The 227,468-nt window shown below is 45.4% G+C and carries 237 protein-coding genes, 1 tRNA gene, 1 other RNA gene and 9 pseudogenes (2 of these 248 cut by a window edge); 135 read left to right on the top strand and 113 right to left on the bottom strand.

Annotated elements, in window-relative coordinates; all coding sequences use genetic code 11:
- On the top strand, nucleotides 1-111 hold the end of the coding sequence (locus QEO93_RS03690; RefSeq protein WP_044250059.1) for a YceI family protein. Its footprint begins 324 nt before the window's first position; 111 of the gene's 435 nt are visible here — the last part of the coding sequence; its start codon lies beyond the left edge, outside the window; its stop codon occupies nucleotides 109-111.
- A 90-nt stretch (nucleotides 112-201) separates the two neighbouring features.
- Here QEO93_RS03690 and QEO93_RS03685 read toward each other — a convergent pair whose 3' ends face one another.
- The gene (locus QEO93_RS03685; RefSeq protein WP_032136725.1) at nucleotides 202-1,914 is read right to left on the bottom strand and encodes a proline--tRNA ligase; all 1,713 of its coding nucleotides are present in this window, start codon (nucleotides 1,912-1,914) and stop codon (nucleotides 202-204) included.
- 251 nt (nucleotides 1,915-2,165) lie between these two features.
- Between QEO93_RS03685 and QEO93_RS03680 the strand changes: the two genes are divergently transcribed.
- The 8 genes from QEO93_RS03680 (at nucleotide 2,166) to QEO93_RS03645 (ending at nucleotide 10,402) form a co-directional block, all read left to right on the top strand.
- A complete protein-coding gene (locus QEO93_RS03680; RefSeq protein ID WP_085815562.1) occupies nucleotides 2,166-3,569 on the top strand; it encodes a mechanosensitive ion channel family protein in 1,404 nt (467 codons plus the stop codon).
- The gene (gene nudB / locus QEO93_RS03675) at nucleotides 3,570-4,016 is read left to right on the top strand and encodes a dihydroneopterin triphosphate diphosphatase (protein WP_032136726.1); all 447 of its coding nucleotides are present in this window, start codon (nucleotides 3,570-3,572) and stop codon (nucleotides 4,014-4,016) included.
- A gap of 201 nt (nucleotides 4,017-4,217) precedes the next feature.
- Nucleotides 4,218-5,624 (top strand): UDP-N-acetylmuramate--L-alanine ligase, encoded by a 1,407-nt coding sequence (murC, locus tag QEO93_RS03670; protein WP_032136727.1) that lies wholly within the window; start codon nucleotides 4,218-4,220, stop codon nucleotides 5,622-5,624.
- A 110-nt stretch (nucleotides 5,625-5,734) separates the two neighbouring features.
- Complete coding sequence (locus QEO93_RS03665) at nucleotides 5,735-6,655, top strand: D-alanine--D-alanine ligase (protein WP_032136728.1); 921 nt, start codon at nucleotides 5,735-5,737, stop codon at nucleotides 6,653-6,655.
- Between the two features lie 10 nt (nucleotides 6,656-6,665).
- A complete protein-coding gene (locus tag QEO93_RS03660; RefSeq protein WP_085815561.1) occupies nucleotides 6,666-7,451 on the top strand; it encodes a cell division protein FtsQ/DivIB in 786 nt (261 codons plus the stop codon).
- 24 nt (nucleotides 7,452-7,475) lie between these two features.
- Nucleotides 7,476-8,864: a cell division protein FtsA gene (ftsA, locus tag QEO93_RS03655; protein WP_032136729.1), complete on the top strand. Its 1,389-nt coding sequence runs from the start codon at nucleotides 7,476-7,478 to the stop codon at nucleotides 8,862-8,864.
- 92 nt (nucleotides 8,865-8,956) lie between these two features.
- Entirely contained in the window at nucleotides 8,957-10,126 is a 1,170-nt protein-coding gene (gene ftsZ, locus QEO93_RS03650; RefSeq protein WP_032136730.1) for a cell division protein FtsZ, read from the top strand.
- Nucleotides 10,127-10,213: 87 nt separating this feature from the next.
- The gene (locus QEO93_RS03645; RefSeq protein WP_032136731.1) at nucleotides 10,214-10,402 is read left to right on the top strand and encodes a hypothetical protein; all 189 of its coding nucleotides are present in this window, start codon (nucleotides 10,214-10,216) and stop codon (nucleotides 10,400-10,402) included.
- Nucleotides 10,403-10,452: 50 nt separating this feature from the next.
- Here QEO93_RS03645 and QEO93_RS03640 read toward each other — a convergent pair whose 3' ends face one another.
- A complete protein-coding gene (locus QEO93_RS03640; protein ID WP_032136732.1) occupies nucleotides 10,453-11,106 on the bottom strand; it encodes a GrxB family glutaredoxin in 654 nt (217 codons plus the stop codon).
- 56 nt (nucleotides 11,107-11,162) lie between these two features.
- Nucleotides 11,163-13,034: a lytic transglycosylase domain-containing protein gene (locus QEO93_RS03635; RefSeq protein ID WP_032136733.1), complete on the bottom strand. Its 1,872-nt coding sequence runs from the start codon at nucleotides 13,032-13,034 to the stop codon at nucleotides 11,163-11,165.
- 228 nt (nucleotides 13,035-13,262) lie between these two features.
- On the opposite strand from QEO93_RS03635, the gene QEO93_RS03630 reads away from it, so the two are divergent.
- The 3 genes from QEO93_RS03630 (at nucleotide 13,263) to QEO93_RS03620 (ending at nucleotide 18,120) form a co-directional block, all read left to right on the top strand.
- Entirely contained in the window at nucleotides 13,263-14,408 is a 1,146-nt protein-coding gene (locus tag QEO93_RS03630) for a 5-methyltetrahydropteroyltriglutamate--homocysteine S-methyltransferase (protein WP_032136734.1), read from the top strand.
- A gap of 102 nt (nucleotides 14,409-14,510) precedes the next feature.
- Nucleotides 14,511-15,920, top strand: a complete 1,410-nt coding sequence (locus QEO93_RS03625) for a surface lipoprotein assembly modifier (RefSeq protein WP_085815560.1) — start codon at nucleotides 14,511-14,513, stop codon at nucleotides 15,918-15,920.
- A 94-nt stretch (nucleotides 15,921-16,014) separates the two neighbouring features.
- On the top strand, nucleotides 16,015-18,120 hold the full coding sequence (locus QEO93_RS03620; protein ID WP_157686260.1) for an AsmA family protein: 2,106 nt from the start codon (nucleotides 16,015-16,017) through the stop codon (nucleotides 18,118-18,120).
- A gap of 40 nt (nucleotides 18,121-18,160) precedes the next feature.
- On the opposite strand, the gene recX is transcribed toward QEO93_RS03620, so the two are convergent.
- The 4 genes from recX to QEO93_RS03600 form a co-directional block, all read right to left on the bottom strand.
- Complete coding sequence (gene recX / locus QEO93_RS03615) at nucleotides 18,161-18,619, bottom strand: recombination regulator RecX (RefSeq protein WP_032136737.1); 459 nt, start codon at nucleotides 18,617-18,619, stop codon at nucleotides 18,161-18,163.
- A gap of 15 nt (nucleotides 18,620-18,634) precedes the next feature.
- Nucleotides 18,635-19,345 carry a phosphoglycolate phosphatase gene (locus QEO93_RS03610; RefSeq protein ID WP_032136738.1) on the bottom strand — a complete coding sequence of 237 codons (711 nt, stop codon included), beginning with the start codon at nucleotides 19,343-19,345 and terminating at the stop codon, nucleotides 18,635-18,637.
- A gap of 72 nt (nucleotides 19,346-19,417) precedes the next feature.
- Complete coding sequence (gene ushA, locus QEO93_RS03605) at nucleotides 19,418-21,064, bottom strand: bifunctional UDP-sugar hydrolase/5'-nucleotidase UshA (RefSeq protein ID WP_032136739.1); 1,647 nt, start codon at nucleotides 21,062-21,064, stop codon at nucleotides 19,418-19,420.
- A gap of 152 nt (nucleotides 21,065-21,216) precedes the next feature.
- Complete coding sequence (locus tag QEO93_RS03600; RefSeq protein WP_032136740.1) at nucleotides 21,217-21,942, bottom strand: SDR family oxidoreductase; 726 nt, start codon at nucleotides 21,940-21,942, stop codon at nucleotides 21,217-21,219.
- Between the two features lie 155 nt (nucleotides 21,943-22,097).
- Here QEO93_RS03600 and QEO93_RS03595 point away from each other — a divergent pair, with 155 nt between their 5' ends.
- The 4 genes from QEO93_RS03595 to QEO93_RS03580 all read left to right on the top strand — a co-directional run bounded on the left by QEO93_RS03595 (nucleotide 22,098) and on the right by QEO93_RS03580 (nucleotide 23,047).
- Complete coding sequence (locus QEO93_RS03595) at nucleotides 22,098-22,310, top strand: hypothetical protein (protein WP_032136741.1); 213 nt, start codon at nucleotides 22,098-22,100, stop codon at nucleotides 22,308-22,310.
- Nucleotides 22,265-22,492, top strand: coding sequence for a hypothetical protein (locus QEO93_RS03590; RefSeq protein WP_157686262.1), 228 nt, complete (start codon nucleotides 22,265-22,267; stop codon nucleotides 22,490-22,492). The genes QEO93_RS03595 and QEO93_RS03590 overlap by 46 nt, the downstream gene beginning before the upstream one ends.
- Entirely contained in the window at nucleotides 22,486-22,644 is a 159-nt protein-coding gene (locus QEO93_RS03585; protein ID WP_157686264.1) for a hypothetical protein, read from the top strand. The genes QEO93_RS03590 and QEO93_RS03585 overlap by 7 nt, the downstream gene beginning before the upstream one ends.
- A gap of 82 nt (nucleotides 22,645-22,726) precedes the next feature.
- Nucleotides 22,727-23,047 carry a glycoside hydrolase family 19 protein gene (locus tag QEO93_RS03580; protein WP_052368673.1) on the top strand — a complete coding sequence of 107 codons (321 nt, stop codon included), beginning with the start codon at nucleotides 22,727-22,729 and terminating at the stop codon, nucleotides 23,045-23,047.
- A 166-nt stretch (nucleotides 23,048-23,213) separates the two neighbouring features.
- On the opposite strand, the gene QEO93_RS03575 is transcribed toward QEO93_RS03580, so the two are convergent.
- Nucleotides 23,214-23,289 (bottom strand) — tRNA-Arg (locus QEO93_RS03575).
- Nucleotides 23,290-23,507: 218 nt separating this feature from the next.
- Between QEO93_RS03575 and QEO93_RS03570 the strand changes: the two genes are divergently transcribed.
- From QEO93_RS03570 to QEO93_RS03535, 8 genes are all read left to right on the top strand, one after another.
- Nucleotides 23,508-24,341, top strand: coding sequence for a c-type cytochrome (locus tag QEO93_RS03570; RefSeq protein ID WP_032136743.1), 834 nt, complete (start codon nucleotides 23,508-23,510; stop codon nucleotides 24,339-24,341).
- A gap of 75 nt (nucleotides 24,342-24,416) precedes the next feature.
- Nucleotides 24,417-25,601, top strand: a complete 1,185-nt coding sequence (locus QEO93_RS03565; protein WP_085815723.1) for an MFS transporter — start codon at nucleotides 24,417-24,419, stop codon at nucleotides 25,599-25,601.
- Nucleotides 25,602-25,654: 53 nt separating this feature from the next.
- A complete protein-coding gene (locus QEO93_RS03560; RefSeq protein WP_052368674.1) occupies nucleotides 25,655-27,136 on the top strand; it encodes a tetratricopeptide repeat protein in 1,482 nt (493 codons plus the stop codon).
- Nucleotides 27,137-27,149: 13 nt separating this feature from the next.
- Nucleotides 27,150-27,596 carry a hypothetical protein gene (locus tag QEO93_RS03555; protein WP_032136744.1) on the top strand — a complete coding sequence of 149 codons (447 nt, stop codon included), beginning with the start codon at nucleotides 27,150-27,152 and terminating at the stop codon, nucleotides 27,594-27,596.
- Between the two features lie 42 nt (nucleotides 27,597-27,638).
- On the top strand, nucleotides 27,639-28,202 hold the full coding sequence (locus tag QEO93_RS03550) for a virulence RhuM family protein (RefSeq protein WP_052368675.1): 564 nt from the start codon (nucleotides 27,639-27,641) through the stop codon (nucleotides 28,200-28,202).
- Nucleotides 28,203-28,219: 17 nt separating this feature from the next.
- Complete coding sequence (locus QEO93_RS03545; RefSeq protein ID WP_245832170.1) at nucleotides 28,220-28,351, top strand: Fic family protein; 132 nt, start codon at nucleotides 28,220-28,222, stop codon at nucleotides 28,349-28,351.
- A 17-nt stretch (nucleotides 28,352-28,368) separates the two neighbouring features.
- Complete coding sequence (locus tag QEO93_RS03540; protein ID WP_032136745.1) at nucleotides 28,369-29,124, top strand: XAC2610-related protein; 756 nt, start codon at nucleotides 28,369-28,371, stop codon at nucleotides 29,122-29,124.
- A 125-nt stretch (nucleotides 29,125-29,249) separates the two neighbouring features.
- Nucleotides 29,250-29,993, top strand: a complete 744-nt coding sequence (locus QEO93_RS03535) for a UDP-2,3-diacylglucosamine diphosphatase (RefSeq protein ID WP_032136746.1) — start codon at nucleotides 29,250-29,252, stop codon at nucleotides 29,991-29,993.
- A 169-nt stretch (nucleotides 29,994-30,162) separates the two neighbouring features.
- Here QEO93_RS03535 and QEO93_RS03530 read toward each other — a convergent pair.
- Nucleotides 30,163-30,788: pseudogene (locus QEO93_RS03530) on the bottom strand (IS630 transposase-related protein); the annotation flags it as partial.
- Between the two features lie 460 nt (nucleotides 30,789-31,248).
- Here QEO93_RS03530 and QEO93_RS03525 point away from each other — a divergent pair.
- The 3 genes from QEO93_RS03525 to glnD are packed head-to-tail and all read left to right on the top strand — an operon-like array spanning nucleotide 31,249 to nucleotide 35,200.
- Complete coding sequence (locus QEO93_RS03525) at nucleotides 31,249-32,022, top strand: exodeoxyribonuclease III (RefSeq protein WP_032136748.1); 774 nt, start codon at nucleotides 31,249-31,251, stop codon at nucleotides 32,020-32,022.
- 55 nt (nucleotides 32,023-32,077) lie between these two features.
- On the top strand, nucleotides 32,078-32,695 hold the full coding sequence (locus QEO93_RS03520) for a GDSL-type esterase/lipase family protein (protein WP_032136749.1): 618 nt from the start codon (nucleotides 32,078-32,080) through the stop codon (nucleotides 32,693-32,695).
- Nucleotides 32,696-32,719: 24 nt separating this feature from the next.
- Nucleotides 32,720-35,200, top strand: coding sequence for a [protein-PII] uridylyltransferase (glnD, locus tag QEO93_RS03515; RefSeq protein ID WP_081906866.1), 2,481 nt, complete (start codon nucleotides 32,720-32,722; stop codon nucleotides 35,198-35,200).
- A 97-nt stretch (nucleotides 35,201-35,297) separates the two neighbouring features.
- Here the strand turns inward: glnD and QEO93_RS03510 are convergent, their stop codons facing one another.
- Nucleotides 35,298-36,095 (bottom strand): 1-acylglycerol-3-phosphate O-acyltransferase, encoded by a 798-nt coding sequence (locus QEO93_RS03510; RefSeq protein WP_032136750.1) that lies wholly within the window; start codon nucleotides 36,093-36,095, stop codon nucleotides 35,298-35,300.
- Nucleotides 36,096-36,357: 262 nt separating this feature from the next.
- Between QEO93_RS03510 and QEO93_RS03505 the strand changes: the two genes are divergently transcribed.
- Complete coding sequence (locus QEO93_RS03505) at nucleotides 36,358-37,236, top strand: NAD(P)H-hydrate dehydratase (RefSeq protein ID WP_032136751.1); 879 nt, start codon at nucleotides 36,358-36,360, stop codon at nucleotides 37,234-37,236.
- 103 nt (nucleotides 37,237-37,339) lie between these two features.
- Here the strand turns inward: QEO93_RS03505 and QEO93_RS03500 are convergent, their stop codons facing one another.
- The 4 genes from QEO93_RS03500 to QEO93_RS03485 form a co-directional block, all read right to left on the bottom strand.
- Nucleotides 37,340-38,518 carry a phosphoglycerate kinase gene (locus QEO93_RS03500; protein WP_032136752.1) on the bottom strand — a complete coding sequence of 393 codons (1,179 nt, stop codon included), beginning with the start codon at nucleotides 38,516-38,518 and terminating at the stop codon, nucleotides 37,340-37,342.
- 122 nt (nucleotides 38,519-38,640) lie between these two features.
- Nucleotides 38,641-39,381: a uracil-DNA glycosylase family protein gene (locus QEO93_RS03495; protein ID WP_032136753.1), complete on the bottom strand. Its 741-nt coding sequence runs from the start codon at nucleotides 39,379-39,381 to the stop codon at nucleotides 38,641-38,643.
- A complete protein-coding gene (gene rimI / locus QEO93_RS03490) occupies nucleotides 39,375-39,812 on the bottom strand; it encodes a ribosomal protein S18-alanine N-acetyltransferase (RefSeq protein ID WP_032136754.1) in 438 nt (145 codons plus the stop codon). The genes QEO93_RS03495 and rimI overlap by 7 nt, the downstream gene beginning before the upstream one ends.
- A gap of 188 nt (nucleotides 39,813-40,000) precedes the next feature.
- Nucleotides 40,001-40,888: a Dyp-type peroxidase gene (locus QEO93_RS03485; RefSeq protein ID WP_032136755.1), complete on the bottom strand. Its 888-nt coding sequence runs from the start codon at nucleotides 40,886-40,888 to the stop codon at nucleotides 40,001-40,003.
- A gap of 106 nt (nucleotides 40,889-40,994) precedes the next feature.
- On the opposite strand from QEO93_RS03485, the gene QEO93_RS03480 reads away from it, so the two are divergent.
- A complete protein-coding gene (locus tag QEO93_RS03480) occupies nucleotides 40,995-42,080 on the top strand; it encodes a metallophosphoesterase (RefSeq protein WP_032136799.1) in 1,086 nt (361 codons plus the stop codon).
- A 48-nt stretch (nucleotides 42,081-42,128) separates the two neighbouring features.
- On the opposite strand, the gene QEO93_RS03475 is transcribed toward QEO93_RS03480, so the two are convergent.
- The 3 genes from QEO93_RS03475 to QEO93_RS03465 form a co-directional block, all read right to left on the bottom strand.
- The gene (locus QEO93_RS03475; RefSeq protein ID WP_085815559.1) at nucleotides 42,129-42,539 is read right to left on the bottom strand and encodes a hypothetical protein; all 411 of its coding nucleotides are present in this window, start codon (nucleotides 42,537-42,539) and stop codon (nucleotides 42,129-42,131) included.
- A gap of 87 nt (nucleotides 42,540-42,626) precedes the next feature.
- The gene (locus QEO93_RS03470) at nucleotides 42,627-42,857 is read right to left on the bottom strand and encodes a penicillin-binding transpeptidase domain-containing protein (protein WP_032136757.1); all 231 of its coding nucleotides are present in this window, start codon (nucleotides 42,855-42,857) and stop codon (nucleotides 42,627-42,629) included.
- Nucleotides 42,858-43,013, bottom strand: a complete 156-nt coding sequence (locus QEO93_RS03465) for a hypothetical protein (protein WP_284627615.1) — start codon at nucleotides 43,011-43,013, stop codon at nucleotides 42,858-42,860.
- A 186-nt stretch (nucleotides 43,014-43,199) separates the two neighbouring features.
- Here QEO93_RS03465 and hisS point away from each other — a divergent pair, with 186 nt between their 5' ends.
- The 4 genes from hisS (at nucleotide 43,200) to hpnE (ending at nucleotide 46,813) form a co-directional block, all read left to right on the top strand.
- Nucleotides 43,200-44,492, top strand: a complete 1,293-nt coding sequence (gene hisS / locus QEO93_RS03460; RefSeq protein ID WP_032136758.1) for a histidine--tRNA ligase — start codon at nucleotides 43,200-43,202, stop codon at nucleotides 44,490-44,492.
- A complete protein-coding gene (locus QEO93_RS03455) occupies nucleotides 44,492-45,088 on the top strand; it encodes a YfgM family protein (protein WP_032136800.1) in 597 nt (198 codons plus the stop codon). The genes hisS and QEO93_RS03455 overlap by 1 nt, the downstream gene beginning before the upstream one ends.
- Nucleotides 45,089-45,106: 18 nt before the next feature.
- On the top strand, nucleotides 45,107-45,292 hold the full coding sequence (locus QEO93_RS03450; RefSeq protein WP_085815558.1) for a hypothetical protein: 186 nt from the start codon (nucleotides 45,107-45,109) through the stop codon (nucleotides 45,290-45,292).
- 234 nt (nucleotides 45,293-45,526) lie between these two features.
- On the top strand, nucleotides 45,527-46,813 hold the full coding sequence (gene hpnE / locus QEO93_RS03445; protein WP_032136760.1) for a hydroxysqualene dehydroxylase HpnE: 1,287 nt from the start codon (nucleotides 45,527-45,529) through the stop codon (nucleotides 46,811-46,813).
- A gap of 89 nt (nucleotides 46,814-46,902) precedes the next feature.
- Here hpnE and QEO93_RS03440 read toward each other — a convergent pair whose 3' ends face one another.
- Nucleotides 46,903-47,187 carry a restriction endonuclease subunit S gene (locus QEO93_RS03440; RefSeq protein WP_157686266.1) on the bottom strand — a complete coding sequence of 95 codons (285 nt, stop codon included), beginning with the start codon at nucleotides 47,185-47,187 and terminating at the stop codon, nucleotides 46,903-46,905.
- Between the two features lie 155 nt (nucleotides 47,188-47,342).
- On the opposite strand from QEO93_RS03440, the gene QEO93_RS03435 reads away from it, so the two are divergent.
- Genes QEO93_RS03435 through apbC form a run of 3 tightly spaced genes read left to right on the top strand, consistent with a single transcriptional unit; the run spans nucleotide 47,343 to nucleotide 49,619 of the window.
- Nucleotides 47,343-48,359 (top strand): tRNA dihydrouridine synthase, encoded by a 1,017-nt coding sequence (locus QEO93_RS03435; protein WP_044250063.1) that lies wholly within the window; start codon nucleotides 47,343-47,345, stop codon nucleotides 48,357-48,359.
- Between the two features lie 15 nt (nucleotides 48,360-48,374).
- Complete coding sequence (locus QEO93_RS03430) at nucleotides 48,375-48,560, top strand: hypothetical protein (protein ID WP_032136762.1); 186 nt, start codon at nucleotides 48,375-48,377, stop codon at nucleotides 48,558-48,560.
- Between the two features lie 18 nt (nucleotides 48,561-48,578).
- Nucleotides 48,579-49,619, top strand: coding sequence for an iron-sulfur cluster carrier protein ApbC (apbC, locus tag QEO93_RS03425; protein ID WP_085815557.1), 1,041 nt, complete (start codon nucleotides 48,579-48,581; stop codon nucleotides 49,617-49,619).
- 311 nt (nucleotides 49,620-49,930) lie between these two features.
- On the opposite strand, the gene QEO93_RS03420 is transcribed toward apbC, so the two are convergent.
- The 9 genes and pseudogenes from QEO93_RS03420 to ilvA form a co-directional block, all read right to left on the bottom strand.
- Nucleotides 49,931-51,037 (bottom strand): restriction endonuclease subunit S, encoded by a 1,107-nt coding sequence (locus tag QEO93_RS03420; protein ID WP_085815556.1) that lies wholly within the window; start codon nucleotides 51,035-51,037, stop codon nucleotides 49,931-49,933.
- 17 nt (nucleotides 51,038-51,054) lie between these two features.
- Complete coding sequence (locus tag QEO93_RS03415; protein ID WP_085815555.1) at nucleotides 51,055-53,094, bottom strand: HsdM family class I SAM-dependent methyltransferase; 2,040 nt, start codon at nucleotides 53,092-53,094, stop codon at nucleotides 51,055-51,057.
- 55 nt (nucleotides 53,095-53,149) lie between these two features.
- Nucleotides 53,150-53,822: pseudogene (locus tag QEO93_RS03410) on the bottom strand (IS1595 family transposase).
- 111 nt (nucleotides 53,823-53,933) lie between these two features.
- Complete coding sequence (gene tkt / locus QEO93_RS03405; RefSeq protein ID WP_032136803.1) at nucleotides 53,934-55,913, bottom strand: transketolase; 1,980 nt, start codon at nucleotides 55,911-55,913, stop codon at nucleotides 53,934-53,936.
- 463 nt (nucleotides 55,914-56,376) lie between these two features.
- A pseudogene (locus QEO93_RS03400) lies at nucleotides 56,377-56,553 on the bottom strand (AzlD domain-containing protein); the annotation flags it as partial.
- Nucleotides 56,541-57,050: pseudogene (locus tag QEO93_RS03395) on the bottom strand (AzlC family ABC transporter permease); the annotation flags it as partial. The pseudogenes QEO93_RS03395 and QEO93_RS03400, both read right to left, overlap by 13 nt.
- Nucleotides 57,051-57,187: 137 nt before the next feature.
- A pseudogene (locus tag QEO93_RS03390) lies at nucleotides 57,188-57,450 on the bottom strand (IS630 transposase-related protein); the annotation flags it as partial.
- Between the two features lie 207 nt (nucleotides 57,451-57,657).
- A complete protein-coding gene (locus tag QEO93_RS03385) occupies nucleotides 57,658-58,350 on the bottom strand; it encodes a YggS family pyridoxal phosphate-dependent enzyme (protein ID WP_032136711.1) in 693 nt (230 codons plus the stop codon).
- Nucleotides 58,351-58,530: 180 nt separating this feature from the next.
- Nucleotides 58,531-60,063, bottom strand: coding sequence for a threonine ammonia-lyase, biosynthetic (gene ilvA, locus QEO93_RS03380; RefSeq protein WP_032136710.1), 1,533 nt, complete (start codon nucleotides 60,061-60,063; stop codon nucleotides 58,531-58,533).
- 243 nt (nucleotides 60,064-60,306) lie between these two features.
- Between ilvA and QEO93_RS03375 the strand changes: the two genes are divergently transcribed.
- The 16 genes from QEO93_RS03375 to trpA all read left to right on the top strand — a co-directional run bounded on the left by QEO93_RS03375 (nucleotide 60,307) and on the right by trpA (nucleotide 76,072).
- A complete protein-coding gene (locus tag QEO93_RS03375) occupies nucleotides 60,307-61,548 on the top strand; it encodes a D-alanyl-D-alanine carboxypeptidase family protein (protein ID WP_032136709.1) in 1,242 nt (413 codons plus the stop codon).
- Between the two features lie 383 nt (nucleotides 61,549-61,931).
- On the top strand, nucleotides 61,932-65,003 hold the full coding sequence (gene fdnG, locus QEO93_RS03370; RefSeq protein WP_081906859.1) for a formate dehydrogenase-N subunit alpha: 3,072 nt from the start codon (nucleotides 61,932-61,934) through the stop codon (nucleotides 65,001-65,003).
- An 11-nt stretch (nucleotides 65,004-65,014) separates the two neighbouring features.
- On the top strand, nucleotides 65,015-65,929 hold the full coding sequence (gene fdxH / locus QEO93_RS03365; protein ID WP_032136708.1) for a formate dehydrogenase subunit beta: 915 nt from the start codon (nucleotides 65,015-65,017) through the stop codon (nucleotides 65,927-65,929).
- Nucleotides 65,929-66,582: a formate dehydrogenase subunit gamma gene (locus QEO93_RS03360; protein WP_179184659.1), complete on the top strand. Its 654-nt coding sequence runs from the start codon at nucleotides 65,929-65,931 to the stop codon at nucleotides 66,580-66,582. Before fdxH ends, QEO93_RS03360 begins: the two co-directional genes overlap by 1 nt.
- 73 nt (nucleotides 66,583-66,655) lie before the next feature.
- Entirely contained in the window at nucleotides 66,656-67,444 is a 789-nt protein-coding gene (gene fdhD, locus QEO93_RS03355) for a formate dehydrogenase accessory sulfurtransferase FdhD (RefSeq protein ID WP_032136706.1), read from the top strand.
- A 29-nt stretch (nucleotides 67,445-67,473) separates the two neighbouring features.
- On the top strand, nucleotides 67,474-68,379 hold the full coding sequence (locus tag QEO93_RS03350; RefSeq protein ID WP_032136705.1) for a formate dehydrogenase accessory protein FdhE: 906 nt from the start codon (nucleotides 67,474-67,476) through the stop codon (nucleotides 68,377-68,379).
- A 46-nt stretch (nucleotides 68,380-68,425) separates the two neighbouring features.
- Nucleotides 68,426-68,749 carry a histidine triad nucleotide-binding protein gene (locus QEO93_RS03345; RefSeq protein WP_032136704.1) on the top strand — a complete coding sequence of 108 codons (324 nt, stop codon included), beginning with the start codon at nucleotides 68,426-68,428 and terminating at the stop codon, nucleotides 68,747-68,749.
- Between the two features lie 217 nt (nucleotides 68,750-68,966).
- Nucleotides 68,967-69,170, top strand: coding sequence for a Sec-independent protein translocase subunit TatA (gene tatA, locus QEO93_RS03340; RefSeq protein WP_032136703.1), 204 nt, complete (start codon nucleotides 68,967-68,969; stop codon nucleotides 69,168-69,170).
- Between the two features lie 2 nt (nucleotides 69,171-69,172).
- On the top strand, nucleotides 69,173-69,673 hold the full coding sequence (gene tatB / locus QEO93_RS03335) for a Sec-independent protein translocase protein TatB (RefSeq protein WP_032136702.1): 501 nt from the start codon (nucleotides 69,173-69,175) through the stop codon (nucleotides 69,671-69,673).
- Complete coding sequence (tatC, locus tag QEO93_RS03330) at nucleotides 69,670-70,407, top strand: twin-arginine translocase subunit TatC (protein ID WP_032136701.1); 738 nt, start codon at nucleotides 69,670-69,672, stop codon at nucleotides 70,405-70,407. Before tatB ends, tatC begins: the two co-directional genes overlap by 4 nt.
- Before the next feature lie 380 nt (nucleotides 70,408-70,787).
- Nucleotides 70,788-72,143: an anthranilate synthase component I gene (trpE, locus tag QEO93_RS03325; protein WP_032136700.1), complete on the top strand. Its 1,356-nt coding sequence runs from the start codon at nucleotides 70,788-70,790 to the stop codon at nucleotides 72,141-72,143.
- The gene (locus QEO93_RS03320; RefSeq protein ID WP_085815552.1) at nucleotides 72,140-72,706 is read left to right on the top strand and encodes an aminodeoxychorismate/anthranilate synthase component II; all 567 of its coding nucleotides are present in this window, start codon (nucleotides 72,140-72,142) and stop codon (nucleotides 72,704-72,706) included. The genes trpE and QEO93_RS03320 overlap by 4 nt, the downstream gene beginning before the upstream one ends.
- Nucleotides 72,703-73,470, top strand: a complete 768-nt coding sequence (trpC, locus tag QEO93_RS03315) for an indole-3-glycerol phosphate synthase TrpC (RefSeq protein WP_032136698.1) — start codon at nucleotides 72,703-72,705, stop codon at nucleotides 73,468-73,470. The genes QEO93_RS03320 and trpC overlap by 4 nt, the downstream gene beginning before the upstream one ends.
- Nucleotides 73,457-74,044, top strand: coding sequence for a phosphoribosylanthranilate isomerase (locus tag QEO93_RS03310; protein WP_085815551.1), 588 nt, complete (start codon nucleotides 73,457-73,459; stop codon nucleotides 74,042-74,044). Before trpC ends, QEO93_RS03310 begins: the two co-directional genes overlap by 14 nt.
- Nucleotides 74,034-75,236, top strand: coding sequence for a tryptophan synthase subunit beta (trpB, locus tag QEO93_RS03305; protein ID WP_085815550.1), 1,203 nt, complete (start codon nucleotides 74,034-74,036; stop codon nucleotides 75,234-75,236). Before QEO93_RS03310 ends, trpB begins: the two co-directional genes overlap by 11 nt.
- Nucleotides 75,237-75,238: 2 nt before the next feature.
- The gene (trpA, locus tag QEO93_RS03300) at nucleotides 75,239-76,072 is read left to right on the top strand and encodes a tryptophan synthase subunit alpha (RefSeq protein WP_209434846.1); all 834 of its coding nucleotides are present in this window, start codon (nucleotides 75,239-75,241) and stop codon (nucleotides 76,070-76,072) included.
- A gap of 216 nt (nucleotides 76,073-76,288) precedes the next feature.
- Here trpA and mtrR read toward each other — a convergent pair whose 3' ends face one another.
- Complete coding sequence (gene mtrR / locus QEO93_RS03295) at nucleotides 76,289-76,915, bottom strand: multidrug efflux system transcriptional repressor MtrR (protein WP_032136695.1); 627 nt, start codon at nucleotides 76,913-76,915, stop codon at nucleotides 76,289-76,291.
- Between the two features lie 165 nt (nucleotides 76,916-77,080).
- Between mtrR and QEO93_RS03290 the strand changes: the two genes are divergently transcribed.
- From QEO93_RS03290 to manA, 10 genes are all read left to right on the top strand, one after another.
- Entirely contained in the window at nucleotides 77,081-78,343 is a 1,263-nt protein-coding gene (locus QEO93_RS03290) for an efflux RND transporter periplasmic adaptor subunit (RefSeq protein ID WP_032136694.1), read from the top strand.
- A gap of 11 nt (nucleotides 78,344-78,354) precedes the next feature.
- On the top strand, nucleotides 78,355-81,513 hold the full coding sequence (locus QEO93_RS03285) for an efflux RND transporter permease subunit (RefSeq protein WP_032136693.1): 3,159 nt from the start codon (nucleotides 78,355-78,357) through the stop codon (nucleotides 81,511-81,513).
- 227 nt (nucleotides 81,514-81,740) lie between these two features.
- Nucleotides 81,741-83,318, top strand: coding sequence for an efflux transporter outer membrane subunit (locus QEO93_RS03280; protein WP_081906876.1), 1,578 nt, complete (start codon nucleotides 81,741-81,743; stop codon nucleotides 83,316-83,318).
- A 112-nt stretch (nucleotides 83,319-83,430) separates the two neighbouring features.
- Nucleotides 83,431-84,534 (top strand): anhydro-N-acetylmuramic acid kinase, encoded by a 1,104-nt coding sequence (locus QEO93_RS03275; RefSeq protein ID WP_032136782.1) that lies wholly within the window; start codon nucleotides 83,431-83,433, stop codon nucleotides 84,532-84,534.
- A 178-nt stretch (nucleotides 84,535-84,712) separates the two neighbouring features.
- Complete coding sequence (gene gluQRS, locus QEO93_RS03270; protein ID WP_032136692.1) at nucleotides 84,713-85,606, top strand: tRNA glutamyl-Q(34) synthetase GluQRS; 894 nt, start codon at nucleotides 84,713-84,715, stop codon at nucleotides 85,604-85,606.
- Between the two features lie 120 nt (nucleotides 85,607-85,726).
- Nucleotides 85,727-87,013 (top strand): phosphopyruvate hydratase, encoded by a 1,287-nt coding sequence (eno, locus tag QEO93_RS03265; protein ID WP_085815549.1) that lies wholly within the window; start codon nucleotides 85,727-85,729, stop codon nucleotides 87,011-87,013.
- 73 nt (nucleotides 87,014-87,086) lie between these two features.
- Entirely contained in the window at nucleotides 87,087-87,368 is a 282-nt protein-coding gene (locus QEO93_RS03260) for an FtsB family cell division protein (protein ID WP_032136781.1), read from the top strand.
- Between the two features lie 235 nt (nucleotides 87,369-87,603).
- Nucleotides 87,604-88,071 carry a DUF2750 domain-containing protein gene (locus QEO93_RS03255; RefSeq protein ID WP_179184658.1) on the top strand — a complete coding sequence of 156 codons (468 nt, stop codon included), beginning with the start codon at nucleotides 87,604-87,606 and terminating at the stop codon, nucleotides 88,069-88,071.
- Nucleotides 88,072-88,086: 15 nt separating this feature from the next.
- Nucleotides 88,087-88,329 (top strand): spore coat-associated protein camelysin, encoded by a 243-nt coding sequence (locus QEO93_RS03250; RefSeq protein WP_085815547.1) that lies wholly within the window; start codon nucleotides 88,087-88,089, stop codon nucleotides 88,327-88,329.
- Nucleotides 88,330-88,418: 89 nt separating this feature from the next.
- A complete protein-coding gene (gene manA, locus QEO93_RS03245; RefSeq protein ID WP_085815546.1) occupies nucleotides 88,419-89,357 on the top strand; it encodes a mannose-6-phosphate isomerase, class I in 939 nt (312 codons plus the stop codon).
- A gap of 204 nt (nucleotides 89,358-89,561) precedes the next feature.
- Here the strand turns inward: manA and cueR are convergent, their stop codons facing one another.
- Nucleotides 89,562-89,951, bottom strand: coding sequence for a Cu(I)-responsive transcriptional regulator (gene cueR / locus QEO93_RS03240; protein WP_085815545.1), 390 nt, complete (start codon nucleotides 89,949-89,951; stop codon nucleotides 89,562-89,564).
- A gap of 97 nt (nucleotides 89,952-90,048) precedes the next feature.
- Between cueR and QEO93_RS03235 the strand changes: the two genes are divergently transcribed.
- From QEO93_RS03235 to arsC, 5 genes are all read left to right on the top strand, one after another.
- A complete protein-coding gene (locus QEO93_RS03235; RefSeq protein ID WP_032136688.1) occupies nucleotides 90,049-90,261 on the top strand; it encodes a heavy-metal-associated domain-containing protein in 213 nt (70 codons plus the stop codon).
- Nucleotides 90,262-90,370: 109 nt separating this feature from the next.
- Nucleotides 90,371-90,679: an ArsR/SmtB family transcription factor gene (locus QEO93_RS03230; protein WP_003789372.1), complete on the top strand. Its 309-nt coding sequence runs from the start codon at nucleotides 90,371-90,373 to the stop codon at nucleotides 90,677-90,679.
- Nucleotides 90,680-90,690: 11 nt separating this feature from the next.
- Nucleotides 90,691-91,206, top strand: a complete 516-nt coding sequence (locus tag QEO93_RS03225; protein ID WP_032136687.1) for a rhodanese family protein — start codon at nucleotides 90,691-90,693, stop codon at nucleotides 91,204-91,206.
- 124 nt (nucleotides 91,207-91,330) lie between these two features.
- Nucleotides 91,331-93,472, top strand: a complete 2,142-nt coding sequence (locus tag QEO93_RS03220; RefSeq protein WP_032136778.1) for a heavy metal translocating P-type ATPase — start codon at nucleotides 91,331-91,333, stop codon at nucleotides 93,470-93,472.
- A 60-nt stretch (nucleotides 93,473-93,532) separates the two neighbouring features.
- Nucleotides 93,533-93,856: an arsenate reductase (glutaredoxin) gene (arsC, locus tag QEO93_RS03215; RefSeq protein WP_032136686.1), complete on the top strand. Its 324-nt coding sequence runs from the start codon at nucleotides 93,533-93,535 to the stop codon at nucleotides 93,854-93,856.
- Between the two features lie 46 nt (nucleotides 93,857-93,902).
- On the opposite strand, the gene QEO93_RS03210 is transcribed toward arsC, so the two are convergent.
- The gene (locus tag QEO93_RS03210; protein ID WP_032136685.1) at nucleotides 93,903-94,694 is read right to left on the bottom strand and encodes an NUDIX domain-containing protein; all 792 of its coding nucleotides are present in this window, start codon (nucleotides 94,692-94,694) and stop codon (nucleotides 93,903-93,905) included.
- A gap of 171 nt (nucleotides 94,695-94,865) precedes the next feature.
- On the opposite strand from QEO93_RS03210, the gene QEO93_RS03205 reads away from it, so the two are divergent.
- Both QEO93_RS03205 and QEO93_RS03200 read left to right on the top strand, forming a co-directional pair.
- Nucleotides 94,866-96,173, top strand: a complete 1,308-nt coding sequence (locus tag QEO93_RS03205; RefSeq protein WP_032136684.1) for a homoserine dehydrogenase — start codon at nucleotides 94,866-94,868, stop codon at nucleotides 96,171-96,173.
- 172 nt (nucleotides 96,174-96,345) lie between these two features.
- Nucleotides 96,346-97,515: pseudogene (locus tag QEO93_RS03200) on the top strand (tyrosine-type recombinase/integrase).
- 97 nt (nucleotides 97,516-97,612) lie between these two features.
- On the opposite strand, the gene QEO93_RS03195 reads toward QEO93_RS03200, so the two are convergent.
- Both QEO93_RS03195 and QEO93_RS03190 read right to left on the bottom strand, forming a co-directional pair.
- On the bottom strand, nucleotides 97,613-97,786 hold the full coding sequence (locus tag QEO93_RS03195) for a helix-turn-helix transcriptional regulator (protein ID WP_081906857.1): 174 nt from the start codon (nucleotides 97,784-97,786) through the stop codon (nucleotides 97,613-97,615).
- 15 nt (nucleotides 97,787-97,801) lie between these two features.
- Nucleotides 97,802-98,179, bottom strand: a complete 378-nt coding sequence (locus QEO93_RS03190; protein ID WP_085815544.1) for a hypothetical protein — start codon at nucleotides 98,177-98,179, stop codon at nucleotides 97,802-97,804.
- 118 nt (nucleotides 98,180-98,297) lie between these two features.
- Between QEO93_RS03190 and QEO93_RS03185 the strand changes: the two genes are divergently transcribed.
- The 7 genes from QEO93_RS03185 to QEO93_RS03155 all read left to right on the top strand — a co-directional run bounded on the left by QEO93_RS03185 (nucleotide 98,298) and on the right by QEO93_RS03155 (nucleotide 109,046).
- The gene (locus QEO93_RS03185; protein ID WP_032136682.1) at nucleotides 98,298-99,983 is read left to right on the top strand and encodes a defense against restriction DarA-related protein; all 1,686 of its coding nucleotides are present in this window, start codon (nucleotides 98,298-98,300) and stop codon (nucleotides 99,981-99,983) included.
- Nucleotides 99,984-99,985: 2 nt separating this feature from the next.
- Nucleotides 99,986-106,222 (top strand): LPD3 domain-containing protein, encoded by a 6,237-nt coding sequence (locus QEO93_RS03180; protein WP_032136681.1) that lies wholly within the window; start codon nucleotides 99,986-99,988, stop codon nucleotides 106,220-106,222.
- Between the two features lie 60 nt (nucleotides 106,223-106,282).
- Nucleotides 106,283-106,756, top strand: coding sequence for a hypothetical protein (locus tag QEO93_RS03175; RefSeq protein WP_032136680.1), 474 nt, complete (start codon nucleotides 106,283-106,285; stop codon nucleotides 106,754-106,756).
- A 113-nt stretch (nucleotides 106,757-106,869) separates the two neighbouring features.
- A complete protein-coding gene (locus QEO93_RS03170) occupies nucleotides 106,870-107,556 on the top strand; it encodes a hypothetical protein (RefSeq protein WP_052368659.1) in 687 nt (228 codons plus the stop codon).
- Nucleotides 107,557-107,559: 3 nt separating this feature from the next.
- Entirely contained in the window at nucleotides 107,560-108,417 is an 858-nt protein-coding gene (locus tag QEO93_RS03165; protein ID WP_032136679.1) for a hypothetical protein, read from the top strand.
- Between the two features lie 9 nt (nucleotides 108,418-108,426).
- Entirely contained in the window at nucleotides 108,427-108,774 is a 348-nt protein-coding gene (locus QEO93_RS03160) for a hypothetical protein (protein ID WP_052368657.1), read from the top strand.
- A gap of 50 nt (nucleotides 108,775-108,824) precedes the next feature.
- Nucleotides 108,825-109,046 carry a helix-turn-helix domain-containing protein gene (locus tag QEO93_RS03155; RefSeq protein ID WP_245190624.1) on the top strand — a complete coding sequence of 74 codons (222 nt, stop codon included), beginning with the start codon at nucleotides 108,825-108,827 and terminating at the stop codon, nucleotides 109,044-109,046.
- A 61-nt stretch (nucleotides 109,047-109,107) separates the two neighbouring features.
- Here the strand turns inward: QEO93_RS03155 and QEO93_RS03150 are convergent, their stop codons facing one another.
- The 5 genes from QEO93_RS03150 to QEO93_RS03130 form a co-directional block, all read right to left on the bottom strand.
- Nucleotides 109,108-110,184 (bottom strand): primase-helicase zinc-binding domain-containing protein, encoded by a 1,077-nt coding sequence (locus QEO93_RS03150; protein WP_044250046.1) that lies wholly within the window; start codon nucleotides 110,182-110,184, stop codon nucleotides 109,108-109,110.
- Nucleotides 110,172-110,459: a hypothetical protein gene (locus tag QEO93_RS03145; protein WP_032136678.1), complete on the bottom strand. Its 288-nt coding sequence runs from the start codon at nucleotides 110,457-110,459 to the stop codon at nucleotides 110,172-110,174. Before QEO93_RS03145 ends, QEO93_RS03150 begins: the two co-directional genes overlap by 13 nt.
- A 196-nt stretch (nucleotides 110,460-110,655) precedes the next feature.
- Nucleotides 110,656-110,988 (bottom strand): hypothetical protein, encoded by a 333-nt coding sequence (locus tag QEO93_RS03140; RefSeq protein WP_032136677.1) that lies wholly within the window; start codon nucleotides 110,986-110,988, stop codon nucleotides 110,656-110,658.
- Nucleotides 110,989-110,990: 2 nt separating this feature from the next.
- Nucleotides 110,991-111,212 carry a helix-turn-helix domain-containing protein gene (locus tag QEO93_RS03135; protein WP_032136676.1) on the bottom strand — a complete coding sequence of 74 codons (222 nt, stop codon included), beginning with the start codon at nucleotides 111,210-111,212 and terminating at the stop codon, nucleotides 110,991-110,993.
- 2 nt (nucleotides 111,213-111,214) lie between these two features.
- Complete coding sequence (locus tag QEO93_RS03130) at nucleotides 111,215-111,463, bottom strand: hypothetical protein (RefSeq protein WP_032136675.1); 249 nt, start codon at nucleotides 111,461-111,463, stop codon at nucleotides 111,215-111,217.
- Between the two features lie 435 nt (nucleotides 111,464-111,898).
- Between QEO93_RS03130 and QEO93_RS03125 the strand changes: the two genes are divergently transcribed.
- On the top strand, nucleotides 111,899-112,123 hold the full coding sequence (locus QEO93_RS03125) for a hypothetical protein (RefSeq protein ID WP_032136674.1): 225 nt from the start codon (nucleotides 111,899-111,901) through the stop codon (nucleotides 112,121-112,123).
- Between the two features lie 308 nt (nucleotides 112,124-112,431).
- On the opposite strand, the gene QEO93_RS03120 is transcribed toward QEO93_RS03125, so the two are convergent.
- From QEO93_RS03120 to ssrA, 11 genes and pseudogenes are all read right to left on the bottom strand, one after another.
- Nucleotides 112,432-112,596: a hypothetical protein gene (locus tag QEO93_RS03120; RefSeq protein ID WP_157686254.1), complete on the bottom strand. Its 165-nt coding sequence runs from the start codon at nucleotides 112,594-112,596 to the stop codon at nucleotides 112,432-112,434.
- Nucleotides 112,597-112,679: 83 nt separating this feature from the next.
- On the bottom strand, nucleotides 112,680-113,099 hold the full coding sequence (locus QEO93_RS03115; RefSeq protein ID WP_032136673.1) for a terminase small subunit: 420 nt from the start codon (nucleotides 113,097-113,099) through the stop codon (nucleotides 112,680-112,682).
- A 77-nt stretch (nucleotides 113,100-113,176) separates the two neighbouring features.
- Nucleotides 113,177-113,272: a terminase small subunit gene (locus QEO93_RS03110; protein WP_209434845.1), complete on the bottom strand. Its 96-nt coding sequence runs from the start codon at nucleotides 113,270-113,272 to the stop codon at nucleotides 113,177-113,179.
- Nucleotides 113,273-113,276: 4 nt separating this feature from the next.
- A complete protein-coding gene (locus tag QEO93_RS03105) occupies nucleotides 113,277-113,519 on the bottom strand; it encodes a helix-turn-helix transcriptional regulator (RefSeq protein WP_032136672.1) in 243 nt (80 codons plus the stop codon).
- Nucleotides 113,520-113,641: 122 nt separating this feature from the next.
- Nucleotides 113,642-114,556 (bottom strand): hypothetical protein, encoded by a 915-nt coding sequence (locus tag QEO93_RS03100; RefSeq protein ID WP_032136671.1) that lies wholly within the window; start codon nucleotides 114,554-114,556, stop codon nucleotides 113,642-113,644.
- Nucleotides 114,557-114,671: 115 nt separating this feature from the next.
- Nucleotides 114,672-114,983 (bottom strand): addiction module antidote protein, encoded by a 312-nt coding sequence (locus QEO93_RS03095; RefSeq protein ID WP_052368655.1) that lies wholly within the window; start codon nucleotides 114,981-114,983, stop codon nucleotides 114,672-114,674.
- Entirely contained in the window at nucleotides 114,980-115,120 is a 141-nt protein-coding gene (locus QEO93_RS03090) for a type II toxin-antitoxin system RelE/ParE family toxin (protein ID WP_245190623.1), read from the bottom strand. Before QEO93_RS03090 ends, QEO93_RS03095 begins: the two co-directional genes overlap by 4 nt.
- 303 nt (nucleotides 115,121-115,423) lie before the next feature.
- Nucleotides 115,424-115,582: pseudogene (locus tag QEO93_RS11770) on the bottom strand (hypothetical protein); the annotation flags it as partial.
- A gap of 271 nt (nucleotides 115,583-115,853) precedes the next feature.
- The gene (locus QEO93_RS03085) at nucleotides 115,854-116,090 is read right to left on the bottom strand and encodes a ribbon-helix-helix protein, CopG family (RefSeq protein ID WP_032136668.1); all 237 of its coding nucleotides are present in this window, start codon (nucleotides 116,088-116,090) and stop codon (nucleotides 115,854-115,856) included.
- Between the two features lie 454 nt (nucleotides 116,091-116,544).
- The gene (locus QEO93_RS03080; RefSeq protein ID WP_032136667.1) at nucleotides 116,545-117,744 is read right to left on the bottom strand and encodes a tyrosine-type recombinase/integrase; all 1,200 of its coding nucleotides are present in this window, start codon (nucleotides 117,742-117,744) and stop codon (nucleotides 116,545-116,547) included.
- Nucleotides 117,745-117,980: 236 nt separating this feature from the next.
- Nucleotides 117,981-118,347, bottom strand: a transfer-messenger RNA (tmRNA) gene (gene ssrA / locus QEO93_RS03075).
- Nucleotides 118,348-118,440: 93 nt separating this feature from the next.
- Between ssrA and holB the strand changes: the two genes are divergently transcribed.
- From holB to QEO93_RS03030, 9 genes are all read left to right on the top strand, one after another.
- On the top strand, nucleotides 118,441-119,412 hold the full coding sequence (gene holB / locus QEO93_RS03070; RefSeq protein ID WP_032136666.1) for a DNA polymerase III subunit delta': 972 nt from the start codon (nucleotides 118,441-118,443) through the stop codon (nucleotides 119,410-119,412).
- 21 nt (nucleotides 119,413-119,433) lie between these two features.
- On the top strand, nucleotides 119,434-119,823 hold the full coding sequence (locus QEO93_RS03065) for a PilZ domain-containing protein (protein ID WP_044250044.1): 390 nt from the start codon (nucleotides 119,434-119,436) through the stop codon (nucleotides 119,821-119,823).
- A 72-nt stretch (nucleotides 119,824-119,895) separates the two neighbouring features.
- Complete coding sequence (locus QEO93_RS03060; RefSeq protein WP_032136772.1) at nucleotides 119,896-120,675, top strand: TatD family hydrolase; 780 nt, start codon at nucleotides 119,896-119,898, stop codon at nucleotides 120,673-120,675.
- A gap of 118 nt (nucleotides 120,676-120,793) precedes the next feature.
- On the top strand, nucleotides 120,794-120,958 hold the full coding sequence (locus QEO93_RS03055) for a hypothetical protein (protein WP_157686252.1): 165 nt from the start codon (nucleotides 120,794-120,796) through the stop codon (nucleotides 120,956-120,958).
- A gap of 39 nt (nucleotides 120,959-120,997) precedes the next feature.
- Nucleotides 120,998-122,077, top strand: coding sequence for a beta-N-acetylhexosaminidase (gene nagZ / locus QEO93_RS03050; protein WP_032136665.1), 1,080 nt, complete (start codon nucleotides 120,998-121,000; stop codon nucleotides 122,075-122,077).
- A gap of 113 nt (nucleotides 122,078-122,190) precedes the next feature.
- Entirely contained in the window at nucleotides 122,191-123,876 is a 1,686-nt protein-coding gene (locus tag QEO93_RS03045) for a glutamine--tRNA ligase/YqeY domain fusion protein (RefSeq protein WP_032136664.1), read from the top strand.
- Nucleotides 123,877-123,951: 75 nt separating this feature from the next.
- Nucleotides 123,952-124,506: a hypoxanthine-guanine phosphoribosyltransferase gene (locus QEO93_RS03040; RefSeq protein ID WP_032136663.1), complete on the top strand. Its 555-nt coding sequence runs from the start codon at nucleotides 123,952-123,954 to the stop codon at nucleotides 124,504-124,506.
- Nucleotides 124,507-124,508: 2 nt separating this feature from the next.
- The gene (locus tag QEO93_RS03035) at nucleotides 124,509-125,063 is read left to right on the top strand and encodes a hypothetical protein (protein ID WP_032136662.1); all 555 of its coding nucleotides are present in this window, start codon (nucleotides 124,509-124,511) and stop codon (nucleotides 125,061-125,063) included.
- A gap of 493 nt (nucleotides 125,064-125,556) precedes the next feature.
- On the top strand, nucleotides 125,557-127,140 hold the full coding sequence (locus QEO93_RS03030; RefSeq protein ID WP_032136661.1) for an L-lactate permease: 1,584 nt from the start codon (nucleotides 125,557-125,559) through the stop codon (nucleotides 127,138-127,140).
- 61 nt (nucleotides 127,141-127,201) lie between these two features.
- On the opposite strand, the gene pth is transcribed toward QEO93_RS03030, so the two are convergent.
- The 9 genes from pth to QEO93_RS02985 all read right to left on the bottom strand — a co-directional run bounded on the left by pth (nucleotide 127,202) and on the right by QEO93_RS02985 (nucleotide 135,024).
- Nucleotides 127,202-127,774, bottom strand: a complete 573-nt coding sequence (gene pth / locus QEO93_RS03025; protein WP_085815543.1) for an aminoacyl-tRNA hydrolase — start codon at nucleotides 127,772-127,774, stop codon at nucleotides 127,202-127,204.
- Between the two features lie 16 nt (nucleotides 127,775-127,790).
- Nucleotides 127,791-128,081 carry an RnfH family protein gene (locus tag QEO93_RS03020; RefSeq protein ID WP_032136659.1) on the bottom strand — a complete coding sequence of 97 codons (291 nt, stop codon included), beginning with the start codon at nucleotides 128,079-128,081 and terminating at the stop codon, nucleotides 127,791-127,793.
- Complete coding sequence (locus QEO93_RS03015; protein WP_032136658.1) at nucleotides 128,074-128,508, bottom strand: type II toxin-antitoxin system RatA family toxin; 435 nt, start codon at nucleotides 128,506-128,508, stop codon at nucleotides 128,074-128,076. Before QEO93_RS03015 ends, QEO93_RS03020 begins: the two co-directional genes overlap by 8 nt.
- A 15-nt stretch (nucleotides 128,509-128,523) precedes the next feature.
- Complete coding sequence (locus tag QEO93_RS03010) at nucleotides 128,524-129,180, bottom strand: MarC family protein (protein WP_032136657.1); 657 nt, start codon at nucleotides 129,178-129,180, stop codon at nucleotides 128,524-128,526.
- 217 nt (nucleotides 129,181-129,397) lie between these two features.
- Nucleotides 129,398-130,522, bottom strand: coding sequence for a rod shape-determining protein RodA (gene rodA, locus QEO93_RS03005; protein ID WP_032136656.1), 1,125 nt, complete (start codon nucleotides 130,520-130,522; stop codon nucleotides 129,398-129,400).
- Between the two features lie 2 nt (nucleotides 130,523-130,524).
- On the bottom strand, nucleotides 130,525-132,576 hold the full coding sequence (gene mrdA / locus QEO93_RS03000; RefSeq protein ID WP_032136655.1) for a penicillin-binding protein 2: 2,052 nt from the start codon (nucleotides 132,574-132,576) through the stop codon (nucleotides 130,525-130,527).
- A complete protein-coding gene (gene mreD, locus QEO93_RS02995) occupies nucleotides 132,573-133,076 on the bottom strand; it encodes a rod shape-determining protein MreD (RefSeq protein WP_032136654.1) in 504 nt (167 codons plus the stop codon). Before mreD ends, mrdA begins: the two co-directional genes overlap by 4 nt.
- A complete protein-coding gene (gene mreC, locus QEO93_RS02990) occupies nucleotides 133,073-133,966 on the bottom strand; it encodes a rod shape-determining protein MreC (protein WP_032136653.1) in 894 nt (297 codons plus the stop codon). Before mreC ends, mreD begins: the two co-directional genes overlap by 4 nt.
- A gap of 20 nt (nucleotides 133,967-133,986) precedes the next feature.
- A complete protein-coding gene (locus QEO93_RS02985; protein ID WP_032136652.1) occupies nucleotides 133,987-135,024 on the bottom strand; it encodes a rod shape-determining protein in 1,038 nt (345 codons plus the stop codon).
- A gap of 186 nt (nucleotides 135,025-135,210) precedes the next feature.
- On the opposite strand from QEO93_RS02985, the gene gatC reads away from it, so the two are divergent.
- From gatC to rlmB, 14 genes are all read left to right on the top strand, one after another.
- Nucleotides 135,211-135,501, top strand: a complete 291-nt coding sequence (gatC, locus tag QEO93_RS02980) for an Asp-tRNA(Asn)/Glu-tRNA(Gln) amidotransferase subunit GatC (protein WP_085815542.1) — start codon at nucleotides 135,211-135,213, stop codon at nucleotides 135,499-135,501.
- 3 nt (nucleotides 135,502-135,504) lie between these two features.
- Nucleotides 135,505-136,452, top strand: coding sequence for a hypothetical protein (locus QEO93_RS02975; RefSeq protein WP_032136650.1), 948 nt, complete (start codon nucleotides 135,505-135,507; stop codon nucleotides 136,450-136,452).
- A 135-nt stretch (nucleotides 136,453-136,587) separates the two neighbouring features.
- Nucleotides 136,588-138,033, top strand: a complete 1,446-nt coding sequence (gene gatA / locus QEO93_RS02970; protein ID WP_085815541.1) for an Asp-tRNA(Asn)/Glu-tRNA(Gln) amidotransferase subunit GatA — start codon at nucleotides 136,588-136,590, stop codon at nucleotides 138,031-138,033.
- Between the two features lie 39 nt (nucleotides 138,034-138,072).
- Nucleotides 138,073-138,753 carry a histidine phosphatase family protein gene (locus tag QEO93_RS02965; protein WP_052368653.1) on the top strand — a complete coding sequence of 227 codons (681 nt, stop codon included), beginning with the start codon at nucleotides 138,073-138,075 and terminating at the stop codon, nucleotides 138,751-138,753.
- Nucleotides 138,754-138,771: 18 nt separating this feature from the next.
- A complete protein-coding gene (locus QEO93_RS02960; protein ID WP_032136648.1) occupies nucleotides 138,772-140,646 on the top strand; it encodes a 3'-5' exonuclease in 1,875 nt (624 codons plus the stop codon).
- 26 nt (nucleotides 140,647-140,672) lie between these two features.
- Nucleotides 140,673-141,569 (top strand): VirK/YbjX family protein, encoded by an 897-nt coding sequence (locus QEO93_RS02955; protein WP_032136647.1) that lies wholly within the window; start codon nucleotides 140,673-140,675, stop codon nucleotides 141,567-141,569.
- A gap of 61 nt (nucleotides 141,570-141,630) precedes the next feature.
- Nucleotides 141,631-143,289 (top strand): intermembrane transport protein PqiB, encoded by a 1,659-nt coding sequence (pqiB, locus tag QEO93_RS02950; protein ID WP_032136646.1) that lies wholly within the window; start codon nucleotides 141,631-141,633, stop codon nucleotides 143,287-143,289.
- Nucleotides 143,289-143,816 carry a PqiC family protein gene (locus QEO93_RS02945; protein WP_044250041.1) on the top strand — a complete coding sequence of 176 codons (528 nt, stop codon included), beginning with the start codon at nucleotides 143,289-143,291 and terminating at the stop codon, nucleotides 143,814-143,816. Before pqiB ends, QEO93_RS02945 begins: the two co-directional genes overlap by 1 nt.
- A 49-nt stretch (nucleotides 143,817-143,865) precedes the next feature.
- Nucleotides 143,866-144,966 carry a 23S rRNA pseudouridine(1911/1915/1917) synthase RluD gene (gene rluD, locus QEO93_RS02940; RefSeq protein WP_032136645.1) on the top strand — a complete coding sequence of 367 codons (1,101 nt, stop codon included), beginning with the start codon at nucleotides 143,866-143,868 and terminating at the stop codon, nucleotides 144,964-144,966.
- A gap of 592 nt (nucleotides 144,967-145,558) precedes the next feature.
- Entirely contained in the window at nucleotides 145,559-146,635 is a 1,077-nt protein-coding gene (pheA, locus tag QEO93_RS02935; protein WP_032136644.1) for a prephenate dehydratase, read from the top strand.
- A 103-nt stretch (nucleotides 146,636-146,738) separates the two neighbouring features.
- Nucleotides 146,739-148,928 carry a YccS family putative transporter gene (gene yccS / locus QEO93_RS02930; RefSeq protein ID WP_032136643.1) on the top strand — a complete coding sequence of 730 codons (2,190 nt, stop codon included), beginning with the start codon at nucleotides 146,739-146,741 and terminating at the stop codon, nucleotides 148,926-148,928.
- A 60-nt stretch (nucleotides 148,929-148,988) separates the two neighbouring features.
- Entirely contained in the window at nucleotides 148,989-149,810 is an 822-nt protein-coding gene (locus QEO93_RS02925) for a tetratricopeptide repeat protein (RefSeq protein ID WP_032136642.1), read from the top strand.
- A 53-nt stretch (nucleotides 149,811-149,863) separates the two neighbouring features.
- Entirely contained in the window at nucleotides 149,864-150,937 is a 1,074-nt protein-coding gene (gene tsaD, locus QEO93_RS02920; RefSeq protein ID WP_032136641.1) for a tRNA (adenosine(37)-N6)-threonylcarbamoyltransferase complex transferase subunit TsaD, read from the top strand.
- A 158-nt stretch (nucleotides 150,938-151,095) separates the two neighbouring features.
- The gene (rlmB, locus tag QEO93_RS02915; RefSeq protein ID WP_032136769.1) at nucleotides 151,096-151,839 is read left to right on the top strand and encodes a 23S rRNA (guanosine(2251)-2'-O)-methyltransferase RlmB; all 744 of its coding nucleotides are present in this window, start codon (nucleotides 151,096-151,098) and stop codon (nucleotides 151,837-151,839) included.
- Nucleotides 151,840-151,879: 40 nt separating this feature from the next.
- Here rlmB and QEO93_RS02910 read toward each other — a convergent pair whose 3' ends face one another.
- Complete coding sequence (locus QEO93_RS02910) at nucleotides 151,880-152,371, bottom strand: GNAT family N-acetyltransferase (protein WP_032136640.1); 492 nt, start codon at nucleotides 152,369-152,371, stop codon at nucleotides 151,880-151,882.
- Nucleotides 152,368-154,263, bottom strand: coding sequence for a monovalent cation:proton antiporter-2 (CPA2) family protein (locus QEO93_RS02905; RefSeq protein WP_085815540.1), 1,896 nt, complete (start codon nucleotides 154,261-154,263; stop codon nucleotides 152,368-152,370). Before QEO93_RS02905 ends, QEO93_RS02910 begins: the two co-directional genes overlap by 4 nt.
- Before the next feature lie 225 nt (nucleotides 154,264-154,488).
- Here QEO93_RS02905 and QEO93_RS02900 point away from each other — a divergent pair, with 225 nt between their 5' ends.
- Entirely contained in the window at nucleotides 154,489-156,399 is a 1,911-nt protein-coding gene (locus tag QEO93_RS02900; protein ID WP_284627613.1) for an ATP-binding cassette domain-containing protein, read from the top strand.
- A gap of 154 nt (nucleotides 156,400-156,553) precedes the next feature.
- Here the strand turns inward: QEO93_RS02900 and QEO93_RS02895 are convergent, their stop codons facing one another.
- Nucleotides 156,554-157,291: an IS5 family transposase gene (locus tag QEO93_RS02895; RefSeq protein ID WP_284627612.1), complete on the bottom strand. Its 738-nt coding sequence runs from the start codon at nucleotides 157,289-157,291 to the stop codon at nucleotides 156,554-156,556.
- A gap of 112 nt (nucleotides 157,292-157,403) precedes the next feature.
- Here QEO93_RS02895 and QEO93_RS02890 point away from each other — a divergent pair, with 112 nt between their 5' ends.
- From QEO93_RS02890 to QEO93_RS02835, 13 genes and pseudogenes are all read left to right on the top strand, one after another.
- Nucleotides 157,404-157,772: a hypothetical protein gene (locus QEO93_RS02890; RefSeq protein WP_052368680.1), complete on the top strand. Its 369-nt coding sequence runs from the start codon at nucleotides 157,404-157,406 to the stop codon at nucleotides 157,770-157,772.
- 14 nt (nucleotides 157,773-157,786) lie between these two features.
- Nucleotides 157,787-159,058 (top strand): DUF262 domain-containing protein, encoded by a 1,272-nt coding sequence (locus QEO93_RS02885; RefSeq protein ID WP_032136846.1) that lies wholly within the window; start codon nucleotides 157,787-157,789, stop codon nucleotides 159,056-159,058.
- A complete protein-coding gene (locus tag QEO93_RS02880; RefSeq protein ID WP_085815537.1) occupies nucleotides 159,055-160,893 on the top strand; it encodes a DUF262 domain-containing protein in 1,839 nt (612 codons plus the stop codon). The genes QEO93_RS02885 and QEO93_RS02880 overlap by 4 nt, the downstream gene beginning before the upstream one ends.
- Before the next feature lie 40 nt (nucleotides 160,894-160,933).
- Nucleotides 160,934-161,023 (top strand): transposase, encoded by a 90-nt coding sequence (locus tag QEO93_RS11660; RefSeq protein WP_425337432.1) that lies wholly within the window; start codon nucleotides 160,934-160,936, stop codon nucleotides 161,021-161,023.
- A 12-nt stretch (nucleotides 161,024-161,035) separates the two neighbouring features.
- A pseudogene (locus QEO93_RS02875) lies at nucleotides 161,036-161,197 on the top strand (transposase); the annotation flags it as partial.
- Nucleotides 161,198-161,214: 17 nt separating this feature from the next.
- Nucleotides 161,215-161,697: an IS5 family transposase gene (locus tag QEO93_RS02870; RefSeq protein WP_085815393.1), complete on the top strand. Its 483-nt coding sequence runs from the start codon at nucleotides 161,215-161,217 to the stop codon at nucleotides 161,695-161,697.
- A 108-nt stretch (nucleotides 161,698-161,805) separates the two neighbouring features.
- Nucleotides 161,806-161,970 (top strand): annotated as a pseudogene (locus QEO93_RS02865) (IS1 family transposase); the annotation flags it as partial.
- Between the two features lie 145 nt (nucleotides 161,971-162,115).
- Entirely contained in the window at nucleotides 162,116-163,315 is a 1,200-nt protein-coding gene (gene coaBC, locus QEO93_RS02860) for a bifunctional phosphopantothenoylcysteine decarboxylase/phosphopantothenate--cysteine ligase CoaBC (RefSeq protein ID WP_032137510.1), read from the top strand.
- 86 nt (nucleotides 163,316-163,401) lie between these two features.
- Nucleotides 163,402-163,902 carry an LPS-assembly lipoprotein LptE gene (locus tag QEO93_RS02855; RefSeq protein WP_032137489.1) on the top strand — a complete coding sequence of 167 codons (501 nt, stop codon included), beginning with the start codon at nucleotides 163,402-163,404 and terminating at the stop codon, nucleotides 163,900-163,902.
- Nucleotides 163,902-164,912: a DNA polymerase III subunit delta gene (holA, locus tag QEO93_RS02850; protein WP_032137490.1), complete on the top strand. Its 1,011-nt coding sequence runs from the start codon at nucleotides 163,902-163,904 to the stop codon at nucleotides 164,910-164,912. Before QEO93_RS02855 ends, holA begins: the two co-directional genes overlap by 1 nt.
- 67 nt (nucleotides 164,913-164,979) lie before the next feature.
- The gene (locus QEO93_RS02845) at nucleotides 164,980-165,408 is read left to right on the top strand and encodes a hypothetical protein (RefSeq protein WP_032137491.1); all 429 of its coding nucleotides are present in this window, start codon (nucleotides 164,980-164,982) and stop codon (nucleotides 165,406-165,408) included.
- A 130-nt stretch (nucleotides 165,409-165,538) separates the two neighbouring features.
- The gene (lon, locus tag QEO93_RS02840) at nucleotides 165,539-167,962 is read left to right on the top strand and encodes an endopeptidase La (RefSeq protein ID WP_032137492.1); all 2,424 of its coding nucleotides are present in this window, start codon (nucleotides 165,539-165,541) and stop codon (nucleotides 167,960-167,962) included.
- Between the two features lie 266 nt (nucleotides 167,963-168,228).
- A complete protein-coding gene (locus QEO93_RS02835; protein ID WP_032137493.1) occupies nucleotides 168,229-168,507 on the top strand; it encodes an HU family DNA-binding protein in 279 nt (92 codons plus the stop codon).
- A gap of 48 nt (nucleotides 168,508-168,555) precedes the next feature.
- Here the strand turns inward: QEO93_RS02835 and ung are convergent, their stop codons facing one another.
- Nucleotides 168,556-169,215, bottom strand: coding sequence for a uracil-DNA glycosylase (ung, locus tag QEO93_RS02830; protein WP_032137494.1), 660 nt, complete (start codon nucleotides 169,213-169,215; stop codon nucleotides 168,556-168,558).
- A 108-nt stretch (nucleotides 169,216-169,323) separates the two neighbouring features.
- Between ung and QEO93_RS02825 the strand changes: the two genes are divergently transcribed.
- Both QEO93_RS02825 and cysE read left to right on the top strand, forming a co-directional pair.
- Nucleotides 169,324-170,493, top strand: a complete 1,170-nt coding sequence (locus tag QEO93_RS02825) for an alpha-hydroxy acid oxidase (RefSeq protein ID WP_032137495.1) — start codon at nucleotides 169,324-169,326, stop codon at nucleotides 170,491-170,493.
- A 178-nt stretch (nucleotides 170,494-170,671) separates the two neighbouring features.
- On the top strand, nucleotides 170,672-171,475 hold the full coding sequence (gene cysE, locus QEO93_RS02820) for a serine O-acetyltransferase (protein ID WP_032137511.1): 804 nt from the start codon (nucleotides 170,672-170,674) through the stop codon (nucleotides 171,473-171,475).
- A 49-nt stretch (nucleotides 171,476-171,524) separates the two neighbouring features.
- On the opposite strand, the gene trxB is transcribed toward cysE, so the two are convergent.
- Nucleotides 171,525-172,472 (bottom strand): thioredoxin-disulfide reductase, encoded by a 948-nt coding sequence (gene trxB / locus QEO93_RS02815; protein ID WP_085815535.1) that lies wholly within the window; start codon nucleotides 172,470-172,472, stop codon nucleotides 171,525-171,527.
- A 173-nt stretch (nucleotides 172,473-172,645) separates the two neighbouring features.
- On the opposite strand from trxB, the gene moeA reads away from it, so the two are divergent.
- From moeA to QEO93_RS02780, 7 genes are all read left to right on the top strand, one after another.
- Nucleotides 172,646-173,875 (top strand): molybdopterin molybdotransferase MoeA, encoded by a 1,230-nt coding sequence (moeA, locus tag QEO93_RS02810; protein WP_085815534.1) that lies wholly within the window; start codon nucleotides 172,646-172,648, stop codon nucleotides 173,873-173,875.
- A gap of 63 nt (nucleotides 173,876-173,938) precedes the next feature.
- Nucleotides 173,939-174,913: a GTP 3',8-cyclase MoaA gene (moaA, locus tag QEO93_RS02805; protein ID WP_085815533.1), complete on the top strand. Its 975-nt coding sequence runs from the start codon at nucleotides 173,939-173,941 to the stop codon at nucleotides 174,911-174,913.
- Between the two features lie 2 nt (nucleotides 174,914-174,915).
- Complete coding sequence (gene moaB, locus QEO93_RS02800) at nucleotides 174,916-175,476, top strand: molybdenum cofactor biosynthesis protein B (protein WP_085815532.1); 561 nt, start codon at nucleotides 174,916-174,918, stop codon at nucleotides 175,474-175,476.
- Between the two features lie 23 nt (nucleotides 175,477-175,499).
- Complete coding sequence (gene mobA / locus QEO93_RS02795; RefSeq protein ID WP_085815531.1) at nucleotides 175,500-176,084, top strand: molybdenum cofactor guanylyltransferase; 585 nt, start codon at nucleotides 175,500-175,502, stop codon at nucleotides 176,082-176,084.
- An 87-nt stretch (nucleotides 176,085-176,171) separates the two neighbouring features.
- Nucleotides 176,172-176,651 carry a cyclic pyranopterin monophosphate synthase MoaC gene (gene moaC, locus QEO93_RS02790; RefSeq protein ID WP_085815530.1) on the top strand — a complete coding sequence of 160 codons (480 nt, stop codon included), beginning with the start codon at nucleotides 176,172-176,174 and terminating at the stop codon, nucleotides 176,649-176,651.
- Between the two features lie 51 nt (nucleotides 176,652-176,702).
- A complete protein-coding gene (gene moaD / locus QEO93_RS02785) occupies nucleotides 176,703-176,948 on the top strand; it encodes a molybdopterin converting factor subunit 1 (protein WP_085815529.1) in 246 nt (81 codons plus the stop codon).
- 1 nt (nucleotide 176,949) lies between these two features.
- The gene (locus tag QEO93_RS02780; RefSeq protein WP_085815528.1) at nucleotides 176,950-177,378 is read left to right on the top strand and encodes a molybdenum cofactor biosynthesis protein MoaE; all 429 of its coding nucleotides are present in this window, start codon (nucleotides 176,950-176,952) and stop codon (nucleotides 177,376-177,378) included.
- A gap of 45 nt (nucleotides 177,379-177,423) precedes the next feature.
- On the opposite strand, the gene QEO93_RS02775 is transcribed toward QEO93_RS02780, so the two are convergent.
- The 17 genes from QEO93_RS02775 to QEO93_RS02695 form a co-directional block, all read right to left on the bottom strand.
- Nucleotides 177,424-178,092 (bottom strand): response regulator, encoded by a 669-nt coding sequence (locus QEO93_RS02775; RefSeq protein ID WP_085815527.1) that lies wholly within the window; start codon nucleotides 178,090-178,092, stop codon nucleotides 177,424-177,426.
- On the bottom strand, nucleotides 178,089-179,975 hold the full coding sequence (locus tag QEO93_RS02770) for a histidine kinase (RefSeq protein ID WP_032137513.1): 1,887 nt from the start codon (nucleotides 179,973-179,975) through the stop codon (nucleotides 178,089-178,091). The genes QEO93_RS02775 and QEO93_RS02770 overlap by 4 nt, the downstream gene beginning before the upstream one ends.
- Nucleotides 179,976-180,135: 160 nt before the next feature.
- Entirely contained in the window at nucleotides 180,136-181,518 is a 1,383-nt protein-coding gene (locus QEO93_RS02765) for a NarK family nitrate/nitrite MFS transporter (protein WP_085815526.1), read from the bottom strand.
- 85 nt (nucleotides 181,519-181,603) lie between these two features.
- A complete protein-coding gene (locus tag QEO93_RS02760; protein WP_032137505.1) occupies nucleotides 181,604-182,827 on the bottom strand; it encodes an MFS transporter in 1,224 nt (407 codons plus the stop codon).
- Between the two features lie 194 nt (nucleotides 182,828-183,021).
- Nucleotides 183,022-183,705, bottom strand: coding sequence for a respiratory nitrate reductase subunit gamma (narI, locus tag QEO93_RS02755; RefSeq protein ID WP_032137506.1), 684 nt, complete (start codon nucleotides 183,703-183,705; stop codon nucleotides 183,022-183,024).
- On the bottom strand, nucleotides 183,702-184,376 hold the full coding sequence (narJ, locus tag QEO93_RS02750; RefSeq protein ID WP_032137507.1) for a nitrate reductase molybdenum cofactor assembly chaperone: 675 nt from the start codon (nucleotides 184,374-184,376) through the stop codon (nucleotides 183,702-183,704). The genes narI and narJ overlap by 4 nt, the downstream gene beginning before the upstream one ends.
- 2 nt (nucleotides 184,377-184,378) lie before the next feature.
- Nucleotides 184,379-185,938: a nitrate reductase subunit beta gene (gene narH / locus QEO93_RS02745; RefSeq protein ID WP_085815525.1), complete on the bottom strand. Its 1,560-nt coding sequence runs from the start codon at nucleotides 185,936-185,938 to the stop codon at nucleotides 184,379-184,381.
- A 41-nt stretch (nucleotides 185,939-185,979) separates the two neighbouring features.
- Nucleotides 185,980-186,138 (bottom strand): cupin domain-containing protein, encoded by a 159-nt coding sequence (locus QEO93_RS02740; protein ID WP_245832169.1) that lies wholly within the window; start codon nucleotides 186,136-186,138, stop codon nucleotides 185,980-185,982.
- Nucleotides 186,135-186,323: a cupin domain-containing protein gene (locus tag QEO93_RS02735; protein WP_085815524.1), complete on the bottom strand. Its 189-nt coding sequence runs from the start codon at nucleotides 186,321-186,323 to the stop codon at nucleotides 186,135-186,137. Before QEO93_RS02735 ends, QEO93_RS02740 begins: the two co-directional genes overlap by 4 nt.
- A 39-nt stretch (nucleotides 186,324-186,362) precedes the next feature.
- Nucleotides 186,363-190,037 (bottom strand): nitrate reductase subunit alpha, encoded by a 3,675-nt coding sequence (locus tag QEO93_RS02730; RefSeq protein WP_085815523.1) that lies wholly within the window; start codon nucleotides 190,035-190,037, stop codon nucleotides 186,363-186,365.
- Between the two features lie 567 nt (nucleotides 190,038-190,604).
- The gene (locus QEO93_RS02725) at nucleotides 190,605-191,645 is read right to left on the bottom strand and encodes a zonular occludens toxin domain-containing protein (protein ID WP_085815387.1); all 1,041 of its coding nucleotides are present in this window, start codon (nucleotides 191,643-191,645) and stop codon (nucleotides 190,605-190,607) included.
- Nucleotides 191,642-191,953 carry a DUF2523 family protein gene (locus tag QEO93_RS02720; protein ID WP_032137662.1) on the bottom strand — a complete coding sequence of 104 codons (312 nt, stop codon included), beginning with the start codon at nucleotides 191,951-191,953 and terminating at the stop codon, nucleotides 191,642-191,644. The genes QEO93_RS02725 and QEO93_RS02720 overlap by 4 nt, the downstream gene beginning before the upstream one ends.
- 4 nt (nucleotides 191,954-191,957) lie before the next feature.
- Nucleotides 191,958-193,334, bottom strand: a complete 1,377-nt coding sequence (locus QEO93_RS02715) for a virulence factor TspB C-terminal domain-related protein (protein ID WP_085815386.1) — start codon at nucleotides 193,332-193,334, stop codon at nucleotides 191,958-191,960.
- Between the two features lie 36 nt (nucleotides 193,335-193,370).
- The gene (locus QEO93_RS02710; RefSeq protein WP_143452861.1) at nucleotides 193,371-193,655 is read right to left on the bottom strand and encodes a hypothetical protein; all 285 of its coding nucleotides are present in this window, start codon (nucleotides 193,653-193,655) and stop codon (nucleotides 193,371-193,373) included.
- 18 nt (nucleotides 193,656-193,673) lie between these two features.
- Nucleotides 193,674-193,910, bottom strand: a complete 237-nt coding sequence (locus QEO93_RS02705) for a major capsid protein (RefSeq protein ID WP_284627607.1) — start codon at nucleotides 193,908-193,910, stop codon at nucleotides 193,674-193,676.
- A gap of 190 nt (nucleotides 193,911-194,100) precedes the next feature.
- Entirely contained in the window at nucleotides 194,101-194,394 is a 294-nt protein-coding gene (locus tag QEO93_RS02700) for a hypothetical protein (RefSeq protein ID WP_143445701.1), read from the bottom strand.
- Nucleotides 194,395-194,481: 87 nt separating this feature from the next.
- On the bottom strand, nucleotides 194,482-195,423 hold the full coding sequence (locus QEO93_RS02695; RefSeq protein ID WP_284627610.1) for a rolling circle replication-associated protein: 942 nt from the start codon (nucleotides 195,421-195,423) through the stop codon (nucleotides 194,482-194,484).
- A 164-nt stretch (nucleotides 195,424-195,587) separates the two neighbouring features.
- On the opposite strand from QEO93_RS02695, the gene QEO93_RS02690 reads away from it, so the two are divergent.
- Together QEO93_RS02690 and QEO93_RS02685 are read left to right on the top strand one after the other, a co-directional pair.
- Nucleotides 195,588-195,773, top strand: coding sequence for a hypothetical protein (locus QEO93_RS02690; RefSeq protein WP_085815510.1), 186 nt, complete (start codon nucleotides 195,588-195,590; stop codon nucleotides 195,771-195,773).
- 162 nt (nucleotides 195,774-195,935) lie between these two features.
- Nucleotides 195,936-196,271, top strand: a complete 336-nt coding sequence (locus tag QEO93_RS02685) for a transcriptional regulator (protein ID WP_284627609.1) — start codon at nucleotides 195,936-195,938, stop codon at nucleotides 196,269-196,271.
- A 449-nt stretch (nucleotides 196,272-196,720) separates the two neighbouring features.
- On the opposite strand, the gene QEO93_RS02680 is transcribed toward QEO93_RS02685, so the two are convergent.
- The 7 genes from QEO93_RS02680 to QEO93_RS02650 form a co-directional block, all read right to left on the bottom strand.
- Complete coding sequence (locus QEO93_RS02680; RefSeq protein ID WP_085815387.1) at nucleotides 196,721-197,761, bottom strand: zonular occludens toxin domain-containing protein; 1,041 nt, start codon at nucleotides 197,759-197,761, stop codon at nucleotides 196,721-196,723.
- Nucleotides 197,758-198,069, bottom strand: coding sequence for a DUF2523 family protein (locus QEO93_RS02675; protein ID WP_032137662.1), 312 nt, complete (start codon nucleotides 198,067-198,069; stop codon nucleotides 197,758-197,760). Before QEO93_RS02675 ends, QEO93_RS02680 begins: the two co-directional genes overlap by 4 nt.
- Before the next feature lie 4 nt (nucleotides 198,070-198,073).
- A complete protein-coding gene (locus tag QEO93_RS02670; protein WP_085815386.1) occupies nucleotides 198,074-199,450 on the bottom strand; it encodes a virulence factor TspB C-terminal domain-related protein in 1,377 nt (458 codons plus the stop codon).
- Nucleotides 199,451-199,486: 36 nt separating this feature from the next.
- A complete protein-coding gene (locus QEO93_RS02665) occupies nucleotides 199,487-199,771 on the bottom strand; it encodes a hypothetical protein (protein WP_143452861.1) in 285 nt (94 codons plus the stop codon).
- 18 nt (nucleotides 199,772-199,789) lie between these two features.
- Entirely contained in the window at nucleotides 199,790-200,026 is a 237-nt protein-coding gene (locus QEO93_RS02660) for a major capsid protein (protein WP_284627607.1), read from the bottom strand.
- 190 nt (nucleotides 200,027-200,216) lie between these two features.
- Entirely contained in the window at nucleotides 200,217-200,510 is a 294-nt protein-coding gene (locus tag QEO93_RS02655; protein ID WP_143445701.1) for a hypothetical protein, read from the bottom strand.
- 87 nt (nucleotides 200,511-200,597) lie between these two features.
- Nucleotides 200,598-201,539: a rolling circle replication-associated protein gene (locus QEO93_RS02650; protein WP_284627610.1), complete on the bottom strand. Its 942-nt coding sequence runs from the start codon at nucleotides 201,537-201,539 to the stop codon at nucleotides 200,598-200,600.
- 164 nt (nucleotides 201,540-201,703) lie between these two features.
- On the opposite strand from QEO93_RS02650, the gene QEO93_RS02645 reads away from it, so the two are divergent.
- Together QEO93_RS02645 and QEO93_RS02640 are read left to right on the top strand one after the other, a co-directional pair.
- Nucleotides 201,704-201,889, top strand: a complete 186-nt coding sequence (locus tag QEO93_RS02645) for a hypothetical protein (RefSeq protein ID WP_085815510.1) — start codon at nucleotides 201,704-201,706, stop codon at nucleotides 201,887-201,889.
- Between the two features lie 162 nt (nucleotides 201,890-202,051).
- A complete protein-coding gene (locus tag QEO93_RS02640; RefSeq protein ID WP_284627609.1) occupies nucleotides 202,052-202,387 on the top strand; it encodes a transcriptional regulator in 336 nt (111 codons plus the stop codon).
- 449 nt (nucleotides 202,388-202,836) lie between these two features.
- Here QEO93_RS02640 and QEO93_RS02635 read toward each other — a convergent pair whose 3' ends face one another.
- From QEO93_RS02635 to QEO93_RS02605, 7 genes are all read right to left on the bottom strand, one after another.
- Nucleotides 202,837-203,877: a zonular occludens toxin domain-containing protein gene (locus QEO93_RS02635; protein ID WP_085815387.1), complete on the bottom strand. Its 1,041-nt coding sequence runs from the start codon at nucleotides 203,875-203,877 to the stop codon at nucleotides 202,837-202,839.
- Nucleotides 203,874-204,185 (bottom strand): DUF2523 family protein, encoded by a 312-nt coding sequence (locus tag QEO93_RS02630; RefSeq protein ID WP_032137662.1) that lies wholly within the window; start codon nucleotides 204,183-204,185, stop codon nucleotides 203,874-203,876. The genes QEO93_RS02635 and QEO93_RS02630 overlap by 4 nt, the downstream gene beginning before the upstream one ends.
- A gap of 4 nt (nucleotides 204,186-204,189) precedes the next feature.
- A complete protein-coding gene (locus QEO93_RS02625) occupies nucleotides 204,190-205,566 on the bottom strand; it encodes a virulence factor TspB C-terminal domain-related protein (protein ID WP_085815386.1) in 1,377 nt (458 codons plus the stop codon).
- Nucleotides 205,567-205,602: 36 nt separating this feature from the next.
- Entirely contained in the window at nucleotides 205,603-205,887 is a 285-nt protein-coding gene (locus tag QEO93_RS02620; RefSeq protein ID WP_143452861.1) for a hypothetical protein, read from the bottom strand.
- 18 nt (nucleotides 205,888-205,905) lie between these two features.
- Nucleotides 205,906-206,142 (bottom strand): major capsid protein, encoded by a 237-nt coding sequence (locus QEO93_RS02615; protein WP_284627607.1) that lies wholly within the window; start codon nucleotides 206,140-206,142, stop codon nucleotides 205,906-205,908.
- Nucleotides 206,143-206,332: 190 nt separating this feature from the next.
- Nucleotides 206,333-206,626: a hypothetical protein gene (locus QEO93_RS02610; RefSeq protein WP_143445701.1), complete on the bottom strand. Its 294-nt coding sequence runs from the start codon at nucleotides 206,624-206,626 to the stop codon at nucleotides 206,333-206,335.
- 87 nt (nucleotides 206,627-206,713) lie between these two features.
- Entirely contained in the window at nucleotides 206,714-207,655 is a 942-nt protein-coding gene (locus QEO93_RS02605; RefSeq protein WP_284627610.1) for a rolling circle replication-associated protein, read from the bottom strand.
- Nucleotides 207,656-207,819: 164 nt separating this feature from the next.
- Between QEO93_RS02605 and QEO93_RS02600 the strand changes: the two genes are divergently transcribed.
- Both QEO93_RS02600 and QEO93_RS02595 read left to right on the top strand, forming a co-directional pair.
- Nucleotides 207,820-208,005: a hypothetical protein gene (locus QEO93_RS02600; protein WP_085815510.1), complete on the top strand. Its 186-nt coding sequence runs from the start codon at nucleotides 207,820-207,822 to the stop codon at nucleotides 208,003-208,005.
- 162 nt (nucleotides 208,006-208,167) lie between these two features.
- Nucleotides 208,168-208,503 (top strand): transcriptional regulator, encoded by a 336-nt coding sequence (locus tag QEO93_RS02595; RefSeq protein WP_284627609.1) that lies wholly within the window; start codon nucleotides 208,168-208,170, stop codon nucleotides 208,501-208,503.
- A 449-nt stretch (nucleotides 208,504-208,952) separates the two neighbouring features.
- Here the strand turns inward: QEO93_RS02595 and QEO93_RS02590 are convergent, their stop codons facing one another.
- The 7 genes from QEO93_RS02590 to QEO93_RS02560 form a co-directional block, all read right to left on the bottom strand.
- Nucleotides 208,953-209,993, bottom strand: a complete 1,041-nt coding sequence (locus QEO93_RS02590) for a zonular occludens toxin domain-containing protein (protein WP_085815387.1) — start codon at nucleotides 209,991-209,993, stop codon at nucleotides 208,953-208,955.
- The gene (locus QEO93_RS02585; RefSeq protein WP_032137662.1) at nucleotides 209,990-210,301 is read right to left on the bottom strand and encodes a DUF2523 family protein; all 312 of its coding nucleotides are present in this window, start codon (nucleotides 210,299-210,301) and stop codon (nucleotides 209,990-209,992) included. The genes QEO93_RS02590 and QEO93_RS02585 overlap by 4 nt, the downstream gene beginning before the upstream one ends.
- 4 nt (nucleotides 210,302-210,305) lie before the next feature.
- On the bottom strand, nucleotides 210,306-211,682 hold the full coding sequence (locus tag QEO93_RS02580; RefSeq protein WP_085815386.1) for a virulence factor TspB C-terminal domain-related protein: 1,377 nt from the start codon (nucleotides 211,680-211,682) through the stop codon (nucleotides 210,306-210,308).
- 36 nt (nucleotides 211,683-211,718) lie between these two features.
- Nucleotides 211,719-212,003, bottom strand: a complete 285-nt coding sequence (locus tag QEO93_RS02575) for a hypothetical protein (RefSeq protein ID WP_143452861.1) — start codon at nucleotides 212,001-212,003, stop codon at nucleotides 211,719-211,721.
- An 18-nt stretch (nucleotides 212,004-212,021) separates the two neighbouring features.
- Nucleotides 212,022-212,258, bottom strand: a complete 237-nt coding sequence (locus QEO93_RS02570; RefSeq protein WP_284627607.1) for a major capsid protein — start codon at nucleotides 212,256-212,258, stop codon at nucleotides 212,022-212,024.
- A gap of 190 nt (nucleotides 212,259-212,448) precedes the next feature.
- A complete protein-coding gene (locus QEO93_RS02565) occupies nucleotides 212,449-212,742 on the bottom strand; it encodes a hypothetical protein (RefSeq protein WP_143445701.1) in 294 nt (97 codons plus the stop codon).
- Between the two features lie 87 nt (nucleotides 212,743-212,829).
- Nucleotides 212,830-213,771, bottom strand: coding sequence for a rolling circle replication-associated protein (locus QEO93_RS02560; protein ID WP_284627610.1), 942 nt, complete (start codon nucleotides 213,769-213,771; stop codon nucleotides 212,830-212,832).
- A 166-nt stretch (nucleotides 213,772-213,937) separates the two neighbouring features.
- Here QEO93_RS02560 and QEO93_RS02555 point away from each other — a divergent pair, with 166 nt between their 5' ends.
- Together QEO93_RS02555 and QEO93_RS02550 are read left to right on the top strand one after the other, a co-directional pair.
- Nucleotides 213,938-214,138, top strand: a complete 201-nt coding sequence (locus QEO93_RS02555; RefSeq protein ID WP_032137666.1) for a hypothetical protein — start codon at nucleotides 213,938-213,940, stop codon at nucleotides 214,136-214,138.
- Between the two features lie 162 nt (nucleotides 214,139-214,300).
- Nucleotides 214,301-214,636, top strand: a complete 336-nt coding sequence (locus QEO93_RS02550) for a transcriptional regulator (protein WP_284627609.1) — start codon at nucleotides 214,301-214,303, stop codon at nucleotides 214,634-214,636.
- A 449-nt stretch (nucleotides 214,637-215,085) separates the two neighbouring features.
- On the opposite strand, the gene QEO93_RS02545 is transcribed toward QEO93_RS02550, so the two are convergent.
- The 7 genes from QEO93_RS02545 to QEO93_RS02515 form a co-directional block, all read right to left on the bottom strand.
- Nucleotides 215,086-216,126: a zonular occludens toxin domain-containing protein gene (locus tag QEO93_RS02545; protein ID WP_085815387.1), complete on the bottom strand. Its 1,041-nt coding sequence runs from the start codon at nucleotides 216,124-216,126 to the stop codon at nucleotides 215,086-215,088.
- On the bottom strand, nucleotides 216,123-216,434 hold the full coding sequence (locus tag QEO93_RS02540) for a DUF2523 family protein (RefSeq protein WP_032137662.1): 312 nt from the start codon (nucleotides 216,432-216,434) through the stop codon (nucleotides 216,123-216,125). The genes QEO93_RS02545 and QEO93_RS02540 overlap by 4 nt, the downstream gene beginning before the upstream one ends.
- A gap of 4 nt (nucleotides 216,435-216,438) precedes the next feature.
- Complete coding sequence (locus QEO93_RS02535) at nucleotides 216,439-217,815, bottom strand: virulence factor TspB C-terminal domain-related protein (RefSeq protein WP_085815386.1); 1,377 nt, start codon at nucleotides 217,813-217,815, stop codon at nucleotides 216,439-216,441.
- A 36-nt stretch (nucleotides 217,816-217,851) separates the two neighbouring features.
- Nucleotides 217,852-218,136 (bottom strand): hypothetical protein, encoded by a 285-nt coding sequence (locus tag QEO93_RS02530; protein ID WP_143452861.1) that lies wholly within the window; start codon nucleotides 218,134-218,136, stop codon nucleotides 217,852-217,854.
- Between the two features lie 18 nt (nucleotides 218,137-218,154).
- Entirely contained in the window at nucleotides 218,155-218,391 is a 237-nt protein-coding gene (locus QEO93_RS02525; RefSeq protein ID WP_284627607.1) for a major capsid protein, read from the bottom strand.
- A 190-nt stretch (nucleotides 218,392-218,581) separates the two neighbouring features.
- Complete coding sequence (locus QEO93_RS02520) at nucleotides 218,582-218,875, bottom strand: hypothetical protein (protein WP_143445739.1); 294 nt, start codon at nucleotides 218,873-218,875, stop codon at nucleotides 218,582-218,584.
- A gap of 70 nt (nucleotides 218,876-218,945) precedes the next feature.
- A complete protein-coding gene (locus QEO93_RS02515) occupies nucleotides 218,946-219,887 on the bottom strand; it encodes a rolling circle replication-associated protein (RefSeq protein WP_284627606.1) in 942 nt (313 codons plus the stop codon).
- A 166-nt stretch (nucleotides 219,888-220,053) separates the two neighbouring features.
- Between QEO93_RS02515 and QEO93_RS02510 the strand changes: the two genes are divergently transcribed.
- Entirely contained in the window at nucleotides 220,054-220,254 is a 201-nt protein-coding gene (locus QEO93_RS02510; RefSeq protein ID WP_032137666.1) for a hypothetical protein, read from the top strand.
- Between the two features lie 152 nt (nucleotides 220,255-220,406).
- The gene (locus QEO93_RS02505) at nucleotides 220,407-220,742 is read left to right on the top strand and encodes a hypothetical protein (protein WP_089152866.1); all 336 of its coding nucleotides are present in this window, start codon (nucleotides 220,407-220,409) and stop codon (nucleotides 220,740-220,742) included.
- Between the two features lie 141 nt (nucleotides 220,743-220,883).
- Here the strand turns inward: QEO93_RS02505 and QEO93_RS02500 are convergent, their stop codons facing one another.
- From QEO93_RS02500 to QEO93_RS02485, 4 genes are all read right to left on the bottom strand, one after another.
- Entirely contained in the window at nucleotides 220,884-221,378 is a 495-nt protein-coding gene (locus QEO93_RS02500; protein WP_032137667.1) for a DUF2726 domain-containing protein, read from the bottom strand.
- Between the two features lie 3 nt (nucleotides 221,379-221,381).
- Nucleotides 221,382-222,179 (bottom strand): glycosyltransferase family 2 protein, encoded by a 798-nt coding sequence (locus tag QEO93_RS02495; protein ID WP_032137668.1) that lies wholly within the window; start codon nucleotides 222,177-222,179, stop codon nucleotides 221,382-221,384.
- 177 nt (nucleotides 222,180-222,356) lie between these two features.
- Nucleotides 222,357-223,379, bottom strand: coding sequence for a signal peptidase I (gene lepB / locus QEO93_RS02490; RefSeq protein WP_032137669.1), 1,023 nt, complete (start codon nucleotides 223,377-223,379; stop codon nucleotides 222,357-222,359).
- A 167-nt stretch (nucleotides 223,380-223,546) separates the two neighbouring features.
- Nucleotides 223,547-223,882: a hypothetical protein gene (locus QEO93_RS02485; RefSeq protein ID WP_032137670.1), complete on the bottom strand. Its 336-nt coding sequence runs from the start codon at nucleotides 223,880-223,882 to the stop codon at nucleotides 223,547-223,549.
- Nucleotides 223,883-224,152: 270 nt separating this feature from the next.
- On the opposite strand from QEO93_RS02485, the gene QEO93_RS02480 reads away from it, so the two are divergent.
- A complete protein-coding gene (locus tag QEO93_RS02480) occupies nucleotides 224,153-224,479 on the top strand; it encodes a hypothetical protein (RefSeq protein WP_032137671.1) in 327 nt (108 codons plus the stop codon).
- 72 nt (nucleotides 224,480-224,551) lie between these two features.
- Here the strand turns inward: QEO93_RS02480 and lepA are convergent, their stop codons facing one another.
- Entirely contained in the window at nucleotides 224,552-226,345 is a 1,794-nt protein-coding gene (gene lepA, locus QEO93_RS02475) for a translation elongation factor 4 (protein ID WP_032137672.1), read from the bottom strand.
- Nucleotides 226,346-226,721: 376 nt separating this feature from the next.
- Nucleotides 226,722-226,874, bottom strand: coding sequence for a hypothetical protein (locus QEO93_RS02470; protein WP_483413961.1), 153 nt, complete (start codon nucleotides 226,872-226,874; stop codon nucleotides 226,722-226,724).
- A gap of 194 nt (nucleotides 226,875-227,068) precedes the next feature.
- Between QEO93_RS02470 and QEO93_RS02465 the strand changes: the two genes are divergently transcribed.
- Nucleotides 227,069-227,468, top strand: the beginning of a protein-coding gene (locus QEO93_RS02465; RefSeq protein ID WP_032137673.1) for a TonB-dependent receptor domain-containing protein. It continues 1,640 nt past the right edge of the window; 400 of the gene's 2,040 nt are visible here — the first part of the coding sequence; the start codon lies at nucleotides 227,069-227,071; its stop codon lies beyond the right edge, outside the window.

The raw sequence follows: 227,468 nt of genomic DNA, 5'->3' as shown, positions 1-227,468 counted from the left end.
GATTTCAGCACCACAATCGACCGCACCAAATGGGGCATGAACTACTTGGTTGATGCGGGCATGACTAAAAATGTTCGCTTAGACATTCAAATCGAAGCAGCTAAGAAATAATAAAGAAAGCAGCCTGAAAGTGTTTTCAGGCTGCTTTTTTTATGTTCAAACGCAGCCTGAAAAACATCTTTCAGGCTGCGCTCACTTAAATTAAGCGTTCAAAGTTGCCAAAATTTTGCCAACAATTTCATTCACGCCAACTGCAGTTGCTTCTGTATCACGGCGTTGCGCGTATTCAATCATGCCTTCTTTCAAACCACGGTCGCCGATGACAACGCGATGCGGAATGCCGAGCAATTCGCTGTCGTTCAACAACACACCAGCGCGTTCATCGCGGTCGTCTAACAAAACATCAACGCCAGCCGCTTGCAATTCAGCGTAAATTTTGTCAGCAGCTTCACGAACTGCATCTGATTTTTTGTAGTTCATCGGCACAACAACCACGGTGAACGGTGCCATTGCGTCCGTCCAAATAATGCCGCGCTCATCGTTGTTTTGCTCAATCGCTGCGGCAACCACACGTGTTACGCCGATACCGTAGCAGCCCATTTCCATGATTTGCGATTTACCATTGTTGTCCAAGAAAGTTGCGTTCATCGCTTTGGAGTATTTGTCGCGCAGTTGGAAAACGTGTCCTACTTCAATGCCACGCGCCAGTTTCAGGCTGCCTTTGCCGCAAGGGCTTGGGTCGCCTTCCACCACGTTACGCAAGTCCACAAATTCAGGTTCTGCCGCATCGCGACCAAAGTTGAAACCTGTGAAGTGGTAGTCGTCTTCGTTCGCGCCGATGACCCAATCTGCGCCTTTTTCTGTGGCAAAATCGGCATACACTTTGCCTTTGAAACCTACTGGACCGAGTGAACCGCCATTCGCGCCAAATTGTGCAGCGATTGCGTCTGCGTTTGCCATCGTCAAAGGCGATTTCACGCCTGCCAATTTTTCCGCTTTGATGTCGTTAAATTCGTGGTCGCCACGCAATAGCAACAACACCAATTCGCCGTCTTCTTCGCCTTCCACTACGATAGATTTCAGCGTGGTTTCAACAGGCACGTTCAAAAATTCAATCAATGCGGCAATCGTTTTTGTGTTTGGTGTGTGAACTTTGGTTAAAGCAGCTTTGGCTTCGGCGCGGCTACCTGAAAGTGGCAAGGTTTGCGCCAATTCCACGTTTGCCGCGTAATCCGAGCTATCGCTGTACGCAATCACGTCTTCGCCGCTTTCTGCTAACACTTGGAACTCGTGCGAGCCTGTGCCACCAATGCTGCCTGTGTCTGCGGCAACTGGGCGGAAGTTCAAGCCTAAGCGATTGAATACGCGGCAATATGCGTCATACATAGTTTGATAGGTTTCTTTGAGCGACTCAAAATCGGCGTGGAATGAATACGCGTCTTTCATCACAAATTCACGCGCGCGCATCACGCCAAAACGTGGGCGACGTTCATCGCGGAATTTGGTTTGAATGTGATAGAAATTTTTGGGTAACTGTTTGTATGAATTCACTTCTTTGCGAACGATGTCGGTAATTATCTCTTCGCAAGTGGGGCTGAAACAAAATTCATTGTCGTGGCGGTCTGTAATGCGGAGCAATTCGTCGCCATAAAAATCCCAGCGACCTGATTCTTTCCACAAATCAGCGTTTTGGATTACGGGCATGAGCAATTCAATCGCACCTGCGCGGTTCATTTCTTCGCGCACAATTGCTTCCACTTTGCGCAACACGCGTAAGCCCATCGGCATCCATGTGTATAAACCTGAGGCGTTGGCTTTAATCAAACCTGCGCGCAGCATTAATTTGTGGCTGGCTAAACTGGCTTCTGCTGGAGCTTCTTTGAGCGTTGAGATAAAAAATTGACTGGCTTTCATTTTGTAAACTTTGTTTTGAATTGTGTAACGAAAGGTAGAATTGTAGCAGTTTTCACGCAGCCTGAAAGATTTTTCAGGCTGTGTTTATTGCTTAAAATTTAGGCAGGTTTAGGTAGGTCTTGCAGCGCAAACTGTTTTTTTGTGCAAAACGGTAGTTCTCCACAAGATTATCCACAGATTTTGTGGGCAAGTTTATCCATAGTTTTCAGGCTGCGATATAATACAGCGTTTTCAAATGAGCTATTTTTAAAATGATTGAACTGAAACCAATTGATTGGAACGATTTTTTTAACACGTTGCATCTGTTTGCCCCGAAAGAATTTACTGCGCGTTTGCTAGAACGTAGTTTCAGACAGCCTGAAGGTTGGGTGGAATTGGGTTTGGTGTTGGCGATTATGGCAGCATCGTTTTTTATTGCGAAACAAGCGGAAAAGTCGCAGCGCATCAAAAACATCAAATTCCGCCCAATTAGACACAGCTTAAGGCGCGTGATTTTCCCTGTGATTATGCTCATGTTCAGCGTGGTGGCGTTGTTGCTGTGGCGCGTGCTTGGGCAAACAGGCGTGTGGCTGCGCTTGCTGGTGTTGGCGGCGCATTGGATGGTGATGATTCGTTTCTGCTTGGCGTTGTTGCATACCGTGTTACCGAAAACCACTTGGAGTGATTCGCTGGAACGCAAGGCAGCAACGGCGTTGTGGCTGTATTTTGTGCTGTGGATATCGGGCATTGATGATTTGATTATCAACTGGATGCGCTCGCTTGAGTTCACGATTGGCAAAAGCCGCTTAAATCTGTTTACTTTGCTGACTGGCTTGATTTGGGTTGGCATTGTGATGATGTTTATGATGTGGTTGGCACGATGGATTAACGCGCAAATCATGTCGTCCACGCGCTTAGATGTGAATTTGCGGATTGTGCTGTCCAAAGTGATTAAAACGCTGCTGATGATGCTGTCTGTGCTGATTGCGCTGCCGTTGGTGGGCATTGATTTGACGGTGCTTTCCGTGTTTGGTGGTGCTTTGGGTGTGGGCTTGGGTTTTGGTTTGCAGAAAATCGCCAGCAATTATGTGTCGGGTTTCATTATTTTGGCAGACCGTTCTATCCGCCCTGGCGACCGCTTGACGGTAAACAATTTCACAGGCTATGTAACGGAGATTACTTCGCGTTTTGTGGTGCTGCGTAGTTCGGCAGGGCAAGAAGCGTTAATCCCAAATGAAACTTTTGTAACCAGCACCGTGATTAACGAATCGTACACAGGCAAAGCCTTGTATCAATCGCTGGATATTCAAGTGGCGTATCACACCGATTTAACGCTGGCGTTGCGGATTTTGCAGGAAGCGGCGACGGAGCAAGAACGCGTGGGAAAAGACCCTTCGCCGTCTGCGGTTTTAACCAATTTTGGCGAAAATGGCATTGATTTGCGTGTCGGCTTTTGGGTAAGCGACCCTGAAAACGGTTTTGCAGGCTTGTTCTCAGCCATTTTGCTGACGATTTGGCGACGCTTTAATGAAGAGGGGATTGAGTTCCCTTATCCACAGCGCGAAGTCCGTATTTTGAATGATGAACAATCGCCCAGCGACATGGCGTTGCTCAAAGCCAAAATCCGCGCCGAGCAAGACACAAAATCGCAAGAGCCTTTAGAGGACGATGATTAAATGCAGCCTGAAAACAAAAAAATCCCCATTTCTGTGTTGGTTTTGTTGCACAACGAGCGCGGCGAAGTCTTGCTGCTCAATCGTTTGCAGCCAACTGGATTTTGGCAATCTGTAACAGGTAGTTTGGACAGTTGGGACGAACCGCCTTTTCAGGCTGCGTTACGCGAAGTGCATGAAGAAACGGGGATTTTGCTGCCTGAAAACGCGTTGCGCGATTGGCATTTTTGCACGGAATACGAAATTTACGCGCATTGGCGACATCGTTATGCGGATGGCGTTACGCGTAATACGGAGCATTGGTTTTCCGCGCAAATTGATTCAGGCTGCGAGATTGTGTTGAGTGAACACAGTGAATGTGAATGGCTACCTGCCAACGCGGCGGCTGAGAAAGTGTTTTCGCTGTCTAATCGGGAAATTATTTTGCAATGGTCGCAGCCTGAAAAGTAGGGTAGGGCGGTTAATTATTTGTTTTTGTTTGTTTTAATGTAAACTCAATCAACAATAGAAATATTTTTCAGGCTGCGTTTGGATTGTGAACCGTTTGCAGCCTGAAAAAAATCTAAAAAAACATAGCTAAACGCGCTTAACACCTTTAAAATAACGCCTTTTGGTCAGTAACCTAGTTTTAATTACGAAAGCAAGTTTTTCATGAAAAATAGAGTAAAAAATATCCATTTTGTCGGAATTGGCGGCACAGGTATGTGCGGCATTGCCGAAGTTTTACACAATCTTGGCTTTAATGTATCGGGTTCTGACCAAGCGCAAAGCGCAACCACACGTTATTTGAGCAGCTTGGGGATTCGAGTTTTCCCAGGGCATACCGCAGAACACATTGACGGCGCAGAAGTAGTCGTTACTTCTACCGCCGTGAAACACGATAATCCCGAAGTGTTAGCAGCGATTGAACAGCACATTCCCGTGATTCCACGCGCCATGATGTTGGCAGAATTGATGCGATTGCGCGAAGGCATTGCGATTGCTGGCACGCACGGCAAAACCACCACAACTAGCTTAACCGCGTCTATTTTGGGCGCAGGTGGTTTAGACCCAACGTTTGTGATTGGCGGCAAATTAACCGCAGCAGGCACAAACGCAAAATTGGGCAAAGGTTCATGGTTGGTAGCGGAAGCTGATGAAAGCGACGCGTCTTTCTTGTATCTGTCGCCTGTGATTACCGTGATTACCAATATCGACGAAGACCACATGGACACTTACGACCACAACGTGGAAAAACTACACCAAGCGTTTGTGGACTTCGTTCATCGTATGCCGTTTTATGGAAAAGCCTTTTTGTGTGTGGACAACGACCATGTTCGCGCCATTCTGCCAAAAATCAAAAAACCATTCGCCACTTACGCGATTGATGATGAAACCGCCGATATTTGGGCAACCAACGTGCAAACGCGCGGCGCACAAATGGCGTTTACGGTTCACGCACGTCGCGGCGAAGAAGTGTTGGAATTTGATGTGGTGCTGAATTTACCAGGGCGACACAATGTGCTGAACGCATTGGCAAGTATTGGCGTGGCGTTGGAATGCAAGATTTCAGTTGAAGCGATTCAGGCTGGTTTATTGGGCTTTGCGGGTGTCGGTCGCCGTTTTCAAAGCTATGGCGACATTCCATTGCCAAATGGTGGCACAGCGCGTGTGATTGACGATTACGGTCATCATCCCGTTGAAATGCAAGCGACTTTGGCAGCAGCGCGTGGCGCGTTCCCGAATAATCGCTTGGTGCTGGCGTTCCAGCCGCACCGTTACACGCGAACACGCGATTTGTTTGAAGATTTTGTGAAAATTCTGGGAACGGTGGATAGCTTGGTGCTGACTGATGTGTATGCAGCAGGCGAAGAACCGATTGTGGCGGCGGATAGCCGTGCTTTAACTCGCGCCATTCGCGTGCATGGCAAACTTGAGCCGATTTACTGCGCTGATGTGAGCGCACTGCCTGAAACGCTGTTAAACGTGTTGCAAGATGGCGATGTGTTGCTGACGATGGGTGCAGGAAGTATCAATCGCACGGCGCAAGCCTTGGTGGACGCAACCACCGCAAAATAAAATTGTTGGCAGCCTGAAAAAAATTTCAGGCAGCTTTTTGTGTATTTTTTCGGCAGCCTGAAAGATTGTTTTTCAGGCTGCCATAAGCCATTAAATAGAAAGCAGTTATTATGCAAAACTTTGGTAAAGTCGCCGTGTTGATGGGCGGATTTTCTTCAGAACGTGAAATTTCTTTAACCAGCGGTAACGCGATTTTGAAAGCGTTGCGTGAAAAAGGTGTGGACGCGCACGCGTTTGACCCGAAAGAAACGCCGTTATCTGAATTAAAAACTCAAGGTTTTCAGGCTGCGTTCAATATTTTGCATGGCACTTATGGCGAAGACGGTACGGTGCAAGGCGCGTTGGAAGCGTTGGGTATTCTGTACACAGGTTGTGGCGTGTTGGCATCTGCGTTGGGCATGGACAAATATCGCTGCAAATTGATTTGGGCAGCGTTGGGTTTGCCAATTCCGCCGTTTGTAGTGCTGCATGATGACAGCGATTTTGCGGCAGTTGAAGCGTTGTTGGGTTTGCCGATGTTTGTGAAACCTGCGGCAGAAGGCAGTAGCGTAGGCGTCTACAAAATCACGCAAAAAGGCGAATTGGCGCAAGTTTATCAGCAGTTGCGCGACCAAAACTTGCACGGCGAAATTTTGGCAGAACAATTCATGTCGGGCGGCGAATACACTTGCGGCGTGTTTAATCAAACTGCGTTGCCGACTATCCGCATTATCCCGAAAAATGATTTTTACGATTGGGAAGCCAAATATTTGCGTGATGACACGGTTTACATGTGCCCATCTGATTTGAGCAAAGCAGACGAAGCGTTAATGCGCGAGTTGGCGGTGAAAGCGTTTGTGGCGATTGGTGGTGGCAACACTTGCGGTCGCGTGGACTTTTTGAAAGACGCAGATGGCAAATTGTATATTTTGGAAGTGAACACGTTACCAGGGATGACTAGCCACAGCTTAATCCCAAAAGCAGCGAAACAAATGGGCATAGAATTTGGTGATTTATGCGTTTCTATTTTGCAAAATGCGTTCAATAAATAATAGGTGAAACGTGAAAATTGTGTTTTACCTGAGTCTGTTGCTGATATTGCTGACGGGGATTTTTTGGTTGCCGCGTTCTTCGTATTTTCAGATTGGCGCAATCAATATTGTGGCGGAAAATGGCGGCGACCAACTCAAACATGCAAGCAAACGGCGCGTGTTTGAATCCGTCCGTCCGTATCTAACAGGAAGTTTCTTTCGTGTGAACGTGCATGATGCGCAACGTGCAGCGGAAAGTGTGAACTGGGTGAAGCATGCTCGCGTGGATAGAATCCCGCCTTCGGTGATTAAAATCACGGTGGAAGAGTATGAGCCAGTGGCTCGCTGGGTGCGCGAAGGTTATCAAGCTGGGTTGATTACGGCAGAAGGGCAAATTTTTCAGGCTGCATATAATGAAGAGCTGCCTGAATTTGATGGTGATGTAACCGAATTGCCGATGATGTTGGAACAATATAGATTGTTGAATGAACAATTAAAGCCTTTGCGTTTGAAGATTCTGCGTTTACAATATAGTTCTCGTGCGGCTTGGTCAATGATGCTGGATAACGGCATTGAACTGCGCTTGGGTACGCAAAATACGCACACCAGAATGGCGCGTTTTGTGGAATATTATCCAAGCAAATTGGCATGGCAAGCGAATAATGTGGATTATGTGGATATGCGCTATCCAGATGCATTTGCGGTGCGACTGAGTGAAAATCTGCCAGAACCTGAAGAAGCGGAGCAAAAACAAACGCAGCCGCAAGAAAAGCAGCCTGAAAAATCGGCAAAATCAAAGAAAACGACCAAAAAATAAGATTGTTTTATTGGAAAAAATAATATGGCTGAAAATAAGCAATACGTCAGTGCGTTGGACGTAGGCACATCAAAAGTAATTGCGTTGATTGGCGAAGTGGTTGATGATGAAATCAACATTGTGGGCATGGGTTTATCAGAATCTCGCGGCTTAAAAGCGGGCATGGTAACCAATATTGATGCCACCGCTCAGGCAATTATGCAAGCGATGACCGAAGCTGAACGCATGGCTGAATGTAAAATTCGTAGTGTAACCACGGGCATTTCTGGCAACCATATTCGCAGCCTGAATTCTCAAGGCGTAGTCAAAATTAAAGACGGCGAAGTGAGCAAGGTGGACATTGACCGTGCAAAAGACACGGCAAAAGCGGTAAACATTCCGCCAGACCATCAAATTTTGCACACTGTTGTTCAAGAATACATTATTGATAACCAACCAGGGGTGCGCGAACCGATTGGTATGAGTGGCGTGCGTTTGGATACGCGCGTGCATATCATCACGGGTGCAGTAACCGCGTTGCAAAATATTCAAAAATGCATTGAACGCTGCCAGTTGCAAGTAGATGAAATCATGCTGCAACCGTTAGTCAGCGCAGACGCTGTTTTAACAGAAGATGAAAAAGAACTGGGCGTTTGTGTGATTGACATTGGTGGTGGCACAACAGACATCGCTGTTTATACCAATGGTGCGATTCGCCACACCGCAGTTATCCCGATTGCGGGCGATTTGATTACACGCGATTTGGCGCAAGCATTGCGTACCCCATATAGTGCAGCTGAACGCATTAAAATTTTCCACGGCGCAGCTTTGGAAAATTTGGACGGCTTAGATGAAATGGTGGAAGTACCAAGTGTGGGCGATAGATTGCCGCGCCAAATTTCTCGCCGCACATTAGCCAGCGTGATTGGCCCGCGTGTAGAAGAAATTTTGGAACTGACGCTGAACGAATTACGCCGTGCGGGTTTTCCTGAAGAAGTTTTGACTTCAGGTATCGTATTGACTGGCGGTGCTTCATTATTGCGCGGCGTGGTGGAATTGGCTGAAGATGTGTTCAATTTGCCAGCACGTGTGGGCGTACCACAAGAAGCAGGCAGTTTGTCAGAGCGTTTGCGCAATCCGCGTTATGCGACAGTGATTGGTTTATTGTATGCCGCGAAAAAACGTGCGAAATTGAGCGGTTTGAGTGCGGGCATACAAAATCGTAAAGTACCCGCAAATAGTGCTATGCCAAGTAAACCAGTAGCCAATAAATCGCGTCCAGCACCGATTGAAACCCCTAATGACGACCTCATCAATAATATCAATGATGTCGAAAATATTGATGATGGTATCGGTTTGGATTTACCCGAACCCAATCCACGCAAACCAAGTCTTTGGACTCGTGCAACGCGTTGGATGAAAAACAATCTGTAATTCAGTCAGCCTGAAAATAAGCAGCCTGAAACCACTTTAACCCCTTTTTTATTGATGACACTTTCCAAACGGGAAAGTGAGGAGCCCCAAAGATGGACAATCCCGTTTATAACTTTGTAGATAATTCAACTGGCCCAGCAGTGATTAAAGTCATTGGTGTTGGCGGTGGTGGTTGCAATGCCATTAACAACATGATTGACAACCCAATTCATGGCGTGGAATACATCAGCGCAAACACAGACGCGCAATCATTGCAAAACAATTCAGCCAAAAGCAAAATCCAACTGGGCGCAAGTTTAACGCGTGGTTTAGGTGCAGGTGCTAATCCAGATGTGGGTCGTGATGCCGCTTTGGAAGACCGTGAAGCGATTGCTTCTGCGGTTAAAGGCGCAGATATGTTGTTTATCACGACAGGTATGGGTGGCGGCACCGGCACCGGCGCTGCGCCCGTGATTGCAGAAATCGCCAAAGAAATGGGTATTTTGACTGTTGCAGTGGTAACGCGTCCATTCAAACACGAAGGTAAACGCGGCATCGTGGCGCAACAAGGGATTAACCACTTGAAACAACAAGTGGATTCATTGATTGTGGTGCCAAATGATAAATTATTGGCAGCATTGGGCAAAGGCGTAACCGTGAAAGAAGCTTTCCGTGCAGCAAACAACGTGTTGCGTAACGGCGTGGCAGGCATTTCAGAAATCGTTACTTGCCCAGGTTTGATTAACTTGGACTTTGCCGATGTGAAAAACATGATGAGCATCACAGGCATGGCGATGATGGGTATCGGCGAATCTAAAGGCAGCGACCGCGCTCGTATCGCCGTGGAACAAGCGATTTCTAGCCCATTGTTGGACGATGTGAGCTTGAGCGGTGCGCGTGGTGTGTTGGTAAACATCACCACTGCGCCAGATTGCTTCATTTTGGACGAATACGAAGAAATCATGGCTGTGGTGAGCGAATATGCTTCGCCTGATGCTGAATTGAAATTTGGTACCGCAGAAGATGAAAGCATGCCTGAAGATGCGATTCGCATCACAATCATCGCAACTGGTTTGAAAGAAAATGAGCCAACTTTCGCGCAAATGGGCAGCAGCACACGCCCTGTGGCAGACCCTGCCGTTGCCAACAAAGTAAACAGCGTCATTCGTTCAGGTCGCAGCGCACGTTCTGCGAACTTGGTTGCGGCTGACTTCTCAAGCCAATCTGTGATTGATGATTTTGAAACGCCTGCAGTATTGCGCCGTCAAGGTCATTTAGAATAATAACAAAACGCAGCCTGAAAAATTCTTTCAGGCTGCGTTTATTGCTTTAATCGATTTTTTACATTTCCCACAGAAAGGGGCTTTATCATGCAAGATAGTCAATCATTAGACAAATTTCAAGCCATGCAACTGGCGGCAATGTTAATCACGGCGCAAGCTAACGCAGAGCAAGATGAAAAGTTGGTTGAACGAATGTTGAACTTAGCTGAGTTGATTCGTGAAAAAGATACGAAGCGCGTTCGTGAACGTTTGGGTACGCCACGCTTGGGGTGTTAATCTCATAAAAAAGCAGCCTGAAAACTTTTCAGGCTGCTTTTTTTTAGGGCTTAAATCGCGCGGTCAAAATAAGTATCAATTTTGGCTTTTTCTGCCATTGTTTGTACATAAGCCAACACATTTTGCGGATATTGAATACCTTTCACAATACTCAAATTACGCAGCAATGGGAAAATAATAATATCTTCCATGCTCAGGTTTTCACCATTCAGGCAGCCTGAACTTTTCACCAACGTATCCAATTGCGCCAATTCTTGTTCCGCTTGTGCCAAATATTTGCTGGTTTCGGTAAGGTTTTGCTCAAAGCTGCCCAGCATGCTTTCTTTTTTCTTTTGGAAATAAGCAATCGCTTCGGGCGTAGCAAATTCAGGCAAACCAATTTGAATATCGCGCGGCTGAATTAGATGATTGCCATATGCCATAAAACGGTCAAACCATGCTTGGATTTCTGGGCGAATGGTCTCGTTTAAACGTGTTTCGCAGCCTGAAAATTCATCGATATAGCGCACGATGTCTAAACTTTCGCCCATGTGTGAACCGTCTGGTTTTTGCAAAATCGGCACTTGTTTTGCTCCGATTAAACCGATAGGCGTGTCTTCGTCATCGTTCAGCAACACGATGTTTTCTAGCGGCACGTCGCGCAAGCCCAAAATCATGCGGGCGCGAATGCAGAATGGGCAATGGTCATAAATATATAATTTCATTTGCTTTCCTTGAGTATAAATGCAGCCTGAAAACGGATTTTCAGGTTGCGTTTTGTTTAATAGCGCGCTGGAATAGTTCCCATGCGTTGTTTCAGAGAAGTTTTTGATTCACCCAACAAACTTGCGTAATAAGTGGCGTTGGTCATCACTTTTTTCACGTAATCACGTGTTTCGTTGAACGGGATAGTTTCTGCGTAAATCGCGCCTTCCAAATTGTTGGCGGCTTGCCATTTGCGTGCGCGACCTGGACCTGCGTTGTAGCCTGCGGTTGCCAATACTTCGTTGTTTTGCAAGTTAGAACGGGCGTTTGCCATGTACCAAGTACCCATGCGCACGTTGCCGTCTGTGGTGTATAGCTCGTCGCTGCTCATGCCAATTTTTCGGGCGATTTCACGCGCAGTGGCAGGCATCACTTGCATCAAGCCTTGTGCGCCTACGCCTGATTGTGCGCTCATCACAAAGCGGCTTTCTTGGCGAATCAAGCCATACACCCAAGCTGGGTCTACGCCGTGTTGATTGCCGTAGTTCATAACCAAATCACGGTATGGCGTGATATAGCGTAAGTTGTAGTTCAACAAATCGTTGGTTTTGTCTGCGCTGTAAATTGCCATTTCGTAGAAATCGTTGTTGTATGCCAGTTGCGATGATACGAGCAAAGTTGGCTCGTTCAAGTTGCGTGTGGCGTAACGCCATTCGTTTTGTGCTTGGCGACGCATGCGCGAATCGCTGCTTTGTTTGCTGACTTGATACAAGGTGAGTGCGCGTTGGAATGCGCCGTCTTGGTTCAAGCGGTTTACGTCTGCTTGCGATGCGTTGGCAACGTTGTTGCGTGTGTTGATGCGTTGTCCCAGCTCTTCAGTTGCCAATACGGCGTAGAAGTTGCGACCTGATTTAGCGGCGCGTTGGTAGAAACTTTGTGCTTGTGAGGTGTTGCCTTGTGCGCTCAGGCTGCGACCGCGCCAGTAAAGCCATGTTGGGTCATTTTGCAATTTGGCTGGCATGCTGGCGATGATATCGCCCAATTCTTGCCAGTATTGATGACGCAAGGCTGAACGGGCGTACCATTCAAATTGTTCGTTATTCAGTTGCTTGCGGTCTGCTAAGCGATAGTAGGCTAGGGCGTTGCTGAAGTTTTGGTTTTTGGCGTGTGCTAAACCTAAAACGCCCCATGCGTAGCCTGTTTGTTCGCTGTTCAGGCTGCCTGAAAGATTTTGCAGACGGGCGGCGGCTGCATCTGGATTTTTTTGTGCTTCGCTGCTAATCACGCTGCGCAATGAATTTTCTTGTGCGCCGTTGCCCGTTGCGCTGTTGAGTGGGCTGCCGAGTGCTGCGGCTAAGTTGCCTGCATCTGCGGTTTGATCGCTGCTGAGCAAGCCGCGAACGCGTCGCCATGCGCGACTGCTGTTCAGGCTGCTGGCACGGGCTTGCAATAAGCTGTTGCAACCTGCTGGTAATTTGCCTGTTTCTTCTAATAAGTCGTTCACAAATGTGCCGTCATTTTCCACGCCGAATAGGTTGGCATAGCAGCGCACTTCTTGGCTGCGACCGAGTGGGTCTAATTTGGTGTATTGTTGTTGGAATAGGGCGATTTGGTTGCGTTTGCCTAAACTTTTCAGCCATTCATTGTGGACGCTTTCGCCCATTGCGCTTTGATTTTGGCTGCCTAAGAATTGAATGGCGGCGTTGTCATCGCCATTTTTTACGGCAGCTAACACGCTGTCTAAACGTTGAAAATCGTAAATGGTTTGATTGCTGTCTTGAACGGGACGTGAAATGGGAATCACGGCTTGAGCCACTTGTGTAGAGGGTTGCACAGGGGCTTGTGCGGTTGTTTTTGTTGTGCTTGGGGTTTGGTTTGAAGTGCAAGCCGCTAATAAAGCAACGGCTAAACCGCTTGCGCCGTTTGATGCCATACGCAAAATAGTCATGCAAAGTTCCATATTGTGTGGTCAAAAAAATTTTTAAGAGGATGTATGATAACAGTTTTTATCTTTTCAGGCAGCCTGAAACTTTTTTATGAATGAAATTGATGATTAATGTGTAATTTTCTTGTTTGAACTTTACAAAATTTAGCGATATAGTTTGTTTTATCCATTTTCAGGCTGCAATAGTGTCGCAGCCTGAAAATATTTCATTATTAGAACAGGAACAACACCATGAGCAAACTCTTCCCAAACGCCACACCACGCACACGCGCCCCCTTTCGTTTTGACATTGTTGGCAGCTTTTTACGCCCAGAAGCCTTGAAACAAGCTCGCCATCAATGCGCTTGCGGTGAATGCACACCCGAATACGCAGAAGAAATTACAGATAAAGCCGTGTTGGACTTAATCGCCAAAGAGAAAAAAGTGGGCTTGCCAAACGTAACCGATGGCGAATTTCGCCGCACTTGGTGGCATTTGGACTTTTTGTTCAATTTGAACAACGTGGAATTGCGCGACACCGAAACTTATAGCACCAAATTCCAAGCGCACATGCACCGCCCAGTAACGCTCGTTATCACAGACAAAGTGGAATGGAACAAAGACCATCCTTTCTTGGCAGACTTCAAACGCCTGCACGAAGAAGCCAACGGCTACCCAATCAAGTTCACAATCCCAGCACCCAGCATGCTGCACCTGATTACTTGCGTGCGCACCGCGAAACCAGAATTGCCAGCCGTTTACGCTAACGACCAAGAAAAATTGTTCGTCGACATCACCGCTGCTTACATTGAAGCAGTGAAAGTGTTTTACGATTTGGGCTGCCGCACCTTGCAATTAGACGACACATCTTGGGGGGAATTTTGCTCAGAAGAAAAACGTGCCTTGTATGCCTCACAAGGTGTGGATGTGGATACAGTTGCCAAACGCTATGTGCAAGTGTTGAACGACATTCGCGCCGCCGCTCCTGAAGACATGGCTTTGACCATGCACATTTGCCGCGGCAACTTCCGCTCAACTTGGTTTTCATCAGGCGGCTACGAACCTGTGGCAGAAATCCTGTTTGGCGGCTGCAACATTGACGGCTTTTTCTTGGAATATGACAGCGACCGCGCAGGGGATTTCAAACCATTGCGTTTCATTAAACATCAACAAGTTGTTTTGGGTTTGGTTACATCAAAAACAGGCGAGCTGGAAGACAAGCAAGCCATTATTGACCGCATTAAAGAAGCGACTCAATATGTGGACATCAACCAACTTTGTTTAAGCCCACAATGCGGCTTTGCTTCAACCGAAGAAGGCAACGTGCTGACCGAAGAAGAGCAATGGCGCAAATTGGAATTTATCCGCGAGATTGCAGAAGAAGTTTGGGGTGCGTAATCGCAGCCTGAAAATGGCAATAGATAAAAAACACTAATTCAGGTATGATTAACTCGCTTAACATTTGTTAAGTGGGTCTTCTTATTTTTCAGGCTGCTTATCATGAAAAAAACATCTCTTTTATTCCTCACGCTAACCGCTACCGCCGTTCAAGCCGCGCCCGTTAGCACCCCTTTAAACCAAATCCCCGATTTAAACCAAGAGCAAATCAGCCAGCAAACTGAAACCGTTGTGCAGCCTGAAAACGCCAAGCAACATTCAGCGTCCATGACCGCAGACGATTTGCTCAAGCAGCCTGAATTATTGCAAAACGCGCTGGATACTGCCATCAATCAGCAAAATGTAAACAATATCCGCTTTCTGCTGTCGATTTACCGCAAGCAGCCTGAAAACCAGCAAGATGCCGTTTTATTGAAATACGCAGAGAGCTTTGTGCAACGCGCAGACGGTAAGCAAGATGAAGCAGAACAAAATTTGCGTGAACTGGTGCAAGCGCACCCCGAATTTGCGCCGATTCGTTTGCAATACGCGCTGACTTTGTTGCAAAACGGCGAGCAAAAAGAAGCCGCGCAAGAAGTCGCCAAAATCCGCGAAACGCTCGAATTACCCGAAGATGTCAGCCAATATCTCAACCAATTTGACGCGCATCTGAAAAACGAAAAAGCGTGGCAATTCAACGCTAACGCGTATTATTTGAATGAAGGCAACGTAGGTCGCGCGCCTGAACAACGCACTTATGGCAATTGGCAATTTCCAGAGCCTAAAAAAGCGCACGGTTTCGGCTACGAGTTATCCGCTCAAAAAACCGTTCCCATTAAAGGGCATTGGGCGGCGCGTGTGAATGCTTCGGTTTACGGCAAATTTTATTGGGATGCGCATGATTACGATGATTTAGTCGCGCATACCGAAGCGGGCGCGGTGTGGCGCAATGCCAAGCAAGAAGTGTCTCTGATGCCGTTTTACGAAAAACGCTGGTATGGCACTGAGCCGTATTCGCAAACTTCGGGCGCGATTTTGCGTTATTCGCGCACTTTGTCGCCTAGCTGGCAGGTTTATGGTGCGTGGCAATCAGATTACAAACGCCATGATGACCGTCTGCATTTAAACGGGGCTGACCATTCGGCTTCGGTGTCGGTGCTGTATCGCAGCAGTCCGCAGCAGTATTTTGTGATTGGGGCTGGGGCTGGGCGCAGCAACGCAAAAGATTTGTCGGACGCGTATGTTTACAGCAATGCGCGTGTGAGCTGGACGCGAAATTGGCGCAGCCTGAAAAATTTATCCACCACTTTGAGCGTGTCGGCACAACGCCGCAATTATCGTGCGCCTGATTTTTTCAATATCCGCAGACATGACAAGGAATATTTCACGCGCTTATCTGTGTCTCACCCAAAATTATCTTGGGGCGGGTTTGTGCCGCGCTTGAACTGGACTTGGTCTCATGTGAATAGCGACCATTTTTATTATCGCTATAATCAGAATCGGGTTTTTGTTGATGTGATGAAGCAGTTTTGATTGAGAATGCAGCCTGAAAATATTGTTTTCAGGCTGCGTTTTTACACCGTGTTTTGCTACAATGCAGCATTGTCCTTTTTTTAATGAACTTATCATGCAGTTTTACTCTCACAAATCTCATCACTTCCCTGATTTTTCACGCAAACTAGTTGTCGCAATCATCATTGCAGGTGGCGTGTATTTGGGCGGTTATGCGGCTCTGTATCGCGTTTCACAGCATCATGAGCTCAACAAAAAAGCACAAACTTTGCTCGCTGGCACAAACCGTACCTTCACGCTAGACAGCAATATCAGCCGACAACTCTTCCCACGCCCCACCATCATCTTACGCAACGTCAAATTATCCGAAGTCAACAGCAGCGAAACCGCATTGGCTGTCGATGAAATTCGCGTGGGCGTGGCGTGGAGCAGCCTGTTTAGCAACCCCACAGTAGAAAAACTGGTTTTTGAGCGCGCAAAAGGACAAATCACGCGCCAAATCAACCAGCCTTGGAGCATCAGCGATTTATGGAAAACACGCGGTGAACGCAAAATTCAATTCAACCGTGTCCAAATCAATAACAGCGAACTCATCATCAAAGATGAGCAAATGGGCGAGCTGAAATTCGACAACGTCAATTTAATGATGTCACGCAATGGCGAAATGCTGCCTTATGTGCTAACCGCCAACGCCAACTCAAACTATTGGGAAAGCCTCAACCTCACCGCATCAGGCAATGCACAAAGCAGCCAAGACAGCCTGAAACTGCCCGACTTAAAAATCAAATTCAACGGCAAAGAAAACAGCTACACCTTTTCAGGCAGCCTGAAAACCAAAGCCGCATGGCAAGAACAAGATTTCATTGCCGAAAACACGCACATTGAAGCCATTAGCAAACGCTACGACAGCACGCTCAATCTCAACATCGGCAGCCTGAAAAGCCGATATGGCGACGCAACGCTAGGCAACATCAACGCCGTGTTTACCGCCCCCAGCAATCCTTACACCCCAACAGGTACACTCACTGCCAACCAAGCCACATGGCGTGATTACCGTTTTTACAGCGACGAGTTGAACCTCAAAATCAACACCCATCATCAAGAAAACGACCACTTTGACACCAATTTAAAAACCAACGCCGTTTGGTCAATGGCAAACGGTTTGCAGCTACACAACGCCAAGTTCAGCAGCTTATACACCCCAATCCAAGACCCAACCAAAGTCCGCTTTGCCAGTGAATGGGAAGGCAGTTTCAATGCACCATCGCTCACCGAATGGCAACTGAACGCAGAAGGCGTGTTTGACCGCCAACCTGTTACCTTCAACATTGAACGCAAGAAAAACAACGTTTCAGGCAGCCTGAAACTTGCCAAATTATCATTAAACAACTATTTGAGTAGCGTCAGCACGCCCACTCAATTACCCTTCCCAAGCCCCAAACTCAACGTCAAAATGGCGTGGGACATCGGCACACTGGAAACGCCAACCGCACAAATGGATAATTTTCACGCCGATGTGAAAGCCAATGAAAAACAAATTGAGCTAAACCCCCTCTCTGCCGATTTATACAATGGACACAGCACAGGCAGCCTGAAAATCAGCAACCAAACACCGCTCAAATACAGCCTGAAACAAACCGCCACAGACGTGGAAATCCGTCCATTATTGCAAGACATGTTTGGCATCGGCAGCTTGAGTGGCAAAGGCACAGCCGATTTCACACTCAGCGCAGCAGGCAACACGCACGATGAGCTGATTCAAAACACTAACGGCAAAGTCTCGCTAGACGTGAAAGACGGAGAATGGTCTGGGATTAACTTGGCTCGCGTGCAAAGTTTGCTCACAGGCAATATTCTGAAAGACAAAGACAGCGAAGAAGCCCAATCCATGCCGTTCTCGCACTTTGTGTCGCAGTCTGAAATCAAAAACGGCATCAGCAAACACCAAGCCAACGCCGAATTAACGCAGCCTGCTGCCAACATGCAAAGCCAAGGCGAACTGAATTTGCTGAAAGAAACAGTAAACGAGCGTATTGTTTTCCAAGGTGCTGGCGGCGATACGCCTCTGCCCATTCGCGTGAATGGCGATGTGAAAAAACCAACCATCAGTTTGGACTATCAGCAACTTACCGCAGGTGCAAGCTCGCCAGAAGAGAAGCAAAAAGCCATCAGCGACACTTTGAAAAACCAATGGCAATGGTTGCTCAAAAAAGCCAAATAACGGCGCAAAAAAACTCCCTTGTTTTCAAGGGAGTTTTTTCTTACTCAAAGCCATCGTCTTCAGCCCAAGCCCTACGAATCGCAGCCTGAACCGTATCCATACCAAATCCGCGATACAACAAAAACCGCATTTGTTTCTGTTTTTCCGCAAAATCCGCCGCAGGTTGCTTGAATTTTTTGCGTAAGACTTCTTTCGCGTTGGCTAATTCCGTTTCTGAATCGGGCAAAAATTCACGCGCCATTTCGCTGTCGATGCCTTTCGCCGCCAACGCCTGTTTCAAGCGCAAAGCCCCATGTTTGCGACTTTTGCTGTTCACAAACGCTTCTGTGAACCGCTCATCAGATTGCCAGTTGCGCTCCGCAAATTCCGCCAACACCTGATTCAGCTCGTCTTCATCTTCCGCATACGGTGCAAGTTTGCGTTGCAATTCCAAGCGGCTCACTTCGCGGCGCGACAAAATGTCCATCGCGCGAGCGCGTAACGATTTTGGCTCTCTCATTTTTCAGGCTGCCAATCAATCATTTTTGGGACGTTGAACGCGCAAATGCTCGTAAATTTCAGGCAGCGAACCAATCAGCCAATCGGGTTTGGTTGCTTCTTCTTGGCTCAGTTCCACCATGTCGCCATAACCGTAAGTTACGCCAACCGCCACGCAGCCAGCCGCTTTTGCCGCCAGAATATCGTTGTGCGAATCGCCGACCATTAGCATATTTTTGCAGTCCACGCCCAACACTTCCGCCACATAACGCAACGGCTCTGGGCTGGGTTTGCGCTCAGGCAGCGTGTCGCCACCGACTACCATGCTGAAGTAGCCATCTAAACCCAAATCTTTCAATAATTTAACGGCTAACACTTCGCTTTTATTGGTTACAACAGCAAGCGGAATGCCGAGCGATTTCAGCAAGCCTAAACCTGCTTCAGTTTGCGGATAAGGGCGTGTGGCGTTGGCGATGTTTGCGCTGTAGTGTTTCACAAACGCAGAAAAGCCTTGTTGCCAAAGGACTTCATCTGCTTTGCCTTGGTAATCGTCCATCAAGGCGCGATGAACCAGCACGCCAATGCCGTCGCCAACATAGCTTTGCACGGTTTCGCGTGGCAATTCGCTCATGCCCAGCGCGACGCGCATGGCGTTGGCCGAAGCGGCTAAATCGGGAATGGAATCTACTAACGTGCCGTCTAAATCAAATGCGGCAGCCTGAACGTGGTCTAAAGTAATTTGTGGCATAGTTTGGTTTCTCCTAAATAAACGCAGCCTGAAAACATTTTCAGGCTGCGTGATTTTATACTGCGTTAAGCATTATTTGAACACAATTTCATTTTTTGGTTCAAAACGCGCTGCGTCCACTGGTGAGTTTTTAGTCAGATAATCTTTCATAATTTCCGCATCAATGTAACCAGTTTCCACATAGCTTGGGTGTTTGTTCAATTTTGGATAACCGTCGCCGCCTTCAGCATTGAAGTTGGTAAACGCGATGCGATATTTTTTGTTCATATCCAAAGGTTTGCCGTTCAATGTGACGTCGCTGACTGTGCCTGCTGTGCGATTAACGGTCATTTTCAAATTATTGGTGAAGTGCGGATAACCACCGTTGCCTGTGCTGATGAGAGCGACTTTGCTCAAGTAATCTTGCAGCTCTGCACCAGTTAAGGTTACGTGGCTCAAGATGTTGCCGAATGGGTGAACTTTCAGCACGTCTTTGTAAGTCAGTTCGCCAGCTGGCAATGAATCACGAATACCGCCGCCGTTGAAGATACCAATATCGGCTTGGGCGCGTTCCATCATCGCTTGCGTAATCAAATGACCCAAGTTACTTGGGCGATAACGCACCACTTCGCGCTGACCTTCAAACACGCCTGTGGTTTGACCCACTTTCACGTTCAATAATTGACCGCCTTTGTCTTGGTAAGTTTTCAAGTAGTTATACAATTTGCTATCAGGCACAAAGCTGGTGTAAGGCACGTAAGTGGATTGACCGTCTGCACCTTTCACTTTTTTCTTCAAGTTAATCGGAACCAACTGATAGCTGACTAATCGGGTTTTGCCATCTTTAAACTCAAAGTCTGCACGACCAACGTATTTACCCCATTCGCCAGCCTGAACAATCCATGTGCCGTTTTGGAAATCTGGGCGACAGGCTTGAGTTGGCTCGTATTTTTCATTCAATGAACCATCTTCATTTAAGCAAACGCGAGTGTGAGAGTGTCCGCCCACGATTAAATCAAATGCGCCTTTTGGCAAGTTACGCGCCAATGTTACATCGCCAGGCGCATTGTCGCCGTGATTGGCATTGTTGTAATAACCCATGTGAGTCAAAGCAATGCGCACATCAGGTTTCTCTTTGCGATTGATTTCGTTCAGTGTTTTATTTGCAGCGTGCGTTGGGTCGGCAAACGATAAGCCAGCCACGTTTTTCGCACTAGACATTTTTTCACTGTCTTCAGTGGTTAAACCTACCACAGCCACTTTCAAACCATTTTTCTTCAAAATGGTGTACGGTTTCACAAAGTGTTTACCCGTATTTTTATACAACACGTTGGCGCTCAAAAATGGGAAATTCGCCCAGCGTTCTTGTTGTTTCAACACGGATTGAGGATTGTCAAATTCATGGTTCCCCAACACGGTGGCTTCAAAACCGATGCGGTTCATGCCTTCAATATCAGGTTTAGCTTGTTGCACATCAGATTCAGGCACGCCTGTATTGAAGTCGCCAGCATGCAGCAAAATCACGCTGCCATTTTTCGCCGCCACGTCTTTTTTAATCGCATCAATCACGGCTTTTTCTGCGGCAAACCCGTATTCACCATGGTCGTTTTCCCAGAAACGTCCGTGCGTGTCGTTGGTGTGAACCACTGTAAAACGATACGTTTTACCTGCTTGATAAGCAAATGCAGAATGTGCCAAACCCAAACCCATTACTGCCGCTGTGAGATATTGCCATTTCATGGTTAATTCCTTTGTTGATGATTAAAAAAAATGCAGTTACGAAACGATGTAACAACGTGAAATATTTTAACGCGTTAAAATATATTAAAACAAGTTAATTTGCAGAAAAACGAAATGCAGCCTGAAAACATTTTTCAGGCTGCATTGATAAATCATAGATACACGATTTCCCCAGAGCGACCGCGACTGGCTTCGCTTGCCCACCACACAAAATCAGGCGTGATGTCCGTCATATTTTTGCGCTCGCTTGCCGATTCGCCAGGGTGCGTTTTAATGCGCTGCGGCGAATTAATAGACCCAGGTACCAACACATTAGCGCGCAAATTCGGGAAACGTTCCCATTCATCAGCCACCACTTTGCACAGATAATTCAACGCCGCTTTAGAAGCCCCAAAGCCACCCCAATACGCTTGCGGAGTTTCACCGTGTGATTCGCCGACAAAAATCACCGAAGCATCTTCAGATTCTTTCAGCATAGGCAACACCGCACGTGTTAAAGCCATCGGCGCAACTGTGTTGATACGGTATTGATTCACCCATTCATTCACCGTTTGAAAATCCAATGGCGAGAGCGCGTAGAAATAGCTGGCGCAGTGAATCACGCCGTCCAACTTGCCTTGCGTAGCTTCCGCAATCGTTTGCGCCAAATAATCAAATTCTTTTTCTTCCGCGTGAATCATGTCGAAACACATCGCAAACGGCTCAGGACTGCCCGCCGCCACAATATCGTCATACACTTTTTCTAATTTTTTTTGACTACGCGCCATTAAAATCACCGTTGCACCAGCCGCTGCGCAGGCTTTTGCCGTTTCCGCGCCCAAGCCTTGAGATGCGCCTGTAATCAATATCGTTTTATTTTTTAATGATTGTTCAGTCATGATGATTTCCTTTCGCAGCCTGAAAACTAATTCAGCGGCATATTAGCCGAATGTATAAGTTAGAGCAATCAATTTATTTACACGGCTTAACAAATTTTCAGGCTGCCTGAAACTGCGTTAAAATATTTGCAGCCTGAAAAGATAAGGACAAACTCATGCAAACCAACACAATCATCCACAAAATGCTGCAAGGCGAAAAAGTAGAATGGCACGCGCTGGAAGACGTTGCCGACCTCAAACGCGGACGCGTCTTATCCAAACCCTATTTAGAAGAACACAAAGGCGATTATCCCGTTTACAGCTCACAAACCCTGTTTTGTTTGTGGAATACCATGACGGTAGCGGTTTTGTGTGGGGCGACAGTTTGAGCGGTGCAAAACGCAATGGCGTGTCCAAACTGGAAAGCACGGTAGAAATGTCACAATGGGTACAGGAGCGTTTTGGCAAATATGCGCGTTCTCTGCTGCACAAACCGATGAGTGAGGTTATTCGCAAAATGGCGCGTTTTGCTGAAGATGAATGTCAGCCTATGCAAGCAAGTGGTTGGTAGCCTCTTCGCAGTTAAGCGGTCGTGCTTACAGCTATTCGGTTTTGCGCTCTGAGCATAATCCTGAAGATGAAATGCAGGTTACGCTGAATTTGGCGTTTGACGGTGTGGTTCGCCGCATTTCCGTTTCGCAAAATATGTATTCGCACAGCTAGGTTTTAGGCTGCCTGAAAAACAGGAATAGTCAAAAAAACAAAAAATAACGCCCTTACGCGTTGGCGCGTGAATAGCAAGGGCGTGAAATATTGCTTTAAAAACGATAGTCGCAAGGCGGTTTATACGGCTGAAGAATGCCCGAATTTGTTTTATGGGCGTGGCTATGTGCAACTGACTTGGTACGACAATTATTTGCGTGCTGGTAGTGAGTTGGGCGTGGACTTGGTAAAAAATCCTGAATTGGCTTTGCAGCCTGAAATCGCGGCTAAAATTATGCGTTTGGGCATCGTGGGCGGTTGGTTTACGGGGCGTAAGTTGGCGCATTATTTTTCAGGCAGCCTGAAAGATTTTGTGAACGCCCATGCGATTATCAACGGCGATGTGAAAAAGAATGGGCAATGATTGCTGGGTATGCGCGGAAGTTTGAAGCGGCGTTGAATGCGCAATGAAAAAGGCAGCCTGAAAGTGCCACAAAAATATTTTCAGGCTGTTTTTTATGGGCAAGATAAAAGATTTACACCTAATCTGCACCAAATTTAATTTATTTACTTGATTTTATTAAATGTATTGGCGCACCCGACTGGGTTCGAACCAGCGACCTTCAGCTTCGGAAACTGACGCTCTTCCAACTGAGCTACGGGTACGGATAGAAGGGCGAGAGAATATCTCAAAATAAGACTTTTGGCAAAAATTTTGCAATATAATTAAACAGCAATATAAATTTTTCTGGGAAAGTGATAATTGCTCTTGGAAACCTATTCTAAAATTCAGTATAATCACAAAAATTAAATCAATGTTAATCTAACTTAACATAAAAAATCGAACCTTATCACAATCTCCAAAATAGCGAGCATAATTCAAAATGAAATTCTCTAAAAATCAAATGCACGGCTCAGCATTATTTAACTTGTTAGGCGGTATCATTATTTTGATTTCCGTATTATTTTTGCTGACCAAACTGGCGGGTAGCGGTTACTACAGTGAAGTGGCTGAAACAACTGAAAGCGCAACGCAAACGCGCATCATGCCAACGGGGCAGGTTGTGGTGGGTGATGGAACTGAGCCAGGCCAGCGAACAGGCAAACAAGTATTTGATAAAGTATGTATTCAATGCCATGCGGCAGACAGTGCAACGGCTTTCGCTCCTAAGGTAACACATAACGACCAATGGACTGCCCGTATTGCTCAAGGTTTTGAAACATTGGTTCAACATGCGGTAAACGGTTTTAAAGGACCTGATGGCGGCAATATGCCAGCAAAAGGTGGCGATACCCGTTTAACAGATGATGAAGTAGCGCGTGCGGTGGCTTATATGGCGAACCAATCAGGCGCCAACTTCACTGAGCCGCCTGTAGGTGGTGCTGCGGCTGCAGTAAGTGCAAAAACTTCTAGCGCGCCAGCCGCTGCAAAAGCAGAAGACAAACCAGCAGCCACTGCTGATAACAACGCACGTGGTAAAGAAGTATTTGAACAAACCTGCAGATTCTGCCACGGTGCAGATACAGCTATTCCCAATATCCCACGCGTAACGCATAACGATGAATGGGCGCCACGCATTAAACAAGGCGAAGCGACTTTGGTAAAACACGCTATTGAAGGCTTCAACGCCATGCCAGCGAAAGGTGGCAATGCAGCTTTGTCTGATGACGACATCAAAGCCACCGTTCAATATATGGTAAAACAATCAGGCGGTTAATTTAAAATATTGCCTAACGATGCCGCATTTGGTTTTCCAGATGCGGCTTTTCATTTGCAGCCTGAAAGAATCACAATGAAACATTCCAGCACCTTTTTACTCATTCTCGCCGTTGTGATGATGGCTTCAGTACAGCGCACCCCCTTAGTTGCGTTGGGTCCTGTTGTGAGCCATATCCAGCAAGACTTGCAGATTTCGGGCGCCACCACAGGCTTAGTCGCTGCGCTGCCTTTGCTGCTGTTTGCCATTTTCTCCCCATTTGCCGCAGGCTTCGCGCGCAAATTTGGCATGGAACGTGTGCTGATTTCCGCTATTTTGCTGCTCATTATCGGCTTGATTGTGCGTGTCGCCATACCGTCTGTCGGTTTTTTGTTTTTGGGGACGGCTGTGATTTCCGCCGCCATTTCCATGAGCAACGTGCTGTTGCCTGCCTTGGCGAAGCACAATTTGCCCACGCGCGTTGGCTTAGTGATTTACACGATGTCGATTACCGTTGCCATTTCCTCTGCGCTTGCCAGCGTGATTGCCGTGCCTTTAGCCAACTGGTTTAACTGGCGTTGGTCGCTTGGCGTGTGGGTGTTGCCCGCCATTGCCGCTTTTGTGATTTGGCTGATTTGGGCAAAACAAGCCACCCCCGCCCCACTCAATCCCGTCCAACACGCTTCAGGTAGCCTGAATGTTTGGCGCGTGCCAGCCGCATGGGTGATTAGCGTGCTGATGGGCGTACAGTCATCGCTGTTTTATTCTGTGATTAACTTTTTACCGTCCGTGCTGATTGAAAAAGGGATGACCCCTATGCAAGCAGGCAGTTACACCTCACTTTTTCAGGCTGCATCATTATTTGGCGTGCTACTCGTATCGCTCAAATTTTCAGGCAGCAGCCACAAGCAAATTTGGACAACCAGCATGGCTGGACTGATGTTGGCGGGCATGACAGGATTGTGGCTATTGCCCGTTTCCCAAGCTGGTGTATGGATTTCACTCGTTGGCGCAGGTAGCTCTGCCGTGTTTTCCATTGTGATGATGCTGTTTGCCTTGAGAACCGAAAGCGCACACGAAGCTGCCGCACTTTCAGGTATGGCGCAAACCGTCGGCTACCTCATCGCCATAATGGGTCCGCTCGGCATGGGATTGCTGCACGATTGGTTTCATTCATGGCAAGTTTCGCTCAGCTTGCTGACTGCCTTGATGTTTATTGAAACCGTGTTGGCATGGTTTGCCAGCGCCCCCAGCACTTTACAACAAACTTTAAAACACTAAACATTTTCAGGCTGCGATATAAAAAGCAGCCTGAAAAAAGCAGCCTGAAAATTATGACAACACTCATCGACCAAGCCAAACAAGCCTTTGCCAATCAGCAGTTTGCCCAAGCCATTGAATTAGGCAAACAAAACCTGAAAGACCACCCAAACGATGTCATCACGCAAGAACTGCTGATAGACTCGTATTACTACACACTCAACCCCCAAGCCGTTCACGACACCGCGCGAGAAATGCTCGCCCACAATCCCAATCACGCCTATGCCTATTTCGCCATAGGTTGCGCCGATTCACAGGTTGGGCGATACGAGCAAGCACTTGCCCATTTTCAGCACGCCTACGCATTAGACAAACGCCCCAGTTATCAAACCGCCATACTGTGCACACGCCAACAACTCGCCTTGCAGCCTGAACAACAATGGGCAATCCTGCAAGACTACGACCGTTTTCTGCGCCAATATCCCAACGATTTAGGCGCACTCGCCAACCGCGCCATTTTGCTCGGCGACATGGGTTTACACGAACTCGCCCAGCAAGATTTACAACGCAATTTGCAGCTCAACAAAGACCCCATTCAAATCGCCAAAGCCTCGCTCAATCTCGGCATCAACAAGTTACGTCTAGGCGAATACGAAGAAGGCTGGGCATTATTTGAACACCGTTGGCAAGCCAAACACGCCGCCGCCCAACGCCCCAACTGGGACACCCCCATTTGGCAAGGTGAAGATATTGGCAACGCCCCCTTGCTCGTCTGCGCGGAACAAGGCTTTGGTGACAATATCCAATTCGTCCGCTACGCCATCGCTGCCAAACAACTCGGCTACAACGTAACCGTGTTAAACCAACCACAACTGGAAGACCTAATTTCAGGCAGCCTGAAAAAATTTGGCATTCCCACCATTTCACTCAACGGCGAGCAACCGCAAGGCTTCAGTTATTACGCCACTATGATGAGTATGCCCCACCTGTTGCGCCACAAAATCAGCAGTCAGCCTGTAACAGGACATGGCTATTTGCAGACCAGTCCAGCGTATCAACAAAAATGGACAACCAAAATGCAGCCTGAAAAAACGCAACCGCGCATCGGCATTGTGTGGGCAGGTTCGCCCAAACACCACCGCAACCTCAGTCGCAGTATTACACTGAACACCATTGCCCCTTTGTTGCAATTTCCCGCCGAGTTTCACTGCCTGCAAAAAGACATCAGCCCCGAAGACCTTGCCCAAATTCAGCAATATCCCAACTTGCACACATGGGCGCACGAAATCCAAGATTTCTCCGACACCGCCGCCCTTGCTGAGCAAATGGATTTAGTGATTAGCGTGGACACATCAGTCGCCCACCTAGCCGCCGCCATCGGCAAACCCACTTGGACGCTGATTAGCCACAATCCCGATTATCGCTGGCTGCTAGACCGCCGTGACACGCCATGGTATCCCAGCATGACCTTATTCAGGCAGCCTGAAAACCTCTCTTGGGGTGATGTGGTGGCGCAGATTTTGAAGGAATTGCAAGGGTATTTTCAGGCTGCGTGAAAGAGGCATTCAAATGAGTGATAGAATTTTAGCCACGTTTTCTATTCTTTTTCTCGCGGTTTTGATTTATTTAGACAACGGTTTTACGACATTAGGCGGCTGGTTGTGTTTGCTAATCTCTTGCACTTTCTTCGCCATTTTTGCCTATTTTGGCATTGTTGAAAAACGCCCACACGCCAGCCGTTTGGAAACTTTTTTGGCAACATCGTTTAAATGGATTTCGCGATTATTGAGTGGCATGGTTATCTTATTGTTTTCAGGCTGGACACTTTATCTCGTTTATAAAACGTGGCAAAAAGGGGATATACTGGGTGGGCTATTTTTCGCATTATTTGGCATGGGTTTCATAGGGTTTCTGATACATTTCTTCTTGTATGGACAAGCAGAAGGTAGAACAGGATTTCGCGCCAATCGTCTTGCGCATGAAAAACGCAAAAAGCGGTATCATTGGAAATGGTAGTTTTGAAATTTTCAGGCAGCCTGAAAAAACAGAAAGGAAAGAATGAACAATCCGATTGAAATTTACCAAACGGAAAACGGCGAAACACAAGTAGAAGTGCGTTTTGAGCAGGAAACTGTGTGGTTATCTCAAGCGCAAATGGTGCAACTATTTGGGCGTAATCAATCCGTGATTTCGTGCCATATTAACAACGCAGTAGAAGAGGGCGAAATCAGCGAAAAAAGCAATATGCAAAAAATGCATATTGCTTCTGCCGACCGTCCTGTTACCTTTTACGATTTGGAAACCATTATTTCTGTAGGCTATCGCATTAAATCGCCACAAGGTGTCGCGTTCAGACGTTGGGTAACCGCTCGCCTAAAAGACTATCTCGTTAAAGGCTATGCGCTCAATCAATCACGTTTGCAACAAAATGCCACCGAATTATCGCAAGCATTGGCGTTCATTAAACGAAGCGCATACCATATTAACCAATTTAAAACAACAGCTTATCGCACGAAACGAAACAACCGTATTATTTGCCCAAGAACGTGGCGACGGTTTGTCTGCGCTATTAGGCAATTTAGAACAAACCGTATTTGGAGAACCTGCTTACCCCAGCATTGAAAGCAAAGCTGTGCATTTTGCTGTATTTTGTCGTGAAAAACCACCCATTCTCAGACGGCAATAAACGCAGTGGCGCACTTCTATTTGTAGACTTTCTGCACCGCAATGGGCGATTATTCAACGCGCAACAACAACCCAAAGCAGCCTGAAAACAAGGAACAACACCATGAAACGCATTCTAGCTTTACTACTCATCAGCACCTTCGCTCAAGCCGAAGACACCGCGCTCACCCGAATCCAACTCACCAAAGGTGTAACCGTAGAGCGCGATTTAGTCAGCAAAGACGGACAATACCTCTTCCTTGTCCGCACAGGTACATGGCAAATCAACGGCAGCATGTTTAACCGTGCCAACAATCACCAACTCCACTTCACAGGCACACAAAAAGGCTACACACTCAACCTACAATCCACCGCCAACGCCGAAAACAGCACGCAGCCTGAATTTTTATACAACGGTACGCTCAATCTGCAAAGCAACCGCATTGACGGCGTGATGACCACCCCTGACAAACAACAAGCCATCACATTTGAGCCATACCTACCTGTAGCCAACCGCCCAGCGTTCCAATTCAAATTTTACGGCACGCCCAGCCGCCAAGTTACCCAAGTGCAAGTGCTGCAAAACAACAAAGTGGTGCAAACCCTTAGTGGCTTTGTCACCAACGACAACGAAGCTACTTATGCCGATTACAATTTTGACGGCTATTTTGACCTACGCCTAGACAGCAGCGACACCAGCCACCAATACTGGCTATACAACTCCAAAACTAAAAAATTCCAGTTTGACAGCGAACTGAGCCAATATGCCGAAGTGCCACAGCGTTATCCGCACAAATACATTTTAAAATTTGGTAACACCCTACTAGAACGCAGAAACAGTAAATGGTACGAAATTCCCTGTTGCACCGCCATCAACTAACTTTCAGGCTGCGATTAAAGTTGTAGGTTGGCTTTCCAAGCCAACACCGCAAATTCACGCAGCCTGAAAAATGTCGGCTCGGAAAACCGACCTACAACCGTTTAACAAACGCAGCCTGAAATTCCATGCAAACCCTATTCATCGCCGACCTACACCTATCCGACTACACCCCCGACCTAAACGTCCTGTTTACCCAATTTCTCCGTAACCACGCCCAAAGCGCAGACGCGTTATACATTTTGGGCGACCTATTTGATGCATGGACAGGCGATGATGACGACAGCGTAACCGCCGCTGAAGTCGCGCAAGCAATCAAACAATTTGCCCAACACGCCCCTGTTTACTTCATTGCAGGCAACCGCGATTTTCTGCTCGGCAAATCATACGCCGACAAAGCCAATCTCACGTTGCTGCCTGAAAACCACATAATCCACGCGCACGGCAAAACCCTATTGCTCACGCACGGCGATGAAATGTGTACTGAAGACACGTCCTATCTGCGTTATCGCAAAATCATGCGCTGCAAAATCGTACAAAAAATACTACTCGCGCTGCCGTATCGCAAACGCAAGCAAATCGCCGAAAATCTACGCGCCGCCAGTCAGCGCAAAAAGCAAAACGCGCAAGCCTATGCTATTTCAGACGTGACTGAACAGGGCGTTCAGGCTGCGTTAAACCGTTTTCCTGACACGCAAATTGTGATTCACGGGCATACACATCGTCCAGCCAAGCATGAACACACTTTCGGGCAGCAGACGGTTGAGCGGTATGTAATACAAGATTGGCATAACGGGGCAGGGGGATATTTAGCTTTAGATGAACAGGGCGTGCAGTTTTTCAGGCTGCCTGAAGAAAGAACTTTTCAATGAATTTAAACAATATTAAAACGCTTCGTTCTATCAATGGCACGGGGCTAACTTTTTCTGGTGAATGTGATTAGGAATCTGATGGTTCGTATGTTTCAACGTGTTGGATTAGCGTATCACATTTGCCCATTTTGCCGATTTACAGCGCAAGAATAACGAATGTTTCGGGTGATTCAGGTAAATTAGGCAATAGCATCGTTTGAAACCATGCTTCAAAAGAATCGCTGGTTATTGTATTTTGATAAATCATTGGCACAATTAAATTTTGCCCAATTTGCGCTGCAACTCATGATAAGCGTTGGTATTTTCTACCGCTTATCTTGGTTTTAACAATTTCCCCTTTCGGACTACGAGCATACGGACGAAAGAAATAGGTATCCAATCCTGTTTCATCTAAATAAACAAGCGGGTAGTCCGAAAATTGGGCTAACTGAGCTAAATAATGAGCTACTTTTTCTGGGTTTTGTTCTTTGTAAGTGGTGGTCTTTTTTTACGCGTGATACCTAATTTTTTGAGCGCATAAAAAATTGTTGATGTGGAGCAACTAAACATTTCAGCCATTTCATAGAGATAAGCATCAGGATTTTGTTCAATATATTGTTTGAGTGCTTGCGTATCCAATTTAGTGGCATTTTGCCCTTTGACTTGATGTTTCAGGCTACCTGTTTGTTCTTCTAATTTAATCCAAAGGTAAAGCGTATTTCTTGAGATACCATAGGTTTTGGCAACTTTACTTGCATTGTTACATTGCTTGTAACAAGTTAATGCTTTTTCTCGTAAATCAATTGAATATGCCATTTTATGCACCTTAAAGATAAAATTAGAATTGCACTATTTTATTTTGAATTTACTATACGACGTCAAAAATAATATCTTCTTCTCGTTTCGCCGAGTAATATCGCTTTTTCTTATAAATTTTTAAATTTTCTTTTTTTATAGTATTGAAACCTATCTTCTTCAATTTGTTTAGAGAGAATATTGAACAAATGATTTTCTAAAATATCCCCTTTTTTAGTGGTATTTCATTTCTAAATTACACTCCCAATATTATAGTGAATTAAAATCACAATGATACAGCGTTGCCAACGTCCTTATGTGCTATTCGCACACGGCGGACGTTGTCGCCTTGTCTCATTTTTATTTTAATTCACTATATTTTCAGGCAGCCTGAAAATTAACCAAATCAATTACCCCATATTTTTCAGGCAGCCTGAAACCCTTTACAATACCACCATTTTAACAAAACAGAGTAAACAAAATGCGAATTATCTCGGCAAACGTGAACGGCATTCGTTCTGCCTACAAAAAAGGTTTTTTGGAATACATCGCGCAATCGGGCGCGGATATTGTCTGTGTGCAAGAATTGAAAGCGCAAGAAGCAGACTTATCAGCAGAAATGCAAAAACCGCACGGTATGCACGGTGTGTGGCATTGCGCCCAAAAACGCGGTTACAGCGGCGTGGCGATTTACAGCAAACGCACGCCCGACCGCGTGCAATATGGCTTAGGCATTGAATTGTTTGATAATGAAGGGCGATTTGTTCGCGCGGATTTTGGGCGGTTGAGCGTGATTTCGTTGTATCTGCCAAGCGGTACGAGCGCGGAAGAGCGTCAGGCGTATAAATATCAGTTTTTAGATGCGTTTTATCCGATTTTGGCAGACTTGCTTCAAGAGGGGCGCGATGTGGTGGTGTGTGGCGATTGGAATATCGCGCATCAAAATATTGACATCAAAAACTGGAAAGGTAATCTGAAAAATTCGGGTTTCCTGCCTGAAGAACGCGAGTGGATTGGCAATGTGATTGCGAAATTGGGCTGGACGGATATGTGGCGCAAATTGTATCCCGATGTGGCGGGTTATACTTGGTGGAGCAATCGCGGTCAGGCGTATGCGAAAGATGTGGGTTGGCGGATTGACTATCAGATGGTGTCGCCTGAATTGGCAGCGAAAGCAAAAGAAGCGCACGTTTACAAAGAAGTGAAATTTTCAGACCACGCGCCGTTAGTGGTGGATTACGATTACGAAATTTAATTTTTCAGGCTGCGTTTATATAACTAAATGCAGCCTGAAAACAAGGAAACCCAAAATGAACCGCAGACAATTCCTAATTCTATCCACCGTCCTACTCGCCGCGGCTTGTCGCAACGGCAAAAAATACAGCAAATTAGCCAAAGGCAGCACCGTTTTATGCTTGGGCGACTCGCTCACCGAAGGCTACGGCGCACCCAAAGGCACAGACTACCCTACACAACTTGCCGAAATCACAGGCTGGAAAATCATCAACGGCGGCGTGTCAGGCGACACCAGCGAACAAGCCTTGGGACGCTTGAGCGGCTTGATGTCCCAAGAACCCAAGCTAGTGATTGTGAGCATCGGCGGTAACGACTTTTTACAGAAAATCCCCGAAAGCACCACACGCGTAAACATTGCCAAAATTTTAGACATTATCCAAAACGCCAACATTCCTGTGGTTTTGGTCAGGATTCCATACTTCACGACAGGCGCACTGCTCGGCAATGTGAGCGAGCATCCGCTGTATGATGAAATCGCCACGCAATACCGTATCCCCTTGTTAAAAGACGCATGGGCGGATATTTTGGGCGACAAATCCCTCAAGTCTGACATGGTTCACGCCAACGCAGACGGTTATCGCCAATTTGCCGAAGAATTGGCAGATTTTTTGAAACAACAAGGTTTTCTATAATCCCAAACGCAGCCTGAAAACACCATGAACACCCAGAAACAAGCCATCATCGCCGCCTACCAAACCCACCGCAACCCTTACCAATTCTTCAAACAACACACCCAAATCCTAGACCAATTTTTAATTCAACAATGGCAAACCCAGTTTTCAGGCTGCGACTGGTGTTTACTCGCCATGGGCGGCTACGGGCGAGGCGAACTCTACCCTCATTCCGATATTGACCTAGCCCTGATTACCCCCAACGAACTCAGCGAAACCCAGCAAGAACAAATCGCTCAATTCGTCCAAACCTTGTGGGACAACCAACTCACCCCAGCCCTACAATCAGGCAGCCTGAAACAATTTATACAGGCTGCAAACGAAGACCTAAGCGTCAATACCGCCCTGCTAGAAGCCCGATTTCTAGCAGGCGATGCCACATTTGCCGAACACGCACTCAACACATTCAGGCTGCAACGCGACACCGTTTCATTCATCGACAGCAAAATCCAAGAAATGCAAACACGCCACGCCAAACAACCAGCCCTCACACTCGAACCCAACATCAAAAACGGTATTGGCAGCCTGCGCGACATCCATACCATTATCTGGCTCGCACACGTCCAAAATCTCACGCCCCAAATCGCCTTGCGCAAACGCATCATCACGCCCACCGAAGCCAAACTCATGCGCCAAAGTCACCAACATCTCGCCCAGCTCCGCATCGATTTACACCTAGCCGCAGGGCGCGAAGAAGACCGCCTGATTTTCGACCACCAAGCCACGCTTGCCCAACACAGCAGCACCGAGCAACTCATGCACCGCTTCTATCGCACTGTCAAAACCATCATGCAACTCAACAGCATACTCATACCCATGCTCAAAGAACGTGTTTACTCCACCTATCCCCGAATCGTCCACAACATCAACGAACACTATTTCCAAATCGGCAACAAAATCGCCGCCCACGATCTACGCCTATTCCAAACGCAGCCTGAACACATTTTCCAAATCATCAACATCTGCCAAAGCCGCAGCGACATCAACGGCATTGCCCCAAAAACCCTACGCGCATGGTGGGCAGCCTCGCAAAACATCGACCAAAGTTTCTACCAAAATCCACACAACCGCGCCCAATTCATCAGCTTTTTTCACACAGGACACGGACTTACACACACCCTACGCTTTCTCAACCTTTACGGCGTACTCGCACGCTATCTACCCAACTGGCACAAAATTGTCGGCTTACTGCAACACGACCTTTTCCACATCTATCCTGTGGACGACCACATCCTCATGGTACTGAGCAACCTACGCCGCCTAGCCATGGAACAACACAGCCACGAACAGCCAGCCCTGTCCACACTCATGCACAACTTTCCCAAGCCACACGTCCTCTATCTCGCTGCCCTGTTCCACGACATCGCCAAAGGACGCAACGGCGACCACGCCAAACTCGGCATAGCAGATGCACAACAATTCGCCCAAGACCACTTGCTGCCTGAAAACGAAACCCAGCTACTCACATGGCTCGTCAGCGAACACCTACTCATGTCCCAAACCGCCCAAAAAGAAGACATCAACGACCCCGAAGTGATAGAACGATTCAGCCGCAAAGTCCAAACCCAAGAGCAACTCACCGCGCTGTACTTGCTCACCGTTGCCGATATGCGCGGTACGAACCCCAAAATCTGGAACTCATGGAAAGCCCAACTGCTTGAAACCCTATTTCAGGTTGCCAGCGCACAACTTTCAGGCTGCCAACCCCAAAACGACATTACCGCACGCTATCGCCAAGCCCAAGAAACCTTAACCCAACAAGGATACGACCCCAAAGCCATACGCCGTCTCAGCAACGCACTTGGCGCAGCCTACTTTTCACGGCACAACCCCAGCACCATCGCCCAACAACTCCCCCAAATCGCTGCCGACCCAGAACGCCCCATCGCCAGCATCGTCCCCACAGAAGACAGCAGCCAAAACTGGCGCATTACCGTTTACATGCCCAACCGCGACCGCCTGTTTACCCGATTGTGCCGACTATTCTCGCGCCATCGGCTCAACATTGTTGCCGCACGCGCATTTGTAACTGCGCACGATTTCATATTAGACAACTTCATCGTCACGCAGCCTGAAAACAGCGACCCAGCCGAATGCCAACGCATACAAGCCCAACTGCAACACGAACTGAACGAATTTGTGAACGGCAATATCCCCCAGTTCGCCCCCACACCAGCCAAACCCAGCCGCCGCGCCCGACTGTTGCCCATCGCCCCACGCGTCCACATTCAGCAAGACGATGAACAGCTCACGCGCTACACGATTGATATTGTCGCCGCCAACCGCCCCTATTTGCTTGCCGATTTAACCGAAGTGTTCGCCAAACACCACATTTCGCTGCACTACGCCAAAATCGCCACGCTAGATGAACGCGCGGAAGACAGCTTTTTGGTGCAAAGCTCAGAGTTGAGCCAAACCACCAAAGAATTGGCTGTGAAACAGGATTTGCTTGCCGCGATTGGGTAGATATACAAACAAGCAGCCTGAAAACGAAAAGATCATTTTCAGGCTGCGTTTTATAGGTCGGCGCATTTATGCCCAACAAAACCATTCACGCCATTTTTCAGGCTGCATTCTCAGGCAAAATCAACTCAGGCGCTGGACTATCCGACAACACAATCGGCGACAAATATTCCTGCACTTTATCTTTCATCAAAAAGCGGTCAGGTTCAGGCAAACTGGCTGGCAAAATATGCGCCCCAATATCCACCTTAATTTTAATATGCGGAATAGACACAATCTGCCACAGCGAGCGAATCAAATTCACGCCAGCAAACGACACCGCAGACGTGCGCACGTCTTCATCATAATAACGCAACGCCAACGGCTGCACAGGCGCATTGCTATTTAACGCAGCCTGAAACAAAGCCGCTTTCAACGGCAAAATACCATTACCCAAAGTCGTCCGCGCCTCAGGGAAAAAGCACACATTGCCATTTTGCTCCAACACTTGCGAAATAGACGCGTTAATCACATCAATATCCTTGCGTGAACTGCGGTCAATATACACCGCGCCTGCGTTGCTCACCATGCGCCCAATCACAGGCCACGTGCGAATTTCTTTCATCGCAATAAAACTAGACGGATACAGCATGGAAATCACAAAAATATCCAGCCAAGAAACATGATTCGCTACCACCAACAAACCACGCTGCTGCGTATTTTCAGGCTGCGAACGGTTCACGTCCACACGCACATTCAACACTTTCAAACAATCCGCACCCATTTCACTCAACGCATGTTCACGCTGCTCTTGCGTCGCGTTATCCAAACTGCGCAAGCGTTTACCCGTTTGATACAACCAACCCAACAAATGAAAAATGCGCGCCAATCGCGTCAAAATACTGTTTTTTACTCTCATAGCTCCCATTCCTAAACAATCACAAAAATGGGCATGATGCAGAAAAACCCCCATACTGACAAGCCTATTCATGTAAAACACGCTTAACGAAAAGCCCAAATTTTGTGGTAAAATCGTAAAATTATTTTAATTACATAGTTGATGTAATTATTTTTTAAGACAAGGCGACAACGACCGCCGTGTACATCTAGTACATAAGGGCGTTGGCAACGCAGTATTAAAAGATAAGTGCATTAACTATACTTTTCTGATTGAGGTTTTTATGTTTAACACCGTTCCGCCACGAGTTGCCGACTATGTTGCCTATGCAAAAGCAAATTTCCCTTTCTTGCTACAAGCGCGCCCAGATGATTGCCATAAAGGCACATTTGGCACGGTTGGCGTATTAGGTGGTTCAGAAGGCATGGCAGGTGCAGCCTTATTAGCAGGCACAGCCGCATTGTTTTCAGGCTGCGGTAAAAGCATCGTCGCATTCAATCAAGCGCATTTGCCAATGGCAGTTTATCCCACTCGCCCCGAATTGATTTTGGACATTGCTGCACACGCCGTAAAACGTACCGACATCACCACTTGGGCGATTGGCTGCGGCTTGGGTCAAACCGAATTAGCCGCCCGCGCATTACACGCCTTGTGGAACAGCACACACCCGCAATTAGTGTTAGACGCAGATGCGCTGCATTTATTGATAGAGTACCCACAATTTTTCCCACACACCAAGCGCGCTGACTTGGTTTTGACACCACACCCAGGCGAGGCTGCTCATTTGCTGAATATCAGCGTGAACCAAGTGCAAAGCAACCGCGCTTGGGCGGCGCGTGAAATTGCCGTACGTTATCGCTGCTGGGTGGTATTGAAAGGTCATAACACCGTGATTTCATCAGCGCGCGGTTTTATGCATGAAAACACCAGCGGCAATGCAGGTTTGGCAACAGCGGGTAGCGGCGACGTGTTGGCTGGCGTAATTGCAAGTTTCTTGGCGCAAGGTATTGAAGCTGAAAAAGCGATTCCAGCAGCCGTTTGGTTGCATGGTGCGGCGGCTGAAATTTTGGTGGCTGCGCAAGTGGGTCCAATCGGTTTGTTGGCAAATGAATTGAATGACGCGATTCGTTGGTTACGTAACCGATTAGTGGCGGGAATGTAATTTGAGAAAAGCAGCCTGAACATTTCAGGCTGCTTTTATCTTTCACAACAACAAAACGCAGCCTGAAAACATGTTCAGGCTGCGTTTTATTCTTTACACCAAATTATTTAGCGAATTTTTCCAATGCCGCAACAGCAGGCAATTCTTTGCCTTCCAAAAATTCCAAGAACGCGCCACCGCCCGTTGAAATGTAGCTGATTTTGTCGGTAACGCCAAATTTGGAAATAGAGGCCAACGTGTCGCCACCGCCAGCGATAGAGAACGCGTTGCTTGCTGCAATCGCTTCTGCCACCGCTTTTGTACCGCCCGCGAAATTGTCAAATTCAAACACGCCCACAGGGCCGTTCCACACGATTGTGCCAGCGTTTTTCAAAATCTCCGCCAAACGAGCGCGAGATTGTTCGCCGATGTCCAAAATTTCTTCTTCGGGTTTGATTTCGTCCACGTTACGCGCGATTGGCGTTGCCGTTTCAGAAAATTCAGTCGCCACAATGCTGTCCACAGGCAATGGAATTGGATTGCCGCGTTTTTCCATTTTTTCCATAATGGCTTTGGCTTCGTTTACCAAATCTTTTTCCACCAACGATTTGCCCAACTCTTTGCCTTGCGCCAACAAGCAAGTATTCGCAATGCCGCCACCGACAATCAACACGTCCACTTTATCCGCCAAACTTTCCAAAATCGTCAATTTAGTAGAAACCTTGCTGCCAGCCACAATCGCTACCATCGGACGAGCAGGCTCTTTCAACGCCTTGCTCAAAGCGTCCAATTCAGCCGCCATCAAAATACCCGCGCAAGACACAGGCGCAGCAGCCGCCACCGCTTCAGTAGAAGCCTCAGCGCGGTGAGCTGTACCAAACGCGTCATTTACAAACACATCACACAAAGATGCATAGGCTTGACCCAATTCAGGATTGTTTTTCTTTTCGCCTTTGTTGATACGCACGTTTTGCAGCATGAACACTTCGCCAGCTTTCACAGTTGGTTTGTTTTCTTGCCAATCGTTCAACACTTTTACGTCTTTGCCTAGCAATTTGCCCAAATGCGCTGCCACAGGTGCAACGTCGTCTTCAGGTTTGAATTCGCCTTCAGTTGGGCGACCCAAGTGGCTCATCACAATCACGCCTGCGCCGTTGTCCAAGCAGTGTTGGATTGAAGCCAAAGACGCATGAATGCGAGTGTCGTCAGAGATTTTGCCGTCTTTGAAGGGTACGTTCAAATCGGCACGGATTAACACGGTTTTGCCGTTTACGTTTTGTTCGGTTAATTTCAAAAAGCTCATGTTTAAGTCCTTTAAATAGACAGGGTTAAGAATAAGGTTTTCAGGCTGCCTGAAAATGAAATAATCTTACATCAAATTTATATTTATGCGTTTGATTTTTCGCGAAATGATGTTTCTATTTTTCAGGCTGCCTGAAGAAATTTCTGCATTTGCTGCAACGTTTCCCACGCGCTGCGCTTGAGTTTGGGATTGCTCACAATCCGCATGGGGTGCGGAATGTGAAAACGCTGCTCGCTGCCTGAAAACTGATTGAGTTGCTGCTGCACGTCAGCGCGGTCAAAGAAATCGCCGAGTAGCAGCAAACTGCTTGCGCCACTTTGTCGCCATTCCTGCGCGACGCGTTCTGTGGCGGCAATCACGGTTTCTGTGGGCGGTTTTGGGTTGAAATCTGGCAAATCTTTGAGCCATGTGCTGAGATAGGCATCGCTGTTTTGCAGACCAATCGCGCCAAGCATTTTGTTAAGCATTGCGCCGTCTTCGCCGCTAAATAATTTCCCTGCCACCACATCGGCTGGAGACGCGCACACGCTGATTATCATCACTTTGGCGCGTGGCGTGGGTGTGGAAACAGGCGCAGTTGGCGCAACAGTTGGCGCGGCAATGGGGGCGGTTGGTTGCAGATTTTTCAGGCTGCCTGAATCGGGATTGCTGTGTGCTCGGACGCGTTGCAAGGCTGCTAATCGGGCGTTGCTGGCGGCTTGCGTGGGCGTTTTTTGCGGAACGGCGGCGGCAATCGGTTTTTGCGCGGAAGGCAATTTGGATTTTTCAGGCTGCGTTTGCGGCAAGATTTTGGCGTTGGTATTGAGCCACATCACGCCTAACCCAAGGGCTTCGTGCAGATGAACATAGCGGCTGTTTAGCATAGTTTTTCCATAATCACGCCGTCTTCGCCGTCCCGATAATAGCGTGGGCGCACGGCGATTTGGCTGAACCCTTGTTGGGTGTAAAGTTGCTGGGCGTTTTGATTGGACAGGCGCACTTCTAACAGAATGCGGCTGGTGTTGTGTTTTGTGGCAGCCTGAAACATTTTTTGCAGCAATGTGCTGGCGATGCCTTGTTTACGGTATTCAGGCTGCGTGGCGATGAGGTGCAGTTCCCATTCGTCTGTAACATGTTGCCATGCGATGAAACCGACAATGCTGTCGTTGTCGTTTGTGGCGACTAAAACGGTGTCGTGCCGTGAAGTGAGCGTGGCTTGCCACCACACGGGCGACCATGCGGAGGAGTTTGTGGCGACATCTAGGGTGTGTAATGCGGTTAAATCGCTGGGTTTTGAGGGACGGATGTAGAACATGGGGTTTCAGGCTGCGTGTGCTGCAAAACCGTTGTAGGTTGGTTCTCTGAGCCAACATTTTTTCAGGCTGCGTGAATGGAAATTGTCGGCTTAGAAAGCCAACCTACGGCAATATTTTGGATTTGCAGGAAGTTTATTTTATTTAGGTTTTCAGGCTGCGATGTTGGGCATAAATGCTCAACCTACGGTTACAAATCGAGCAAAGTTTCTTTGCTTGGGGCGAAGTAATACGCGCCTGAAATGGCAGTAGTCAGGCGTTCCAGCAGCAAATCGGTCAAACCGTCTGCCACGTCGCCAAACATATGCTGCAACTGTGCTTCAATATTGTGCAACCGCGCGGCATAAGCGATAAACGCTAAACCGTGTTCGCCTGAAACATTGCCATAAGGCAAACTGCGGCGCACGATTTTCAAGCCTTTGCCGTCTTCTTTGATATTGGTTCGGGCGATGTGCGAGCGTGGGTGGCGCATGTCTTTGCTAAATTCTTCGTTGGCGATTTTGCTACGCGCCACGCTTTCTTCTTGCTCGGCGACGCTGTACGCGTTCCATTTGGGCAAGTCGTGGCGATAGCGTTGCATTAAAACGTAGCTGCCGCCGTGTTCGTTGCAAGCAGTGGACAGGATTTTTTCATCGCCGTGCGGATTTTCTGTACCATCAACAAAACCGTCTAAACCACGGTCTTCGTGGCGGCGGAATCCGTGGGTTTCGGTTTTCACGCTAATCGCTGCGCCAAATGCGGCTAATACGTCTTGCGCGAGTGTGAAATTGCTGTCGTGGTTTTGCGATTGAATGTGGATTAACAAATCGTGTTGCGTGGCTGGAGCTTGGGTTGCGCCTTTGCCGTATGCAGGAAAGTTTTTCAATTCAGGGGCTTGGACGTGGTGTTTCAGGCTGCCCCAAAAGTTTGCGCCAAAGGCAATCGTTAAACCAATTTTGTCTTCAGGATAACGTGCTTGCAAAGCAGCAAGTGCGTCTAATGCAGCACGACTGGCGGCGGCGATGTTTTCAGGCTGCGTGATGTCGGCTTCCATAAAAATGCCATGTGTGGCGTGTTCGTTAAATAAAATAGATTTCATGGTTTTTGTCCTTGTTTTGAGTGTGGCTATTATACCGTTTTCAGGCTGCATTCTGAAAGCGTGATACAATCCGCGTTCTTTATTTACTCTATTGATTTTATTACTTATGAAGTTTTTTTCTATTTTCACTTTAGTCGTGTTGCAAGCGTTTACTTATGGTTTTGCGCGTTTTCTGATTTGGCTGTTTGCTGTGCATTCGCCGAAAAAACGCAAAGCCGTGTATGCCGCCACGTTTCTTTTTGGCAACGGGCTGATGATTGCCGCGCTGATGTTCCGCATTCATCTGATGTTTCGACTGTCCGCCGCGTGGATGGTTTTGCTGCTGTTTGCTTTGTTTACCAGCTTGATTGTGCTGTTTTTAGAACACGTTTGCCGCTTGATTTTCAAGCAGCCTGAAAAACGTGAACGCGCTTTGCGTTTGCTTGCGCCCGTGATTTTGTTCGGTTTCTTCACGCTGGCGGTTTACAACGCGTACACGCCGATTGTGCGCCATGCGGAAATCACGATTGATAAGCCGATGGCAAAACCTGTTCGCATTGGCATGGCGGCGGACACGCATTTGGGCGTATTAGTGGGCGCACGTCAGTTGGACAAACTGGCGGACATTATGCAGCAAGAAAAAGTGGACGTGATTTTGTTACCTGGTGACATTATGGACGATGATACGGTGGCGTATTTGGCGGAAAACATGCAGCCGCATTTGCAAAAATTGCGCGCGCCGTTAGGGGTGTATGCCACGTTGGGCAATCACGATTATCGTGAAACCAATTCAATTACGCAGGCAATTCAAGCGACAGGGATTACAGTGCTGGACGATGAAGCGGTGTGGGTAGACGATAACTTTTGGGTGGTTGGTCGCCCTGATAATTTGAAACATAACCGCTTGAAAACGCGCGATTTGCTGCAAAAAGTGAACACACAGCAGCCTGTTTTCTTGCTAGACCATCGCCCTGACGAAGTAACGGAACACAGTGAACTGCCAATTGATGTGCAGGTTTCAGGGCATGTGCATAATGGACAGGTGTTCCCAGCCAATTTTATTGTGCGTTATTTGAACCGCATTGCGTATGGTTATGGCAAAATCAATCAGACGCACTTTTTTGTGACTTCGGGTTTTGGCTTTTGGGGCGTGCCGTTTCGGTTGGGGTCGCAATCGGAAGTTTGGGTAATTGATGTGAAAGGTCGGGAATAAATTTGAACGCAGCCTGAAAATGGGTTTCAGGCTGCGTTTTTTTGTGGGCTAGAACAGGTCATTTACTGCTTTAGCATTTCCACTAGGTTGGTTTATAGGTTTTAGCTCTCTTTCATTAGAAATTACTCTTTGACGTTTAGGTCTTTCAATAGGCATTAGCTCTACTTCTCCTTCAAGATGAGTGCTGGCGATGATTGGTCTTCGAAGACTATTTTCGTCCAAGCGCGGAACAGACGTGCCATTTAGCACATAGCCCATATAATCCACCCAAACAGGACCAGCCACAACACCTCCCCAAGCTCTTGCGCCAATAGTTTTAGGTGTGTCATACCCCACATAAACGGCTGTAACAATTTTCGGTGAATAGCCTACATACCAAGCATCTTTTTTGTCTTCAGTTGAGCCAGTTTCTACAGCTAAATCAGTACGCCCTAATCTAATTAGTCGAATGTAGCCCATGACCACGTTGCGCCACATCAAGCAGCATGGAAGTTATATCTGCGGCGTTTTTTCTATCAATCGCGCGCGGCGCATTTTTCCCTGCTGTCAATGGCTGCCTTTGCTATCGTAAATTTTATCAATCACATAACCTGAAATTTTATAGCCACCATTGGCAAACGCAGCGTAACCTTCTGCGGCTTGCAAAGGTGTCGCTGAAGCTGTACCTAAAGCGACAGAAATATCAGGCTCTACAGAAAGTTGCTCTTTTCTAAAACCAAATCTTTGCAAGTAACTCAGCAAATAAGGCAGACCCATAGCATTGAGCAAGACGCACATTTACGTATCGCGCGACACAGTTATGGCTTGGCGCAAAGTCATCATACCGCGATAAGTCTCATCTACATTTTGTGGCGACCATTTTCCAATCGTAATCGCTCCATCATTAACCATCGTGTTTGGTGTCATACCTTTGGATAAAGCAGCAGAATACACAAACGGTTAAAATATATAGTGAATTAAAATAAAAATGAGACAAGGCGACAACGTCCGCCGTGTGCGAATAGCACATAAGGACGTTGGCAACGCTGTATCAATATTTTCAGGCTGCGTGAAATACGTTTTAGCCTGAAAAATCGGGTATAATCGCACCTATTTTTCAAACAGATTTTATTCAACAAAATGGCACAAAAAATCCAATCCGTAAAAGGCATGAACGACCTTTTACCCGTAGAACAAAAAGATTTCAAACTCACCGCCGCTTACTGGCAAGCCTTTGAAAATCAAATTCAAAAATGGACGCGCAAATTTGGTTACAGCCAAATCCGCACGCCGATTGTGGAGCAAACAGGCTTATTCGTGCGCTCAATCGGCGAAGAAACAGACGTAGTCGGCAAAGAAATGTACACGTTTTCCGACAGCAACGACACATTGAGCTTGACCTTGCGTCCCGAAGGCACGGCAAGCTGTTTACGCGCCGTGGTGGAACACAATCTGCTGCACGATGCACCGCGCAAATTGTGGTACATGGGCGCAATGTTCCGCCGTGAACGCCCACAAAAAGGACGTTACCGCCAATTTCATCAAGTCGGCATTGAAGCGTTGGGTTTTGCGGACGCGGACATTGACGCGGAAATCATCGCGATGTGCGCCGATTTGTGGCGCGAATTGGGCATTTTGGAACATCTCACGTTGGAATTGAACAGCTTGGGCAACCGCGAAGAACGCGCCGCGCATCGTGCTGCTTTGGTTGAATATTTCACGCAATACGCGGATAAATTGAGCGATGAAGAGAAGGTTCGTTTAGAGAAAAATCCGTTGCGTTTACTAGACACGAAAAATCCTGATTTGCAAGAAATTTGTAACAATGCACCGCGTTTGGTGGATTTTTTGGGCGAAGATTCACAAAAACATTATCAAACGGTTAAATCGTTGTTGGATGGTTTGGGTATTCAATACGTTGAAAATCCGCGTTTGGTGCGTGGTTTGGATTATTACAATCAGACGGTTTTTGAGTGGACAACGGACAAATTGGGCGCACAGGCGACAGTTTGTGGCGGCGGTCGTTACGATGGTTTGATTGAAGAATTGGGCGGCAAACCTGCGGCTTCTATCGGTTTTGCGATGGGGATTGAGCGTTTGTTGCTGTTGGTGCGCGATTATGGCAGCCTGAAAGTGGAAGATGCGCCTGATGTTTTTGTGATGCAGCAAGGCGATGGTGCGACTTTGGCGGCGATGAAATTGGCACAAAATTTACGCGAAAATGGTTTCAATGTGGCGCAATTTTCAGGCAGCACGAAATTGAAAAATCAATTCAAACGAGCTGACCAATCGGGCGCACGTTTTGGCTTGATTATCGCGGAAAGCGAAGTGGAAGAAAATACGGTTACAATCAAAGATTTGCGTAGCGAAAATGGGCAAATTACCGTGCCTGTCGCGCAAATGATTTCACAAATTAACGAATGGAGCAAATGATGTCTTCACATCACGAAGAATTACAAGAAATTGAAAATGTTAAACATTATTGGGAAAATGGCGGTAAATGGGTTGTGGCGACTTTGGTTGCGGCGGCTTTGGGCTATTTGGGTAATGTGATTTATAAGGGTCAAGTTCGCAAAGGCAACGAAGCGGCGGCAACAACAGCCAGCCAAGTGAAAGGCGATACGGCGAAATTGGCAGCATTGCAAGCAGCGCACACGAAAAGCCCTGCCACAGCAGCTGCCACTTTAGAAACGGCGCAAACGTTGTTTAACGCAGGTAAATTGGACGAAGCAGCGACAGCTTATCGCTGGGTTTTAGCGAACCAACAAGCCCCCGTTTTCCAAGCGCAAGCGGCGCAAAATTTGGCTAATGTGTTGCTGCAACAAAAGAAATTTGATGATGCGTTGGCGGTGTTGAACACGCCCGTTGATGACAGTTTCGCGCCTGTGATGAACGAAATCAAAGGCGATGTGTTGGCGGCGCAAGGCAAAACCAAAGAAGCGGCAGACGCGTATAAATTAGCGTTGGACAAGCTGCCTGAAGGTTCGCCAAGCCGTGAATTAGTGCAAGTGAAAGCGAATTTGTTATAACCAGTGAGGGATGAAATCATGAAAAAAATGGTCGTTTTACTTTCTGCTGCATTGCTTTTAGCATCTTGTGGCGGCGATGATTCTGCTACCAAGTCTGTAGATGAACAAGTTTTGCAAACGCGCGATAAAGGCGTGAAAGCGACTGGCGATTTACAAAAAGCGGTAGACAACGAAGCTGAGAAAATCGAAAAAGAAGCGCAGTAATTATTAGTTCGTGCGAACAGTTTGTGCGTGATTGCTTGTTGCGCTAAAAACACCCATTTCTGCGTCAAAAATATTCGCCAATGGGTGGCATTGACTCATATTTTTTCTTGAACTGGGCGTTTTTAGCTGCAAAAGCACTACACACCCAAACTGTTCGCACGACCTAGAAACAACTTCTTGCTTACCCAAGAAGTTGTTTTTTTATCCAATAAAAGCAGCCTGAAAAATTCCCTTATGAAAAAAGTCGCCATTATTGGCGCAGGTTGGGCAGGACTCTCCGCCGCCGCAACCCTCGCGTCTCACACCCAAGTTACCCTATTTGAAGCCAGCCGCATTGCAGGCGGACGCGCGCGCAGCGTAACCGCCGAGCCGTTTTCCTTTGCTGACAACGGGCAACATTTGCTGATTGGCGCGTACCAAGCCATTTTCAGGCTGCTACAAACCGCAGGCGTGAACCTTGAAACCGCATTCGTGCGCCAACCCTTGCAATGGCATTTAGCAGACGGCGTACAGTTTCAGGCTGCGAAAAACTTACCTGCGCCTTTGAATTTGCTGTTCGCGGTGTTAGGCGCAAAAAACGCCATGCTGCCTGAAAAAATCTCCCTATTGCAGCAAATGCAAGCCTTGCAGTCGCACCACAAAAAAAATCTGCCCGACCAATCCGTGCAATCGTGGCTGGACGCGAACCGTGTCCCACAAAAATGGCGCGATGAATTTTGGCTGCCGATGGTGTGGGGCGCATTGAACACGCCGCTAGAACGCGCCAGCATTCAGCGTTTGTGCAACGTAATGACAGATGGCGTGTGGGCAAGCCGCGCCGCCAGCGATTACCTGATTCCGCGTGAAGATTTGGGCAGCGTGTTTGCCGAACCCGTTTTGCGATACGCGCAGCAACACGGCGCGAAATGGCAGCCTGAAACGCGTGTGCGCGAAATTGGTTTTTCAGGCTGCGATTGTGTGATAAATGGGGAGATTTTTGATGCCGTGATTATTGCCGTTGCGCCTTATCATTTGCTGCAGTTGCTGCCTGAAAACTTGGGGGTTTCGGTGCGCGAAGCGGTTGCGCAGCTAGAATATCATGCGATTACAACGGTTTATCTGAAATATGAACACGCTTTCAGGCTGCCTGCATTGATGACGGGTTTCACGCAAGGCACGGCGCAATGGCTGATTGACCGCTCGCGTTTGAATGGTGCAAATGAAATCGCGGCGGTGGTGAGTGTGTCGGATGATGTTTCAGGCAGCCTGAAAACGGATTGGGCGGCGCGCGTGCATGAAGACGTTTTGCGCGTTTGCCCTGATGTGGGTGCGCCGATTGCGCAGCAAGTCATCACGGAAAAACGCGCTACGATTGCCAGCACGGTAAACCGCACGCTGCCTGAAATGGGTGATTTGAATGCGCGGGGGATTTGGTTGGCGGGCGATTGGCTGCATGCGCGTTATCCTGCCACGTTGGAAGCGGCGGTGTTGAGTGGGCAAGCCGCGGCGCGTGGGTTGTTGGCGCGGTTTCAGACTGCGTGATTTGGCTTATCTGCGGCTCGCTGATGAATGTGAATGTTTGTCAGCGAGCCACCGATGCACTATTTTTGTGATTTTTTCAGGCTGCTTTTTTATTCGTGTGGGAAATCTAGTAGTTTTGCGCGGTAATACTCAAATTGTTTTTGACGCAATTCCATTTCTCGTGGCAGTCCTTCTGTGGTGGAATTGACTAGGGTATCGAATTTGTCCAACATTTCTACGGTTTTGGCTTGAATTTCTAGCGGTGGGATTGGGATTTGAACTCTTTTCAAGTCAGCCATCGCAGTGCTTTTCACTGTTGAACCCATGGTAGCCGAGTCAATTTTGGAAATGACTGAACTACTCTGTAATAAATACAAAACAAACTTAGGTAGCACAATATTTTTATCAACAGTTAAAGCATAAACGGTTTACGCGTTTTAAAATAGAACCCATTGCACCATACTCCCTAATGTCAAAAATGGTGCAAATATGGTACAAGAAAAAGCCGAAAATACCTAAAAATAATGGAAAATGGTTGAGAAAAATAGAAATGATTTTTGAAGAAAAATTGATAAAAAACAATCAAATTATTGAAAATAAAGAAAATAGTAGGTTAATTTTAGCCCCCATGCAAGGTCTCTGTGATGACCCCATGCGCGACCTACTCACACGCATTGGCGGCTTTGACGAATGCGTGAGTGAATTTGTCCGCATCACGCACACCATACACTCACGCGCCACATGGCTGCGCTACGTCCCCGAAATCGCCAACCAAAACCGCACCTTTTCAGGCGTACCCTGCACCACGCAAATTCTCGGCAGCGACCCCGACATCATGGCAACCAACGCGTTAGAAGCCGTGCGTTTTGGCGTAACCGCGATTGATTTGAACTTCGGCTGCCCAGCTCCCACCGTAAACAAACACCAAGGTGGCGCAGTTTTGCTCAAAGAACCAGAGCGCGTGTATCAAATCACCAAAACCCTGCGCGAAAGGCTGCCTGAAAACATCACGCTCACAGGCAAAATGCGGCTCGGTTTTGAAAACACCGATTTGGCTTTGGAAAACGCCGCCGCGATTGCCAACGGCGGCGCAAGCGTTTTAACCGTTCACGCCCGAACCAAAGTAGAAGGCTACGAACCGCCAGCGCATTGGGGTTGGGTGCGCACCATTCGCGAAAGCGTCAGCATTCCCGTGGTTGCCAATGGCGACGTGTTCACGCTGCAAGACTATATAGATATTCGCGAAGCCAGTGGTTGCGATGATGTGATGATTGGGCGTGGCGCAGTGATTCGCCCTGATTTGGCGCGACAAATCAAACAATATTTGCGCGGTGAGAGCGTTCAGGCTGCCACGTTTAACGAAGAAATCATGGATTGGATTCGCTTATTTTTTGACCTATGTTTTGCCAAAGAACCGAATGGGAAATACGCCGTGGCACGGCTCAAGCAATGGTTCGGCATGATGAAAAAAGCCTATCCCGAAGCGCAACAATTATTTGATGCCATTCGCATATTGCGCGAAGCAGATGAAATTCGTGAAGTGCTGCACAGTTTTCAGGCTGCGTGAATACACAACAACAAAATGGAGCGTCGGCAGCTCGCCGACATTATCGTTAATCATCACGTTTGTTTTATTGAAAAATATGTCGGCGAGCCGCCGACGCTCCATAAAATCCGTTTACAGCCTGAAAACAAAATACCCCAATTAAAAAAAAGGCTTCAAAACTTGCTTTCAGGCAGCCTGAAAACTATTATCGCAACTGCATAACAAAGCAAAGGAACATTCATGTTAGAAAATATCAAAATCCCACGCAACTGCCGCACATTAGGCAGCGAAAAAGCCATTGTTTCAGCCGAAGAAATTTCAGGCAGCCTGAAAGTGGTGCTGCAATTTGGCTTTCCCGTGCAACACATCAAAGATGAATTAAAACAATCCATTGCCGAAGCCACAGGCAAACCCGTTGAATTAGAAATTCGTCAAAAAATCATGGCGCACAAAGTGCAAAACGGTGTGAAAACCATTGCAGGCGTGAAAAACATCATTGCCGTAGCTTCGGGCAAAGGCGGTGTGGGCAAATCCACCACCACCGCCAACCTAGCCACTGCCATGGCAAGAATGGGCGCACGCGTTGGCGTGTTGGACGCGGATTTGTACGGTCCAAGCCAGCCCACCATGCTCGGTGTGGCAAACGTGCAACCTACCCACCAAGATAACCACTTAATCCCCATCGTGAACGCAGACGGCATTCAAGTGATGTCTATCGGCTTTTTGGTGGACACTGACCAAGCCGTGATTTGGCGCGGCCCGATGGTATCGCAAGCCCTGCAACAATTATTGTTCCAAAGCCAATGGGACGACGTGGATTATTTGTTCATTGACTTGCCACCTGGCACGAGTGATATTCAATTAACCCTGTCGCAAAAAATCCCTGTAACGGGTTCGGTAGTCGTAACCACGCCGCAAGACATCGCTCTGATTGACGCGCGTAAAGCCGTGGATATGTTCCACAAAGTGAACATTCCGATTATGGGCGTTTTGGAAAATATGTCGGTGCATATTTGCAGCAACTGCGGTCATCACGAAGCGATTTTTGGCGCGGACGGCGGCAAAAACTTGGCGGAAAAATTGGGTGTGCCTTTGTTGGGACAACTGCCGTTGAGTTTACCTGTTCGTGAAGCGATGGACGTGGGCGAAGCAGGTAAATTGCAAGCGGAGCATGAAGCTGTGGCGCAAATTTATACGCAATCAGCGTTTGCGATTGCGTTGAGTATTTCGGATAAGGGACGTGATTTTAGTAGTAAGTTTCCAAAAATTGTTGTTGAGTAATACATAAAAATGCAGCCTGAAAATATTTTCAGGCTGCATTTTTATTGCTATTTTGGCGTGGGAATTCCATATTCGTAGGTCGGATACTTGTATCCGACATTTCTCAATTTCACGCACCATTTATAGTATAGTGAATTAAATTTAGATTAGTACAGCGTTGCCAACTCCCTTATGTACTAGGTGTACACGGTGGTCGTTGTCGCCTTGTCCTAATCTAAATTTAATCCACTATACTTATGGGATAAACTCTATCCTTAACAAAAAAGCCAAATTTGTAAAAAAAGCAGCCTGGATTAAGACTGTCAGTTTATTTAAATCACTTGCTCATACGCTGCCATTTCGCGCTCGTTGAATGCGACAACATCGGCAATCACGCATTTTTCAATTGCACGTCCAATCAATGCCATGAATTCCCAATCGGGTTCGCCGTCTTTTTCAGGCAGCATAATGTTTAATTCATCGGCATCTTTGGCGTAGAAATTGCGCGAATAGCTGAATTGTCCTGCGTTGGCGACTTTGTGCATGGCGGCAGTGGCAAATAAAACCGCATGTTTGGCGATTTTATCAGTATGCACAACAGCAATGTGGTCATCTGCGCCGTATTCATAATTGCGGTATTTCGCTGAACCAAACATATCAATCGTAACCGTATTGGATTTGAATACATCAACCGAATTACCAATAAATGCGGAAATGCCTGTACTGGCTTCGCCAGCCGTAACAAATGGCAGGCTGCCTGAAATGCGATCATCACTTTTTAAGCGTTTGCCGCGCGTGGCTGAACCGAATAATTCTTTTAAATTAAACATTTTCCAATTCAGGCTGCCTGAAAGCTGCGCCAATGCGTTTTCTTCGTCTTTACTCAAGTTTACATCGGTAAGATTTGACAATTTCAAAAAAGCGCGCAGTTCCTGCGCGCGTTCCGCGCGCAGTTGCTGAACAAAGCGTTCCATGTAATCAAAGGCGATTTCACCATTTTTTTCAGGTAGGCAAACTTCAATTTCTCGTGCATTTTCGCGATTAAATTTGTTGCCATAATTAAATAATCCTTTGGTTGCTGCTCGAAAAATCGCCACAAAATAATGCAAAGTGTGTTTATTCCATTGCTCATGGTGATTTTTTGGTTTTATGCCTTGAACGTGTGAATAGCCGATAAAATCATTTGGCTGATAAAAAATGCTGTCCGAAGTTGTGGTATCGCTAAATGTAATCATATTGCCTGTTTCTGTGGGTTTTCGTGCCACATATCCACCAATGCCATTATTGATACTGGAATTGACGACAACAGGTGTTGTGCCTTTTTCTCGGAATAAATCATCATTGGTTAATCCGTAATTTTTGGTTGGATTGATGTCAAATAATGAACCGACTTTTTTAAACACAAATTCTCCGCCACTTGCCAAAAATGCGTTTTCCATTTCCTGCAAGTGGCTTTCTACTTTCCCAAATCATCGCCTTGCTGCGCCAACAGTTGCGACACTTCCCAAGTCAAATAATCGGCAACCGTTTTTTTGAAATCGGCAATCGTGGGTTTGGCATCAATTTTTTTGTGTTGCGAGAAATTCCAGTCCGCGCCGCCTAGCGTGATGAAATCTTCCACATACACATCGTCCAAGTTCCACAATTCGGCAGACACTTTGGCGTTTTTGCCTGCCTTGTAGATTTTCACAATGTCGGCATAGCGTTGTTCGGGGTTGTCCAATTCGCGCAAGCCGCGTTCGGTGCGTTTGTAGCCGTCGTTGGAAAAATCAATAAATTTAACAGGTTGTTCTACATCGTGCGGTGTGCCAGCTTTGAAAATGTAAATGCTGGTTTGTACGCCTGCCATTGGCTGAAATAAATCGGTTGGCATTTTGATAGAAGCGAGTAGGGTATGCGATTTTAAAATTTCTTGGTTGGACATCGCGGCTTTGCCACTGCCTGCGCTGTCTTGAATGATGATTGCGCCCAAGCCGTCTTTTTGCATTTTGCTTAAACCGTATTTGATAAATGGCATTCCGTTTTCTTCGTAAGAAAAGGGCGGATTGAGCAACAAGCAGTCTGCCTGAAATTCGCTAAACAATGATTCAGGGCGATTGAACGCGCTGCCTTTTTCAATGCGACTTGAACCGTCACCACGCAAAATCATGTTGGTGGCGGCGAGTGTGTACATTTCGGCATTCAATTCCACGCCTAATAAGCGGTTTTGTTTGATGTCGCTGATTAAATTTTCGGCAGCCGTTGAGCCTTTGGCGAATTGGTTTTCGGCATCTTGAATCATCAATTCCATGGCGGAAATTAAGAAACCTGCTGAACCTGTCGCCAAATCCATTACTTTGTTATTGGCTTTGATGTTGAGCATTTGCGCCATCATTTTGGTAACGTAGGGCGGTGTTAAAACGATGCCGATTTCTTTGCCGTCGCCCAATGCGTATTTCAAAAATTCGGAATACATTTCGCCCATGATGTCAATGTGTCCGCCAAAGCCGTCAATGGATTTGAAGATGTTTTCATAAATAAATGTGAAAACTTGTTTATTGGTGCTGCTGTCGCTGTCTAGCAAATGGGCGATTTCTTTGTCATTTTCTGTGGGTTCATCGCGTTGTACGTCTTTGGAAATTTCGCTAAATGAAGCCAGCATGAGTTTGTGTTTTTCTGCTTTAATGCCGCGATGTTGTAAAAATTCGTTGATTTGGTCGGTAATTAAAATGCCGTCGCGCTTTTGTGCCAGTTGCGAGCCTTTTAAATCATGGGGCGTTAAGCCTTCGCCTAATTTTTTGCCGTTTTGGTCGTGAATGTCTTGCATGGCAAGCAGCATTCCCGATACATACAATACGCGCTGTGGCGCGGTAATGTTGTGGTTGTGCATGAGTTTGTTCAATTTTTTGGCGTAGGCTTGCAATTCGGCTTGGCTGCGAATCAGGATTTGATGTTTTTCTTCTTCGCTCAATACCGCGTTTTTGTAAAATTCTTCAAAACTGGTTTGATTTTCCAAAAAATCCAAAGTTTTGACATTTTCTAAATGCTTGTGCGCTTTTTCAGACTGCCCGAACACATAGTAAACGGAAATAGCGATGTTTTCGGGATTGTCGCCAGCAATGCCAATAGCGATAACTTCGTGATATTTTTCGCTGCCAATCATATTTTGCGCGTAATACAACGCGCCATTTACGGCAAAATTGGCAATGCTTTTATCATCAAATTTTAAGCCGTCTTTGGTTTGGCTTGCCAGTTTTTTCAAGCCTAATTTGTTTTCAATAATAATGGGGATTTTCTTGCCTTTAATTGCGTATTTTTCAACGTGAAAATCGGGTTTGCCAAAATTGGTTTTGTTTTGGGTTTTGGCAGAGCCTTTTAGGGCTTCTTTGAGATAATCCGACATGGCGGATTCTTCGTTGTAATCTTGATGTTTTTGTAGATTTAAGCGACTAAATTCTGCTTTGACGAAATCGTTGATGTCAGATTCTAATTTGTAGGTAATGTTGGATTTTGCCATTTGGGTGCTTTCGTTACATTGAGTTGGAATTAAATTATGGGGCTATCCTAGATAACTAGGATAAACTTGATTTTACTAATTGTTTTAAAATGGAAACTTGAACTTTTATCTCACTGTTGTTAAAACGCCATTCGCACGCCTTTAAATACAGCTCAAAATGCTCTTTGGGAATGCCGTTAAATTTACGTAAATGACGTTTTTGCTTGATTACAAAAGTGCTCAATTCCGTTGATATGGTTTTGTCGTTCAGCAAAATGTGTGCTGTGATTGATACGAAAACGAAGTTTCAGCGAAGCTAAAATGGCTTTGTCGCTCACATCTAATACATCATAGCTACGATAACAATCCGTATAAACAATGCTGTCAGGTTTCACTTGTTCACGGATAATAGGCAATAAAGTAGCGGTTTGAGTATTCGGTACAGTAACCGTATAAACCTTACCATTTCGCTTCAAAAGCCCGAATACAGTGACTTTTCCAGCAGCACCGCGACCGCGTTTGCCTTTACGTTGTCCACCGAAATAACTTTCATCTGCTTCTACTTTGCCATCAAACATTTCTCAATGTGGACTGTTTTGATAGATAAGTAATCGTAAACGATGAAAATAATAGGCTGCTGTATTTTTATTAACACCTACTAACTCTGCTGCTGTTCTTGCGGTTACACCTGCAACAAATAGCTCAATGAGTTTGTTTTGTTTGTACTGACTTAGACGACTTTTTCTCATAGGGATAATTCTAACTTAATTTGAATTTCCCTAGTTATCTAGGACAGCCCTTAAGCAATAAAAACGCAGCCTGAAAATATTTTTTCAGGCTGCGTTTCATTATTACAGTGATTACAACACCGATTTCACCGCATCAATAACCGCTTCAGTCGTCATACCAAATTCTTTGAACAACAAATCAGCAGGTGCAGATTCGCCAAAGCGATTGATACCCACAACCGCGCCATTCAAGCCAACGTATTTATACCAACCGTCAGACACACCAGCTTCCACAGCCACTTTCGGCAAATCCGCAGGCAACACGCTCGCTTTATACGCCGCGTCTTGTTTATCAAATACATTTGTTGAAGGCATAGAAACCACGTTCACATTTACGCCTTGTTCCGCCAACGCTTTTTGCGCGTTTAATGCCAATTCCACTTCCGAACCTGTGGCGATAATCACGGCTTTTGCGTTGTCTTTCGCAGAAATCACATAGCCGCCACGTTTCACATTCGCCAACTGTTCCGCGTTGCGTGGCACATACGGCAAATTCTGACGGCTGAAAATCAGGCAGCTTGGGTGGTCTTTCGCTTTTGCTGCTTCCGCCCACGCAATCAGGCTTTCTGCCGTGTCGCAAGGACGCCAAACCGCCATATTCGGAATCATACGCAAAGTCGCGGTTTGCTCAACAGGTTGGTGGGTTGGGCCATCTTCGCCCAAACCAATGCTGTCGTGCGTGAACACGAAAATCGGGTTAATTTTCATCAACGCCGCCATACGCAAAGCATTACGCGCGTATTCGCTAAACATCAAGAATGTCGCGCCAAACGGTTTCACGCCGCCGTGCAACGCCATACCATTCATGATTGCCGCCATACCAAATTCGCGCACGCCATAATGAACGTAATTGCCGCCTTGTTGCGGTTTCACGGAAACGCTGTTAGACCAATCAGTCAAATTAGACGGGGTCAAATCCGCCGAACCGCCCACAAATTCAGGCAGCACTTTTGCCAAAATTTCAATGCTGTTTTGGCTGGCTTTACGTGTGGCGATTTTTTCCGCTTTTTCGCTGATTTCGGTCAATGCAGCCTGCACATGAGCGTCAAAGTTTTCAGGCAGCGTTCCATTGATACGGCGGGTAAATTCGGCTGCTTTTTCAGGGAATTTGGCTTGATATTGCGCGAATAACTCGTTCCACGCTCTTTCCAATTTCGCGCCTTTTTCTTTTGCGTCCCAAGCGGCGTACACGTCGGCTGGCACTTCAAACGGTGCGTATTCCCAACCCAAATGGGCGCGAGTGGCGGCGATTTCGTCTGCGCCCAATGGTGCGCCGTGTGTTTTGTGGCTGCCTTCTTTGTTGGCTGCGCCTTTGCCAATTAAGGTTTTGCAGCAAATAATGGTCGGTTTCGCGGTTTCGGCTTGGGCTGCCTGAATGGCTGTGCGGATGGCTTCGGGATTGTGTCCGTCCACATCGCGAATCGCTTGCCAGCCGTAGCTTTCAAAACGCGCTGGGATATTTTCGGTAAACCAGCCATCTACTTTGCCGTCAATGGAAATATTATTATCATCATACAAAACAATCAGTTTGCCCAAACCCAATGTGCCAGCCAATGATGCCGCTTCGTGCGATACGCCTTCCATTAAGCAGCCGTCACCCAAGAAAACGTAGGTGTGGTGATTGACGATGTCCAAACCGTCTTGGTTAAATTCTTTTGCTAACAAGCGTTCTGCCAATGCCATGCCGACTGCATTCGCAATGCCTTGACCGAGTGGACCTGTTGTGGTTTCCACGCCGTCCGCGTAGCCGTATTCGGGGTGTCCTGCGGTTTTGCTGTGCAGTTGGCGGAAATTTTTCAAATCGTCAGCCGACAAATTGTAGCCGCTCAAATGCAACACGCTGTAAAGCAAGGCTGATGCGTGTCCGTTTGACAAAACAAAGCGGTCGCGGTTGGGAAATTTGGGATTGGCTGGATTGTGTTGCAAAAATTCGCGCCACAAAACGTCTGCCATGTCTGCCATGCCCATTGGCGCACCAGGGTGTCCAGAGTTGGCTTGTTGAACCATGTCCATTGACAGGAAGCGGATAGCGTTGGCGGTTTTGGTTGCCATAATTTGTCCTTTGCGTTGAGTGATTAAAAAGTGTGTCATGATTTCAGGCTGCCTGATTTGCTATTGTTTTTTGTTTTAAACCAATGAATACCGTCTCTTAACAGCAAAATGATTATTGCTAAAACAATAGCAAAAGTGGCAATCATCAATCCTTTTAATGTCGGAAACATGGCATGGATACAATAAATAGTAAAAATCCCCTGTGTTAGCCAATGATTCCAACATTGTTTGAACCAGCGTGTGAACCTATTCATAACTGCACCTACTTAAATAGGAAAGAAATTTGATTATGGCAGCTTTACAATCTGTTTACAATGCTTTTCAGGCTGCATTTTGAAATGATAGAAAATACTTTTTGGATAACTTTAAAAAGACAATAACGCAATTATTTTAAAAAAAATGTATCCTGAAATAATTTTTAATGCTGTATTTTTTATTTTTTGAAATAAAGTTGTTTTGCAGGTTAGGACATCAAATAGCCCAAAATCCCCGAAGACACCACAGCAACCAACACAGTCGGCAACATAGAAAACCGCGATGCCATAAATAAAGTGAGCGCGAGCGAAATCAATTCGTGCGGTTTGTCGGAAACGAAATGCGGCGCAATCACGGCGATTAACACGCAGGCAGGCGCGGAATCGCAGCCTGAAAACCGTGCCACATTCCGCGAATCAGCACCAAAAACACGGCTGGAAACGTCATGCTAAAGCCGAATTTAGGCACGTCGCCCAACATCGGGCCAATCAGCGAGCCGATAAAACCGCACGACACCCAAAACACCCACAAGGTCAGCGCACTCCCCAAATAATAAGGATAACTAAACGGCGGCAAACCTTCCTGTTCGCGCTTTTTCGCATCAGCAATGCCCATCGCCCAGCTTTCATCAACCATCACAAACAGTGCAGGCAACACCTTGCGCAACGGCATTTCACGCAAATACGGCACAAACGCCGCGCCCATTAAAATATGGCGGCTGTTAATCATCGCCGTCATCGCGATAATCATCACAATAGGTAAGAGCGACGCCCACAAACCCACGGCGGCAAATTCTGAACTGCCAGCGAAGTTCAGTCCCATCATCATGCATGTTTCCAAAACGCTCATGCCTTTTTGACCTGCTTGTGCGCCTAAAATTATAATTAATTAAAATAAAAATAGGACCAGTAACACATCTGTGAAATTATCATAACTAGGCAAAATTGAACGCATATATTTCTTAATATTTGCCCATGTTTTTTCTATTGGATTTCATTCAGGCGAATAAGGTGCAAGCGGGAGCAACTAAACATCTCAGCCATTTCATAGAGATAAGCATCAGGATTTTGTTCAATATATTGTTTGAGTGCTTGCGTATCCAATTTAGTGGCATTTTGCCCTTTGAGACTTGATGTTTCAGGCTACCTGTTTGTTCTTCTAATCTAATCCAAAGGTAAAGCGTATTTCTTGAGATACCATAGGTTTTGGCAGCTTTACTTGCATTGCTATATTGCTTGTAACAAGTTAATGCTTTTTCTCGTAAATCAATTAAATATGCCATTTTATGACCTTAAAGATAAAATTAGAATTGTACTATTTTATTTTGAATTTACCATAAACCGAAAGGGACAATACCCGTCATAATAGGCAGCGATGCTTTGATGCTGCGTTGAAATTTTGATTTTGTTTGAGTGTTCATTTGTCTGTTTACTGATTTGAAAGATTGGAGTTTTTTTTCAGGCTGCGATATTTAAACGCAGCCTGAAAATTATTTTGCATAATCTCGTTTTCCAAAAATCGCGCTGCCTACGCGCACCATAGTTGCGCCGCATTCAATCGCGATTGCCATATCCGAGCTCATGCCCATAGACAACGTGTCCGCTTGTGGCGCAACGGTTTGCAATTCCGCCAACAAGTCTTGCATTTGGCTGAACTGACGGCGTAATTTGGTTTCATCTGCGTCTGCTTGCGCCACGCACATCAAGCCGCGCAAATTGAGTTTTGGCAACGCGACAATGATTCGCGCCAATGGCAGCAATTCTTCGGGTGCGATGCCGTGTTTGGCGGCTTCGTTGGCGATGTTGATTTCAATCAATACTTGCAAATCGGGCAGATTGTCGGGGCGTTGTTCGCTTAATCGTTGGGCTAATTTAGTACGGTCTAATGTGTGTAGCCAATGGGCGTGTTCGGCAACGGGGCGGCTTTTGTTGGATTGGACGTGTCCGATAATGTGCCATTGGATTTCAGGGCAGTCGGCGAGGGTTTGGGTTTTGTTGTGCCATTCTTGAATATAGTTTTCGCCGAAATCGCGCTGTCCGTGTTGATAGAGTGTGCGAATGTCGTCCGCAGGGAAAGTTTTGCTGACGGCGATGAGTTGCACGCTGCCTGAAACGCGGTGGGCGGTGGCTTCGGCGGTGCGGATTTGGGCGAGAACGTGTTGGCGGTTAGTTTCTAGGGGCATGGTTATCCTTTTATTTTTTCAGGCTGCATTTGTATTACTTCTTTAAAACGCAGCCTGAAAATAGATTTTTTAGCGAAATTAAAATGCTTATCGTAGGTCGGGCTGACAGCCCGACATTTCCGTTAAATTTAAAAAGATTTGTCGGGCGAGTCTGCCCGACCTACACGATTTTGCAAAAAATCATTTCAAGAATAGTTGATAAGCCGCATTCTGAGTCTGCTCTTCAAACGCATAACCCAGTCCGTCCAAAAACGCTGCAAATGCGGCGTTATCAGCTTGTGGCACGTCAATTCCAACCAACACACGCCCGTAATCTGCGCCGTGGTTGCGATAGTGGAACAGCGTAATATTCCAGTCGCTTTGCATATTATTCAGGAACTTAGCCAAGGCTTTGGGGCGTTCTGGGAACTCAAAACTAATCAGGCGTTCGTTTTGCACTTTGGGCGAGCGTCCGCCAACCATGTAGCGCAAATGCACTTTTGCCATTTCATCGTTGCTCAAATCAATGTTGGGCAACTGCGCGGCATCTAAATTGGCGCGAATGGTGGCGGTGTCGGCTGCGCCTGCGGTTTGCAAGCCCACAAAAATGTGCGCGACATCATCATCGCCGTAGCGGTAGTTAAACTCGGTGATGTTGCGTTCTGCCATGATGTTGATGAAGTTGCGGAAGCTGCCTGCGCGTTCAGGAATGGACACGGCGAAAATGGCTTCGTTGTTTTCGCCCAATTCGCTGCGTTCGGAAACGTGGCGCAGGCGGTGGAAGTTCATGTTTGCGCCCGATGTAACGGCGATTAGGGTTTCTTCGCGCAAGTTGTTTTTGGCAACGTAGGTTTTCAGCCCAGCTAACGCGAGTGCGCCTGACGGTTCGCAAATGCTGCGTGTGTCGTCAAAAATGTCTTTGAGTGCGCCGCAAACTGCGTCTGTATCCACGGTGATGATGTCGTCCAATAAATCGCGGCACAGGCGGAAGGTTTCTTCGCTCACTAATTTCACGGCTGTTCCGTCTGCGAATAAGCCCACGTCTTTGAGTTCCACTCGTTTTCCTGCGGCAATGGACACTTTCATGGCGCAACTGTCGTTGGTTTGCACGCCAATCACTTTAATTTCGGGGCGGACGAGTTTGATAAATGCGGCAACGCCTGCTGCCATGCCGCCGCCGCCAATGGGTACGAAAATGGCGTGAATGGGTTTGGCGTGTTGGCGGACGATTTCCATGCCGATTGTGCCTTGTCCTGCAATCACGTCTGGGTCATCAAATGGGGGAATGTAGGTTAAACCGCTTTCGGCGACGAGTTTCATGGCGTGGTCGTAGGCATCGTTATATGAAACGCCTGCTAACACAACATTGCCGCCGCGTGCTTTGACAGCATCAACTTTGATTTGCGGCGTGGTTTCGGGCATCACAATGGTGGCTTGGCAACCGAGTTTTTGCGCGGACATTGCGACACCTTGGGCGTGGTTGCCTGCGCTGGCGGTAATCACGCCTTTTTTCAAAAGTTCTTCGGGCAGTTTTGCCATTTTGTTGTACGCGCCGCGAATTTTGAAGGAAAACACGGGTTGTAAGTCTTCGCGTTTGAGATAGATTTTGTTGTTCAGGCGGCGAGAGAGATTGGCGGCGGTGTCCAGTGGGGTTTCAATGGCGACATCGTAAACTGATGAAGTGAGAATGCGTGTGAGGTAATCGTGGTATTCGGGGAATTTTTGGGTATTCATGGCGGTTGATAAAGTTTACAAAGAAAGGTGTAACTTTAAACCTTAGACTGCGTCAGTGCAAACGTTTAACTGACGAAACTTTACAAAATGCAGCCTGAAAGTATGTTTTACGATTTCTCAGGCTGCGATTATCCGCAAACCGTGCATTTATGCGTATAATTGCGCGTTTTTACGCATTGATAAAATGCAGCCTGAAAAATGTTTTTTCGGGTTTACGAAGTTTTAAATTAACGAGTTTTTATAATGAAAAAATTAATTTCCATTTTTACTTTGGTGGCTTTGTTGAGCGGTCAGAGCATGGTTTGGGCAGCACCTGCGTCTGCGCCAGCTAAAAAAGATGACAAAACAGCCACTAAAACAGCTTCTGCGCCTATGGTCGCCAAAAATACCAATAAATTGCCTGAAATTGCAGCAACTGCTTATTTGGTAATGGATTTGCAAAGTAAACAAGTGATTGCGTCTAAAAATCCAGAGCAACAAATTGAACCTGCTTCGCTGACTAAATTGATGACAGCTTATTTGACGTTCAAGGCGTTGGAAGAGGGCAAACTAAAACCAAAACAAATGCTCACGGTTTCAGAACGCGGCTGGAAAATGGAAGGTTCGCGTATGTTCTTGGCAGTGGGCAAACCTGCCAGCGTGAGCGATTTGGTAAAAGGCTTGATTGTGCAATCGGGCAATGATGCAGCGGTTACGTTGGCAGAAGCGATTGGCGGCAGTGAGCAAGGTTTTGCGGTGTTGATGAACGCGGAAGCGAAACGCTTGGGTATGAACCACACGCATTTTGAGAATTCAACGGGTTTGCCTGGTAAAACACATTTAACCACGGTAACGGATTTGGCAACTTTGTCTGCGGCTATTATTCGTGATTATCCGCAGTATTACCCGATTTACTCGATTAAATCATTCTCGTATAACAATATTACACAGCAAAACCGCAATTTACTGTTGTTTCGCGACCCAAATGTGGACGGCTTGAAAACAGGTCATACTAATAGCGCAGGTTACAACTTGATTGCTTCTAGCAAACGCAACGGTCGCCGAGTGTTGAGCGTGGTGGTGGGTACGGCAAGCTCTGAAACACGTGCGACTGAAAGCAGTAAATTGTTGAACTATGCTTTGAATAGCTTTAACACCCAAAAGATTTACGCTTCAGGTCAAGTCATCAAAAAAGTGCGCGTGTATAAAGGCGCAGTAAGTGAAGCGGAAATTGGCTTTTTGAAAGACGCGTTTGTAACTGTTCCGCAAGGTCAGGGTGAGCAAATCCAAACGGTTTTGGAAACGCAACAACCGATTTTGGCTCCTGTGAAAGCAGGGCAGCAGCTAGGTGTCTTAAAAGTGATGGACGGCGATAATGTGATTGCTGAACAGCCTGTTGTGGCACTGAAAGCAGTTGAGGAAGCGGGTTTCTTTGGTCGGATTTGGGACGGGATTGCGCTGTGGTTTAAAGCGATTTTCTCTGATGATACTTCTAAAGCAGCCTGAAAATTAACTCAAGCGTTCAAATTTCTATAAATGGGAAATTTGAACGCTTTTTCTTTGTAATCTCCTACTACAAAGGAATTAGTTTTTTATCTGTCTTCTGAATTAATGTTACAAATTCGCTTAATTAAATACAAAGCATTATTCACGCCTATCCTCCTGAATACTTATTTTGAGGAATAACAGGCGTATAATGGAAAAATAAATAAATCTTAAAAACCACTATCAAAAATCTTAACATTTCAGGTAGCCTGAAAAAATAGTGAATTGAATTCAAAGCAAAACAAAGCACATATAGAGTATGTAGTAATATTACATAAAACTGGCGAAAGTCTCCCTTTGAAGTTAATTCGCTACAACCTTGTCAAGAATAAAAGGAACACATCATGAACGTAACCAGACGGCAGTTCTTCAAGGTAACTGCTGCAGGTGCTGGCGCGACTACGCTCGCCGCCGTTGGTATGATGCCAACCGCTGCATTTGCAGAAGTTCGTCAATATAAACTCTCTCGCGCTTCAGAAGCCCGCAACAACTGCACCTACTGCTCAGTTGGCTGCGGTACCTTGCTTTACAGCATGGGCGACGGCGCAAAAAATGCCAAACGCAAAATTTTCCACATCGAAGGCGACCCAGACCACCCAGTTTCGCGTGGTTCGTTGTGTCCAAAAGGCGCGTCTTCGATTGATTTTGTGAACAGTCCAAACCGTGTGCAGTATCCAGAAGTGCGTGAGCCAAATTCCAACGAGTGGAAACGCATTTCTTGGGACGAAGCGTTGGACCGTATCGCTCGCCATATTAAAGATGAACGCGATGCGTCTTTCCAAGAGAAAAACGCAGCTGGTGTTACCGTAAACCGTACGGAAACGCTGGGTATGTTGGCGGCTTCGGCATCGTCAAATGAAACGGGGATTTTGACCGTGAAATTTGCGCGTGCCTTGGGGATTGTTGCGCTGGATACGCAAGCGCGTGTGTGTCATGGCCCTACCGTGGCAGGTCTCGCGCCGAGCTTTGGTCGTGGCGCGATGACTAACTCTTTTGTTGATATTCAAAACGCCGATTTCATTATGGTGATGGGCGGTAATGCTGCCGAAGCGCACCCTGTTGGTTTCAAATGGGTGATTGAATCGAAAAAGCGCAAAGGCACAAAATTATTTGTGGTAGACCCACGTTTCAACCGTACTGCCGCGGTGGCGGATTTTTACGCGCCGATTCGCGCAGGTTCTGATATTGCCTTTTTGGGCGCACTGATTAATTGGTTAATTGAAAACGATAAAATCCAATGGGATTATGTGAAAAATTATACCAATGCATCTTTCATTGTTCACAAAGATTTTGATTTTAACGAAGGCTTGTTCTCTGGCGCAGTAGGGCAGCCTGAAAGCAATAAACACGCTGGTTTTTACGACCAATCAAGCTGGTTCTACGAGCTGGACGAAAAAGGTTTTGCAAAAACCGACCCAACGTTGAAAGACCCACGTTGCGTGTTCCAAATGATGAAAAAACATTATTCACGCTACACGCTGGATATGATGACCACCATTTGCGGCACGTCAAAAGAAGATTTCTTGAAAGTGGCAGAAGCGTGGGGCGAAACGTCTGCGCCTGATAAAGCAGGTACAGTGCTGTACGCATTGGGCTGGACGCAACACACTTACGGCGCACAAATTATCCGTACCATGGCAATGGTTCAACTGTTGCTGGGTAATATGGGTATGGCTGGTGGCGGCATTAACGCCTTGCGCGGACACTCCAATATTCAAGGTTTGACGGATTTGGGTCTGATGACGACCGCGTTACCAGGCTACATTCCGTTGCCAAACGATAAAGCACACCCAACGCTGCAAGATTATTTAGACAAATTGACTCCTAAAGCCTTGCAACCTAATCAGTTGAATTACTGGAAAAATACACCAGCATTCATGGTAAGTTTGCTCAAATGGTTCTACGGCGATTACGCAACTAAAGAAAATCAATTTGCCTACGATATGCTGCCGAAATACGAAAAAATGTATGACGTGATGCAAATCACAGAAGACATGTATCAAGGCAAAATGAAAGGCTTGCTGGTTCAAGGCTTTAACGCGCAAGGTTCATTCCCTGATGCGCATCGTGTAACCGAAGCGTTTTCAAAATTGAAATTTATGGTCGTAATGGACCCATTGAAAACAGAAACCGCGTCTTTCTGGGAAAAACACGGCGAAGCGCACGATATTGACCCAAGCAAAATCGCCACAGAAGTTTTCAGGCTGCCTACTCCTTGCTTTGCAGAAGAAGAAGGCTCGATTGTGAACTCTTCTCGTTGGTTGCAATGGCACCACCCAGGGGCAGATCCACAAGGTGAATCATTGCCTGACTTGGATATTTTGGGTGAATTGTATCAACGCATCAAAGCGTTATACGAAAAAGAAGGCGGTAAATGCCCAGAGCCAATTACCAAACTGGCTTGGAATTACAAAGACCCGAAAGCACCAAAACCAGCAGAGATGGCAAAAGAGTCAAATGGTTACGCATTAGCTGATTTGACTGATGAAGAAGGCAATATCGTTCGCAGAAAAGGCGAATTGTTAAGCGGCTTCTCACAATTACGCGATGACGGCACAACATCTTGTGCTTGCTGGGTATTCTCAGGCTCGTGGACAGAAGCGGGCAACCAAATGGACAGACGCGACAACACTGACACAGGTTTGGGCAATACGCCAAAATGGGCATTTGCATGGCCTGCCAACCGCCGCATTCTGTATAACCGCGCATCTTGCGACCCAAGCGGCAAACCGTGGGATAAAAACCGCGTGTTGGTGGAATGGAACGGTAAAAAATGGGTGGGGGCAGACGTTGCCGACTTCAAAGCGGACGAAGCTCCAAATAGCGGTATGAATCCATTTATTATGAATGAAGAAGGCGTGGCACGTTTATTCTGCCAACGCAAAATGGTCGATGGTCCATTCCCAGAACACTACGAGCCTTTGGAATCGCCAATCGGCACGAACCCATTGCACCCGAAAGTGGTTCGCACACCAGCTTTGCGCTTGTTTGACAGCGTGAAAGACCGCGTGGGTACACATGAAGAATTCCCTTATGTGGCAACCACTTACCGCTTGACCGAACATTTCCAATTCTGGACGAAATCTGTGAAATTGTTGATGATTGGGCAGCCTGAACAATTCTGCGAAATCAGCGAAGAATTGGCAAAAGAAAAAGGCATTCAAAAAGGCGATTGGGTAAAAATCAGCAGCAAACGTGCTTGGGTAAAAGTCCGCGCTGTGGTTACTAAACGCGTGAAACCTTTGACAATCAACGGCAAAACCGTTCATCAAATCGGTATTCCGTTGCATGGTGGTTGGGAAAATGTATCTGGGCAACAGCAGTTTTTAGTGAATTCGCTGACACCGTTTGTGGGCGACTGCAATACGCAAACACCAGAATACAAAGCCTTTTTAGTAAATATTGAGAAAGCATAAGGAGCGGAAAAATGGCATTACAATCATTAGACATCAAACGCCGCTCTGCAACGGCAGAAGTTACGCCAGCCCCAAGTGTGCGTAAACCGATTGAAATTGCAAAATTGATTGACGTGAGTAGCTGTATTGGCTGCAAAGCGTGTCAAATGGCGTGTTCTGAATGGAACGACATTCGCGATGAAATCGGCACAAATCACGGCGTTTACGACAATCCGATTGATTTAACGTCAAAATCGTGGACAGTGATGCGTTTTGCGGAACACGAAGAAAATGGCAAATTGGAATGGTTAATCCGTAAAGACGGCTGTATGCACTGCGCCGACCCAGGCTGCCTGAAAGCGTGTCCGTCCCCAGGTGCGATTATTCAGTATGAAAACGGGATTGTTGATTTCCACCAAGAAAATTGTATTGGTTGCGGCTATTGCATTGCAGGCTGCCCATTCAATATTCCGCGCATGGATAAGAAAGAAAACAAAGTGTATAAATGCACAATGTGTTCAGACCGTGTAGCGGTGGGACAAGAACCTGCTTGCGTGAAAACGTGTCCGACTGGTGCAATTCAATTTGGTAGCAAAGAAGACATGAAGCAAGTCGCTGCTGAACGTATTAAAGATTTGAATGCGCGTGGTTATGAAAATGCAGGTTTGTACGACCCTGAAGGCGTGGGTGGCACGCATGTGATGTATGTGTTGCACCACGCAGACCGTCCAAATTTGTATAAAGGGCTGCCTGTCAATCCACACATCAGCACTACCGTGAAATTGTGGAAAGGTTTGCTCAAACCATTGGCAACATTTGGTATCACAGCCGCAGCCGCAGGCGGTTGGTTGCACTACTTAACTGTTGGTCCAAACAAAGCCGAAGAAGAAAGCGCAGAAGTCATTGGCAAAGATGGCAACATCTTATCTCGTGAGGAGGATGCATAATGAAAGAACGTTTAATTCAACGCTATAAAGCGGCAGAACGAATTAACCACTGGATTGTAGCAGGCTGTTTTCTCCTGCTTGCCATTTCAGGTTTAGCGTTTTTGTTCCCACCGTTTTTCTGGATGACAGGCATTTTCGGCACGCCACAACTGGCGCGTATGGTTCACCCATTCATCGGCTTAATCATGTTTGTCGGGTTTTTCTGCCAATTCCTGCGCTATTGGCATCACAACTTCCTCGATAAAGAAGACATAGTCTGGATGAAAGGCATCACAAAAGTCGTGATGAACCACGAAGTCGGCGACGTTGGCAAATACAACGCAGGTCAAAAAGGCATGTTCTGGCTGATGAGCACTTGCATGATTGTTCTGCTTGTTTCAGGCTTGATTGCATGGCGACAATTCTTTTCCGACTTGTTCCCGATTTGGGCAATTCGCTTAGCCTTGCTTGCCCACTCGTGTGCAGCGATTGCCTTGATTGTCGGCATTATCACGCATGTTTACGCAGCGATTTGGATTCGTGGCACAATTCGCGCCATGGTTGAAGGTGTCGTAACCCAAACTTGGGCGAAAAAACACCACCCACGCTGGTATCGTGAAGTGATGGAAAAAGCCAACGGCGGTAACTCAGCCGAACCACAGAACGACAAATAGTGTTCGCAAACAAAGGCAGTCTGAACGGCTGCCTTTTCTTTTATAAACTTTCAGGCAGCCTGAAAAACAAACTATGAACCCAACACACCCACAAACCATTCATCGCTACCATTCAGGCAGCCTGAAAACCCAGCAAGACACATTAGCAGAAGAAATCCCCGTTGCACTTGTATATAATGGTATATCGCACGTCGTGTTAATGGCAACGCCGCAAAACCTAGAAGAACTCGCACTCGGATTCAGCCTAAGCGAAGGCATACTCACACACCCCAGCCAACTTTACGACTGCGTGATAGAACCCAGTTGCCAAGGCATATCCGTGCAACTAGAAATCGCGTCCGCCCGATTTGCGCTGCTCAAAGAACGCCGCCGCAGCATGGCAGGGCGCACAGGTTGCGGCTTATGCGGCATAGACAGCCTAGCTGCCATCGCCCCAAATCTCAGCAGCGTAACACGCCAGCACAAAATCCAAGGCGACCACATCACGCAAGCCCTGCGCACCTTGCCACAATACCAACAACTGCGCGAACAAACAGGTTCACTGCACGGCGCAGCATGGGTTGAACAAGGCAATATTCAGGCTGCATTTGAAGACGTAGGGCGACACAACGCGCTGGATAAACTGCTCGGTTATCTCGCGAAAAAACAAATTGATACGCAAAACGGCTTTATCATCGTATCTAGTCGCGCCAGCTACGAAATGGTTGCCAAAACCGCCGCGATGGGTATCGGTTGCCTAGTTGCCGTGTCCGCCGCAACTGCATTAGCCGTGCGCGTGGCAGAGCAAGCCAATGTAACGCTGATTGGTTTTGCCAAACCGCAGCAATTTATCGTTTATTCGCATGAAGAATTTGTAGAATAATCGCAGCCTGAAAAATAAAAGGAACAACCATGGACATCCAAACCCCCGAACAAATCAAAAACAACCCCTTTTTTTACAAACCCTTTTTCATTCCACCAAAAAACAATATTTTCGCCGACCGCGCCATTCGCTTTGACGAACTCGCCGCCGAAGAAAAAACCAGTTGGCGCGAATATCTCGCCCTGTTAGCAGAACTCAGCCGCGCACAAAACACCGCCTTAAACGCCGTGTTACCCGAAACCACGCTGCCTGAAAATGCTGGCGCGACCAAGTTACCCGAAAGCAACGGCGACACCATTCCCCCCTTATTTTTCAAATGCTTGCAAATCATCACACGCAAATTGCAAGGCAAAGTAAACGACACTGTTCAGGCTGCGTTAAACACATTAGTTGAACAAAAACAAGCCGATGTGGAAGGCATCGCCAAACGCGTTTTGCGCGAAGAGGTGCCTGATTCCGAACAGGTTTACCACATTTGGGTACACGCCGCCTTGCAATGCGCTTGGACAGCGTGGGCAAGCCAATTAACAGACGATGACGTGCCAAGCGTGGAAGAACGCAGCGTTTGCCCATGTTGCGGCGGCGAAGCGGTGGCAAGTGTGGTGCTGAACGGCGGCGATTGGCACGGTTTGCGCTATTTGCATTGCGCCGTTTGCAACAGCCGTTGGAATGCGTTACGCGCCAAATGCACATTCTGCGGCGACCAATCGGCGATTGAATTTCATCAAATTGAAGGCGCAGATTCGGGCGTGTTGCACGGTGCGCGTGGCGAAAGTTGCGGCAAATGTGGGCATTATCGCAAGCTGTTGTTGTTGGAAAATCAGCAATATGCCGACCCAATCGCAGACGATTTGGCGAGCTTAGCAGTGGATATTTTGCTGGGTAGTGAGAACATTCAGCGCGGTGGGCATAATCCGTTTTTGTTGGCGGAATAGGTTTCACAAGGTAGAATTTAACAATTGCAGCCTGAAAGGATAAAAAATGACTGACTGTATTTTCTGTAAAATTATTGATAAACAAATTCCGTCTTCTGTGGTGTATGAAGATGATGAAATGTTTTGTTTTAAAGACATCAACCCAGCCGCGCCTGTGCATTTGTTGCTCGTGCCAAAAGTGCATTTTGACTCGTTGGCTCACGCGCAGCCTGAACATGAAACTTTGTTGGGCAAGATGATGTTGAAAGTGCCACAAATCGCGGCGGAAAGAGGTTTAACCAATGGCTTTAAAACGCTGATTAACACTGGCAAAGGCGGTGGTCAGGAAGTGTTCCACTTGCATATTCATATCATGGGTACGCCTGCTTAATGTTTTATTTTTCAGGCTGCAAACTATTCGCAGCCTGAAAAATTGTAGGTTGGTGCATTTATGCCCGACACTTCGGTTAATTAACGCAGCCTGAAAATCGCTGAGTTACAGGTTTTGCAAGAAATTCAATATTTTCAGGCTGCGTGAGAGAGTGTGTCGGATATCAAGTATCCGACCTACATCGCAGCCTGAAAAGTTTTTTTGAAAGGAATTTAAAATGGGTTTGACATCAATTTGGCATTGGCTGATTGTTTTGGTAATTGTGGTGCTGGTGTTTGGCACGAAAAAATTAGGCAATGTCGGCAAAGATTTAGGTACTGCGGTACACGATTTCAAAGAAGGTTTGGAAAAAGGTACGCAGCCTGAAAACGCAGCGAAAAAAGAAGATGTGATTGAACATCAAAACGATAAGCAAGTGTAATCATGTTTGATTTGAGCTTTGGCGAGATGATGGTGGCTGGCGCGGTGGCTTTGGTGGTGCTAGGTCCTGAACGCTTGCCTGTAGTCGCACGAAAAACAGGCGAATGGGTGGGCAAAATCCAGCGCATGGCTGCTAACGTGAAAAGCGAATTGGCGGCGCAAGCAGAAGCGGCAAACTTGAATCAGGTAAAAGCGGAATTGGAACAGGCAGCAACGGATATTCAGCAAGACTTGCGCTCTTTTGCCAACCAGGTGGAAAACGAAGCGCGTGAAGTGGCGGAGCAATCCAAACCAGCATGGGAACGTTTGCCTGAACAAAAAACGCCTGCGGATTTTGGCATTGAAACAGACGACCAAGGTTTCCCGATTATCCCTGTTTCAGGCAGCCTGAAAAACGCTGAACCTGTTTGGCAAACGAAATCTTTGCATAAACAGGCGATGACGCGCAAACGGGATATGCGTCCGCGCCATCGGGTTGCGCCGAAATTGAGGAGCAAAAAATGACTTTACCTGATGAAAACGCGCAGCCGTTGATTGAGCATTTGCTGGAATTGCGCCGCCGTTTGGTGTGGATTTTGTTGGGGATTGCGCTGTGTTTTGTGGCGATTGTGCCATTTGCGCAGCAGCTTTATGCGTTTGTGGCAAAACCGTTGATGATGGTGCTGCCTGCCAACACAAGCATGATTGCAACTGATGTGGTTGCGCCGTTTTTTGTGCCGATTAAGGTGGCGTTGATGGCGGCGTTTTTGGTGTCGTTGCCGCATTCGTTGTATCAAGTTTGGGCGTTTGTTGCGCCTGCGTTATACCAAAACGAAAAGCGTTTGATTGCGCCGTTGATTTTGTCTAGCGTGATGTTGTTTGCGGTGGGCATGGCGTTTTGCTACTTTTTGGTATTTCCGTTGGTGTTCAAATTTTTCGCTGGCATGACGCCGCTTGGCGTGAGCATGGCAACCGATATTGATAAATATTTGTCGTTTGTGCTGGGCATGTTTGTGGCGTTTGGCGTAACGTTTGAAATCCCTGTGATTGTGGTTTTGCTGTATCGCATGGGCGTGATTTCGTTTGCGCAATTGACGGCAGCGCGTCCTTATGTGATAGTAGCTTCCTTTGTGATTGCGGCTGTGGTTACGCCGCCTGATGTTTTGTCGCAAGTGATGTTGGCTGTGCCGATGTTGCTGCTTTATGAAGCTGGATTGTTGGTGTGCCGAATGGTTCGCCCACGCAATTCAACAGAATAAATGCAGCCTGAAAAGTTTTCAGGCTGCGTTCTAAAGAAATTAAAGCCATGGAAACGTATTTACTCAGGAATCATCTGCAATACCCATTCTATTAAACGCTCTTGTTATCAGGGGCGTAAAACCCCTATGCGTGTCGCGTAGGGGTTTTGTGTTTTCAGACTGCTTTTTTATTGCAATGGAGTGTCGGCGGCTCACCGACACTTTTAAAAATAACCAATTCGTTATTATCAAAAAGTTTGTCAGCGAGCTGCCAACGCTCCATTTGGTATTATTGACTGTCAAGCAGCCTGAAACATATCATTTATTCACAAAACAAACCTTTCAGGCTGCCTGAAAAGAAGTACAACAAACGCAGCCTGAAAAAAACACAGGAGAACAAAATGCAAGCCATCTTAAACGCCGACATTCTCACGCCCATGGTTGCCTATATGCGCGTGGCAGGCACACACAAAATTATTTTGGAAAGTATCCCACGCGAAAAAGAAAACGCACGGTTTTCTATTATCGCGTACAACCCCGTTTACGAAGTGAAATTCGCCAACGGACAACTCACCATAAACGGCGACCCCGTTGAAGCCGACCCATTAGACTATCTCAACCAGCTCACTGTCAAAAATTGCCCGACCGATTTACCCTTTTCGGGCGGCGCAATCGGCTTTGTCGGCTACGACATGATAGGTTTATACGAAGACATCGGCACAATTCCAGCCGATACCATCGGCACGCCCGATATGCACTTTTTCGTTTACGAATCCTATCTAATTTTTGACCACAAAAAAGAAAAAGTGTTTGTGGTAGAAGACAATTTATACAGTCAACGCAGCGAAGCCGACATGCAAACCGCGTTAGACACCACATTACGCAGCCTGAAAACCCAAGCCGAAAACGAATTTAAACCGCAAGAATTGCACGCGCTCAACTTCAAATCACACGTAGAACAAAGCCATTTTGAAGACATGGTTGCCCAAGCCCAAAAACTGATACGCGAAGGCGATATGTTCCAATGCGTGTTAAGCCAACGTTTTTCTAGCGAATTTGTCGGCGAACCGTTGGATTATTACCGCAATTTGCGCGTAACCAATCCGTCCAACTATCTCTATTTCTACGATTTCGGCGACTACCAAATCATCGGCGCAAGCCCAGAAAGTCTCGTTTCGCTGAAAGACGGCATAGTTATTACCAACCCAATCGCAGGCACACGCCCACGCGGCAAAGACGAAACCGAAGACAAACACAACGCAACCGAGTTGGCAAACAACACCAAAGAAACCGCCGAACACCGTATGCTAGTAGATTTAGGGCGCAACGACATCGGCAAAATCGCCGAAGTTGGCAGCGTACGCGTCAGCAAATACATGGAAGTGGAATACTTCCGCTATGTGATGCACTTGACCAGCGTGGTAAAAGGCAAATTGCTGCCGCAACTCACAGGCATGGACGCGCTCAAATCCACATTGCCAGCAGGCACGGTTTCAGGTGCACCCAAAATCCGCGCCATGAAACGCATTTACGAACTGGAGCAAGAAAAACGTGGCATTTATTCAGGTGCGATTGGCTATTTGTCCGCCAGTGGCGACATGGATTTTGCGATTACCATTCGCACCATGGTGTTGAAAAACGGCAGAGCGTATGTGCAAGCAGGTGCAGGCATTGTGTACGACAGCGTCCCAGCCAGCGAATACCAAGAAACCGTAAACAAAGCCAAAGCCATGACCAAAATAGGAGAAGCATTATGATTTTGCTCGTTGATAACTACGATTCGTTCACCTACAACTTGGCGCAATATTTAGGCACGTTCACCGAAGTGCGCGTGTTGCGAAACGATGACGAACAGCTTTATGCCGCCGCCGAACAAGCAGACGGTTTGGTGTTTTCGCCAGGCCCAGGTTGGCCAGCAGACGCGGGCAAAATGGAAGCCATGATTCGTGATTTTGCAGGCAAAAAGCCGATTTTGGGCATTTGCTTGGGGCATCAAGCGATTGCCGAAACATTCGGCGGCAAATTGGGTTTGGCGAAAAACGTCATGCACGGCAAACAAAGCGATATGCGTTTGGAAACCCCGTCCCCCATTTTTGCTGACGTGCCTGTGGTTGTGCCGATTATGCGTTATCACTCGATTGTGATTAGCGAAATGCCTGCGCATTTTGACGTAACCGCCACCACCACAGACGACCATGAAATCATGGCAATCCAACACAAAACCTTGCCAATCTACGGTTTGCAATATCACCCCGAAAGCATTGGCACGCCAGACGGCATGAAAATGATTGAAAACTTTGTGAAAGTGGTGCAACGATGACACAAGCCTTTTTACCGAAAATTTTATTGCAAAAAGAAGCCGAAGTCGCCCAAATGAAAATGGAAAATTTGGGCAGCCTGCGCGAAACCTATTCATTTTACGAACACCTGAAAACGCACGCCAATCAGTTGCAAATCATCGCCGAAGTGAAAAAAGCCAGTCCCAGCTTGGGCAACATCAATTTAGATGTGGACATTGTCGCGCAAGCCAAAGATTACGAAGCCAACGGTGCGGCGATGATTTCCGTTTTAACAGACGAAGTGTTTTTTAAAGGACATTTGGATTACCTGCGCGAGATTTCCGCGCAAGTGAAAATCCCCACGCTCGCCAAAGATTTCATCATTGATGAAAAACAAATTGTGCGTTCACGCAATGCAGGCGCGACTGTGATTTTGCTGATTGTTGCCGCGCTGCCTGAAAACCGTTTGAAAGAATTGTTTGAATACGCCAAAGCCTTGGGTTTGGAAGTGTTGATGGAAACACACAGCCCCGAAGAATTGGCGATTGCGCACCGCGTTGGCGCGAAGATTATTGGCGTGAATAACCGCAATTTGGTTACTTTTGAAACCGATATTCAAACCAGCCTGAAAATGGCGCATTTCTTTCAGCCAGACACGGTTTACATTTCCGAATCCGCGATTTTCACAGGGCAAGACGCAGCATGGATTGTCCCATATTTCAACGGAATTTTAGTCGGCACAGCATTGATGAAAGCCGATGACGTGGCGGCGAAAATAAAGGAATTGCAAATTGACAAAAGTTAAGATTTGCGGCTTGAAAACAGCAGAAGCGGTTCAGGCTGCGGTATCGGCTGGCGCGGACTATATTGGCTTTGTGTTTGCGCCGAGCAAGCGGCAAATCAGTTTTCAGGCTGCGTGTGAATTGGGCAAACTCATCCCCGATTCTGTGCAAAAAGTGGGTGTGTTTGTATCGCCCACGCAGCCTGAAATCTTGCAAGCGATTCAGGCTGCGAATTTGGATTTGGTGCAAATTCACGGCGATTTTGATGAACGTTTGTTGGCGAATTTGCCTGTGCCGAGCATTCGCGCGATTCGGGTTTCACAAGATTTGGCGGCGGTAAACAGCGCGGCAGATTTTGTGCTGTTTGATGCGCCTGTGGCTGGCAGCGGCAAGACGTTTGACTGGCAAAAATTGGATACGACTGCTTTCAGGCTGCCTTTTTTCATCGCTGGCGGTTTAACGGCAGATAATGTGCAAGACGCGATTGCGCGGTTTCAACCGTATGCGGTGGACGTTTCCAGCAGCGTGGAAACCGATGGCGTGAAAGATGTCGCTAAAATTCAAGCATTTATAGAAAAGGTAAAAAATGGAATATAAACAACCGAATGAAAATGGTTTTTTTGGTCGTTTTGGGGGGCGTTTTATCCCTGAAACTTTGATGACGGCTGTGCTGGAATTGGACGCGGCTTATCGTGAAGCCAAAGCTGACCCCAGTTTTCAGGCTGCGTTAGATGATTTGCTGAAAAACTATGTGGGTCGTGAAACACCGTTGTATCACGCCAAACAGTTGAGCGCGGAATTGGGCGGCGCGGAAATTTATCTGAAACGCGAAGACTTAAATCACACGGGTGCACACAAAATCAACAATGCGTTGGGTCAAGTTTTGCTGGCGAAACGCATGGGCAAAAACAAAATTATTGCGGAAACAGGTGCAGGTCAGCACGGCGTAGCAACGGCAACCGCTGCCGCGTTGTTTAACATGGAATGCACGATTTACATGGGCGAAGAAGACGTGAAACGCCAAGCCTTAAATGTGTTTCGCATGGAATTGTTGGGCGCGAAAGTGCAAGCGGTTACAGACGGTTCGCGCGTGTTGAAAGACGCGGTGAACGCGGCATTGCGCTCGTGGGTGGCGAATATTGACGACACGCATTACATCATGGGTTCGGCTTTGGGTCCTGCGCCGTTTCCAGAAATGGTACGCGATTTCCAAAGCGTGATTGGCAACGAAGCGAAACGCCAATTTGCAGAAATGAACAACGGTGCGCTGCCAGACGCGGTTTTGGCGTGTATCGGCGGCGGCTCGAATGCGATTGGCTTGTTCTATCCATTTGTAGAAGACGAAAGCGTGGCGATGTATGGCGTGGAAGCGGCTGGTTTGGGCTTGGATACGGACAAACACGCGGCAACGTTTGCCAAAGGTCGCCCTGGTGTGCTGCATGGTGCGCTGATGAATGTACTGCAAGACGAAGCAGGACAAATCTTGGAAGCGTTCTCGATTTCCGCAGGTTTGGATTACCCTGGTATTGGCCCAGAGCATTGTTATTTCAACGAAATCAAACGCGCGAATTATGTGAGCGTAACCGATGAAGAAGCGTTGGAAGGGTTCAAATTGTTGTCGCGCGTGGAAGGGATTATCCCTGCACTGGAATCTAGCCATGCTATTGCGTATTTGCCTACGTTGGCAAAAGAGTTGGGCAAAGGCAAATCGATTGTCGTGTGCTTATCGGGTCGCGGCGATAAAGACGTGGTTCAAGTGAAAGCGCGTTTGGAAGGGGAAGGGGCATAATCATGAAAACATTAACGCAACATTTGCAAGCGATTAAAGACAGCAAAAAAGGCATTTTTGTGCCATACATTATGGCTGGCGACCATGCCAACGGCTTGGACGGTTTGGGCGACACGCTGGCATTTTTGAGCGAAAACGGGGCGTCAGCGATTGAAGTCGGCATTCCGTTTTCAGACCCTGTGGCAGACGGTCCTGTGATTGAAGAAGCAGGTTTACGCAGCCTGAAAAACGGCACAACTTTGGCGGCGATTGTGGCGAAATTGCAAACGATTTCGCTGAATACGCCTTTGATTGTGATGACGTATTTCAATCCTGTTTTTCAGTATGGCGTGGAAAAATTTGTGCAAGATTTGGCGAATACGTCTGTGAAAGGGCTGATTATTCCCGATTTGCCACACGAGCATGAAGATATGGTGAAACCGTTTTTGCAAGAAACGGACATTGCACTTGTGCCATTGGTTAGCCTGACAACAGGGGTGGAACGCCAGCAAAAATTGATTACGGACGCGGAAGGGTTTATTTACGCGGTGGCGATTAACGGGGTAACGGGCAAAATGGGCAGTTACCGCGAGGATTTGGATAAGCATTTGGTGCGATTGCATGAAATGGCGAAAATTCCTGTTTTGACAGGGTTTGGCGTTTCTACGCTGGACGATGTAGCGCGATTTAATGCGGTGTCTGATGGCGTGATTGTTGGCTCGAAAATTGTGCGCGATTTGCACGAGGGTAGGGCGGATGATGTGGCGCAGTTGGTGAAACAGGGCAGCCAGTATCAGAAACAGCAACAGCAAGCTGGGTTCTTTAAACGGTTGTTGAAGTCGTTGATGGGTGGCTGATAGAACGCAGCCTGTCTGGAGTGTCGGCGGCTCGCCGACATGAAATAGATAAAATTTTAAAAAAAGTGATTTTTCCATATAGCTGATGTCGGCGAGCCGCCGACGCTCCATTTCTGCCACACTCAAAAAAACAGGAATAAATCCTGTCTCTACCAAATAATCGCAGCCTGAAAAACGCTATTGTTTTTCAGGCTGCGATTACGTTTTCAGGCTGCATTATTCGTTTAATAAGCCATTTTGCAAAATCAGCATATTCGTATCAATCACACGCTTAGCGGTCGCCGATAAATCAAAACGCTCAGGCTCGCTAATCCACATGATAATCAAGCCAACCAAGCTACTCTCTAAATATAATGCCGCCGCTTCAATATCCGTTTGCACAGGCAGCTTACCTTGTTGCACACTCAATTTCATCGCGCGAATAATCTGCGCGCGACTGCTGGCATGATAACGCAGCACCAATTCCGTAATCGTTTGATTGGTTTCTGTGCGTTCGCATTTCAAATTCATCACGCTGCAAAATTTGCGTTGCTGCTCGTCTTGGGATAATACGCGCAAAAGCTCGTGCAAACTGTGGCGCAAATGCGTCCACGCGTCTTCCGTTTCGTCCAGTACATCATCATTCAATAATGATACAAAAATAGCGTGTTTTTGTTCAAACAACGCTGCAAATAAGTCTTCTTTGTTCTTGAAATGCCAATACAATGCGCCGCGTGTAACACCTGCTTCTTGGGCAATTTCGTTGAGTGAGGCACGGGTAACGCCTACGCGATAGAAAACTTCTAACGCAGCGTTGAGTAAGTGTTGGCGAGTTTGCTCGGCTTCGGCTTTGGTTTTTCTCATGGCTTGAATAAAAAAATATTTATAATTATGGGTTTAAAAACATTCAGAAATGAATGTATAATAACTACTTTTCGTTTTATTGAATAGAAGGCAGCCTGAAATATTTTTTCAGGCTGCCTGAAATAACATAAAAGTTTTAACCCCCAGTCAATTTAGGAAGACATAATGAAGACTCATCAATACTGGCGCGTAACTGCTTTGGCAGTGGCAACATCGCTTGCGTTGGCTGCTTGTGGTGGCAAAGACGCGGCTGCTGGCGAGCAAAAACAAGCGGCAGCAGCAGGTCAGCAACGTCCTGCCCCAACGGTGGGCGTGGTAACTATGCCGCAGCCTGAAAACGTGCAAATTGAAATGGATTTGCCTGGTCGTTTGGAAGCGGTTCGCTCTGCGCCAATCGTGCCACAAGTAACAGGCATCGTGAAACGCCGTTTGTTCGCTGAAGGCTCGTTTGTGAAAGCAGGTCAGCCAATGTATCAATTGGACGACTCAACTTACGCGGCTAATTTGGAAAGTGCGCGTGCCAACTTGTTGAGCGCACAAGCGTCTTACGCGAAAGCCAGTGCTGATGTGGAACGCTATCGCCCATTGGTGGAAGCGGACGCGATTAGTGAACAAGAATGGGACGCTGCGGTAACAGCGCAACGCTCGGCTCAAGCGCAAATTAAATCGGCTGAAGCGGCAATTCGTGCAGCGCAAGTAAACGTGAATCACGCGCATATTGTTGCGCCGATTTCGGGTATTGTGGGTCAGTCTTTGGTAACGGAAGGTGCGTTGGTAACGGCAAACAGTACGCAAATGGCAACCATCAATCAAACCAATCCGTTGTATATCAACATTCAACAATCTGCGAGCGAATGGCAAAAATTGCGCCAACAATTGGCAAGTGGTCAGCGTAAGTTGAGCAATGCTTTGGAAGTGAGCGTGATGTTGGATGATGGTTCTGAATACGAACACAAAGGTCACTTGTTGTTTATTGACCCTACGGTTGACCAAAAAACGGGTCAAATCACAATCCGCGCAGAAGTGCCAAACCCTGATTTTGCTTTGATGACTGGTTTGTACGCGCGTGTTCGTTTGCCTTTAACCACAATTGAAAATGCATTTGTTGTGCCGCAACAAGCGGTTACTCGCGGTAAAGCAGACACTGTTATGGTGGTAAACGCTAAAGGCGGCATGGAACCACGCATTGTGAAAATCGCTGGTGAAAAAGGCACAAACTGGGTGATTAACGGTGGTTTGCAACCTGGTGACAAAGTGATTGTGGAAGGTTTGATGATTGCTGCGATGTCTGGTTCGCCAGTGGTTCAAGCGAAAGAATGGCAACCTGGTAGCGAAAACGCACAAGCGCAAGCTCCTGCGGCTTCTGCTCCTGCTGAAACAGTATCTGTGCCTGTTCAGGCTGCATCTTCTGCTTCTGCAGCACAATAATGGAGTAAACCATGCCAAAGTTTTTTATTGAACGCCCGATTTTTGCATGGGTAATCGCGATTTTTATCATGATTGCGGGCGTTATCGGCATCAGCAAATTGCCGATTTCGCAATACCCAAGCGTGGCATCGCCCACTATTACGCTGACTGCAACTTACCCTGGTGCGTCTGCAACGGTAATGGAAGACAGCGTACTGTCTGTGATTGAACGGAATATGTACGGTGTGGAAGGTTTGGATTACATTTCCACTTCTGCTGACTCAAGTGGTTCAGGCTCGGTTACTTTAACCTTTAAACCTGATACCAACGAAGATTTGGCACAAATGAACGTGCAAAACAAATTGTCAGAAGTAAACGCTTTGCTGCCTGCAACCGTGCAACAAAACGGTGTGAACGTGTCTAAAGCGCGTTCAAACTTCTTGATGGTGGTGTTTTTGGATTCAAAAACCAAATCTGCTGAGGAATTGTTAGACTACTCTCAACGCAATGTTGTGCCTGAATTGCAACGTATTGAAGGCGTAGGTAATGTTCGCTTGTTTGGTGCTCAGCGTGCGATGCGCGTGTGGATTGACCCAAACAAATTGAAAAATTACGACTTGTCTTTTGCTGATGTAACGTCTGCGATTTCTGCACAAAATGCGCAGTTGGCAGTGGGTTCATTGGGTGCACGTCCTGCGGATATTGGTCAGCAAATCAGTGCAACCATTACGGCTGAAGGTCAATTGCAAACCGCAGAAGAGTTCGGCAATATTTTGTTGAAACAAAACACAAGTGGCGCAAACGTTTACTTGAAAGATGTGGCTGAAATTGCATTAGGTAGCCAATCTTATGCGTCAAACTCGTATTTGAACGGCAAAACAGCGGCAGGTATGGCAGTTTCGTTATCGACAACGGGTAACGCAATGGCAACCGCAACTGCAGTTAAAGCCAAAATGGAAGAGTTGAAAAAATACTTCCCTGAAGATGTTACTTGGTCTGCACCTTATGACACTTCAAAATTTGTAGAATTGTCTATCAAAAAAGTGGTAAGCACTTTGTTTGAAGCGATTGTGCTGGTGTTCATTGTGATGTTCATCTTCTTGCAAAACATTCGCTATACGTTGATTCCGACTATCGTTGTGCCGATTTCGTTATTAGGTGCATTTGCTGCCATTTCATACATGGGCATGTCTATCAACGTGATGACGATGTTTGCCATGGTGCTGGTCATCGGTATTGTGGTTGATGACGCGATTGTGGTGGTGGAAAACGTGGAACGGATTATGGCGGAAGAAGGTTTATTGCCAAAACAAGCCACGAAAAAAGCCATGAAACAAATCTCTGGCGCGGTGGTGGGTATCACAGCCGTGTTGGTATCTGTGTTTGTACCATTGTCTATGTTGAGCGGCGCATCGGGTAACATTTACCGCCAGTTCTCTTTAACAATGGTGTTCGCGATTTTGTTCTCAGCATTCTTGGCTTTGACTTTGACACCTGCTTTGTGTGCGACCATGTTGAAACCGATTCCCAAAGGTCATAACCATGTGAAAAAAGGTTTCTTTGGTTGGTTCAACCGCAAGTTCAACGCAGGTACACGCAGATATTCAGGCTGGATTGCTAGCACATTGCGTAAAGCTGGCGCGACATTTATCGTGTATGCCGCTTTAACCGCCGCAGCGTTTGTGTTGGTAATGCGTTTGCCAACCGCGTTCTTGCCATCAGAAGACCAAGGTAACTTGATGGTTACCGTGCAACTGCCTTCTGGCGCAACGCATGAACGTACTGAAAAAACACTGGCTTCAGTGGTGGGCGTAGCGAAAAGCCTGCCTGAAGTGGAAAACGTGATTACCGTATCAGGCTTCAGTTTTTCAGGCAGCGGTCAAAACATGGGTTTAGGCTTTATCATTTTGAAAGACTGGACTGAACGTGCTAAACCAGGCAGCGATGCCGCTTCTGTGGCAGGTAAAATCACAGGTGCATTGATGAGCGGTGCGGTAAAAGACGGTTTTGCCTTAGCGATTAACCCGCCGCCAATCATGGAATTGGGTAACGATTCTGGTTTTGGTTTGTACTTGCAACAACGTGGCTCTGCGAATCATGAAGAATTAGTAGCTCGCCGCGATGAATTGATTGCGAAAATGCGCGCCAATCCGCAAATGTTTAATGCATCAAACGTTCGCGCTTCAGGTTTGGAAGACGCTTCGCAACTGAAACTGGACATCGACCGTATGAAAGCTGCGTCAAATGGCGTGAGCTTTGCCAGCATTCGTACTGTTTTGGGTACAGCGTTGGGTTCAACCTATGTAAACGACTTCCCAAATGACGGACGTTTGCAACGCGTGATTGTTCAAGCAGATGCAAAATCTCGCATGCAGCCTGAAGACATTTTGGCATTGACCGTACCTGCCAGCGATGGCACGTTAATCCCATTGTCTAGCTTTATGACAGCAAAATGGGAAAAAGGTATCGAACAAAGTGTACGTTTCAACGGCTACCCAGCCATGCAATTAACAGGCGCACCAGCAGCAGGCAAAACCACTGGTGAAGCCATGGCAGAAGTTCAACGCATGGTTGATGAATTGGAAGGTAACTACGCACTGGAATGGTCTGGTCAATCTCGTGAAGAAGCCAAAGGTTCGTCACAGCAAGCCATGGTATTGGGCTTGGCTGCTGTAGCCGTATTGTTGGCATTGGCGGCGTTGTATGAAAGCTGGTCAATCCCATTGGCAGTGGTTCTGGTTGTGCCACTAGGCTTGTTGGGTGTGGCTTCAGGCGCATTGCTCCACGCATCATCACGCGACTTATATTTCATGATTGGTATGGTTACTGTGATGGGCTTGAGTGCGAAAAACGCGATTTTGATTATCGAGTTCGCCAAAGATTTGCAAGAAACAAGCAAAACCGCAGCAGAAGCCGCGTTACGTGCTGCCAAATTGCGTTTCCGCCCAATCTTGATGACATCATTCGCATTCATCTTGGGCGTTGTGCCAATGTATATCGCAACAGGCGCATCAGCAGCCAGCCAACACGCCATTGGTACAGCCGTGTTCTGGGGTATGTTGGTAGGTACATTCCTATCCGTGGTCTTCGTGCCGATGTTCTATGTTGTGGTTCGTAAATTCTTTAAAGGCAAACCTGTTCCCGAGCAAGGCGAACTGGATTTGTTTGATGATGAAGAAAATATGAAATAAAACATTCAAGCAGCCTGAAAAAGTTATTTTTTAGGGCGCATTGGCGTTTCATTCGCGAGTTGGATTTTTTAGCCAAACTAAGCGAATACAAGGCAAAAAGGTAAGCAAGGTTGAACACCTTACGAACCTTTTTAACACAGTAGTCGCTTAGTTTGGCTAAAAAGACACCGCGACATGAAATGCCAATGTGCCCTATGCTGCCTGAAACTGATAAAGAGATTAAATATATGAAAACCGTTTTTAAACAAAGTTTCACCGCATTGAGCGTAAGCATTGCCTTATCCGCTTGTAACCTTGCGCCGAAATACGAGCAACCAAACGTAGCGTTGCCGTCAAGTACGTTCCGTTATGACGTGCAAGAACCGCAAGCAATTCAGGCTGCATCTTTGGGCTGGAAAGACTATTTTGCAGACCCACGTTTACACGCCCTGATTGAATTAGCGTTGAAAAACAATACTGATTTGCGTACGGCAAACTTGAATGTTGAGAAAATTCGTACACAGTATGCGATTACACGTGCAGCTAATTTACCTAGTTTGAGTGGTACGGCAGGAGCAGGTCGTAATGGTAGTCATACTGCCGCTGGTTCTAACGTGGCTAATAGCTATAATACAGGTTTAGGCATCTCAGGATTTGAGTTGGATTTATGGGGACGCATCCGCAATTCTAATGAATCAGCATTAGAAAGTTATTTTGCTCAAGCCGCGACACGTGATGCAACGCATCTCAGTTTAATTGCAAGTGTGGCAAAAGCCTACTTTGCTGAACAAAGTGCAATAGCCTCTATGGATTTATCTCAACGCACTTTGAAAGCCTACCAACAAACTTACGAATTAGCCAAGGTTCGCCATAAAGCAGGCGTGATTTCTGCTTTGGAATTGCGCAGCCAAGAATCGCAAATTGAAGGTGCAAAATCAGATTATGCAGCTGCTGTTAATTCACGTGAGGTAGCACGTAACGCATTGGAATTGCTGATTAGCCAAAAAGTGCCAGACGATTTGCCAACGCCATTGCCAATGAACAAACAGTTTAAAATCCGCAATTTGCCAGCAGGTTTATCATCGAATTTATTGCTTAACCGCCCAGACATTATTGCAGCAGAACACAGTCTGAAAGCAGCTAATGCCAATATTGGCGCAGCACGTGCCGCATTGTTCCCAAATATTAATTTAACCACTACATTGGGTTTAAGTAGCGCGCAATTAAGTAATTTATTTAGTTCTCCAGATAGAAGCTGGGGCTACAATGCAAATGCAACTATTCCTATTTTTAACTGGAGTAAAAATAAAGCAGATGTAGTTGTCAGCAAAATTGCACAAGAACAAGCTCTTATTGCTTATGAATCAGCCGTAGAAACCGCATTCCAAGACGTATCAAATGCATTGGTTGCACGTGCAGCATTCAATAGTCAATATGAATCAGCAGTTGCACAAGCAAAAGCAAATAGCGAGCGTTTACGCTTAACGCGTTTGCGCTACAAACATGGTGTTTCTAGTGCACTGGATTTGCTGGATGCAGAACGTAGCAGTTATGCTTCAGATGTGAACTTGTTAAGCAGACAGCAGAACTTGCTGGAAAACTTAGCCGACTTGTATAAAGTATTGGGCGGCGGTTTGAAACGCTACACCACAGACGAACAAACCATGACGCAACAAGTTGATGCAGATTTGGCAGAGTCTCACAAAACCACCACTTTAGGCGAAATGAAAGACGCGTTGAAAGACGCAACCAGCCGCACACGCGATACCGCGAAAAAAGTAACAGAAAAAGTGAGTGAGAAAGTAGAAAAAGCAACAAGCAAATAAAACTTGCTTGATTAAGCAGCCTGAAAGATTTTTCAGGCTGCTTAATTTATTTTAAGGCTTGAAAAGATTTGATAAAATTTGGTTTTATCGCAGCCTGAAAAAAACAACAACCATGAAAACCCAGCTCTACATCGGAATCATGTCAGGCACCAGTATGGACGGTGCCGACGCAGTCTTAATCCAAATGCACGGCGCAAAATGGCAACGCGCCATCGCCCACGCATTCGTCCCCTACACAAGCAGCCTGAAAACCCGACTGCTTGAACTCCAAAACATCGGCGACAACGAACTTCATCGCAGTCAAATGCTCGCCATTGAACTATCCGAAATCTACGCCCAAGTTGTGCAAAAAATCCTGCAAGCAAACAAATTACAGCCTGAAAACATCACCGCCATTGGTTGCCACGGACAAACCGTCCGCCACGCTCCCGAACACGGCTACAGCGTCCAACTCGCCAACCTGCCCCTGCTTGCCGAGCGCACAGGCATTTTCACGATTGGCGATTTCCGCAGCCGCGATTTAGCCGCAGGCGGACAAGGCGCACCACTCGTTCCAGCGTTTCATCAAGCCCTGTTTGCCATGCCAACCGAAACCCGTGTCGTGCTGAATATTGGTGGCATTGCCAACATCAGCGTGTTGCCACCCAATGGCGAACCATTCGGCTTTGACACAGGTGCAGGCAATATGCTGATGGACGCGTGGACGCAACACATCTGGCAGCAACTGTATGACAAAAACGGCGCAAAAGCCCTGCGCGGACGCGTCTTGCCTGAACTGCTGGCGCAACTGAAAGAACACGAATATTTCAGGCTGCCTTATCCAAAATCCACAGGGCGCGAACTGTTTTCATTGGATTGGTTATACGGCTATTTGCATCATGAAGAAGACCCGTTTGACGTTTTGCGAACACTCGTGCAATTCACGGCAGACACGATTGCAGACGCGATTTTTCAGGCTGCGCCAAACACCCAAAATGTGTACGTTTGCGGCGGCGGCATTGGCAACGAAACCTTAATTTGCAGCCTGAAAAAATTGTTCGCGCCACACAAAATCACTGTGCATAGCACCGAAGATTTGCAGCTGAATCCACAATGGGTAGAAGCCGCCGCGTTTGCGTGGCTCGCCGCGTGTTGGGTCAATCGCACACCGAGCAATCCACACAAAGCCACAGGCGCAAACAAGCCATTGGTTTTGGGTGCAGGACATTACGCCTGAAAAACACGGAGCGTCGGCGGCTCGCCGACAAAAAAACAGCTAAATTTCGGGAAATATGATTCCTGTGCGCCCAAATGTGTCGGCGAGCCGCCGATGTTCCAATTAAACTTTCAGGCTGCGGTTTATCACTCAATCGCAGCCTGAAAAATATTCACAAACCGCAGCCTGAAAAACAAAAATGCCCTACATCGGAAGATTCGCCCCCAGTCCCACAGGACTGTTACACATCGGCTCACTGCTCACCGCCCTCGCGTCCTACGCAGACGCACGCGCCCACAACGGACGTTGGATAGTCCGCATGGAAGACTTAGACCCACCGCGCGAAATGCAAGGCGCAGCCGCCCACATCTTGCACACACTCGAAGCATTCGGTTTTGAATGGGATGGCGAAGTCGCTTACCAAAGCCAACGCCACGAACTCTATCAAGACACACTCAGCAGCCTGAAAGCCAAAAACCTTGCCTATCCCTGCTATTGCAGCCGCAAAGACTGGCACGCCGCCGCCGCCATCGGCTCAGACGGCTACGTTTATAACGGCGCGTGTGCCAAAAAAGACCCATTCAGGCAGCCTGAAAACGGCAAACCAGCTGCATGGCGAATGCGCGTTCCCGATGAAATCATCAGCTTTGAAGACGAAATTGTCGGGCGATACAACCAAAATCTCGCCCACGATATTGGCGATTTTGTGCTGCTTCGCGCAGACGGATTTTGGGCGTACCAACTCGCCGTTGTTGCTGATGACGCAGAGCAGGGCATTACCCACATTGTGCGCGGACAAGATTTACTGGTATCCACGCCGCGTCAAATTTGGTTGCAACGCAGCCTGAAAATGCCCACGCCGCATTACGCCCACTTGCCGCTTTTGGTAAACCAACACGGTCAAAAATGGTCAAAACAAACCCTAGCCCCCGCGCTGGACGTAAACCAACGTGAAGCCCTGTTGCGCCAAGTGATGCACTATCTCAATATTCCGCCTGCGCCCGAAGTCAATCACGTTCAAGACTTGCTGGCGTGGACAGTGCAGCATTGGGTAATCAACCGCGTGTCACCCCAAGCCATTTGCACGGAGTAGCGCGTTGTAACTGAGTTGATAAAATACAATCACACGCAATAAAACTTCGCGAGCAGCCTGAAACACGGTATAATTCACGCGATTTTTAACCTTCCCAAACCCCTTAAACGGAGAAAAAACATGAGCGCAATTATTGATATTTTTGCACGCGAAATTTTGGATTCACGCGGTAACCCAACCGTGGAATGTGATGTATTGTTGGAAAGTGGCGTAATGGGTCGCGCGGCTGTGCCAAGTGGCGCATCAACAGGTCAAAAAGAAGCCTTGGAATTGCGCGATGGCGACAAATCTCGCTACTTGGGCAAAGGCGTTTTGAAAGCCGTTGAACACGTTAATAACGAAATCGCCAGCGCATTGATTGGTATTGACGCAACTGAACAAGCCTACATTGACCAAATCATGTTGGATTTGGACGGCACTGAAAACAAAGGCAAATTGGGCGCAAACGCTACATTGGCAGTTTCTTTGGCAGTGGCACGCGCTGCGGCTGAAGATGCTGGCTTGCCTTTGTATCGCTACTTGGGTGGTGCAGGTCCAATGGCTTTGCCAGTGCCAATGATGAACGTAATCAACGGTGGCGAACACGCAAACAATAGTTTGAATATTCAAGAATTTATGATTATGCCAGTAGGCGCGACTTCATTCCGTGAAGCATTGCGTTGCGGCGCGGAAATTTTCCACGCATTGAAAAAATTGTGCGACAGCAAAGGTTTCCCAACAACTGTGGGCGACGAAGGCGGTTTTGCACCAAACTTGAACAGCCACGAAGAAGCCTTGCAACTGATGGTTGAAGCCACAGAAAAAGCGGGCTACAAAGCAGGCGAAGACGTTTACTTTGCTATGGACTGCGCGTCTAGCGAATTCTACAAAGACGGCAAATACCATTTGGAAGCCGAAGGCAAAGCCTACAGCAGCGAAGAATTTGCTGACTACTTGGCTGGCTTGGTTGCGAAATACCCAATCATCTCTATTGAAGACGGTATGGATGAAAACGACTGGGCAGGTTGGAAACACTTGACTGAAAAATTGGGCGACAAAGTTCAATTGGTAGGCGATGACTTGTTCGTGACTAATCCAAAAATCTTGGCTGAAGGCATTGAAAAAGGCGTGGCAAATGCATTGTTGGTAAAAGTAAACCAAATCGGTACATTGAGCGAAACTTTGAGTGCAGTGGATTTGGCAAAACGCAACTGCTACACAAGCGTGATGAGCCACCGTTCAGGCGAAACAGAAGACAGCACTATTGCTGACTTAGCTGTGGCAACCAACTGCATGCAAATCAAAACAGGTTCATTGAGCCGTTCAGACCGTATGGCGAAATACAACCAATTGTTGCGCATTGAGGAGGAATTGGGTTCTGCTGCATACTACCCAGGCAAAAAAGCATTCTATCAATTGAAAAAATAATTTGATTGAGTGAAAACAGGCAGCCTGAAAAGATATTTTTCAGGCTGCCTAAAATGCTAAAAAAGGCGCAAAAATGAGATGGATTACATGGGCAATGATTGTTACATTATGCGCGTTGCAATACCAAATTTGGGTGAGCAATGGCGGCACAGGACTGCGCGGACAATATGCAGAAATGGAACAAAAAGCCGAAGGTATCAAACAACAAAATAAAAACACCCGCCGTGAAAACGCCATTTTGCGTTCCGAAATCAACGATTTGCAAAACGGCTACAATGCCGTATCCGAATTGGCTCGCAACAACATGGGCTATATTGAAGAAGGCGAAGTTTTTTACACATTAAAACCACAATGAATTTAAAACACCGTGCAGAACTTTTGCACGGTGTTTGCGTTTTTGCGCTATGATTACATTATAAAAATCGACCGAAACCTTTGCAAAACTCCAGATTTGAGTATTTTTCAAAGCCATAGCAGCGCAAAAAGCGACTACGTACATCAAGTACATTGAGCTTTTGAGCAGCGCATGGCGAAGAAAAATGCCAAAGATGAAGATTTTGCAAAGGTTTCTGACTGCGAAAGGAACAGCCATGATTATCCAAAACGACCCACGCTATGACGCATTCATCAAAAATGTAGTCAAAAATCAAATCGTTTACACCCTGCAAGACGACCAAAATTTCTTCGCTGAATGCCCGTCCGAAGAATACGACGACGAACTAGGCAACCCCGTTACCGTGTTATGTTTTTGGGACAGCGAAGCCGATACCCTAGCTTGCAAACAAGACGAATGGGAAAACTTCACGCTAGAAACCGTGTCGTTGGACGAATTTTTAGGCAACGTCATCATGGATATGGACGAATATCACAAACTCGTCGGCGTAGCGTTTGACGCAGAATTGTACGGCACAGAAATCGAACCCGTAGAATTGCTCGCCGATTTGCTAGACGAAATTGAAGCCCAAGATTTAGCAGATGAATTTGAACAATTTGACGAATGGCGCAGCTATCAAAAAAAATGGTTTGCCCAAACCGAAGCCCCCCATATTGTTCACTGATTTTCAGGCTGCAAAATGAAAAAGCTCAATTTGCTCATGTGTTTGTGGCTCACAGGCTGCATCTACGCCGAAACCCCAGACGGGCGTTACACCGAGCTAGATTTGCCCGTGCAGACCCAAACCACCATTCACAAAACCGTAACCGTAAATGCCCCTCCTGGCACAATCGTCAATATCAGCGAAACCCCCGTTTACGAAAACAATACGTGCCGCTGTTATTACGATGATTATGAATGCCACCGCGTGTGCTATTACTAAACGTAGGGTGTGCCCTACGCACCATTTTTCAAAAATAACAAATTTTCAGGCTGCCTAAAAATTGTAGCCTGAAAACGAAAGGAAACCCAATGCAACCACTTTTCCTAAAATCCACTTTTCACGACAAAATCTGGGGCGGCAACACCCTACGCACCCAATTCGGCTACGAAATTCCCACCGAAACCACAGGCGAATTCTGGGCAATTTCCGCCCACCCAAACGGTATGTCCACCATTGCCAATGGCGAACACACAGGCAAAACTCTAGCCCAATTATTCGACCAACACCGCGAATTATTCGGCAACAGCACCGACAAACAATTCCCCTTGCTCACCAAAATCCTAGACGCACAAGACTGGCTCAGCGTTCAAGTTCACCCAAATGACGCATACGCGGCTGAACATGAAAACAGCTTAGGCAAAACCGAATGTTGGTACATTATCGCTGCAGACGAAGGCGCAGAAATCGTGTACGGACACCACGCCACCAGCCGCGAACAGCTTGCCCAATACATCAAAGACGGCAAATGGAACGAACTTTTGTGCAAAGTGAAAGTGAAAGCAGGCGACTTTTTCCATGTACCGTCAGGCACAATTCACGCCATCGGCAAAGGCATTCTCATTCTCGAAACCCAGCAATCCAGCGACACCACCTACCGCGTGTATGACTTTGACCGCAAAGATGCACAAGGCAATAAACGCGATTTACATATTCAACAATCCATTGATGTCGCCACCATTGGCGCACTGCAAAACAGCCACCCCGACACGCAAATTATCGGCAACTGTGCCACCACAACTTATGTGAGCAACGAATTTTTCACCGTGTATAAATGGCAAATTTCAGGCTGCGTCAGCATGAAAAAAAACGCGCCGTACACATTAGTTAGCGTGTTAAACGGTTCAGGCAGCCTGAAAATCGGCAGCGAAACTTTCGCGCTGAAAAAAGGCGAACATTTCATCTTAACTAGCGATATTCCAGAATGGACTTTTGACGGCAATTTAGAAATGATTGCCAGCCACGTTTAAATATAGTGGATTAAATTTAGATTAGGACAAGGCGACAACGACCGCCGTGTACATCTAGTACATAAGGGAGTTGGCAACGCTGTACTAATCTAAATTTAATTCACTATAAAACGCAGCCTGAAAATTGTAGGTCGTGCATTCATGCGCGACATCAGTAGCCTGAAAACACAAAAGCAGCCTGAAAAACTTTCAGGCTGCTTTTTGCTACAAATCCACCAAACCGTCCAAAATACAACAAGCTGAATGCTCATCGCCAGCGCATTGGTCATGCCACATTTGCAGTTTTTCACGCATATTTTGCAGCATTTCAATTTTCAGCGTTAAGTCCGCAATATGCGCCGCCGTGAGCTGTTTCACATCGCGACTGTGGCGGTGCGGATTGTCTTGCAACGCCAACAATTCACGAATTTGTGCCAACGAAAAACCCACATCTCGCGCATGACGAATAAACCGCAATCGCTGTAAATCGTGTTCGCCATACACGCGATAGCCCGATTCGCTACGCTGGGTTTCAGGCAGCAAATTTTGTTTTTCGTAATCGCGGATTTGTTTGGCGGATAAACCTGTTTGTTGGGCGGCTTGGCTGATGTTCATGTGTTTCCTTTCAGGCTGTAAAATAAAATTTGACTTTAACCTATAGTCAAGGTTTATGATTATCGCCATGTTCAACTCGTTTTACAAGGAAAAGAAAATGGCAACAGTAACCTTAAACATCGGCGGCATGACTTGCGGCGGCTGTGTGAAAAGCGTGGCAAAAGTTTTGGGCGACGTGAACGGCGTAACCCGTGCAGATGTGGATTTAGAAAGCGCGACTGCGGTGGTGGAATTTGATGACGCGCAGACGAATATCGCGGCGTTAATTGATGTGGTGGAAGATGCTGGGTTTGATGCGGTGCAAGCGTAAATGATGATTCAGGCAGCCTGAAAGATTTTTTTCAGGCCGCCTTTCTTTTTTTAGAAACTTCTGATAATATTCATATATTAGAACTTACTAATTTAGTTCTTTTTAAAATATGGCTGATTTAAAACAAAATTTAAACTTTGAACAACAAGCTGAACAAGCAGCGCAATTTTTAAAAACGCTAGGCAATCCTGTCCGTTTACAAATTTTGTGTTTACTAGCAGACGAAAAAGAATTGAGCGTGGGCGAATTAGTAGCGCTTTTGCCTTTAACGCAATCGGCATTGTCGCAGCACTTAGCGAAATTGCGCGATGAAGGTTTGGTGGCTTATCGGCGCGAATCGCAAACGCTGTATTACTTCGTTCGTAGTGAAAATGCTTTGAAATTATTGTTGATTTTAAAAGAAATGTTCTGTTCGTAGAGGTGTTAAAAATGGATTTAAATACATTAAACGCTGCACAAGTAGCGGAAAAATTACAACAAGGTGCGGTATTGGTTGATATTCGCAGCGTAAATGAATATCGCGCCAAACACATCGCGCAAGCGCAATCTATGCCGTTAGATGAATTGGATAAATTGTCGCCGCCTAGTCAAACGGTGGTAATTTTTCATTGTTTATCAGGCATGAGAACGCGCCAAAATTGGGATAAGTTACGCGCTTTTGCACAAAATGCTGCGGAAATTTATGTGTTGGACGGTGGCTTGAATGCTTGGGAACAAGCAGGTTTTCCCGTAGAAAAAGCCGCAAAAGCGCCAATGGACATCATGCGCCAAGTACAAATCGCCGCAGGAAGTTTGGTTTTGTTGGGTGTGATTTTTGGGGCGTTGGTGTCGCCTGTGTTTTATGCTTTATCGGCTTTTGTTGGGGTTGGGTTGGTGTTTGCTGGCGTAACGGGGTTTTGCGGTATGGCGAAATTGTTAGCAAAAATGCCATGGAATCGTTTTTAATTTGAAATCATTCAGGCAGCCTGAAAATCATCTTTCAGGCTGCCTGAAATTTTTTTAGCCCTTGACCTTAACCACCAGTCAAAGTTTATCATTCCCCCAATACCAAAAATTTTGGAGACCCGACATGGCAACCCAACACATCAATTTCAACATTCAAGGCATGACCTGCCAAGCCTGCGCCAATCGCATTGAAAAAGTGTTGAATAAAAAAGAATTTGTGTCCGAAGCGGTGGTTAATTTTGCTGGCGAAACCGCGCAAATCACGTTTGACGACACGCAAACCAATCCCGATGAACTCATCAAAATCATTGAAAAAACAGGCTTTCAGGCAGCCGTGCAAACTTCGTTGCTGCCTGAAACGGATTCGCATGAAAGCCATTGGCGCGTGTGGACGTTGCTCGCATTGTCGTTGCCGTTTTGGGTGGGCATGTTGGGCATGCTCGGCGGTTCTCACACGCTGATGCCGCCGCTTTGGCTGCAGATTGCGATGGCGACTGTGGCGCAGACGTATTTTGCGCTGCCATTTTACAAGGGTGCGATTGCCAGCGTGCGCGGTGGTTTGGCGAATATGGACGTGTTGGTGTCGGTGGGTACATTGTCTATCTATTTGTATTCATTGGGAATGGTGTTGGCAGGACACGCGCATCACGTTTATTTTGAAGCGGGCGTCATGGTGTTGGCGTTTGTGTCGCTCGGCAAATATTTGGAAGCGAAAACGAAACGCGGCAGCCTGAACGCGCTCGGTTCTCTGCTGCAACTCACGCCACGAGATGTGCAAATTCTGCAAAATAATCAATGGCAAACGGTCAAAATTGACCAAGTGAAACAAGGCGATATTTTGCGCTGTGTACAAGGCGGACGCATCGCGGCAGACGGCGAAGTGGTGTCGGGCGAAGGTTGGGCGGACGAAAGCCATTTGACAGGCGAAAGCCAACCTGTTTACAAAACGATTGGAAACAAGGTGTTAGCAGGTTCTATTCTTTCAGGCAGCCTTGATTATCGCGCGGAAAGTTTGGGCAGCGACACGCTGTTGGGCGACATGGTGGCGGCGTTGGCGGACGCGCAGGGCAGCAAAGCCCCGATTGCGCGTTTGGCGGACAAGGTGGCGACGGTGTTTGTGCCGTCTGTGTTGGCGATTTCGTTACTGACTTTGGTGGCTAACTGGTTGATTGTGGGCGATTTTACGGTGGCTTTGGTTCGTGCGGTGGCGGTGTTGGTGGTGGCGTGTCCGTGCGCATTGGGTTTGGCGACCCCTGCGGCGATTATGGCTGGCATGGGGCAGGCGGTGCAGCATGGGGTGTGGTTTAAAAATGCGGCAGCATTGGAAATGGCTGGCGCGGTGGATACGGTGATTTTGGACAAAACAGGCACGCTAACACAGGGAAAACCTGATATTGCGGCAATTTGGACGGCGGATAATTTTACGGAAAATCAATTATTTGAAATTGCGGCGGCGGTAGAACAACACGCGGCGCACCCTTTGGCGAATGCGATTGTGCAGGCTGCTTTGGCGCGTGAAATTGCACCGTTGAACGCGGAAAATGTGAACACGGTGGCTGGCGAAGGGATTAGCGCGAATATTGACGGTTTGGGCGATGTGAAAGTGGGGAAATTGGATTTTTGCGGTTTCAGGCTGCCTGAAAATTTAGCAGATAATGTATGGAATATTGCCAGTTTGGTTGCCGTTTCATTGAATAATCAACCCGTTGGCGCATTCGCCCTAGCTGACCCACTCAAACCCGACAGCCTTGCTGCCATTCAACGATTACGCGAACACAACATTGCCGTCCACATTTTAAGCGGCGACAACGCGGCAACCGTTGCCCACATTGCGCAACAATTAGGGCTGCCTGAAAACCACGCGCACGGCAACCAATCGCCGCGCCAAAAAGCCGAATTTATCCAACAACTTCAACAACAAGGCGCGAAAGTGGCAATGGCTGGGGACGGCATCAACGATGCGCCAGCGTTGGCGTTGGCGGACGTGGGTTTTGCGGTGCGCGGCAGCACGGATATTGCCGAACAAAGCGCGGACGCGGTACTGGTGCAGCAATCGGTTAATCAACTGGCGAGCGGTCTCATTGTGGCGCGTGCGACTTTGCGTGCGATTAAGCAGAATTTGTTTTTTGCATTTATTTATAATGCGCTGGGGATTCCGTTTGCGGCGGTTGGATTGCTTACGCCTGTGTTGGCTGGCGCGATGATGGCGTTGAGCTCGGTGTCGGTGTTGGGGAATGCGTTGCGATTGAAACGCATGAAATTTTGAGATTTCAAGCTGCCTGAAAACAGTTAAAATACACTTTTTTGGCAGCCTGAAAGACATTTTATGAACATCAAAATTTATCACAACCCAAACTGCAGCAAATCACGCGCCACGCTTGAGCTAATCCGCAACGCAGGCATTGAACCGCAAATCATCGAATATTTACAAACGCCGCCCGATGAACGCACCTTGCGCGAATTGTTATCGCAAATGAATTTCACTGCACAAGACTTAGTGCGCGAACCTGAACGCTTTTCAGGCTGCGATAATGATGAAGTCATCGCTGCCATGTTGCGCGAACCGAGTTTAATCAATCGCCCGATTGTGGTGAGCGATAAAGGGGTGAGATTGTGTCGTCCGCCAGAATTGGTGCTTGAGCTACTGTAAACAAAATGCAGCCTGAAAACTGATTTTCAGGCTGCATTTTCATTTTTCAGGCTGCCAATACATCACACGCCAAAACCACAGCTTGCGCCCCATTCGCCGACCAATCCGCTGCAAACCGTTCACACAACCCCTTGTCCGCATAAACCACAAGCGGCTGAGAAACCCCGTCTTTCAGTAAATCCAACACCGCCTGCGCCGCGCGTTCATCATTCACTTGCCACACCAACACATCAGCGTCCATCGCAGCCTGAAACTGCGCGACATTTTCCACCGCCACCCAAACGCTGCGCTTTTCAGGCAGCTTGCCCACGCGTTGTAATTCATCAAACGTCAGCAAAACATTTTCATGCTGCGGCTCGGCAGACGCATACGGCGCAACACGGTATTTTCCCATATTATTTCGCCCGACTAGCCCCGTTTTCAGGCTGCCTGAAAACTGCGTTGGCACAGCAAGCGCGGCTAAAAGCGCAGTGTTCGCTGGCAACATTGGCGACACAGTGTAATCGCCAGCGCGTTGCCAAGCCCATTGCTGACCTTCGCGCGATTGCAATTCGCCGCGCCATTCGTGGGCGTGCACGCGGAAAAATCGCAAGTGAACGTGGGCGTGTTCGTATTGGTAGAACTTGGTTAGCCATGGCGTAGCGGCTAGAATTTCAATTCCCAGCTCTTCGTTGAACTCGCGTTGCAGCGCGGCAAATTCAGTTTCGCCTGCTTCTACTTTGCCGCCTGCAAATTCCCAGTAGCCAGCATATGGCTTGCCTTCGGGGCGTGATGATAAAAGATATTCGCCTTGCGCGTTGAGTAATACGCCTGCGACAACGTGGATTTTTGGGGGCATGATTGGGTTTTCCTGTGAACAAAAATGGCTATTTTAGTTTCAGGCTGCGATGTTGGCAAAAGGGGGATTTGCAGCCTGAAAATTTTCAGGCTGCAAATCTTTAAAAACGTGTGCATATTTGGTTAAAATAGGTTAGCATTCACTCAAATATATTTCATCAGGAGAACAATCATGCAAGCAGTAAACATCGGTATTTTGGGCTTGGGAACTGTAGGCGGCGGCACAGCGCAAGTGCTGCAAGACAACGCGGCAGAAATCAGCAAGCGATTGGGTCGTGAAGTACGCGTTACAGCCGTTTGCACCAGCAATGTGAACCGTGCCAAGGAATTGTGTCCGCAAGCCGCAGTTGTGAGCAAGCCAACGGATTTGGTAACGCGTGAAGACGTGGATATTGTGGTGGAATTGTATGGCGGAACGGGCGTAGCTAAAGAAGCGGTGTTGCAAGCGATTGGCAACGGTAAGCATATTGTTACGGCAAATAAAAAATTGCTGGCAGAATATGGCAATGAAATTTTTGAGTTGGCAGAACAGAAAAATGTGATGGTGTATTTTGAAGCGGCGGTGGCTGGCGGTATTCCCATCATCAAAACCTTGCGCGAAGGCTTGGCGGCGAACCGTATTCATTCTATCGCTGGCATTATCAACGGCACGAGCAATTTTATTTTGAGCGAAATGCGCGAAAAAGGTGCGGCGTTTGCCGATGTGTTGGCGCAAGCGCAAAAATTGGGCTATGCGGAAGCTGACCCCACTTTTGATATTGAAGGACACGACGCTGGGCATAAAATCACGATTATGTCTGCTTTGGCGTTTGGTACGCCTGTGAATTTTGGCGCGTGCTATTTGGAAGGGATTAGCAAGCTGGACAGCCGCGATATTAAATACGCGGAAGAATTGGGTTATCGCATTAAATTACTGGGGATTACGCGCTGTACGGAAAAAGGCATTGAATTGCGCGTTCACCCAACTTTGCTGCCTGAAAGTCGTTTGTTGGCGAATGTGAATGGCGTGATGAACGCGGTGCGCGTGAAAGCGGATATGGTCGGCGAAACGATGTATTACGGTGCTGGCGCAGGTTCGTTGCCAACAGCGAGCGCGGTGGTGGCGGATATTATTGATATTTGTCGCAACATAGGCGCAGGGCAAGATAATCGTGTGCCACATTTGTCGTTCCAATCCAGCCAAGTGAAACCGCAAAAATTCTTGACGATTGATGAAATCACGAGCAGCTATTATTTGCGCGTTCAGGCTGCGGACGAGGCTGGTGTGTTGGGTAAAATTGCGACTTTGCTGGCAGAGCAGGGCGTGTCTATTGAAGCGTTGATTCAAAAAGGCGTGTTGGATTGCACCTACGCGGAAATTGTGATTTTGACGCATAGCACGGTTGAGAAAAATATTAAAAACGCGATTGCGGCGATTGAGCAGCAGGCGTTTGTGAGCGAAAAAGTTACCATGATTCGTATGGAAAGTTTGCATGGATAATCATACTCTCTCATATACTCTCAATTAGTATCAAGAGTATTTGATTTTCAATGATTTCTTTCTCATGTTGTATCATACCCTCTTATTCAATCGCATGAATTTCACGGTATTTGATACGGTATTTTCTGACGATATAATAAAAATACCGTAACCGTAAAAATACCGTGAAACTATGCTCAACGATCGAATTTTAAAAAATACCAAGCCAAAAGAAAAAGCCTATAAATTAACTGATAGGGACGGAATGTCTGCCTATGTTGCAACAACTGGCACAATCTCTTTTCGTTTGGATTATGCCTACCATGGGCAGCGCAGAACTTTAACACTTGGCAAGTATGGGATTATTTCATTAGCACAGGCGCGTGAAATGGTCTTGTTTGCTAAAAAGCTGCTGGCTGATGATATTGACCCTGTAAGCAACAAAAAGCAACAAGCTATTCGGCAAGACGACACATTCGGCTATTGGTGTGAACGTTATATTCGTTTGGCTGAATTTTCGGAAAGTACGCGCAAGCTGCGATTAAGAACGTATATTCATAATATGCGCGGTGATTTTGCAAATGTGAATATGGCGGATATTTCGGAAACGCAAATCCGACAATTTTGTGCCAAAATTAAAGAACGTGGTGCGCTGTCTGTGGCAGTTTTTGTACGTGATTTGTTTTCTCATGTGTTTAAATTCGCTCAAAATCAAGGTGTGGATTATGGCAATCCTGCTGAAAATATTAAAAAACATACCATCGCTAAATTTAAACCGCGTGAACGTGCTTTGAGTGAAACTGAGTTGATTTTGTTTTTTAGATATTTGGCGAAGTCGGAATTATCTATCCAAACCAAAAAAGCGTTGGAATTGTTATTACTGACTTTGTGCCGCAAAACTGAAGTAGCAGAAGCGAAATGGTGCGAGATTAATTTTGAAACAAAGGTGTGGACCATTCCTGCAGAACGTATGAAAGCGAAACGTCCACACAATGTTTACTTGTCTGTTCAAGCTCTCTCAATTTTGGAATATTTGAAAGTGTTTGCTGGGCAATCGCCGTTTGTTTTCCCTGGTCGCAAAAATGAAAATCAACCGTTATATTCTGTGAGTATTAACCGCGCTATAAAACAAGTGTAGTATTTAATCAATCAAGATGTGGATTTTGAACATTGTACGGTGCATGATTTGCGCCGTACTGGTTCTACTATTTTGCATGAAAAGGGCTATAACACGGACTGGATTGAAAAGGCTCTGGCGCATGAACAACAAGGGGTTAGGGCAGTGTATAACAAGGCGGAATATGCAGAACAACGTCGCTTGATGTTGCAAGATTGGGCGGATTATTTGGATAGTTTGAAATAAGGAATAACCCAGTTATCACGCAGATAACTGGGTTATTTTATCCAAAAATAGGTTGGGTGCGTTATCGCAATAGCCGAGCTATTTCAGGCAGCCTAAATTACGTAAGTGAGGCTATCCATTGTTCAATTTCGCTATTTTTCCAACGGCTGCAACTTTCTGAAAGTTTGACTGGTTTCGGAAATTTATTCAGCCGTATTTTTCGGTAAATAGTGGCTTGAGATAGTGAAGTTTTTTCTCGAACTTCTTTAATGTTGAGTAGACGTTCTTCCATTTTCTAATCCTTTCTTCAATGATTAATTGCACGTTGCAACCTTAAAATTTCAGCTTGATAGGCGTGCAAGTCTAAAATCTCTACGCCGTACATCTCGCTAAACGGAACGATGTATTTTTTCAACTGCGTTTCAACAAGCTGGCTTAACTTTTCCAAATCCACAAACGCTTGCCATTCTTCGCTGCGTAGCGTTGGAATATTGTGCGGCGATTGGACGTGTTTTGTGTCTTGCTGCGAAATGGCGATACGCCACAAATAATCGGCACATTTCAGGACAGCAAGGCGCAATTCAGGCTCTTTGATTTGGCACTCTTTGGCAAGGGTTCGCAAACTTTCGCCGTGGATAATGCGATAGGTCGCATGTCTTACTTCTAGAGGTTGTTGATTAACCACAGGAACGCAGCCTGAAATCTTTCCTTGCACACTAAAACAACTGGATTGGTGGTTGCAATTTGGCAATCACAAAAATCCCGTATCCCCTGAATCTTTCCCTTTTGATAGCGAGAACATCATGCAAACACACGACTGGACAAACGAATCCGAAACCGCCGCGCAATTGATTTACCAATGGCGCAAAGACGACCCATACGGCGAATTAACCGAACCTGCCACGCTGGATTGCATTATTCAAGATGAGCTAGCAGACGGCGCAGAAATGGCAGTTTTTGACACTTTGGCAGTAGAAAACAAACGCTTGGAACGCACTGCGCAATTATTGGGCGCAGCGTTTAATCGTGCGTCAGGCAGCCTGAAAGTGGTGGAGAACGGCATTCAAATTTCCGCCCCGATGAAGAAAAACGGCACGACCAATGTGATTGTGCAATTTGAAATGACAGATGGACAAGTGGTTAGCGTTTGTTTTCACAATCCCGACACCACGCCAGCCAAACTTGCACCCGATGATATGTTGATTAGCTGGAAATGGTTGCTTAATCGCAAGGATATGACGATTGTCGTTGCCAAAGAAAACGGCAAAGACTTACCGCTGCCAACCATTGCGCGGCGCGTGATGGCATTGGTGGAGAAAAACACTGCCCGATTTGCCAAAGCCAATGCCAGCAAAGCCGCCGAAACAGAGCTTCTGGCGCAATTGGAAGCGGAAAAAGCGGAGAAAATCGCACGGTTGGAAGAGTTGAATCGTTTAGTAGAAGAGAAAGCGCGTCAGCCTGAAAACGCGGCTGATACTAAGGAATATGATGAATTTAAAAAAGCGGTTAAAGGAGCAAGATGGCAGCCTGAAACAAAAGAATGGCTTGTACCTGCAAGCAAAAAAGAAGCATTACACGCTTTTGTTTATGGAGATGATTCAAGCGAAGAAAACGGGGTTAATTCGCCGATTGTGATTAATGGCGATGAACTCGGGGATTTTGATACATCTACCGAAAGCGGTAAAAAAGCATTGCGAGAAGCGGCAAAAGGCTTTTTGCAAGGCTTGCGCGGTAAATTTATCCGCAATATTGCTTTGGATAGAGATGTTGAAATTCGGCAGCGTGGGATTAAGGAGATGATGCGCTTTTCTGGTAACGAGAAAAAGTTGAAGCTGATGTCTGCTATTGAGCAAATTATTGCTACCGCCAAACCTGATGGCGCAAATCCGCTGCGCGAGAATGAGAAGAAAGACAAGAAACCAGAAGTTTTGAATTATTTTCACATGACAAACCATGCAAGCATTGCCGGTGAACAAGTTGGCTTCCGAGTGATTTTTGAAGAAGATGCTAATGGCGTACTACATTACGACATGATTTTGCCTGATGATAAAACAAAAACCACTATGGATTCCGCAACTCCCCCTGATAACGAATCAGGGATTACAGAACCAAAAGTGGCTTTTGCATACTCATATAATACCTTCAACATCAATAACACGCAAGCAACTTTTGACGACACAGGCAAATGGGTGCTCAATCTATTTTTGCTTGACGAGAATGGTAATGAAATTCCTGACGAAGAAGACTTTTCCGATAACGCGCAGCCTGAAACCACTCAACCCAACGACCGCGCTTTCCTGCAAGCCGTAATTGACGGCAAAGAAAACCCAGCCGATGAAGCCGTGATTGACCGCGTTTTAACCATTGCCGAACAACACGACAACGACCCCGATTGGCAAAATTTGATTGAACAAGCCGCCGAAGCATTGGCGCAATCAGCCATTGCCGATACCGATGATTTAGCCGATGATTTAGCGCAAGGAGAATAAAGATGAATGCGATTGAGAAAATCAAAGCCGTTAAAGAATTGCGCCAAATCCGCAAGGAATTAAGTTCAGGCAGCCTGAATGCCATTACCAAGATTAAAGCCGTCAAACGCTTGCGCCAGTTGCGAGCGTTGTTGGGGGTTGATATGCAAAACGAGCGAGACGAAAGTATCCTAAAACCACTTGAATTGCCCGATAACGCCAAACGTGGCGATTTACGCCGTGTTGCAAAACAATGGTTATCAGAAAATGTGCAAGGCAAAACCATTACTACATCGGACGGCAAAAAAGTTCATTTCAATAGAAACGAAAGTACAGATCATTTGAGCTTTAATGCCAGTCGTTCCAAATTACACGCCAAAGCTGTAACGTTTGTTATGGACGTGTTTAAAACAGGGAATTTTGTTGGTAAAGAAGCCTTGTCGCATGAGCGCAAAGATAATTTTATCGCTTTCCATAAATACCAAAAATGGGTAGAAATCGATGACTATCGCGTATTGTTGGAAACCGCAGCAGGCGAATTACCGAATGGCGAATTGGAAGCTGTTGAAGAGTTGATTGCCTACAATCAGCGTTTGGCAGGCAAACAAAAAGTGGAAAACGCGCCTGCAAGCATTGAAACTGCTATGGATAGCAGCCAAGCGGCGGGTTCTGTTTTCCACGCGAGCAATCATACTGCTGTTTTTGATAAGGCGCAAATTTATATCAGCGATTTGGTCGGTTATGTTTGTATTCTGCAAATCCTAGACCCACAAGGCAATGACGTTACTGATACCTATCAGGAAACCGATACTCAACCCAAAACAAGCACACTCTACACCTTTGACGACACCCAAACCAAAACCCAACGCCAACGCGCCAATAACGCTGTTTTTGCCTTACTCGACAAAGCGGACGCAGGCGAACTCACGATTGACAACATCACGACCGAACAAAAAGCTATTTTGGCACAATATTCAGGCAGCGGCGGTGGTTTAAAAGCACGAGACGGCAAAACAGGTTCAGCGCACGAATACTACACGCCCGCGCCTGTTGCTTCAGCGATGTGGGACGTGGTCAAAGAAATGGGTTTTGGCGGTGGCAAAGTATTAGACCCATGCGGTGGCAGTGGTATTTTTGGGGCGTTTGCGCCTGAAAATGCGGTTGTACAAGTGGTGGAAATGGACGAAACCAGCGCGACTGTAAACAAACTCGTCAATGGCTCTGAACGCTATCACGTGGACGTTGCCAGCTTTGAAGAACGCGCCCAATCTATCCCCGATAACTCTGTGGACGCGATTGTAACCAACGTGCCATTTGGCGATGTATCGTTACGCAAACACCGCAACAAAGACAGCAAATATCGCAAAGAAAATCTGCAAACGTATTTTGTTTTACGTAGCCTAGACAAGCTCAAACCCAGCGGTTTGGCGGCGTTTATTGTGCCGTCTTCGTTTTTAGACGGCAAAGGTGGTAAAGCCGAAAATGCGCGTGTTTTGACTTCGCAAATGGCGGAGTTTATTGGCGCGTATCGTTTGCCTAATAGCGTGTTTGGCACGGCGGGCGCGGACGTAGCAACCGATATTTTGTTTTACCGTAAATACAGTCAAGACACCGCCGAAAAAATCGCCCAATTGCAAGCGCAAAACCCCGATGTTTTAACCGAAGCGCGTGTGATGTGGGACGATTACATCAACGGCAAATATTTCAAGCTGTCTGAAAACAAAAAATTCATTTTGGGCGAAGAAGGCGAAACCGAAAGCTGGCGCACCGATGAAAATGGCGACAAGAAAAAAGTCTACGCTGTCATCAACAATGATAGTGTGGCAAACATCGCCCAAGCGATTAAACGTTTTCACGGCAGTCGCATTGATTGGGCATTGCTGGATGCGACCGAAACCGAACCGCAGAGCTATCAAACAGGCGACATCGTGTACCAAAACGGACAAGCGTTTGTGTTTGACGGCGTGAAATTCAACGCGCAAGCCGTGAGCGAGAATGAGCTGGAAAGTCGCTCCAATGACATTATGGCAAAGCTGGATACGCCCTTATCCGCGTTTGAACACAAAGTATCGGCAAGCGATTTTCAGGCAGCGTGCGATTATTTTATTCAAACCGCGCAACATCGTTTTATTCCAGAATGGGCGGCGCGGTTGCATAAAGATTTATCACGCGTGGCAGAAAACAAACGTGAAGCACAATTGCGCCGTGTGTTGGTAGGCTTGTCGGTTCAATATGTGATGGACAATTTTGCAGGCGAAAACCAAACCGAAAATCACGCCGATTTGTCGGACGCGATGAAATTGCGTGTGGCACTGGACAAGAATTTGTCGGGCTGGAAAAAAGCCATTGCGGCAATCGCTTTGCATTACGACCGCAAAACAGGCTTTTCTGCCGCATGGCGTGGCGCAACAGGCGATTTGACGCAAGAATTAACCACCGATAAAAAAGTAGAGCAACTGCAATATTTGGGCGGTACGCTGGCATTGCCAGCACAAAACGTGCGTGATTTGGGCATTGAGCCGATGACCAACGATGATTGGTGTGTCAATGCAGACGGCACAGAATGTATGAAAGCTGATGATTATTTCGTAGGCAACCTGAAAGACGTATTAGACAAAATTGACGCGGATATTCAGGCAGCTGCAAACGATGACATTCGCGCCAAATTACAACGTATGCGCCAAATTGCCCTAGAAAAAGCACCCGTTCAAAGCGTGGATAATATGCGTTTTGGTTTGCGTAGTCCGTTTGTGGATAATCAAACCTTGTTACGCTTTGTGCAAGGCAAATTGTCGCAAAGCAAAAGCAGCTTGAAAGCGCGTTTAGAGCAGCAAGCAAGCGGCGCATTTGCGATTGTGATTGATGGCACAACGAAAACCGAAAACGACAAATTACTCAAACGCATTGGCGCATATTTGGAAAGCGGACGCGTATCACATCAAGGTGTGGAATTGACCAATGAAGATGGTAAAGCCCTATCCGACAGCGAAAAATTAAAACTGATTCGTGAAAACGTGAATGAGTGGAATGCGGAGTTTGATACATGGCTTAAAGCGGATAAAGCGTTTATGCAAAGCGTGGCAGACAAAGCCAATGACCCAGCCAATATCCGTTTCCCTCAAACCGATGATGACGCGCCATTAGCGATTACAGGCGCGAATGCCGATGTAAAACTGCATGGCTATCAAAATGCCTATATCCGCAAGGCAGCGCGTGAATTTGCGCCGATTAATGCGTTTGGCGTGGGGCTTGGAAAAACCTTCACAGGACTTGCCGCCGCTCAATACGCCCTAGAAACAGGCACGAAGCGCAAAGTTTGCTTTGTTGTTCCCAATGCTGTGTTGAGTAACTGGCACAAAGAAAGTGGCAAATATTACAACGAAAATGAACGCGAAAAATGTTTGTTTATTGGCGCAGATTGGGACGATGACGGCGGTTTGGTGGTCAATAGCAAAAATTACGCTCGCGATTTAAACCGTGTTTTGGAAAACCGCCATAACAAGATTTTTATGACGCAACAAGCGTTTGAAAAAATCCGCCTGCGTGAAGAAACCGCACAAGACTACATTAACTATATTGGTCGCGTGGATAACAGTTTTGCCGAAAAACAAAACGCCGCCAAAAACGAAAAAGCGCAAGCCAAAGCCGAAAATTTAGCCGCCGATATTGCAGGTAAAAATAAGCTAGACAATGCGCCATTTTTTGAAGATTTGGGCATTGACGCGGTAGTCGTGGACGAAGCGCACCATTTCAAGAACGCCAAACAAGCAATTAAGGTCGCGCAAGTCAAAGGTTTGCCTAGCGGTAAGCCATCTAATCGTGCGATTGATATGGCGGTGAAATTGTGGTTTATCCGTGGCAACAATCCGCGCAATGATGGCGCAATGCTTTTGACCGCTACACCTGTTACCAATTCGCCATTGGAAATTTACAGCATGATGTCGCTGGCAATCGGCGAAGAACGCGTTAATCAAGCGTTTTTGGGTTCAATCAAAGGCGCAGATGATTTCATTGAAGCGATTTGCGAAATTCAATCACGAGAAGAAGTGGATATGAAAGGCGATACCGTTTCCGCGCAATCACTGGTAGGGATTAAAAACCTTGCTTTGGTTCAACAATTGATTGGTTCAAATGCGGATATTAAAGAAGCGCAAGATGTGGGCATCGCTTTTAAACAAGTAGATAGCGAAGAAATGTCGGACGGCGTATTACTGGACGATGTAACGCGCCGTGAATTGGAAAAAGCGCAAAATGCTTACCGCATTGCCAAAATGAAAATCAAAGACCAACCCATTAGCGGCGAATCCGCGCAAGCGTTGGCGGATTTTCAGGCTGTGTTGGAAGAAGTGGGGAAACTGGAAACGGTGGCGCACCCATTTTCTACCATCAAGCGAATGTCTGCCGCGCTGTTGGATACGGCATTGCTGGCAAATCACACGGTTTACAATGTAAGCAATATTGAAGCCGCGCAAGCCGCTGTTGAAGCGTTTAACAGCCAAGCCAAAATCACGTTTAAAACCGAACATTATCCTGAAAATAACGACTGGATTGTGAGCGAAACTAATCGCAAAAATGCGGAAACAGGCGAATTGACAACTATTTACGCCATTAAAGCGGTGGCAGAATACGCCGATGGCAAAGTTACGCTCAATTGCCAAGACTTTAACGCACAGTTGAAACTGGAAGCCTTGTTGGATAAACACAGCGCAGATGTGAGCGTAAACATCAGCCCAAAAATCGCCGCATTGGTGGAAAACGTGAAAAAAGAGCAAGCGCATATTCGTTATGCCAAAGCACGTTTTGCCAAGCAGATTATTTTTGTGGAAAGCCTTGCCATGCACACCAAAATCAAGCGGATTATTGCGCGTGAGTGTGGCATTCCTACCGCACGGATTACCTTTATTTCAGGGCAATTTAATTCCGACCCCGATGAGATTATTGACGTGCAAGAACGCTTTAATGGCGATGATGAAGATGGTTACAGCATTATCATTGCCAACAAAAAAGCCGAAGTAGGCATTAATCTGCAAAAAGGTTGCCAAGCCATTCATCACTTGGAATTGAACTGGACACCAGACAGCATTACCCAACGTAACGGGCGCGGTATTCGTCAGGGCAATACGGCGGAAAAAGTGAACGTGTATTTCTACGAAGTAGATGGCACGTTTGATACCTACAAACGCACGGCAATCAACCGCAAATCCAACTGGATTGACAGCGTGATGAAGCAATCTTCTGATGATTACGCCGAAGTGGGACAGGAATTAACCGCCGAAGATTACGATGAGATGATTGCCTTTGACGGTAGCGCGTCTTCATTTGAAGCCATGTTGCAACGCCAAACTGACCGCAAGCAAGCGGAAATCAATCGTCAAGCCATTGCCGCGCAAAACGTGAACATTCGCATTATTCGCCAAAGCACGAAATGGCTGAACAGAAATCCAAGTGACATAAAACGCTTGTTAAATGAGTTAAACGAAGCCCAAAAGGACAATGACGCGCTCACGGACGCAAACAAGCGTTTGGCTAAGTCGATTGAAAAATCTTCCGCCGAAAAAACCATTGCCAAAAACCAAAAGACGCGGGATATTGCTTATCAGCGCATGGAGCAATGGGTGGAGCGTTTGAGTGGTGTGATGTATGACGATGAGCCTGTTATTCGCGTGATGACAGATGAGGACAAAAAAGGCTACTATTATGCAAAATACGAAGACTTTCACATTCGTGTATTAGGCTATTCACGCAAAGAAGAGCTTTTCAGGCTGCCTGAAAACCACATCATCGCGCAAGAGTGGCAAACCGAACACGATAAGCAAACTGCCCTACGTGAATCAGCCAGCGCAAACGCTAAACAATCATCGCACATTGACGGCGCAACGGCGGATTTTGTGATTGATGCACTGGGGCAAGGCATTGAACTATTCACACAAGATGGGGAATACTATCCCATTCACACCATTGTGCTTGATGACGAAAAAGTGAAAGTATTGTCTAGCGCAAAAGGGAATTTGAGCTATTATTACGGCTATGAAAGCGTAGGCGTTCACAAGATTAGTCAAATCAATGTTTCAAAATCTCGCATTTTGCGCCCTGATGATGTTGATTATGTGGACGGTTTAAAAGCCTTAGCCAAATGGCAAAGCGATGCCATGCGCTATGCCGCAGATAGCAGCAGACGATATTATGCGGACCTTTCAAGTGAATATCCCAGCGCATTGATAGATAACGTGCTGGATTACTTGGACAATGATGTGAAGTAGCTAATTGAAATTCCACTCCTAACCTATGGCAGCTTTCAGGCTGCCCGAAAGGACAAAAAAATGAAATCATTCCAAATGTTTGACACCCAAGAAGCATGGGACAAAGAAGTTGCCGAAACGCAAGAAGCGTTAGACAAGAAAAAATACGGGCCGCTGCCTGAATTTGGTTCACGTACGATTTACAGCCGCATTTTGGATTATCCAGAATGCTATGCCGAATTTGGCGTGTATTGGTTTGCCGTCAAAGACGTGTTGCGCCGTCATGGTTACGATTTTGGCGACGTGGACGATGCCGAAATGCGTGAAGCCTATCGCGGTAAAACAGACGGACACACGCTCATCGCTGCCGAAGAGTTTAAAAAAATGTATCGCAAAACCTATTATGCAGGCACAACACATTTCACGTTGGAAGATGATGGTATGCGTGAATGGGTGTTAAACGACCCCGATATGGCAGCACGGAAAATTATTGAGCGTAAACAAGTGGAGCGTCAGAAATTGCTCAATGCACTGCGAAACAAACGCGTTAGATAATCAAAAAATAGGCATTCAGGCAGCCTGAAAAAACCTAAAACACGAACGCCCATAGGATACCTTCTTATGGGCGTTCTAACATTTCATCGTTATTCAACCGCAAAGGAAATTCCATGTCTTTCTTAGACCAATTGCTCGAAAAAAATCCCCAAAAAACTGCGCCTGTTGCCGTATTTGACGATATGGGTTATGCCGCTGAAAACGATGTTGCCGCTGCCGAGCTAACCACCCTGCGCCTAGATGTGGCAGGCGTGCTGGCAGAATGGGCAGAAACCGATGAAGACGATTTGGACGATGGCGAAACGCTGCTTGATCGCTTTGACGCACTAATGATTGGTTGCGTAGATACCAATAAAAACGGCGAGTTGGACGATGACGAGCTGGAAGTATTGGATTATGCCTACAACATCGCTTCCGATTTAATGGCAAGCTATGGCGTAAGCGATGACGATATTTCCGCCATGCTCAACGATAGTGATGATGACGCAACTGCCAATATTCACGAGCTACTCATCAACACAGGGGCAGACGGCGAAGACGCAGAATTAGCGCGTATTCATGCCGCCGCATTTGATTTTGATGAAGACAGCGATGCCGCCGTAATGGACGCGACTTACAGACGAGTATTAGCCATTCGCAATGGCAAAAAAACACGCATTCGCAAGCGTATTGCAGGCGTAGTCAAACTCACTGCCAAGCAAAAAATGGCGATTCGCAAGGCGCAGATGAAAGCGCACAGCGGTAAAGCACGTGCACAACGGCTTAAATCGCTGAGAATCCGCCGTAAAACGATTGGGTAAGTCATGGTTTCACTTAGCGATTTGGCTACGGCATTGCTGGGCGTGGCAGGCGGTCGCACTGAAACATCTAACTGGGGCAGTATCCATCCTGATTTAATCGCGCAATTTAAACAGATTGACGCAAAAGGCACAGAAACAGGCGTAGCCTTTGCTGCCTTGGTTAAAGATGGTTCAGTGTCGCAATCCATTGACTGGCAATCGCCATTTGAAGAGATGACGGCGGACAAGAAAAATCCTAATATCGGCGTGTTTTCACAATTCACGCAAACGGGCTTATTGGGCGAGTTAGCGCAATCCATGGGTGGCGAACAGCAAGGCGGTTGGCAGAAGCTGGCGGATTTTTCAGACAGCCATGCAGGCAGAAGCGGGATGACCAAGCTCAACAGCCGTCAAGTTTATACAGGACACGCGCCGTTGAAAATTGAAATGACGTTGATTTTTCGCGCATGGCAAGACCCGCAAAGCGAAGTCATCACGCCGTTTACCGCGCTGCAACGCATGGCGTATCCCGCCAAAATTGCGGCAAATGTGCTAGATGAAACCGTAAACGGCACACGCGAAAACGGCGTGTCGTCTGCTGCTAGCACGATTCTCTTTCCCAGCGAAGCCCCAAAATTTGTCCGACTAACCTACAAGGGCGAAACCTATCCGCCCTTAGTGATTGAAAGCATTGGCAAACCGCTAGATGCGCCGTATAGCCCGATGGGCGACTTGTTTTTAGAAGTGCCTGTGTCGCTGCAATCGTATCAATCGCTGGATTTTGCCGACATTCAGGCAGCCAAAAACGGTGTTTTGGGTCAGTTTGCCAGTGAAGCCTTAAACAAGGTTACTTCCTTACTCAATCCAATCAACAATTTTTAGGAAACGACTATGTACAATTCCAAAACGGCTTTTGAAGTCTATAAACGCAGCAAAGCCTTAAACGAAAAAGCGATTATTTCTGAATTCACCATGGTGTTAGATAATGAGCCTGACGCGCAATATTTGCTTAAACAATTCCCTGTGCCAATTACTTCGGCGGAAGATGTGATTGAAGTGCCGTTGATTGGTGGCATGAAAACACAAACATCGCAAGTCGCACGCTTTGATCATCGCGGTTCAATCGCTTTTCAAGAGACGGTTACAGGACATGTTCGCGCCTTGTTTGAGAAACTAGCCGCCGAGCGCACGGTTAGCAATCGCCCTACGTTTAACTACTCTCGTTTACTGAAAATTTAGTAAACGGTGAACAACACCAGCAAGGTAAAATCACGCTCAAAACTTCAACGGTGGAATATGCCGCGCCTGTGTTTATCACTCCTGAAGAAATCCGCTCTATTCGTGAAAACTTGCATTTGTCGCAAGCGGTGTTTGCTCAAAAATTGAGAACATCGGTTAGAACTTATCAAGGGTGGGAACAAGGGAAAACACGCCCCAATCCGCAAGCTGCGTTATTGCTGAAAATGGTGGAACAATCGCCGCAAGTTTTTCAGGCTATTTCTGCAATCTAATTTCTCTTCAGGCAGCCTGAAAATATGTACTTTGCTTTCAGGCTGCCTGAAAGATTGGGTTTCAGCTCGTTAAGCTGTTTTGTTTCAAAATCTGATAGGTGGGGCGCTTTCGGCGGTTCAATTCATCTAAGGCATCGTAGCCTTGTGTTTCAGGCTGCCAGATTTGCACTTGCCGCCCTTGCTTGATGAGTTTCACGGCTAAATCATGCGCGGCTTCGTAACCAATGGGGCGCGGTGTGTCATGGTCTGCGACAATCAACACGCTTTTCACGCTTTGGGGGAGCTCTAGCCGTTGCATGTTGCCTGCGCTGATTGCTGCCCATGCAGGTAGCTGAAACAACTCATGCGCGGCTAGGGCGGTTTCTATGCCTTCGGCGATGATTAAGGGCTTACCGTCTTCTTCATCAAATAGTTTGACGCTTGCGCCGTTGGTGCTGCCTGTGAAACGGCTCAACATCTTTTTGCCGTCCAACGCTTCGCCTGTTTGGGGATGCTTGATTTTGGCTTTCACCCATTGCCCTTTTTCAGGCTGCAAATACACGCGTTGTATGCCGCGTATTTGGTCTTCTGTATCAGTCAGCAGCCCTAACATTGCGCTGTAGTAACCAATCAGTAGGGGCTTGCCGTGTGTGTCAGTGGTCCAATAGGGCAAGGCGGCGCAATGGCGTAAATTGCATGGGGCGAAGTTGGCGGCGGTGTCGATGCCTCTGTGTTGCAGATAGCTGTAAACGGGGTCTTTCGGCTGCATGGGCTTTGCTTCGCGCCATAGCTTCGCTAATTTGTGAAGCTGGTCTTTTTCAGGCTGCGTTTGCGCTGGGGTGGGGATTAGGCGGTGCGTTGGCTCTACTGCTCCTTGCTCAATCCCTAATATCCGCGCAACGGTTTCGAGAGCTTCTGGAAAGCTGCATTGCTGCCATTGCATGATAAAACCGAAACCGTCGCCTGCACCGCATTGATTGCAGATGTAAGTTCCAAGTCCTTGCTTGTCGTCAAAGCGATAGCGGTCTTTTCCGCCGCATAGGGGGCAAGGCTGGTGCTTGTTGCTTAGGCTGCTTTCGGGTATGCCGATGCGGGGCAAGATGTAACGCCATTGCCCTGTAGCGGCTTGCTTGATGACTTCGCTGTTTAGTCGTTGCATTTTCGTATCCCTCTGTTGTTGATGAAGTTTGCATATTCGGGCGGTATCAAATCGCTTTCATTGCAATCTAGCCATTGGGCTAATTCTTTCAGGCTTTGCTTGTGTGGCAGCCGCTCTGCAAATACCCACGATTTGAGTTTGATGCTGCTTATTTGGCTGATTTGGGCGATGTGGTTCAATCCTGTTTGACTGGTACACTTCAGCCCTTTTTCTGTGAGTAAGACTCTTAGATTGCTTGAGAAAATTTTCGCTACTTCGCGGCGTGTGATATTCATGACGTTTTTCCTTGTGTTGAATGTGGTACGCAGTGGGTACGCAGTTGGTACGCATGGGGTTAAAATGCTGCCTGAAAATACACAAATCTATATAAATCAATAATTTGTATATTTACTCAGGCTGCAAAAACTTTGCCGTGCTGGTTTTGACACCAGCAAGGGCAAGGGATTTCAGTTGTTTAAAAAGGGGATTTGTTTAAGGAAGACGTTGCTGCAAGTCAGCTAAGAAAAGCATTAAATCAGCCGTTATCATGTTTAACTGGAATAGGGCGTCATCTACTTCTTCTTGCGGTACTTTTTTCCATGAATTGGGCAATTTACGGTTGTTTTCTGCCATTTGTGTAAAGGTGCTTAATACACTGGAAAAAGCGATAAATGTAGCGTGGCTAGCGCTGCTTAAATAGCTCTTTTGCTTATCGGTCAAAGTCAAAGAGTCGTTGAAGTTTTCTAATTGTGCCAACAAATGAGGATTATTCAGCAATCCGATTAAGCCGCTATAGCCTGAATAGTTGATTTCGTTGTTTTCCATGATTACGCCCCTAAAGTGTAAATAACGGTGGTTACAACTCTACCGTGCTTGTTGATGTGTTTGCGCTTGTTGCTGACGATGTTGTAGCCCATATCACGCAGCTCTCTAATGCGCGCGGTTGCGCCGTTAATGCCCATGATGTGCATTTCATACACGGTGAGGGGCTTGCCGCTCTGCAAGATTGCTAGGATTTCTTGATTTTGGGGGCTTAATTCACTTTTCATGATTACGCTCCCATTACGCGGCTAACGTTCCAGCCGTTTGCGGTTTGCTGAATGTTGAACATGAAGTCAGGCTTTTGGTTTAGGCGCATATCGATGTAACGACTTGCAGCCTGAAAACTGCTAAAGGTTCGGATTTTGCGGACAAGCAACGGCTTAAAGGCGCGTGAATGATTGCTTGCTTTGGGTTGACGATATTGGATTTTTGTTTGAGAGAGGCGCAATTGTGGCGCGGTTTTTGATTGCTTTTGCATGATGAATGCCTTTCTAACTGGTTACATACCGCCCAAAACTTCTCACGGTTTAGGGTGGCAAACAAAGGGTAAGGGGTGAGAAACTGCCAGTTAGTAGCAGCCGCGATAAATCGCGCCTTACCCTTGTTCGCCATTGAAAGGCAATGCAGGGGAATTGCAAGCGTAAAAAATGCCGTTTTCGCATGAATAGCGAAAGACAACGGCTGCTTGCCTAACTGTACCAGCTTCTCACGGCTGACTTCTTGATTTGAAGAAGTGGGCGAATTGTGGAATAAATTGAAATTGAATGCAATAGGGGTCATGGGGTTGTCTTTCTAAGCGGTTGTTTTTCTGTTGAATAAAGTTTTTTATTTGTGCGATTGCGTGTGTTTGGGTTGTTTAGAATGTGTTAAATGTTGCATAATAGTTGCTAGTTTTTAATGAAAGGATTGCTTTATGCTGACTGCTCATGCTGTGGCGGATTTCTTTCTTGCGCCCATTGATGAAGAGGGCGGCGAAATCACTTTAGATATATTGCGTTTGTACTTTGATAAAGCCTTGCTTGAACGTGCTTTCAATTTTGATTTGGAACGTATGAAACAGGCGGTTGAAAGCCGTTTTGTACGCACACCTGAATTTGATAATCCTGAAGACTTAATGATGTGGCTGGAAAATCAATAATGGTGGTGTTTCAAGGCGAATTGTTTTCACAGCATTTCAAAAATTTCCCTCGTTCTGATTTGAGAATGGTTTTTGAACTGTGGAATAGGGGATTGATTTTGTTGTGAATGTTGTTATCATGTTGGCTCTTTCTTACTGGTTGGAAAACTGGTGCCTATCCTTTATTTATTGAAGTGTTTTATTGTGATTGATGTTTGGCAGCTTGATTTTTTCAGGCTGCTTTTTTTGTGCGTCCCTTTTTCGGGATTGGTTCACGGCTCTACCCCAGCAAAGGGGTGTTAATTTCGTTGCGCGTTAGCAAACCTGAATTAAGCCACGTCTAGCGAAAGGGCGTATTCAATGCGCCCACGTTGTCCAAAATCGCAAGTGCTTGTTTCTTGGGTTTCATTTTTTATGGAAGCGAACAAAGTCCTGATTTTCAACGAAGCCATATTCATCAACATAACATCTTGAGAATGCTGTTTGCGGCTCAAATTTGACGTTTCTAGCGCGGTTTGGGCGTTAGCTGGTGTGTTTGCCTATCCAACGCATGAAACGCGCTTAAAACGCTTCTTTTTCACGGTTGCTTAATCCCATATCGTGCCAACTCTGCTGCTAATTCTTCATCGCTTAAATCTGCAACATTGCGCTTCATTTCCATGCTGCCCGAAACGGCGCTTTCCACCTTGTCTGAATAGCCGTGATTGAATAGCATCAATTTGGCAATCGCTGTATTGAAATCGCCTTGCAGCCCTTTGTTAATCAATAACACTTCTTGCGTGGATTTAATCGCGTCTAGGGCGGCTTTAAATTCTTTGTTTTGTTCGCCCCATGATTGGACTTGCTGACGTGCTACGCCTAAGAAACACGCTAGTCCTGCGATACTTGGTACGACTTCATCACGTTCTTTGAAGCCGCCTTTTAAATACCACTCCGCGCCTTCAAAGTGTTCTTGTGTGAGGGTGGTTGGTCTACCTACGGGTCTTTTTTCTTGCATGTTTGTGAATCCTTAATGAAAATGGGTTGTAATAAAGGGGGTGCCAGTTTGGGGCTGCCTTTCAGGCTGCCTGAATACTAAGTTTTGCTAAGTTTTGCATCCCCTTGTTCATTTGCCGTTTTCTCGCTATATCCTGCTCGTATCGCCGCCTGTGTGGCGTTTAAATCAATCAAATATTCATTCCGCTGCCCCTTTCGCTTGCTCTGCTAACCATGCTTTGATTTCGCCTGCTACGTAAAACTTTGCGCGTGTGCCTGTGATTTTTCGGCTCTTTGGGAATAGCCCTTGTGCTTCTAGCTTCATGATTTGGCTTGCAGATAGGCGCGTGATGCCTTTGCGGTTACGCGCTTTGCTGGTTTCTAATTCTGCAATGGTTAATTGCGCGTTGTCTGATAAATCGTTGATGTTGATTGTTTGCATTTTTCGCCTTTCGTCTAAATGCGCTGTTATGCGCTGGGGTTGTCAATGGGCGAATTTTGCAAAAAGAAAAGGGTGTCAGGCAATATATGACACATTGCCTTGACACCCTGTCAGATTTAATTTTATTGATAATTTTCTTCAGGTAATCCTAAAATTCTTGCTGCTTCTTCGGCTCTTCTTCCTTTCATAGTCATATTGGCTTTTTTTCTGAATGTATCTGCTACTGTTGTTTTAAATGGTTGCTCTCCTGTTTCGTAGTTATATTGTGCTGCGTGATGAATTAAAGTTTGAATAAGGGCTTCAAATTCGGGGGCGTGTTTTCTGTGTTGTTGGATTAAAGTGTATTCGGAATTAGAAGCGTTGTTTTCAGAAATAGATTTAACTTGAATAATTTGCGCTTGTGGTTTTGGAATGTTCTTCAGCTTTTCTTTTAAATTGATATTTTCCATTTCTAAAGCCTTGATTTGTTCTTCAAGTTCTTGCAGTTTGGTTTCTTCTGTATCTGCGAAAAGAAAATCTGTTAGAAAGGAATTTGCAGAATAAATCTGCTCTGCTTCTTTTGCCTGTTTTGCATGAATGCTTTTTACTGTTTGTATTAAGTCAGGTAAGTTTTTTAGTTTACAACTATTTTTGAAAAAATCTTCTACTCTTTCTGATAGAAGATAAATATCAGTAAAGTGGTTGTAGATTGGGAAAGTCGGATTATCTTCATACGTGCCACAAGAAAAACTATCAAATTCAATAACAAATTCTAAAAAATATCGAAATGGTCTATTTTCATCATATTCTTTAAGTGGATTATGGATTTTTTCATAGCGATAAAATTCAGAGGTCATATCTTTTTTAAATGCATACATATCTAGATAATCTATAGAAATATCAATATCTTGAGTTTTATTATATAGGCGTAATAAAATTGTAGCGGCATCTGATAGGCTTGGATTGTCTTCATCTAGTGATTGAAAATATAAAACAACGTCTTTAAATAAAATGTATTTATCATTTTCTTTGGCTAGTTCTTCTGTAATAAAGCCCATATTTATTTCCTTTTTGTAATAGTTTTTTTGTGCTGTGATTGTTCAAATTTTCTTGCAAAAAGCCGCTCGCAAAATTCAAGCGACGCGGCTGGTGTTGGTTTTCAGGCTGCCTGAATTAGGCTTTTGCGCTGTGTTTTGGCGTTACGGTTATTTTCATACCCAGCGCATTCAGCACTTTTGAAATGGTTTCATAGCGCGGTTTAGTGGTATCTGAAAGCGATTTGTAAAGGCTTTCGCGTGATACTCCTGCTTCTTTCGCTACTTGCATAATGCCTTTAGCTTTGGCGGCGGTCTCTATCGCTTTGAGTAAAATGCGGTCGTCGTTGGCTTCTGCTGCTTCTTCTGCTGCCACCTCTAAATAAATGGCGATTTCTTCTTCTGTGGTTAAATAGCGTGTAGGGTCAAATGGGATTGTTTTAGTTTTCATAATGTTTCTTTCATGGATTGCGCTTGTTTTATATCTGTTTGCTGTGTTGATTTATCGCCGCCTGTTAGCATAAAAATAATGGTATTGCCGCGTATCGTGTAATAAAGGCGGTAGCCCTTGCCAATATCTATACGCATTTCTGATACGCCTTTCCCTATGGTTTTATGGTCTCCTAAATTACCGTTTTCCGCTCTCTAATCGCGTGATGATAGTTGCTTTTACGCGCATATCTTTCAGGCTGCGTAACCAGTCATCAAAAATCTTTGTTGTTTCTACTGTATACATTCTCTTTTTTTTGTTTGAATTGAGTTGCTTGCAATTATGTATCTTAAGGGATACATAGTCAATACGCTGCAATGTGTTGGCGTGTGTTGGCGTGTTTGTTTCTGCTATGAAAAACACCAGCTTGTTAAGGGCTGGTGTTTCAGGCTGCCTGAAATTCAAGCAATTATTTCATTGTGATAAATGTAGCTTTCTGCAATTTGGGCAAATAGCAACATCATTTTTTTAGCTTGTTCGTTTTTCATTTGTGCTATTTCATGCGCTACGGGTTCTGGCAAAATATCAATCAGTAAAAATCTGTGGTTGTCTTGCGCATAAACTAAGGCGCGGTTACTGGTACGTCTTGAACCGCGCTGCCAGTTTTGCTGCCATTTGGCTAATTGTTCAACATCTCAAATAAAAGGGGAACTAAATGAACGTGTCGCAAAACGTAACTTTCCCCATTTACTTTAGGGGATATATAAGCTCCGTCTTTTCCGAATAAAAAACTTTCGCTTTCTGCTTTTTTCCATTCTTTGAAACGCTGCAAAAATCTTTCAGGATTAGGTAGGCTGCTATTAAGGCGTTTTGTTATATCAACTTGTATCATTATGCTTCAATGCCCCAACGGCTGTAAAACTCTTTAGGCGTGTAGTTTGTCGTTTCTTCTATCTCTTCCATCATCGCTAAATCTTCAGGCGATAATTCAGGGATAGGGCGTAATGTATTCAAATTTTTTTCTAGTGCTTCTGTGATGATTTGTTCTTTTGTTGCGCCTGTTGTTGCAACTAATTCAGCCAGTTTTCTTGCTAGGCTATCAGTTATGGTTAAAGTAAGTGTTTGCATAGTACGCTCCTTGTTTACACAAATGCTGGTTCAAATTTCAGGCTGACACTTTGCCCTAATTGTGCGTTGATAGTAATGTGGTTCATTAAGTCAGCTCGTAGGCGCATATTCAGGCTTTCTGTTGGTTTATGTGATTAGTCGTTATTGTACTTCATTTTGTCTAATTGTACTTTTTACGTCTAGTTTTGACTAAAAAACATTAACCTAATAGGTTATGCAATTCAATCCTATCCACACCAGCTAAAACCGCTCAACCCCTGCAAACAAGGGCAAGCCATAGAAAAAAATTAAAATACTCAGTCAAATTTCACTGAGTAATCCACTGAGTAATTTTTTATTATATATATCAATAGATTACTCAGTTTCTCAGTATTCTCAGTAAATAATAGGGTACGCATAGGAATATTTTTTTCAGGCAAAAGAAAACCGCCTGCATTTGGGCGGTTCTTTGCTTTTATGGCTGGTGTCGTAGGGTGTCTAGATAATCCGCCCATTCTTGCAGCATTTGACGGCGGTGGTCTAGATATTGGGCTTTGTTGTAGGTGGCACGGGTGGTATTAGGGTCTTTATGGGCTAATTGTGCTTCTATCCAGTCCTTGTTGAAATTCATTTCATTCAGGCGCGTACTTGCCATGTGTCTAAAGCCGTGTGGGGTCATAATGCCGCTATAGCCTAATCGTTGCATAGCTTTACTAGCGGCGGCTTCGCTCAATGGCTGGTTCTTCGATATGTTGTAGAAAACGTATTCATAATGCCCTGTAAATGGTTTCAGGCTCTCTAGCAGCTCTATGGCTTGTTTGGGTAATGGCACGATGAAATCTAGCCCGTTCTTCATATCTTCGCCGCTCTTTTCCCACAATGCAGCCTGAAAATCTATTTCGCTCCATTTCATTGTCCTAATCTCGACAGGTCGGGTGAATAGGTAGGGGCTGATTTTCAGTAATGTACGGGTTTGCGGTAAGCCTAAATAGCTGTCAATCTTTCTTAACAATTCGCCTATTTGGATAGGGTCTGTGATATGGGGGAATGATTTCTGCTTCACGGCGGCTAATTCGGTTCTCAATTCGGCGGAGGGATTGAATAGGCAGATACGCAATCTAACCGCGTATGAAAACACTTGATTAACTACGTCATAGACTTTGTGGGCGGTGTCGTTCTTGCCTGCGTATTCAATGCGCTTGAGTTGCTCTAGCACTTGCATTGGCATGATTTCGGCAATGGGTAGGCTACCAATATAGGGGAATATGTGTAGCTCAAGGCTGCGTAATACACGCGCTGCATGGTCTTCGCTCCATTTATCCGCTTGTTTGCTTCTATCGGTGTGCCATGTTCTAGCGATATGCTCAAAGGTGTTTTCTCGATTACTAGCGGCTTTCTTTTTGGCTGCTTGTTTTTGGTCTTTTGGGTCGTTACCGCTCTCTATCTCAAACCGTGCTTTCATGTGGGCGGTTCTTGCTGCTTTTAGGTTCATTTCGGGGTATGTACCTAAATGCAGTATGGTTTGTCTCTTAGTTACGGGGCTGGTGTATTTCATTTTCCAGTATTTACAGCCGTTGGCGCGTATTTCTAGATACATTCCGCCGCCGTCTGATAGTTGCTTAGTGCCTTTTTCAGGTGCACCAGCGTTGGCGCATTGTTTATCCGTTAGTTTCATGGTTTCTGTGATTGCTTTAGTTGGTTGTTTTTATAGGGCTATTTTGTGAATGTACCTAAATCATGTTTTAATCTGGGTATAAATGCCTCTGTTTTTTGGGAGTGTACCTAATTATGTACCTAAAATGCAACGCGCTAACTGGAGTATTCCAGCGCATTACAGCATAATAAAAACCCCTGAAACCGTTATGATTTCAGGGGTTTTAAAAATTTCAGCAAACGCTGAAAAAGTGAGTATGGTGGAGGCGGGGGGAATTGAACCCCCGTCCGAAAGCCCTCTACAAAGTGTTCTACATACTTAGTCTTGCCAATTTAGAAATCTTATCTTCATCACGCCGACAGACAGGCTTTCAGAAAACCAGTTACCTTAAATCTCATTTCCTGTTAAGTAACCCAACAAAAAACCAGCCAATGTAAAATGATGTTGCAGTAGGTTTTACCCTACACAGCCCATCGGCCAACTGCTGCAACAGCTTGGCATTAAGCAGCCAAAGCGTAAGTTTCGTCGTTTGCGACTATTTCAATTCAGTGTTTTACGAGTCGTCTGAGAACTCGGTATGCCCACATTTGCTTTGCAACCCCCGTCGAAACCAAGGTCGCCCCCAAATGAAGAATACTGATTATACTTGCTTTCAGGCTGTCTGAAAAGCCTTTATAATGGCGACACTTATTTTTCCAAATCAGGCAGCCTGAAAACATGATTTACCCTTGGCACGAACCTACATGGCAACAACTGACCGCCTATTGGCAAAATCAGCCCAACGCATGGCTGTTCACAGGCAAAGCCAACACAGGCAAAACCGCCTTTGCTCGACATTTCGCCCAATCCTTATTATGCGAAAACCCCAGCCACACGCACCAACCTTGCGGCACTTGCCCGTCTTGCCACTTATTTTTGCAAGGCGCACACCCAGACTTTTACGCGCTCACACCAGAGCAGCCTGAAAGCGAAACAGGCAGCAAAAAACTTCAGCAAATCAAAATTGACGAAGTTCGCAACATATTAGAGCCGCTCACTCAATCATCAGTACGCGGCGGACGGCGCGTCGTGTTAATCACGCCAGCCGAAAGTTTAAATGTTCAGGCTGCCAACGCCTTGCTCAAAATGCTAGAAGAACCGCCAGAAGCCGTGATTTTTTTGCTGATTACGCACAACAAAGATCGCGTGTTGCCCACCATCAAAAGCCGTTGCCGACAACTCTTATTGCCTGCCCCTGCTTACGATGTCGCCCTAGATTATTTGCGCGGACAACATTGCCCAAACGCCGAACAACTGCTCGCATTTCACAGCGGCGCACCCCTGTTCACCCTGCAGCCTGAACAAGATACCTTGCGCGAAAAACTGCTGGATTTGCTCGCAGCTCCCCGATTGCTCGCCATTTTGGATTACGCTGCTGAGTTTGATAAAAACAAATTACCGCTTGCCGTGCTGCTAGACTGGTTACAAAAATGGACGATAGATGTGCAACTTGCCGCGCAAAATATGCCGCCGTTGTATTACCCACACCGCGCTGAAGCCGCTAAAACTGTCGCCATAAAAACCAATCCTGCCACACTTTTTCAATTTTCAGGCTGCCTGAACCACTTACACCCTTACGGACATCACAGCTTGAATGTTAAAATGCAGGCTGAATATTTATTAAGCAACTATTTAACCGCTTTGAGATAAGCGATATTAAAGGAAATCAACATGAGTGCACCTGCTCCACAACAACCTGCTGCCGCCCCTGCTGGCGCACCAGGTCGCATGCTCCAACTGCGTTTGGAAAGTAAACCGATTATTTACGCCAGTTATATGTCGTTCTTGGAATACGGTGGCGTGTTCATGCCAACCAACGACAAGTTCAATATGGGCGAAGAAGTTTTGCTCGTATTAGAATTGGTAGGTTCTACGAAAACCGAAAAAATGTTCATCAAAACCAACGTGTGCTGGATTAACGCCAATCCAAGCGCAAGCGGACGACCAAAAGGCGTTGGTTTAGCATTTGGCAGCGACGAATCAGGCTTGAAAGCCCAAGAGCAATTTGAAACCATTTTGACGGGTTTATTGCACAACGAACGCGCCACTTACACATTATAATTTTCCCAATTTTCAGGCTGCATTTTGTTAAGTAACAAAAGCAGCCTGAAAACATTATTTCAACAAAAAACCATGCAACTCATCGACTCACACTGCCACATCAATTTTGAAGGACTAGCCGAACGCCTACCCGAAGTATTCGCCAATATGTCCGCCAACCAAGTTCGCCAAGCACTCGCCATCAGCGTGAGCCGCGAAACATTCAGCGAAGTGCTTGCCATCGCCGAAACCAACGAACACATCTACGCCAGCGTAGGCGTACACCCAGACAGCGAAACCGCCGCCGAATTTAGCGAAGACGAATTGGTGCAACACGCGCAGCACCCCAAAGTGGTCGGTATTGGCGAAACAGGCTTGGATTACCACTGGTGCAAAGGCGATTTAACGTGGCAACACAACCGCTTTATCACGCACATTCAGGCTGCTAAACGCGCCCAAGTGCCACTGATTATTCACACACGCGACGCCGCCGCCGACACACTCAAAATCCTGCGCGAACAGCAAGCTGAAAAAATCCTAATCCATTGTTTTACCGAAGATACCGCGTTTGCCAAAGCCGTGTTAGACATGGGCGGCTACATTTCGTTTTCAGGCATTCTCACGTTCAAAAACGCCAAAGAGATTCAGGCTGCCGCGCAATATTGCCCGTTAGACAGAATTTTGGTGGAAACTGATTCGCCGTTTCTCGCGCCTGTGCCGTATCGCGGCAAGCAAAACGAGCCAGCTTATGTGCGCCACACCGCCGAATTTTTGGCGCAACTGCGTAGCGATTCATTGGAAAATATTGCCGCAGCGACAACGGAAAATTTCTATCGTTTGTTTGATAAAGTGAAACCGTTTCAGGCAGCCTGAAAATGAAATATAAGGTATTTTTGTAGCCAATCTGATGGGCGCGATTTTATTGTTGTTTGCCGCCGCAATGAAATACGACGCCATTCAAACCGCTTGCGCTTGCTAAGATGTAACGTGCATGGGCGCAGATTACATTCCGCCTATCAGCAATATTTTTGGCGCAATATTGGTTTACGCCACTTGGTTGGCGCATTGTTTGATTGTTGATTGGAAACAAAAGTCTTTTATCAAATATTGGGTAATGATTTATCCAATTATCATCACATTTATTTTGCCAATTTAGTGTTTCAGGCAGCCTGAAAACCTATTCAGAGAACTTAACATGACCATTCAACTCCCACGCGGCGCAGTCATGGCAGACATTGTCGCCTACGAACTGTCCGAAGACGACCGCCAACGTCTGCTAGACCCAGCCATCGGCGGTGTGATTTTATTCCGCCGCAACTTCCAAGACATCGCTCAACTCAAGAAATTGTGCCAAGACATCAAGGCCTTGCGCACGCCTGAACTGATTATCGCCGTTGACCACGAAGGCGGACGCGTGCAGCGTTTCATCAACGGTTTCACACGCTTACCCGCCATGCGTGTACTCGGCGAAATGTGGGACGCACAAGGCGAAACCGCCGCTAAATCTGCCGCCGAGCAAATCGGCTGGGTGCTGGCAACCGAATTAGCCGCGTGTGGCGTGGATTTATCGTTCACGCCCGTGCTGGATTTGGACTGGGAACAATGCTCCGTTATCGGCAATCGCAGTTTCCACAAGCAGCCTGAAATCGTGATTGAATTAGCGTTGGCGTTGCAAAAAGGGCTGAACAAAGGCGGCATGAAAACCTGTGGTAAACATTTTCCCGGACATGGCTTTGTTTCAGGCGACAGCCATTTAACGCTGCCGCAAGACGAGCGCAGTTGGGCGGAATTGCAAACCGATATTGCGCCATTTGCTGCGTTGGCAAAACAAGGTATGGCGGCGGTAATGCCTGCGCACGTTGTCTATCAAAAAGTGGACGACAAGCCAGCAGGTTTTTCGGCGTATTGGCTGGAAACCGTGTTGCGCGGCGAATTGGGCTTTAATGGCGTGATTTTTTCTGATGATATGACTATGGAAGGCGCAGTCAGCGCAGGTGGCATTAAAGAGCGTTGCGTGGCGGCGTTTGAAGCAGGCTGCGATATTGTGCTGGTGTGCAACCGTCCTGATTTGGTGGACGAATTGCGCCAAGATTTCAGGCAGCCTGAAAATGCAAACTTGGCAGCACGTTGGCAAAATATGGCGTGCACAGTTTCACCAGAACAAGCGGCGGCGATGATGAACACGGCTGAGTTTCAGGCTGCCCAACAATTAACCGCAGAACTTGCCACGCCAAAAGATGTGCAAAATGGCGTGAAAGTGGGGGAAGCGTTTTAATGGTTTCAGGCTGCGTTTTTAGTCAGCTTTTGATACAATCACGCGCATTCGTTTGAACCCTTTTTTCAGGCAGCCTGAAAGCGTTTCAGGCTGCGTTATCTACGAGAATTTACATGCTAAATAAAGACCAATTTGCGGAAAACCACTTTATCCGCACAATCATTGAAGAAGATTTGCAATCAGGCAAACACACCGCCATTCAAACGCGCTTTCCGCCCGAGCCAAACGGCTATTTGCACATCGGGCACGCCAAATCTATTTGCTTGAATTTTGGCTTGGCGTATGTGTATGACGGCTTGTGCAATTTGCGCTTTGACGACACTAATCCCGAAAAAGAAAATCAAGAATACGTTGATTCCATTAAAGAAGACGTGCAATGGCTTGGCTTTCAATGGGAGGGCGAACCGCGTTACGCTTCCGATTATTTTGACCAACTCTTTGATTTTGCAGTTGGTTTAATCAAAGAAGGCAAAGCGTATGTGGACGATTTGACGGCAGAAGAAATGCGCGAATATCGCGGCACATTGACCGAAGCAGGCAAAAATAGCCCTTATCGTGAGCGTAGCATTGAAGAAAATTTAGACTTGTTCATGCGCATGAAAAACGGCGAATTTGCGGACGGCAGCAAAACGTTGCGCCTGAAAATTGACATGGCATCGGGCAACATCAATTTGCGCGACCCTGTGATTTACCGCATTCGCCGCGCCCACCACCACAACACAGGCGACAAATGGTGCATTTACCCGATGTACGATTACACCCACGCTGTTTCCGATGCCATTGAAAACATTACGCATTCTTTGTGTACGTTGGAATTTGAATCGCATCGCCCATTATACGATTGGGTGGTAGCAAACACGCCAGTTACTGGCAAACCACATCAATACGAATTTTCGCGTTTGGAATTGCTGTATTCCATTACATCAAAACGCAAATTGAATCAACTGGTTACAGAAAATCATGTTTCAGGCTGGAACGACCCACGCATGCCAACCATTTCAGGTATGCGCCGCCGTGGTTACACGCCTGAAGGTTTGCGCTTGTTCGCCAAACGTGTCGGCATTTCCAAATCAGAAAATATTGTCGATATGAGCGTTTTAGAGGGCGCGGTGCGTGAAGAATTGGAAAATTCTGCGCCACGTTTAATGGCGGTGCTGAACCCGATTAAAGTAACGCTGACAAATTTTGAAGCTGGCAAAACGCAAAGCCGTAGCGCGGCATTCCACCCCAATCACGAAGAATTTGGCGAGCGTGATGTGCCGATTTCGCCAACCATTTACATTGAGCAAGACGATTTCGCCGAAGAACCGCCAAAAGGTTGGAAGCGTTTGACGTTGGGCGGTGAAGTGCGTTTGCGCCACAGCTATGTGATTAAATGCGATGAAGTCGTGAAAGACGTAAACGGTCAAGTTGTTGAATTGAAATGTAGTTTAGACCACGATACGCTGGGTAAAAATCCTGAAGGTCGCAAAGTGAAAGGTGTGATTCATTGGGTGTCTGCCGAACACGCTACGCCGATTAAAGTGCGTTTGTACGACCGTTTATTCACAGTTGAACGTCCTGACGCGGTGCGTGGCGATGACGGCGAATATGTGCCGTTTACCGATTTCTTGAACCCAAATTCGATGCAAGAAATCACGGCTTACGCGGAATCGGTTGTGAACGACTTGCCGCCTGAAAGCCGTTGGCAATTTGAGCGCACTGGCTATTTTGTAACCGACCGTTTTGACCACAAGCAAGGTGAAATGCCTGTTTTCAATAAAACCGTTGGCTTAAAAGATAACTGGCAAGCTAAATAACCCCTTTTTCAGGCTGACCTGATGATTTCAGGCAGCCTGAAAGCATCTCAACCACATCATTTTTAAGGAAAAACCATGAATGCAGAATTGAAATTCCGTTACGAAGAAGCACAAAATTTGCTGCAAAACGCTCAGTTAATTCACGATGAAACTCAGTGTGAATTGGCGTTGCAACGTATGGCAGAGGATATTTCTCGCGATTTGAGCGATAGCTATCCGCTGGTGTTGGCAGTGATGGGCGGCGCGGCGGTGTTTACGGGTAAGTTGTTGCCGTTGCTGCGTTTTCCGTTAGATTTTGACTACATTCATATTTCACGCTATGGCAACAAACTGGAAGGCGGTATGTTTGACTGGTTGCGTGAGCCGCACAATGTGGCTGGGCGTGATGTGTTGATTTTGGACGATATTTTGGACAAGGGTACTACGATGTTTGAAATTGTGTCTATTATCAATAAGATGGGTGCGAAATCTTGCCGCACGGCGGTATTTGCCAATAAATTATTGAGCGAAGAAAAACCGATGTATGCGGACTATGTAGGCTTAGATGTGCCTGACCGTTATGTGTTTGGCTACGGCATGGACGCGAAACAAATGTGGCGCAATTTAGGCGCAATTTATGCGATGAAATAATCATGTTATTTTTAAATCTTATCAATCACGTTTTGCAGCAAAACCCCGAGGTTCGCCAAGAATTGTCGGGGTATAACGGCATTGTGATTGGTCTTTCTTCAGGCAGCCTGAAAATGGTGGGGCGTATCAATGCGGTGGGTTTACTGGAGTTTACGCACAAATCACCTAACACGGCATTGGTGGCGAACCGCGATGTGCTGCCTGAAATTTTGCAGGGAAAAATGCCGAGTTTCAGCGATTTTGCGATTGAGGGCGATATGGAATTGGGCATGAATATTTTTTTGCGTTGCGCAGCGATTCGCTATTTTCCGTTGCAGGATTTTCGTGAAATTTTAGGAGATGAAACACTAGAGCGTTGGCTGGGTGCAGCGAATAAGTGGGGGCGCGTGTTGCAGGGCGTGGGGCAGTTTTTGATGTTTCAGGCTGCGAATCAACCTACGGCGCGTGAACAGGAATTATTGGCACAGTTGTCTTCAGTGAAAAAGGAATTGGAACGGGCGAATAAGCGTATCAGTAGACTGGAAAAGCGATTGAGAGAACATCATGATGCAGCCTAAAGAAAGATAGGTGTAGCTAAGTCAGTTAGCCATGCGGTTATTTAGGATATGCGACAGAATGGTCTAAAAAAAATTAAATGGGAAAGGTATCTTAAGCTATTTGATAATGGTGCACCTTGGGCAAAATAATCATTTTTGCAGCCTGAAAGAAATTTTCAGGCTGCTTTTTTGTGTAGAAAATGCTATTTTTTCATTATGTAATTTTATAACGTTGTAATTTTCTTATTTGTAATAAATTGTTACAAATAAATATCTATATGTTTCAATTAATTAAAAATTAATCTTAACAAAAAATTTAGTTTCTTAAATTTGTAAAAAATCAATCCCCCCTTAAAACTATGTAATTTAATCATTAGCTTTGTTTTATTAGATAATTCTGATAACTTGACAAGCTACACGTAATTACATAAAGTTCGCTTATCGTTTCGTATGTAAACGTTTTTTTACTCTGCTTTACATTTTTAATAATCATTAAAACGAGAGGAATTGAATTATGGCACTCTTTCTCAGCATTTTTCCCATTGTGTTGCTGATTTGGCTGATGGTGAAAAAAAACAGTATGCCGTCTTATATTGCATTGCCTTTGGTGGCTGCGTTGATTTATGTGATTAAGATTGCGTATTTTGGCGATAAATTTATGTTGCTCAACGCCACGGTGGCTTCGGGGCTGGTTTCCACGCTCACGCCGATTACTGTGATTTTCGGGGCGATTATGTTTAACCGCATGATGGAAACCACAGGTTGTATCGATGTGATTCGCAAATGGTTGGCAACGATTAGCCCAAATCCTGTAGCGCAATTGATGATTATTGGTTGGTCGTTTGCGTTTATGATTGAAGGGGCTTCAGGTTTCGGTACGCCTGCTGCGATTGCTGCGCCAATCTTGATGAGCTTGGGCTTTAATCCGTTGAAAGTGGCGATTTTCACGCTGGTGATGAACTCTGTGCCTGTGTCTTTTGGTGCAGTGGGGACGCCAACTTGGTTCGGTTTTGCACCATTGAATTTGAGCCCTGAAGATATTTTGTCAATCGGTAGACAAACAGGGATTATGCACTTCGCTGCTGGTCTTATTGTTCCTGTGATTGGTTTGTGCTTCATCGTTCCTTGGGAAGAAGTAAAGAAAAACTTAGGTTTTGTGGCAATCGCCGTATTCTCTTGCACGATTCCTTATGTGTTGCTGGCGCAAGTGAATGAAGAATTCCCATCTTTGGTAGCTGGTGCGATTGGTTTGGGTGTGTCTGTATTTGCTGCGAACAAAGGTTGGGGCTTGAGCAAAGACCACCAAAAAGACAAAAACTTGGAAAAAGTGCCTTTGGGTCAAGTGTTAAAAGCCTTAGCACCGTTGGGTATGCTGATTGGTATGCTGGTGGTAACACGCATTAAACAACTGGGCTTGAAAGCAATTTTGACCAGCACAACCCCATGGTTCAGCTTCTCTTTACCTGGTTTGAGCGACATCACTGTAACCCAATCTTTAACGATTGTATTTGCCAACATCTTCGGCGAAGCGGTTTCAGAGAAATACCAAACATTGTATGTCCCAGCATGGATTCCGTTTGTGTTCACCGTTTGGATTTGCATTGTGTTGTATAAAACCAAATTCAAAGACGCATGGGCGTTCTATGTGGCAACCATTCATCAAACCAACAAACCATTGTTAGCTTTGATGGGCGCGTTGATTATGGTGAAACTGATGATGGTCGGTGGCGATGCGTCTATGGTGAAAATCATCGGTAAAGAATTTGCTGCAATGGCTGGCGATAACTGGATTTACTTCTCGCCATACTTGGGTGCAATCGGCGCATTCTTCTCAGGTTCAAATACTGTGTCTAACCTGACATTTGGTGCGATTCAACAACAAATTGCGACTGACACAGGTTTATCTGTAACACTGATTTTGGCTCTGCAATCTGTGGGTGGTGCAATGGGTAACATGATTTGTATCAACAACATCATTGCAGTTTGTACCGTGTTGAACGTGGAAAATTCTGAAGGTGCTATCATCAAAAAAACCATTATTCCGATGACGATTTATGGTGTGATTGCGGTAACCATTGCATTGATTTTCTTCGCGTAACTTCGGGGAATTAAGGAGGAAAAAAAGCAGCCTGAAAATATTTTCAGGCTGCTTTTTTTGTTTACTTACTGTGTAAGAAACGAACGGCTTTTTCTTGTTCGCCTGTCATGATATCGGGCATGGCTTGCAAGGATTTGCTAATCGTTTGGTCTATGAGTTCTCGGTCTGCGGCGGAAGGTTTGTTCAGCACCCATGCGGCTACTAGGTTTCTGTCGCCTGGGTGGTCAATACCGAGGCGCAGGCGATAGAAATTGGGTGTGCCACATTGAGCTTGTATGCTTTTCAAGCCGTTGTGTCCGCCGTTGCCGCCGCCGAGTTTGAAGCGGATATTGCCGCACGGAATGTCTAATTCATCGTGAACGACGAGAATTTCTTCGGGTTTGATTTTGTAGAACTGAGCAAGCGCGGCAACGGCTTTGCCTGATAGGTTCATGTAGGTGCTGGGTTTGAGCAGCCAGACTTCGCCTTGTGGTCGAGCTACACGGGCGACGTCGCCGAAGAATTTTTTTTCGGCTTTGAAGTTGGCTTTCCATTGGTAGGCGAGTTCGTCTAAAAACCAAAAGCCGACGTTGTGGCGTGTGTGTTCGTATTCTGTGCCAATGTTGCCGAGTCCGACAATGAGTTTGATGTTCATGTAAATCCTTTTGTTTTCAGGCTGCGTTTTTCTTTTGGGCAACGCGTTTGCGTCTAGCATCTTTTGGGTCTGCGAGTAGGGGACGGTAGATTTCTACGCGGTCGCCTTCGCGCAAGATGTGGTTGTCTTTGACGGTTTTGCCAAAAATGCCAAGCGGTGCGTTTTCAGGCTGCGATTCGGGAAAATCGGTTTGTACGTTTGCGGTAATCGCGGCTTGTCGGGCGGTGCTGCCTGTGGGTAGTTGCAGGGTGTAAAGTTTTTGTTGCTGGGCGGTGCCATAAGCAACTTCGATGTTGATGTTATCCATAGCGTTTTTTGGCTTCTTTAACGAATGCGTCCACAAGTTTGTTGGTAACGGTGCTGAAGGCTGGGGCGATGAGGCGGGTGAGTATGCCTGTGAGTTCGTAGTGCAGTTCAAAATCGATTTGGCAGATGTCGTCGCCCAGTGGGGTGAATATCCATGTGCCGTATAGGGTTTTGAACGGGCCTTCAAGCAAGTCCATACGGATTTTGCGATTAGGTTCGTTGTGGTTGTGGGTGGCGAAGGATTGGGTGATGCCCATATAATCCATGTGCAGGCGGGCTTTTAGCTCGGTTTCGCTGCGATAGAGGATTTCGGTGCGCCCGTACCAGGGTAAAAATTGGGGGTAATCTTCAGCTCTGTCCACAAGGTTAAACATCTGTTCTGCGCTGTGTGGGGCGAGTACGGTTTTGCGAATGGTGGTTTCTGACATTTTTTCAGGCTGCTTTTATCCAATGAGTTTTGGGAATAGGTCGCGAAGACCAGCTACGATGATTTCTACGGCAACGGCTGCCATGAGCATGCCCATGATTCGGTTGAGAATCACAAGTCCTGTGTCGCCGAGTAGGGCGCTGACTTTGTTGCTGGATAGGAATACGATGTAGCAAAGTAAGCTAATTACGCCGCCTGCTGCGACTATCATTAGAAAATCAAGATAGTTTCGGGCGGCAGAGGCTTGAATGATGATGGTGGAAATGCCGCCAGGTCCGATAACCATTGGCATGGCCAGCGGCACAACGGCTATACTGCCAACGTTGGCTCGTTCGGGTTGCTTGATGGTAATTTCGTGGTGGTCGTCCACGCCGATGTCGGGTTTGGTGGGATTGTTGTCGCCGTTCATCATGGACATGGCAATCATAAACACGAGTATGCCGCCACCGATGCGGAATGAGCCTGTGCTGATGCCGAGTGCGTTAAGAAGTGTATTACCGATGAAAGTTACAACGGTGAAAATGATGAAAACAGCAATCGAGGAAATTTGTGCGGTGCGTTTGCGTTCACGCTTGGTAAAGTTGCGCGTGAGTTCGAGGAATACGGGCAGTGCACCAAAGGGGTTCATCAGTACGATGAACGCTAAAATCAATTTGCCGATTTCAAAATTCATGATGAATCTCCTGTGTAGAGTTTTGCAGCCTGAAAAACGTTTTTCAGGCTGCTTTTAAATATTTTCAGGCTACATTATTTTACATCAATGCAGCCTGAAACTTGAGTAATTTAGTATGAGTTAGTTGAAATAAAAATGGGACAAGGTGACAACGTCCGCCGCGTGCGGATAGCACATAAGGACGTTGGCAACGCCGTACCATTGAAATTTCAATCAACTAATAGTTTTTTTGTTTACCTTGGTTGGCTATCCCCATCAGCAAGGCCAAGATGAACATAATCGACAAGGTTGCTGTGCCGCCGTAGCTCACAAGCGGTAATGGTACGCCTACCACGGGTAAGATGCCGCTTACCATGCCCATGTTTACAAATGCGTAGCAGAAAAACGTCATTGTGAGCGAACCTGCCAAAGTGCGGCTGTATAACGTGGGGGCGCGTGAGGCGATGTATAAGCCGCGTCCTAAAATCACGGTGTAAACGCATAGCAACAAAATATTGCCGATTAAACCAAATTCTTCGCCAAACACCGCAAAAATAAAGTCGGTGGTGGATTCGGGAATGTAGTCCAAATGCGTTTGCGTGCCGTTGAGCCAACCTTTGCCCCACACGCCGCCTGAACCGATGGCAATCATGGATTGCAAGATATGGTAGCCCGCGCCGAGTGGGTCTTTGCTGGGGTCAATCAACGTGAGTACGCGCGTTTTTTGATAGTCGTGCATGCCGTAGTTCCAAATCAGCGGCAAGGCACAGCAGAAACCAACAATGGAAGCAAACAGAGCTTTCCACGGCAAGCCTGCAAAAAACATCACAAATAATCCTGATGACATAATCAGTGTGGCAGTTCCCAAATCTGGCTGCTTCAAAATCAATGCGCCTGGCACGATGATGATGCCCAGTGCAGCGACATAGTGAAACCATGCGAGATTACTTTCATATCGCTGGAAAAACCACGCAACGGTCATCGGTAAACCGATTTTCATGATTTCAGACGGTTGCAAGCGCACAATACCGAGATTGAGCCAACGTGTTGAGCCGTTCACGGTAATCCCGAAAAAGTGTACGCCCAACAGCAAAACCACGCCAATCACATAAATTGGTAAAGCAAAATTGCTGAGTAATTGCGGACGAATACGAGCGAAAATCAGTAGTAAACCGACACCTAAAATGGTGTGCAAGGTTTTGTTTTCTAATCGTCCGATGTCTTGCCCATCGGCAGAGTAAAGTAGGAACATACTCATCAAATACACAGCAAGCATGGCGTAAAACAACCATGGGTCTAGCGGGTCCCAAAAGAGTTTTTTGGCTTTGACGAGTATGTTTGCGTCATTATGGTGTTCTGACATGATTAAGGTCTCACAGCCGAAGCAGCAGGCGCGGAAGCTGCGTGTTCTTGTGCCACAGCTTCAAATGCAGCCTGAACACTGCTTTTTTGTTTGGAAAGTGGTGCGTTGAGTTGCAACAGCGGGTTAGCGGTTTCTCTTGAGCCTTTCACTTCGCTACTTAACATTCCGCGTTTTAAACGCAGTAAATAGAAGTCAGTTAAGCGACGAACAAGAGGCGCGGCATTCACACCCCAACCACCATTCTCTAAAATCACAGCAACTGCAATTTGCGGTTTTTCCATTGGCGCAAAGGCGACAAACCATGCGTGGTCGCGGTGCTGAACACGCAATGCAGCAGCATTATATTTTTTGTCTTGCGCGATTTGCACGACTTGCGCTGTCCCTGTTTTACCTGCCATGGTGTAATGCAAGCCACCGCCAATTTTGGAAGCCGTGCCACCTGGTTGCAACACGCGTTGCATAGCACGTTTGATGTATTCAAAATTGTTTTGGCTATAAGGTAGTTTTTTTTCAGGCTGCGGGTCAATCACTGTAATCTGTTGATTTTCATGGTCTAACATCTCTTTAACCAAGTGTGGACGGTAAACCGTGCCGTTGTTGGCTAACGTGGCAATGGCATGTGCCATTTGCAGTGGCGTGTAGGTGTTGTAACCCTGACCTACGCTCACAGGCACCATTTCTGCTGGGTTCCAATGGCGTTGCTTTTCTGTGCCTTTGGCAAAGCGTTTGGCTTTCCATTCTGGGCTTGGCAAAATGCCGCGATATTCGCCTGGTAAGTCAATGCCAGTTACTTGCCCAAAACCGAATGAAGCTAGATAAGGGGCAATGCGTTCAATCCCTGTTTCAAAACCTAAACGATAGAAAAAGGTATCTGATGAAACTTGAATGGCGCGTGATAAATTGATTGCGCCATGACCGCTTCGTGCAGCATCACGGAATTTGTGTGTTGTACCTGGGATACTCCATGCACCAGGGGCTGGCACAATAGAAGATTGCGTGATTTTGCCGCTTTCTAGTAATGCCATTGCCATGAAAGGTTTGAATGTTGAACCTGGCGGATATAAACCTTGGGTAACACGGTTAATCAATGGGCGTTGCCAGTTTTCGTTTAAGGCTTTCCATGATTCGCTGTCAATCCCGTCAATAAAAATATTGGGGTCGAAATTAGGTTTGGAAACAAAGGCTAACACGCCGCCTGTTTGTGGGTCTAACGCAATCATCGCACCGCGTTTGTTACCCATAATGCGGTCGGCTTCTTGTTGCAGCCTGATGTCCATAGATAGACGCAAGGTTTGCCCTGTTTTGGCTGGCTCTGAACGAATCACGCGGACAATCGTACCCGCTGCGTCTTTTTCTACTTCTTGGTAACCTGGTGAGCCGTGCAGTTGTTCTTCATAGAAAGACTCTAAACCTGATTTGCCGATGTGGGTTGTGCCACGATAAGCAATCGCACGGTTGTTTTCATTGAGCTTTTCCATGTCTTTATCGCTGATACGACCGATGTAGCCCAAAAAATGTGAAGTGAGCGAACCGAATGGGTATTCACGGAACGTACGCGCGTTAATTTCCACGCCTTTGAAGCGATACAAATGCGCGGCAAGGCGTGAGGCTTCGTCAGGCGTGAGTTTGAGTTTGAGTGGTACTTTTTCGTATGAACGGTAATCGGCACGGAATTTTTTGAAACGGCGCAAATCGGATTCGTCTAAAGTAACGTAAGATTTTAAAGTTTCAATTAAATCGGCTTCTTTGCCTTCAATTTGATTTGGGATAATTTCTAAAGAATATGCAGGATAGTTTTGCGCTAAGGTAATGCCGTTTACATCTGTGATTTCGCCACGAATAGGTGGTGTTGGAATCAGCGTAATGCGGTTGGTTGTGGCTTGTGAAACGTATTCATCGTGTTTATACACTTGCAAGAAGACGAAACGTGCAGCAAGTAAACCAAAAAAGATGATAATAAAAACGAAAGCAGCCGCCAAACGCAAATTGAAATCGCGTTGGCGGTTGTTAATTTGATGCGAAAGGCTGCCTGAAAATTGTCGAGGTGTTTTCATCGGCGAAGATAACGAAAGTTTAAAATAGAAACCATCACTTTATTGAGCAATGGCCACAACCATGCACCCACAAATGGGGCAACAAATTCTAACCAACCCAAGAAGTGATGAGAAACACGCCAGCGAATTAACGACAAAATCATTTCGTTACACATCAATGCGGTAAACACCACAATCGCTTGAATGCCATAGTTGTATAACACAATTTGGCGGCGATTATGCACGATGATGTAAGCCGAAAAAATATAAGCTAATGCGTGTTCGCCCAATGGGGCAGAAGTGCCAATATCCAGCAATAATCCCAAAATAAAGGCAGTACCAATCCCCACGTTTTGCGGACGATTGATAATCCAATACATCAGTATCAATGCAGTAAATTCAGGCAGCCAAAAAAATAGGCTACCTGAAAGGGGGATAAAATCCACCAAAAAGGCAAGGAAAAAACTAATGTAAATCAGCTTTTTTGGGATTTTGTTGTAAAACGCTTCAGATTCATTCATGGTGCTGTAGGGGCAGACGCAGCCACTGCGCTTGCAGCAGATGCAGCCTGAACGGCAGGTTGTTCGGTTTGTGGTAACACAAGGACATATTTGCTGCTGCGGAAAGCGGCTAATGCGGTTAATTGCACACGATAAAACGGTGTGCCAGCGTTGCGGCTGGTTTGCATCACTTTTGCCACAGGAATCCCTGCTGGATAAATGCTATCCAAGCCCGAAGTTACCAAAATATCATTAGGTTGTAAATCTGCGTCAGTGGGGAAATAGCGCAAAAGCAATTCGCCACTTCCACCGTAAACCAAGCTACGCACCCCTGTTCGCGCCACCATAATTGGCACAACAGTGTTGCTGTCCGTCAGCAAACTCACTTCCGCTGTTAGCGGATGCACTTCGTTCACTTGTCCAATCAAGCCTGTATCATCAACCACAGCATCGCCAGCGCGAACACCTTCTTTGCTGCCTTTGTTAATGGTTAAATGGCTGCCAATGGGTTCTCTACCATTGGAAACTACTTCCGCAGCAGTGGTAATTTTTAAACCGTGTTGGCTCAATGAATATAGGGATTTCAAATCGGACAACTCTTTTGCTTGCAAATCTGCATGATGAACTTGCAGTTTCAAGCGCGAGTTTTCCTGCATTAGTCTTTGGTTTTCGCTCAGCAGATAATTTTGAGATTGAAACAACGCACTACCGTACTTGTACCACTCAACAGGCTGCGTGGCAACCCATTGCAACGGCACAAGTGCGGTAGCGACGTAGCGTTTAGCCGTTTGCACAGGCGCATAACGGCTATCCAACATCAACAGCGCGGCAGACACCAACGACAAACAAATCAGTTTGTTGATAGGGCGAATACCACGCTGAGTAAAAGAAAGCGATTGATGGTCAGACATTGTTTTTCAGGCTGCCTGAATTAAGGATTGCTAACAAAAACAGAGTTCAACTTGCCCACCATATCTAACGCACGACCAGAGCCACGCGCCACGCAAGTTAAAGCATCTTCTGCGATTAAAACAGGTAAGCCAGTTTCTTCTGCCAACAAACGGTCTAAGCCTTTGAGTAATGCGCCGCCGCCAGTCAAAACCAAGCCACGTTCAGCAATATCTGCGCCCAATTCTGGTGGCGTTTGCTCCAACGCACTGCGAACCGCTTGCACGATTTGGCTCAGTGGGTCAGCCAAGGCTTCCAAAACTTCATTTGACGTAATCGTGAATGAACGTGGGATACCTTCAGCCAAGTTACGACCTTTCACTTCCATTTCAGTTACTTCAGTGTTTGGGAATGCAGAACCAATGCGTTTTTTGATTTCTTCAGCAGACGCTTCACCAATCAACATACCGTAGTTACGGCGAACATATTGAATAATCGCTTCGTCAAACGTATCACCGCCCACGCGAACAGAGTGAGAGTACACCACGCCAGACAATGAAATCACGCCCACTTCAGTTGTACCACCGCCAATATCCACCACCATAGAACCAGTAGGTTCTTCAATCGGCAAACCAGCACCAATCGCCGCAGCCATTGGTTCTTCAATCAAATAAACAGCAGATGCACCCGCTTCAGAAGCAGAGTCGCGAATGGCTTTGCGTTCCACTTGAGTTGCGCCACAAGGCACACAAATCACGATGCGTGGAGCAGCTGCCCATTTGCTGTTATTTACTTTACGGATAAAGGCTTTCAGCATTTTTCCAGTAACGTTAAAGTCCGCAATTACGCCGTCTTTCATAGGGCGAATCGCTTGAATGCTGCCTGGGGTACGACCCAACATTTTTTTGGCTTCCGCGCCCACGGCTAACGTTTCGTTTTTGCCCATGTGGTCGCTTTGCACGGCAACGACTGAAGGTTCGTCCAAAACAATCCCTTTGCCTTTAACGTAAATCAAAGTATTGGCGGTACCCAAGTCAATGGCAATGTCGTTTGAAAAATAACGTGTAAAAAAGCCAAGCATAAAAAATCCTAGAAAATTAAATAATAAAAAACAAAGAGTAAAGCATGATGATTTAACTTTGCAGCCTGAAAATCATCATGCTTGTCAATTCAAATTCGGGTATAATCACGCGCTCTGCGGATAAATAACGCGCAATGATACCCTAATTTTGCTTTTTGCTAAATGAAAATTTTAAAGGATTTAAATATGTCGCTAACCCTAACTGATGTTGAAAAAATCGCTAAATTGTCGCGCCTGTCGCTGACTGAAGAAGAAAAAACGGCTACGTTGGAAAAACTGAATGCCGTTTTTGAATTGGTAGAGAAAATGCAAGCCGTGAATACGGACGGCGTTGAACCAATGGCGCACCCACACGAAGTGGCGTTGCGTTTGCGTGATGATGCGGTTACTGAAACCGACCACGCTGAAGCCTATCAAGCCGTTGCGCCTGATGTGCGTAACCGTTTGTATATCGTACCGCAAGTGATTGAAGAGTAAATCATGTCCAAACGCACGATTGCGCTGGCTGTGGCGTGTTGTTTCTTGTTTTCAGGCTGCCAAGTGATTGAAGAAAGTCGCATGGTAACTAAGTTTGGCGAGATTTGGAAAACTGTGGGGCATAAGGTGAGCGAAGAAGACCAAGCCTTTTTGTCGGATTTCTCAAAACAAGACACGCCTAATAAAACCGACCCTGAAAAAGACAAAAATTATCTGAAAACCAGTTCTGATGATGCTGGCAACCGTGAATATTTGTTGAAAGACAGCGTTCAAAAAGATGAAATAGGTACAGTAACCGCCACGATTGAATATTTTTACGCGAAACCGCAAACGCTGCCTGAAACCAGCGCGATATACACGCATAACCGTTGGTTTGAGCAGATTGATTGCACCCACAGCTTGCGAACCGTTCGCATGACGACTTATTTCAATGCGGAAAATGACGTGGTGGGTGCAAACGAGTATCCCGTGCCGAAATATACGCCTGAGCAAATTGAGTTGTTAGCGCAACCGAATGACGACGTGGTGCGCGAAGTGTGCAAGCAGGTGGGAACGCTAAACGCTGCTGCAAACAATCCAAAAGCTGATGAAATCACGAAACCTGAAACGGCTTCGCAAACAGTGTCGCAGCCTGAAAAAGTTTCTGAGAAAGTGGCGGATAAAGTTTCAGAAAAGGTTGAAATGCAGCCTGAAAAATCAGCAGATGAGGTTTCAAAAGAAACTCAGTCTCAGCCTGAAAAGGTAGTGGATAAAGTTTCAGAAACAGTTGAAACGCAGCCTGAAAAAGCTACGGATAAAGTTTCCAAGAAAACCAAATCTCAGCCTAAAAAATCAGCTGCTAAAGTTTCCGAAGAAACCCAATCGCAGCCTGAAACCCAGCCAAGCCAAACGGTTCAACAACCCAATACCGATAATTGGAAAATCAACACGCCAAGCTCTGGAAAGCCATAAACGCAACCTGCGCAGCAAAATCCTGATCTGCAGCCCGATTTTTGGGAAATCGGCAAAGAAAACTTGCCAGCGAGTATGCAATAGTTTCAAGCAGCCTGAAAACCTATTTTAATTTGAAAAAACAGAAAGAAAACAATGCCAACTTACACCCTAAAACAAGCCAGCGAATTGCTGCAAACCAAACAAATCTCTGCCGTAGAATTGGCAACCGAATACCTAAACGCCATTGACGCGCAAAACGCCGCAATCAACGGCTACATCACATTAGAACGCGACAAAACCCTAGCCGAAGCCGCCGCCGCAGACGCGAAAATCGCCGCAGGCAACGCCCACGCATTAACAGGCGTACCAGTCGCATTCAAAGATATTTTCTGTCAAACAGGTTGGCGCACCGCTTGCGCGTCCAAAATGTTGGACAATTTCATCGCGCCCTACACCGCCACCGTGGTGCAAAACCTGCTAGACGCTGGCATGGTAACGCTCGGTCGCACCAATATGGACGAATTCGCCATGGGTTCAACCAACGAAAATTCATTCTATGGCGCGGTTCACAATCCGTTTAATCACGGACACGTTGCGGGCGGCTCTTCGGGCGGTTCGGCGGCGGTGGTGGGCGCACGTTTAGCCCCTGTTGCGTTGGGTTCGGACACGGGCGGCTCAATCCGCCAACCTGCTTCACATTGCGGCATTACGGGCTTGAAACCGACTTATGGCGTGGTGTCGCGTTTTGGTATGATTGCCTACGCTTCAAGTTTTGACCAAGCTGGTCCAATGGCGCAAACCGCGGAAGATTGCGCGATTTTGTTGAACCAAATGGCAAGTTTTGATGAACGCGATTCCACCAGTTTAGAACGCGATCGCGAAGATTACACACGCGATTTAAATCAACCGCTTAAAGGTTTGAAAGTTGGTTTGCCAAAAGAATATTTCACGAATAACAACAGCGCGGACGTGCAGGCTGCTTTGGAAAACGCGAAAACGCTGTTGCAACAACAAGGCGCGGAATTGGTGGAAGTGTCGTTGCCACAAACGGAATTGTCTATTCCTGCTTATTATGTGTTGGCTTCGGCGGAAGCGAGTACGAATTTGTCGCGCTATGACGGCGTTCGCTACGGACACCGCGCCGCGCAGTTCGGCAATTTGGACGAGATGTACAGCAACACGCGCGCCGAAGGTTTTGGCAGCGAAGTGAAACGCCGCATTATGATTGGCACTTATGTGTTGTCGCACGGTTATTATGACGCTTACTATTTGAAAGCGCAGAAATTGCGCCGTTTGGTGGCGAATGATTTTCAGGCTGCCTTTGCGAAATGTGATGTAATTTTAGCGCCGAATGCGCCGACTGCTGCGCCTGCGTTGAACAGTTTAAATCAAGACCCTGTGCAAGCGTATCTGTCTGACATTTATACGATTGCGGTGAATTTGGCTGGTTTGCCAGCGTTGAGTTTGCCAGCAGGTATGGGCGCGGACGGTTTGCCGATTGGCGTTCAGTTGATTGGCAATTATTTCAGCGAAGCGAAAATTTTGGGCGCGGCTCATCAAATGCAGTTGAATAGCGATTGGCATACGAAAACACCATAAAACAATTCCGCATTTTCAGGCAGCCTGAAAGGATTTTTTATGAAAAAAATCTACCTAATCCGCCACGCACAAAGCGCAGCCAACGCAGGCGGCAGCAGCGACAGAGTGATTTACCCCAATTCCGACATTCCGCTAACCAAACTTGGCAAACAGCAAGCCGAGCAATTGGCAAATTGGCTGACGGAACACGCGCCAAATACCGATGAAATTTTTACTTCGCCCTATTTGCGTACCCAACAAACCGCCACGCTTTATCTGCAAAAAACGCAAAAAACCGCAACCGTGTTGAACGACTTACGCGAATTCAATTACCTATCGTTTGCCAAAATCCAAGGCAAAACGTTTCAAGAATTGAAAAGCGAATCAGAACAATACTGGGCAAGCGAAGATGTAAATTTTAAACACAGCGAAGATTGCGACAGTTTCGCGTCGTTTTTCAATCAAGTTCAAACTATCCGCCAATATTTCGCAGCAAAAGAAGACGGCGTTTATGTCGTATTTGGACATGGCTTTTGGATTGGTGTGTTATTGTGGCAACTGTTAGCACGAGATTCAGGCAGCCTGAAAATGCAAAAATTCCGCGAATTTGAAGTATTGGTTCGCCCGAATAATACCGATGTTTACCTATGGCAAATTAGCGATGAAGCCGAAAGCATCGCAAAAGTGAGAAGTACCGAATGTTCACAAAATATTGATAAGACAGCTTTTCAGGCTGCCTGAAAAATAGCAGAGAAAATCATGGCAACTTTTATTCCCAGCTTTAACCAGTTAGAAGAGCATTTAGACAATCAAGAAGAAATCCGCGTAGCACGTTTCCTAAACAAACATTTGGGCAACGATTGCCTTGTGTGGTGCAACATTCCCACAGGCAATAAAAGCCGTTACGCAGATTTTTTGGTGTTAATGCCCAACACAGGGTTATTGTGTCTGGAAGTAAAAGGCTGGAGCAGCAAAGCCATTCAGAAAATCGACAAATGCCATTTTCAGCTCAAATTCAAAGACACAGACGTGGGCATTAAAAACCCAATGGAACAAGCGCGAGAATGCGCTCACAACGTCGTTAATGATTTGGCAAAAGACCCCATTTTGCAACAAAAAACAGGCGACTATGTCGGTAAACTCGTTTTTCCGTATGCCTATGGCGTGGTTTACGCCAACATCACGCGCAATGAAATACAAGCACAAATGGGCGAAAATTACACCGTGTTTGATGCCGTTTCGCCGTTGCGCCACACGATGTATAAAAACGATTTAACTTCCTCAACTAGCCAAGGCGTACGCAATCGCCTAGCCGCAATGTTTGAACAACGCTTTCCCTGCAAGCTAGACAAAGAACAAATCGACAGAATCCGTTGGCACTTATTCCCCGAAATCCGAATCAGCACCCCCGTCCAACAAGACCTATTTGCGCCAACCGAAACGCAGCCTGAAAAAATTCAAGACATCAAACTGATGGATTTAAAGCAAGAACAAATCGCGCGACAACTCGGTGGCGGACACCGCATTATTCACGGCGTGGCAGGTTCAGGCAAAACGCTGATTTTGGGACTACGCTCCAAAGTATTATCCAAGCGCACACAAAAGCCCGTTCTGGTTTTGTGTTACAACATTTCGCTGGCAACCAAATTGCGCCACATCATCGCCGAACATGGCGTGAGCGAGCGTGTGGAAGTGCATCATTTTCACGAATGGTGTGGCGAGTTAGTCAAAAAACACGGCTTGGTTGTAACGGAAGAAGAGCGACAATTCAAATACGATTTCAATATTCAGGCTGCATTGCGCGGCGTGGAAACAGGCGAAATTCCAACAGGGCAATACGGCGCAATTTTGATTGATGAAGGACACGATTTCAAAGCTGAATGGCTCAGTTTTACCGTGAAAATGCTGGATAAATTGGATAATCATCTGTTGCTGCTTTATGATGACGCGCAGTCGATTTATCACAATCGCTCGGCGGAAAAAGGGATTAAATTTTCCCTGTCTAGCGTGGGGATTGAAGCACTTGGGCGCACCATAAAATTGCACAATAATTATCGCAACACCAAACAAATCATCGGCTTGGCGCATATTTTCGCGCAGCAAAATCTGTTGGCAAAAGACAGTGATGATGACAATATTCCTGTGTTAGAACCGAATGCGACAGGCATGGACGGCGAAAATCCTTGTTTAAAAACGTGTGGTTCTTGGGAAGAAGAATTAAAGATTTTAGAACGCTGCCTGAAAAAATGGGCAGACAAAATGCCGCTGAATCAAATCGCCATTATTTGCCCATGGACAAAACAATGCGATGATGTTTGCGACAAATTAGCTGATATGGGTTTAGATTATTGGGCGTTACAAAACAAAAACACACGCAAAACCTATGACCCCAAACAAAATAAAATTTCCGTGCTGACGATTAAAAGCAGCAAAGGTTTAGAATTTCCGCGCGTAGTAATGATGGGCATGGACAAATTAGCAGAACACAGCGATGAAGACAACCCAACGCGCCTCATTTATGTGGCGATGACACGCGCACAAACACATTTGGTTATCACGCTTTCAGGCTGCAATTCAGTAACTGAGCATATTCAAGCCAGTTTTGAGCAATATAAAAAATCACAAGCAGCCTGAAAAAATATAAAGAGAAAAGAGAGACAATGATTCAAACGTTTAAATTTCCTCATTTTAGACAGATTTATACGCAAGCAAGTTATTTCAGTTGGCAAAACGTTAAATTTCAAGCACGAAGACTGTGCACAGGCAAAACAATTCACCAGCTTGAAGACTGGGTAAACCAAAGAAATGAAACAATTGATTTATTTACGCAAACTGAAAAAATAGCCTATCCCATTCTCAACACTTATCTGGATAAGCGATTGAAACCTGCACACAAGCGTTTTGAAGTGATGAAATATGATGTGCGTAAAATGCAGCTGCTGGCAGATGGTAAAGTGTTTGCGCAATTAATTCAGGGAAATGCGTTATTAATTGCCTCATTAAATGAAGATTTGTATTTCCAGCTAGGCATCAACGATTTAGATGTGAACGAAGGTTTATGGTCGCTATCGCTGCGAAGTAAAGAGAACGAGCGATTATATGCCGCTTCATTCGGCTTTCTGCCCGACAACAGCTTACTGATTGCTTCGCTGCAAGGGCCACGCGGCGATGACGGTAAAGAAAAAGTCCGCGTGCTTACCAAAGAACTTTACGGATTGCGCCCACAAATCCTCACCGTTGCCGTGTTGCAAATGCTGGCAAAATACGCAAAATGTGCGCGAATTGTTGGTATTGCACAGGCGCAACAAGTGAAACTGCGTGGCAGCCTGAAAAAACGCGTTGCCATGAATTACGATGAATTTTGGCAAGAATGCGGCGGACAACTGCAAGCAGATGGCTACTGGTTGCTACCAGCTGCTTACGAGCGCAAAGACGAAGCAGAAATCGCCAGCAAAAAGCGTTCAATGTATCGTAAACGCTATGAAATGTTGGACAAAATTGAAGCTGATTTGCAGATTAATTTGCAAGGCGAAACCGTTATCGCTTCGGCAGCCTGAAAATTTTTTTAACTTTAATCACGCAGCCTGAAAATCATTTTTCAGGCTGCCTTAAAAATTTATGAACCCAAATAACGAAAATCCCCAAACCGCAAAAGTTCGCTACAGCAAAACGCTGATGTCCACCGTTTGGCTTATCCCTGTTGCTGCCGCGATTGTGGGCAGCTACTTGTTTGTGCAAAACTTGCGTAGCCAAGGTCCTGAAATCACGCTGTATATGGATAACGCAGACGGTATCGCCATAGAAACCACCAGCATTCGCGTGTTGAATGTGGAAGTAGGACGCGTGAGCAAAATCCGTTTGCGCGAAGACCAAAAAGGCGTAGAAATCACAGCAAAATTAAACCGTGAAAGCGCAGATTTAATGCGTAAAGACACACAATTTTGGGTCGTGAAGCCGCGCATTGACCAAAACGGGATTACGGGTTTAGGCACATTGTTGTCGGGTTCGTATATCGCGTTCACCCCTGGAACGAGCGCGGAAGAAGCGGACAAATTCACGGTGGCGGATTTGCCGCCCGTTACCGCAATCGGGCAAACAGGTCTGCGCCTGAAATTGTCGGGCAAAACGGGCAAAATGGTAAACGTGGGCAGCCCTGTTTTGTATGAAGACCAAGTGGTCGGCACGGTGGAAAAAGCAAAATTTGACCCTGATACGCGTATGGTGGAATACAGTATTTTCATTCAAAGCCCAAACGAAAATTTGGTTAATTCAGGCAGCCGCTTTTGGCTGGACAGCGGCATTAATGTGAAAATGGACGGCGGTGGCGTGAAGATTGATAGCGCACCATTGCCTGCCTTGCTTTCGGGCGCGATTACATTTGACACGCCTGTTGCCAATGAAGAAACGCCTGTTCAGGCTGCGAAAAGTGGGCAATCTTTTGAAATTTATAATAATCGTGCGGAAATTGAGAATAAACCGAATGAACGCACGTTGTATTATGTGGTGTTTTTCAATAGTTCGGTGCGCGGTTTGGACACGGGTTCGCCTGTGGAATACAAGGGCTTGCGCATTGGTAGCGTGGTGAATGTGCCGTATTTCCAAGATGAAGACAGCCATAAGTTGTTCCAAAATGGTTGGATTCCTGTGCGTGTGCGCATTGACCCTGAACGCATTGAGCAGGGCAGCCGCGCAGAAACGAAAGAGTATTGGCAAAATACGCTTCAGGCTGCGTTAAACAAAGGTTTGGTGGCGACTTTGGCGAGCAATAATTTGGTGTTGGGCAGCAAAATGGTGGAATTGACGGACGCGGCTTCGGGCGGCGCGACTTTGAAACCGTTGGTGCAGTATGGCGGCGATGTGGTGATTGCGACTCGTGGCGGTGGTTTTGATGATTTGCAAGTGCAAGTGTCTAAATTGTTGGATAAATTCAATGCGTTGCCGTTGGATAAAACGGTGGGCGAATTGAATGGCAGCCTGAAAGAATTGCAAACTACGCTGAAATCGGCGCAAACGATGTTGGCTTCGGCAAACAAATTGGCTTCGCAAAGCAGCACGCAAAACTTGCCTGCGGAATTGAATAAGACGTTGAGTGAGTTGCGCCAAACGCTGCAAGGGGTTTCGCCGCAATCGCCTGTTTATCAGGACGTGCAATCGACGTTGAACAGCCTTGACCGCACGTTGAAAAATGTTCAGCCTGTGATTAACACGTTGAAAGAAAAACCAAATGCGCTGATTTTTAATAAGGGCGACCAAGACCCTGTTCCGAAAGGTAAATAATGACTATTTTGAAAACTTTGGTTACGGTGGGCGTGGCTGTTTTGTTGGTGGCTTGTGGCAGCACCGCGCCTGTTACGCAATATTATCAGTTGCCAGATAGTGCTTTCAGGCTGCCTGAAAAATCGGGGCGCGAAGTGGGCGTGAAAGTGGTGTTGGCTGAACCGATTAACGGGGAGAATTTGCTGTATCAAAGCGATGAATATACGCTGACATTTGCGCAGAAAAATTTGTGGGCTGCACCGCTCGATGAAACGCTGGTGCGTTCGTTGGCAAACAAATTGAACCGTGTGGGTAGCCTGAAATATGTGCCTGCAAGCCAAAACAAGCGCATTGATTTGACAATTTTTATTGACCGTTTTCAGGGCAGTTTTCGCGGCGAAACGGAAATTAGCGGTTACGCGCAATATGCGAATGGGGCGCAAATTCCGTTTCATGTGCTAACGGCGCAGCAGGGCGATGGCTATGCGGCGATGCTGGCGAGTTTGAATGTTGGGCTGGATAGTGTGGCTCGGCAGATTGGTAAGTGATTTTCAGGCTGTGTGATATATCGCAGCCTGAAAAAAATGGATAGATTAAATGAACAATTTTTACGAAGAAGAAAACGAAGATTTCGCAGCAGAAGACAACACGGCAGAAACGATTAGTTTAACCGTGTCAAACGAATTAGCAGGTATGCGCTTAGATGCAGCGATTGCCAAAATGCTGCCTGAATACTCGCGCAGCCGCATGACCACTTGGATTAAAGATGGCTGGGTGCAATGCAACGGCAAACCCGTCGCGCCAAAAGAAAAAATGATTGGCGGTGAAGAATTGACCGTTCAAGTGCAACAAAGCGATGAAAATCAAGCGTATGAACCCGAAGCTATGGATTTGGATATCGTTTTTGAAGATGACACCGTGATTGTGATTAACAAACCTGCTGGTTTGGTGGTACACCCAGCGGCTGGCAACTGGACAGGTACGCTGCTCAACGGTTTGCTGGCACATTGCCCTGAATTGTCGCAAGTGCCACGCGCAGGGATTGTGCATCGTTTGGACAAGGAAACGAGCGGTTTAATGGTGGTAGCGAAAACGTTGCCAGCGCAAAATCATCTCGTTCAGCAGTTGCAAAACCGCAGCGTGAAGCGCATTTATCGCGCGGTGGCGGACGGCGTTGTGCCGTTTGACGGCAAAATTGAAACGCTGATTGGACGTGACCCGCACAATCGTTTGAAAATGGCTGTTGTGAAATTTGGCGGCAAGGAAGCGATTACGCACGTTAAAGTTTTGGAACGCTATTTGACGCACAGTTATATTGAATGCAGCTTGGAAACTGGGCGCACACACCAAATCCGCGTTCATATGCGTGAGGCGCGACACCCGTTGGCTGGCGACCCTGTTTACGGCAATCCGCGCCATGTGTGTTCGCAGCCTGTAAAAGACGTTGTGAAAGCGTTGAAACGCCAAGCACTTCACGCGCATAAACTGAGCTTTATTCATCCGAAAACGGGCGAGTTGGTTTCGTTTGAAGCGGCGATTCCCGATGATATGTATCACTTGTTGTCGGTGTTGCGTTTGGAAAGCGGCTTGGATTCTTCATTGAGCAAGGAAGTGGAATGGGAAAACACTTTTGAAGAAGATGAAGATGATTGGAACGAAGACGATTATGATGTGCAAGTGGTTTATGTGAAAGACTGATTTGCAGCCTGAAACTTGCGCAGCATTTGTAGGTCGGATACTTGTATCCGACATTTCCCAATTTCACATACCATTTAATTTGGTTAGAAAATTGTATAGTAAATTAAAATTGTCGGATTCAAGAATCCGACCTACAGCTAAGTTTGCAGCCTGAAAACGGTGCGATACCCCAATCGTACCGTTTTGTTGTTTGATGTAATATTTTCAGGCTGCAATTGCCGAAAAAATCAGATTTTTATCGTTTTAAAATCCCAGTTCGCATAATAAAATAATCCAAAATAAGAAAAATTAATCAAAAATTGTTTTGTATAACATAGTTATTGGAAAAAACCTTCCGCTTGTGTATAGTTACTACATCAAGTTACAGTGTTTTGAGTGGTTGCAGCGATGTAACCAAACTCTCCTCGGCTTTGCGGTGTTGCTTTTTTTCTCCTTTCGGGCAACGCTGCGAAGGCAGGCGCAAGCCTGTATTGTTTGTGAAGCGTAAAATCTCTGATTTGAGGTATTTTCAGGCAGCCTGAATGGGTTGCCTGTTTTTTTGGGGCATCAGATTGGTATAATGTGCCAAAAATTTCGCAAAAGGAAAAAAATAATGTCAGACAACGATAAACTGCTGCCGCACCGCAACGCCATTGACGCGATTGACCAACAAATTCTCACGCTATTAAACGAACGCGCCACACACGCCCACGCCATTGGCGTATTAAAAGGCACATGCGCGGTGTATCGCCCCGAGCGCGAAGCCCAAGTATTGCGCCGCATTCAAAGCCTGAATCAAGGCCCATTGCCAAACGAAAGCGTCGCGCGACTATTCCGCGAAGTGATGAGCGAATGCTTGGCGGTGGAACGTCCGCTCACGATTGCCTATTTAGGGCCAGAAGGCACATTCACGCAATTAGCTGCCATCAAACATTTCGGACACGCCGCCAAAACCGTAGCTTGCGCGACTGTGGACGACAGCTTACGCATGGTAGAAGCGCATCAAGCGGATTACGCGGTTGCGCCCGTGGAAAATTCAACAGAAGGCTCAGTGGGGCGCACGCTGGATTTGCTGGTTTCCACGCCCTTGCAAGTGTGCGGCGAAGTGGTGCAACGCATTCATCATCATCTGATGAATCTTTCAGGCAGCCTGAAAGACGTGCAAGCCGTTTACGCACATCCGCAAGCATTGGCGCAATGCCAACAATGGCTAAACGTGAATTTGCCCAAAACCGTGAACCGTATCGCCGTTTCCAGCAACGCAGAAGCCGCGAGTTTGGCACAACATAATCCCGCCTTTGCCGCGATTGCCAGCCAAGCAGCAGCAGAAATTTACGGCTTAACCAAATTAGCCAGCAATATTGAAGACGAGCCAAACAACACCACGCGCTTTTTGGTGCTGGGCAATCAAACCACCACGCCAAGTGGCAAAGACAAAACATCTTTGGTGCTGGGTGCGCCCAATGAAGTGGGGACGCTGCACCGCCTGATTGAGCCGCTGACTTCGGCTGGGATTTCTTTAACCAAATTTGAAAGCCGCCCCAGCAAAGTGAGCTTGTGGGAATATCTCTTTTTTGTGGATATTGAAGGACATATTGATGAACCGCGTGTTCAGGCTGCGTTGGCAGAATTGAAACAACGTGTCGCGTTTATGCGCGTGGCAGGGGCTTATCCTGTTGCGGTTTTATAAATGAGAACGCAGTCTGAAAATGAGTTTTCAGGCTGCATTTTTTACCCAAATGCAGTCTGAAAGTTTACAATATCGCCCACAAAAATAACTTCACTTCACAATCATGAAAACCCCAGCCATAGACACCAAAATCATCAACACTATCCCTGTCATTATCGGCGCAACCATTGCTTCTATTGCGATTGACTACTTCGGCTGGGAAAAGCAATTCGCGGCGGTGATTTTAGGCATTATCGCAGGCGGTTTGGTGGATTTGGATAACGGTTTAACAGGCAAACTGAAAAATATTCTGTATGCCGTGTGTTCGTTTACCGTGGTGTCGCTGTCCGTGCAAATCACGTTTGCGCACCCCATTCCATTGGCGTTGGTGTTTATGGCGGTGGCGTTCATCTTCACCATGTTTGGCGCGGCTGGCACACGTTTTCGCACCGTATCATTTGGCACATTGGCGGTGGCGATTTACACCACGCTCACACACGACCCACACGCGCCGTTTTACATGAATTCGCTGATGATTGTGATTGGTACACTGCTGTATAGCGGCTGCACCTTGCTCACGCATTTAGTGTTTCCGCACCGTCCCGTGCAAGAAAGCATGGCAAATGCGTATGACGCGCTGGCGAATTATTTAGACGTGAAAGCAAACTTTTTTGACCCCGATGAAATCGCCTATATTGATGAACAACAAGTGAATTTGGCGATGACGAACACGAAAGTAATTAACGCGTTCAACCAATGCCGTAGCGCATTGTTTTACCGTATGCGTGGGCAACATCGCCACCCACGCACGGCGCAAATGCTGCGTTATTATTTTATCGCGCAAGATATTCACGAGCGGATTAGCTCTAGCCACATGCACTATGAAACCTTTACCGAGCAAATGCGTTACACCGATTTGATTTACCGCATTCAGCGCATGATTCGTTTGCAAGCAAAATCTTGCCGCGAAGTGGCGCAAAGTCTGCGAGACAATCAAACTTATCAATCTTCTACGGCGTTGGTGCGAGCCACTCAGGGCGCGGCGCAATCGCTAACCCATTATGCGGAACATGATTCGCACAATGGCGCATCGCCTTACAGTGTGCAGCGTTTGTTGGACAATATTTCACGCATTAGTTTGCAATTTGAGCATTTAGGCAGCCTGAAAAGCCATCATTTGATTAAAGATGACGCGCAAACGCGGATTTTGTTGAACGAAACGCGCGGCTTTAAAGAAGCGTGGCGTGTGTTGCGTAGTCAGTGCAATGTGTCATCGCCTGTGTTTCGCCATGCGGTGCGGATGTCTGTGATTGTGCTTGTGTGCTGCGTGTTGGTGCAAATGGTGGCGAAATATCATTTAAACCCGAAAGATTTAAGTGCGGGCTATTGGATTTTGCTGACGGCAGTTTTTGTCTGCCAGCCAAACTATTCGGCGACTAAAAGCCGTTTGTTGCACCGTATTTGGGGGACGCTGGGCGGTGTGTTAGTAGGGACAGTGCTGAGTTTTATCCCGATGAGTACTTCGGTGCAAATTGGGATTTCGGTGGCGATGTTGGTGATGTTTTTCTATTGCCGCACAAATAAATATAGCTACTCTACGTTTTTTATTACGATTCAGGCGATTATGGCGTTTGCCGTGCTGGGTTTGGATATTCGCAATTTCTTTGTGCCTCGGATTATTGACACGGTGCTGGGTTCGTTTGTGGCTGGAGCGGCGGTTTATTTGCTGTGGGCGGACTGGAAATTTGTGTCGCTGGACAAAAATAGTGCAGCGGCGGTGCAAAGTAACGCTGGTTATTTAAAAGCGGTGTTGCACGAGTTGCGCTTTGGGTTGAGCGATGATGTGGCGTACCGCTTTGCACGGCGCGATAGTCATGATAAGGCAGCGGCATTGGCGAGTGTGCTATCGGATATGTCGCTGAATGTGGATAAGCATGGCACGAAATTGGACGATGGTTTTGCGTTGCTGAAGCTGGATTATTCGCTGATTAGCTATATTTCAGCTTTGGGTGCGTACCGAGATAAAATTCAGCAAAACACGGAAGCGGAACAGGAATTTTTGCTGCATTTCTATCCGATTGCGGAATGTATGGCGAATGTGTTGCAGCAGTTGAGCGAATGGCAGGAAACTGAGTTTCAGGCTGCGTTTGATGAATTGAGTGCGCAGTTGGAACAATTAAAATTGCTGGCGCAATCGGGTTCGGAACAAAATCAGGTGTTGTATCGCCAGTTGGCTTTGATTGAGGAATTGTTGCCTAAGTGCTATCAGACTTTGCAACGGCAGAAAGTGAATGTTCAGGTTCACGCAGCCTGAAAAATTGAGAAGCAGGTTTTCAGGCTGTAAAATAGTCTAAAAATACAGAAAGATAAAAAAATGACTTTTACATTACAAAATTTAAAATTAAACACAGCGTTTGCCAATATTGAAAAAGGCAATTATAAAGCCGCCGTGCCAACGCTGCGCGAGTTCGCAGAAAAAGGCGACGTGGACGCGCAATATCAGTTAGCGTTTATGTTCCAACAAGGTTTGGGTGTGCAAGTGAATTTAGAACGCGCAGCGCAATGGTATGAAAAAGCCGCAGAGCAGGGCGATTTAGCATCACAATTCAATTTAGCAGAATTGTATGAAGACGGCGACGGCGTGGCGCAAGATTATGTTCAGGCTGCGAAATGGTACGCAAAAGCCGCAGAGCAGGGCGATATTGACGCGCAAAACCAGTTGGCGCGATTGTATGCCGAGGGTTTGGGCGTGGCGCAAGATTACGTTCAGGCTGCGAAATATTGGCTGATGGCAGCAGAAGAGGGTGATGACGAAGCCTTGTACAATTTGGGCGTGGTGTATGATGACGGCTTGGGCGTGTCGCCTGATTATGAAAAAGCGGCGGATTTTTATCAGCAAGCGGTGGACATGGGCAACGTGGACGCAATGGTCAATTTAGGTTTGTTGTATCAAGAGGGCTACGGCGTGAAACAGGACAAAGCGCAAGCGGTTCACTGGTTTACACAAGCGGCGGAGTTGGGCGATACCATGGGGCAGTTTAATTTGGGTTTGGCTTACGCAGAAGGCGAGGGCGTGGACTTGGATTATGCGGAAGCAGCGAAATGGTGGAAACGTGCGGCAGCGCAAGGGGATAAGGATTCTGCGGCGGCATTGGCAGAATTAGAAGTGGTTTTGAAAGAAGAGCAACAAGCATAAATAACGGCAGCCTGAAAACCCTTTTTTCAGGCTGCCTGAAAGTTAAAAAAAGAATGATAGTTTTAGGAATAGAAAGCTCGTGTGATGAAACGGGCGTAGCGATTTACGACACTGAAAAAGGCTTAATCGCCAACCAGTTGCACACACAAATGGCAATGCACGCAGAATACGGCGGCGTTGTGCCAGAATTAGCAAGCCGCGACCACATTCGTCGCCTTGTGCCACTCACGCAAACCGCGCTCAAAGAAGCCCATCTGCAATATGATGACGTGGACGCGATTGCCTACACGCAAGGTCCAGGCTTGGGCGGCGCGTTGCTGGCGGGTTCGTCTTATGCCAATGCGTTGGCGTTCGCGCTGAATAAACCTGTGTTGCCCGTACATCATTTGGAAGGGCATTTGCTCTCGCCGCTGCTGGCTGATGAGCAGCCTGAATTTCCCTTTGTCGCGCTGCTGGTGTCGGGTGGACACACGCAATTTATGGCGGTGCGCGATTTTGGCGATTACGAATTGCTCGGCGAAACGGTGGACGATGCGGCTGGTGAAGCGTTTGATAAAACAGGGAAATTGATTGGCTTGCCGTATCCTGCTGGCGCGATTTTGTCGGAATACGCGAAACTGGGTTCGCCTGATGCGTACCAATTTCCGCGCCCGATGTTGCACAGCCACGATTTGCAAATGAGCTTTTCGGGCTTGAAAACATCAGTGCTGACGGCGGTGGAAAAAACACGCGCAGAATTGAATTTGTCGCCAACGGATTTGCTGCCTGAAAATACGCGCAATGATATTTGCCGCGCGTTTCAAGATGCGGTGGTTGATGTGTTGATGGCGAAAGCGAAAGTGGCTCTTTTGCAGACAGGATTTCGCACATTGGTGGTGGCTGGCGGCGTGGGCGCAAACTGGAAATTGCGCGAACAGTTGGCAGATTTTGCGGTGAAAACTGCGCCCAAATCGCAGCCTGAAAAAGTGAAAACGTATTTTCCGCCGTTGCCATTGTGTACCGATAACGGGGCGATGATTGCGTTTGCAGGGGCGATGCGGTTGGTGCATGGGGTGCAAGCGGCGGAGCAGGTGGGGGCGTTTAATGCGAAACCTCGTTGGTCTTTGCGTGAGATTGTGCGAGGATAGTTTTCAGGCTGCAAACAGTTACGCTTCACGAATCTAAGCGCGGGTGTGGCAGCGCAACGCCACGTTTACGTTAAATTTAACAAAATGGTTTTCAGGCTGCTGTAGTTTAAAAAAGGCAGCCTGAAAGTATGTTTATCCAAAATAAAAGAAAGTTTGAAATGTCCAATCAACGCTTAATCTACGGTTTCCACGCCATCAACGCTCGTTTGTGGCAAAACCCGAAATCCATCACGGAATTGTATGTACTGGAAAACAAATCTGACGCACGCACACGCGATGTGTTGGAGAAAGCGGCGCAAGAAAACATCCGCTTGCATTTTGCCAACCAAGACCGCCTAAACGCTATGGCAAAAGGTGCACGACATCAAGGCGTAGTCGGTTTTATTGACGCTTCTAAAAACCATGTTCACTTGGAAGATGTGCTGGAAAACTTGCAAGAGCCGCCGTTTTTGCTGGTGCTGGACGGCATTACTGACCCACACAATCTTGGTGCGTGTTTGCGTACGGCGGACGCGATGGGCGTTCATGCGGTGATTGCGCCGAAAGACAAAAGCGCGGGGCTGAACGCAACGGTGAGCAAAGTGGCGTGTGGTGCGGCGGAAACTGTGCCGTATATCACGGTAACCAATTTGGCGCGGACGCTGCGTGAGTTGAAAGAATATGGCATTTGGATTGTGGGGACGGACATGGACGGCGAAAGCGATTTGTTCCATTATGATGCGCCGCAGTCGATTGCGTGGGTGATGGGCAACGAGGGCGAAGGCATGCGCCGTTTAACGCGCGAGCATTGCGATGTTTTGGTGTCTATCCCGATGTTTGGCACGGTGGAAAGCATGAATATTTCGGTTTCTGCGGGTATGGTGCTGGCGGAAACGCGTCGCCAACGTGAATTGAAAAAATAAAGAAAATGCAGCCTGAAAAAATATTTTCAGGCTGCATTTTTTATACCGTTTTCCCAAGAATAATAATATCCGCTAACACATTATCCCATTCACACACTTGCGGCAAAAAGCCCCATTGCTCAAACCCAAATTGTTCAAACAAAGACAAGCTGGGCTGATTGTGCGCGAAAATCACGGCGGTGATTTTGTGAATGCCAAGCTGCGGTGCGCGTTCGAGCATTTGCGTTAAAACCAACCGCCCCAAGCCTTTGCCACGCTGCTGTTCATGCACATAAATGCTGATTTCTGCGGTTCTGTCATAAGCGGCGCGTGGGTAATAATCGCTGAAACTACTCCACGCTATCACGCAGCCTGAAACGTCTTTCAGCACATAAAGCGGACGATTTTTGCGCTGATGGGCTTGAAACCACGCTTCACGCTGCGCTACAGTTACAGGCTGTAAATCGGCGGTTACTTGGCGTGAAGCCACAGTGCTGTTGTAAATCGATACGATTTCAGGCAGCTCTTCTCGCGTTGCCAAAGACAAAATCATGAAATACCTTTCTTGATTTTGGTGTGGTCGTGGTCGTGGGCTTCGTGCCAATCTACCGTTTCGCCGCGCAACAGGGCTTGCACCATGTTTTGTGTTTCGCCTTCCACTTCTTTCACCACGCGCATTAAATCTTCATTGGTGAAAATCGGGATAGACGGGTCGTAAACCGCTGCCATTCGGTCGGACATATAACGGTCGCGCGCGGCATAAAATTTGCTCATATCACGCGCTTTTTCGGGTTTCATGCCCAGTTTTTCCAGCGCAATACTCGCGGCGCGAATGGAAGAATCGGCGATTTCGCGAATAATATAAGTTGCGCCAGCGTGGTTCAAATCATACGCGTGCATACGGTCGTAAGCGCGAGCAATAATGGGCAAATCAGGATAATGGCGGCGCACAAATTCCACCACCGCTGTTGATTCTTTTTGGTCGCCCAAAGCCACAATCAGCAATTTTGCTTTTGCTAAACCCACTGCGCCCAATAATTCGGGATTGGTTGCGTCGCCATAATAGGTTTTCAGCCCAAATTTGGTCAGCCCTTCCACGCGTTCGGCATGGTTATCAACCACGGTTACAGGGTAGCCACACGCCACTAGTAAGCTATTGATATGCTGACCAAAACGTCCGTGCCCCAGTAAAATCACAGGATTTTCCACATCAATTTTGTCTTGTTCACGGCTTTCTGCGTTTTCTTCCATAATCGCACGCGGTGCCAGCACTTTGTCATAAAAAATAAACAAAAGTGGTGTCAGCACCATAGACAGCGCAATCACCAAGCTCATGCGGTCTAAAATATGCTCTTCTAATACATGGCTTTGACGTGCAATCGACAGCAACACAAAACCAAATTCCCCTGCTTGCGCCAAACTCAACGCAAACAATTTGGTAGACAAAGAAGGCAGCCTGAAAAGTTTACCCAAAATCATCAACACGCCAGCTTTAATCAGCAGCAGAGCCAATGTCATACCAATAATGGGGAAGAATTTGCTTTGCAGCAGACCAAAGTTCATGCCTGCGCCAACGGTGATGAAAAACAAGCCTAAAAACAAGCCTTTGAATGGTTCGATATGGCTTTCCATTTCGTGACGATACGCGCTGTTCGCCAACGTAACACCAGCGATAAACGTGCCCAATGCAGACGACAAACCGACTAAAGACATCAGCGTGGAAATCCCCACCACTAACGCCAATGTGAAAATCGTCAGCATTTCGCGCACACGGCTTCTAATAATCAGGCGCAACGCAATTGGTACAACAAATTGAACGAATAACACAATCGCCACAATCGCTGCCACGCTCACCGATGCTGTTACCCACGCAGGTTGATGCGCCAACAAATTGCCCGAAGTATGCCCCTGTTCGCCGCCAGCCGAAATCCCTGCCGCCGCCAACAATGGCATTAACGCCAACATCGGAATCGCCGCCACATCTTGAAACAATAGCACCGCAAAACCTGCTTGTCCGCCTTGTGTTTGCAACAAATGTTTTTCGTTATACGTTTGCAACACAATCGCAGTGGAAGACAGCGACAGCACACAGCCCACTGCTACGCCCACTTGCCAAGAATAGCCCAACGCCATTGCCACGCCCGTGATTGTCGCTAAAGTCAGCACCACTTGCAAGCCGCCTAAGCCTAATAATTTATGACGCATTTGCCACAGCATTTGTGGCGCAAGTTCCAAACCCACCAAAAACAACATCATTACCACGCCAAACTCGGCAATGTGTTGAATAGATTGGGTTTCCTTGCCAACCAGCCCTAAAACAGGACCAATCACAATCCCAGCCAGCAAATAACCTAGCACCGAACCCAGCCCGAGCTTCTGCGAAACCAGCACCGAGACGATGGCAAAAGCCATGTAAATAAAAGCGTAAAGCAGCAAAAATGTCATAAAAAAAGTTCCTTTTGTGTAGCGGTGTGTAAGTGTTAAAAAGTGTTTTGATTTTACAAAATTTACATTAAAAAAGATAGACTTCACGCAGCCTGAAAACTGCTTTCAGGCTGCATTTTGCAAAACTTATCTTTCAGGCTGCCCAAAGCGTTTTCAGGCTGCATTTTGCTGTTTATTCGGCAAACCATTACAATTCGTTTTATTTTGTAAATTTAGGACAAAACCATGACTATTCTTGCGGTAGAAAATGCCAGTTTCGCAGTCGGACACGTTCCGCTTTTAGACAAAACCAGTTTCCAGCTCAATCAAGGCGAAAAAATCGGCTTAATCGGGCGAAACGGCGCAGGGAAATCTTCGTTTTTGAAAATTTTGGCGGGCGTGCAGAAATTAGATGATGGTCAAATCATCGTGCAAAACGGCATGAAAATTGTCTATGTGCCGCAAGAAAGCGTGTTTGATGACCAAGCGAGCGTGTTTGATGTCGTGTCGCAAGGTTTGGGCGATTTGCGCGATGTGTTGCGCCGTTATCATCAGGTTAGCCACGCGCTGGAAACGCAGCATTCTGATGATTTAATTCGCCAACTCAATGAGTTACAAAATGAAATTGAATCGCAAGACGGCTGGCAGTTTGACGCGGCAATCCGCCAAACGATTAGCGAATTGGGGCTGCCTGAAAATGAATTGATTGGCAACTTGTCGGGTGGTCAGAAAAAACGGGTTGCGTTGGCTCAAGCGTGGGTGCAAAAACCCGATATTTTGTTGCTGGACGAACCGACTAACCATTTGGATATTGACGCGATTATTTGGCTGGAAAATTTGTTGCAAGCGTTTTCAGGCAGCATGGTGGTGATTACGCACGACCGCCGTTTTTTGGACAACATCGCCAATCGGATTGTGGAATTGGATAGGGGCGTGTTGCGTTCGTACGAGGGCAGTTTCAGCAAATACAGCAAGAAAAAAGCGCAGGAATTGGCGGTTGAGGCGGAACACAATCGCCTGTTTGATAAATTTCACGCGCAGGAAGAAGTGTGGATTCGCAAGGGCATTGAGGCGCGAAGAACGCGCAACGAGGGGCGTGTGCGCCGTTTGGAAGAATTGCGCCGACAACGCGCCGCTCGCCGTGAACAGCAGGGGCAAGTCAATTTCAAACTGGATACGGGCGAAAAAAGCGGCAAAATCATTGCGGAATTGGAACACGCGAGTTTTGCGTATGGCGACCATATGATTATGGATAAATTTTCCACGATTATTCAACGCGGCGACAAAATCGGTTTGATTGGCGCGAATGGTATTGGTAAGACCACGTTTTTAAAGCTGATTTTGGGCGAATTGCAACCGACTTACGGCAAAATCCGTTTGGGCAGCAAGCAGGAAGTGGCGTATTTTGACCAATTCCGCAGCCAGTTGAACGAAAACGACACGGTTTTTTACACGTTGGGGCAAGGCAATGATTTTGTGGAAGTGGGCGGCAAGAAAAAACACGTGATGTCGTACTTGGAAGATTTCCTGTTTCACCCAGCGCGCGCGCAATCGCCTGTTTCTTCGTTGTCGGGAGGCGAGCGTAACCGTTTGTTGTTAGCGAAATTATTTACGCGACCTGCCAATATTTTGGTGTTAGACGAGCCGACCAATGATTTGGATATTGACACGCAGGAATTGCTGGAAGAATTGTTGCGTGATTATGCTGGCACGGTGTTTTTGGTATCGCACGACCGTATGTTTTTGGATAATGTGATTACGCAAAGTATTGTTTTTGAAGGTAATGGCAGCCTGAAAGAATATATTGGCGGTTATCAAGATTATTTGGACGCGAAATCACGCGAAGAGAAGTTTCAGGCAGCCAACGCGCCGAAAACCGCCGCAGCCGAAGAACCTGCGAAAGAGAAACCGAAAGCCAATCGCACGGTTAAATTGTCGTACAAAGAGCAGCGAGAATTGGACGCGCTGCCTGATGAAATCGCGGCTTTGGAAGCGGAGCAGGCGGATTTGAACGCGCAATTATCTGACCCTGAGATTTTCAAGGATTATGAAAAAGCAGGCAGCCTGCAAAGTCGGGCGGAAGAGATTGAGATGCTTTTGTTGGAAAAATTGGAAAGATGGGAGATTTTGGAAGCGAAGCAGAATGGGGCGGTTTGAGTTTCAGGCAGTCTTTAAAGTAGAGTGGGCAATTTGTTTGCCCTCCATTTATTGTTTTTGGATTTTAAAAGCTTAGAGAAAGGCATTTAAAATGGAATTTATGTCAGCAACGAAGGCGCAACGATTAGCATTTAATCTATTATTTATTTCAGGGTTAGCTAGGGGCTAATGACACGGTACTTTCATAATTACGTTTTAATTTATCGTACCGTGTTGCCAGCGCACGAAAATGCTTTAATCGTGCAAAAGCATTTTCTACCAAGTGCCTGATTTTATATAAATACCAATCTGTGTCCACATTAAGATGTTCTCTACTTTTCTTATATGGAATATTGGCTTTACTTTGTTTAGAATGAATTAACCGACGAAAAGTATCACTGTCAAAACCCCTATCAGCACACACGGTTTCATTATCACTTAAGTCCAATTGTGCCAATAAATCAGGCGCAACAACAATCTCATTTACATTACCAGCTGTAATCATAAATTCAATTGGATTACCACAAGCATCAACCGCTAAATGAATTTTAGACGTATGACCTCCGATACTCTTACCGACAGCTTGATGCACAATGGATTTTTTACCCATGCCGTGTTGATGAACACGGATATGACTACCGTCCATAAAGACCCATTCCATATCGGGTGTATCTGCCAAATGTTTAAATAATTTGGTAAAAATACCGCGTTTAGACCAGCGATTGAAACTTTGGTAAAGGCTGTTTGCTTTACCAAAATAACTAGGTATATCAGCCCATTGGCAGCCTGTACGTAAGCGAAACAGGATACCTTCTACTGTTTTGCGTAAATTTTTCTTGCGATAAATGCCAAGCTGTTTCAAAATAGGTAACAGTCTTGACCATGTTTCATTTGTAAGCGTGTTTCGGGACATGGCAAAGGTTTAGGATGGTTGTGTGGAAACAATATCTTAAATCCTTTGCCTCTTTTTTTGAATTGTCAATAGCCCCTAGGACAGCCCCAATAATTTTTAAGTGAGCAAAAACATGATTTTCCAAACAGCGTATTTTCAAATGTGCGGACGCAACAAATCACGCAACCAAGACGCATTATTCAACGGCGCGGAAGCCAAACACGCCAAAATGAACAAACCGCGGATTGTAGAAGTTTCAGGCAGCCCGATTCGCGTGGCGGTGGCAGACGGCGTTTACAGCAGCGAACAACCGCATTTAGCCAGCCGTTTTTGGGTCAATGCGTGGGCGGACAATGGCGCGTGTGAACGTGCATTTTTTACGCGGAATTTTGGGTGTTTTTGCGATACCGATTTGGTGGCAAAATTGGAAGAATTGCGCCGTGCGGTCAAATTGGGCGAATTTTACGATGATTGCAGCGTGGTTTGTGTTCAGGCTGCCTGAAAAAAGGAAATATCATGCATAACTGTCAAATCCACGCCATTCAATCTATTTTCCAACTTCCGTTACACATACCGCATTACCAACGCCCCTACAAATGGCAAGCCAAACACATTTTGCAGCTCTTGCAAGATTTACAACATCATCACGAAAACAACATCATATATCGCATTGGCACAGTCGTATTGCACAACGATTCATCGCGCCACGAAATTGTGGATGGACAACAACGTCTTATTACGCTTTCCCTAATTGTGTACGCACTCACAGGTAAACAAAATGGTTTGCTGGCTGAAAAACTCAATCACAGCACTAGCCAACACAATGTGGTACAAAATTATCAATTTATTCAACATTATTGTCGTGAAAATTTCATTGAAAATAAACAAAATTTTGCCAATTACATTTTGCAAACGTGTGAAATGGTGTGTGTTACTTTGGATAATTTGGACGAAGCATTTCAATTTTTTGATTCACAAAATGCGCGTGGCAAACCGCTTGAACCTTACGATTTGCTCAAAGCCTATCATTTACGCGAAATGCAGCAATGCAGGCTGCCTGAAAGCCAAATTTTCCCTTGTGTAGAGCGTTGGGAACACACCGCGTTATTGTCGCCACAGGAAATCAATTTGCACAAAATCATCAGTAAAACGCTGTTTCCGCTACGACGTTGGCACGAGCGCGAATCGGGCGAACACTTTACCATTCAGCAATTAGACACATTTAAAGGCGTATCCAGCCAGCAGCATTACCCCTATTTAATGGCGACCAAATTTGCCTATCCGCATATTCAGGCAGCCTTTCAAATCAATCAAGTGCTGCTTAATGGCAAATATTTTTTTGATTTTATTGAATATTATCGCGACCACTATCGGCACATTTTTGATAAACACACAGGCAAGTTAAGCCAAATTTCATCGCTTGCCGACATTCACGATTATTTACAACATCATCACGGCACAGGCAAAGGCATGAGTTTTTTACGGCAATTATTTGAATGCACCGTTTTGTTGTATGTGGATAAATTTGGCGAAATACAGCTAGATAGGGTAATTCGGAAAATTTTTGTGTGGGTGTATCAAATGCGTTTGACGTATCAACGCATTGAATTTGCCAGCGTGGATAATTACGCCAACCACATCAAAGGTTTACTGGTGTGCATACAACGCGCCAAACAGCCTAGCGATGTGTGGCAATACATCAACCCAATTTTGCAGCCCAACGAAGTACGTTACAGCAATGTGTATTCAACCCTATTTCAAATTTTAGGCGTGGAAAAAACAAAATGAGTCAAGAATTAACCCTTTCAATTTTCCAATTACTTCATCAAGACCGCTATATTATTCCCATTTATCAACGCAATTATGCGTGGACAGATAAAGAAATTAGCCCTTTGTTAAGCGATATGTATCAGGCGTTTCAACGCCAAAGCGAGCATTATTACATTGGCAGCTTGGTGGTTTATCGCCGCGAGAATGCGTTACTGGAAGTGATTGATGGACAGCAGCGTTTAACCACATTCACATTACTGGCGCATCAATTACGCAATCAATTTTCAGGTAGCCTGAATCTTGCTGACAAGCCCAATATTTCGTTTGAACATCGCCAAGATTTTGCCGCTCATTTACATCAACCCAATCAGTTGCCCGAACATTTTCAGGCAGCCTTAAAAGCGATTAAGCAAAATTGGCTGCCTGAATATTCGGTAAAATTTGCTCAATTTATTTTGGACAATGTGTACATTATCCGCACCGAAATGCCGCCGAAAACCGATTTGAATCATTATTTTGAAATCATGAACACGCGCGGCGAACAATTGGAAAAACACGAGATTTTAAAAGCGCGATTATTAAGCTGTTTGAATGATTGCCATGCAACATCACGAATGCAAGAGGCTTTTTCGCAAAGTTGGGACGCTTGCTCTGATATGAATCGCTATATGGTTTTAGGATTTAAGCCAGCAGCAAGAAAGGCAATTTTTGGTAACAATTACCAAGAATTTCAATTAAATTCCGATAGTATTAAGCAGGCTTTTTCTGCAAAAGAATCTGATGTTTCTACAACCATTCTTCAATTGATTGAAAATAAATTTGAAGCAAGTCAATCAGACGGAAAAGATGAACAACAAGAAACATCAGAGCGTTTTCATTCTGTAATTGATTTTCCTAACTTTTTAATGCACGTTTTGCGTATTTTTGTAGAAAAGGAAACAGGCGATGTGGAAAATGCAAAAAACATTGTGTTAGATGAACGCAAATTATTAGAAACTATCAAAGTAGAAGAATGGGATAAGAAAAAAATTTGCCAATTTGCTAAAACCTTGTGCCAATGCCGTTATTTGTTTGACCGTTATGTAATTAAAACCGATAGCAATAAAGATGACCATTGGTCTCTGCTTACCATTAAGCCGTATAACAAGAGCAGTTATCAATTTGACAACACTTTTTCTATTCAAAATGAACAAAATAGCATTGTAATGTTGTTGGCTATGTTTCACGTTTCGCTACCATCTTTGGTGTACAAAAACTGGCTGTATGCGGTGTTGCGTTGGTTGTATTTTCGCTCTGCCGAACCGACTGTTGCCGATTACCAGCGTTTTTTGGAAGATTTAAGCGACCGTTATTATTTTGGGTATTATGGAAATGATAAAAAGGTGGCGTTTTTTGATTTGATTACGCAAGAAAATTTCAGGCTGCCTGAACATTTAACTTACCCAAAAATTTTCAAAGAAACAGGCATACAAATCCCCAATTTTATTTTTAATCGTTTGGATTATTTGCTGTGGAAAAACGAAAAATACAACCAATACAAAGACAAATTCCGTTTTGCATTTCGTACATCGGTGGAACATTTTTATCCGCAAAATCCCGATGAACAGCACCAGCGTTTGTCTGATAATGTGTTGCACAGTTTTGGGAATTTGTGCTTGTTGCCGTCCAATATCAATTCCAAATTTACCAACAATTTGCCAGCCGCGAAAAAAGCCAATTTCAGTAATATGGACAACCCAAGTTTTAAATTGATGTTGATGTTTGAATTGGCGGATAAGTGGAATGAAGACATCATAAAGCAGCATGAAAATGAAATGTTGGCGGTACTCAATCAACGGTTTCAGGCTGCCTGAAATTGAGAACCTGTATTCACAAAAATGATAAAATATCCTTATGACTAGAAAATCCTACCCAACAGACTTAACAGATGCCCAATGGCAAGCGATTGAGCCATATTTTAACCAGCTACGCCACTACAAATAGGATAAACGTCAATTAGTGAATGCCGTTTTGTACATCACCAAAACAGGTTGCCAATGGCGTATGCTGCCCAATGATTTTCCACCTTATTCAACCGTATGGAGTTTCTATCGCAGAGCCAATCAATCAGGCTTATGGGATAGAATTCTTTTGGCATTGGTTCAAAAAAACGTTTAATCCATCAAAAACAAGCAATGCCAACTTATGCCATTCTTGATTCACAAAGTGTCAAAACAGCTTCTAGCGCACATGATAAAGGTTTTGATGGAGGTAAAAAAATCAAAGGTCGTAAGCGACATATAGCTGTTGATACGTTGGGTAATCTATTGTCTGTTGTGGTTCATGCAGCCAATATTCATGACACAAAAGCAGGTATTTTTGTAGCAAAAAAAGCGTTTGAGACCTATCCGAGTTTAAAAGGTTTCTGTGCGGACGCAGGTTATCGGAATACATTTGAGCGTGAAGTATCAGAGCAATTGGGTTTAACTGTTGAGATTTCAAAGAGAATTCAAGATATTTCTTGGCATATTCTGCCCAAACGTTGGATTGTAGAACGAACGTTTGCATGGTTAGGTTGGTCTCGACGTTTAGCAAAAGATTTTGAGCAGACGAATTTATCTGCTGAAAATTTTGTTAAACTAGGGTATATTTCACAAATATTAAAATTTATCAAATAGTTGTTTGTGAATACGGGTTCTAAAACAAAAAAGCAGCCTGCACTTTTGCTCATTTAAAGTGCAGGCTTCTTTTGTATTTCGTTTACCAACTCATATGAAAAATGGTATCTAGTTGGTAAGCAACACACAGTTAGCATTGAGGGTAATAACTGTCGTTTACGGCACAAAGTAAGGCGAGCGTTTAGAAAAACGTGTTGCTTTTCTAAAAGTATGTTTTATCATAAGAAAGTTTTTGATTTAGCTTTCTTTGATATTCACTTTGGCATTGTTTAGTTTTACAGCACACTTTTCAGGATATCACCTAAAATAAAAATGAGACAAGGCGACAACGTCCGCCGTGTGCATCTAGCACATAAGGACTTTGGCAATGCAGCCTGAAAAGTTAAAATACACGTTCACAAAAAAACTGGAAAACACCATGCAAAAACACATTCTTCTCGCCGTAACAGGTGGCATTGCAGCATATAAATCTTGCGAACTCGTGCGCCTGTTAAAAAAACAAGGATACACCGTAACCGTTGCGCTATCCAAAGCTGCCAGCGAATTTGTAACCGTTCAAACCTTTCAAGCCCTGAGCGGCAATCTCGTACTCACAGAAAACGGTGAGGGCGCAGGCAACGGCATGGCGCACATCAACGCCACTCGCGCGGCGGATATTATGCTTATCGCGCCAGCCACCGCCAACACGCTTGCCAAAATCGCGCACGGCATTGCGGACAATTTGATTACCGAAATGGCAGCAGCACGAACCTGTCCGTTGGTGGTTGCGCCTGCGATGAACGTGCAAATGTGGCGCAACCCTGCCAACCTACGCAACATCGGCAGCCTGAAAACCGATGGCGTTCACGTTTTAATGCCTGCGCATGGCGAACAGGCTTGCGGTGAAGTGGGCGAGGGGCGAATGTTGGAAGCGGCACAAATTGCCGAATTGCTGCCCGATTTTTGGTCGCCGAAACCCTTGTTGGGCAAGCGCGTTTTGCTGACGGTGGGCGCGACTTACGAGGCGATTGACCCTGTGCGTGGTATCACAAACATTTCTAGCGGACAAATGGGCATGGCGTTGGCGCGAGCGTGTCGGGAAGCGGGCTCGGACGTGAGCGTGGTGTACGGCAAAATCAGCGCAAAGCTGCCTGAAAACTTGGTTCACACGGAACAGGCAATCAGCGCGAAAAATATGTATGACAGCGTTTTCAGGCTGCTTTCTCAAGGGCAAGATGTGTTTATTTCGGTGGCGGCGGTGGCGGATTATCGCGTGGCAAATCAGAGTGAGCAAAAGCTGAAAAAAGATGGTTCGGGCAACGCGCCTGTGATTGAGCTGACGGAAAATCCTGATATTTTGCGCGAAGTGGCAGCGTTGGCAAATGCGCCGTTTTGTGTGGGTTTTGCGGCGGAAAGTGAAAACGTGTTGGCGTATGCTCGAGCAAAACGAGCGAAGAAAAATGTGCCGATGTTGGTGGCTAATCAGGTGTCGGACGCGATGGGCAAGGCAACGAATATCATCACAATTTTGAGCGATGATGGCGAAGTGTCGTTGCCTGAAATGGGTAAAGATGAGGTGGCGCGTGAGATTGTGGCGCATTTGGCGAAACAGTTGTCAGCGCGACAAAATGCAGCCTGAAAAGTGAGATTAGTCAAAATGTGAAACAATTTTAACTAACTCCGCTATAATACGTTTTCTTAACATAGCTTATCATTTCATCATTTATGAAAAAATTTGTAGGATTAGGTGTAGCGTTGTTGCTTTCAGGCTGCGGTTTTCATCTGAAAGGCACACATGCACACGAACAATTGCCCGTAAAATTGTGGCAAGTATCAGGCGACCAGTTGCAAGAATCTCTGGAAAAAGCCTTGCGTTATGCTTCGGCTGAACCTGTTTCGGCGGTGGAAGCGCAAGCAGAAGTGCGCGTGTTGTCGTTTGATAGTAAGCGTGATGCGTACACGATTACGCGTGGTGCGAAATTGAACGAATATTTGCTGTCTATGCGTGTAACAGCGCAAGCGTATCGCGATGGCAAGCCGTGGGGCAATTTGCTGCGCGCGGATATTCGCCGAACCATGCCTTATTCAGACAGCGAAACACTGGGCAAAGGCGAAGAAGCAGCGATGATTTGGAACGAAATGCGTGATGACGCAGCGCGCCAAATTGTTCGCCAGCTGGGCGCGGTGAATAAACAAACGCAGCCTGAAACAAAGGCAGCGCAATAATGCCGCAACTGGACATTAATCAACTGGTTGGCAGCCTGAAAAGTGGGTTAAAACCGTTGTATGTGCTGCATGGCGAAGAAGATTTGCTGCGGATTGAAGCAGTGGATACACTTCGCGCGGCGGCCAAGCGACGGGGTTATTTGAACCGCGAAAGTTATACGGTGGATTCACCTAGCTTTGATTGGGGCGAAGTGCTGGCTGGGGCGAGCAGTGCGGGCTTATTTGCTGATTTAAAATTGCTGGAAATTCATGTGCCCAATGGCAAGGTTGGCAAGAATGGTGGCGAAGCGTTGCTGCAACTGGCGGAAAATTTGCCGCCCGACACGGTGGCGCTGATTGTGCTGCCCAAACTGGAAAAGGCGCAGATTTCGTCTAAATGGTTTGGGGCGTTGGCAAAAAATGGCGTGGTGCTGGAAGCGAAAGCGGTTACTGGCACGGTGTTGCCTGCTTGGATTGGCGAGCGGTTGCAGCAACAAGGTTTGTCGGCAGAGCCTGAAGCGGTTGCGCTGTTTGCGGAACGGGTGGAAGGCAATTTGCTGGCGGCGAAACAGGAAATTGATAAGCTGGTGTTGCTGCACCCGAAAGGGCATTTGATTACGGTGCAAGACGCGGAGCAGGCGGTGGCTAATGTGGCGCGGTTTGATGTGTTCCAACTGGCGGCAGCTTGGATGGGTGGTGATGTGCGTCGTGTAATGCGTTTGCTGGATGGACTGGAAGCGGAAGGCGATGAACCTGTGTTGCTGGTGTGGGCGGTGGCTGAAGATGTGCGAACGCTAATCCGTTTATCGGCGGCGTTGAAACAGGGTAAGTCGGTGCAGGCGGTGCGTAATGAATTGCGCTTATGGGGCGATAAGCAAACGCTTGCGCCTAAAGCGGTGGCGCGGTTGTCTGCTATACGGTTGATTGAAGCGTTGCAAGAATGTGCGCGGATTGACCGTCAAATCAAAGGCGTGGAAGACGGCGATGCGTGGGCGACGTTTCGTCAGTTGATGATGAAATTGGCAGTTTGAGTTTTTTTTGGTTTTCAGGCTGCGTTCTGAAAGCTATTTTCCCCTGTAATTTAGTAAAGGAATTTTAATGGATACACAACGTAGATTTTTAGTTTGGGCGGCAATGGTTGCTGTGCTGACGGGCTTGATTTATATCAGTAGTACTTTAGCGTGGTATTGGGCGTTATTGATTGCTGTGCTGATTGTGGCGGTAATTGTGGGCGGTGCGACTGGTTTTATGTATTGGAAACAAAAGAAACTGGTGGACAGCGCGGCGAAGTTCAACATCGATTTGAAAAATGGCAAAATCCACCCAGCTGATTTGCGTCGTATGTATTTTTCAGGCGGACAAGCGCGTTCTGACGCGTTGTTGATTGCGAGCCAAGCTATGCGTTGTTCGGTTCAAGAAGCTGAGAAGCAGTTGGGCGCGAAAATCACAAAACAAGCCGCGCAGCAAGAAATGGCGAAACAACAAGGTAAAAACAAAGGTAAACAACGCCGTGGTCGTCCCCGCTAATTTATAGCAGTTTATTTTCAGGCTGCCTGGAATCAATAAATTGGGTTTCAGGCAGCCTGAAAGTCTTGAAAAGCAAATAAACTGCCCCATTTAGGGCAAACATTACACTCAATAATTAAAGAGAAATATTATGGCAAGAAAAAAAGCAGCCAAAACATTTATCATGCCAGCGTTGCCTTTGCGCGACATGGTAGTCTATCCCAACATGGTGTTGCCTTTGTTTGTGGGTCGTCCAAAATCCGTAGCCGCGCTCAATGCAGCGATGGACGATGGAAAGATGATTTTCTTAGTCGCGCAAAAAAATGGCAGCGATGAAGATCCAACACCTGACGATTTGCATGAAGTGGGAACAATTTCCGAAATCATGCAAGTATTGAAATTGCCTGACGGTACAGTGAAAGTGCTGGTGGAAGGTAAACAACGTGCGTCTGTGCGCGGCATTGCAGACAACGGCGAATATTTTGAATCGGACTTGGTTGCTATGCAAGAAGTGGTGGCAGAACCTGCTGACCAAGAAGCCTTGCACCGCACTTTATTGAGCCAGTTTGACCAATACGTTAAAGCCAACAAAAAAATCCCTGCGGAAGTGTTGGCAAGCATTCATGAAATTGACGACAACAGTCGCATGACGGACACGGTTGCAGCGCATTTGCAACTGAAATTAGACCAACGTCAAAAATTGCTTGAGTTGGCTGATGTGGGCGAGCGCATGGAATTTTTGTTGGCACAAATTGAAGGCGAGTTGGAAATCGCACAACTGGAAAAACGCATTCGCGGCAAAGTTAAACGCCAAATGGACAAAAACCAGCGCGATTACTATTTAAACGAGCAAATCAAAGTCATTCAAAAAGAATTGGGCGAAGAAGAAGATAGCCGCGATTTTGAAAAATTGGCGCAACAAATCCAAGACGCTGGCATGAGCAAAGAAGCCGAAGAAAAAGCCATGTCGGAATTGCGTAAATTGAAAATGATGCCGCCGATGTCGTCTGAAAGCACGGTTGTTCGCAATTATATTGAAACGCTGATTGAATTGCCGTGGAAGAAAAAAACGCGTGTCAGCAAAGATTTAGCCAAAGCCGATTTGGTATTGAACGAAGACCACTACGGCTTGGAAAAAGTTAAAGAACGCATTTTGGAATATTTGGCAGTTCAAAAACGCACCGATAAATTGAAAGGTCCGATTTTGTGCTTGGTTGGCCCTCCGGGCGTAGGTAAAACTTCGTTGGGCGAATCCATCGCCAAAGCCACAGGACGTAAATATGTTCGCATGGCGTTGGGCGGCGTTAAAGATGAAAGCGAAATTCGCGGACATCGCCGTACTTACATTGGCTCAATGCCGGGCAAAATCATGCAAAGCATGACGAAAGTGGGCGTGAAAAATCCATTGTTCTTGTTAGACGAAATTGACAAATTGGGCAACGATTTCCGTGGCGACCCTGCGGCGGCGTTGTTGGAAGTGCTTGACCCTGAACAAAATAGCGCGTTTGCTGACCATTTTGTGGAAGTGGATTTTGATTTGAGTGATGTGATGTTTATCGCTACGTCAAACAGTTTCAATATTCCGCCTGCGCTGCTCGACCGCATGGAAATTATCCGCTTGTCGGGTTACACAGAAGATGAGAAAATCAACATTGCCATGCAATACCTCGTGCCAAAACAAATGAAACGCAATGGTGTGAAAGACGGCGAATTGGCGATTAATGAAACCGCCGTGCGCGATATTGTGCGCTATTACACACGAGAAGCTGGCGTGCGTTCGTTAGACCGTGAAATTGCAAAAATTTGTCGTAAAGCCGTGATTAAAAATGAACTTTCAGGCAGCCTGAAAGCCAAAAAGCCGAAAGTTTTGCGTGTAGATGAAAAAAATTTGGGCGAATTTTTAGGCGTGCGTCGTTTTGATTATGGCGTAACGGCTGGCGAAAATCGCATTGGTCAAGTAATGGGTTTGGCATGGACGGAAGTCGGTGGCGAATTGCTGACGATTGAAGCGGTTGCATTGAAAGGCAAAGGCGCGATTGTTCGCACAGGCAAATTGGGCGATGTGATGCAGGAATCGATTTCGGCGGCGTGGTCTGTGGTGCGTTCTCGTGCGGAAAGTTTGGGGATTGCGCCTGATTTCTACGAGAAAAACGATATGCACGTTCACGTTCCCGAAGGCGCGACTCCGAAAGACGGTCCAAGTGCAGGTATTGCGATGACATTGGCAATGGTTTCTGCTTTGACCAATATTCCTGTTCGCACTGATGTGGCGATGACTGGCGAAATCACGTTGCGCGGCGAAGTATTGCCGATTGGCGGATTGAAAGAGAAACTGTTGGCGGCGTTGCGCGGCGGCATCAAACACGTTCTGATTCCAAAAGACAATGTGAAGGATTTGGAAGAAATTCCGCAAAACGTGAAAGACGGTTTGGAAATTCACGCGGTGCAATGGATTGATGAAGTGTTTGAATATGGTTTGGAGCGTCAGCCTACGCCGTATGTGGCGGAAACGCAGCCTGAAAACACATTAGTTGAGCCAAAAAAAGCCAAATCTGGCGCAAAAGCGAAACACTAATCTGAAACAGAAAGACAGGAGAAATCCTGTCTTTTTTTATTTTCAGGCTGCCTTAAATTTAATAAGGTCAAGCAAAAAGAATGTTTCAGGCTGCTGGTGTGTTGTATAAATGATGTAAAACACAAAAAATATTTTTTCAATCGTTTTATTGCTTGACATAATAAGCAGCCGCTTGATATAAGTTCACATTGTTATGAAACCTCGTGGAAATGCCCTATATTCGGGCGTTCCCCTTATTTTTGACTCCTTACCGAAAGGAAATTCCTATGAATAAATCTGAATTGATTGAAGCGATTGCTAAAGAAGCTGGTTTGACTAAAACTGACGCTGGCAAAGCATTGGACGCGTTTACTGGTGTGGTAAAAACTGCGTTGAAAGACGGCGACACGATTACTTTGGTTGGCTTTGGTACTTTCAAAGTAGCTGAACGCGCTGAACGTAAAGGTTTGAACCCTAAAACGAAACAACCTATTACAATCCCTGCTGCTCGCGTGCCAAAATTCACTGCTAGTAAAGTATTGAGAGACGTTTTGGTAACTAAATAAGCAGTTACAATTTAAAAACGCAGCCTGAAACTTTCAGGCTGCGTTTTGTTATATTTGCCAATCAATTGGTTCAATTCCATGCTGTGCCAGATATTCATTCGTTTGCGAAAAATGTTTGCAACCGAAAAAGCCGCGATAGACAGAAAGTGGGGAAGGGTGCGGCGCAGTCAAAACCAAATGGCGTGAACGGTCAATCATCGCACCTTTTTTCTGTGCGTGGCTGCCCCAAAGCAGGAAAACAACGTGTTCACGGTGTGCGTTGACTTGAGCAATTACGCGGTCAGTAAAAGTTTCCCAGCCTAAGTTGGCGTGAGAATGCGCTTGGTGGGCGCGAACGGTTAGCACGGTGTTGAGCAGCAAAACGCCTTGTTCTGCCCAATGGGTCAAACAGCCATGTTGCGGAATGTGAAAATTTGGTACATCAGTAGCGAGTTCTTTGTAAATATTGACGAGCGATGGGGGAATTTGCACGCCTTGCTGCACGGAAAACGATAAGCCGTGCGCTTGCCCAACGTTGTGATAAGGGTCTTGCCCGAGAATCACCACTTTCACTTGGTCAAATTCGGTGTATTTGAATGCGTTGAACACGTCTGCGGCGGGCGGATAAATGGTTTGCCCGTTTTCGCGTTCAGTGCGGACGGTTTGTAAGATGGTTTGAAAGTAGGGCTGTGTTTTTTCTTCGCCCAAGGCTTCGTGCCATGTTTTCATGATTTCTCCTGTTTCAGGCTGCCTGAAAATCTAAATTTTAACAAAACTTGCCATTTTTTACCAAATCTATAACAATGGAACTTTCTTGTTCTGATTGCGAGTGAGCCGATGAAACCTGATTTGAATAAAGTAACGTGTATTGAAGATTTGCACCGCGTGTTTCGTTGTAAAGTACCAAAAATGTTCCATGAATATGTGGATTCGGGTTCGTGGACAGAATCGACTTGGCGCGCCAATTCTGATGATTTTGCGGCGATTAAGTTTCGCCAAAAAGTGTTGGTTGACTTGGAAAACCGCAGCTTGGTAACCCAAATGTTGGGGCAAGATGTGCGTATGCCGATTGCGATTTCTCCAACGGGTTTCACAGGCATGATGCACGCAGACGGGGAAATTTTGGCGGCGCGTGCAGCAGAAAAATTTGGTGTGCCGTACACGCTTTCCACAATGTCGATTTGTTCGCTGGAAGATGTGGCGGCGAACACAACCAAACCATTTTGGTTTCAATTATATGTGATGCGCGACCGTGAGTTTATTGCAGATTTGATTCGCCGTGCGAAAGCCGTGAATTGTTCGGCGTTGGTTTTGACGGCGGATTTGCAAATTTTGGGACAGCGTCATAAAGATATTAAAAATGGTTTATCTGCGCCGCCGCGTCCTACATTGATGAATATGCTGAATTTTGCGCTGAAACCTGAATGGTGCTTGAAAATGTTGAACACACAACGCCGTGGTTTTGGCAATATTATTGGACACGCGAAAGATGTGGAAGATTTGTCTGATGTGAGCGTGTGGACGGCGAAGCAATTTGACCCACGTTTGAGCTGGGACGATGTGTCTTGGATTAAAAAATTATGGGGCGGCAAGCTGGTTATCAAGGGCATTATGGATGCGGAAGATGCGAAACTGGCGGTGCAACATGGAGCAGATGCGATTATCGTTTCCAATCATGGCGGACGACAGTTGGACGGCGCGTTGTCGAGCATTCAGGCGTTACCCAATATTGTGGACGCAGTAGGCGACAAAATTGAAGTATGGCTGGACGGCGGTATCACAACAGGGCAGAGCGCGCTCAAAGCGTGGGCGATGGGTGCGCGTGGCGTGATGATTGGGCGAGCGCATTTGTATGGGTTGGGCGCGTATGGCGAAGCAGGGGTAACTCGTGCGCTGGAAATTTTGTATCGTGAAATGGATTTGAGTATGGCGTTTGCAGGATTGCGCGATATTCAAGATGTGAATCGGGACATTTTGGTCAAAGGGACTTATCCTGTAGCAGGCTAACTTATCGCAGCCTGAAAATAGTTTTCAGGCTGCGATTATTTTTATTTAAAGCATTATTTAACATAACGCTTATATATTAACCAATCAAAAAATAAAAATTACTGAAAACTCAACAAATCAAGTTAGCAAAAAATAGGGTAGAATAAGCTCGTTTTAAATTAAAATGCAGCCTGAAAAAATGAAGAAAAACGAACAAACCATGTGGCAAACCATACGTGCAGAAATCACAGCCGCAGCAGCCGAAGAGCCTATGCTCGCCAGTTTCCTACATCTCACTGTATTGCGCCACAACAGCCTAGCACGCGTATTAGCGTTTCATCTATCCAGCAAACTATCCAGCAGCACCATGGATGCACGCGCCCTATACGAAACCTTTATCAATATTCTAGAAAGCGAACCCGACGTCGTACAAGCCGTGATTGCCGATATTTCCGCCTGCTACGACCGCGACCCCGCTTGCGACCAATATTCCTTGCCCTTGCTCTATTTCAAAGGCTTTCACGCCATACAATCGCACCGAATCAATCACTGCCTCTGGAAAAACAAACGCAAAACCCTAGCCTATTTCCTACAAAATCGCGCATCAGAAGTGTTTGGCGTAGATATTCACCCAGGTGCAAAATTCGGGCGCGGCATTATGTTTGACCATGGCACAGGCATCGTCATTGGCGAAACCGCCGTATTAGGCAACGATATTTCACTTTTGCATGGCGTAACACTCGGCGGCTCAGGCAAAGACAGCGGCGATCGACATCCCAAAATTGGCGACGGCGTAATGATTGGCGCAAACGCCTCAGTGCTTGGCAACATCAAAATAGGGCGATGTGCCAAAATTGGCGCAGGCAGCGTAGTTGTGCGCGATGTAGAGCCACAAACCACCGTCGTAGGCGTGCCAGCCAAAACAGTCGGCTTATCCAAAAATATCCCAGCTGATGATATGGACCAATCGCTTAACGCCGATGATTACAACTTCATCATATAAAGCAAACGCAGCCTGAAAAAAATTTTCAGGCTGCGTTTATCTTTAAGTCTTAAGACTGACTATCCAACCAACGCTCAGCGTCCAAAGCCGCTTGACAACCACTTGCCGCACTCGTAATCGCTTGGCGGTAAACATGGTCTTTCACATCACCAGCCGCCCAAATACCTTCAATATTGGTCGCGCCAGCATTGCCTTCATTACCACCACGCGTGATTAAATAACCCGTCGCGTCCATATCCAGCTGACCTTTGAAAATATCCGTATTCGGTTTATGCCCAATCGCGATAAACACACCTTTCACCGCAATCTCTTCACTCGCGCCATCATTCATTTTCAAACGTGCACCAGAAACGCCAGAATCATCGCCCAAAATTTCGTCTAACACCGCATTCAGTTTCAACTCAATTTTGCCTTCTTCCACGCGTTTCATCAGTTTTTCAATCATGATTTTTTCCGCACGGAACGTATCGCGACGATGAATCAGCGTTACTTTGTTCGCAATATTCGCCAAATACAAAGCCTCTTCCACCGCCGTGTTACCACCACCAACCACCGCAACATCTTGGTTTTTATAGAAGAAACCATCACAAGTCGCGCAAGCAGACACGCCTTTTCCTGCAAACGTTTCTTCGCTTGGCAAGCCCAAATAACGCGCAGACGCACCCGTCGCCACAATCAACGCATCACAAGTATATTCGCCCATGCTGCCAATCAATTTGAACGGACGTTGCGTCAATTCAGCCGTGTGAATTTCATCAAACACGATTTCAGTGCCGAAGCGTTCTGCATGTTTCAAGAAATTTTCCATCAATTCAGGGCCTTGAATGCCGTCTGCAAACGCAGGATAGTTGTCCACTTCAGTAGTCGTCATTAACTGACCGCCTTGCGCCATGCCCGTAATAATGACAGGCTGCAAATTCGCGCGTGCCGCATAAACCGCCGCCGTGTAACCTGCAGGACCAGAACCCAAAATAATCAGTTTGTGATGTTGTGCCATGATTTTTCCTTTACATAAAATTTGAAAGTGCGCGTATTATAATCATATTTTCAGGCAGCCTGAAAGTTATCTACTCCTTTAGTATTAACTATCCATGCTTTTTAGGCATTCATTCATTTTAGAAATATCTTTATAATACGCACTATTTTCAGCTAGTTTTTGAAGGAAACATCATGGCACTCACGCCCGTTGCAGATTTGCAGAAATTGATTTTAGACACAGTTCATCACACTTTCAGACAACCTGAAACGATACCTGTGGCGCAAGCAGCAGGGCGAGTGTTGGCGCAAGACATTATCTCTTCGCTCAACGTACCAGCCAACAATGTTTCCGCAATGGACGGCTACGCATTTCCAACCGTTGCCGCAGCAGGCAGCGCATGGCGTTTGGCAGGCGAATCAGCCGCAGGTCGCCCATTTACAGGGCAGCCTGAAAACGGCGCGTGTATCCGCATTATGACAGGTGCAGTCGTGCCAACAGGTTTCGTCGCCGTTGCCATGCAAGAAAACACGGAAACAGACGCACAAGGCAATATTGTCCTCACAAAAGACACGCCTGAAGGCAATAATATCCGTTTTGCAGGCGAAGAAATCCAAAGAAATCAGGCTATTTTTCAGGCTGGCGGAATTTTAAATCATGCCGATGTACTCGTTTTAGCGAGCTTGGGCGTGGGTAACGTGGCGGTGCAGCCAAAAATCCGCGTAGCCGTATTATCCACGGGCGATGAATTGGTTGAGCCTAGCAACCCCATCACGGAACACGGACAAATCTACGATAGCAATCGCCACATGTTGATGTCGCGTTTGCGTGATTTGCCTGTTGAAATCGTGGACATGGGCAAAATTGAAGACAATTTAGAAGCCGTCTTATCTGGATTGGAACACGCCGCAAAAACGGCTGATGTGGTGATGACTTCGGGTGGTGTATCCGTTGGCGATTACGATTATTTGCGTTTAGCCGTTGAAAAAATTGGGCAAATTCATCATTACAAAGTGGCAATGAAACCAGGTAAACCATTTGTATTCGGACAATTAGGCGAATCACAAGCGTGGTATTTTGGACTCCCAGGCAATCCGATTTCAGGCTATGTTGGCTTTGATATGTTTGTGAAATCAGCACTGTGGCGTTTGTGCGGCGCAAGCGAAATGCCGCAACCATTCCGCATTCAGGCTGCCTTAACCGCGCCCGTAAAAAAATCCGCAGGACGCATGGATATTCAACGCGCCACGCTCACACGCCAAGCAGACGGTTCGTGGACAGTTGCCCCTTGCGGCTCGCAAGATTCGCACCGCGTGTTAGGCGTGAGCCAAGCCAATGCCTTTATGTTGCTGGCGCAAGAAAGCGGCAATTTAGCGGTGGGCGACATGGTTGAAGTGCAGCCATTTACAGAACGCTTTTTATAATTATTCAGGCAGCCTGAAAGATAGTTTTTCAGGCTGCCAAGGTGGTACTAAGAAGAACACATCATGAATCTAACCGACCCATTCAACCGCCGATTAAGTTATTTACGCTTATCTATCACGGACTTATGCAATTACCGTTGCAACTATTGCCTACCAGACGGCTACCAAGGCAAAGCCAAACCAGACGAACTCACGCTGCCTGAAATCGAAACCCTGTCCGCCGTGTTTGCCCAAAACGGCACACGCAAAGTCCGCTTAACAGGCGGCGAACCCACCTTGCGCCGCGATTTACCCGAAATCATCGCCACCGTCCGTGCCAATCCTGAAATTGAAAGCATCGCGCTGACGACTAACGCATTCAAATTAGGCAAAAATTTCGCCGATTACCGCGCCGCAGGTTTGGATAAATTAAACATCAGCATTGATAGTTTCGACCCTGAAACGTTCTACCAAATCACAGGCAAACGCGAATGCACCAATATTTTGCATGATTTAGATTCCATTTTAGAATCAGGTTTTTACAGCATTAAAGTCAATACCTTATTACTGAAAAAATACGCCGACAAAACGCTGCCTGACGCATTAGAATTTGTCAAAAATCGCCCTGTAACCTTGCGTTTCATCGAGTTAATGCAAACAGGCGACAATTTCCAATTTTTTGACCAGCAACACATTTCAGCCAGCACGATTGAGCGCAGCTTGATTGAACAAGGCTGGCAACTTCGTCCACGCGATGCCCACGCAGGCCCAGCGCGTGAATATTATCATGCTGATTTTTCAGGTGGAATTGGCTTTATTGCGCCGTATAGCAAAGATTTTTGCAACAGTTGCAACCGCTTGCGAATCACCGCGCAAGGCAAAATGCACTTGTGCTTATTCGGCGGCGTGGCGTATGATTTGCGCGACTTTTTGCACCGCGATGACCGCGCAGGTTTAACGCAATATCTACATGAAACCATGTTGCTCAAACCAGAACACCATTATTTGCACGACAAAAAAGTCGGTTTAATCACAAACTTATCCATGACAGGAGGCTAACCATGTCCAACGCTCAAACCCCAAACCAAGATAATCCATTTAAAAAACCTGCGCCTGCATTTCGTCCGCTCAATGTGCATATTTTGACGGTAACGGATACGCGCAGCGCGAAGGAAGACGGTAGCGGCAATTATCTCGCGCAAGCGGTGCAAGACGGTGAACACGTTTTGCATTCGCGTGATTGGGTGCGCGATGAATTGTATGATATTCGGGCATGTGTGTCGGTGGCGATTGCCAATCCTGAAATTAACGTGGTGTTGATTACGGGTGGCACAGGTATGTTTCCGCGTGATGTAACGCCTGACGCAGTGGAATTGTTGTTTGATAAGAAAATTGACGGTTTTGGCGAGATGTTCCGCGCGGTGTCGTTTGAAGAGATTGGTATGTCCACGATTCAATCTCGTGCGATTGCTGGGATTGCGAATAAAACGCTGATTTTCTGTCTCCCTGGCTCTACGGGCGCGTGTCGTACGGCTTGGGAAAAAATTATTCAAAAACAATTAGACCCACGCATTGAGAGTTGCGGTTTTACTCGTGTGTTTAATATGTGGGATAAGATATAAATTATTTTCAGGCAGCCTGAAACATGAATAATCCCCTTTTAATTCTCTGTGGCGGACGCAGCTCGCGCATGGGTAGCCCGAAACAGCTTCTGCAATACGCAGGGCAAACGCTGATTTCGCGACAAACCGCCAACGCGCTGCCGCACCGTCCTGTATGGCTCGCGGCAGACAATGCGCGTTATCCTGACACGGACGGCGCGATTTATCTGCCCGACCAGTTGCCCGACAAACAAGGCGCGTTATCGGCGATTTCGCCAGCGTTGGAATTGGCAAAACAGCAAGGTTTTTCAGGGCTGTATGTGTTGTCGTGCGATACGTTGTTGCTGCCTGAAAATGTGATTGTGCGATTAAATTCGCTACAAAATACGGATATTTTCGCGCAAGGCATTACTGCATTGCAGGACGGTGAGCAGCTTCTGCCGTTGCTGGCGCATTGGTCGGTGGCGGTTTCAGGCAGCCTGAAAAATGCGGTGGATTCGGGCAATAAGCGCGTGCAGTTTTTTGTGAAATCGCAGCCCTTTCAAACCGTGCCAATGCCTGAAAATTGGTCGGCTTTGTGCAATTTTAATACGCCTGAAGAATTTGAACGGGCGGTTCAGGCAGCCTGAAAGTTGCCGTAAGTCGGGCTGGCAGCCCGACATTTATATCAAGCATTAATGAAATGTCGGGTTGCCAACCCGACTTACAAGTAAATTATGTCAAACAAAATTACACACTTAACCACAGACGGACACACACACATGGTGGACGTGTCTAACAAATCCATTACCAAACGTACGGCGATTGCCGAAGGTTCGGTGCACTTTCCGCCTGACGTGTACGCACAAATTCAAGCATCGCACGGTCAAACCGCGAAAGGCACGATTACGGAAATTGCGCGAGTGGCTGGCATTATGGCAGCGAAAAACACGGCGCAAATTATCCCACTTTGCCACCCGATGATGTTGGAACGCTGCAAAATTCACATGAATTATCATGATGATACGCACAGTTTGCACATTTGCTCAGAAGTGAGCGTTACCCACAAAACGGGCGTGGAAATGGAAGCTTTGACCGCCGTGTCTGCCGCCGCACTGACGGTGTACGATATGACCAAAGCATTGAGCCATGATATTGTGATTGGCAATATTCAGCTTGTGCATAAATCGGGTGGTAAAAGCGAATTTAATCGTTAAGCTACTTTCAGGCTGCCTGAAAATTAATTTCTCAATCAATGAAAAGATAAAATGTCTAAACAAATCAATATTCTCTATTTTGCTGCTTTGCGTGAACAAGCTGGCAAAGAGCAAGAAACGCGCGACACCAGCGCACAAAATCCAGCCGAATTGTATGCCGAATTACAGGCAGCCTATTCTTTTGAATTGCCTCAGGAGCGCCTACGCGCTGCCGTGAATCACGCTTTTTGCGCGTGGGATACGCCATTGAACGAGGGTGATATTGTGGCGTTTATTCCGCCTGTGTCGGGAGGTTAAAATGTTTGATATTACTGATAAAAAGATTGACCCAAATGCTTTGCGCGAACAATTAACGCAGCATGAAACGTGCGGCGCGTTTACTTGTTTTGAAGGCTGGGTGCGAAACCACAATAACGGTAAGGGTGTGGATTATTTGATTTACAGCACTTACGAAGAATTGGCGCGAACGCAAGGCAACGCGGTAATTGAGCAAGCAAAACAGCAATTTAAAATTGAAAATGCGGTTTGTGTGCATCGCGTGGGACGTTTGGATATTGGCGATATGGCGGTGTGGGTTGGCGTTACGGCTGGACATCGTGATGCGGCGTTTGCGGCGTGTCGCTTTATCATTGACACCGTGAAAGCGGAAGTGCCGATTTGGAAACAGGAATTTTACAGCAATAAGGAAAATGAAACTGCTTGGTTGGCAAATCCTGAAGCGTTTTAAGTAATAAAAAGCAGCCTGAAAACTTTTTCAGGCTGCTTTTTATTGTCAATGTGTTTGCTGAACGGGCTGCGGCACTTTGTGTTGCACGGCATACACGGCAGCCTGAACGCGGCTACTCAATTCCAGCTTGCGCAAAATATTTTGAACGTGAACTTTAATCGTTGATTCTGCCAAATCCAGTTGGCGAGCGATGATTTTATTGCTGTGTCCAACGGCAAGGTGTCCCAAAATTTCCAATTCGCGTGGGGTGAGCGTGTCTAATGCGCTGCCTGTGTTGGGCGTGTTCGGGCAGATTAACGATTGCACCAAGCGCACAGTCATTTCAGGTGAAAAGACGTTATCGCCTTGCACGGTGCGTTTAATCGAATCAATCAAAAAATCGGTGTTGATGTTCTTGAGCAAGAAACCACGCGCACCCAGTCGCATACATTCGGTTAAATCTTCGCTGTCTTCAGACACGGTCAGCATAATCACGATTTGATTGGGGCGGCTGCTGAGAATTTGCGCCAAGGCTTCACGCCCGTTCATCATCGGCATATCCAAGTCTAGCAGCACCACATCGGGCTGATTTTGCTCAATCAATTTAATGCCGCTCAAGCCGTCAGACGCTTCGCCGACCACATCAAATTCAGGCTGCCGCACCAGTAGGGCTTTTATGCCACTGCGAAACAGCGTATGGTCATCAATCAAGATGATTTTAATTTTTTCGTTCATTCTAGCACTCTCTCTTTTTTGGGTAAGGTTAAGTGAATAACTGTGTGTTCTTGCAGGGCGGATTTTATCTCAAAATGGGCGTGAATGCGTAATGCTCGTTCACGCATGATGTTCAAGCCAACGTGGCTGCCTGAAAGATTTTCTAGGCGCGCTAAGTCAAAACCTTGCCCATCATCTTCAATCGTCATGGAAAAATCGTCATAATTTTCAAAGGTAATTTGCACGTTTTGCGCGTGGGCGTGTTTGCGGACGTTGGACAGGCTTTCTTGCAAGATGAAGATAAATTGCAGTTGCTGTTCGCTGCTGAGCGGTAAACCGTTGCCTTGCCATTGCACGTTTGTGCGGACATGGGTTTGTTGCTCAAAGCGTTGCGTGAGCGTTTCCACGGCTTCGGAAAATTCTTTGCGCGTGATTTTGGTGCGGAAGTTGAGCAGCAATTCACGCACGTCTTCATAGCATTCTTGTACGCCGTCTTTGATGAATTGAAGGTTTTCTTCGGCTTGCTCTTGCTCTTTGGCGTTGAGTGCGCTTTCTAGCATTTGTACTTGCAGGTTCAGGAAGGTCAGCGTTTGTGCGATGCTGTCGTGCAGTCCTTGCGCCATTAAGTTGCGTTCTTGCATGACGGCAAGTTGGCGGCTTTCTTCGGCTAGACGGATATTGCTGACTGCGCTGCCGAGTTGGTAACACAGGGAATCGAGCAAATCGGCTAGGTTGTTGAAATTGTATTCTTCGTTGAAATACAGAGTCATAATGCCGAGGTCTTGCGCGTTATAGCGAATTTTGAACACGCGCAAATAGTTGAAACCGAGCTGATGACAAGTGGTTTCATGGATTTCTACGGCGCGCGCACCTGCTTTGTGGAAAAAAATCGGTTGCCATTCAGGCTGCTGAACGGTTTGTCCGCATAGACTGTCAATGCGTTGGCAGGCTTCTGCGGTTTGTAGGTGTTCAGGCAGCCGTACGTGGGCGATTAGGTCTAGGCGTTGGCGTTTTAAGTCTATCAAGCGAATGCTGCCCGCTTGAGCTGGCACGAGTTCGATGATTTTCTCTAGGAACACTTGGCTGGCTTCGGTGGCGGTTTGCGCTTGGTTTAGGAAGTGGGAGAAGAAATATAGGGTTTGTAGGGTGTAGTTCTTCTGTTCTAAATCGTGGGTTTTGTCGGAAACTTGTTGTTCTAAATTGCCGTAGAGTTCTTGCAAGTGTGCGCTCATTCGGTTGAAACCTGTGTCTAGCGCGGCAAATTCGGTTAGGTTTTCTACGGGAACTTGTATGCCGATTTTGCCTGAGTGGACTTCATTTAAAGCAATTTGTAGTTTTTGCAGGGGATTAATAATCCATGAATACAGCAAAATCACGATGACGAAAACGGCGATAATGGTGAATATCATCAAGCTGAACTGGAATGCGCGTAACCAGTTGATGTATTTTGAGTTGATTTTTTCTATCGCACGGGTGAGCGTTTCAATTTTATTGATAAACGTGTCGATTTTTTCACGATTGAGTGCGCCGTGGTTTTGATATGCAGCCTGAAAATGGGGGTTGATTTGTTGTTGCCAAGTTTGTTCTACGTCTGCCAGTAATTGGCGAACGTTGGCATCATTTGGTAAGAATAGGGGGCGGAGTGGGTCGCCTTTTTTGAGGGTTTGGAGTGTTTTTTCAAATTCGTGGAATTTTTCGTCAATTGTGCGCTGCGATGTTTCTTTGGCAATCAATAGAACGAGATGATAGGTTTGTTTACGCAAGCCGCCTGTGTCGTTAATTGCTGCTGCGCCACCTTCTAGTCGCCATGATAGGACTAGGGTGAAGGTGATGGAAAATAGGGTGCTGGCTAACCATAATGCGGTGAGTAGTTTTAATCGGACGACTAGGCTTTTGGAAATCATGGTTTTCTCAAAATAAAAATATGAATAGGTGGGCATTATAGTAGATTAAATTCAAATCAGGACAAGGCGACAACGCTCGCCGTGTATGCGTTTGCAACGCCGTACTGGTTTGAATTTAATTCACTATAAATACCCACCTTTTTTCAGGCTGCCTGAAGCATTAGCATTTTGCTTCTGCGCCGTTGCGTGCGTAATACCACCAGTTCAATGCTAAACAGATGGCATAGAATACGATAAAGCCGATAAACGCGCCGTATACACTGCCTGTTAGTTCAGTTGATACGCTGTAACTTTTGGGAATGAAGAAACCGCCATAAGCTGCAAATGCACCTGTAAAACCTGCTACTGCAGCACTTTCTTTGTTTGCGCTCAAACGTGCTTGGTCTTCGGTTTCTAAACCTGCTTTTGCCATTTTTTGATGCACGCTCGCAAAAATCAATGGAATTTGCATAAAGGTTGAACCGTTGCCTAAGCCTGTCAAAATAAACAAAGCTACGAAGCAAGCGAAGAAGCCCCAGAAGTTGCCACCTTGTCCGTTGGTTGGCAAGAAAGACAATACGCCAATTACGGAAATAATCATGCCGATGAACACCAGCTGAGTTACTTTCGCACCGCTTTTGATTTTGTCTGCCCACATACCGCCAACTGGGCGAGCCAAGGCGCTCACCAATGGACCCACAAATGCGTATTTTACTGGGTCAATGCCGCTAAATTGGCTTTTGGTCAGCAAGGCAAAACCTGCCGCGAAACCTAAGAATGAACCGAATGTGCCTAAGTAAATAATGCACATAATCCAGTTGTGTTTGCGTGAGAAAATAACAGATTGCTCTTTAAAGCTGGCTTTTGCATCTGCCAAGTCATTCATGCCAAACCATGCGGTGATTGCTGACAAGATGATGAATGGTACCCAAATAAAACCTGCATTTTGCAACCACATTTGTTTGGTTACATCACCTTTTGTCCATGTTTGAGCTTCGCCGCCTAATGCGCCAAATACACCCGCCGTGATAATCAATGGCACAACAAACTGAACCACTGACACGCCTAAGTTACCCAAACCTGCATTCAAGCCCATTGCTGTGCCTTTTTCCGCTTTAGGGAAGAAGAAGCTGATGTTTGACATACTAGACGAGAAGTTGCCACCACCAAAGCCGCACAACAAAGCCAAAATAACCATAGTTGTGTAGCTTGTATTTGGGTCTTGCACAGCATAGCCGATGCCGATTGCGGGCAGCAACAAGCTGGCTGTAGAAAGTGTTGTCCATTTTCGTCCACCGAAAACAGGCACCATAAACGAATAGAAAATACGCAAAGTTGCGCCAGATAATGCTGGCAAAGCAGCTAACCAGAAGAGTTGATTTTCTGTGTATTTGAAACCGATATTCGGTAAATTAACGACTGCAACACTCCAAACTTGCCAAATCGCAAACGCGAGCAGCAAAGCAGGAATGGAAATCCATAAATTACGCTTGGCAATTTGTTTGCCTGTTGATTGCCAAAACTCTGGGTTTTCAGGCTGCCAATGGGTAATAACTTTAGACATAAATATTTAAACCTATCTGGTAGTTGTGAAAAAAAATCGCGTTTCAGGCTGCATTTTGAGTTCTATGCAGCCTGAAAAATATAAATTATTGGTCTTTTAAACTTTTCATTGAAAAGTGCATCCAAATCAGGGAAACACACACGCAACCGTAAAGCAGCATAAATGTGGTTGAGCGAACGCCTGTGATGTCCAATAAAGCACCGAACATAATTGGGAGCAAGAAGCCACCTAAGCCACCAGCCAAGCCAACTGCGCCTGATACTGCACCGATATTGCTTGGGTAATCATTGGCAACGAATTTGAACACAGATGCTTTACCGATTGCCATTGCAATACCTGCGGTGAACATCAAAATGGTGAACAACACTACGTTCAGGTGAATATTCAATGCAATGTCGCCTTTGGTGCCGTGAATCACAAAGTCTGTATTCGGATAAGACAGCAAGAAGAAGCACACCCACAATACCCACATCACACCCCAAGTCACTTTATACGCGCCGTATTTGTCGGATAAATAACCGCCGACTGCACGCAGCACGCCGCCAGGTAATGAGAAACACGCAGCTAAAAGCGCGGCGGTTTTCATAGATAAGCCGTATTCATTGATATAGTAGTTTGTCATCCATAATGCTAGGGCAACGTAACCACCAAATACCACTGAATAATATTGGCTATAACGCAAAACACCTGGGTCTTTCAATAATAAAAGTTGTTCTTTCAAAGAAACTTTTGATGAAACCAAGTGTTTGTCATCATGGTAACTGAAGAACCAGAATGCGATTGCAGTTGCCAACATAATGCCAGCATACACGTTGGGAACAAGCGTCCAGCCGCCAGCAGCAATCAAAGACGGTGCAAGGAATTTGTTTACGGCACTGCCTGCGTTACCCGCACCGAAAATGCCCATCGCTAAACCTTGTTGTTCTTTAGGGAACCAACGCGCCACGTATGGCGTACCTACAGAGAACGAGCCGCCCGCTAAGCCCATCATCAGGCCAATGGCTAAGAATTGCCAATATTGTGTCGCGAACTGCATCGCAAAAATAGCCGGCACACTGAGCAGCATCAAGATGAACATGACAATGCGTCCGCCAAATTTATCTGTCCAAATACCTAACGGGACACGAATCAGCGAGCCTGATAGTACGGGCAACGCAGCTAAAAAGCCAAACTCAGTTTCATTTAACCCCAGCTTTTGCTTGATGGGAATGCCAACTACAGCCAGCATCATCCAAATCATGAAACACATGGTGAAAGAGAAAGTACTAGAAACGAGTACTGTGTAGCGCTTTTGATTTTCAGTAGCCATGAGAATGTTCCTCAATATACCTATTGCTGTAATAAAAAATAGCTAAGTTACGCGAATATCGGACGGAAAAGCATTGTACGAAAGATTGAAAATTTCGTTTTTTAGTATTAGTTTAAATTACTACTAAAGTAGTATAAGCATAAACAGAAAATGCAGCCTGAAAATATTTTTCAGGCTGCATTTTAATAACCGAATTAACGGCGGCGAACTAATTGCCATGCACGTGGAATGTATGCCAATGCACCAAAACCACTCCATACGTGAACCATACGAGTGAATGGGAAAATCGCGAAGAATGTCATGCCCATGAAAATATGGCATTTGAACAAGAAGTTCACATCTTCAATGAAATCAGGTGCTTCGCCACGGAAAGTAACGATATGCTGCGCCCAATGCATGAATTTCACCATTTCATGGCCATCAGTATGACCCATGCTCACAAAGATTGTGCATAAACCCAAGCCTAAAGTAATCGCAATCCAAATCAACAACAATTTGTCGCGCCAAGTGCTGTTGGCAGAAATGCGGTCCACTTTAAAGCGGCGTTGAATCAGCAAAACTAAGCCAAACATTGCCAAGCTGCCGAAAATACCGCCCATCAGCATCGCAAAAATTTGTTTTGCGCCGTGGCTGATACCAATTGCGTCCCAAAAAGCCAAAGGTGTCAGCAAACCAACCAAGTGACCGCCGAATACAGCCAAAATGCCTACGTGAAAGCAGATATTGCCTAAACGCAACTGACCGTCGTACAACAACTGGCTAGAATCGCTTTTCCATGAATATTGCTCACGTTCAAAACGAACCAAGCTGCCAAACAGGAAAATAGCTAAACAGATATAAGGGTAAATCCCAAATAAAAAGTGGTGAAAAGTATTCATTTTTTCGCTCCTGATTGGGCAGTTTTCAGGCTGCCTTTTGGATAGAATTGTACGGTTTCAATGCTAGGTTTGAGCAGTGGCTCAGTGCCTGACATATCAGGACCAAAGGTTTCCATAGCTTCGTCCATATCGCGCACAGGCGGCTCAATCAATGGTTGTGGTTCAACAGGACTGAGTGCCACAATTGCTTTCAACAACGCTGCGTATGGCGATTCGTTGCCTGAAAGTTTATTGGCAATATGGTTAATCACATGAACCGCATCGCCCAGCAATTTTTGTGCGTGGTCTTCGGGAACTTGTGAAAAATATTCCAATAAAGCAGGCAGATAATCAGGCAATTCATCATCGCCCAACTCAAAACCATGACTGCGGTATTCTTCCAACAAGTCCACCATTGCGCTGCCGCGGTCGCGGTCTTCGCCGTAAACGTGTTCAAAAATATACAGCGCATGATTACGATTGCGGTCGAATGTCGAAACGTAGTTTTCTTGCAATTCGCGCAGACTGCGGTTGCCTAAATAATTCAAAAAGCCCTGCAAATTGCCGCGATGTTCTGCCAGCAATTTACTATCGTTTAAGGCTGCCTGAAACTCGGGCAGAGTCGCAATCAAATCCGCTTCGGGATAGCATAATAATGCAGAAAACCACTTGTAAACCAAGTTGTTATCCATTATTAACGCGCTCCTTTTTCGCGGTTTTCTTCGCGGTCTTTGCGTAAACCGTGGAATACGATTGGTGTGCCTTTGCGTTTGCCGAACAGGCTTTCTTCGCTGCTGCCGCCTGAGCAACCGTTGCCGAATGTGAAACCACAAGACGCTTTGTCTTCAAATGTGTTTTCAACCATTTCTTTGTGGCTAGACGGTACAACGAAGCGGTCTTCGTAGTTCGCAATCGCCATGATTTGATACATATCTTCCACTTGTGCTGGGGTTAAGCCAGTGCCGTCCAAAGTTTGTTCCAAGGTTTCGCCTTGAACCACTTGACCACGTTTGAAGCGGCGCATCGCAATCATGCGTTCCAACGCTTCTTTGATTGGCTCAACTTTACCTGCTGTCAGCAAGTTTGCCAAATAACGCAATGGGATACGCATTTCATCTACACTAGGGATAATGCCGTTTTCGCCCACTAAACCATTTTCAATCGCGGATTGAATTGGCGACAATGGCGGAACATACCAAACCATTGGCAAGGTGCGGTATTCTGGGTGCAATGGGAACGCGATTTTCCATTCCATCGCCATTTTGTAAACGGGCGATTTTTTCGCAGCGTCTAACCATGCTTGGCTAATGCCTTGTTTCAATGCTTCTTCTTGGACTTTTGGGTCGTTTGGGTCAAGGAAAATGCCTAATTGTGCTTCGTACAAATCTTGTGGATTTTCAACGCTTGCCGCTTCTTCAATGCGGTCGGCATCGTACAACAACACGCCCAAATAACGAATACGACCTACGCAAGTTTCAGAGCAAACCGTTGGCTGACCGCTTTCAATGCGTGGGTAGCAGAATGTGCATTTTTCCGCTTTTCCGCTTGTCCAGTTGTAATAGATTTTTTTGTAAGGGCAGCCTGAAACGCACATACGCCAACCGCGACATTTGTCTTGGTCAATCAATACGATACCGTCATCTTCGCGTTTGTAAATGCTGCCTGAAGGGCAAGAAGCTACACAAGTTGGGTTCAAGCAATGTTCGCACAAACGTGGCAAATACATCATAAATGTTTGCTCAAACGCTGAGTGCATTTCTTTTTGAATGCCTTCAAACAATACGTCTTTGGCACGTTTTTCAAATTCGCCTGCCAAGTCGTCTTCCCAGTTTGGACCCCATTCAATTTTGTCCATTTTTTTGCCAGTCAATACAGAGATTGGACGAGCAGTAGGGGGGGTAGACATTTTTGGCGCGTTTTGCAAATGTTCGTAGTCGTAAGTGAACGGCTCGTAGTAGTCGTCAATTTTCGGCATATTTGGGTTAGCGAAAATATTAGACAAAATTTTCAATTTGCCGCCTTGTTTTGGCACGAGTTTACCTTCTTTGGTGCGAACCCAGCCGCCGTTCCATTTTTCTTGGTCTTCCCAATTTTTTGGGAAACCAATCCCTGGTTTGGTTTCTACGTTGTTAAACCAAGCGTATTCCACGCCGTCGCGTGAAGTCCATACGTTTTTGCAGGTAACAGAGCAGGTGTGGCAACCTATACATTTATCTAGGTTTAACACCATACCGATTTGAGCTCGGATTTTCATGTTGTGTTCCTTGAGTTTTTGATTTTGTATTTTTTAAACTTTCAGGCTGCCTGAAAGCCAGCACCTGCTGGGACAATGGATAACAGCACACAATCCTGTTGATTCGGATTGAGTGCGCCGTGTAATTGCATGGGCGCAACCACGACATTTTCGCCTGCGTTTACCACGCGTTTGCTGTTGCCATCGTCTAGCAGAATCATGCTGCCTGCAAAACCAACCAAATATCTGTGCCAAACGGGTGGCGATGTGGCGAAAGCTGCGTGTTTTGCGGTAATTGCCACAAAACCAAATGCGTTTTCTCGTTTTCATGTAACACGGTGCGAATGGCTTTATCCGCATTTTCTACATAAAAATTTTGCCAATCTAAAATATTTGATTGATTCATTTTCAGGCTGCCTGAAAGGTTATTTAATGGGAAAACCTATTATTTAACAGGTTCGTCTTTCCATTCCACTTTGTCCATTTTACGAACGATTACCCATTCATCGCGGTTTGCGCCCACTGTGCCGTAGTAGTTGAAGCCATACGCTTGTTGTGCGTAACCGCCAATCATGTGCGTTGGTTTCAATACGGTGCGCGTTACCGAGTTATGGATACCGCCGCGTTTACCAGACACTTGTGAAGCTGGCGTATTCACGATTTTCTCTTGTGCGTGATACATTAAAATCATCGTTTCAGGAATACGTTGGCTCACAATCACACGGCAGGCAATCGCGCCGTTCGCGTTGAACACCTCAACCCAGTCATTGTCCACGATACCTGCTTTTTTCGCGTCAATTTCAGAAATCCAAACATGTGGGCCGCCGCGCGATAAAGTCAGCATACGCAAGTTGTCAGAGTAGGTTGAGTGGATACCCCATTTTTGGTGTGGCGTTAAGAAATTCAAGGTAATTTCTTTGTTGCCATTTGGGTGCTTGCCCAACAGTTTACCTGTGGTTTTGAAATCTACCGCAGGACGGTACACGCAGAAGCCTTCGCCAAAATCGCGCATCCATTTGTGGTCTTGGTAGAACTGTTGGCGACCTGTAATTGTGCGCCATGGAATCAGTTCGTGAACGTTGGTGTAGCCAGCGTTGTAGCAAACTTCTTCGCTTTCGATACCAGACCAAATGGGCGAAGTAACGATTTTGCGTGGTTGCGCTTGAATATCGCGGAAACGGATTTGCGTGTGTTCTGCCGCGTTAATCAAATGCGTATGGTCGCGACCTGTGGCTTTGCCCAAAGATTCCCATGCCTTTTTGGCAACGTGTCCGTTGGTTTCAGGTGCAAGCGTCAGAATCATTTCCGCAGCGTCAATCGCTGTTTCAATTTTTGGCTGACCTTTACCCACGCCTTCGGTTTGTACGCCGTTCAATTTACGCAAGAACTCAACTTCGTGTTTCGTATCCCACGTCATACCTTTACCGTTGTTGTTGATTTTTTCCAACAATGGACCGATAGACGTGAATTTTTCGTAAATCGCACCGTAGTCGCGTTCCACAACCGTCATCGCGGGCATCGTTTTACCTGGGATTGGTTCACATTCGCCGTGTTTCCAGTCTTTCGGGTCGAATGCTTGACCCATTTCTTGTGGGCTATCGTGCATCAAGGGGGTCAATACGATGTCTTTTTGTACACCCAAGTAATCTTTTGCGGTTTCGCTGAATTTTTTCGCCAAACCTTTATAGATTTCCCAGTCTGTTTTGCTTTGCCACAATGGGTTTACAGCTTCAGACAATGGGTGAATGAATGGGTGCATGTCAGACGTGTTCAAGTCGTCTTTTTCGTACCAAGTTGCAGTCGGCAATACGATGTCGCCGTACAAGCAAGTTGTGGACATACGGAAATCTAACACCGTCATCAAATCCAATTTGCCTTCAACAGCAGGGCGTACTTTGATTTCAGTTGGCGTAATGCAATCTTCTTCATCGCTCATCACCGCGTTTTGTGTGCCAAGCAAGTATTTCAAGAAGTATTCGTGACCTTTACCAGACGAACCCAAGATGTTTGAACGCCACACGAACATATTGCGTGGGAAGTTTTGTGGATTATCTGGGTCGTTACACGCCATATCCAAGCTACCGTTTTTCAGGCTGCTTACCGTAAATTCTACGGGGTCTTTACCAGCCGCTTCCGCTTGTGCAACTAAATCCAATGGGTTGGTGCTTAATTGAGGTGCAGATGGCAGCCAGCCCATGCGTTCTGCTTTGGCGTTGTAGTCAATCATCGACATTTTCGCCATTTCGCCATCAGCAGTTGGGGCTAAAATTTCGTCCGCGCCCAATTTTTCATGTCGCCATTGGCTTGTGTGCGCGTAGAAGAATGAAGTGCCGTTCATTTGACGAACAGGGCGATGCCAGTCAAGCGCGAATGTCAAAGGTGTCCAACCGCTTTGTGGGCGCAATTTTTCTTGACCCACATAATGGCACCAGCCGCCGCCTGATTTACCAATCGTGCCACACATCATCAACATATTGATAATGCCGCGATAAGCCATGTCCATGTGATACCAGTGGTTCAAACCCGCACCCACAATCACCATGCTGCGACCTTGCGTTTGGTCAGCATTTTCAGCAAATTCACGCGCCACACGGACAACCATTTCAGGATTCACGCCAGTGTGTTTTTCTTGCCAAGCTGGGGTGTAAGGTTTGTCTTCGCTGTAATCTTTCGCGCAATTTTCATCGTTCAAACCACGTTCTACGCCGTAGTTTGCAATCATCAAATCGAATACAGTTGCCACCAAAACGGTTTCGCCGTCAGCCAATTTCACTTTTTTCACTGGCACTTTACGGTAAATCAGTTCGTCGTGTTCGCCACCGAAGTAAGCAAAACCAACTTGTACCACATCGTCAGATTTGTCTTTCAAAGTTAAGGCAGCCTGAACATCTGCGCCTTGTGCTTTGCTTTCCAAGTTCCATTTTTGGCTGCCGTCCCAACGGAAACCAACCGAACCATTAGGCACAATCAAATTGCCTGTGTTTTCATCAACCGCCAAGACTTTCCAATCAGGATTTTTGTCTTCCCCGAAGTTATTGTCTAATTGCGATGCGCGCAAGAAGTATTCAGGAATGTATTTACCGTCTTTTTCTTGCAAGCGTACCAATACTGGCATATCGGTTAAACGGCGCACATAATCCGTGAAATACGCAGACGGTTTTTCAATGTGGAATTCTTTCAGAATCACATGACCCATTGCCATAGCCAACGCTGCGTCAGTACCTTGTTTCGGTGCTAACCAGATGTCGCCAAATTTCGCCATTTCGCCGAAGTCAGACGATACAGCTACAGTTTTCGTACCTTTGTAGCGAACTTCGGTGTAGAAGTGCGCGTCAGGTGTGCGCGTCATTGGCACGTTTGAACCCCAAACCATTAAATAGTTGGCGTTGTACCAGTCGGCAGATTCAGCAACGTCAGTTTGTTCGCCCCAAATTTGTGGACTTGCAGGCGGCAAATCGCAATACCAGTCGTAGAATGACAATGGCACGCCACCAATCAAGCCTAAGTAACGCGCACCAGCCGCGTAACTAATCATAGACATCGCAGGAATAGGGGAGAAGCCTACCACGCGGTCAGGGCCGTAGTTTTTGATTGTATACGCGTTTGCCGCAGCAATCATTTCATACGCTTCGTCCCAAGTTGAACGCACGAAACCACCCAAACCACGTTGAGATTTGTAAGATTTAGCGCGTTCTGGGTCGGTTGTGATGTATTCCCATGCTTCAATGGCAGATTTTGTTTTGCGAGCTTCGCGCCACATTTCTGCCAAAACACCGCGCATCATTGGGTATTTCACGCGTTGAGCAGAGTAAACGTACCAGCTATAAGATGCACCGCGTGGGCAACCGCGTGGTTCGTGGTTTGGCAAATCTGGGCGAGTGCGTGGGTAGTCGGTTTGTTGGGTTTCCCAAGTAATCAAACCGTTTTTCACATACACTTTCCAGCTGCAAGAACCTGTACAGTTCACGCCGTGAGTAGAGCGGACGATTTTGTCGTGTTGCCAACGGCTGCGGTAGGCTTGTTCCCAGGCGCGGTCTTCGGTGGTCAAAACGCCGTGTCCGTTAGAGAATTCTTCGCGCTTTTGCTTGAAGAAAGTTAATCTATCTAAGAAGTGGCTCATGATATTTTTCTTATGGTTGTTGCAAAAATGAAGTTCGTGGATTTTAAAAGGTATTTTGATTTTCAGCTATGCTTATAAAGCGCAGATTTATTAGGTATAAAGATGTATTTGAATAGTTATTTAGATGTATTTTAGAAAACGAACTTAAAGAATCACTAAAATCAATGCAACATTATCTATAATTTGTTAAGTTCGAATAATGAGCATTTATGAGAAGAAAATCAAGCTACCGAAGCGAACCGCTACGAACGGTTTTTTTTTATTTGTCTATCATTCCAACAAGTTTCCGCTTAGGAATTATGCTACACGAAATCACAAAAAAGTGAGCACAGTCAAGGTTAAAATGAACGCCACAGCGACCTTGACTGTGCTCACTTTTTTGCGATTACGAACGCATAACCCCTAAGCGAAAACTCATTGGACTGATACGACAAATAAAAAAACCGTTCTCCGCTCAGGTAAACAAAAAAAGCCCCGCTTGGGCTGGGTCTTTTTTTGAACCCCACGCTTCAAATCTATTGTCCTGATACAGAGGCAACAGGGGCAGCAGATTGTGCTACTTGCGTGTTATCCATGTTTTTTATAAATTTGGAATATTCCGTTCTCAGCCCAGTAAGCACACATTTCCTTACTTACAAAAACTTTAGTCGCCTGTTCGGTGTAACAATTACAGCTATTTTTGCTTTTAACGCAACCTGCTACTGTTTCCATATTCACAGGTCTTCTTAACCTATCATAGATTGGTTTAGTTTCAGGCAAAGACGGGATACGCGGGACATAGTCAGCAACCGCAACCCCAAGCACCTCCGAAGCATGTCCTTCCGTTCCTCTAGTTCCCCCCTTGAAATCAAGGGCTGAAACAGGCGAGGACGCGGACGGCTCAGTCTTTGGACTGATTGTTGTTTCAGTTGCTGCTATAGCCCCCTTCAGCGTATCAGCCTTATTCTGCCAACCGTTAATAATTCGAAACACCAAAAAGACAAGCACCAGAGCTCCGACTGGCAATAGCTTCAAAACCCAAGGTAGCTTTTTTTTAAACTTCACGTGTTTAGAAGCGGATTTAAAATATTTTTGTGCTTCGGCAGATGGTTTATAAAATTGCTCAATAGACGAAGCGAATGTAGTTACATTTAAATTCTCTTCGCAGTGATACCACTCATAGCGTTTAGTACCAACCGCTTTGCGCTCAAGATGAATGTGCTTATTAACGAGCTGTCTAATATATTTATCCACCATACTAGGATGCTGCGTCATAAGAATGAGAGTAAACCCATCGTGTCGCAATTCTTTTAATGTCTGAATATAAGGCGGAACGGCACGAGCTGAAGAGCGGAGCGGATAAGTGTAATCACATTCATCAATCAATAGTACAGAACCCTCAGGCAAAATTTCATTCAACGGCGCAGACTGTATTTCTTGTTCAGTAATTCTGTGCGCTTTAAATTTCTGTTCATCTAATCCATCGATATGACAGAAGTATAGAGGGCGGTCTATGAGCGTACCATCTTCACTCTCAATTTTAAACAATCCTTCATAATTATTTAAAATCATTTCAACGGCTAAAGAAGTCTTACCCGTACCCATGCCGCCAGTAATTAAATAAATCATTTATCCACTCCGAAAAACGCCATTCTTTGCGTAATCATCAAAGACACCGCAACACCCATGCCACCCAGCATAATTTGAATACCGTCCAAAAAACCGCTTATGCTCAACAAAGCTAATAAGCTATACGGAATATCACTCAATCCTTTCGAAACCCTGGCATTCAGCTCAATCATTAAAACATCAAAACCTTGATACATAACATAACCGAACCCAATAGATGTTAAAGCCTGAATAGCTAATTTGCCGACAGATGAAGTCAAAGCTGTAACAATAGCCGTCGAAATAATCGGAATAAGAGGCAAAGCCATGGTTTTATCTCCTCACAAATTTCAAAACAGAAAACGCAGTCAGAATATAAAAAGTAATAATCACAAAGGGAGAAATACGACTAGCAAACTCACAAAGACCGTCATAAGCTAAAGAGAAATTACCTACCCTCATTTTTACCTCTTCAGGCTTAGGACAACCATATCTGATAGAGCCAGTAAAAAATCCACTCGGACGAATATTAATGACCTTAGACTGAAGAGAAGTTGAAGAAGCAGCAGAGGCACTTTTTAACCCATCATCAGACCATTCAACACAAGAACCAGAATTAGGGTGAGCCTTACAAAAATCAGACATGCTTTCTGTCTTAGGCAATTCCTGAATGCCGTAGTTATTTGTAATATTATTTACTGTAGAATTTGAAGCTGTAGAATGAACACTGCTATTCGTTGAAGCACTAGAATTACTAATATTTGTATTAGTATTTGTGTTAGTTGCAGTATTGTTATTAACATTCGTATTAGAACCAGCATTAGAACCAGCAGATGAGTTAGAACCTGTACCAGCAATGCCTTCAACCCCCGAACCCAAACCGCTTAAATCGGGATTATTACTTGTACCAACACCGCTACACGGCATCCACACGCCATTAATTTTACAAGCCTGATTATTACCACCATTAGCCACGCCAGCAGCCACGCCACCGCCAGTAACATTTACATTCGGCGTTCCGACCGAGACATTAACATTTAATTTCTTTTGCAACTCTTGAAACTCCTTGTCTTTAAGTTCCTTAGCTTTATCTATTCTCTGTCGCAAACGCTCTAACTCATCATTAGCAAGCTTACGTTTATATTCAGAACATTCAGCATGAGCATCAGAACCGTACTGATAAACATTAGCACACCAAACCAAATCTCTTGCCAGACCGTCTTTAATTGATTTAGCTTCTTCATTCATACTATTAAAAATGTGTACCCATTTATCACGCCACGCAATAATTGCAGCCGAAGCAGTAGCATCAACCGAACCGCTACTACCTGAACCGCCATTAGTACCCGAACCATTACCCGTAGATGGCGGAGGTGTAGAACCTCCTGAATTGTTAGAACCGCTCGAATTAGCAGAACCCGAACCAACTGAATTATTAGAGCTATCTGAACTATTAGAACCGCGCATTGCATTTCTAACAGAGTCAACAACCGCACAAGTAAGATTTAAATAACAATCTAGAGAAATATCTGATTTACCACCAGAACCAGAGGAACCTGGAATAATATCTCCAGGAATCACCCCACCACCTATAGGAGCAGGAACAACAGGAACAGGAGGAAGAGGAACAGCAGGAACAAAAGAATAAGCAGGACGGAATAAAAAAAGCGGCATTAAAGCCGCAACAAGAAGTAAATTAGAATAGCGCATTGTGCGACCCCTGAAAAAAAATAGAAATCAAACATTTCAATGACCGATAGTAAATAGGCGAGAAACAAATTTTATACAAACCAGCATAACAACCATTGGCAAAAAAAGCAGCGCAAATTCATAACCGTTTTTAAAGTTCTCAGTCTCAGAGCATTGCGGTAAATTTGACGTTAAAACTTGCCCTTGAAATTCCCAACGATGATTCACAAATTTCACTTGCACAATTCCGCTCTCGGTAATTTTTGGCGGAACTTGCGAAAATAAAACATTCTCCGCAAGTTCCCGAGAAGAATAGCAAGTGTTACCGACTTGATAACCCACGCAAAAACTCCCACTATTTTATTTCAGCAAGCGTTTAGCCAAAGAGATGCCGTAAATAACAGCCAAACCAGTCAAGATTGCATAAGCAACCAGTTGAGCATCGGCAAAACCGTCAGTAATCGCTTTAGTTACTTCAGGAGGAATAGCAGCCGACGCGCCTGAAGACACTGCAAGGGCAGCAGTACCAACCGCAGCCAATTTAGCTTTTTGATTACCAGCAACAGCAATCAGTTTTTGTTTTACGTTCATAGTCATAGACCTTTCACAAAAAAATTGAAGATAAAAACCGCACTTTCAGAGGCAAGCGCGACAGCCCATAAAATGCCCAAAATTTTTGCGCGGTTTCCCGCACACGGCGCGGGCTTTCCGCGCGGCAAATTTTTGGCATTTTTTACGGCAAGAGCGCAAAGCGCAGGGGAAAAACGCCTAAAACCCCTAATTTCTACTACTTAGCGGCAGGAACAGAAGCAGGCAAATACCCCATTAAACGGAAATTTGTCTGATTGTTGAAAGTAGAAAACGCAAAATCAAAAGTAGCTGCAACTGGATTACCGCCATTATTTCGAACGAGCGAGTTAATGCCATCGGCATCACGAGCCACGCCGAAAAAACAGTTATATGGCACAAAGCCATTAACAGAAGGGACGAGCAAATGCAAAACACAAAGGTCTAAATGCTTACCTTCTTTACCTTTAGTCAAAGAGTCCGCACCCAAAATAAAACCATTCACTTTAAACACAATCAAAAAATCCTTAAACTTAAACTAAAAAAAACTTAAACTAAAAAATCAAAACATATTCAAATAAAACAAAACACAAAAAAATTATCATAAAGAACTCACTTTACCAGTCAAAAAATCATAAGAAACGCGCTCATACTGCTGTAAACCCATTTCCCAGTAATGGAAAACCAACGGTTCACCGCGTTCAATTCTTTCTTTAAACTTCTGATAATCGTCCCAAATTAAATCCTTTTGTTTGTAGCACCAATTAGAGCCATACAGCGAGCCCATTATCTTGCTGTAATTCGTGCTATTCATTACAGCCAGTTTCTCAAGAGCAGTCTTAAATTTATCGCCCATTCTTGAAAAATCCGTTACACGGCTTAAGCGGAACTTTGCAATATTCGACTTCTCAAGAATATGAAAAGCCAACGCTTTACGCCATTCTTTGGAACTATCCGCATTCCAAGCAAACGAGCCTGAAACTTGTTTCCATAACAACGCCTTCTTGCCTGAAGTAGAACGTACTAACCGAAAACCTTTATCGCGTGGTTGTCTATCAATCATGCCCTTAGTCAGATATTTAGCAAGATAACGCGCAATGCCTTTCTCACTGTAAATAGGAAGGATTTGCGAACCACGTTCCCCGAACCCATATTTAGGCACAGACTCACGAAACAGTTTCCACATAGAGCGCAGATATTTGTTAGCACTCTTGTAATTACGTTGTTTTACTTCATCGTGATTGAACATCACTTGAACACCGTTACGATATTCAAAAAGCACATTCTCAGGAAACGCCACGACAAAATGAAAATGAATGCGACCTGATTTGTGTCGTTCGTAAACCCCGATATAAGAAAGCGTAACTTTCGTTAAGAAATTCGTTCTGAAGCTGTTAAAGCGTTTAGAAGCTTCATACACACATTTAACGTCATCGGAAAAAGTGAGCGTCAGAAACCCACAGTTCTGAATGCCGAAATAACTGATAAACGACTGAATATTCTCAACCAGCGCAAAAGCTGGTTTAGCTGTAGAACTAGCCATAATTAAACCTTGCCTTGTTTAATGTTTCACATGAAACTATTTTCTTAGAAAATATATTTGTCGCGAATAATACAAACTTAGTTTCTAAGTTGTCAAGAAAATATTTACACAGAAACGCAGAAAAAATATTATTTAGAAATCAAACAGAGCGGAGTTAGCAAAAAATGCCTAGTAAACATATTCAAGACCCAACATGGGAAAAAGTAAAAGAGCAGTTCACGCGAGCAATCATTACGACAAAAACAGGTTTCAAAGAAACAGAAATTTTGAATTTACTTATCTTGAAAGGGATAGAAAAAATAACCGAAGAAGATTACATAAGAGCAGCAGCCCAAAAAAACAAAAAATAGTATCGATTGAGTTGTTATATCTTAAACAAGGAAAGGGCGGAGCAGCCTACGGCTGCCCACGCCCTCAGATTTGGGCTGCATGGTTAGCATTTGCGAACTACAAAAAAAGACACCTAAGCATTATTATTGCGCATAGCAAAAATAAAACTCAGGTGTCTTTTTATGCAAAACATAAACAACTGGCTAGACACGTTCAAGAAACGTAAAAACTTCAAAAGTGATTATCAACTGGCAAAATATTGGCAAGTTACCACCGCAACAATCTCGCAGTACAGAAAAGAGCGTTTAAGACTACCTGTAGCTAAGTGTCTTGAAATAGCAGAGCTTTGTTATTGCCACCCACTGGAAATCATCTTATCTCTTGAGTATCCACGCGCCAAACCAAGCGAGCAGGAAATCATCAAACAAATTTACTGGGTTGCGACTGTTTGCAATGCAACTGAGCGGATGAATGCGCGTTGTTTCACACGCAAATACTACAAATATAGAAATCGTTAAAATACCAAAATTTTTAGGGAAAGAGCAGGTAAATTTCAATAATTTGTAATATTTGTTAAGTTCCAATAATGAGCATTTATGATGAGTATTTATGAGAAGAAAATCAAGCTACCGAAGCGAACCGCTACGAACGGTTTTTTTTTATTTGTCTATCATTCCAACAAGTTTCCGCTTAGGAATTATGCTACACGAAATCACAAAAAAGTGAGCACAGTCAAGGTTAAAATGAACGCCACAGCGACCTTGACTGTGCTCACTTTTTTGCGATTACGAACGCATAACCCCTAAGCGAAAACTCATTGGACTGATACGACAAATAAAAAAACCGTTCTCCGCTCAGGTAAACAAAAAAAGCCCCGCTTGGGCTGGGTCTTTTTTTGAACCCCACGCTTCAAATCTATTGTCCTGATACAGAGGCAACAGGGGCAGCAGATTGTGCTACTTGCGTGTTATCCATGTTTTTTATAAATTTGGAATATTCCGTTCTCAGCCCAGTAAGCACACATTTCCTTACTTACAAAAACTTTAGTCGCCTGTTCGGTGTAACAATTACAGCTATTTTTGCTTTTAACGCAACCTGCTACTGTTTCCATATTCACAGGTCTTCTTAACCTATCATAGATTGGTTTAGTTTCAGGCAAAGACGGGATACGCGGGACATAGTCAGCAACCGCAACCCCAAGCACCTCCGAAGCATGTCCTTCCGTTCCTCTAGTTCCCCCCTTGAAATCAAGGGCTGAAACAGGCGAGGACGCGGACGGCTCAGTCTTTGGACTGATTGTTGTTTCAGTTGCTGCTATAGCCCCCTTCAGCGTATCAGCCTTATTCTGCCAACCGTTAATAATTCGAAACACCAAAAAGACAAGCACCAGAGCTCCGACTGGCAATAGCTTCAAAACCCAAGGTAGCTTTTTTTTAAACTTCACGTGTTTAGAAGCGGATTTAAAATATTTTTGTGCTTCGGCAGATGGTTTATAAAATTGCTCAATAGACGAAGCGAATGTAGTTACATTTAAATTCTCTTCGCAGTGATACCACTCATAGCGTTTAGTACCAACCGCTTTGCGCTCAAGATGAATGTGCTTATTAACGAGCTGTCTAATATATTTATCCACCATACTAGGATGCTGCGTCATAAGAATGAGAGTAAACCCATCGTGTCGCAATTCTTTTAATGTCTGAATATAAGGCGGAACGGCACGAGCTGAAGAGCGGAGCGGATAAGTGTAATCACATTCATCAATCAATAGTACAGAACCCTCAGGCAAAATTTCATTCAACGGCGCAGACTGTATTTCTTGTTCAGTAATTCTGTGCGCTTTAAATTTCTGTTCATCTAATCCATCGATATGACAGAAGTATAGAGGGCGGTCTATGAGCGTACCATCTTCACTCTCAATTTTAAACAATCCTTCATAATTATTTAAAATCATTTCAACGGCTAAAGAAGTCTTACCCGTACCCATGCCGCCAGTAATTAAATAAATCATTTATCCACTCCGAAAAACGCCATTCTTTGCGTAATCATCAAAGACACCGCAACACCCATGCCACCCAGCATAATTTGAATACCGTCCAAAAAACCGCTTATGCTCAACAAAGCTAATAAGCTATACGGAATATCACTCAATCCTTTCGAAACCCTGGCATTCAGCTCAATCATTAAAACATCAAAACCTTGATACATAACATAACCGAACCCAATAGATGTTAAAGCCTGAATAGCTAATTTGCCGACAGATGAAGTCAAAGCTGTAACAATAGCCGTCGAAATAATCGGAATAAGAGGCAAAGCCATGGTTTTATCTCCTCACAAATTTCAAAACAGAAAACGCAGTCAGAATATAAAAAGTAATAATCACAAAGGGAGAAATACGACTAGCAAACTCACAAAGACCGTCATAAGCTAAAGAGAAATTACCTACCCTCATTTTTACCTCTTCAGGCTTAGGACAACCATATCTGATAGAGCCAGTAAAAAATCCACTCGGACGAATATTAATGACCTTAGACTGAAGAGAAGTTGAAGAAGCAGCAGAGGCACTTTTTAACCCATCATCAGACCATTCAACACAAGAACCAGAATTAGGGTGAGCCTTACAAAAATCAGACATGCTTTCTGTCTTAGGCAATTCCTGAATGCCGTAGTTATTTGTAATATTATTTACTGTAGAATTTGAAGCTGTAGAATGAACACTGCTATTCGTTGAAGCACTAGAATTACTAATATTTGTATTAGTATTTGTGTTAGTTGCAGTATTGTTATTAACATTCGTATTAGAACCAGCATTAGAACCAGCAGATGAGTTAGAACCTGTACCAGCAATGCCTTCAACCCCCGAACCCAAACCGCTTAAATCGGGATTATTACTTGTACCAACACCGCTACACGGCATCCACACGCCATTAATTTTACAAGCCTGATTATTACCACCATTAGCCACGCCAGCAGCCACGCCACCGCCAGTAACATTTACATTCGGCGTTCCGACCGAGACATTAACATTTAATTTCTTTTGCAACTCTTGAAACTCCTTGTCTTTAAGTTCCTTAGCTTTATCTATTCTCTGTCGCAAACGCTCTAACTCATCATTAGCAAGCTTACGTTTATATTCAGAACATTCAGCATGAGCATCAGAACCGTACTGATAAACATTAGCACACCAAACCAAATCTCTTGCCAGACCGTCTTTAATTGATTTAGCTTCTTCATTCATACTATTAAAAATGTGTACCCATTTATCACGCCACGCAATAATTGCAGCCGAAGCAGTAGCATCAACCGAACCGCTACTACCTGAACCGCCATTAGTACCCGAACCATTACCCGTAGATGGCGGAGGTGTAGAACCTCCTGAATTGTTAGAACCGCTCGAATTAGCAGAACCCGAACCAACTGAATTATTAGAGCTATCTGAACTATTAGAACCGCGCATTGCATTTCTAACAGAGTCAACAACCGCACAAGTAAGATTTAAATAACAATCTAGAGAAATATCTGATTTACCACCAGAACCAGAGGAACCTGGAATAATATCTCCAGGAATCACCCCACCACCTATAGGAGCAGGAACAACAGGAACAGGAGGAAGAGGAACAGCAGGAACAAAAGAATAAGCAGGACGGAATAAAAAAAGCGGCATTAAAGCCGCAACAAGAAGTAAATTAGAATAGCGCATTGTGCGACCCCTGAAAAAAAATAGAAATCAAACATTTCAATGACCGATAGTAAATAGGCGAGAAACAAATTTTATACAAACCAGCATAACAACCATTGGCAAAAAAAGCAGCGCAAATTCATAACCGTTTTTAAAGTTCTCAGTCTCAGAGCATTGCGGTAAATTTGACGTTAAAACTTGCCCTTGAAATTCCCAACGATGATTCACAAATTTCACTTGCACAATTCCGCTCTCGGTAATTTTTGGCGGAACTTGCGAAAATAAAACATTCTCCGCAAGTTCCCGAGAAGAATAGCAAGTGTTACCGACTTGATAACCCACGCAAAAACTCCCACTATTTTATTTCAGCAAGCGTTTAGCCAAAGAGATGCCGTAAATAACAGCCAAACCAGTCAAGATTGCATAAGCAACCAGTTGAGCATCGGCAAAACCGTCAGTAATCGCTTTAGTTACTTCAGGAGGAATAGCAGCCGACGCGCCTGAAGACACTGCAAGGGCAGCAGTACCAACCGCAGCCAATTTAGCTTTTTGATTACCAGCAACAGCAATCAGTTTTTGTTTTACGTTCATAGTCATAGACCTTTCACAAAAAAATTGAAGATAAAAACCGCACTTTCAGAGGCAAGCGCGACAGCCCATAAAATGCCCAAAATTTTTGCGCGGTTTCCCGCACACGGCGCGGGCTTTCCGCGCGGCAAATTTTTGGCATTTTTTACGGCAAGAGCGCAAAGCGCAGGGGAAAAACGCCTAAAACCCCTAATTTCTACTACTTAGCGGCAGGAACAGAAGCAGGCAAATACCCCATTAAACGGAAATTTGTCTGATTGTTGAAAGTAGAAAACGCAAAATCAAAAGTAGCTGCAACTGGATTACCGCCATTATTTCGAACGAGCGAGTTAATGCCATCGGCATCACGAGCCACGCCGAAAAAACAGTTATATGGCACAAAGCCATTAACAGAAGGGACGAGCAAATGCAAAACACAAAGGTCTAAATGCTTACCTTCTTTACCTTTAGTCAAAGAGTCCGCACCCAAAATAAAACCATTCACTTTAAACACAATCAAAAAATCCTTAAACTTAAACTAAAAAAAACTTAAACTAAAAAATCAAAACATATTCAAATAAAACAAAACACAAAAAAATTATCATAAAGAACTCACTTTACCAGTCAAAAAATCATAAGAAACGCGCTCATACTGCTGTAAACCCATTTCCCAGTAATGGAAAACCAACGGTTCACCGCGTTCAATTCTTTCTTTAAACTTCTGATAATCGTCCCAAATTAAATCCTTTTGTTTGTAGCACCAATTAGAGCCATACAGCGAGCCCATTATCTTGCTGTAATTCGTGCTATTCATTACAGCCAGTTTCTCAAGAGCAGTCTTAAATTTATCGCCCATTCTTGAAAAATCCGTTACACGGCTTAAGCGGAACTTTGCAATATTCGACTTCTCAAGAATATGAAAAGCCAACGCTTTACGCCATTCTTTGGAACTATCCGCATTCCAAGCAAACGAGCCTGAAACTTGTTTCCATAACAACGCCTTCTTGCCTGAAGTAGAACGTACTAACCGAAAACCTTTATCGCGTGGTTGTCTATCAATCATGCCCTTAGTCAGATATTTAGCAAGATAACGCGCAATGCCTTTCTCACTGTAAATAGGAAGGATTTGCGAACCACGTTCCCCGAACCCATATTTAGGCACAGACTCACGAAACAGTTTCCACATAGAGCGCAGATATTTGTTAGCACTCTTGTAATTACGTTGTTTTACTTCATCGTGATTGAACATCACTTGAACACCGTTACGATATTCAAAAAGCACATTCTCAGGAAACGCCACGACAAAATGAAAATGAATGCGACCTGATTTGTGTCGTTCGTAAACCCCGATATAAGAAAGCGTAACTTTCGTTAAGAAATTCGTTCTGAAGCTGTTAAAGCGTTTAGAAGCTTCATACACACATTTAACGTCATCGGAAAAAGTGAGCGTCAGAAACCCACAGTTCTGAATGCCGAAATAACTGATAAACGACTGAATATTCTCAACCAGCGCAAAAGCTGGTTTAGCTGTAGAACTAGCCATAATTAAACCTTGCCTTGTTTAATGTTTCACATGAAACTATTTTCTTAGAAAATATATTTGTCGCGAATAATACAAACTTAGTTTCTAAGTTGTCAAGAAAATATTTACACAGAAACGCAGAAAAAATATTATTTAGAAATCAAACAGAGCGGAGTTAGCAAAAAATGCCTAGTAAACATATTCAAGACCCAACATGGGAAAAAGTAAAAGAGCAGTTCACGCGAGCAATCATTACGACAAAAACAGGTTTCAAAGAAACAGAAATTTTGAATTTACTTATCTTGAAAGGGATAGAAAAAATAACCGAAGAAGATTACATAAGAGCAGCAGCCCAAAAAAACAAAAAATAGTATCGATTGAGTTGTTATATCTTAAACAAGGAAAGGGCGGAGCAGCCTACGGCTGCCCACGCCCTCAGATTTGGGCTGCATGGTTAGCATTTGCGAACTACAAAAAAAGACACCTAAGCATTATTATTGCGCATAGCAAAAATAAAACTCAGGTGTCTTTTTATGCAAAACATAAACAACTGGCTAGACACGTTCAAGAAACGTAAAAACTTCAAAAGTGATTATCAACTGGCAAAATATTGGCAAGTTACCACCGCAACAATCTCGCAGTACAGAAAAGAGCGTTTAAGACTACCTGTAGCTAAGTGTCTTGAAATAGCAGAGCTTTGTTATTGCCACCCACTGGAAATCATCTTATCTCTTGAGTATCCACGCGCCAAACCAAGCGAGCAGGAAATCATCAAACAAATTTACTGGGTTGCGACTGTTTGCAATGCAACTGAGCGGATGAATGCGCGTTGTTTCACACGCAAATACTACAAATATAGAAATCGTTAAAATACCAAAATTTTTAGGGAAAGAGCAGGTAAATTTCAATAATTTGTAATATTTGTTAAGTTCCAATAATGAGCATTTATGATGAGTATTTATGAGAAGAAAATCAAGCTACCGAAGCGAACCGCTACGAACGGTTTTTTTTTATTTGTCTATCATTCCAACAAGTTTCCGCTTAGGAATTATGCTACACGAAATCACAAAAAAGTGAGCACAGTCAAGGTTAAAATGAACGCCACAGCGACCTTGACTGTGCTCACTTTTTTGCGATTACGAACGCATAACCCCTAAGCGAAAACTCATTGGACTGATACGACAAATAAAAAAACCGTTCTCCGCTCAGGTAAACAAAAAAAGCCCCGCTTGGGCTGGGTCTTTTTTTGAACCCCACGCTTCAAATCTATTGTCCTGATACAGAGGCAACAGGGGCAGCAGATTGTGCTACTTGCGTGTTATCCATGTTTTTTATAAATTTGGAATATTCCGTTCTCAGCCCAGTAAGCACACATTTCCTTACTTACAAAAACTTTAGTCGCCTGTTCGGTGTAACAATTACAGCTATTTTTGCTTTTAACGCAACCTGCTACTGTTTCCATATTCACAGGTCTTCTTAACCTATCATAGATTGGTTTAGTTTCAGGCAAAGACGGGATACGCGGGACATAGTCAGCAACCGCAACCCCAAGCACCTCCGAAGCATGTCCTTCCGTTCCTCTAGTTCCCCCCTTGAAATCAAGGGCTGAAACAGGCGAGGACGCGGACGGCTCAGTCTTTGGACTGATTGTTGTTTCAGTTGCTGCTATAGCCCCCTTCAGCGTATCAGCCTTATTCTGCCAACCGTTAATAATTCGAAACACCAAAAAGACAAGCACCAGAGCTCCGACTGGCAATAGCTTCAAAACCCAAGGTAGCTTTTTTTTAAACTTCACGTGTTTAGAAGCGGATTTAAAATATTTTTGTGCTTCGGCAGATGGTTTATAAAATTGCTCAATAGACGAAGCGAATGTAGTTACATTTAAATTCTCTTCGCAGTGATACCACTCATAGCGTTTAGTACCAACCGCTTTGCGCTCAAGATGAATGTGCTTATTAACGAGCTGTCTAATATATTTATCCACCATACTAGGATGCTGCGTCATAAGAATGAGAGTAAACCCATCGTGTCGCAATTCTTTTAATGTCTGAATATAAGGCGGAACGGCACGAGCTGAAGAGCGGAGCGGATAAGTGTAATCACATTCATCAATCAATAGTACAGAACCCTCAGGCAAAATTTCATTCAACGGCGCAGACTGTATTTCTTGTTCAGTAATTCTGTGCGCTTTAAATTTCTGTTCATCTAATCCATCGATATGACAGAAGTATAGAGGGCGGTCTATGAGCGTACCATCTTCACTCTCAATTTTAAACAATCCTTCATAATTATTTAAAATCATTTCAACGGCTAAAGAAGTCTTACCCGTACCCATGCCGCCAGTAATTAAATAAATCATTTATCCACTCCGAAAAACGCCATTCTTTGCGTAATCATCAAAGACACCGCAACACCCATGCCACCCAGCATAATTTGAATACCGTCCAAAAAACCGCTTATGCTCAACAAAGCTAATAAGCTATACGGAATATCACTCAATCCTTTCGAAACCCTGGCATTCAGCTCAATCATTAAAACATCAAAACCTTGATACATAACATAACCGAACCCAATAGATGTTAAAGCCTGAATAGCTAATTTGCCGACAGATGAAGTCAAAGCTGTAACAATAGCCGTCGAAATAATCGGAATAAGAGGCAAAGCCATGGTTTTATCTCCTCACAAATTTCAAAACAGAAAACGCAGTCAGAATATAAAAAGTAATAATCACAAAGGGAGAAATACGACTAGCAAACTCACAAAGACCGTCATAAGCTAAAGAGAAATTACCTACCCTCATTTTTACCTCTTCAGGCTTAGGACAACCATATCTGATAGAGCCAGTAAAAAATCCACTCGGACGAATATTAATGACCTTAGACTGAAGAGAAGTTGAAGAAGCAGCAGAGGCACTTTTTAACCCATCATCAGACCATTCAACACAAGAACCAGAATTAGGGTGAGCCTTACAAAAATCAGACATGCTTTCTGTCTTAGGCAATTCCTGAATGCCGTAGTTATTTGTAATATTATTTACTGTAGAATTTGAAGCTGTAGAATGAACACTGCTATTCGTTGAAGCACTAGAATTACTAATATTTGTATTAGTATTTGTGTTAGTTGCAGTATTGTTATTAACATTCGTATTAGAACCAGCATTAGAACCAGCAGATGAGTTAGAACCTGTACCAGCAATGCCTTCAACCCCCGAACCCAAACCGCTTAAATCGGGATTATTACTTGTACCAACACCGCTACACGGCATCCACACGCCATTAATTTTACAAGCCTGATTATTACCACCATTAGCCACGCCAGCAGCCACGCCACCGCCAGTAACATTTACATTCGGCGTTCCGACCGAGACATTAACATTTAATTTCTTTTGCAACTCTTGAAACTCCTTGTCTTTAAGTTCCTTAGCTTTATCTATTCTCTGTCGCAAACGCTCTAACTCATCATTAGCAAGCTTACGTTTATATTCAGAACATTCAGCATGAGCATCAGAACCGTACTGATAAACATTAGCACACCAAACCAAATCTCTTGCCAGACCGTCTTTAATTGATTTAGCTTCTTCATTCATACTATTAAAAATGTGTACCCATTTATCACGCCACGCAATAATTGCAGCCGAAGCAGTAGCATCAACCGAACCGCTACTACCTGAACCGCCATTAGTACCCGAACCATTACCCGTAGATGGCGGAGGTGTAGAACCTCCTGAATTGTTAGAACCGCTCGAATTAGCAGAACCCGAACCAACTGAATTATTAGAGCTATCTGAACTATTAGAACCGCGCATTGCATTTCTAACAGAGTCAACAACCGCACAAGTAAGATTTAAATAACAATCTAGAGAAATATCTGATTTACCACCAGAACCAGAGGAACCTGGAATAATATCTCCAGGAATCACCCCACCACCTATAGGAGCAGGAACAACAGGAACAGGAGGAAGAGGAACAGCAGGAACAAAAGAATAAGCAGGACGGAATAAAAAAAGCGGCATTAAAGCCGCAACAAGAAGTAAATTAGAATAGCGCATTGTGCGACCCCTGAAAAAAAATAGAAATCAAACATTTCAATGACCGATAGTAAATAGGCGAGAAACAAATTTTATACAAACCAGCATAACAACCATTGGCAAAAAAAGCAGCGCAAATTCATAACCGTTTTTAAAGTTCTCAGTCTCAGAGCATTGCGGTAAATTTGACGTTAAAACTTGCCCTTGAAATTCCCAACGATGATTCACAAATTTCACTTGCACAATTCCGCTCTCGGTAATTTTTGGCGGAACTTGCGAAAATAAAACATTCTCCGCAAGTTCCCGAGAAGAATAGCAAGTGTTACCGACTTGATAACCCACGCAAAAACTCCCACTATTTTATTTCAGCAAGCGTTTAGCCAAAGAGATGCCGTAAATAACAGCCAAACCAGTCAAGATTGCATAAGCAACCAGTTGAGCATCGGCAAAACCGTCAGTAATCGCTTTAGTTACTTCAGGAGGAATAGCAGCCGACGCGCCTGAAGACACTGCAAGGGCAGCAGTACCAACCGCAGCCAATTTAGCTTTTTGATTACCAGCAACAGCAATCAGTTTTTGTTTTACGTTCATAGTCATAGACCTTTCACAAAAAAATTGAAGATAAAAACCGCACTTTCAGAGGCAAGCGCGACAGCCCATAAAATGCCCAAAATTTTTGCGCGGTTTCCCGCACACGGCGCGGGCTTTCCGCGCGGCAAATTTTTGGCATTTTTTACGGCAAGAGCGCAAAGCGCAGGGGAAAAACGCCTAAAACCCCTAATTTCTACTACTTAGCGGCAGGAACAGAAGCAGGCAAATACCCCATTAAACGGAAATTTGTCTGATTGTTGAAAGTAGAAAACGCAAAATCAAAAGTAGCTGCAACTGGATTACCGCCATTATTTCGAACGAGCGAGTTAATGCCATCGGCATCACGAGCCACGCCGAAAAAACAGTTATATGGCACAAAGCCATTAACAGAAGGGACGAGCAAATGCAAAACACAAAGGTCTAAATGCTTACCTTCTTTACCTTTAGTCAAAGAGTCCGCACCCAAAATAAAACCATTCACTTTAAACACAATCAAAAAATCCTTAAACTTAAACTAAAAAAAACTTAAACTAAAAAATCAAAACATATTCAAATAAAACAAAACACAAAAAAATTATCATAAAGAACTCACTTTACCAGTCAAAAAATCATAAGAAACGCGCTCATACTGCTGTAAACCCATTTCCCAGTAATGGAAAACCAACGGTTCACCGCGTTCAATTCTTTCTTTAAACTTCTGATAATCGTCCCAAATTAAATCCTTTTGTTTGTAGCACCAATTAGAGCCATACAGCGAGCCCATTATCTTGCTGTAATTCGTGCTATTCATTACAGCCAGTTTCTCAAGAGCAGTCTTAAATTTATCGCCCATTCTTGAAAAATCCGTTACACGGCTTAAGCGGAACTTTGCAATATTCGACTTCTCAAGAATATGAAAAGCCAACGCTTTACGCCATTCTTTGGAACTATCCGCATTCCAAGCAAACGAGCCTGAAACTTGTTTCCATAACAACGCCTTCTTGCCTGAAGTAGAACGTACTAACCGAAAACCTTTATCGCGTGGTTGTCTATCAATCATGCCCTTAGTCAGATATTTAGCAAGATAACGCGCAATGCCTTTCTCACTGTAAATAGGAAGGATTTGCGAACCACGTTCCCCGAACCCATATTTAGGCACAGACTCACGAAACAGTTTCCACATAGAGCGCAGATATTTGTTAGCACTCTTGTAATTACGTTGTTTTACTTCATCGTGATTGAACATCACTTGAACACCGTTACGATATTCAAAAAGCACATTCTCAGGAAACGCCACGACAAAATGAAAATGAATGCGACCTGATTTGTGTCGTTCGTAAACCCCGATATAAGAAAGCGTAACTTTCGTTAAGAAATTCGTTCTGAAGCTGTTAAAGCGTTTAGAAGCTTCATACACACATTTAACGTCATCGGAAAAAGTGAGCGTCAGAAACCCACAGTTCTGAATGCCGAAATAACTGATAAACGACTGAATATTCTCAACCAGCGCAAAAGCTGGTTTAGCTGTAGAACTAGCCATAATTAAACCTTGCCTTGTTTAATGTTTCACATGAAACTATTTTCTTAGAAAATATATTTGTCGCGAATAATACAAACTTAGTTTCTAAGTTGTCAAGAAAATATTTACACAGAAACGCAGAAAAAATATTATTTAGAAATCAAACAGAGCGGAGTTAGCAAAAAATGCCTAGTAAACATATTCAAGACCCAACATGGGAAAAAGTAAAAGAGCAGTTCACGCGAGCAATCATTACGACAAAAACAGGTTTCAAAGAAACAGAAATTTTGAATTTACTTATCTTGAAAGGGATAGAAAAAATAACCGAAGAAGATTACATAAGAGCAGCAGCCCAAAAAAACAAAAAATAGTATCGATTGAGTTGTTATATCTTAAACAAGGAAAGGGCGGAGCAGCCTACGGCTGCCCACGCCCTCAGATTTGGGCTGCATGGTTAGCATTTGCGAACTACAAAAAAAGACACCTAAGCATTATTATTGCGCATAGCAAAAATAAAACTCAGGTGTCTTTTTATGCAAAACATAAACAACTGGCTAGACACGTTCAAGAAACGTAAAAACTTCAAAAGTGATTATCAACTGGCAAAATATTGGCAAGTTACCACCGCAACAATCTCGCAGTACAGAAAAGAGCGTTTAAGACTACCTGTAGCTAAGTGTCTTGAAATAGCAGAGCTTTGTTATTGCCACCCACTGGAAATCATCTTATCTCTTGAGTATCCACGCGCCAAACCAAGCGAGCAGGAAATCATCAAACAAATTTACTGGGTTGCGACTGTTTGCAATGCAACTGAGCGGATGAATGCGCGTTGTTTCACACGCAAATACTACAAATATAGAAATCGTTAAAATACCAAAATTTTTAGGGAAAGAGCAGGTAAATTTCAATAATTTGTAATATTTGTTAAGTTCCAATAATGAGCATTTATGATGAGTATTTATGAGAAGAAAATCAAGCTACCGAAGCGAACCGCTACGAACGGTTTTTTTTTATTTGTCTATCATTCCAACAAGTTTCCGCTTAGGAATTATGCTACACGAAATCACAAAAAAGTGAGCACAGTCAAGGTTAAAATGAACGCCACAGCGACCTTGACTGTGCTCACTTTTTTGCGATTACGAACGCATAACCCCTAAGCGAAAACTCATTGGACTGATACGACAAATAAAAAAACCGTTCTCCGCTCAGGTAAACAAAAAAAGCCCCGCTTGGGCTGGGTCTTTTTTTGAACCCCACGCTTCAAATCTATTGTCCTGATACAGAGGCAACAGGGGCAGCAGATTGTGCTACTTGCGTGTTATCCATGTTTTTTATAAATTTGGAATATTCCGTTCTCAGCCCAGTAAGCACACATTTCCTTACTTACAAAAACTTTAGTCGCCTGTTCGGTGTAACAATTACAGCTATTTTTGCTTTTAACGCAACCTGCTACTGTTTCCATATTCACAGGTCTTCTTAACCTATCATAGATTGGTTTAGTTTCAGGCAAAGACGGGATACGCGGGACATAGTCAGCAACCGCAACCCCAAGCACCTCCGAAGCATGTCCTTCCGTTCCTCTAGTTCCCCCCTTGAAATCAAGGGCTGAAACAGGCGAGGACGCGGACGGCTCAGTCTTTGGACTGATTGTTGTTTCAGTTGCTGCTATAGCCCCCTTCAGCGTATCAGCCTTATTCTGCCAACCGTTAATAATTCGAAACACCAAAAAGACAAGCACCAGAGCTCCGACTGGCAATAGCTTCAAAACCCAAGGTAGCTTTTTTTTAAACTTCACGTGTTTAGAAGCGGATTTAAAATATTTTTGTGCTTCGGCAGATGGTTTATAAAATTGCTCAATAGACGAAGCGAATGTAGTTACATTTAAATTCTCTTCGCAGTGATACCACTCATAGCGTTTAGTACCAACCGCTTTGCGCTCAAGATGAATGTGCTTATTAACGAGCTGTCTAATATATTTATCCACCATACTAGGATGCTGCGTCATAAGAATGAGAGTAAACCCATCGTGTCGCAATTCTTTTAATGTCTGAATATAAGGCGGAACGGCACGAGCTGAAGAGCGGAGCGGATAAGTGTAATCACATTCATCAATCAATAGTACAGAACCCTCAGGCAAAATTTCATTCAACGGCGCAGACTGTATTTCTTGTTCAGTAATTCTGTGCGCTTTAAATTTCTGTTCATCTAATCCATCGATATGACAGAAGTATAGAGGGCGGTCTATGAGCGTACCATCTTCACTCTCAATTTTAAACAATCCTTCATAATTATTTAAAATCATTTCAACGGCTAAAGAAGTCTTACCCGTACCCATGCCGCCAGTAATTAAATAAATCATTTATCCACTCCGAAAAACGCCATTCTTTGCGTAATCATCAAAGACACCGCAACACCCATGCCACCCAGCATAATTTGAATACCGTCCAAAAAACCGCTTATGCTCAACAAAGCTAATAAGCTATACGGAATATCACTCAATCCTTTCGAAACCCTGGCATTCAGCTCAATCATTAAAACATCAAAACCTTGATACATAACATAACCGAACCCAATAGATGTTAAAGCCTGAATAGCTAATTTGCCGACAGATGAAGTCAAAGCTGTAACAATAGCCGTCGAAATAATCGGAATAAGAGGCAAAGCCATGGTTTTATCTCCTCACAAATTTCAAAACAGAAAACGCAGTCAGAATATAAAAAGTAATAATCACAAAGGGAGAAATACGACTAGCAAACTCACAAAGACCGTCATAAGCTAAAGAGAAATTACCTACCCTCATTTTTACCTCTTCAGGCTTAGGACAACCATATCTGATAGAGCCAGTAAAAAATCCACTCGGACGAATATTAATGACCTTAGACTGAAGAGAAGTTGAAGAAGCAGCAGAGGCACTTTTTAACCCATCATCAGACCATTCAACACAAGAACCAGAATTAGGGTGAGCCTTACAAAAATCAGACATGCTTTCTGTCTTAGGCAATTCCTGAATGCCGTAGTTATTTGTAATATTATTTACTGTAGAATTTGAAGCTGTAGAATGAACACTGCTATTCGTTGAAGCACTAGAATTACTAATATTTGTATTAGTATTTGTGTTAGTTGCAGTATTGTTATTAACATTCGTATTAGAACCAGCATTAGAACCAGCAGATGAGTTAGAACCTGTACCAGCAATGCCTTCAACCCCCGAACCCAAACCGCTTAAATCGGGATTATTACTTGTACCAACACCGCTACACGGCATCCACACGCCATTAATTTTACAAGCCTGATTATTACCACCATTAGCCACGCCAGCAGCCACGCCACCGCCAGTAACATTTACATTCGGCGTTCCGACCGAGACATTAACATTTAATTTCTTTTGCAACTCTTGAAACTCCTTGTCTTTAAGTTCCTTAGCTTTATCTATTCTCTGTCGCAAACGCTCTAACTCATCATTAGCAAGCTTACGTTTATATTCAGAACATTCAGCATGAGCATCAGAACCGTACTGATAAACATTAGCACACCAAACCAAATCTCTTGCCAGACCGTCTTTAATTGATTTAGCTTCTTCATTCATACTATTAAAAATGTGTACCCATTTATCACGCCACGCAATAATTGCAGCCGAAGCAGTAGCATCAACCGAACCGCTACTACCTGAACCGCCATTAGTACCCGAACCATTACCCGTAGATGGCGGAGGTGTAGAACCTCCTGAATTGTTAGAACCGCTCGAATTAGCAGAACCCGAACCAACTGAATTATTAGAGCTATCTGAACTATTAGAACCGCGCATTGCATTTCTAACAGAGTCAACAACCGCACAAGTAAGATTTAAATAACAATCTAGAGAAATATCTGATTTACCACCAGAACCAGAGGAACCTGGAATAATATCTCCAGGAATCACCCCACCACCTATAGGAGCAGGAACAACAGGAACAGGAGGAAGAGGAACAGCAGGAACAAAAGAATAAGCAGGACGGAATAAAAAAAGCGGCATTAAAGCCGCAACAAGAAGTAAATTAGAATAGCGCATTGTGCGACCCCTGAAAAAAAATAGAAATCAAACATTTCAATGACCGATAGTAAATAGGCGAGAAACAAATTTTATACAAACCAGCATAACAACCATTGGCAAAAAAAGCAGCGCAAATTCATAACCGTTTTTAAAGTTCTCAGTCTCAGAGCATTGCGGTAAATTTGACGTTAAAACTTGCCCTTGAAATTCCCAACGATGATTCACAAATTTCACTTGCACAATTCCGCTCTCGGTAATTTTTGGCGGAACTTGCGAAAATAAAACATTCTCCGCAAGTTCCCGAGAAGAATAGCAAGTGTTACCGACTTGATAACCCACGCAAAAACTCCCACTATTTTATTTCAGCAAGCGTTTAGCCAAAGAGATGCCGTAAATAACAGCCAAACCAGTCAAGATTGCATAAGCAACCAGTTGAGCATCGGCAAAACCGTCAGTAATCGCTTTAGTTACTTCAGGAGGAATAGCAGCCGACGCGCCTGAAGACACTGCAAGGGCAGCAGTACCAACCGCAGCCAATTTAGCTTTTTGATTACCAGCAACAGCAATCAGTTTTTGTTTTACGTTCATAGTCATAGACCTTTCACAAAAAAATTGAAGATAAAAACCGCACTTTCAGAGGCAAGCGCGACAGCCCATAAAATGCCCAAAATTTTTGCGCGGTTTCCCGCACACGGCGCGGGCTTTCCGCGCGGCAAATTTTTGGCATTTTTTACGGCAAGAGCGCAAAGCGCAGGGGAAAAACGCCTAAAACCCCTAATTTCTACTACTTAGCGGCAGGAACAGAAGCAGGCAAATACCCCATTAAACGGAAATTTGTCTGATTGTTGAAAGTAGAAAACGCAAAATCAAAAGTAGCTGCAACTGGATTACCGCCATTATTTCGAACGAGCGAGTTAATGCCATCGGCATCACGAGCCACGCCGAAAAAACAGTTATATGGCACAAAGCCATTAACAGAAGGGACGAGCAAATGCAAAACACAAAGGTCTAAATGCTTACCTTCTTTACCTTTAGTCAAAGAGTCCGCACCCAAAATAAAACCATTCACTTTAAACACAATCAAAAAATCCTTAAACTTAAACTAAAAAAAACTTAAACTAAAAAATCAAAACATATTCAAATAAAACAAAACACAAAAAAATTATCATAAAGAACTCACTTTACCAGTCAAAAAATCATAAGAAACGCGCTCATACTGCTGTAAACCCATTTCCCAGTAATGGAAAACCAACGGTTCACCGCGTTCAATTCTTTCTTTAAACTTCTGATAATCGTCCCAAATTAAATCCTTTTGTTTGTAGCACCAATTAGAGCCATACAGCGAGCCCATTATCTTGCTGTAATTCGTGCTATTCATTACAGCCAGTTTCTCAAGAGCAGTCTTAAATTTATCGCCCATTCTTGAAAAATCCGTTACACGGCTTAAGCGGAACTTTGCAATATTCGACTTCTCAAGAATATGAAAAGCCAACGCTTTACGCCATTCTTTGGAACTATCCGCATTCCAAGCAAACGAGCCTGAAACTTGTTTCCATAACAACGCCTTCTTGCCTGAAGTAGAACGTACTAACCGAAAACCTTTATCGCGTGGTTGTCTATCAATCATGCCCTTAGTCAGATATTTAGCAAGATAACGCGCAATGCCTTTCTCACTGTAAATAGGAAGGATTTGCGAACCACGTTCCCCGAACCCATATTTAGGCACAGACTCACGAAACAGTTTCCACATAGAGCGCAGATATTTGTTAGCACTCTTGTAATTACGTTGTTTTACTTCATCGTGATTGAACATCACTTGAACACCGTTACGATATTCAAAAAGCACATTCTCAGGAAACGCCACGACAAAATGAAAATGAATGCGACCTGATTTGTGTCGTTCGTAAACCCCGATATAAGAAAGCGTAACTTTCGTTAAGAAATTCGTTCTGAAGCTGTTAAAGCGTTTAGAAGCTTCATACACACATTTAACGTCATCGGAAAAAGTGAGCGTCAGAAACCCACAGTTCTGAATGCCGAAATAACTGATAAACGACTGAATATTCTCAACCAGCGCAAAAGCTGGTTTAGCTGTAGAACTAGCCATAATTAAACCTTGCCTTGTTTAATGTTTCACATGAAACCTATTTACCTAAAAACCTAATTTGCGCAAATGTATCATTTATAATTATTTATGTAAATAAGTAAAAAACTAAAAAGGTAGATTACTTTATACTTATTTACCTAAATCTTTGAAAAAGGAAACAAAAAAAATGGCACGAATTGGGACAACTAGTTACAACATCAAAATAGACAAAAAAATGAAAATAGAACGCTTAGCGATGGAAGCCAGTCTGAAAGTAGGGAGAACAATAAAATGGACAGAACTCATGGACATTCTAGTAACAGAATTCGGTAAAGATGCTCAGCAAATGATAATTCATAGAGAAGCAGAAAAATCAGAAACAAAATAGTATCGATTGAGTTGTTATATCTTAAACAAGGAAAGGGCGGAGCAGCCTACGGCTGCCCACGCCCTCAGATTTGGGCTGCATGGTTAGCATTTGCGAACTACAAAAAAAGACACCTAAGCATTATTATTGCGCATAGCAAAAATAAAACTCAGGTGTCTTTTTATGCAAAACATAAACAACTGGCTAGACACGTTCAAGAAACGTAAAAACTTCAAAAGTGATTATCAACTGGCAAAATATTGGCAAGTTACCACCGCAACAATCTCGCAGTACAGAAAAGAGCGTTTAAGACTACCTGTAGCTAAGTGTCTTGAAATAGCAGAGCTTTGTTATTGCCACCCACTGGAAATCATCTTATCTCTTGAGTATCCACGCGCCAAACCAAGCGAGCAGGAAATCATCAAACAAATTTACTGGGTTGCGACTGTTTGCAATGCAACTGAGCGGATGAATGCGCGTTGTTTCACACGCAAATACTACAAATATAGAAATCGTTAAAATACCAAAATTTTTAGGGAAAGAGCAGGTAAATTTCAATAATTTGTAATATTTGTTAAGTTCCAATAATGAGCATTTATGATGAGTATTTATGAGAAGAAAATCAAGCTACCGAAGCGAACCGCTACGAACGGTTTTTTTTTATTTGTCTATCATTCCAACAAGTTTCCGCTTAGGAATTATGCTACACGAAATCACAAAAAAGTGAGCACAGTCAAGGTTAAAATGAACGCCACAGCGACCTTGACTGTGCTCACTTTTTTGCGATTACGAACGCATAACCCCTAAGCGAAAACTCATTGGACTGATACGACAAATAAAAAAACCGTTCTCCGCTCAGGTAAACAAAAAAAGCCCCGCTTGGGCTGGGTCTTTTTTTGAACCCCACGCTTCAAATCTATTGTCCTGATACAGAGGCAACAGGGGCAGCAGATTGTGCTACTTGCGTGTTATCCATGTTTTTTATAAATTTGGAATATTCCGTTCTCAGCCCAGTAAGCACACATTTCCTTACTTACAAAAACTTTAGTCGCCTGTTCGGTGTAACAATTACAGCTATTTTTGCTTTTAACGCAACCTGCTACTGTTTCCATATTCACAGGTCTTCTTAACCTATCATAGATTGGTTTAGTTTCAGGCAAAGACGGGATACGCGGGACATAGTCAGCAACCGCAACCCCAAGCACCTCCGAAGCATGTCCTTCCGTTCCTCTAGTTCCCCCCTTGAAATCAAGGGCTGAAACAGGCGAGGACGCGGACGGCTCAGTCTTTGGACTGATTGTTGTTTCAGTTGCTGCTATAGCCCCCTTCAGCGTATCAGCCTTATTCTGCCAACCGTTAATAATTCGAAACACCAAAAAGACAAGCACCAGAGCTCCGACTGGCAATAGCTTCAAAACCCAAGGTAGCTTTTTTTTAAACTTCACGTGTTTAGAAGCGGATTTAAAATATTTTTGTGCTTCGGCAGATGGTTTATAAAATTGCTCAATAGACGAAGCGAATGTAGTTACATTTAAATTCTCTTCGCAGTGATACCACTCATAGCGTTTAGTACCAACCGCTTTGCGCTCAAGATGAATGTGCTTATTAACGAGCTGTCTAATATATTTATCCACCATACTAGGATGCTGCGTCATAAGAATGAGAGTAAACCCATCGTGTCGCAATTCTTTTAATGTCTGAATATAAGGCGGAACGGCACGAGCTGAAGAGCGGAGCGGATAAGTGTAATCACATTCATCAATCAATAGTACAGAACCCTCAGGCAAAATTTCATTCAACGGCGCAGACTGTATTTCTTGTTCAGTAATTCTGTGCGCTTTAAATTTCTGTTCATCTAATCCATCGATATGACAGAAGTATAGAGGGCGGTCTATGAGCGTACCATCTTCACTCTCAATTTTAAACAATCCTTCATAATTATTTAAAATCATTTCAACGGCTAAAGAAGTCTTACCCGTACCCATGCCGCCAGTAATTAAATAAATCATTTATCCACTCCGAAAAACGCCATTCTTTGCGTAATCATCAAAGACACCGCAACACCCATGCCACCCAGCATAATTTGAATACCGTCCAAAAAACCGCTTATGCTCAACAAAGCTAATAAGCTATACGGAATATCACTCAATCCTTTCGAAACCCTGGCATTCAGCTCAATCATTAAAACATCAAAACCTTGATACATAACATAACCGAACCCAATAGATGTTAAAGCCTGAATAGCTAATTTGCCGACAGATGAAGTCAAAGCTGTAACAATAGCCGTCGAAATAATCGGAATAAGAGGCAAAGCCATGGTTTTATCTCCTCACAAATTTCAAAACAGAAAACGCAGTCAGAATATAAAAAGTAATAATCACAAAGGGAGAAATACGACTAGCAAACTCACAAAGACCGTCATAAGCTAAAGAGAAATTACCTACCCTCATTTTTACCTCTTCAGGCTTAGGACAACCATATCTGATAGAGCCAGTAAAAAATCCACTCGGACGAATATTAATGACCTTAGACTGAAGAGAAGTTGAAGAAGCAGCAGAGGCACTTTTTAACCCATCATCAGACCATTCAACACAAGAACCAGAATTAGGGTGAGCCTTACAAAAATCAGACATGCTTTCTGTCTTAGGCAATTCCTGAATGCCGTAGTTATTTGTAATATTATTTACTGTAGAATTTGAAGCTGTAGAATGAACACTGCTATTCGTTGAAGCACTAGAATTACTAATATTTGTATTAGTATTTGTGTTAGTTGCAGTATTGTTATTAACATTCGTATTAGAACCAGCATTAGAACCAGCAGATGAGTTAGAACCTGTACCAGCAATGCCTTCAACCCCCGAACCCAAACCGCTTAAATCGGGATTATTACTTGTACCAACACCGCTACACGGCATCCACACGCCATTAATTTTACAAGCCTGATTATTACCACCATTAGCCACGCCAGCAGCCACGCCACCGCCAGTAACATTTACATTCGGCGTTCCGACCGAGACATTAACATTTAATTTCTTTTGCAACTCTTGAAACTCCTTGTCTTTAAGTTCCTTAGCTTTATCTATTCTCTGTCGCAAACGCTCTAACTCATCATTAGCAAGCTTACGTTTATATTCAGAACATTCAGCATGAGCATCAGAACCGTACTGATAAACATTAGCACACCAAACCAAATCTCTTGCCAGACCGTCTTTAATTGATTTAGCTTCTTCATTCATACTATTAAAAATGTGTACCCATTTATCACGCCACGCAATAATTGCAGCCGAAGCAGTAGCATCAACCGAACCGCTACTACCTGAACCGCCATTAGTACCCGAACCATTACCCGTAGATGGCGGAGGTGTAGAACCTCCTGAATTGTTAGAACCGCTCGAATTAGCAGAACCCGAACCAACTGAATTATTAGAGCTATCTGAACTATTAGAACCGCGCATTGCATTTCTAACAGAGTCAACAACCGCACAAGTAAGATTTAAATAACAATCTAGAGAAATATCTGATTTACCACCAGAACCAGAGGAACCTGGAATAATATCTCCAGGAATCACCCCACCACCTATAGGAGCAGGAACAACAGGAACAGGAGGAAGAGGAACAGCAGGAACAAAAGAATAAGCAGGACGGAATAAAAAAAGCGGCATTAAAGCCGCAACAAGAAGTAAATTAGAATAGCGCATTGTGCGACCCCTGAAAAAAAATAGAAATCAAACATTTCAATGACCGATAGTAAATAGGCGAGAAACAAATTTTATACAAACCAGCATAACAACCATTGGCAAAAAAAGCAGCGCAAATTCATAACCGTTTTTAAAGTTCTCAGTCTCAGAGCATTGCGGTAAATTTGACGTTAAAACTTGCCCTTGAAATTCCCAACGATGATTCACAAATTTCACTTGCACAATTCCGCTCTCGGTAATTTTTGGCGGAACTTGCGAAAATAAAACATTCTCCGCAAGTTCCCGAGAAGAATAGCAAGTGTTACCGACTTGATAACCCACGCAAAAACTCCCACTATTTTATTTCAGCAAGCGTTTAGCCAAAGAGATGCCGTAAATAACAGCCAAACCAGTCAAGATTGCATAAGCAACCAGTTGAGCATCGGCAAAACCGTCAGTAATCGCTTTAGTTACTTCAGGAGGAATAGCAGCCGACGCGCCTGAAGACACTGCAAGGGCAGCAGTACCAACCGCAGCCAATTTAGCTTTTTGATTACCAGCAACAGCAATCAGTTTTTGTTTTACGTTCATAGTCATAGACCTTTCACAAAAAAATTGAAGATAAAAACCGCACTTTCAGAGGCAAGCGCGACAGCCCATAAAATGCCCAAAATTTTTGCGCGGTTTCCCGCACACGGCGCGGGCTTTCCGCGCTTCAAATTTTTGGCATTTTTTACGGCAAGAGCGCAAAGCGCAGGGGAAAAACGCCTAAAACCCCTAATTCCTACTACTTAGCGGCAGGAACAGAAGCAGGCAAATACCCCATTAAACGGAAAGTTGTCTGATTGTTGAAAGTAGAAAACGCAAAATCAAAAGTAGCTGAAACCGGATTACCGCCATTATTGCGAACGAGCGAGTTAATGCCATCGGCATCACGAGCCACGCCAAAAAAACCGTTATATGGCACAAAGCCATTCGCAGAAGGGACGAGCAAATGCAAAACACAAAGGTCTAAAGGCTTACCCTCTTTACCTTTAGTCAGAGAGTCCGCCCCCAAAATAAAACCATTCACTTTAAACACAATCAAAAAATCCTTAAACTTAAACTAAAAAATCAAAACATATTCAAATAAAACAAAACACAAAAAATTATCATAAAGAACTCACTTTACCAGTCAAAAAATCATAAGAAACGCGCTCATACTGCTGTAAACCCATTTCCCAGTAATAGAAAACCAACGGTTCACCGCGTTCAATTCTTTCTTTAAACTTCTGATAATCGTCCCAAATCAAATCTTTTTGTTTGTAGCACCAATTAGAGCCATACAGCGAGCCCATTATCTTGCTGTAATTCGTGCTATTCATTACAGCCAGTTTCTCAAGAGCAGTCTTAAATTTATCGCCCATTCTTGAAAAATCCGTTACACGGCTTAAGCGGAACTTTGCAATATTCGACTTCTCAAGAATATGAAAAGCCAACGCTTTACGCCATTCTTTGGAACTATCCGCATTCCAAGCAAACGAGCCTGAAACTTGTTTCCATAACAACGCCTTCTTGCCTGAAGTAGAACGTACTAACCGAAAACCTTTATCGCGTGGTTGTCTATCAATCATGCCCTTAGTCAGATATTTAGCAAGATAACGCGCAATGCCTTTCTCACTGTAAATAGGAAGGATTTGCGAACCACGTTCCCCGAACCCATATTTAGGCACAGACTCACGAAACAGTTTCCACATAGAGCGCAGATATTTGTTAGCACTCTTGTAATTACGTTGTTTTACTTCATCGTGATTGAACATCACTTGAACACCGTTACGATATTCAAAAAGCACATTCTCAGGAAACGCCACGACAAAATGAAAATGAATGCGACCTGATTTGTGTCGTTCGTAAACCCCGATATAAGAAAGCGTAACTTTCGTTAAGAAATTCGTTCTGAAGCTGTTAAAGCGTTTAGAAGCTTCATACACACATTTAACGTCATCGGAAAAAGTGAGCGTCAGAAACCCACAGTTCTGAATGCCGAAATAACTGATAAACGACTGAATATTCTCAACCAGCGCAAAAGCTGGTTTAGCTGTAGAACTAGCCATAATTAAACCTTGCCTTGTTTAATGTTTCACATGAAACCTATTTACCTAAAAACCTAATTTGCGCAAATGTATCATTTATAATTATTTATGTAAATAAGTAAAAAACTAAAAAGGTAGATTACTTTATACTTATTTACCTAAATCTTTGAAAAAGGAAACAAAAAAAATGGCACGAATTGGGACAACTAGTTACAACATCAAAATAGACAAAAAAATGAAAATAGAACGCTTAGCGATGGAAGCCAGTCTGAAAGTAGGGAGAACAATAAAATGGACAGAACTCATGGACATTCTAGTAACAGAATTCGGTAAAGATGCTCAGCAAATGATAATTCATAGAGAAGCAGAAAAATCAGAAACAAAATAGTATCGATTGAGTTGTTATATCTTAAACAAGGAAAGGGCGGAGCAGCCTACGGCTGCCGACGCCCTCAGAATGGTTAGCATTTGCGAACTACAAAAAAAGACACGTAAGCATTATTATTGCGCATAGCAAAAATAAAACTCAGGTGTCTTTTTATGCAAAACATAAACAACTGGCTAGACACGTTCAAGAAACGTAAAAACTTCAAAAGTGATTATCAACTGGCAAAATATTGGCAAGTTACCACCGCCACAATCTCGCAGTACAGAAAAGGGCGTTTAAGGCTGTCTGTAGCTAAGTGTCTTGAAATAGCAGAGCTTTGTTATTGCCACCCACTTGAAATCATCCTATCTCTTGAGTATCCACGCGCCAAACCAAGCGAGCAGGAAATCATCAAACAAATTTACTGGGTTGCGACTGTTTGCAATGCAACGGAGCGGATGAATGCACGTTGTTTCACGCGTAAATACTACAAATATAGAAATCGTTAAAATGTCGAAATTTTTAGGGAAAGAGCAGGTAAATTTCAATAATTTGTAATATTTGTTAAGTTCCAATAATAGCGATTATGTAAAATTATTGAAATACAAAATGCAGCCTGAAAATAGTTTCAAGCTGCATGATTATCATGATTATTCTGCTCGCTTATCAATTCTCCGAATCAATTTTTTAATTTCATTTTCGCTAGGTGTTTCGCCTACTTTCCAGCGAATCATCGCGACACCAGCGGCTTCCGTTGCTTTGTTTTTGCGATTATCCGCTTCTTGGCGTTCGGGCAAATCGTGCGTGCTATCGTCAATTTCTATAGCGGCGATGGGCGTACTGTCTGTGCGGCAAATCACAAAGTCATAACTGAGCCTGCTAACAAGATTAAACCAATAATAAGTTTGCGCGTTACTTGGGACTTCCAACACGCGCGACGCTTGCACTTGCGTGAACACCATGTATTCTGGCAACGCGTCCAACAAGGTGGCATAGACCTCTAATTCTGTTGGTGTCATCAAGGTGCGGCGAAAATATGGCAAGACGACGTTTTTGTCTTCAAATGGGTTGTGTGTTTGTTTGCGGAACTTAATTAGCGGTAAACACAATAAAATCAATATGATACAAAAAATGATTAAATTCATGCGTTAGCGGCTCACAATCAATGGCATGGTGCCTGTTTGTTCTACGTTGAGTATGGTTTTCAGGCTGCGTAATTGGTCTTTGATGTTTTCTGTTACGGCGTTGGCTTGTGCCATGTCTTCGGGGCGTATGTTGGGGTTCGCTTGCCCGAACAGGTGGATATTGAGCAGGCTTTCGGCGTGCATGCCGTCTCGGCAGTAATGTAAAACGGCGGGTTCTTCGGGGGCGAATAATGTGCCGACTATGCTGCTGTGTACGGTGGCGATGCCGAGTGCGCCATCTTCGCCGCCGAATTTTCGGAATAAGCCGTCTTGTGGGAAACCGCCGCATGCGAGAAAGAAGTTTCTGCGGAATACGGTGTTGCCGCCTACGGTCATTTCTAGCACTTGCCATGCGTAATCTAGTTTGGGGTGGTTGGCGTATTTTTGGGGCAAGCCGACGGGTTGTAGGCGCAGGCGGATTAGCCCTAGGTAATCGAAGGCTTGGAATGAGGCTAATGCGGCGGCAAGTGTGTTGTCTTGGTAGGCGTCGTCTGCGTCTAAAAAGGCGATGATGTCTGCCCTACTCTGTAATGCGCCCCAGTTTCTGGCTCGTGCAACGCCGCCGTTATCGGGCAGTCTTTGGGCTTGGATTTTGTGGGGGTATTGTTGGGCGAAGCGTTGGATTTCTTGCCATGTGTTGTCGGTGGAGGCGTCGTCAATGAGCCAGAGGGTGTTGAGTTCGGGTTGTTTCAGGCTGCTTTGTACGGCGCGTTCTAGGGTTTGGGCAGTGTTGTAGCATGGAATGATGATGTCTAGTTTCATGGTGTTTTTTTGTTGATTGCAGCCTGAAAATGTTGAATGTCGGGTTGCCAACCCAACCTACGGGCAGCTGAAGATGTCGGGCATAAATGCGCCGACCTACGGAATTTGTTTTTTAGGCTGAGATATTCTTTGTAAAAATGCAGCCTGAAAACGGTGTATTTTCATGCTGCGTTGGGTTTAGTTAATGCTGTTGCCTATGCGTTTCATGTCGCTGAAATTCATCCATATCATGAATGCTTTGCCAACCATGAGTTTGTCGTCCACAAACCCCCAATAGCGGCTGTCTGCGCTGCTGTCTCGGTTGTCGCCCATGACAAAGTATTTGCCTTCGGGGACGGTGCATTTGAATGCGCTACCGTCTTCTGCGTATTGGCAGTTTTGTTCTAAGCCGCTTTGGAAGCCTTTGGCGGACATGAGATTTTGGTAGCGATTCCATACGGGTGCGCTGACGCTTGGGGCTTCGCTTTCTTTGAGGACGTTGAAGGTTTTGCCTGCAAATTGTGATTGGTAGGTTTGTGCGTCTATGGTGCGTGTGGCGGACTGGTCGTCTAGATATTGGTAGTTGCCTGCGGGTGTATCTATGCTGGTTTGTCCGTTCACAGTGAGGATTTTGTTTTTGTATTCTACGGTGTCGCCACCCACCGCTACGATGCGTTTGATGTAGTTGGTGTTGGGTTCTACTGGGTAGTTGAATACGACTACGTCGCCGCGTTGGACTTTGCCTGTGGGAATGGCGACGGTGTTCAATACGGGGATACGAATGCCGTAGCCGAATTTGTTTACAAGGATAAAGTCGCCTTTCACTAAGCCTGGTCGCATGGAGCTGGACGGAATTTGGAAGGGTTCGGCGATGAAGGTGCGCAAGATGAATACGATGGCGATAATGGGGAAAAAGCCTGCCATGTAGTCGCGGAAGTGGTTGTTGTCTTGTGCGTTTTCAGGCTGCGTTTTTAGGTGGGCTTTGCGCCAAACGCATGTGATGCCTGTGAATACGGTGTAAGTAAGCAATACGGCGGTGAAACTCCATTGTGCGCCTGCGGATAGGATGCCGAACACGCCTATCATGATTAAGAGATAACCCCATTGTACGCCGTTGCCCCATTCGCCTAGTGCGTTGCGTTGTTTGCTGCCTGAAAATAGCATGATTGCGCCTGCAATGGCTGCGGTGATTGTGGCGTAAAGTATTTGGTTTGATTCCACTTGTTTGGTCGTCCTGAACGAGAAATGAAATCGCGTATTTTAGCGGATTTGTGGGTTTCAGGCTGCAAAATTTTAGTTTTTGCGGAATATGGAAAAGGACAGGAATAAATCCTGTCCCTACCAAGATAATAGCGCAGCCTGAAAATGGTTTTCAGGCTGCGTATGGTTTATTTGACGATGACAACTTCGCCGTGGTCGTCGCAATGGTTGCCGTGTTGGTGGTGCAAGCGTCCGTTTACGAGATAATCAACGTGGTCGCCATGTGGGACGGCTTCGTGTCCGCAGTTTGAGCCGTGAACGTGTCCTGCGCATTCGTGTGTTGGGTGGCAACCGTCTGGGTTGCTGGCGGATACGTCTAACACGTGTTCATCGTAATGCCCTGCGTGTGCGTGGTGCAAGTGTCCATCGTGCAGATAATCAACGTGGTCGCCGTGTTGAATGGCGGTGTGTCCGCAGTTTGCGCCGTGTTGGTGGGCGTGGTTTTCGTGGCTTTTGCAAGTCATGATATTTTTCCTTTGTGTTATGGGCATGGGCAATTTGTTTGCGATTGCTTACGCCTGTTGATAATGAAAAATATTTTATGCTTATGCGTTTGTATTTTCAAGTATCTATTTGATTTTTAACAATTTTGATATAATATAACACGGAAATTTGAATGATTTTCGGGCTGCGTAAACCATTGGAAATTATCCAAAATTAACCAAATCTTGCAAATTTCTTACCTTTTGGTTACTATAATTTCGTTTTTCAACCACTTTAATAAAGGTCATACCATGAATAAATTTTTGGCGATGTTAGTTTGCGCTTCTGTATTATCAGCTTGCGGCACTGTTGGCAATGCTGTGATTTCTGATGACAGCCTGAAAGAAAAAGCGGCATTTGCATTGGATACCACTGCGGATAAAGTAACGATTTCTAATCGCAAAGGCGATATTGATTCAGTTAAATTTGTGGCAACGGCTCGCGGTCGTTCACATCAATGCTATATCACTACGGTGGCTGGTGTGCTTTCTTCTGACGCGATTTGCTCGGGTGCTGGTTCTGCAACGGGTTCGACAAATTGTAATGCGCTGTCTAAAGCGGCTGGGCGTTGTAAATAATAAAAAGCGAGATAGGTTTTTAGACTTATCTCGCTTTTGGTTTTTCAGGCAGCCTGAAAATATAATCAGAGACTACTTATCCCCAATCTCCAAAATCGCCAAAAACGCGCTTTGCGGAATTTCCACATTACCCACTTGTTTCATGCGTTTCTTACCAGCCTTTTGTTTTTCCAACAATTTTTTCTTACGCGTAATATCACCGCCATAACATTTCGCCAACACGTTTTTACGCAAGGCTTTCACGTTTTCACGCGCGATGATTTGACCGCCAATCGCTGCCTGAACCGCAATATCAAACATTTGGCGCGGAATCAGTTCACGCATTTTGCTTGCCAATTCACGCCCACGCTGTACCGAAGTTTGACGATGCACAATCAAACTCAAAGCGTCCACTTTATCGCCATTCACCATAATATCCAATTTCACCAAATCAGACGGCTGAAACTCTTTAAATTCATAGTCTAACGACGCATAACCACGCGAAGTAGATTTCAATTTATCAAAGAAATCCATCACCACTTCATTCATCGGCAAATCATAAGTCAGCATCACTTGGCGGCCCAAATACTGCATATTGCGTTGAACGCCGCGTTTTTGATTACACAACGTCATCACATTGCCCACATAATCTTGCGGCACAAGAATCGTCGCCGTGATAATCGGCTCTAAAATCGTATCAATCGTGGCAATATCGGGCAATTTGGACGGATTTTCCACTTCAATTTTTTCGCCATTTTTCAACACGACTTCATAGACCACAGTCGGCGCAGTCGTAATCAAATCCATGTCAAATTCGCGTTCCAAACGCTCTTGCACGATTTCCAAATGCAACAAGCCCAAGAATCCGCAACGGAAACCAAAACCCAACGCTTGCGACACTTCAGGCTCAAATTTCAACGAAGCGTCATTCAGTTGCAATTTTTCCAAGGCATCACGCAAATTCTCGTAGTCGTGGCTTTCCACAGGATACAAACCAGCGAAAACTTGCGATTGCACTTCCTTAAATCCTGCCAACGGCGCGGCGGCTGGATTGTTTGCCAACGTAACCGTATCGCCCACTTTTGCCGAGCCAAGTTCTTTGACACCTGTAATCAGAAAACCCACTTCGCCAGCACTTAATTGTTGTTTTTGAACCGATTTCGGTGTGAATACCCCCAGTTGTTCCACTTGCGTTTCCGCTTTGGTCGCCATAAATTGAACTTTGTCTTTCAATTTAATCGTGCCGGTTTTCACGCGAATCAACATCACCACGCCAACATAATTATCAAACCACGAATCAATAATCACGGCTTGCAATGGCGCGTTTGGGTTGCCTTCGGGGGCAGGGATTTTCGCCACAATTTCCTCCAGCACGTCTTCCACGCCCAAGCCCGATTTGGCGGAACATGTTACCGCGCCCACCGCGTCAATACCGATGATGTCTTCAATTTCTTGCGACACACGGTCGGGGTCGGCGGCTGGCAAATCAATTTTATTCAGCACTGGCACAACTTCCACGCCCAAATCAATCGCCGTGTAGCAGTTCGCCACCGTTTGCGCTTCCACGCCTTGCGATGCGTCCACCACCAACAACGCGCCTTCACACGCCGACAGCGAGCGCGACACTTCATAGGAAAAGTCCACGTGTCCGGGTGTGTCAATTAAGTTTAATTGGTAGATTTCGCCGTTTTTGGCTTTGTAATTTAAGGCAGCCGTTTGCGCTTTAATCGTGATGCCACGTTCTTTTTCAATATCCATAGAATCAAGCACTTGCGTACTCATTTCACGCAAATCCAAACCGCCGCAGTATTGGATAAAGCGGTCTGCTAATGTGGATTTGCCATGGTCAATGTGGGCGATGATGGAAAAGTTACGAATATTTTTCATTGTGTTTACTTAGTTTAAAGAGTTTAAAAATTTTGAATGGCAGCCTGAAAATGTGCTTTCAGGCTGCCTGAATGGGTTTTGAAGCGAGATATTTTATCAGAAAAACAAAATGCTGCCTGAATATAGTGAATTAAATTCAAACCAATACTGCGTTGCCAACGCCTTTATGTACTCAATGTACATGGCAGGCGTTGTTGCCTTGTCTTGATTTGAATTTAATCCACTATGTCGCGCCCTCTTCCGCAGCCTGAAAAGCCGTTTTCAGGCTGCGTTTTGTAAAAAATTTTCAGAAAAAACAGAACCGTCTTTGTGTGAAATTCTGTTAAACTCAGTTTTGTTAAATAACGCAAAGGTGATATATGAAAACAAATATGGCTCAACAAACATTCAAACTCGGCGTGCAAATATTAGAACCTGTGTTGCCCAAATCCTTGCACAAATTCACGCCATACAACAAAGCTTGGGCTTGCGCCAAAGCAGCCTGCACTTGGTTTTCGTGTTTCGCGTGAACCAATTCCACATTTTGCAATTTAGCAGGATTGGCTTCTTTATACGCCCTTTTGCTGACAAGCTATGTTGTGTATCACAAAAAAAGAAATCGTTAAATCAAATTAATTGAAAATAACTTGTATTTAAGTCTAGACAAATATTGTTAAAATAATTTAATATTCGAAACGATAATTCTTATCACTATTTTTATTTACTTTTTTAGATTGGAAAACGATGCAACAGCCTATTTTTAAATTATCTTTAATTTCTTTGGCATTATTTGGCGGTATGGCATACGCTGCCGATGAAACCGCGCAGCCTGCACAAGAATTGCAAACTATTCGAGTAAAAGGTGAGCCTTCTACGCGCCGCATTACCGTGAAAAATATGAACGAAACCACCGACACGCAATTGCGCGATGTGTTGAAAAATGAAGCGTCTGTAAGCATGGGTGCAGGTGCTGGCACTTCGCAATATTTATATATTCGTGGCATGGGTCAAAACTCGGTTGATGTAAAAGTAAACAATGCGTATAGCGATAGCCAAATTCACTACCACCAAGGTCGCCATATGCTTGACCCTGCGTTGGTAAAAATTGTGGCAGTACAAAAAGGTGCAGGTAGTGCATCTGCTG

The organism is Kingella negevensis (genome assembly GCF_030177895.1).
GTDB lineage: Bacteria > Pseudomonadota > Gammaproteobacteria > Burkholderiales > Neisseriaceae > Kingella_C > Kingella_C negevensis.
The sequence above is the reverse complement of the archived record's forward strand: the minus strand, read 5'-3'. Positions and strand labels throughout refer to the sequence as shown.

Bases quoted from the DNA above. Each gene is read 5' to 3' on its own strand.
- QEO93_RS03685 (WP_032136725.1), bottom strand. From the start codon at position 1,914: ATGAAAGCCAGTCAATTTTTTATCTCAACGCTCAAAGAAGCTCCAGCA.
- QEO93_RS03680 (WP_085815562.1), top strand. From the start codon at position 2,166: ATGATTGAACTGAAACCAATTGATTGGAACGATTTTTTTAACACGTTG.
- nudB (WP_032136726.1), top strand. From the start codon at position 3,570: ATGCAGCCTGAAAACAAAAAAATCCCCATTTCTGTGTTGGTTTTGTTG.
- murC (WP_032136727.1), top strand. From the start codon at position 4,218: ATGAAAAATAGAGTAAAAAATATCCATTTTGTCGGAATTGGCGGCACA.
- QEO93_RS03665 (WP_032136728.1), top strand. From the start codon at position 5,735: ATGCAAAACTTTGGTAAAGTCGCCGTGTTGATGGGCGGATTTTCTTCA.
- ftsA (WP_032136729.1), top strand. From the start codon at position 7,476: ATGGCTGAAAATAAGCAATACGTCAGTGCGTTGGACGTAGGCACATCA.
- ftsZ (WP_032136730.1), top strand. From the start codon at position 8,957: ATGGACAATCCCGTTTATAACTTTGTAGATAATTCAACTGGCCCAGCA.
- QEO93_RS03645 (WP_032136731.1), top strand. From the start codon at position 10,214: ATGCAAGATAGTCAATCATTAGACAAATTTCAAGCCATGCAACTGGCG.
- QEO93_RS03640 (WP_032136732.1), bottom strand. From the start codon at position 11,106: ATGAAATTATATATTTATGACCATTGCCCATTCTGCATTCGCGCCCGC.
- QEO93_RS03635 (WP_032136733.1), bottom strand. From the start codon at position 13,034: ATGACTATTTTGCGTATGGCATCAAACGGCGCAAGCGGTTTAGCCGTT.
- QEO93_RS03630 (WP_032136734.1), top strand. From the start codon at position 13,263: ATGAGCAAACTCTTCCCAAACGCCACACCACGCACACGCGCCCCCTTT.
- QEO93_RS03625 (WP_085815560.1), top strand. From the start codon at position 14,511: ATGAAAAAAACATCTCTTTTATTCCTCACGCTAACCGCTACCGCCGTT.
- QEO93_RS03620 (WP_157686260.1), top strand. From the start codon at position 16,015: ATGCAGTTTTACTCTCACAAATCTCATCACTTCCCTGATTTTTCACGC.
- recX (WP_032136737.1), bottom strand. From the start codon at position 18,619: ATGAGAGAGCCAAAATCGTTACGCGCTCGCGCGATGGACATTTTGTCG.
- QEO93_RS03610 (WP_032136738.1), bottom strand. From the start codon at position 19,345: ATGCCACAAATTACTTTAGACCACGTTCAGGCTGCCGCATTTGATTTA.
- ushA (WP_032136739.1), bottom strand. From the start codon at position 21,064: ATGAAATGGCAATATCTCACAGCGGCAGTAATGGGTTTGGGTTTGGCA.
- QEO93_RS03600 (WP_032136740.1), bottom strand. From the start codon at position 21,942: ATGACTGAACAATCATTAAAAAATAAAACGATATTGATTACAGGCGCA.
- QEO93_RS03595 (WP_032136741.1), top strand. From the start codon at position 22,098: ATGCAAACCAACACAATCATCCACAAAATGCTGCAAGGCGAAAAAGTA.
- QEO93_RS03570 (WP_032136743.1), top strand. From the start codon at position 23,508: ATGAAATTCTCTAAAAATCAAATGCACGGCTCAGCATTATTTAACTTG.
- QEO93_RS03565 (WP_085815723.1), top strand. From the start codon at position 24,417: ATGAAACATTCCAGCACCTTTTTACTCATTCTCGCCGTTGTGATGATG.
- QEO93_RS03560 (WP_052368674.1), top strand. From the start codon at position 25,655: ATGACAACACTCATCGACCAAGCCAAACAAGCCTTTGCCAATCAGCAG.
- QEO93_RS03555 (WP_032136744.1), top strand. From the start codon at position 27,150: ATGAGTGATAGAATTTTAGCCACGTTTTCTATTCTTTTTCTCGCGGTT.
- QEO93_RS03550 (WP_052368675.1), top strand. From the start codon at position 27,639: ATGAACAATCCGATTGAAATTTACCAAACGGAAAACGGCGAAACACAA.
- QEO93_RS03540 (WP_032136745.1), top strand. From the start codon at position 28,369: ATGAAACGCATTCTAGCTTTACTACTCATCAGCACCTTCGCTCAAGCC.
- QEO93_RS03535 (WP_032136746.1), top strand. From the start codon at position 29,250: ATGCAAACCCTATTCATCGCCGACCTACACCTATCCGACTACACCCCC.
- QEO93_RS03525 (WP_032136748.1), top strand. From the start codon at position 31,249: ATGCGAATTATCTCGGCAAACGTGAACGGCATTCGTTCTGCCTACAAA.
- QEO93_RS03520 (WP_032136749.1), top strand. From the start codon at position 32,078: ATGAACCGCAGACAATTCCTAATTCTATCCACCGTCCTACTCGCCGCG.
- glnD (WP_081906866.1), top strand. From the start codon at position 32,720: ATGAACACCCAGAAACAAGCCATCATCGCCGCCTACCAAACCCACCGC.
- QEO93_RS03510 (WP_032136750.1), bottom strand. From the start codon at position 36,095: ATGAGAGTAAAAAACAGTATTTTGACGCGATTGGCGCGCATTTTTCAT.
- QEO93_RS03505 (WP_032136751.1), top strand. From the start codon at position 36,358: ATGTTTAACACCGTTCCGCCACGAGTTGCCGACTATGTTGCCTATGCA.
- QEO93_RS03500 (WP_032136752.1), bottom strand. From the start codon at position 38,518: ATGAGCTTTTTGAAATTAACCGAACAAAACGTAAACGGCAAAACCGTG.
- QEO93_RS03495 (WP_032136753.1), bottom strand. From the start codon at position 39,381: ATGCTAAACAGCCGCTATGTTCATCTGCACGAAGCCCTTGGGTTAGGC.
- rimI (WP_032136754.1), bottom strand. From the start codon at position 39,812: ATGTTCTACATCCGTCCCTCAAAACCCAGCGATTTAACCGCATTACAC.
- QEO93_RS03485 (WP_032136755.1), bottom strand. From the start codon at position 40,888: ATGAAATCTATTTTATTTAACGAACACGCCACACATGGCATTTTTATG.
- QEO93_RS03480 (WP_032136799.1), top strand. From the start codon at position 40,995: ATGAAGTTTTTTTCTATTTTCACTTTAGTCGTGTTGCAAGCGTTTACT.
- QEO93_RS03475 (WP_085815559.1), bottom strand. From the start codon at position 42,539: ATGGGCTACATTCGACTAATTAGATTAGGGCGTACTGATTTAGCTGTA.
- QEO93_RS03470 (WP_032136757.1), bottom strand. From the start codon at position 42,857: ATGTGCGTCTTGCTCAATGCTATGGGTCTGCCTTATTTGCTGAGTTAC.
- hisS (WP_032136758.1), top strand. From the start codon at position 43,200: ATGGCACAAAAAATCCAATCCGTAAAAGGCATGAACGACCTTTTACCC.
- QEO93_RS03455 (WP_032136800.1), top strand. From the start codon at position 44,492: ATGTCTTCACATCACGAAGAATTACAAGAAATTGAAAATGTTAAACAT.
- QEO93_RS03450 (WP_085815558.1), top strand. From the start codon at position 45,107: ATGAAAAAAATGGTCGTTTTACTTTCTGCTGCATTGCTTTTAGCATCT.
- hpnE (WP_032136760.1), top strand. From the start codon at position 45,527: ATGAAAAAAGTCGCCATTATTGGCGCAGGTTGGGCAGGACTCTCCGCC.
- QEO93_RS03435 (WP_044250063.1), top strand. From the start codon at position 47,343: ATGATTTTTGAAGAAAAATTGATAAAAAACAATCAAATTATTGAAAAT.
- QEO93_RS03430 (WP_032136762.1), top strand. From the start codon at position 48,375: ATGGAGCGTCGGCAGCTCGCCGACATTATCGTTAATCATCACGTTTGT.
- apbC (WP_085815557.1), top strand. From the start codon at position 48,579: ATGTTAGAAAATATCAAAATCCCACGCAACTGCCGCACATTAGGCAGC.
- QEO93_RS03420 (WP_085815556.1), bottom strand. From the start codon at position 51,037: ATGGAAAACGCATTTTTGGCAAGTGGCGGAGAATTTGTGTTTAAAAAA.
- QEO93_RS03415 (WP_085815555.1), bottom strand. From the start codon at position 53,094: ATGGCAAAATCCAACATTACCTACAAATTAGAATCTGACATCAACGAT.
- tkt (WP_032136803.1), bottom strand. From the start codon at position 55,913: ATGGCAACCAAAACCGCCAACGCTATCCGCTTCCTGTCAATGGACATG.
- QEO93_RS03385 (WP_032136711.1), bottom strand. From the start codon at position 58,350: ATGCCCCTAGAAACTAACCGCCAACACGTTCTCGCCCAAATCCGCACC.
- ilvA (WP_032136710.1), bottom strand. From the start codon at position 60,063: ATGAATACCCAAAAATTCCCCGAATACCACGATTACCTCACACGCATT.
- QEO93_RS03375 (WP_032136709.1), top strand. From the start codon at position 60,307: ATGAAAAAATTAATTTCCATTTTTACTTTGGTGGCTTTGTTGAGCGGT.
- fdnG (WP_081906859.1), top strand. From the start codon at position 61,932: ATGAACGTAACCAGACGGCAGTTCTTCAAGGTAACTGCTGCAGGTGCT.
- fdxH (WP_032136708.1), top strand. From the start codon at position 65,015: ATGGCATTACAATCATTAGACATCAAACGCCGCTCTGCAACGGCAGAA.
- QEO93_RS03360 (WP_179184659.1), top strand. From the start codon at position 65,929: ATGAAAGAACGTTTAATTCAACGCTATAAAGCGGCAGAACGAATTAAC.
- fdhD (WP_032136706.1), top strand. From the start codon at position 66,656: ATGAACCCAACACACCCACAAACCATTCATCGCTACCATTCAGGCAGC.
- QEO93_RS03350 (WP_032136705.1), top strand. From the start codon at position 67,474: ATGGACATCCAAACCCCCGAACAAATCAAAAACAACCCCTTTTTTTAC.
- QEO93_RS03345 (WP_032136704.1), top strand. From the start codon at position 68,426: ATGACTGACTGTATTTTCTGTAAAATTATTGATAAACAAATTCCGTCT.
- tatA (WP_032136703.1), top strand. From the start codon at position 68,967: ATGGGTTTGACATCAATTTGGCATTGGCTGATTGTTTTGGTAATTGTG.
- tatB (WP_032136702.1), top strand. From the start codon at position 69,173: ATGTTTGATTTGAGCTTTGGCGAGATGATGGTGGCTGGCGCGGTGGCT.
- tatC (WP_032136701.1), top strand. From the start codon at position 69,670: ATGACTTTACCTGATGAAAACGCGCAGCCGTTGATTGAGCATTTGCTG.
- trpE (WP_032136700.1), top strand. From the start codon at position 70,788: ATGCAAGCCATCTTAAACGCCGACATTCTCACGCCCATGGTTGCCTAT.
- QEO93_RS03320 (WP_085815552.1), top strand. From the start codon at position 72,140: ATGATTTTGCTCGTTGATAACTACGATTCGTTCACCTACAACTTGGCG.
- trpC (WP_032136698.1), top strand. From the start codon at position 72,703: ATGACACAAGCCTTTTTACCGAAAATTTTATTGCAAAAAGAAGCCGAA.
- trpB (WP_085815550.1), top strand. From the start codon at position 74,034: ATGGAATATAAACAACCGAATGAAAATGGTTTTTTTGGTCGTTTTGGG.
- trpA (WP_209434846.1), top strand. From the start codon at position 75,239: ATGAAAACATTAACGCAACATTTGCAAGCGATTAAAGACAGCAAAAAA.
- mtrR (WP_032136695.1), bottom strand. From the start codon at position 76,915: ATGAGAAAAACCAAAGCCGAAGCCGAGCAAACTCGCCAACACTTACTC.
- QEO93_RS03290 (WP_032136694.1), top strand. From the start codon at position 77,081: ATGAAGACTCATCAATACTGGCGCGTAACTGCTTTGGCAGTGGCAACA.
- QEO93_RS03285 (WP_032136693.1), top strand. From the start codon at position 78,355: ATGCCAAAGTTTTTTATTGAACGCCCGATTTTTGCATGGGTAATCGCG.
- QEO93_RS03280 (WP_081906876.1), top strand. From the start codon at position 81,741: ATGAAAACCGTTTTTAAACAAAGTTTCACCGCATTGAGCGTAAGCATT.
- QEO93_RS03275 (WP_032136782.1), top strand. From the start codon at position 83,431: ATGAAAACCCAGCTCTACATCGGAATCATGTCAGGCACCAGTATGGAC.
- gluQRS (WP_032136692.1), top strand. From the start codon at position 84,713: ATGCCCTACATCGGAAGATTCGCCCCCAGTCCCACAGGACTGTTACAC.
- eno (WP_085815549.1), top strand. From the start codon at position 85,727: ATGAGCGCAATTATTGATATTTTTGCACGCGAAATTTTGGATTCACGC.
- QEO93_RS03260 (WP_032136781.1), top strand. From the start codon at position 87,087: ATGAGATGGATTACATGGGCAATGATTGTTACATTATGCGCGTTGCAA.
- QEO93_RS03255 (WP_179184658.1), top strand. From the start codon at position 87,604: ATGATTATCCAAAACGACCCACGCTATGACGCATTCATCAAAAATGTA.
- QEO93_RS03250 (WP_085815547.1), top strand. From the start codon at position 88,087: ATGAAAAAGCTCAATTTGCTCATGTGTTTGTGGCTCACAGGCTGCATC.
- manA (WP_085815546.1), top strand. From the start codon at position 88,419: ATGCAACCACTTTTCCTAAAATCCACTTTTCACGACAAAATCTGGGGC.
- cueR (WP_085815545.1), bottom strand. From the start codon at position 89,951: ATGAACATCAGCCAAGCCGCCCAACAAACAGGTTTATCCGCCAAACAA.
- QEO93_RS03235 (WP_032136688.1), top strand. From the start codon at position 90,049: ATGGCAACAGTAACCTTAAACATCGGCGGCATGACTTGCGGCGGCTGT.
- QEO93_RS03230 (WP_003789372.1), top strand. From the start codon at position 90,371: ATGGCTGATTTAAAACAAAATTTAAACTTTGAACAACAAGCTGAACAA.
- QEO93_RS03225 (WP_032136687.1), top strand. From the start codon at position 90,691: ATGGATTTAAATACATTAAACGCTGCACAAGTAGCGGAAAAATTACAA.
- QEO93_RS03220 (WP_032136778.1), top strand. From the start codon at position 91,331: ATGGCAACCCAACACATCAATTTCAACATTCAAGGCATGACCTGCCAA.
- arsC (WP_032136686.1), top strand. From the start codon at position 93,533: ATGAACATCAAAATTTATCACAACCCAAACTGCAGCAAATCACGCGCC.
- QEO93_RS03210 (WP_032136685.1), bottom strand. From the start codon at position 94,694: ATGCCCCCAAAAATCCACGTTGTCGCAGGCGTATTACTCAACGCGCAA.
- QEO93_RS03205 (WP_032136684.1), top strand. From the start codon at position 94,866: ATGCAAGCAGTAAACATCGGTATTTTGGGCTTGGGAACTGTAGGCGGC.
- QEO93_RS03195 (WP_081906857.1), bottom strand. From the start codon at position 97,786: ATGGAAGAACGTCTACTCAACATTAAAGAAGTTCGAGAAAAAACTTCA.
- QEO93_RS03185 (WP_032136682.1), top strand. From the start codon at position 98,298: ATGCAAACACACGACTGGACAAACGAATCCGAAACCGCCGCGCAATTG.
- QEO93_RS03180 (WP_032136681.1), top strand. From the start codon at position 99,986: ATGAATGCGATTGAGAAAATCAAAGCCGTTAAAGAATTGCGCCAAATC.
- QEO93_RS03175 (WP_032136680.1), top strand. From the start codon at position 106,283: ATGAAATCATTCCAAATGTTTGACACCCAAGAAGCATGGGACAAAGAA.
- QEO93_RS03170 (WP_052368659.1), top strand. From the start codon at position 106,870: ATGTCTTTCTTAGACCAATTGCTCGAAAAAAATCCCCAAAAAACTGCG.
- QEO93_RS03165 (WP_032136679.1), top strand. From the start codon at position 107,560: ATGGTTTCACTTAGCGATTTGGCTACGGCATTGCTGGGCGTGGCAGGC.
- QEO93_RS03160 (WP_052368657.1), top strand. From the start codon at position 108,427: ATGTACAATTCCAAAACGGCTTTTGAAGTCTATAAACGCAGCAAAGCC.
- QEO93_RS03150 (WP_044250046.1), bottom strand. From the start codon at position 110,184: ATGCAACGACTAAACAGCGAAGTCATCAAGCAAGCCGCTACAGGGCAA.
- QEO93_RS03145 (WP_032136678.1), bottom strand. From the start codon at position 110,459: ATGAATATCACACGCCGCGAAGTAGCGAAAATTTTCTCAAGCAATCTA.
- QEO93_RS03140 (WP_032136677.1), bottom strand. From the start codon at position 110,988: ATGGAAAACAACGAAATCAACTATTCAGGCTATAGCGGCTTAATCGGA.
- QEO93_RS03135 (WP_032136676.1), bottom strand. From the start codon at position 111,212: ATGAAAAGTGAATTAAGCCCCCAAAATCAAGAAATCCTAGCAATCTTG.
- QEO93_RS03130 (WP_032136675.1), bottom strand. From the start codon at position 111,463: ATGCAAAAGCAATCAAAAACCGCGCCACAATTGCGCCTCTCTCAAACA.
- QEO93_RS03125 (WP_032136674.1), top strand. From the start codon at position 111,899: ATGCTGACTGCTCATGCTGTGGCGGATTTCTTTCTTGCGCCCATTGAT.
- QEO93_RS03115 (WP_032136673.1), bottom strand. From the start codon at position 113,099: ATGCAAGAAAAAAGACCCGTAGGTAGACCAACCACCCTCACACAAGAA.
- QEO93_RS03105 (WP_032136672.1), bottom strand. From the start codon at position 113,519: ATGCAAACAATCAACATCAACGATTTATCAGACAACGCGCAATTAACC.
- QEO93_RS03100 (WP_032136671.1), bottom strand. From the start codon at position 114,556: ATGGGCTTTATTACAGAAGAACTAGCCAAAGAAAATGATAAATACATT.
- QEO93_RS03095 (WP_052368655.1), bottom strand. From the start codon at position 114,983: ATGAAAACTAAAACAATCCCATTTGACCCTACACGCTATTTAACCACA.
- QEO93_RS03090 (WP_245190623.1), bottom strand. From the start codon at position 115,120: ATGCGTATAGATATTGGCAAGGGCTACCGCCTTTATTACACGATACGC.
- QEO93_RS03085 (WP_032136668.1), bottom strand. From the start codon at position 116,090: ATGCAAACACTTACTTTAACCATAACTGATAGCCTAGCAAGAAAACTG.
- QEO93_RS03080 (WP_032136667.1), bottom strand. From the start codon at position 117,744: ATGAAACTAACGGATAAACAATGCGCCAACGCTGGTGCACCTGAAAAA.
- holB (WP_032136666.1), top strand. From the start codon at position 118,441: ATGATTTACCCTTGGCACGAACCTACATGGCAACAACTGACCGCCTAT.
- QEO93_RS03065 (WP_044250044.1), top strand. From the start codon at position 119,434: ATGAGTGCACCTGCTCCACAACAACCTGCTGCCGCCCCTGCTGGCGCA.
- QEO93_RS03060 (WP_032136772.1), top strand. From the start codon at position 119,896: ATGCAACTCATCGACTCACACTGCCACATCAATTTTGAAGGACTAGCC.
- QEO93_RS03055 (WP_157686252.1), top strand. From the start codon at position 120,794: ATGGGCGCAGATTACATTCCGCCTATCAGCAATATTTTTGGCGCAATA.
- nagZ (WP_032136665.1), top strand. From the start codon at position 120,998: ATGACCATTCAACTCCCACGCGGCGCAGTCATGGCAGACATTGTCGCC.
- QEO93_RS03045 (WP_032136664.1), top strand. From the start codon at position 122,191: ATGCTAAATAAAGACCAATTTGCGGAAAACCACTTTATCCGCACAATC.
- QEO93_RS03040 (WP_032136663.1), top strand. From the start codon at position 123,952: ATGAATGCAGAATTGAAATTCCGTTACGAAGAAGCACAAAATTTGCTG.
- QEO93_RS03035 (WP_032136662.1), top strand. From the start codon at position 124,509: ATGTTATTTTTAAATCTTATCAATCACGTTTTGCAGCAAAACCCCGAG.
- QEO93_RS03030 (WP_032136661.1), top strand. From the start codon at position 125,557: ATGGCACTCTTTCTCAGCATTTTTCCCATTGTGTTGCTGATTTGGCTG.
- pth (WP_085815543.1), bottom strand. From the start codon at position 127,774: ATGAACATCAAACTCATTGTCGGACTCGGCAACATTGGCACAGAATAC.
- QEO93_RS03020 (WP_032136659.1), bottom strand. From the start codon at position 128,081: ATGGATAACATCAACATCGAAGTTGCTTATGGCACCGCCCAGCAACAA.
- QEO93_RS03015 (WP_032136658.1), bottom strand. From the start codon at position 128,508: ATGTCAGAAACCACCATTCGCAAAACCGTACTCGCCCCACACAGCGCA.
- QEO93_RS03010 (WP_032136657.1), bottom strand. From the start codon at position 129,180: ATGAATTTTGAAATCGGCAAATTGATTTTAGCGTTCATCGTACTGATG.
- rodA (WP_032136656.1), bottom strand. From the start codon at position 130,522: ATGTCAGAACACCATAATGACGCAAACATACTCGTCAAAGCCAAAAAA.
- mrdA (WP_032136655.1), bottom strand. From the start codon at position 132,576: ATGAAAACACCTCGACAATTTTCAGGCAGCCTTTCGCATCAAATTAAC.
- mreD (WP_032136654.1), bottom strand. From the start codon at position 133,076: ATGAATGAATCTGAAGCGTTTTACAACAAAATCCCAAAAAAGCTGATT.
- mreC (WP_032136653.1), bottom strand. From the start codon at position 133,966: ATGTCTGACCATCAATCGCTTTCTTTTACTCAGCGTGGTATTCGCCCT.
- QEO93_RS02985 (WP_032136652.1), bottom strand. From the start codon at position 135,024: ATGCTTGGCTTTTTTACACGTTATTTTTCAAACGACATTGCCATTGAC.
- gatC (WP_085815542.1), top strand. From the start codon at position 135,211: ATGTCGCTAACCCTAACTGATGTTGAAAAAATCGCTAAATTGTCGCGC.
- QEO93_RS02975 (WP_032136650.1), top strand. From the start codon at position 135,505: ATGTCCAAACGCACGATTGCGCTGGCTGTGGCGTGTTGTTTCTTGTTT.
- gatA (WP_085815541.1), top strand. From the start codon at position 136,588: ATGCCAACTTACACCCTAAAACAAGCCAGCGAATTGCTGCAAACCAAA.
- QEO93_RS02965 (WP_052368653.1), top strand. From the start codon at position 138,073: ATGAAAAAAATCTACCTAATCCGCCACGCACAAAGCGCAGCCAACGCA.
- QEO93_RS02960 (WP_032136648.1), top strand. From the start codon at position 138,772: ATGGCAACTTTTATTCCCAGCTTTAACCAGTTAGAAGAGCATTTAGAC.
- QEO93_RS02955 (WP_032136647.1), top strand. From the start codon at position 140,673: ATGATTCAAACGTTTAAATTTCCTCATTTTAGACAGATTTATACGCAA.
- pqiB (WP_032136646.1), top strand. From the start codon at position 141,631: ATGAACCCAAATAACGAAAATCCCCAAACCGCAAAAGTTCGCTACAGC.
- QEO93_RS02945 (WP_044250041.1), top strand. From the start codon at position 143,289: ATGACTATTTTGAAAACTTTGGTTACGGTGGGCGTGGCTGTTTTGTTG.
- rluD (WP_032136645.1), top strand. From the start codon at position 143,866: ATGAACAATTTTTACGAAGAAGAAAACGAAGATTTCGCAGCAGAAGAC.
- pheA (WP_032136644.1), top strand. From the start codon at position 145,559: ATGTCAGACAACGATAAACTGCTGCCGCACCGCAACGCCATTGACGCG.
- yccS (WP_032136643.1), top strand. From the start codon at position 146,739: ATGAAAACCCCAGCCATAGACACCAAAATCATCAACACTATCCCTGTC.
- QEO93_RS02925 (WP_032136642.1), top strand. From the start codon at position 148,989: ATGACTTTTACATTACAAAATTTAAAATTAAACACAGCGTTTGCCAAT.
- tsaD (WP_032136641.1), top strand. From the start codon at position 149,864: ATGATAGTTTTAGGAATAGAAAGCTCGTGTGATGAAACGGGCGTAGCG.
- rlmB (WP_032136769.1), top strand. From the start codon at position 151,096: ATGTCCAATCAACGCTTAATCTACGGTTTCCACGCCATCAACGCTCGT.
- QEO93_RS02910 (WP_032136640.1), bottom strand. From the start codon at position 152,371: ATGATTTTGTCTTTGGCAACGCGAGAAGAGCTGCCTGAAATCGTATCG.
- QEO93_RS02905 (WP_085815540.1), bottom strand. From the start codon at position 154,263: ATGACATTTTTGCTGCTTTACGCTTTTATTTACATGGCTTTTGCCATC.
- QEO93_RS02900 (WP_284627613.1), top strand. From the start codon at position 154,489: ATGACTATTCTTGCGGTAGAAAATGCCAGTTTCGCAGTCGGACACGTT.
- QEO93_RS02895 (WP_284627612.1), bottom strand. From the start codon at position 157,291: ATGTCCCGAAACACGCTTACAAATGAAACATGGTCAAGACTGTTACCT.
- QEO93_RS02890 (WP_052368680.1), top strand. From the start codon at position 157,404: ATGATTTTCCAAACAGCGTATTTTCAAATGTGCGGACGCAACAAATCA.
- QEO93_RS02885 (WP_032136846.1), top strand. From the start codon at position 157,787: ATGCATAACTGTCAAATCCACGCCATTCAATCTATTTTCCAACTTCCG.
- QEO93_RS02880 (WP_085815537.1), top strand. From the start codon at position 159,055: ATGAGTCAAGAATTAACCCTTTCAATTTTCCAATTACTTCATCAAGAC.
- QEO93_RS11660 (WP_425337432.1), top strand. From the start codon at position 160,934: ATGACTAGAAAATCCTACCCAACAGACTTAACAGATGCCCAATGGCAA.
- QEO93_RS02870 (WP_085815393.1), top strand. From the start codon at position 161,215: ATGCCAACTTATGCCATTCTTGATTCACAAAGTGTCAAAACAGCTTCT.
- coaBC (WP_032137510.1), top strand. From the start codon at position 162,116: ATGCAAAAACACATTCTTCTCGCCGTAACAGGTGGCATTGCAGCATAT.
- QEO93_RS02855 (WP_032137489.1), top strand. From the start codon at position 163,402: ATGAAAAAATTTGTAGGATTAGGTGTAGCGTTGTTGCTTTCAGGCTGC.
- holA (WP_032137490.1), top strand. From the start codon at position 163,902: ATGCCGCAACTGGACATTAATCAACTGGTTGGCAGCCTGAAAAGTGGG.
- QEO93_RS02845 (WP_032137491.1), top strand. From the start codon at position 164,980: ATGGATACACAACGTAGATTTTTAGTTTGGGCGGCAATGGTTGCTGTG.
- lon (WP_032137492.1), top strand. From the start codon at position 165,539: ATGGCAAGAAAAAAAGCAGCCAAAACATTTATCATGCCAGCGTTGCCT.
- QEO93_RS02835 (WP_032137493.1), top strand. From the start codon at position 168,229: ATGAATAAATCTGAATTGATTGAAGCGATTGCTAAAGAAGCTGGTTTG.
- ung (WP_032137494.1), bottom strand. From the start codon at position 169,215: ATGAAAACATGGCACGAAGCCTTGGGCGAAGAAAAAACACAGCCCTAC.
- QEO93_RS02825 (WP_032137495.1), top strand. From the start codon at position 169,324: ATGAAACCTGATTTGAATAAAGTAACGTGTATTGAAGATTTGCACCGC.
- cysE (WP_032137511.1), top strand. From the start codon at position 170,672: ATGAAGAAAAACGAACAAACCATGTGGCAAACCATACGTGCAGAAATC.
- trxB (WP_085815535.1), bottom strand. From the start codon at position 172,472: ATGGCACAACATCACAAACTGATTATTTTGGGTTCTGGTCCTGCAGGT.
- moeA (WP_085815534.1), top strand. From the start codon at position 172,646: ATGGCACTCACGCCCGTTGCAGATTTGCAGAAATTGATTTTAGACACA.
- moaA (WP_085815533.1), top strand. From the start codon at position 173,939: ATGAATCTAACCGACCCATTCAACCGCCGATTAAGTTATTTACGCTTA.
- moaB (WP_085815532.1), top strand. From the start codon at position 174,916: ATGTCCAACGCTCAAACCCCAAACCAAGATAATCCATTTAAAAAACCT.
- mobA (WP_085815531.1), top strand. From the start codon at position 175,500: ATGAATAATCCCCTTTTAATTCTCTGTGGCGGACGCAGCTCGCGCATG.
- moaC (WP_085815530.1), top strand. From the start codon at position 176,172: ATGTCAAACAAAATTACACACTTAACCACAGACGGACACACACACATG.
- moaD (WP_085815529.1), top strand. From the start codon at position 176,703: ATGTCTAAACAAATCAATATTCTCTATTTTGCTGCTTTGCGTGAACAA.
- QEO93_RS02780 (WP_085815528.1), top strand. From the start codon at position 176,950: ATGTTTGATATTACTGATAAAAAGATTGACCCAAATGCTTTGCGCGAA.
- QEO93_RS02775 (WP_085815527.1), bottom strand. From the start codon at position 178,092: ATGAACGAAAAAATTAAAATCATCTTGATTGATGACCATACGCTGTTT.
- QEO93_RS02770 (WP_032137513.1), bottom strand. From the start codon at position 179,975: ATGATTTCCAAAAGCCTAGTCGTCCGATTAAAACTACTCACCGCATTA.
- QEO93_RS02765 (WP_085815526.1), bottom strand. From the start codon at position 181,518: ATGTCTAAAGTTATTACCCATTGGCAGCCTGAAAACCCAGAGTTTTGG.
- QEO93_RS02760 (WP_032137505.1), bottom strand. From the start codon at position 182,827: ATGGCTACTGAAAATCAAAAGCGCTACACAGTACTCGTTTCTAGTACT.
- narI (WP_032137506.1), bottom strand. From the start codon at position 183,705: ATGAATACTTTTCACCACTTTTTATTTGGGATTTACCCTTATATCTGT.
- narJ (WP_032137507.1), bottom strand. From the start codon at position 184,376: ATGGATAACAACTTGGTTTACAAGTGGTTTTCTGCATTATTATGCTAT.
- narH (WP_085815525.1), bottom strand. From the start codon at position 185,938: ATGAAAATCCGAGCTCAAATCGGTATGGTGTTAAACCTAGATAAATGT.
- QEO93_RS02740 (WP_245832169.1), bottom strand. From the start codon at position 186,138: ATGATTCTGCTAGACGATGGCAACAGCAAACGCGTGGTAAACGCAGGC.
- QEO93_RS02735 (WP_085815524.1), bottom strand. From the start codon at position 186,323: ATGAATCAATCAAATATTTTAGATTGGCAAAATTTTTATGTAGAAAAT.
- QEO93_RS02730 (WP_085815523.1), bottom strand. From the start codon at position 190,037: ATGAGCCACTTCTTAGATAGATTAACTTTCTTCAAGCAAAAGCGCGAA.
- QEO93_RS02725 (WP_085815387.1), bottom strand. From the start codon at position 191,645: ATGATTTATTTAATTACTGGCGGCATGGGTACGGGTAAGACTTCTTTA.
- QEO93_RS02720 (WP_032137662.1), bottom strand. From the start codon at position 191,953: ATGGCTTTGCCTCTTATTCCGATTATTTCGACGGCTATTGTTACAGCT.
- QEO93_RS02715 (WP_085815386.1), bottom strand. From the start codon at position 193,334: ATGCGCTATTCTAATTTACTTCTTGTTGCGGCTTTAATGCCGCTTTTT.
- QEO93_RS02705 (WP_284627607.1), bottom strand. From the start codon at position 193,910: ATGACTATGAACGTAAAACAAAAACTGATTGCTGTTGCTGGTAATCAA.
- QEO93_RS02695 (WP_284627610.1), bottom strand. From the start codon at position 195,423: ATGGCTAGTTCTACAGCTAAACCAGCTTTTGCGCTGGTTGAGAATATT.
- QEO93_RS02690 (WP_085815510.1), top strand. From the start codon at position 195,588: ATGCCTAGTAAACATATTCAAGACCCAACATGGGAAAAAGTAAAAGAG.
- QEO93_RS02685 (WP_284627609.1), top strand. From the start codon at position 195,936: ATGCAAAACATAAACAACTGGCTAGACACGTTCAAGAAACGTAAAAAC.
- QEO93_RS02680 (WP_085815387.1), bottom strand. From the start codon at position 197,761: ATGATTTATTTAATTACTGGCGGCATGGGTACGGGTAAGACTTCTTTA.
- QEO93_RS02675 (WP_032137662.1), bottom strand. From the start codon at position 198,069: ATGGCTTTGCCTCTTATTCCGATTATTTCGACGGCTATTGTTACAGCT.
- QEO93_RS02670 (WP_085815386.1), bottom strand. From the start codon at position 199,450: ATGCGCTATTCTAATTTACTTCTTGTTGCGGCTTTAATGCCGCTTTTT.
- QEO93_RS02660 (WP_284627607.1), bottom strand. From the start codon at position 200,026: ATGACTATGAACGTAAAACAAAAACTGATTGCTGTTGCTGGTAATCAA.
- QEO93_RS02650 (WP_284627610.1), bottom strand. From the start codon at position 201,539: ATGGCTAGTTCTACAGCTAAACCAGCTTTTGCGCTGGTTGAGAATATT.
- QEO93_RS02645 (WP_085815510.1), top strand. From the start codon at position 201,704: ATGCCTAGTAAACATATTCAAGACCCAACATGGGAAAAAGTAAAAGAG.
- QEO93_RS02640 (WP_284627609.1), top strand. From the start codon at position 202,052: ATGCAAAACATAAACAACTGGCTAGACACGTTCAAGAAACGTAAAAAC.
- QEO93_RS02635 (WP_085815387.1), bottom strand. From the start codon at position 203,877: ATGATTTATTTAATTACTGGCGGCATGGGTACGGGTAAGACTTCTTTA.
- QEO93_RS02630 (WP_032137662.1), bottom strand. From the start codon at position 204,185: ATGGCTTTGCCTCTTATTCCGATTATTTCGACGGCTATTGTTACAGCT.
- QEO93_RS02625 (WP_085815386.1), bottom strand. From the start codon at position 205,566: ATGCGCTATTCTAATTTACTTCTTGTTGCGGCTTTAATGCCGCTTTTT.
- QEO93_RS02615 (WP_284627607.1), bottom strand. From the start codon at position 206,142: ATGACTATGAACGTAAAACAAAAACTGATTGCTGTTGCTGGTAATCAA.
- QEO93_RS02605 (WP_284627610.1), bottom strand. From the start codon at position 207,655: ATGGCTAGTTCTACAGCTAAACCAGCTTTTGCGCTGGTTGAGAATATT.
- QEO93_RS02600 (WP_085815510.1), top strand. From the start codon at position 207,820: ATGCCTAGTAAACATATTCAAGACCCAACATGGGAAAAAGTAAAAGAG.
- QEO93_RS02595 (WP_284627609.1), top strand. From the start codon at position 208,168: ATGCAAAACATAAACAACTGGCTAGACACGTTCAAGAAACGTAAAAAC.
- QEO93_RS02590 (WP_085815387.1), bottom strand. From the start codon at position 209,993: ATGATTTATTTAATTACTGGCGGCATGGGTACGGGTAAGACTTCTTTA.
- QEO93_RS02585 (WP_032137662.1), bottom strand. From the start codon at position 210,301: ATGGCTTTGCCTCTTATTCCGATTATTTCGACGGCTATTGTTACAGCT.
- QEO93_RS02580 (WP_085815386.1), bottom strand. From the start codon at position 211,682: ATGCGCTATTCTAATTTACTTCTTGTTGCGGCTTTAATGCCGCTTTTT.
- QEO93_RS02570 (WP_284627607.1), bottom strand. From the start codon at position 212,258: ATGACTATGAACGTAAAACAAAAACTGATTGCTGTTGCTGGTAATCAA.
- QEO93_RS02560 (WP_284627610.1), bottom strand. From the start codon at position 213,771: ATGGCTAGTTCTACAGCTAAACCAGCTTTTGCGCTGGTTGAGAATATT.
- QEO93_RS02555 (WP_032137666.1), top strand. From the start codon at position 213,938: ATGGCACGAATTGGGACAACTAGTTACAACATCAAAATAGACAAAAAA.
- QEO93_RS02550 (WP_284627609.1), top strand. From the start codon at position 214,301: ATGCAAAACATAAACAACTGGCTAGACACGTTCAAGAAACGTAAAAAC.
- QEO93_RS02545 (WP_085815387.1), bottom strand. From the start codon at position 216,126: ATGATTTATTTAATTACTGGCGGCATGGGTACGGGTAAGACTTCTTTA.
- QEO93_RS02540 (WP_032137662.1), bottom strand. From the start codon at position 216,434: ATGGCTTTGCCTCTTATTCCGATTATTTCGACGGCTATTGTTACAGCT.
- QEO93_RS02535 (WP_085815386.1), bottom strand. From the start codon at position 217,815: ATGCGCTATTCTAATTTACTTCTTGTTGCGGCTTTAATGCCGCTTTTT.
- QEO93_RS02525 (WP_284627607.1), bottom strand. From the start codon at position 218,391: ATGACTATGAACGTAAAACAAAAACTGATTGCTGTTGCTGGTAATCAA.
- QEO93_RS02515 (WP_284627606.1), bottom strand. From the start codon at position 219,887: ATGGCTAGTTCTACAGCTAAACCAGCTTTTGCGCTGGTTGAGAATATT.
- QEO93_RS02510 (WP_032137666.1), top strand. From the start codon at position 220,054: ATGGCACGAATTGGGACAACTAGTTACAACATCAAAATAGACAAAAAA.
- QEO93_RS02505 (WP_089152866.1), top strand. From the start codon at position 220,407: ATGCAAAACATAAACAACTGGCTAGACACGTTCAAGAAACGTAAAAAC.
- QEO93_RS02500 (WP_032137667.1), bottom strand. From the start codon at position 221,378: ATGAATTTAATCATTTTTTGTATCATATTGATTTTATTGTGTTTACCG.
- QEO93_RS02495 (WP_032137668.1), bottom strand. From the start codon at position 222,179: ATGAAACTAGACATCATCATTCCATGCTACAACACTGCCCAAACCCTA.
- QEO93_RS02485 (WP_032137670.1), bottom strand. From the start codon at position 223,882: ATGACTTGCAAAAGCCACGAAAACCACGCCCACCAACACGGCGCAAAC.
- QEO93_RS02480 (WP_032137671.1), top strand. From the start codon at position 224,153: ATGAATAAATTTTTGGCGATGTTAGTTTGCGCTTCTGTATTATCAGCT.
- lepA (WP_032137672.1), bottom strand. From the start codon at position 226,345: ATGAAAAATATTCGTAACTTTTCCATCATCGCCCACATTGACCATGGC.